The sequence below is a fragment of the Bacillus cereus group sp. BfR-BA-01347 genome, assembly GCF_022663835.1.
Classification (GTDB): domain Bacteria; phylum Bacillota; class Bacilli; order Bacillales; family Bacillaceae_G; genus Bacillus_A; species Bacillus_A thuringiensis_K.
This window is the reverse complement of the sequence record NZ_JAKUGG010000003.1, coordinates 173,015-403,700: the sequence shown is the minus strand read 5'-3', so window position 1 is coordinate 403,700 and position 230,686 is coordinate 173,015. Positions and strand designations below refer to the sequence as shown.

The window sequence follows — 230,686 nt, the reverse complement described above, 5'->3', positions numbered from 1 at the left end:
ATGTAATTCTTGCTGAGAAATTGTTTCTTGTAAAACAGTGTCCTTCACGTACATCATCCTTTTCTTATTTCTATATACATTTATTGTATATGTACAAAATGAAGGAATCTAACAAAAAGTACACATATTTCATAAAAGTGAACGGAAATCGAATATATTCCGACAATTATCCGTTTCTTATTTCATTTTACTTTTAAATATATTAAAATAATCGTGTATCATACCTTTAATACACTAAGTTAATTATTTTATATATTCACTACATTTCCTCCCTCTTAATCATATTGAAATACTATTTTATTTCTCACACATTCCCCTTCACTTTCTCAATAATATCTTCTATACGTTCCGCTATACATTCCGGCTCCCATTCTCCCTCACCGTTCATAGCTGTATAAACTGGACAGTTCTCATCATTACTATCTACAAAAATCGGATCTCCAAGATAGGAATCTATCCCTATTACAATCCATCCATCTTTCCAATCTCCTTCTTCATTCCCTGCTAAGCTTTGCCCTTCTTCATCAAAACTATAACCAAGTTGCCCTTCTTCTATTTCTTCACTATTAAACAATTCTATCGTCATAGGTTCAGATTCATACTCTAGCTCAATTTCATTATCCTCAGCACGATCTACATGTGCTAAAAGTTGTTTAATTTTATTATGGTTAATCATGATATCTTCTCCATTCTATCTTTTAAAAATCTAATTTTACTCATAATGAGCTGCCGCAAGTAACATTTGAGCAATAAACTTCCATGGAATATTTTCTGGAAGCTTCTCCCCTTGATTTATATAAACACCTTCATAATCACCTAACCAACCATTTAATGCCTCTAAATAAGTCTCTACCTCTACATTCTCCCATTCATCTTTATTCACTTTAAAATCCTTTTGGAGGTATACAAGAAATTTTAATAAATCTTCTTTAGAATTTACGTGATCAAGGTATTCATACACATCCATACTCCGTCCCTCCCTCTATTGCGTGTTATCTAAACTAACTATAATATATGACATAAGATTCTTAAAACTATTATTTGGGGTGACCGAATATGAAGAGTACAATTTGGGCAGACGATGACTATTTAAAACTAGCACCCATTAACGATGAACTAATCAAAAAAGCAGAAGAAGTACTGAACGTAAAGCTTCCAGAATCATATATAAACCTTCTAAAAGAACAAAATGGGGGAACTCTTCGTCTCGATGTTCACCCTACTTCAAAGCCAAATTCTTGGGCAGACGATCACGTTAATGTATCTGGTTTATATGGTATTTCTTTTGATGAAAATGAATCTAGTATTTTAGAGAGCCGCTATTTAATTCGAGAATGGGAAATGCCTGAGAATATCGTACTTTTATCTGGTGATGGACATACATGGATTGCATTAGACTATCGAAATGTAGCTGAAAATCCTCCAGTTATATTTATCGATAATGAGTTTGAGGAAATTATTGAATTAGCACCTAACTTTGAAAGTTTCTTACAAAACTTAACTACTTATGAATATGACGAAGAATAAGCCTGGCTCTAAAAAGGAGCAAGATTTTATTACAAATTTACACGCCACTTTAAAACCAATCGGCTTTAAGAAAAAAAGACATACATTTTTCAAAGCTGAAAACGGATTTTATAAGCTCATTAACATACAAAAAAGCCAGTTTGGAGATGATTTTTATATAAATATAGGAGTCCACCCTATCGGTCTCCCGCAGCTTATTACGAACCAATTACAAATAAAAGAAAACATTTCAATATTCGATTGCATTCTACAAACGAGAATAGAGCCTATACATATCAAACAGAACCAGCTATTGCATAATGTTTCACATGAAACTATCAACATTCTGAATTACCTTTCTACTATTTTCGACTGGTTTCAAACGTGGGCATCTTATGAAAATTTAGTGGAAATAAATATACATTCCATTACTCCGGTACTAGCTGTCGTTCCAATATTAGAAGAAAAAGCATCTCTACTTCTTACCTGTTTTTCTTTCTACAAATTAAAACAGTACGAACAAGCTAATCGCTATTTACAGCAATATTTACATTGCGCCGTGCATCTGAATACCAAGGAAAAAGAGCCCATATTCTTTCACGAAGTTGATATGTATATGAAAAAACTAGTAGAAAGCACAATGTAATTTCACATTGTGCTTTCTACTAGTACTTTATATTCCTCTTGTAACTTTTTAAATCAGAAATATTTTATCCCCCCCCTACAACTCCCAAGTAATATTCATTTCTGCAAATGACTCCTTACTAACTTCCAATCCTTCGCTATCTTCCGTTCCAATCATCGCTACTTCTTCTTTAGACAACATAATTTCCTCATTTGGATTTTTGATTTTTCTCTCATACACGAGTTGTAAAAGCTCTATTTGCTCTTCTGTCAGCTCATATTCTTCTTCTAATCTTTCCATTGCTGAGTGCAGATTAAGTAGCGGGATTTCTAATAAGGATCCGCCATGCTCTTCTATCTCTTCAAATGAATCAATTGAATATGCACCGCTCTCCTCAATCCAAAATGCTGCTGTAATGAAAGGCACTGTTTCGCCTTCTACTTCTTCTAATACGTATTGAAGAGCTTCTTCTTTCGCAATGTCTATTACTTCCGAAGGTGCCCCTTCAAAATAATTTTTCGCATCAATCCACTCATCAATTCTCTCGCTATTCACATCTTGAAGACATACAATCGTGTAATTCGGATGAAACGTAATTGTCCCTTGTCCCCCTTGGCTATCTTGCATACTATAGTTAAATCCATCCCATGAACTTTCATGTGAGAAATCTGGACAATGCGCTACATTAATTGCATGGGCAATCGAATTTAAAACGCAGCCTTTCCATAGTTGTTCTTTATCTATATGTAATTTATATTTACTCATCATCTTCCCCCATGCGCATATTTTTTTCTATTATCTTTCCTCTACACAATGCTTGTAAATACTTTTCTATCTACTACAAAATAAAAAAGACTTCCTTTTTAAAAGACGTCTTTTTATAGTTGAAAATTTACTAATAAATAAAACGAATTATTTAATAAATGAATCCCAATTGGAACGAGTAAATTCTTCGTTCTCTTATATGTGTATGCTAAACATATACCCATACCAAAAATATATAAAATACTACCTACTGTAAGGGGGTGCCCTAAAGTAAATATGAAAGCACTTATAGCAGCACTACTAAGTGTAGAGAAGCGCTGAGATAATTTCATAAAAAACATACCTCGAAATACAATTTCCTCCCAAATAGGCGCAAAAGTTGTGAGCACAACTACGTATAGAATGATTTCACTTGTAGTAGGTTCTATTACTATATTAGATTCATCCACACCAAGCCCATGTGGTAAAACTACATTTAATACCGCAAGATACATAAGCATTACAATCGTTGTTATTACTATCGTTACATAATGTTTAAAATTATTGAACTGTATTGATTTTACTAACTGTACACAGTGATTTCTTGCTGGTGAATATATAAAAATAATAGTAAGAAATGTTAAAGGTGGAATAAGATGATCTACATACCATGGATATAAGGAAGAGTCATATATAATGTTTAAAAAACCAATTCCATACATTACTCCAAAAATAATTATTATCATGCTAATTACTTCGCGCATACTCATTACTACATTCTTTTTTTCATATGTAGCTAATTCTATATTCATCTTATCCCCTCCAGTATAATTAAACCTTTTAAACCATTATATACCATTTCCAACACAAAAACCGACGATACAATTTACTGTATCATCGGTTTTTTCCCTACCATTTCTCTTTACATGTTTCAATTAAATGCAGTAAGTACCTCTTCGTCATATCTGCCCTTCTCCACCTTGAGAGCATTCGCTTTTCTTTTGGATTGTGCCGTATTCGCTCTACTTCTTTTAATAAAAGCTCCCATTCTTCCGCTGAACGTTCTGACAAGTATTGCAATCCTCTATCTTTTGAAACGATTGTTTTATAATCTAGTGTATATAAAATACGTCCCATCGTAACGACAGCTGATTCTACCCACTCTTCTATAAAAAATAAATATGGCTTCTTCGCCTTTTCACTCCAGTACTGTTCTACGTTATATTTCATCGTATTTACTACATCACTCCATTGTATTTGCAGCGGAAGATCTTCTGCTTCTTTTCCGGTAACTGTAATTCCTTGATTTTTCAACGTCCACCATGTGACCGCATTAATGTCCCAATGACCAACATTAGCTTTACTATCTGCACAATACACATACTCGTTTATTTCATCATTGTATTTCCCTAAATCAGCAAGCGGAATATACATACCGTCCATTCTTTTACCTAGCGTATTATCACTAAGTTTCTTATGTAGTTCCACAAGCTGCTGTTTTTCAGCTTCATTCACGGAATCATTTATCACTGTAACAAAATCAACATCGCTCGTTTCCTTATGAAATGCGCCTAGTGCGATGGACCCGTAAATATATACGCCGACTATTTTTTCATCTAAAAAAATTTCTTTTAATTCTACTGTGTACTGCTCCATTAACTGTCGTACTTCCGTTGGTAACGCATGCTTCACTCCGTTTTTCACATCTATCCCTCCAATAAAAAAGAGCCTTTGCAAATTCGCAAAGGCTTCCTGCTTTATAAATATTTCTCGATTTCTTCGTAAACATCCTTCAAACGAGGATTTCCTTCTCCAACAATTTCTCCATTTACAAGAACGACCGGATAAAATAGATCTTCCTCCACTACGCGCTCAGCGAATGCTCTCTTATCTTCATCTTCTTGTTCTTCTTGAAAATCAATATACTCGAAATTAAATTTATTTTCTTGTCCTTCATATTTACGACCAATCGCCGCTTGTAACCACTCAAACGTTTCTGTTGAAGATGGCATTCCAACGCAGCTCGCACAAATTACTTTCGTCCCATACACTTGCACATTAACCATTTCTTCTCCCCCACTTCTTGTTTCAACAGTATATTCAGATGTCTTATTACATAAGCACATCATTTTACAAACTTATTCCATACCCCTATACTGAAAAAACACGTTGTAAACATGATAAAAAATTTCAACATTAAAACAAGAACAGAAAAAATAGATTTTCCCCTCTATCTTGATTATAATAAAACTGATGAAAGGAGTCGATAAAAATGGAAAACCCACATATGCAAGAACAAGTACTAGAAGTATTAGATAAATTACGTCCATTCTTACTTCGCGATGGCGGAGACGTTGAATTAGTAGACATTGAAGAAGGTATCGTAAAATTACGCCTTATGGGTGCATGCGGAAGCTGCCCAAGTTCTACAATCACACTAAAAGCTGGTATCGAACGCGCATTACTTGAAGAAGTACCAGGCGTTATTGAAGTAGAACAAGTATTTTAATTAAAAGCGGAAGCGGCTCATTCAGAACAGGAGGTCATTGGAGCTCCTGACGAAGAGGCGCTTTTGCCTCGCAGGAAGGTGCGAAATGGCCGACTGTTCTAGCCGCTGGAGCTGGATAACTAAAAGCAGAAGCGACTCGTTCAAAATGTGAGGAGGATGGAGCTTCTGACATAGAGGCGCTTTTTGCCTCGGCGGAAGAAGCGAAGCCACCGAACATTTTAGCCGCTGGAGCTGGATAACTAAAAGCGGAAGCGGCTCGTTCAGAATCGCCTTCTAAAAGGAGACCAAATTTGGTCTCCTTTTTTTATTCAAATTACATTTATCCGTTAACATCATAAAACAAAATTGGAAATCCTTCTCAAAAAATGCGATAATTAATAATATAGAATCGTTCACACATATATAGAAAAAAACATAGGGGGACGACACATGCCAAGAATGGGGAACACTTTTTTAACAATTCAAGAACTAGAAAAGAAAAAAGAGTATTTATTAGACCTTTCATCTGTTATACCAACATGGAATGCGAGCTACCAATGTTTATTTAAAGAAATCCAGCAAGAATTATTGGATAAAGTAAATGAAAAGCTCGAAAAGCATCAATTCGTTTTAAATATATGTACAGATCAGCAGGTAGGGGCATAATGTATTACATAAAATTGTGGTATATAAAAAAGAGACCTCACTCGGTCTCTTTTTTATATTTTTAAGATAACCAATCTAATTTTCTAATCCCAAGCTTATCTACTGGTAAACGAAGTGAGCCATAAAAGTGCTTCATAAATTGCTCTGAGCGGTTCACATCGTGTAAAATGGCTTCTAAGCGATCTCTATATATGCTTTTTTGTTCTTCGTTTCCAGTTTGGTAATATCGTTCGACCGTTTCAAAATAGTGAAGCGGGAACAGGAGCCTTGCAAATAATAAGCGCCAACCAAATGAGGACAGCGAGTAATTCCGTTCATAATCTGTAACAAATTGAACGATTGTTTGATCCCAGTCTTTCTTTTTTTCAATCATCATATAGCGAATCCATTCTGCTATATCTCGAGTTGGGTGATCATACACCCAATCAAAAGGGAGTTTGAGACGCTTCGTTTGATGCCATAATAAAGGTGTAAATCGTTCTTGGCAAATTGTTGCTGCATCAGTCAGTTGGGGCGTATCATCCATCTCTGTATCGACAACATATTGAATTGCATTTTCTGCAACTCCTAAGTAATACGGGAAGGATTCAATAAACAATTGATCGAATACGTCTGTAGGGTGGTTCATCACTTGTGATTGCCAAAACTTTTCTAATTGATCGAGCCTTTTTTCCCATAACGCTTTCCATTCACCAATGCGGCTTAATTGCTCGATCTCTTCTGGAAAAAAAGCACCTCGTTTATGGAATATAGAAAGCTCACTTCCTAATGATGTAGCATGTCGTTCTAATGCACGCATACCTTTTAATAAGCAGTAATTTTGTTCTTCTATCTCACTTACATAGTAGCCGTGTATAGTCGGAACGAAAGTCGCTACAGTTATATCCCCTTGCTGGTTCATATAGTCACTGAGCTTTTTCATCTCTACAAGTACTTCTTCCTCCATGTCTCCAATTGGAACAAGTACATAAATTTTGTTGCGAATCCAAAAGCTTTTATAGGGGCCAAGGGGGATTAATTCTTTAACATGCATGTGATAATGCTCAGAAATATGATGAATCATCGCAGTCGCCACCTATGGTTTTTCTTTATATATATGAGCTTGTGCTCGCCTTTCATTCCTATGCACATGATAAAGCAACGAAACGTATACAAATACTAAAAAGAAAAAAAGGTGATAAACATGAAAGAATCAAATCAACTACAAGAAAGAGCATTACAACTATTACAAGAGCGCGGTGTAACAATTGACGATATTGCTGAGCTTGTTCATTTTCTTCAAAAAAAATATCATCCAAATTTAGAGATGTCAGAATGCCGTTACAATGTAGAACGTGTACTATCAAAACGTGAAGTACAAAACGCACTGATTACTGGTATCGAGCTTGATGTCCTTGCTGAAAAGGGAATGCTAAGTGAGCCGTTACAAGATATTGTAAAACGTGATGAAGGCTTATACGGAATTGATGAAGTTATCGCACTTTCTATCGTGAATGTGTATGGCTCTATCGGTTTCACGAACTTTGGATATATTGATAAATTAAAACCTGGTATTTTAGAATACTTAAATGATAAATCAACTGGAAAGGTGCATACATTCCTTGATGATATCGTCGGCGGAATCGCTGCCGCTGCGTCAAGCCGTTTAGCGCACCGAGCTGAGCACTCAGAATAATAATGTTTTCTAGGCCGTCAGTTTCATGCTGACGGCCTTTCGTATTCCATCAGCATAAATTCTCTTCCGCGACTCAAAAAAATAGTCCCTTGTCTAAATCCGATATTTTTATATAACGTAATTGCTCTTGTATTAAATGTCGCTACGCTTAATCGAAACATTTTTGCATTAAACTCTTTCGTGGCGAACGCTATTCCAGCTTGGAAGAATTCTTTCCCCATTCCTTTCCCAGTTAACGCCGGCTTCATGCCAAGTCCGATATCAATCACATCTTCTCCACCATATAAATTAGCATCTCTTCCACCTGGTACTTGTGCATTTGCTCCAAAACAAAAATAACCGATGAACTCTCCTTGACCGTCACAACAGCCATAATACATTCCATCTAATAGCTCTTCCATTACTTCTTTCTCGCCTGAAAAACTATATAAATTATATGGTTCCTCGTACGCCCACGTATTTATCTCCATCGCTTCTTCTTTTGTTAACACATGTATATCCAATCTTCTCACTCCTTATCAAATATTCTATATATTTACTCATTCATTTTTCACATTAAATTTCCCTCTAATTGCAATATGCAGAATTACATACGCACAGCCATTAAACAAGTGGTACAATTTATTTGAATCGCTGTTGCTACACTTCTTGATTAGAGAAAAGGCGTTAACACGGAAATTAGCGTCTTATCAACCTCAAGCAATTGGCACATTTTGTCATCTTAAAAGACACTCCAACGAGTGTCTTTTTTTCTATATCCAACAAGGACTTACTCATTTCAAAGTATAAATACATAAAATAATGTAAATCATTACACGCATGAATCACTTTCTAAAAATTATAAAGTAGATTCAAAATAAAAAAGCACTCTTAACTAGAGTGCTTTTTACTTTCAAGCAAGGAGGCTACATATATGGATAGTACTCTCGTATTTAACTTCGGCATTGGTATTGTCATTATTTTATTTGTCTTTTTTGTACTTTGTATGAGCGGGGTATAAAAAGGCGATTTTCGGGCGTCTTTTTATACATACATATGTATTACTTGACTTCTACAAAAGCAGTAACCATAATAGTTACAGATATACAAATAACTATTCACATATCCACAAATAGGAGGAAGAACAATGAAACATGTAATCGTTTATGCACACCCAAATACAGAAAGCTTCAACCATGCGATTTTAGAAACGGTAAAAAGTAAATTAGAAGAAAAAGGCCATGAAGTACGCGTTCGCGATCTATATGAATTAAACTTCAATCCAGTATTAGGCGCTTCCGATTTCATCTCATTTTCTCAAGGAAACACACCAGCAGATATTAAAGAAGAGCAAGAGCATATCTCTTGGGCTGACAGCATTACATTTATTTATCCAGTTTGGTGGGCGGGACTTCCTGCTATTTTAAAAGGATACGTTGACCGTGTATTTAGCCACGGCTTCGCTTATGCTTACGGTGAAAATGGCATCGAGAAGTTATTAAGCGGTAAAAAAGGGTTATTATTATCTACAATGGGCAATACGAAAGAAGCATACACAGCAGGCGGCATGTTTGATGCAATGAAGAAAACAGCGGATGTTGGTATTTTTGAATTTACAGGCATTGAAACAATTGAGCATACATTCTATACAAGTGTTCCTTCTGTGGATAACAGTGTGCGTAAACAATATCTTGAAGAGGTTAAAGACGTTGTGAATCGTGCTTTTTAATAAAATTAAATCAGCGCAACTCAGATTATATCAGCGATTTTCTAAATATATCGGCGCAACTCAGATTATATCGGCGATTTTTAAAATATATCGACTTACCGACAAAAATCGACACTAGTCACAACTGAATGTTAGCCCACACCAATCGGGCTGCCTGCAAATAGCAGGAATAAAAAAAGCTGTTCCAAAGTTTGGAACAGCTTTCTTCACTACATCTTCTCAATCCACTCCGTCAAGTTATGCACAACTTGCGTTGGTTGTACTTCATATTCTGTTAACTTCTCCACAGTTGTGACTCCAGTGTGGACAAGAAGGGTATGCATACCAGCATTTATTCCTGCTAAAATGTCTGTATCATAGTTATCCCCAACCATTAATGCTTCATTTTTTTCTATGCCAAGCACTTTTAAAGCTTGTTCCATAATGATTGATTCTGGTTTTCCGATAAAGATTGGATCCACACCTGTTGATACTGCTACAACTGATGTTAATGAGCCGTTACCTGGTAACAATCCGCGCTCAGTCGGAATGGCAATGTCTCCATTTGTAGAAATAAACGTTGCGCCGTTACGCACAGCAAGACAAGCTTTTGCTAATTTTTCATATGTGATGTCACGATCTAAACCAACAACAACGAAATCAGGATTTTCATCCACAAGTTCAAATCCTTTTTCCACAAGTGCATCGTGTAAGCCTTCTTCACCAATCATATATACAGTTGCGTCTTGTTTACGTTCATAAATGAAGTTCGCAGTCGCCATACTCGTTGTGAATACTTGCTCTGCTTTCGCTGGAATATCGAAACGAACAAGTTTTTCTGCTACCTGTTCTGGTTTACGAGTTGAGTTATTCGTAACGAATAAATATGGAATGCCGCGCTCTCCTAATGCTTTTACGAAGTCGCTTGCTTCTTCAATTTGTTCTTCTCCGCGATACATCGTACCGTCTAAGTCAATTAAGTACCCTTTATACATCGATTATGTCTCTCCTTCTATGCTAACGTTCTCACCTTATCATACCATTCTTATATTACCCGCTTTTTACAAAGAAAAAAACGCTTTACCTTAAAGCGCCCCATAACGTTCATTTTTTCTCTTTTACTTGGTAAGAACAACTACAATCGCCCTCGCACATGTTTGCTAACGTCTTTACATCTGCCCCTGCAAATAAACGCTTATACATCTCTTTTTCATCTTCACATACTTGCGGAAATCTCTCTGCAATTTCCTTTAACGGACAGTTTTGTTTTTCAATTACGAAAGAGTTCTCTCCGTCTCTCTTAATTTGAACCATATAACCATTTTTCTCTTGCATCGCTGCTATCTCTTGCACTTTATATGCTAAATTCTTTTGATCACTCACTCGCTTTTGTAACTGTTCTTCCATTCGCTTCGTTCTCTCTTTTAAAACATAACGAAGTATTTTTTCATCGCCCATTCGAGCTAAATCTTCTAGCATATCAATCGCAAATTGCTTATACTCTTTCGGGAATGTATCTTCTCCCTTTTCACTTAATCCATACAAATAAGTTGGTCTTCCGACATGTTGCCTTACCATCTTAGAATAAATGAGTCCGTCTTTCTCAAGATTACTTAAATGTCTTCGGATTGCCATTTCTGTAATCTCTAAAACGTCAGCTAGTTCCGCTACCGTGTGCTCTCCCTTTACTTTCAACAATTGTACAATCTCGTCTTTCGTAGTACGTGCTTCCCCCATACTTCACCCTTCTCCCTTTTCTTTCTCACATACAATATAAGATCCCCAAAAGGCATTCTCTGGGGATCTTATAAGCATAATTATTCTGGTACAAATGCAGATACAGGTCCTAATTCCTTTTCTAAATAACTGCGAATATTTGCTGGGTATTTTTCTACCACTGCAATATGTTTTTGAATCGTCTTATATAATTCATCATGATTCATTTGAATATAATCTTGCATAAGCATTTTTCGAAGAAGGATAATTTCTTTCATCCCTTGTCCATCTTCTTCACTTATCACTCGCTCATCCATTAAAATATCAATAATATCTTCATAACTTCCTGGATCGCGCATAATAAATCCATCAATCATCGCATTTCCTACATCTAATACAGTATCAATAATAAGATGGGCTATGCGCTCTAATGCATAAAATTCAAACTCGGTTTCATATATCTTTTTCTCTTGAAATGTACTTGTTGCTCGTTCTAAACATACTAGCATTTGTTCTATTTTCTTTCTGTCTACAAAATACATGAATGTCACCTACCTGGAAATTAAAGCATTTACATTTTAATTGTAACGCTTTCTTCTGAAAAAATCGACAATTTTTCGAATTCACCTTTTCTCTGTTATTTGTTATAGTTATATTTGTATGATTTTTGAAATTGGAGGAATGAAATCTTGGAACGTGAACTCGCACTAGAAATTGTCCGTGTAACAGAAGCAGCAGCATTAGCATCCGCACAGTGGATGGGCCGCGGAAAGAAGAACGAAGCAGATGATGCAGCAACTACAGCAATGCGTGATATGTTTGATTCAGTAAACATGGCAGGTACAGTTGTAATTGGTGAAGGAGAACTTGATGAAGCACCGATGCTGTATATTGGTGAAGAACTAGGAACAGGTAACGGTCCAGAAGTAGACATCGCCGTTGACCCACTAGAAGGTACAAACATCGTTGCAAAAGGTCTTGCAAATGCAATGGCAGTTATCGCAATCGCAGATAAAGGAAACCTTCTTCATGCTCCTGATATGTACATGGAAAAAATCGCGGTTGGTCCAAAAGCAGCTGGTAAAATTAGCTTAGATGATCCAATTGAAAAAACAATTGAAATTGTAGCAGAAGCTAACAATAAAAAGATTCGCGATCTAACAGTTATCGTTCAAGAACGTGAACGTCATCAAGATATTATCGATCGTGTTCGTGCTAAAGGTGCACGTGTAAAATTATTTGGTGACGGTGATGTTGGTGCGTCAATCGCAACAGCACTACCTGGAACAGGTATTGACTTATTCGTAGGTATTGGCGGAGCTCCAGAAGGCGTTATTTCTGCAGCAGCATTAAAATGTCTTGAAGGTGAAATGCAAGCTCGCTTAGTTCCAATGAACGAAGAAGAAGAAGCTCGTTGTCGTGAAATGGGATTAGAAGATCCTCGTCAACTTCTTATGTTAGATGACTTAGTATCTGGGGATGATGCAATCTTCTCAGCAACTGGTGTATCTGCTGGTGAGTTATTAGACGGTGTTAAATTCCTTGGCGGAGATTTAGCTGAAACATACTCTATCGTAATGCGTTACAAAACAAGAACAGTACGATTCATTAAAACGCATCACCATTTAGATCATAAACCACACTTAAACTTAGATATTTAATAAAGGAGCCATGTGTATGGAAGAACGTTTCTTTCTGTACGACGATACTGTCGCTACAAAAACTCGTTTCGTTAGCTTTATGGGAGAAAATGAGCGTCATGATTTAGCGCTTTTATACTCCGATCGTCATTACGGTAAAACAATTGTACTTGATATGCAAAGTAATAAATTTGCAATTATCGGTGCTGACGATTTAAACGAACCAGGCTACTTAGAGCACGCATTTTCTATGACTGAAGAAATTGCAGAAGAATTACGCTCATTTTTATTTGAACTTATATAATTTATCGTATGCACCAGCTATTTTAGCTGGTGTTTTTTCGCCTTTATTATTTTGAATTTTCAGTATTATATGTTATAATGAAGAATAAATCTATTTGGATAGAAAGGACGTTATCTACGTATGCCAACATTTACTTTGTAATGGACCAGCAATTGGATAGCATTACTCTCAAAAAAGCACCACGCTTTTTCAAGGGAGTAGTCTGCCCATTCCCATTACAAAGGAACGTATTGCATCTGTAGTATGATGTTTACGGAGGTTCCTCTTTGGGGAACCTCCTTTTATTTTTGTCTTTTTCTCATGTCTTCATACTACAAGACATCCAAATAGCTGTATTACGTTTCTTTGCCACTACTATAAGAGGTGAAGGAAAATGCAGAAAGTACAACTTTCTTGGAGTTTATATGAAAATCAGCAACACACAATCGAAAAATATTGTAAAAATTGCGGACGTACTACCCTATTTACTGATACGAATATTCGTAGGCATAACGCCAATGGAAAAAACATATACCGCTTTGCTATTTATAAATGTCCGAAAGATCATACGTGGAATCAAAAACTGCGTATTTATAAATCATTTACTGATCACGTTGAAACGATCGATATGACCCAGCAAGATCAAGCCGAAACAACTACTACTATTTCCATTATGCAACATAAAGAAAACGGCATAGCCGAAATCACGCTTGTATTAGACCTCATTTTCGGTTCCCACCGCATCGATAAAGCCTTATCCACATATATTTCTGACTGGAGCCGTACACTCATTGTGGATAAAATTAAAAATAGGGATATTCAATTGAACGGACAACAAATGAAGCCAAATACAATACTTTCTGAAGGCGATTATATCTCGATTTGTTTGTAAGCGAGCATATGCAAAAAATCCTCTTACAATTGTAAGAGGATTTTTTTATTTCTTCGCTTTTCTTAATACGAAGTGTGCACAACCGAAGTTACAGTACTCGTATAAATACTCCGTTAACGTACTAATTTTCGTATCATATGTCGCACGTTGGTTACTATCATCAAAGAATCCGCGCAATCTAAGTTGCTCATATCCCCAGTCCCCAACGATATAATCATATTTATTTAAAATTTCTGCATAGCGCTCTTTAAATGCTTCTTCACTAAAACCGTCACGAAAGTTTTTAATTACTTCGTACTGAACATTATTAATGCTCACCGTAGCATGAATCTCTTGCTCTTGCTTTTGCTCCATCATTAACTTCCTCTCTAAGCATTCTTCTTTTTATCGTATCACAAAGCATACCAACCAACAATTTCAAATACAAAAAATTGAAAATTAGTGCATGCTATGGAGAAGGAGGTGATACATCGTGAAAAAACAAATTATGCTCTCTCTCCTCACTCTTTCCTTATTTGCAGGCTGCCAGCCAGCAAATAAAGCCGAAATGGAACGTGAAGAAGGAAGCCGTGTTCTTGTTTCCAATAAAAATGACATGTATCATACGGAAAATACAAATACAAGACTCACAAGAGTCGGTTATTCTTCTAAACAAAAGCATGAAGTATCTAACAAACAAGTAGGGGCCATTAATCGCGAGAAAGTCGCTGAAATGATTACAAGCATGACCGTCAAACTTCCTGACGTTACAAACGCTGCTACACTCGTTACCGATGATGAAGTATTTGTTGTATATCGTGCAAACACAACGGATCCAAAACTTGTAGCGGATCAAGTATATAGAGCTGCTTTGTCCATCGTCCCTCGCTATTATAAAGCATATGTATCAACAGACCAAAAGTTGATTTCCCAAATTCAAGGCCTTCAATCTGGCGCATTAAATGATACAGAATATACGCAAAGCCTCGATATGCTAAAACGTGAAATGAGTAAAAATCCTCATTTGAACAATACGGGAGATCAGACCTTGAATGATATGATTAAAAAGTAAAACAGGTGGAGAAAATCTCCACCTGTTTTACTTTTTATTTTTTATTACGATCCGCATAAACTTCCATTGCATCACACATAAACTGCGCTAAACCTTCGCCAAACTTATCGATATTTTTCGTAAAGCGCTCATCAGCGACGTACATTTGGCCGAGTCCTTTAAAAGCATCTAATGAATAGTGACTAAAGTTTTGCAAGTAATCGTACCATACTTTGATAGCTTCTTGCGCCTCTTTGGAATCAGGTGCACCGTGTCTAAGTGCCGCTAAATTTCTGTAAATAGCATTAAACTCTTCTTGCTTCTCTTTTGACATACCTTTCGCATATTCATTCGCTTTATCTACAGCTGCGTCTCCCCATCTTTCACGTGCTTCTTCTTCATATGGGTTATGGCTGAAATCGAATCCTTCAAATTTCTCTTTATTCGTCATTTCAATCTCTCCTTTTGTATGCTGAATTGTTTTATCAATCGTCGCAATCACCTTATCTAATCTGGCACGCTTTTCAAGAAGCATTTTCTTATGAAGCTGTAGTGCCTCTTCGCGATCAAATGATGGACTCATGATAATTTCTTTAATTTTCTTCAAAGGGAAGCCTAGTTCTTTAAAAAACAAAATTTGCTGCAACGTCTCTAAATTTTCATTGGAATACAGACGATATCCAGACTCTGTCGTCTCGTCTGGGGTTAACAACCCAATTTCATCGTAATGATGCAGTGTGCGCACACTAATTCCAACTAAATCAGCTACTTCTTTTACTCTCATTGTCATTTGTATCCCCCCTTAGTACATACGATAAAGTATGACGCAACGTTAGAGTCAATAAGTAAATTCATTTTCTTTCTAAAAGTTTCATCTCTCCCCTATTTCATGCATAATAGATATGTACATATATTAGAAAGCGGTGAAAGTATGGTTTCAAATACTGTAATTGCCAGCATCATCTTTCAACTCATTGTCTCGATTCTGGTCCCAATTATCGTACTCGTTTATTTCCGTAAAAAATATCATATTAATTGGAAAGTGGTCGGCATTGGTGTTCTTATCTTTATCGGATTTACCCAAATTCTTGAAACACCATTCCACCTATTTATGCGCGGTAATCCAACAATCGCTCCATTTTTAGAAAATCCGTTTGTCTTCGCAATTTATGGCGGATTGACTGCTGGTATTTTTGAAGAATTAGGACGCTTCGTTGCCTTCTTCTTCTTACTAAAAAAATATCTAGAATATAAAGATGGCTTCGCTTATGGAATAGGTCACGGCGGAATTGAATCTATTTTAATTGGCGGTTTTTCTGCATTACAAGCATTAATCTTCGCTAATTCTATTAACGATGGTAGCTTCGCTCGACTGATTGAACAAAAACCCGAGCTCAGCATTTTACAGGACATGTTAATTCAGCAACCTGCCTACTTATACTTCCTTGGTAGCTTAGAAAGAATTATGGCACTCGTGCTTCAAATCGCCTTTACAATGCTTGTTTTATACGCAGTAAAACAGAAGAAATATATCTTCCTAGTATACGCTATACTATTCCACGCATTTGTAGACTTTTTCGCGGCACTTTACCAAACAAAAACAATCAATCTCTTCGTTGCCGAAGGAATTACACTTCTCTGTACAATTGGCGCTGTCGTTCTTATTCGCAAGATGAAAGCGAAATTAATGAGTGTGCCGGAGTAAAAAATAAACCACCAAAATTGGTGGTTTATTTTTTATATGAATTACCACACTAATGATAACTTTTGCCCTCTTGCAGCTCCCTCTTTGTTTCTGCATCTATAACGATATATTTATGAAACTCTTCTACCTCATTTTGAGAAAAGGAAGCGAAAAAATAAACTTGGCGATCAGGATGAACAAAAAAATCTTGAAGCATCACACTACTCCGACGACCCATGGCTGTTTTTTGTAGGAAAGAAAATTCTTCATCAGCCACTTCTTTAAATAAGATTTTTTTCCGAACACTATATGCTGCATTATTGTATTCTTTATAGATTTTCTTGTCTAACTGTTTATAAAAAACATCCTCACTCACAAATGACTTATTTCGATTGCTTGGATAATTTACTTTTTGATTCGACTCTGCATAAGTTGTGGACAAGTGTATAAAAAAACAAAGACTAAATACAATACATATCATTTTATTCATGATTGCACCTCAAATGTTCATTATCCACATTAATTTTCCACATATTTAAATCAATATGCCGTTTCCAAGAAAAAGGAATTATTTCCACATTTGTCGAAGTATATAGCGTCAACTTGAAAGATGGGGATGAATTATGAAGAAAATTATTGTAATACGACATTGTTCAGCAACTGGGCAAAAACGTGATGATGAATTAACGACCGATGGAAAAGACCAAGCAAATACTCTTGCTACATTCCTCTTAGAAAATCATCTACAAATCGATCATATTATTTCAAGCCCATTTGTCCGAGCTATCGATTCCATTCGGCCCTATGCGCTCCAAGCTAACTTATCTATCCAAGAAGATGAACGATTAACTGAACGCATATTGAGCAACGTTCCAATGGATGATTGGATGCAAAAACTAGAATCCACTTTTACGAACATAGATATTGCCTTTTCAGGCGGAGAGTCAACAAAACAAGCAACAGACCGTGCCATTTCGCTTATTCAAGACGTTTTACAATTAAACCATACGACAACACTACTTGTTACACATGGCAATTTACTTACGCTCATTTTAAAGCATTTTGATCATACGATTGGCTTTAATGAATGGAGAACTTTAACCAATCCTGATATTTACGAAATTACAATCGACGAACAATGTATCATAAAACGCTTATGGGAAGCATCGTCCAAGTAATATCCCTTTCCAAAACATTCAGTTGACGCCACGAGAAGAGACTGTTCTAACAATAGAAAGGGGTATCATTTCATATGTACGAAGACGTACTTGCTTTACTACATAAAACAAATGTTTCTTATGAAAAATTCGAACACGAACCAGTACTCGATTATGAGACGGATCGGATCGTACGTGAGAGACTTGGCTTACAAGGCACTCCAAGTAAAAGCTTATTTTTAAAATCAAAGTCTGGAGATTATTACGTATTTTTTACGTTAGAGGGCACAAGGCTCAACCGGGGGGAGATGAAAGAGCTAACAGGAGAACGCTTATCTCTCTGTTCTCCTGATGAACTGCGAGACAAAACTGGTTGTACGCCGGGATGTGTAGCTCCTTTCGGATATTCACACGATGTAACAATTATTGTGGATAACGCTATTTATACGTACGATAAAATTTTAATTACACCTGGTGTTCCTGAATTTACAATTGAATTATCCACAGAAGAATTAAAAAAGATTTTATTAACATGTACAAATACCGTTTTAGAGTACAAACAAAAAGAGAGCTAATCGCTAGCTCTCTTTTTTCATTATTTAGCTTCTGCTGTTTTTTCTTTTGCAGAACGTACTTGCTCATCCGCATGGTAAGAAGAACGCACAAGTGGGCCAGCTTCACAGTGGCTAAATCCTTTGCTAAGTGCAATTTCTTTAAGCTCTGCAAATTCTGCTGGTGGGTAATATTTAAGAACTGGTAAATGCTTCTTAGATGGTTGTAGGTATTGCCCAAGAGTTAAAATATCCACATTGTTTGCACGTAAGTCATCCATTGCTTCAATTAAATCTTCTCTCGTTTCACCTAAGCCCACCATAATGCTCGATTTAGTTGGAATATCAGGCTGCATTTCTTTCGCTCGACGTAAAAACTCTAATGAACGTTCATATTTTGCTCTAGCGCGAACTCGGTCAGATAATCGACGTACTGTTTCAATGTTATGGTTTAGAATATCTGGTTTTGCATCCATTAACATTTTTAAGTTTTCTTCTACTCCACCCATATCAGATGGTAATACTTCGATAGACGTGAATGGGTTTTTACGACGTACTGCGCGTACTGTTTCAGCAAAAACAGCTGCTCCCCCGTCCTTTAAATCATCACGTGCAACCGCTGTTATAACAACGTGCTTTAAGCCCATTTGAACTACTGAATCTGCTACGCGTTCTGGTTCTTGTAAATCAAGCTCAGTTGGTAAGCCTGTTTTAACCGCACAAAAACGACAAGCACGTGTACAAACCGCACCTAAAATCATAAATGTTGCTGTTTTTCTTACAGCCCAGCATTCATGAATATTCGGACATTTTGCCTCTTCACAAACGGTATGAAGATTCTTAGAACGCATCATTTTCTTTAAGCCTGTATAGTTTTCATTCGTGTTTAACTTAATTTTCAACCATTCGGGCTTGCGCTTATATTCTGTTTGTTTTGTCATGGTTATCAACTCCGCACAATATGAAATAGTTTACCGTGTTCGCTTCTTTCAATGTAACATATCTATTCTAACGTATGAAAGCGATTTGCTCAAATGAAGATTCTAAGATTTTTTCCAATCGTTCCCTATAATGAAATACTCCGTATATCCCACACTAAAAAGAGTGATGTTGTGAAAGGAGTCTATTTCATGCTTCGAAAAATTTCTCTTTTGCTTTCTATTTGTTTTCTTCTCCACCAAAACATCGCTTACGGTGAAGATAATCAGCAAAGCATATACGAAAAGCGCATGGCACTATATAAAGAAACCGAGCAGTCTTCAGGCATTCCATGGTATTACTTAGCTGCAATGGATCAATATGAAAGAAATATACGGAGCGTAAGAAAAGATATTCCGAAAAAACCAGATGCCATCATTTCCCTTTATTTCAAACCAGAAATATGGGCTGGGCCTATTAATAGTAACGATACTCTCCCCCATACAATTTCTCTATTTGGCGGAATAGGTTTAGATGGTGACAAAGATGGATTTGCAAATGCAAATAGCGACCGTGATCTTCTGCATACCGCAGCCACTATTTTAAGGAAACAAGGAACGTCAGAAGACCGTATTAAAATTATGCTTTGGGAATATTATAGACGTGCAAAAACAGTTGATTTAATTAGCGAATACGCCCAAATTTATAAACATTATGGACGTATTAATTTAGAAGGAAATGCTTTTCCTCTTCCGATTCGTAGTGACCATAGCTACCGTAGTACTTTCGGCGCTGGAAGAAGTTTTGGCGGCAGAAGGATTCATGAAGGAACCGATATTTTCGCCGGATATGGCGTGCCAGTAAGATCGACTTGCTATGGCATTATTGAAACGAAAGGTTGGAACCGCCTTGGTGGATGGCGCATTGGTATCCGTGACCTTCATAACAATTACCATTATTACGCCCATTTAGGCGGGTTTTCAAAAGAAATACAGCTTGGACAAATTGTTGAACCAGGAAAAGTAATCGGATTTGTTGGTAGCACTGGTTATGGACCTCCTGGTACAGCCGGAAAATTTCCACCCCACTTACATTTTGGCATGTATAAAGACAATGGCTATACAGAATGGGCCTTCGATCCATACATGCATTTAAGCCTTTGGGAACGCAAAGAACGAGCAAATACAAAACGATAACCGTAGCGCATTGCTACGGTTATTTTTTATCCAGTAAAAGCCCGGCTCAGCCGAGTTTCACTTTATATGCAATTAACTATCTGTTTTCTTTTTATCAGGTACAGCAACACTTCCGCTTCCATAATACGTAGGCACTTCCCCTTGAACGATACGCGTCGCAATTGGAACATTTTGTTTCACCGTTATCTCTTTCGTATGAAATGGAATAATTACTTGCAATGTTACTTCCATTTCCATAACAATTTGAATCGCTGTAGTATTAATCCCATGCGGCTCAATTTTTTGTTTAATATCTGTATTCACATGACCAATTGGCGTGAAATGAATTGGAATATCTGGTCCTATATTACCAAGAAGTGCATTATCCGTTACACGCCCAAAAGGAACTGCCATAGTCGCCCCGTTTTTTTCAGAAATACCTAGCTCCTTCAACTTCCCTTGTTCTACTTGTTGCAAATATTTTTCTATGTACGTGGTCGTTGACGTTACGATTTCATTTACTTGCTTCGTATTTAAATTAATTGTGGATACTTTTCCGTTTTTATCATTCTGTACTTTCATTAATGAATCGACATCGAATCCTTCATTAATTCGATCCTTTACCGCCTTCGTCATAATTGCTGTCGCCATTTTATGTGTCTCTACTTCCCCATATTTAATTAAGGTCGGCTGAATATTATTATTCACAATCCACAACCCTTGCGTAAGTAATATAACAAAAAGAATAAACGACATAAGCAGTATATACCGAAAGGCAATAGGTCCCTTTCGAAACCGCGAGTTTTTCGAGCGAAATATACTCATAAAAAAACCTCCTTCTTATATCATTTCTATGCAAGAAGGAGGGACGATATATGCTTATCTCATTTTTAATAATGCTTCTTTTCCAATCGTTCCTGCTGGAATGCCTAATGCTTCAGCTCCAGTCGTTACCGATTCTAGTGGCGCTTCAAGAAGTTGTTCAATCGTTCTTACACCAACCGCACGGCCAGCAATAATTCCTCGATCACCTAATTTCTCATTTAAAAGACCTACATCTAATGCACCACACATAATATATCCTTTATCGCTCATTACAGCTAGCAAATTCGTCTTTGGAAGTTTCACGCTAACTGCAATAAACGTATAATTATCAATTATAATTGGCTCCACATTAACCATAGTTCACACTCCTCTCTTTCTTATCTGTATGACAAGAGAAAAATGAGTGTTACAAGTTAACTAGCCTATAGTTTAACGGAAGATGTATAAGTTATTAACATATCTGTTAACACATCTCTAAGTAGTTCTGGCATATAATATTGTTTGTCAGAAAGTGTGGATAGCTCTGGGTATAAGTAGCCAAATGTAAACATATCAATCGTTCCTACTGTATATATACGATCTAATTCCAGCGATTCCCCGTTAATTAATACATCTTCGAGTAAAATTTTATTCCCGGGAATCGTATCTGGAATGACTTCTACACCAGCGTAAATCATTTTCCCCATCACTTTTCCCCGAAATCCGAATCCTTTTACCTCAAGATTCTCCATATTCGGTTTACGTGCTTTCAAAATAACTTCTCTTAATATCTTTCCTGGAACTTTCAAAGCACAAGGATTAATTGGATGTGGACAAATTCTGTGAATATCTCCGCGCGTCACAACACCTTCTTCTAATCCTTCAAGAAGTACACCCGCGTTCACCATTCCAATCTCTGCACCGCACCACATTTTCAGCGCATTTGCTAACATGTGCGAAAATGCTGTTTCCTGAAACCAATCGACTGGCAATGATTCCTTTACATGAACGACAGGCTCTGCCATAATCTGTTTACTTTCTTCCTGCAGCAATTCAATTGTGGATAACGGTTTGCTGTAAGCACCTAAACGTTCTGTCTTAATCGCTCTACCGTCCTTTTTCAACAGCTTCTTCGTCTCTTTATCCACAGTAAGCTGAACGTGCCCAACGTAACGTCCCCACTTTTCACAACAACAAAGTAACGTATTATTCATAAGAACGCCTCGGTCAAATAAATGATGCGTATGTGCCCCTAAAATAACATCTACATCATAATGCTCCGCCATATACTCATCCATGCTTTTTCCAAGGTGAGAAAGAACAACTGTAATATGAGCCTCATCTTTCACTTCTTCTAAAATTGACTCTAAATGGATAAGCGGATCTTCAATATGCCAATCGAGCATATAATAAAACTCCGGATAAGCTACCGTTAATCCGATAAAAGCAATCGTAATCCCATCTGTCGTTGTATGTAATTTATAAGGCTTTGCCCACTCCGGACGTACCCCTTCTTTTTCAAATAAATTCGCGACGAGCACCTCAAATCCAGCATCATCATATAGACGATTCAAATGCTCCTTCGCTAACGTAATTCCTTCATTATTTCCGATCGTTACATAATCATATAACGCCTCATTCAAAAGCTTCGTATTGCCAAGTCCATTCGTCGCTTCCGAAATACTATGAAAACGATCCACATGATCGCCGATATCAACCGTCAAGACGGTCTCTCCCGCTTCCTGTCTTCGCTTTTTCTCCTCTTGTACAAACCGAGAAATTTGCGGCCAATTTTCAAAATGACTATGTATATCGTTTGTATGATAAAGATGGATGATTGTTTCTTTATTTATATTCAGAGAAAAAACCTCCTCTCAGTTCCTTACTGCCATTTACGCTATGCGCACGCAATAATCCTGTAAATACTTTTCGTCTTTTCTTGCTATTTTACATTGTACTCGCATTGTGAGAAAAAGCAAAAGATTGTCCTTTTTATATGAGAAACTTTCGCTAATACAGGAAAGAATTCCAGATAGTGGAGGGAGGGGTGGATTTGTCAAAAAGTTTAATATAAAATTCAGTGGTTGATTGTTCAAGTGGATTTGTCAGTCTCTTTGTCTTAAACCTAGTCGTTCTCTGTTCTTATAAAATGTTTGGGGTATGTGAGAATTTTCTTTTGTCTTATCTTGTCGACAAATCGATATTCCTTGTCGAAACGTTGATATATTGAAATAATCGTTGATATATTCCCGTTTATGATCGATATATTTGAAAAATCGTTGATATATTTAGCTGAACACCCACCCGGGTATCCTCTCCCAAGCCAAGACAAATCCGCAAAACAAAAAAGCGCCCTGCACAGCAGGGCGCTTTCTTCATACATATATTATCCAGTTCTAGCGGCTAGAATGTTCGGTAGCTTCACTTCTTCCCCCTCACATTCTGAACAAGCCGCTTCCACTTTAAATATTGTCCAGCTTTGCCTCCTAGGCCCTCATGTCTAAGAACCTTCCGCACGAGAAGATAAAAAGCATCTTCTGTGCGAAAGAACCTTAGCCAACGGGTCTGAACAGGCGGCTCCGCATTTCTATTTAACCAATAGAACCTTCCATCTCAAACTTGATTAGGCGGTTCATTTCAACTGCGTATTCCATTGGAAGTTCGCGAGTGAATGGCTCGATGAAGCCCATTACGATCATTTCTGTAGCTTCTTGCTCAGAAATACCGCGGCTCATTAGGTAGAATAATTGTTCTTCTGATACTTTCGATACTTTCGCTTCGTGCTCAAGTGAAACGTAATCGTTTTTGATTTCGTTGTAAGGAATTGTATCAGATGTAGATTGGTTATCCATGATTAACGTGTCACACTCGATGTTAGAGCGAGAGTTTTTCGCTTTTGGTCCGAAGTGTACGATACCACGGTAAGTTACTTTACCACCATGCTTCGCAATCGATTTAGAAACGATTGTTGAAGACGTGTTTGGTGCTAAGTGAATCATTTTCGCACCAGCATCTTGGTGTTGGCCTTTACCAGCAATCGCGATAGATAATGTTAAACCACGAGCGCCTTCACCTTTTAAGATAACTGCTGGATATTTCATCGTTAATTTAGATCCGATGTTACCGTCAATCCATTCCATCGTTGCGTTTTCTTCACAAACCGCACGTTTTGTAACTAGGTTGTATACGTTGTTCGCCCAGTTTTGGATTGTTGTATAACGGCAATATGCATCTTTTTTAATGATGATTTCTACTACCGCACTGTGAAGTGAGTTAGTCGTGTAAACAGGTGCTGTACAACCTTCTACGTAGTGTACGTGTGCGCCTTCGTCTACGATGATAAGCGTACGCTCGAATTGTCCCATATTTTCAGAGTTAATACGGAAATACGCTTGAAGTGGTGTATCAACTTTAACACCTTTTGGAACGTAGATGAATGATCCACCAGACCAAACTGCAGAGTTTAATGCAGAGAATTTGTTGTCTGTTGGTGGAATTACTTTTCCGAAATGTTCACGGAAAATATCTTCGTTCTCTTTTAATGCGCTATCTGTATCTTTGAAGACGATTCCTAGAGCTTCTAGGTCTTCTTTCATGTTGTGGTATACAACTTCAGATTCGTACTGTGCAGATACACCAGCTAAATATTTTTGCTCAGCTTCTGGAATACCTAATTTATCAAATGTTGCTTTAATTTCATCAGGTACTTCATCCCAAGACTTCTCAGATTTCTCAGATGGTTTTACGTAGTACGTAATCTCATCGAAATCTAAGTCATTTAAGTCGCCGCCCCATTGTGGCATTGGCATTTCATAGAACTTATCCAGTGATTTTAAACGGAAGTCTAACATCCACTGTGGTTCTTCTTTCATACGTGAAATCTCTTCAACGATCTCTTTTGTTAAACCGCGTCCAGCACGGAAAATCGAAACGTCTTTGTCTTTGAAACCATATTTATAATCGCCGATATCTGGCAGTTGCTTCGCCATGTTGGTGTGTCCCTCCTTAGATAACCTCATTTTTAGGAACCTTTAACATTACTTATCTTCGTTTAAGCCCTTTTCTAACGCTTTCCACGCTAATGTTGCACATTTAATACGTGCAGGGAACTTGCATACGCCTTGTAATGCTTCAATATCTCCTAAATCGATGCTGTCATCGTACTCTTTTCCTAGCATCATGTCAGAGAAAATTTTCGAAAGCTGAAGTGCTTCTTCAATTTTCTTACCTTTTACTGCTTGTGTCATCATTGAAGCTGAAGACATTGAGATTGAACATCCTTCGCCTTCAAACTTCGCCTCTTGCACAATACCTTCTTCTACTTTCATCGTAAGTTGAATACGATCGCCGCAAGTTGGATTGTTCAAGTTAACAGTAACACTATCTTCTAACACGCCATGGTTACGAGGATTCTTATAATGATCCATAATAACTTGACGATATAACGTATCTAAATTATTAAATGACATTTGTGAAATACTCCTTTGTCTTGATTAGCGATTCAACAAATGTATCAATTTCTTCTTTTGTATTATATAAATAGAAGCTCGCACGTGCTGTTGAAGAAGCTTTTAGCCACTTCATAAGCGGTTGTGCACAGTGATGTCCTGCGCGAACTGCAATGCCTTCTACATCTAATACAGTCGCTACATCGTGAGGATGTACGTCTTCAATATTAAATGTAACAAGACCAGCGCGATGCTTTGGACCATAAATTGTAACGCCATCTACTTCTGATAGTCTTTCTAAAGCGTATTGCGCTAATTCATGCTCATGCTTTTCAATATTATCAAGACCGATTTCTTCTAGGAAATCAATTGCCGCACCAAGTCCGATTGCATTACCGATAATCGGTGTACCTGCTTCAAACTTCCACGGAAGCTCTTTCCAAGTAGATTCTTGTAAATCTACGAAATCAATCATTTCACCGCCAAATTCAATTGGCTCCATATTGTTCAGCAATTCTTTTTTACCATATAATACGCCGATGCCTGTAGGTCCGCACATCTTATGAGCAGATAATGCGTAGAAATCACAGTTTAAATCTTGTACATCTACTTTCATGTGAGGTGTACTTTGTGCACCGTCAACGACCATAATTGCGCCATTTTCGTGTGCGATCGCTCCGATTTCTTTTACAGGGTTAATCGTTCCAAGCACGTTTGAAACTTGCATAATAGAAACGATTTTTGTATTCGGTGTAACTGTTTGACGAACATCTTCTAAAGAAATTGTACCGTCTGGTTGAAGCGGAAGGTATTTTAAAGTTGCACCAGTTTTCTTCGCAACTTGTTGCCACGGAATGATGTTACTATGGTGCTCCATGTAAGAAATAACGATTTCATCGCCTTCTTTTACATTTTCAAGACCATAGCTAGCCGCTACTGTATTTAATGCAGTTGTCGTTCCGCGCGTGAAAATAATCTCTTCCATTGATTTCGCGTTAATAAACTTGCGAACTTTCTCGCGTGCACCTTCATACGCGTCGGTAGCTTTCGTACCGAGCGTATGAACACCGCGATGCACGTTAGAATTATATTCTTTATAGTAACGTTCTAACGTTTCAATGACTTGAATTGGTTTTTGAGAAGTTGCTGCACTATCGAAATATACAAGTTGTTTGCCGTTCACTTTTTGATCAAGAATTGGAAACTGTTTGCGTATTTCATGAATATTCATTAGCGAACTTTCCTTTCAATTACCTCAACAAGCTGTGCTTTTACTCCTTCAATTGGAAGCTCATTTACTACAGGTGCTAAGAATCCATGGATGACTAAACGTTCTGCTTCGCGTTTTGGAATACCACGGCTCATCAAGTAGTATAATTGGTACGGATCTACGCGGCCTACTGAAGCTGCGTGACCTGCCATTACATCATCTTCGTCGATTAAAAGAATTGGGTTTGCATCACCGCGTGCTTTCTCATCTAACATAAGAACGCGAGAAGATTGTTGTGCGTTTGATTTAGATGCACCGTGTTCAATCTTACCAATCCCGTTAAAGATAGATGTTGCACTATCTTTTTGTACACCGTGTTTTAAAATCCAACCTTCAGAGTGTTTACCGAAGTGAACAACTTTAGTTGTAAAGTTTTGTGTTTGGTTACCACGGCCAATTGTTACTGTTTTCGTATCAGCATATGAACCGTCGCCCATTAAGTTTGTAACGTTCTCGGAAATTGTATTTCCGTCATTCATAAGGCCTAGAGCCCAATCAATGCGGCCGTCGCGTCCAACAACACCGCGGCGGTTAACGTAAGTTGTTACGTCTTTTGCTAATAGATCAACCGCACCAAATTTAACTTGTGCGCCTTGTTCCACGATTACTTCTGCTACGATATTTGCAATACCTTTAGCATTTTCATTTGCAACATAGTTTTCTACATAAGTTGCAGTACTGTTCGCATCAGCTACGAATAATACATGGTTATATACGTTAGCTTCTTCGCCGTCTACTAAGAATACAGCTTGAAGTGGAGTTTCAAGAACAACGTTTTTCGGAACATATACGAATGCACCGCCGTTGATTAATGCAGCATGAAGTGCAGTTAAACGATGCTCGTCTACCTTCACGCCATCTTTCATTAAGTACTTTTGTACTAGCTCAGCGTGCTCAGTTGCAGCTGTTACGATGTCTGTAAAAATAACACCTTTTTCTTTTGCTTCGTCTGCTAAAGAAACGAACGCTGTTGTACCAGTGCGTTGTACTAATACGCTGTTGTTTTCATCGATTAAGTTTTTCACTGCTTCTGGAAGCTCTGTTAAAGAACTTACAGGCTCTTGCTTAGCAGCGTCGCCTTTTCCGATAAAGTCCCATTTTTCAATTTTCGTTTTATCAGGCGTTGGCATTGGAAGTTCAGTTGCTTGTGCAAGAGCTTGTAAGCGGAACTCAGTCAACCAAGCAGCTTCGTTTACTTCGCTTGCGCGTTGACGGATTGTTTCTTGATCGAAAGGTAATGTACCGATTGTCATGTTTATGCTCCTCTCTTACGCTTCTTGCTCTGTTGTTTCGTCTTCAATACCTAATTCTTTTTTAATCCAGTCGTAACCTTCAGCTTCTAGACGTTGTGCAAGCTCAGGACCACCAGATTTAACGATACGACCGTTCATCATAACGTGAACGAAGTCTGGAGTGATGTAGTTTAATAAACGTTGGTAATGCGTAATCATTAGGCAACCGAACTCTTCGCCGCGCATTTCGTTAATACCTTTAGATACAACTTTTAATGCATCGATATCAAGACCTGAGTCGATTTCATCTAAGATTGCGATTTTTGGCTCAATCATCATTAATTGAAGAATTTCGTTACGTTTTTTCTCTCCACCAGAGAAACCTTCGTTTAAGTAACGTTGTGCCATTTCTGGATCCATTTCTAGGAATTCCATGTTTTTATCTAATGTACGGATAAATTTCATAAGAGAAATTTCATCGCCTTCTTCACGACGTGCATTAATTGCAGAACGTAAGAAGTCAGCGTTTGTTACTCCGCTAATTTCACTTGGATATTGCATTGCTAGGAATAGACCCGCTTGTGCGCGCTCATCTACTTCCATTTCTAATACATCTTCACCGTCGATGATGATGCTACCTTCTGTTACTTCATACTTTGGGTGACCCATAATTGCAGAAGATAAAGTTGATTTACCTGTTCCGTTAGGTCCCATAATTGCGTGGATTTCTCCACCTTTTACTTCAAGGTTTACACCCTTTAAAATTTCTTTGCCATCAATTGATACGTGTAAGTCTTTAACCGTTAATGTAGAACCAGCCATCTCAATACCTCCATTAATCCTATATATACATTTTAAAAATTCCTAAAACGTTCATATTCTCATTTTATTCTCATTCTAATTTTATATCAAATAAAATGATATCGCAAACGACGAAAAAAAGTAACCGTTTTTTCACAAATGTATATAAGTATTTCCTTTGCATCTTTCTATGATACACCTTTCTTCTTATTTATATAAAGAAAAAAGGACTGGTAATTTTCCAGTCCTTTCCTTATAATTATTCACTTACCGGAAGTACAGCACCTTTATATTCTTTATTAATAAAATCTTGAATTTCTTTTGAATGTAGCACTTCTACTAGCTCTTTAATTTCTTTTTTCTTCTCATCACCTTTACGAACTGCAATGATGTTTGCATACGGAGAGTCTGCTCCTTCAATCGCAATTGCATCCTTTGTTGGATTTAATTTTGCATCAATTGCATAGTTTGAATTAATAAATAAAGCATCACCTTCATTATTTTCATACAGCTTTGGTGACAATCCAGGCTCTACATCTGTTTTAAACTTTAAGTTTTTCGGATTTTCGACTACATCTTTTACGGTTGCCTTAACAACATCTACACCATCTTTAAGCTTAATCACTCCGCCTTTTTGTAACAATGCTAACATACGGCCTCGCTCCGCTACGTTATTACTCATAATTACTGTTCCGCCATCTGGTAAGTCTTTTAAGCTTTTATATTTCTTAGAATAAATACCCATCGGCTCTAAATGGATTTTTCCTGCGTTTACAATTTTATATCCCTTTTCTTGGATTTCTTTATCTAAGTACGGAATATGCTGGAAGTAGTTCGCATCAATTTCTTTATCCGCTAACGCTTTATTTGGCAGTACATAATCCTGGAACTTTTTAATCTCTAACTTAATGCCTTTTTTCTCTAATATTGGCTGTGCCTTCTCTAGAATAACAGCGTGCGGCACGTTAGAGGCTCCAACAACAAGCTTATTCTCTTCTTTTCCTCCGCAAGCAGCTAATGTAAATACAGACAGCGCTGTAACAACTGACAATAAAATCTTTTTCATATGATGTCCCCTTCTCCCCTATAGTTATGTAGTTATAAAAAAGGCTGGCATACACCAGCCTTTTCAGCAATTATTCTTTTACAGGAACAACTGCCCCTTTATATTCTTTATTAATAAAGTCTTCGATTTCTTTAGAATGCAATACTTCTACAAGCTCTTTAATCTCTTTTTTATCTTTATCACCTTTACGAACCACTAATACGTTTGCGTACGGTGAATCATCACCTTCAATTGCAATTGCATCTTTTTCTGGATTTAACTTTGCATCAATTGCATAGTTCGAGTTAATTAAAACAGCGTCGCCTTCTTTATTGTTATACACTTGTGGTAACAAACCTGGCTCAATGTCCGTTTTAAACTTTAAGTTTTTCGGGTTATCTGCAATATCTTTTGGAGTTGCACTAACTGGATCTACCCCGTCTTTAATTTTTAAAATGCCTTCTTTTTGTAAAATTGCTAAACCACGTCCATGGTCAGTAACGGAATTACTCATAATGATTGTCGCTCCGTCTGGAAGTTCTTTTAAGCTCTTATATTTTTGAGAATATACACCGATTGGTTCTAAATGAATTTTTCCTGCTATTTCAAAATCATATTTTTTATCTTTAATTTCTTTCTCTAAATACGGAATGTGCTGGAAGTAGTTTGCATCTAAATCCTTATCCGCTAACGATTTATTTGGCAACACGTAATCTTGGAACTTTTTGACTTCTAATTCAATTCCTTTTTTCTCAAGTAACGGTTTTGCTTTTTCTAAAATTTCAGCATGCGGTACGTTAGAAGCACCCACAACAAGTTTCTTTTCATCTTTATCTTTCCCACCACAAGCAGCTAACCCAAAAATTGAAGTTGAAATAAGTGCCGTAAGTAATAATTTTTTCATTTGAAACATCCTCCCGTTTTTTATTACCGTTTATCTATTCGAGTCGTTAAACTATCACCAATCCACTGAATTAAAAATACAACTAGTAATACACAAATTGTCGCAACGATTGTTACATCGTTATTCCCTCTTTGGAATCCTTCTAAGTAAGCAAGTGTTCCAAGGCCACCAGCACCAACAACTCCCGCCATTGCTGTATAGCCTACTAAAGCAATTGTCGTAACAGTAATACCAGATACTAATGCTGGTAACGATTCTGGAATTAACACTTTCAAAATAATTGTGCTTGTTTTCGCTCCCATTGCTTTTGAAGCTTCAATTACACCTTTATCAATTTCGCGAAGTGCGATTTCAACCATTCTCGCGTAGAATGGTGCCGCTCCAATAATTAAAGCTGGCAATGCTGCACTTGCTCCAAGAATTGTTCCAAGAAGAATCTTTGTGAATGGGATTAATAAAATAATTAAAATGATGAATGGTATAGAACGGAATATATTTACGAATGCTCCAATCACCGTATTAATTGATTTGTTTTCCCATAAATTATCTTTCGCTGTCATGAAGAGTAACAATCCTAAAATTAGTCCTAAAACAAATGTCGCAAGAGCTGCGATTGCCGTCATATATAACGTTTCACCAGTTGCTTCTAACATTTGATTCCAATCAACATTTGCGAGTAACTTATTCATGTGCAATCACCTCCAGCTCTACTTGATCTTGATGAATTCCTTCTATTGCTTGCTGGATCGCTATTTCCTCACCATTTAAATGAACAACTAAACTACCGTAAGAACCGTTATTCGTTTGTGCGATATTCCCTTGCAAAATGCTAACTTCTATATCACTGCGTTGCATTAATCGTTGAAGCACTGGTCTTTCTACAGCCTCACCGATAAATTGCAAACGAATTACTTTTCCATCTGGATATTTTTCAATTAAACTTTCAATCGTTTCATTTGTATCTTCAGAATCTGTTAACTGCTGTACAAATCGTTTCGTAATATCTTGCTTCGGATTACGGAATACATCAAGTACTGGACCTGTTTCTACAATCTTTCCTCTCTCCATTACCGCCACTCGGTTACATATCTTTCGAATCACGTGCATCTCATGTGTAATGAGTACAATTGTTAAACCAAGGCGCTTATTAATGTCTAATAGTAAATCCAAAATTTGATCTGTCGTTTCTGGATCAAGAGCTGACGTTGCTTCATCACATAAAAGCACTTGTGGATTGTTAGCTAAAGCTCTTGCAATCCCGACGCGTTGCTTTTGTCCTCCGCTCAGCTGAGATGGGTACGCGTCTCCTCTCCCTTCTAATCCAACAAGATGAATTAATTCATCAACACGTTTTCTTCTCTTCGCTTTATCAACACCTGCAATTTCAAGTGGAAACTCTATATTTTCACGTACAGTTCGTGACCAAAGTAAGTTAAAGTGCTGAAAAATCATTCCGATTTCTTGCCTTGCCTTACGAAGTTCACTCCCTGTAATTGCTGATATAACACGATTGGCAATTGTAATTTGGCCAGAAGTCGGTTTCTCTAACTGATTAAACAATCTAATTAACGAACTTTTCCCAGCGCCGCTATATCCGATAACACCAAAGATTTCACCTTTGTCTATTTTTAAATTGGCGTTATCTACAGCAGTGACATCACCGCTTTTTGCTTTATATATTTTTTTTACATTTTCTAATAAGATCATGATGTTCACCCCTTTTTGTTTAGATCGACTCCGCAATTTTTTATGTTTAATGCGCGTAGTCCACCGTTATCACTACCTTTATTATTTGAATGTCCTCCACATTCAAACAATAAAAAAACCTTTCTGCTTTAGAGAAGCAGAAAGGTTTATGTGCGTATATAACAACATTATCCCTCTCTCTCATCTCTCAAAGCATTTGCTTTGCAGGAATTGGCACCATTTCAACATAAGTTGACGGTTGCCGGGCTTCACAGGGCACAGTCCCTCCACCTCTCTTGATAAGAGAAATCAGATTCAATTTTCGTCTGATTTGTAATTTATGAAATTGTCTATATTTTATGAATTAAATTGTATCAATATCTAAACACCATGTCAACAGAAATTTTCTCAAAAAATGAACCTTCAGAATTTTAAGCACCTACTGACATCGGTTTACATATATGAAACATCGATTCGACTAATAGCATCGTTCGATACGTTCCCGAATATTGTACACGTCCATCGTTCATTAACATTTGCAATCGTACATTGCCGTTTACCAATTGTTTTACATCTTCTTCATCTACACAAACGATTTGCTCCGTCCCTATTTCCTCATGTAGCAGTTCTATATAATCTCTTGAAATTTGTAACGAACAACTTTCATCTCCAAAGCGGAAATTAACAGTTTTTTCTTCTTTTCTTAAAAGCGGCTCTAAATGATATTGACCATTAGCGTAATTTACAAATGATTGAAGCAAAGAATATAATTTCACCTTAAATCACATCCTTCATATCACTTTCTATTACATACCATTCCCTCTCACTAAAGAGCAATCCTGTTATTTTCGCTCGACAAATACTGTATCCACCCTGCATCTCGACATATTTCCCAAGAAATATGTCGAGGCGGCAAAAATTTTGCCGCCTACTTTAATTCCGTATATAAATATTCAACCGAATGAAATGCGTATATCTTCTTCATCAGTGTCCCATTTTCAAAAACAAGTAAACAAGGTACACTTTCAATCCCATACTCTTTCGCTAAATGCGGAGCATAATTTAAATCTAACATCCCAATTTTGAGGCCTTCAATTGTCATCTCAACGACTGTTAACATCTTTTTTGCTAATTGGCATGTTCCACACATTGGAGTATATACATATAATACTGTTTTTTCTTCGTTCTCTATTAGGGCTGTAGCTTCGGCTCCTGTCCAATCAATCACTTCTATCATTCCTTACCGTAAATATTCTGTATAAACGTCAATGTCGGCTCCCCATAATACATTTGCTAAGTGTGTAGATGGCGCAGTTGCCACTTCTCGGTACGAGCGATCAATATAGATATGCTCGGCTTGCGGAAATTCTTTTCGAAATTGTTTCCTTAACTTTTCTCCAGCATCATCAGCATCCACTAGCACATACACTTCCTTATCAAAAAACTGATCAACGAGCTCATCCATTTTCGACAAACCAATTGTACCATTTGTACAAACAATTTCCACCGGTTCACGAATAATAGATTCAATCTTTCTTCTATCTGATGTACCTTCTACAATAATGACTTTTTCTACATAAATCATATGTCATCACCCGATCACCATATACTATATAACCTTGAACTTAGTATATAGTATATTCGTTATTTTCATGTTGTTTCCTGTTTATTTTTGCAAAAGAAAAGCGTAAGCGGCTCGTTCAGATTGTGAAGACTTATGAAACCTTACCACAAAACAGTTTTTCTCATAATAGCTTATTTATTTACATATAACTTGAATTTCATTATTTCACACAAAATAAAAAAAGACAGCACAAAGGCTGTCCTTTAGTCGACTAAATTAGTCTTGATTTGTCATTTCTGCATATTTTTCTGCAGTTAATAACTTCTCAACTTGGCTTGCATCAGAAAGTTCAACTTTAACCATCCATGCACCCTCGTATGGAGATTCGTTAACAAGTTCTGGTTGGTCACTTAATTCTTCGTTTACTGCTACAACTTTACCGCTTACAGGTGCGTATAACTCAGAAACTGTTTTAACAGATTCTACGCTTCCGAATGGCTCGTCAGCTTCGATTGTTGCACCTACTTCAGGAAGTTCAACGAATACGATATCGCCTAGCTCACCTTGTGCAAAGTGAGTGATACCGATAACAACTTCATTACCTTCAGTTTTTACCCATTCGTGTTCTTCAGAGTAACGTAAATTATTTGGAATGCTCATGACTGTACCTCCAGTGAATGTATTAATTATGTAAAAATACCTTATTGGTACTTTTTCCACACACTTTCAAACTGCTCTTCGTTAAAACCAAGTGTTACATTCGTTCCATCTGTTACAATTGGACGTTTAATCAACATGCCATCAGATGCTAAAAGCTCGTACATTTCGTCTTCGCTTGCATCTTTCAACTTATCTTTCAGACCAAGTTCACGGTAACGCATTCCACTTGTATTAAAGAATTTTTTTAATGGTAATTCACTTTTTTCATGTAAATTACGTAAATCTTCTTTTGATGGTGGATTTTCAACAATATGAATCATCTCATATGCTACATCGTTTGCCTCAAACCATTTCTTTGCCTTTTGACATGTGCCACACTTTGGATATGAATAAAATGTTACTGTCATAAATTCACCTACTTTTTTACTAACCTTTACCTTTATCATATAGAAAACGTTTTATTATTTCAAACCATTATTCGCTAAACTTTTACTTATTTCGTGATAATTTTTAATAATCCTGCGAATTTTTCTTATTTTTCCGCCATTTGTTAAGAAAAAAATAAATATATAAATTTTTTTAGATTCTGCACCAAACATATATCTTAAACAAGCGTTTGATTAATTCCACATTTTTCTTTCTTACGCCTTGAGCTGCATCGGTTTCTTCCTACCGAACATACAGCTTAAACAAACGTTTGATTAATTCTCCATTTTTCTTTCTTAACCCTTAAGTTACATCGGTTTCTTCCTACCGAACATACAGCTTAAACAAACGTTTATTTAAAAAAATAAGAAGCCTCGTTTACAGGCTCCCTCATCATCTATTCAAATAATCTGCGATGGTTTGAAATACGACGATATACATATTATGAATACTTTCTTCTGTATTTCCTCCATTAGATAAACCAATTGCCCATTGTTGCCCTTCACCACTTCCGATATTTGCAAAACCTTGCGTATACATCACATTTACATCTTTTCGTGCACTGTTATACTCTGTCCCTTTTGTAATAAAAATTGAATATGATTTATCTTGTAAACCAATAAAAAACACTGGTTTCTTTAGCGATGAAAATACATTTTTGTACTGCTCTGTTGAGGCTTCTTGAAAGTGATCTTTCATTATTAGAAAACCATCCACTTCCTTAGATTTCTTTTCCAGTGCCTCTAACTTCATTTCCTCAAACTTTACATTCCTAAACGTATCTTTCGGCTTTTCTCCAACAACTCCAATTACGAGTGCTCTTCCGTTATATTCTAATTTCTCTCCTTCTTTATCCTTTGCACACCCAGCACTGACTAGGCATATCAATATAAAAAATAAGAAATACGATAAACGCTTCATATAGCACCCTCCCCTTCTTTTTAGTCAAGTGACAAAAACGTAAGGTTAATTCAAGAAAATGTAAGTAAAATCGATAGCCCAATTCACGTTTCTATATTATAATCAATTGAATTTACTTACATTACTAAACATAGGAGATCAACATGAAGAAATTTAAACTTTCATCTTTTCTTCCGTTAAGTTATATACTTCTACTTGTACTCGTAAGTCCCCTTTACGACGTATTAAATAAATCGACTGTTCACGCAGTAGACGTTACAACTGTAGTAGATGATTGGATTCCATTTGTAAAAGCATTTATTATTCCTTATTTACTTTGGTTTCCATACTTATACGGCGCACTTATTTATTACTGCTTTGCTGACCGAAAGCAATATTATGTCACTTTAAGTAGTGTTATTTTTGGAAAGCTTGCTTGTTTTTCTATTTATTATTTTTGGCAAACAACTGTACCGCGTCCGACTGTCGTTGGAACAGATATATTTTCTGAACTAGTTCGCTATATTTATAGTATCGATCAACCGGTAAACTGTTTCCCTAGCATTCACGTTCTTACTACATTTGTAATTATGTTAGCTGCCTTTAAGCGTAGAGAGCAACATGCTTTTGAATATTACATCCTTACTTTCTTCGGTACACTTATTATTTTATCAACGTTATTTACGAAGCAGCATGCCTTTGTAGATGCCGTTTCTGGAATGACGCTTGCAAGCATACTTTACTTCGGCGTTCAACTCTTATTGGCGAAAGAACCAATAAGAGTTCCAGTAAAACAAAATCATAGAATGTAACATGACAAAAAAGCAGACTGTGGCTTCTCAGTCTGCTTTTATCTATTATTAAGGAGATTTTCAATTTAAGATTGCGGTACAGTCATATCACCAGAATGAATACGACCTGCTTTTTTAAGAGCAATGTAAAGTATATAAGAAACAGCTACTGGAATAACGATATAAGTAATTACCATCGCTGGGAGAACTCCCCATCCTTGGCTGGAAATTAAATTAATTGGTGCGATAAGAGAACTTAATCCAAGACCTGCAATTTCCTTTCCTGCTTCCAGTTGGAAAATTAATGCGGATACTGGACCGACTATAGCACTGGCGACGACAGTTGGAACGAGAATCATTGGATTTTTAGTGATATTTGGCAACTGTACTTTCGGAGTACAAAGTGCTTGAGCTAATATGCCACCTAAATTGTTTTCTTTCGCTGAGATGACAGAGAATCCGATAAACTGAGCGACGCATCCGGCAAGAGCAGCACCACCTGCAACACCGTCTAAGCTAAGTGCAATTGCTAACGCAGCTGATGAAGCTGGAGAGATAAGTAATAGTCCCCAAACTACTGCAATGACGATAGAAGCGATAAACGGGCTACCAGCCGAGCTATCTTTAATAAAAGCTCCAACTGCGTTTAAAACAGGAGTAATATTATGAGCTAACCAAATACCAACTAAACCAGAGCCTAATATTGCCGCAAATGGAACGAGCATCATATCTAAAGCAGTTTTTCCGCTTAAACGTTTACCAATATATACAGCTAAAGTTGCTGTTAATAAAGCACCGATTGGCTCACCTGTTTTAATAATTAGACCTGCTTCAGTAATTGAAATGGATCCGGCACCAATTGCTCCAGCCACCATAGCCGAGAAGATTACAAGGCCATTTGCACCGAGCATAAAAGCAATCCCGGCACCAATTGCTGGTGCCATAAGTGATTTTGCAACAACTCCGATTGTAATAAGTAATGGTATATCAACAATTCTTCCTATATTTTCGATCAGTAAACCAATTCCGAGGGATACGAAAATACCTTGTGCGATTCCAGCAGATGCTTTAAATACACGAGACATTATATATTCCTTCATTTGTTTCACCTTCTTCTATAAGTTAGTAACCAATTGTTTTCATATAATCACGTAAAATATCGTTTGATTTTGCGAATCGAGATTCTTCATCCTCTGTTAAATTGAGTTCTACAACTTCTCTTATACCGTCTCTAGTAATAATAGCTGGTACTCCTGTACAAATATCATATTCACCATACTCACCATCTAAAATGGCTGATACAGCAATGACACGGTGATCATCATTAAAGATTGAACTCGCAATATATGCTAGAGAATTTCCGATTCCGTAATAAGTAGTTCCTTTTCGCTTATAAATTTCCCATCCAGCTTTCGCAGTCTTCTCAACAATTTCATCTAAATCTATTTCACCAAATCGTTCTTTTTGTTCTTCTAAAATTTGCAGAATTGGCTTTCCACCAACAGTTACGTGAGACCAAGCAACCATTTGAGAATCACCATGTTCTCCCAATGAATACCCATGAATACTACGAGGGTCTACATGTAACATTTCAGATAAAATTGTTCTTAAGCGAGAAGAATCTAATGATGTACCTGTACCGATCACACGATTTCTAGGTAATCCAGATAATTTCCATACTTCATATGTAATAATATCAACTGGGTTCGATGCGAGTAAGAAAATACCATCAAATCCACTTTCCATTACGCCACCAACAACACTTTCCATAATCTTTGCACTTGCTCCTAAAGTATCTAAGCGACTTTGTCCAGGTTTTGGTGCTGGCCCTGCAGTAATAATAACAATGTCCATATCTTTGCAGTCTTCATAGCTTCCTGCATATACTTTTGTTCTTGTATTTGTAAAGTTAATGCAATGTGATAAATCCATTGCTTCCCCAACTGCACGTTCATGATTTATATCAATTAATAATAGCTCTTCGCAAATGCCTTGATTCACAATAGAATACGCACAACTTGATCCAACTAATCCAGTACCGATAATTGCAATTTTTCTTGTATGTCTTTTCATAGCAATCTCTCCTAAGTGATCATATAATCTATTTCTTTTGTTCTTTACACTCTTAATTATAGAGGTTATCACGATAGAAACCATGGATACTTTGTGAAATATTGAACAAAGTTTTTGTCCTTTTTGTGAATTGTTATATTCCATTTTCGTCATATTTGTTACAACTGGAAAAATATTTATTATATATTTATTGACATACAACAAAATAAAACGAGCGAATCCATTTTCGCTCGTTTTTTCATCCTATTATTCTGCACTTAACTGACTTTTCAATTGCTGCACAATCATCGGATTCGCAGGTGCTGCTGGTTTATAATAACTCTTTTGCTTTGCGTACTCATACATATTACGTTGGCGCATCTCATCTTGATTACGAATTTGGATTAACGTTTGATGTAACTGCTCATTATCAGACTGAGCAATATAATTTGCATAACTTGTTAAACTTGCATTTAATCCTGCTAAATAATCATTTACCATATCTTTTTCATTCATGTTCCGCTTCCTCCTATCCTAAAAAAGTCATTAATTGTTGCTTCGTATTTCGTGCATCTTGTGCATCCTTTTGTAGCATTTGTTTCAGTTGTGGATCTGTACACGTCTGTGCATACTGCTCCAACTTGTTAATAATTGTTGCATGTCCACCGATTAAATGACGTAAATTTTCTACTTCAAGCTCTGTTAAGTTTTGCATAGGATACTCCTACCTTTCTTTATTCGTTCACTGTTAGTATTTAGCTATTTTTTGATTGTATACATGAATTAACTTTTTCACGTGCATACAAAATAAAAGATGAATAGCTAAGCCATTCACCTTTTATACTGGTTATGTATTTATTTTTATAGAGATACAATCATACTTATACTCACAAGTAAGTTCCATACAATGTGTAAAATAATACTAGGTATAATAGATTGCGTCTTTTTGTATAACATTGCAAATACCATTCCCATAATCGTTGCTGTAATTAGAAGCCCCCCATGAAGAAGTCCAAAAATGAAGGAAGAGATAATGATACTAACTAAAAAATTATATTTCTTTTCTAAAAATCGATATAAAATACCTCGAAATAGAATTTCTTCTTTAACCGGCGTAATGATAGCAACACTTAACACATATATAATACTTTGTATGCTATTTTGAAGCCTTAAACTCCCTAATTGTTCCTTTTGTTCCGCTGCACTTTCAAAACTAAACACATGTAACATTAAATATTGTGATACTGCAATGATAATAAAACCAATTAATAGATATAAATATGTCTTCCCATTCTTCAAAACGGATACATCCCAAATGTATTTAATAAAATGAAAAACCGGTTTATAGGCTAATAAAACGATAGCAACAACAATTGCATCGAATAAGAGTAAATAATATCCTTCTAATTTAGTACTTAATGCTTCTTCTCCATAAATCTCAAAGGCTAAACCAAGAAATAATCCTCCTAGGAGTGAAATCCCTATAATCATTGCTATCATTACAAATAGATTTTTATATGTTATATTCTCGATTTTTCTTTCCACACTATACGCTTCTAACACTGTTTTACCCACAGTATCCCTCCAGTTATTCTCATTTATCTCATTAAAATCCTTTAATTTAAATATAAAGATAATATAACAAAATTTACAAAAAGAATAATATGCAATTTTACATATTATGAAAACTTTATATTTTATAGTTTTAGGAATAGGATTGCTATGCAATAATTATTATATGAAATTTCAAAAAACACTTCCTATCCACCATAATCCTCGCATCATATAAAACTTATTAGTTAAAGGAGCAATGAACATGAAAACACATGACTTCCTTACAGAAATCCAGAAGGGCTCTGAGCCTAGTCCCTATCAAGACCCCATCGTATTCAGTTTCGTTTGCTTTTTCTTAGCGATATATACATTTTTCAAACCTGCAAAATAATATCATTTCATAAGAAAAAGCCTACCATTCTTTTCGAATCATATGCACTAAAAAACCTTAGAATCACTTCTAAGGTTTTTGTTTGCCTTGCTTCTTATTCACGTAATCCTTTAATAAACGTTTCCAATAATACATGTAAACTTGTATCTAAATCTAGTGGCAAACCAAATCCACCCTGCTGTTCAATCGACGCAAATCCATGACAAATACTTCTGAATCCACGTGTCGCATGAAGTGCATTCTCTCCTTCTAAGCCGTATTGCTGTAAAACCTGAAGACAAAGCTTTACAATTCCGTCACCTGCTTTTCTTACTTCTTCATCTCGTAAAAAAGTTGCTTCATATAGTCCAGGATGTTTGCGGACAAATGCTACATACGCTTCTCCTAAAGCATGAACTGCTTCATCCATCCGTTTACCCTCGGCCGCTTCTTCCAGTCTGTTATGCAGCTGTTTGATTCCGTAAATGCCAAGATTTTTCCGTACATCTTGTAAACCTTTTACATGATTGTATAGCGAGGGTGAACGTACCCCTAATGTTTGCGCTAATGAAGCTAACGTTACTTCTTGTATTCCGTTTGTATCTGCAATTTCTGCTGCTGTTTCTACAATTTTCGGTAATGTAAGTCCGATTCTCGGTGACATAAATTAACCTTCTTTCCTACTTTCTATATTCCGCTTAGCTTTCTTAATAGCAAGCTCTATGATAGCACCTGGATCTTTTATCATTTTCCCATGTCCTGCCGCAAGTAAGGAAGGCTCATATTTGCTTAGCTTCTCTGCACTTTGTAACGATATTTCTTTGCTCCACGTTGCCATCGCAGGAAACGGAAACCAAAATTTCATTTGTCCCGAAACAGCCATACCTCCTCTTGTTTGAAATACATCCCCGACAATAAGAGCTTTATTTCGTACATCAAGAAATGACATGGAGCCTGGCGTATGTCCCGGTGTCCTAATCGCAAGAAGCGATCCAACTCGGTCGCCATCTTCCAATAAAACATCAGGTACCGTTTTTACCTTTTTAGGTACACCGCCTTTTATCGGTATATTCGGTTCATCCTTTTGTAACGTCGTATCTCCTTCTAACAGCTTTGCGTCCCGCTTAGAAATATAGACTGGAACATTAGGAAATACTTCCTTTAATGCGTCTAGTGCACCGATGTGATCATCATGCGCATGCGTTAATACAATATTCTTAATCGGTTTTCCTATTTTCTCAGCCGCTTGTAAAATCCCTTTTGCACTGTATGGCAAAGCAGCATCAATTAAAGTTAAACCATCTTCTTCCTCCACAAAATAACAATTCACTGGAAACACTCTTGGCAAAAATGACAATTGATATACCGTTTTTTCATGTATCATTCTCATATTTCCATCCCCCTTTTCACGAAAACTAATACCATTAGTTTTATTATACTAATGGTATTAGTTTTATGTCACTAAAAATTTTATTTTTTCAGAAAAAAGAACAGTAGCCGTATAAACGACTACTGTTCTTTAAAAGTATTAAACTGTGTAACGCTCATCTTCTAAAATTTTCGCAGCAATTTCACGTTTCTTCGGAATTACGTTAAGTGGTGTGTGGCGAGTTAATTTACGTAATGATGATAACATCATGCGCAGCATGTCGCCGTTTTCAACTGCGATAAGTGTTTCTTTCGCATCTGCTTCGATTTCGTTGAATGCTTCTTGGCAGAATACTTCAGTGTATAACACTTTTTGTTTATTCTTTTCAAGACCAGTTGTTTTAATTGCTTTTTCTGTACGAAGAACAGCTGATTCCATTGCATATAGGTTACTTACGATGTCAGCGATATTCACAAGAATTTCTTGCTCTTTATCTAATGCTTTACCGTATTTTTGAGCCGCTAATCCAGCTACCATTAAACCAATTTTCTTCGCATTAGTTACTAAATACTTTTGAAGTGCTAATGGCTCATCGCCTACTTCTTCTGGCATCATCATCATTAACTCTTCTTGTAATTTTTGTGCTTTTTGAAGAAGTGGTAATTCACCTTTCATCGCTTTACGTAAGAACGTACCTGGTACGATTAGGCGGTTAATTTCATTCGTTCCTTCGAAAATACGGTTAATACGAGAATCGCGGTACATTCTTTCAATCTCGTACTCTGCCATAAATCCGTAACCACCGTGAATTTGAACACCTTCATCTACTGTATAATCTAGTACTTCAGAACCGAATACTTTATTTAAAGAGCACTCGATTGCATATTCAGCGATAGAAGCTGCTACTGCTTTACCGTCTTTTACTTCTTCTTCAGATAATGTGCTCATGCGGCTTTCGAATAAACCTACTGTACGATATACAGAACTTTCAGCTGCATATGTTTTTGCTGCCATATTCGCAAGTTTCTCTTGAATTAATGGGAAGCGAGCGATTGGCTGTTTGAATTGTTGACGTTGGTTTGCATATTGTGCTGAAATTTCTACTGCACGTTTCGCAGATCCAACTGTACCAACACCTAATTTATAACGGCCGATATTTAAAATGTTGAATGCGATAATATGACCTTTACCGATTTCACCAAGTAGGTTTTCTTTCGGTACTAATGCATCTTCTAAAATTAACGTACGAGTTGAAGAACATTTAATACCCATTTTCTTTTCTTCTGGGCTTGTAGATACGCCAGCATATTCTTTCTCTACGATAAATGCTGAGAAGTGCTCTCCATCAATTTTTGCATACACGATAAATACGTCAGCGAATGCAGAGTTTGTAATCCATTGTTTTTCACCATTTAATACATAATGTGTACCTTCTGCATTTAAACGTGCAGTTGTTTTTGCACCTAATGCGTCAGATCCTGAACCTGGCTCTGTTAATGCGTATGCAGCTAATTTCTCACCAGTTGCAAGTAATGGTAAATACTTTTTCTTTTGCTCTTCGTTACCGAATAATACGATTGGTAACGATCCGATACCTACGTGAGCACCGTGAGTAATTGCAAAGCCACCTGCGCGAGAGAATTTCTCTGCGATTAACGCTGAGCTTACTTTATCAAGGCCAATTCCTCCGTACTCTTCTGGTACATCAGCACCTAATAAACCAAGTTCTCCAGCTTCTTTTAACAGACGAACAGAACGATCAAACTCATGTTGCTCTAAATATTCAAGCTCTGGAAGAACTTCATTTACGATAAAGTCCTCTGTCGTTTTTGCAATCATTTTATGCTCAGATGAAAAATCTTCTGGCGTAAACACTTGATCAATCGTAATCTCATCTACTAAAAAGCTACCGCCTTTAACCGCATTTCCTACTGTTTTTTCCATGAAAATTTCCTCCTTCATATTTTCATGAGCAGCTTCTTTCAAAAAAGAAAGAAGCTGGCTCTCAATTTTATTTTTTATAAACCTTCGTTGCTTCCATTCTTTTTTTATAATCCAGTTCCAGTGGCTAAAACAGTCGGTCGTTTCACCCCTTCCTGTGAGGCAAAAAGCGCCTCTTCGTCAGGGCTTCCAACGCCCTCCTGTTCTGAGCAAGCCGCTTCCACTTTTTTTATAGTCCAGTTCCAGTGGCTAGAATGTTCGGTGGCTTCGCTTCTTCCTACGAGGCAAAGAGCGCCTCTTCGTCTGAAGCTCCATCCCCCTCACATTCTGAGCAAGCCGCTTCCACTTTTTTTATAGTAATTCAAATACTCCCGCTGCTCCCATTCCGCCACCGATACACATTGTTACGATACCGAATTGTTCGTTGCGGCGTTTCATTTCGTGAATAAGAGATAGTGTTAGTTTTGCTCCTGTACAGCCAAGTGGATGTCCAAGTGCGATTGCACCACCGTTTACGTTTACTTTTTCTTCATCTAAACCAAGTTCACGAATAACTTGGATTGATTGTGAAGCGAATGCTTCATTTAGTTCGAATAGGCCGATATCAGATAGCTCTAAACCAGCTAGTTTTAACGCTTTCGGAATTGCAGCGATTGGACCGATTCCCATTACTTCTGGTGGTACGCCAGCTACTGCAAATGAACGGAATTTCGCAAGTGGCTTCATACCATCACTTACTGCTTTTTCACGATCCATCAATAATACAGATGCTGCACCATCACTCATTTGTGAAGAGTTACCAGCTGTTACAGAACCGCGAACGTTAAATGCTGGACGTAATTTACCTAAAATGTCTAATGTCGTTTCTGCTCTTACACCTTCGTCTTGTGCGAAAGTGATTGTTTCTTCTTGTAATTTGTTGTTTGCTCCAACAGTACGTAACGTTACATCTACAGATACTGTTTCATCAGCAAAGTTCCCTGCCGCTAATGCTTTGGCAGCACGTTGATGACTTCTTACTGCGAATGCATCTTGCTCTTCACGAGAAATTCCATATTTCACAGCAACTTGCTCTGCTGTATGTCCCATACCCATATAATATTCTGGAGCTGCTTCTACAAGGCGACTATTCGGACGAACAACGTGTCCCATCATTGGAACTAAACTCATTGATTCCGCTCCACCTGATAATACAGCTTCAGAGTGACCAAGCATAATACGCTCTGCTCCGTAAGCGATACTTTGTAAACCTGAAGAACAGTAACGGTTAATCGTAATAGCTGGAACATCGTAAGAAAGTCCTGCTAATCCACCGATATTACGAGCCATATTTAAACCTTGCTCTGCTTCTGGCATCGCACAGCCGAAAATTAAATCGTCAATTGGTCCTTCATAATTCGCACGCTTTAACGTTTCCTTTACTACTAACGCCCCTAGATCGTCAGGACGAACTGTTTTTAATGAACCCCTCTTTGCTTTTCCAATTGGTGTTCTTGCTCCCGCAACAATGACAGCTTCTCTCATGAACGATATCTCCCCTCGTTATTAGTTACGTAATGGCTTTCCTTTTACAAGCATGTGCTGCATTCTTGCTTGTGATTTCATCTCACTTACTAAGCTAATAAATGCTTCACGTTCTACATCTAATAAATATTGCTCATCAACTTCTGTTCCGTACGGCACTTTTCCGCCCGCAATGACATATGCAAGTTTCTTCGCAATGTGAAGATCATGTTCAGAAATGTAACCTGATAAATGCATTGCTTCTGCACCAAGTACAAGAGTTGCATATCCTGTTTCACCAACAACTGGTATCTTTTTACGAATCGGTGCTTTATAACCAGCTTCATATAAAGCAAGTGCTTTCTGTTTCGCATCATATAGTAAGTGATCACCATTCACACTAATACCGTCTTTATCGCCTAAGAAGTTGTTCGATACAGCTTCTTGGGCTGATGTAGAAACTTTCGCCATCGCTACAGATTCGAACACTTTATTCGCAACTTTTTGCAGGTCAAACTCTACACCATTTGGCATTTTATTTAAGTGTTTAATGTATAGCTCTTTATTACCGCCTCCGCCAGGAATTAAGCCAACACCAACTTCTACTAAGCCCATATACGTTTCACTAGAAGCTTGAATGCTAGCTGCTGGTAAGCAAACTTCTGTACCTCCGCCAAGCGTCATACCATATGGTGCTGCTACAACTGGCTTAGAAGAGTACTTAATTTTCGTCATTGCATCTTGGAAGTTTTTCACAACCAACTCAATTTCAAAGTAATTGTCGTCTTGTGCTTCCATTAAGATCATCGCTAAGTTCGCACCAACGCAGAAGTTCTTCGATTGGTTACCGATAACAAGACCTTTATAATTTTTTTCTACTTCATCAACAGCATAGTTAATCATTTGCGTAATATCCATACCGATTGCATTGCTCTTCGAATGGAATTCTAAGCAAAGGATGCCGTCGCCTAAATCAATTAAGCTCGCTCCGCTATTTTTCTTTAATACACCATTTTTCGCTTTTAATTGCTTAAGAGAAATTGCTTTTTTATTACGCTCGATTAGCTTATATTCGCCATTATCGTAATAGTAGCTATCGCCGTTATCATGTTTATAGAAAGTAGTGAAACCTTTCTCTAACATTTCTTTCACCCAAGTAGGAACAACTACGCCGTTTTCTTCCATCTTTTGAACAGATTTTTCAACACCGATTGCATCCCACACTTCAAATGGTCCTTGCTCCCAGCCGAAGCCCCACTTCATCGCTTGGTCAATTGCAACGATATCGTCAGCAATTTCTTTATGAAGTTTTGCAGAGTATAAAAGAGTTGGTGTAATGATGTTCCATAACAACTCTCCTGCACGATCTTTCGCGTATACAAGCGCTTTCAATTTATTCGCTAATCCTTTTTCTTGTTTACTTAACTCTACGGATGCAGCTTTTAATTTTTTACGCGCTTCGTATTCCATCGTTTTAGGGTTTAACTCTAAAATTTCTTTCCCTTGTTTTAAGAAGAAGCCTTGACCCGTTTTACTTCCAAGCCATTTTTTCTCAAGCATTTCATGCATGAAAGCTGGTACTTTAAATACATCACGCTCTTCTTCTTGCACATTTTCATATACGTTATTTGCAACGTGTACGAATGTATCTAAGCCGACAACATCTAATGTGCGGAACGTTGCGCTCTTCGGACGACCAATAAGTAGGCCTGTTACAGAATCAACTTCCCCAATACTATAGCCGCGTTTTACCATCTCTTGAAGAGTAACAAGTAAACCGTACGTACCGATGCGGTTTCCAATAAAGTTTGGTGTGTCTTTTGCGATAACAACGCCTTTTCCAAGAACGTCTTCGCCAAATAGTTTCATGAAGCTTAATACTTGTGGATCTGTTTCTTTCGTCGGTATTACCTCTAGAAGTTTTAAATATCGTGGTGGGTTAAAAAAGTGTGTGCCTAAGAAGTGTTTCTGGAAGTCGTCTGAACGACCTTCTGCCATTTTTTCAACTGAGATGCCTGACGTATTCGAGCTGACAATAGAACCCGGTTTACGAACAGCGTCTACTTTTTCAAATAATTTCTTTTTAATCTCTAAGTTTTCAACTACTACTTCAATAATCCAATCTACATCAGCTAGACGCTCAAGATCATCTTCTAAGTTACCTGCTTCAATCAGTGCTAGATTTCCTTTCACTGTCAGAGGAGCTGGTTTTTGCTTTAATAATTTTTGCACAGCCGTATTACTAAAACGATTTCTCACACTTTTATGTTCTAATGTAAGTCCCTTCGCTTCTTCTTCTTTCGTAAGCGCAGGTGGTACAATATCAAGCAATAATGTCGGAATACCAATATTAGCTAAGTGTGCCGCAATTCCCGAACCCATTACGCCTGAACCTAGAACAGCAGCCTTTTTAATTTGGAACATCCAATTCTCCCCCTATTCTTGAATGAATGCTCATTCAATTTTTCGACATAAGTCGCAATCAATGAGTGAGCCTCTACTAATAAATATATGATACTGTTTAAATTTTCGCAATATATTTATTGATAAAATTTTCTGAAATAAATATTTTTCTTTCATTTGGCTATGCTATACATGTGTATTTTCTTTGTTTAAATGCACTTTTCCTTTTTATAATCTGACGAAACTGGAGGAATATATATGGCAAAACTTAAGAAGAACCCTTCAAAGGCTGGAATTAGTGCAGCTAGTGTAACTGGAAACGCAGGTCCGCATAATCACGGTGTTGAAAAAGGACGCCAAGGTAACAACCAACAATATAAGAAGCATAATATGGGCGAAAAATAACGCTATATTTTTGGGCAGAGAACGTGGCATAATGATTAATGGCTGCTTTTTCTGCCCAATTTATTTGTACATATGGAAAACAAAAGAGGGACCGATGATGAAACGAACAATAGTTATGATTGTAATGATTGCTACACTATTTACAGGGATGATTTTCTTCTCTTATGCACAAAGGCAACAAGCTGTAAGAGTTAATCAACCTAACATTACTGGGCAATACGCCATTACAATCGATGCAGACACAGGTGAAATTTTGTATGGGAAACGTGAAGACGAACGCTCTTATCCGGCTAGTATAGCCAAAATGATGACAACCCTTCTTTTACTAGAGAATGTAAAAGAAGATGAAGAAATTACAGTTACAGAAAATGCAATTAAAACAGAAAGTCAAAGTAAGAAAATTAAACTTCGTGCTGGAGAAAAATTAAAACGTGATGAGGCATTAAAACTTATGCTTATCATTAGTGCAGATCCAATAGCTGAATCAATTGCAGAACATATCGCAGGATCAAAAAATGAATTTGTGAAAATGATGAATGCTAGAGCGAAGGAACTTGGTACAAAGCATGCGACTTTCAAGAACGCAAGTGGTGCTGATGCGATTGGAAATAAAGTATCACCATATGACATTGCTATGATTACGAAAGAAGCATTAAAGTATCCAGTTGTTTTAGAATATATGAATTCAACACGTACAACTCTACATACTTCAGAACGCTCTCCAAACATCGCAAACTATGGACGAGAAGAACTATATGACGATCCATATGCGATTGGAAGTAAAAGCGGTCTATCAGCACTTGGCAAATATACAGTCGTAACAGTCGATGAAAAAGATGGTAAACGCGTCATTAACGTCGTATTATCTTCTACTCGGGCGCAACTATATCCTGATACGAAGAAAATGGCACATTATGCATTTCAGCAATTAAAATAACCAAGGAGTATTTTCTCCTTGGTTATTTTTTAACCATACCTTTTAATACGAACGCAACGTTTGCTGGACGCTCTGCTAGACGACGCATGAAGTAGCCATACCAGTCGTTTCCATAAGGTACGTAAACACGCATTTTGTAACCTTCTTTTACTAGCTCAAGTTGACGCTCATTACGAATACCATATAACATTTGGAATTCAAATTGATCCCTTGGAATGTTGTGTTCTTCAGCAAGTTTTTTTGTATATTCAATAATCGCTTCATCATGTGAAGCAATCGCAGTATAATTTCCATTTAATAAGTGCATTTTAATAATCTTTTTATAATTGTCATCTACATCTTTCTTATCTGGGAATGCTACCTCTTCAGGTTCTTTATAAGCACCTTTTACAAGACGTAAATTAGGATTATACGCATTTAATTCTTCCATATCTTTTTCTGTACGATATAGGTAAGCTTGAATAACAGTACCAATATTATCGTATTCAGATTTTAATTGTTTAAAGATATCAATTGTTTTACCACAGCGTGTATAATCTTCCATATCAATTGTAACGAACACGCCATTTTCTTTTGCAGCTTCTAAAATACGGCGCATATTGTTCATTACGATTTCATCAGAGATATCTAATCCCATAGAAGTCATCTTTAAAGAAAGTTGCGAATCAAGACCTTCTCTTCCAATTGCACGGATCGCTTCAATCGATTGGTTAGCCATTTCATTTGCTTCTGCTTCATTATCAACGAATTCCCCTAAATAATCGATTGTTACACAAAGTCCTTGCTTGTTCAATTGTTTAATAGCTGCTGTCGCTAATTCAATTGTCTCCCCTGCGACAAAGCGACCTGCACCAAAGCGTAAACCGTACTTTTTAGCCAGTTTTGTTAGCGCTTTATTTTTAGATAAGAAAAGAAACGAATTTCGCATTAATTGTTCCATGTAATTCACCCCTATGACTGTAATTTATCTGTTTTTTACCCCTCTTCAAAATTATATCATTGTTTAAAATTATTGGATACAAATAATTATTTAGATAATTTATAAAATACTATAAAAACATTTAAAAACCTATATTCTCGCATGCAAATATGAAGGGAATATTTTTCGACATTTAGAAAAAACGGGTTTACTAGGGCAAAAATAGGCATACCGAAAATATTCGACATGCCTATAAAACCCTTAATATTCCACGTAAGTTATATAAGGATATTAATACAGAAAACTTGCGATTATATTTCCCTCAAGTTTTTTTATTGCTCATTTCGCTTCTCTTCATTCAGCCTTTTAATATCTGTAATTAACTGCACCATCTCTTCTTTCGCATCTGGATATGTCTCATTCCAATGCTTTACTAAAGCTGGCATTGTCTTCGCTATGTAAGAATAAAGCGCCCACTTCTGCACCTGCTCTTTTCTCTCTTCATTGCTCTCTCCAAGTAATAGTTCCGTGTATTTCTCTAACAACCCGTCAAATTGTTCATTAAACTTTTCACTCATCTTATTTACCTCCTATATGAAAAAAGCAGCGAAGATCGCTGCTTTTTCTTATAATTTTGATCGAACAGAGTTTAATTTTTTCTCCATTGTGCTTACTTTATCACGACGATCATCAATACGAATAGTTGTTGCAACACGCTGTGCACCTTTCGTATATGGAACTTCATGCATTTGTTGAATTACTTCTAGAATGACAGGAAGATCTCCTTCAATAATTGTATTCATCGGTGTTAATTGATACTTCACACGATCCGCATTTTTCTCTAGCACCTTTTGTACTTCTGCTACATATTCACTAACACTTGGATTACCTGTTCCTACTGGAATAATCGATACATCAACAATTGCCATAGTAGTCTTCCTCCTATAATCGTTTCTTATATATCCATTGTCTATTTTACCGAAATCCTCTTCATTTTACTAATATGTTACTCTTCCACTTTAAACTGCTCGACTAATCTTTCTAAATCTCTCATATGTTCTGTCAAACTTTCCATCGTGTGAGCTACCTTTTCTAAATGATTCACCTGTGATTCCGTTGCAGCATGTACCTCTTCAGAAACAGCTGCACTTTCTTGACTCGTACCAGCAATTGTATGCATTACCGCTGTAATTTCCCCTTGCTCGTAACCTATGTTATGTACCTCTGCTACAATTTTTTCAACTGAAGTACTAATCGTATTTACAACTGACATAATTGTCCGGAACTCTATTTCCGCCTCTGTCGTCACTTTATTTTGCACATCTGCAATATCTTTCAATTTACTTACAACTTCTACAACTCTTTTTACTTCTACTTGCACATCACCAATCATCGTTGTGATTTCTCCAGTTGCCTCTTTTGATTGTTCCGCTAATTTACGAACCTCCTCAGCAACAACCGCAAATCCCTTACCTTGCTCACCTGCACGGGCAGCTTCAATCGAAGCATTTAAAGCAAGTAAATTTGTTTGATCCGAAATACCTTTTATAAGCTCAACCACATTTTGAATAGATCCAACTCTTTGTTCTAACTTACCCGATGCTTCTTCTGTATGAACAACAATTGAAGATGATTGTCCCCTCGTACGGATTAAATTCCTCATTGTATTTAATCCTTGCTTAGATGCCTCTTCCGCTTTGCCAGCCACTCCTTTTATTTCATCAACAGAGCTGTTCATTTGTTCCACTGACTCCGCCATATTTTCGAGCTGAGCTGAAACTTCATCCACACTATTCGCAAGAGTAGAAGCTCCTCCGCTCACATCATCCATTGCTCCTGACACTTCTCTACTAGCTGCTACTGTTTCGTTCGTTAAATAATGTAAACTATTCGTTGATTGTTGCACCGTTGATACGCTGTTTTTAATTTTACTTACCATTTCATTCATTTGTTCAACCATATCATTAAAGTGCTTAGTCAACTCTCCAACTTCATCTTTACTTGTCACTTTCATTCGCAGCGTTAAATCGCCTTCTGCTACTTTTTGCACGTGATTCTTTAATAGTTGCAGTGGTCTTGCTAATCTTCTTGAGAACAAGTAGGAAGCTACGATTCCAACTAATAAACTAATACATGCCATTATAATAACTGTATTTCTTGTACTATTTAATAGCCCATCGATCGTTTCTTTCGGATAAAAGATTCCTATCGTCCATTTCATCGTATCAAATGATTGACTATAAACAACTACATCTTCACCTTTTATTGTAGTGACCGCATATTTTGTTACCTCTTTATTTAAGCTCTTTATAAGTGGCTCTTTAGAAACATCTTTCCCTATCTTTTCTGGATAAACAAGAGCCATATTTTTATCATTTATAATAAACATTTCTCCGTCATTATTGTATTGAATATTGTGAAGCAACTTCTGAATCGTCCCAAGCGATACATCCATCGCAACAACACCTAATACAGACCCATCTTGAGCTGTAATTGCTTTAGAAACACCTACACTTAACTTTCCTGTTGCAATTTCATAAGAAGGTTGTCCCCAATGGACCTTTTTTACATCAGCCTCTGAATCTTTATACCATGGTCTTGTCGTTGGATCGTATCCTTCTGGCACTTGCCCACCTTCAGCAAGATTGGCACTTAATGTTTTTTTATCTTTCGTACCAATATATAAATCTAAAATACCAGGATGATTCTTTTTATACTCTGCAAACTCTTTCGTTAAAAAAGCTTCCTCTTCTGGAGTAACCCCACCTTGAAGCATATTACGAATCATCTCACTGTTCGCATAATACCCCATATCTTCATCCGTTCTTTGAACAAATGTCGTAAGTTGCTCTGTCACAAGATCCATCGCATTTTGAGAATACTCGTCTAAGGAACGCACTTCCTTTTCTTTCTGTAATTGATACACAGCTGTACCCAATATTACGAACATCATAGAAATAAGTACTGAAAACACTACCGCAATTTTTAAACGTAAACTTCTTAACATCTTCCCCCTAGCATCCCCTTCGCATTAAACTAAAATCTTATTAATCATTATATTAAGTATAATAGATAAAATTAAAAAATTGAAATTAATTCTCACCTTAATACAATTAGAAAACGGACTACCACTTGTGCAAAAACAAATAGTTCATTATCCTTAAAATATAATCTCATTCGTTCGGAGGTAACTATGTTACAAAAATTCGGTTTCTCACAATATGAAAGCCAAGCTTATGAAGTTGTCGTATCAAGCAATGAACCATTAGATGCTACAACAATTGTGAAGCATTCAGGTGTTCCAAAAGCAAAAATATATGAAGTGCTAGCACGCCTAATCGATAAAGGAATGGTAATGGATTCTGTTTCAGAAAAGAAAAAATTGTATACAGCATTACCACTAAAGCTAGCAATTGAAAAATTAACGACAGAATTCCAATCAAATATTAAAGAACTGGAAACAAATATATCAAAAAAATCATTTACAGATGACCGTGTGTGGAGCTTAAAAATGCAATCTTCTATTCGAGTTCAAAGTAAAGAACTCATTGAAAGTGCAAAAGAATCAATCCGTATTTCAGCTTGGAATGATACTCTTTTAGAATATCTCCCTTTACTAGAACAAAAAGCAAAACAAGGTGTTCAAATTGAATCCCTTATTGTTGGAGAAGTAGAAACAGACTTAGAAAAGATGCATTTTCTAATCCCAGCTGAAGAGCCTAATGCATTAGAGCGCTACTTACTACTCATCGTTGACGATCGTGAAATTTTATTTGCTGGCGTAGAACAAGAGTCATGGCAAGCGATGAAAACAATGTCACAACCTTTCGTAAAGTTCTTTACAGAATTTTTCTATCACGACGTTGCACTTGCAAAGATTACCCAGAAACACCATGACCTCTTTATGGAAGATGAGGAAATTAAGAGTTTGTTAATGAAATTAAGATACTAATTAAATAATAAAAAGGAGTCTAGTTTTTCACTTAGACTCCTTTTCGTTTTGTTCCTTTATCTCCATCAACAGCTCAATGATTTTCTCATTTTGCTCTACCTGTTTCTCAGAATTTTTATAGATGAAACGAACCCATCTAAGTGCAAGAATAATAAGAAACAAAGGGAGCATTGAAATTAGAAGACCAATAATTGAAAAATTCGTATACATATACCTCACCTCGCTATATACACCTTCTCCATCTTTCTACTAAAACCTGCAATTTTTTACAAATAAAAAAGAACCTATCAAACGATAGATTCTTCTTTCACGAACTGAGTAGAGCGTCCTCTTGTAATCGAGAAAATCGCACAAAGTAGTGCTAATATAATAAAGCCACCGCCTACCCAAGCATTATATATAACAGATGATTTTTCAATAACAACTCCACCTACTGTTGAACCGAGTGCAATTCCTAAATGAAGCGCAGAGTTATTTAAACCTTGCTGAATACCAGCTGATTCCGGTGCAATTTCAATTAAATAATTTTGCTGTGCTGGTGAAATCGCCCAGCTCAGCATACTCCAAAGTCCCATCATAATGATGAAGAGCGGGAATGAGAATGTCATTAATGGCAACATGAAGATTGCACATGCAAATACGATAATAATCGAGATAATACTTTTCTTCGACCCCCATTTATCAGCAAGCCATCCACCAAATCCGCCGCCAATTACTGCTGCGATTCCGAAAATGAAGTAAAACACACTAATCCAGTTTGCTTCAACATGCATGACATCCTTTAAGAAAGGCGTTAAATATGCATATAGTGTTAAATGACCCGTTAAAAATAAAAAGGATGTTAACTGTGCACTTACAATTTTTTTATCTTTTAAAGTAGCAAGTTGTTTCTTTATTGATAATACCGATGTCGGTGGTACTTTCGTTAAGAACAATGAAATACAAGCAATAGCCATAACTGTTAATATCGAAATTAATACAAATGGCGCACGCCATCCGTATGCATTTCCGAGCACAAGACCGAGCGGTACTCCAAGTACGAGTGATCCGCTAATCCCCATAAAAATGATTCCAATTGCACGCGCACGAAAATGCGGTTCCACTACACTAGAAGCAAGTGTTACCGATAGTGCAATAATTAATGAACCACTTGCCGCACAAATAACCCTTGAGAACATTAACATTCCGTAATTTACACTAAATGCCGAAATGATATTTCCGATTAAGAAAATCGATAATGCTCCAACATACAATGTTTTTCTTTCAAACTTCCCTGTCACAGCTAATAAAACTGGACCTGACAAAGCAAATACTACCGAAAATATTGTGATAAGCTGACCAGCTGCGCTAATAGATACTCCTAAATCATTGGCAACTAAATCGAGCGTTCCTCCTATAATTAACTCAACCGTTCCGACTACGAAAGCCGCGATAGCTAAAATATAAACACGAAAATTCAAGTCTTTCCCCACGCTTTCTATTTTGGTTACTACGACTATAGTAACCAAAATAGAAAGTGGACGCAAGTATAATTTTTTTGCAGTAAAAAAGGTAGGCGTATTATACGCCTACCCTTCCATCATTCTGTTTCTTTCTTCTTATTCAAGTACCAATACACCGGAAGTCCCGTAAATACAATTCCAATTGATAAAAAACAACTTACTGGATCGTTAATAATCGCACTACCGATTACAAAAAGTGAACCTAAAATCGCAACAATTGGTACGATTGGGAATAACGGTACACTATATGCACGCTCTTTATTCTTATTACGTTTTCTTAAAATGAAGACACCAATAAACGTCATCACATAGAAAATATAAATAATGAATACGGAAATCTCAGATAGCTTATTTGGATCACTAATAATCATTAAAATAATTCCTAAAATGATTTCAACAGTAATCGCATTTGCTGGTGTTTTAAATCTTGGACTTTCCTTTGCAATAAACTTAGCAAATGGAAGTTGTCCACGTTCTGCCATCGACATCGGGATACGTGGGAACGTTAAAATCTTTCCATTTAAACAACCGAAAATAGAAACGATAATACCGATACTAATAATTTTCCCGCCATATTCTCCAAGTAGCATGCCGGCAGCTGTCGCTGTTGCATTTTCTCCAAGGTCTACAATTTTCGCTGCTGGTAATACATTTAATAACGCCAAGTTAATTAATACGTATGCAGCTGTTACAATTAAAATCCCAACTGTCATTGCTTTCGGTAATAACTTTGTTGGATTCTTCATTTCCCCGCCAATTGAAGCAAGTAAAATCCAGCCGTCATAAGCAAATAACGTTGCTAAAATTGCCATACCGATACTTTGATTTTCCGATATCGGCACAACTACGTTAAAGATATCGCTATTCCCTTTCCAAAAACCTAGCACAACAATTAACACAATCGGAATCATCTTCCCAATTGTCGTGATTGTTTGAACGATACCTCCGTATTTTGTTCCCATACTATTTACAACGCCAAGGAACACAACCGTTCCAATTGCGATTGGTAAATTCCATGCTTTATCTAAATAGAAAAAATTAATCATTAAAGAACTAAAGTATAAGCCTAATGTTCCGATAATAGCAGGTCCATAAACAATTGTTTGCATCCAACCTGATAAATATCCCCAAAAACTTCCGTAAATCTCCTCTAAATACGTATACAAACCACCATTTTTCGGGATTTGCGCTCCAATTTCAGCTACTGTTAAACCACTCGCTAGCGTCAATAGACCACCAATTACCCAAGCAAGAATGGCCATATTAGAACTTCCCGAGTAATCTAATACGCTCCCTGGCTTCATGAACACACCAGATCCAATAATCGTTCCTACTACGATAGAAAGTGCTACTGTTAAACCAATTTTGTTCTTCTCATCATGATGCATGCTGCGTATCCTCCTTCCAATCCTAGTGTGATGCAAAAATGAAATAAAAAAACACTCCTCCCTAAAAAAGGGACGAGTGTTGTATTCGTGGTTCCACCCTTGTTTCAATTCGTAAAGTAACACACTTCACCAATTTCTCAAGTCTAAATAACGGTTTTTGCCGGCAAGCAATTACTAGATATTCGTTCACTGCTGCAGTTCAGAGGTGGTAATCTATTTTTCCGTATTAGGAAGCTCACAGCCAAAGGCTTCCCTCTCTGAGAATCGTAAAAAATTGATCGTGTCCTCATCATCACTTCTTGATGTCGAATTTTGTAGTTATTGTTCATTATATTGAATTGTTATAAAAAATCAATATATTTTTTATATAACATAAGAAAGAATTCTCTTCTTATATTATAACAGAAGATACAAAACTTCTCTATTTCCCTAAAAATGGTATAATCCATTTAGGAGGTGCATCAATAATGATTGCTGTCTTTTGTATCATCGCTACATGTCTCTCTGTTCTATTCGCTATCATGCATCGGCACAAGTATCCTGGTTATAGCATTTTAGCGGTAGCTATTATACCAGCTGGTTCCTTCTACGTATTGGGTAAATATCAATATACGGAAGTGTTTATCGGTTTTGCAATCTTCTACTGCGTCTTCGGATACATACTAACAATGAAAAGAATTTTATTGAATCATTAAAAGAGACCGATTTCTATAAGTAGAAATCGGTCCTCGCACGTACCTTCCGGTTGCCCCACGAAAGATACATAAATCCATTATTTATCTTCTTTTTTCATAAAAAAACTTGCCCCGTAAAAGCCCGATTGGTGAGGGCTAATAATCAGTGGAAATGCACCACTGATTAAAGTTTCACTTTATGATGCGGAAGATCCACATTTAATTCCTCTAATTGTTTCTTTTCATTGTCTAAAATCGCTTTTGCTTTTGTTTTCGTTGCTTCATCTAATCCCACAAAGATATCTTCATGCTTCTCTTTCTCTGGAAGTTTTACACTTAGTTTTGTTAATTCTTCTTTTGCTTGCTCATGCGTTAATTTTCCGGACTTTTCTTGTTCAAAAATAGACTTTGCTTTTTTCTTTGTTGCTTCATCTAAGTTAGCAAGCATGTCTTTACGCTTACCCTTCTCCGGCATGTTCACTCCTATCTTTGTTAATTCCTCTTTTGCTTGCTCATGCGTTAATTTTCCAGATTTCTTTTGCTCTAAAATCGACTTCACTTTTGCTTTCGCCTGTGCATCTAATCCTGCAAACATGTCTCCATGCTTACCTTTCTCCGGCATTTTCACACCTATCTTTGTTAATTCCTCTTTTGCTTGCTCATGCGTTAATTTTCCAGATTTCTCTTGCTCTAAAATTGACTTCGCTTTTTCTTTCGTTTGATCATCTAATCCTGCGAACATGTCTTTACGTTTTTCTTTCTCCGGAAGCTTTACACCTAGTTCCTCTAACTGTTTCTTTGTATCGTCCATAATTGTTTTTACTTTTTGTTTTGTAGCGTCATCCAAATCCTTTTTCGCCGTTTTTGCAGGCTGATCTGTTGCTGGAGTATTCGTTGCCGCGAATGCCGGAATACCGACTCCTCCAATGATTCCGAATGATAAAGCACCTGCAATCGCTAAATACCCAACTGTTTTCTTCTTCATAGGAAATTTCCTCCTTCATATTTCTAAAGCATGTACACTTTCGTATACATCACCTATAGTAATGTTGGTTCCTTAAAATTTCCTTAACGATTCAAATAAAAAACACCGCTCGTGATGAGCGGTGTTTCTCTATGCTTTTTGTAATTGTAACTCTTCACGTTCCATTATTTTTCTTAATACAATTGTTTGTGTCATTGTAAATAAGTTACCTGTTATCCAGTACAATACAAGTCCTGATGGCGCCGCAAACCCCATAAATAGAATCATTGCCGGCATCATAATTTGCTGCATCTTTAGCATCTGTACTTGTTCTCCAGGTGTAATATTAGATTGGAAAACTTTCATTTGAATAAATGTCGTTAACGCTGCAATAATCGGTAATATATGATATGGATCTGCATGTCCTAAGTTCACCCATAAAAACGAAGATGTGCGAATCTCTTCTGTTCGGCTAATCGCATAATACAAAGCAGAGAAAATCGGCATTTGTATAAAAATTGGCCAGCAACCAGCAAGTGGATTCCAACCGCCTGATTTCATTAGTTCTGACATTTCTTTTTGATACTGTTTTTGTTTTTCAAGATCTTTACTTACATCACCGTATTTTTTCTTTAGCTTCTGCAATTCAGGTTGCATTTTCTTCATTTTCGCTTGGCTGCGATATTGCGAAACAGCTAATGGAATCATGGCTGAACGAATAACGAGCGTCATAATAATGATGGCAATCCCAAAGCTAGCTCCAGATATATGATGCGCAACAAATTGAATCATAAACGAGATTGGATATACAAAATAATGATCCCAAATCCCAGTACTATGTGCATCAATTGGGGCCGCATTACTGCAACCAGATAAAACAAAAACAAGTAATAATGATAAACTAACGAGCACAGCTCGGTATGATTTTAACATGTTCATTCCTCCAATGTTTCGTAATTATTTAGCGAAACATTGGTGTATACGGACCGACCTCGTCATTCTCTTCACTTGATTCTTGTCTGCGTACAGAACGTATCATTCCATATTTATAAAAAATAGAAAATAGCGGTACATTTCCCGCACTATCTTCACATGTATCAACTAACGCAAAAGCTCTTTGTCTACCGCTTGATGCTTGTTGACGCACAAAGCGAGAAACATTAGTAAGGAAGAAAACTTCTAATAAACAAAGTGCTGTCGTTACAAACGATATATATAGAATTGCATCCTGCAATAAAAATTCCATCGCTTCACATCCTTAATAAGGTCATTTTAGCACATTCGGCAAACATTCTCTATTTCCTTTTATTTTCAAAAAAAGCATTTTGCATATTTTCTCAAGAAAATAATAATTAAGAAACATTGTATTCGCTTTCTTTAGTATATTCACACACATCAATGAATAGGCTTGATTTATTAGAAATTTATAAAATTTTTGCATTATAATAAAACTATTGCCAGTTTTTGAAAAAACCTTTATTCTCTTCTTGTAATCAAAAATGAATATGGAGATGAAACATACTATGGGTCAACTAGGAGACGCCGATTACGTTCCCGACACCGCCTTTTTATCCTTCCCAGCAGCGAAAACATTTCACTTAGAATTTATAATACAGTTGGTTGTTATTTTTATAGCTTCTATTTTGTATGCAATTTCTATGAATATGTTTTTTATCCCGCATAATATGATTAGCGGTGGGTTCGCTGGTGTAGGGATGATTATCGGTTATTTAATGCACTACAATATCGGTGCACTTATCTTTTTACTAAACATTCCTCTTCTTATTTTAAGTCACTTTTACTTAGGCAAGAAGACAACCTTTTTAACAGCGTACTTTGTAGCTGTATCATCGTTAGCGATGAACATTATCCCGGTACACCAAGTTTCAGACGATATTTTACTTTCTTCTGTATTCGGTGGTGTTATCTGCGGAGCAGCTTCAGGAATTATATTCCGATTTGCTTCTTCAACAGGTGGTTTTGATGTTGTTGGATTGATTGTAGCGAAATATCGAGATGTTTCAATTGGAGCAATCATATTTGTATTCAACTTAATCTTACTTGTAGCAGCAGGTTTTATTTTCGGTTGGGATATTACACTTTATACGTTAATTAGTCGATTTGTAGTCAGCAAAGTTATCGACGCTGTGCATACGAAACATATTAAATTAACGATAATGACTATTACAGAAAAAGGCGAGGAAATAAAAAGCGCACTACTACATCACGGTATACGCGGGGTGACAATGGTAGACGCTGTCGGCGGCTATACAAACCATAAGAAAAAAATGATTTACACTGTCGTGACTCGCTATGAGTTAGGCGAAATGAAACGTATTATCCGTCAAGTGGATAACAAAGCATTTATGAACATTACTGAAACAGTTGAAATTGTCGGCCGTTTCAAACGTATATAAAAAAGGGTAATAAATTAAAGGGCATAACATATTAGTCATATATAATATGTTATGCCCTTTGTTATTCAACTAACGCACCTTTTAGCATAATAAAATCACTAAGTTTATTACTACAAATCGGAGGATAGCATTCCATATACAATACTATCTGTCCATTCATTTTTATTCCAAAAATCTTGTATGAAATGTGCTTCCTTTCTCATGCCTATTCGTTCACACAATTTTTGTGAAGCTGTATTACGTGCATCAAGATTAGCCTGTATACGATGTACATTACATTCATTAAATAATTTCAATACTAAACTACTTACTGCTTCTGTTGCCAAACCTCTCCCAGCTACTTCATTTGAAAAACTATAACCAATCTCAACAGTGTCTTTCATATTTGTGTACCATACGGATAAATCACCAACTACTTTAGCCTTATATATAACTGCCAAACTTAATATTGATTCTTTAGTAAGTACATTATTTGCTAGCTTCTTATTAAATCTTTTCTGCATGTCTTCATGAGTCCACTTATTATGTAATAGGAACTTACATGTATCATCACTATTATAAATAGCAAATACATCCTGTAAATCAGTACTCTTAAAAGGTCTAATTATTAATCTTTCTGTTGTGAACTCCAAGTTAGCTCTCCTCCCTTACATTCATGCTATAAAACATTTTTTATAGTATTTAAGCCTCATTCTTAGATCTCACTTTGATTACATATTTCATCATAATAAATTAAAGTCCTTCTTCCACTAAACTGCACCGTTAATGGTATTTCCTTGCGCTTTTTATTTTTTACACTTATTACAAAATCAGATAATTCTATCATTATGTCCCTAAATGTGTTATAATGAAAGCAGACTCACAAAAAAAGAGTATATAGACTTGGAAGTTTCTCTTATTTTACAAGCAAAAAGAAACGAGCAGTCGGGTATATTTCAGACACCATACACGTAACGGTTTAAACAACCGATCATCTTAGTTACTCTTCAATGATCTTTTTATAAAAAGATACGTACAATTAAAACTCACTTCAATATACTATACCTACCTTTTTGACTTCCAAATCATCTTATTACATAGGGAGATGAACATATGAATCAATATATACGATATACAATAGCTGTCCTGTTTGCTATTATCGGCGGAACAATCTGCTTCTGGACAAACACTCAGCTTGGAGAGAATATCATTTTTAATGGAATCGAAACACTTGTAAGCGCTTCAATTTTAGGCGGATACATTTACTTCCTCTTCAATCCAGAAGAAAATGCTCAAAAAACAATGTTATTAACAATGATTGGAATCGTTGGTGGATGTATTTCCTACTCAATGACAAACTATACATTACCACTTCAATTAAGCTCAGCTTTCTTCCACGGTCTATGGACTTGGTTCATTGCATTCTGCTTAGCAGACGTATTCAACCTATTACAAGACAATGAAGAAGATAGCGGTCGCCAAATTGAAAGTAACTCTTAAGCTGGAAGGAATTCTTCCAGCTTTTTTATGTTGGTTTGCATACCCCGGTTAGTATCTACCGTAATATATCAGCGATTCTCCAAATATATCGGCGATTTCTCCACTTATATCAGCGATTTTTTCATTATATCGACGGTTCGACACATTATATCGACTTACCGACAATTTTCGGCAACCTATTTATGCTCTATACCCCGTCACCACAATAAAAAGAAGCTACCCAACGGCAACTTCTTTTCCACATACCCCACTTCGTATTCACTTAAATATATCAACGATTTTTCAAATATATCGATCGTTTCTCCACTTATATCAACGATTCGGCACAAAATATCGTTTTAACGACAATCTTCGACACTCGAAACGTACAACATACCCTATCCCCCAAGCAACTTACTGCCGAACTCTACGATTAAAAAGATAATTAATAGGATCGCGAGTATCTTTAATGCTACATATGCCACTTTAAAAACAACATAAATGAGCAAGACTATCAAAATAATTGATAAAATTTCCATATTTACTTCCTCCAAGCTGCGCTCTTCTTATCTTATTTTACTCGCCCTAGGCTGTTTATGGAACGACATAAGATGACATAGAAAAAAGAGGATACCTCACCCATCGTAAGATACCCTCTTCTTTAGCTGCTCAAACCATTCTCTCTCTAATTGTAAATATCCCATTTCACTCTTCTCGGCGCTCTTTAATTCTTTATCAGCTTTCCTCATATAAGTACGGGATGCTTCCATATCGCCCTCTAAATATTTAATAATTCCTTTTGTACGGTAATATCCGTTTAGATCCATTTTTGTAATGGCCTTTGCATGTTCCTTTGCTTCTTGCAAAGAAAGACTATCCATCTCATAAAGTGCTTTATATAAAAGGTACCAACTATGAAAACTACTAACGAAAAACTTATTTTCTTTCGTTACAGGTAGTTGAACAATTCGTTCTATATGCGGTATCGCTCTTTCCATTCCCTCTTGATCTGCACGAGCAAAAAAGACAAGCATAAGTCTACTCATTATCTCTCTTATCTCTTTATTCTCTTTTATTTTCTCCTCACTAAGTTCTACTAATCTTTCATCCCAATCTTTCGGTCTTTTATAACTAAATAACTCACTCGATATTTGAATCTCATATAAATGATTTCTAGCTCTTTCATCATCTTTAATTAAAATAAGAAATTGCATCCCATCACTCATAAGCGTTCCTTTTATCGGCACAATTGTAACCGCAAAGATTGCAAAATGGAAAAAGGAAAAATATAAAAGATATTGATAATAACTTACCATGTATATGTAACCAAAAGTAATACCAAATAGTAAATTCGTAATCGGTCCACCTAAAGTGAGCCAAGCCCATTTTTTCGAAAGATTCGGTGTCTCTATAGAAGGTGGTACTAATGTTGCAACGCCTCCAAAGTACGCCCATAATTTATTTTCTCGAATGCGTAATTTTCCTTTTTCTTTTTGAATAGTAATGGGTCCTACTGTTATAAATTTAAATGTCAAACCACCTATTACACCAAATACTACATGCCCTAGCTCATGAATGGCTAACACTAACAATGCAATCCCAACTATTGCCCACAGGTTCAAAATTACTTCTAATTTCCCAGTTCGGATTACTCCGTATAAAATGGACAGAATTAGCGCCACTGTCATTGAGCCAGCTGGCCTTCTTAAAATATCCACCTTTTTCTCCCCTTAATAAATCATTTTTCTCTGCATTTCGTACATGAACTTCCCGAGATGCAATATCCAAATAAATGAGATTAAACCAATTAACACAAAATCGATATCACTAGCAGCTGTATATATAACAGCAGCCCACCATACATATGCCAATATTGTATTCGTAAATTCATATGCTTTATATCCAGCCTCATGCACAATGTGCTTTAATCCTTCATCTGCGTTTTTCGTCCACATTTTCATAGATTCCATATATGTTACACCTTGTTCAGGATATAGCTTATTATAACGATTTTTTGTTATGAGTCCGATAATTACTACAGTAGTTAAACAAGCAATAGAAGCTACTAAATTCCACACCGCAAATGAAACATTTGTATCTTGCAACAGTGCACGTCTACATGTAATAACTGCATATACAAACCATGCCTGCGTAACTATATCACCTACACGTAAATATATACTTATAATGCCTAATTTTCTGCCTTGCACGCTCTCTTCTTCATCGCGTGCCTCTGCTAACATACGTGTATTCTTCCAAGTGTAGTACATCATTAAGATTCCAAAAATAGTACATATACCTATAAATGTATTGGATGATAATTTTCTCGGTTCATCCGAGAGTAAATTTAAAGCTATATAAGACGTTAAAAAACCACCCAGCATACTTAATGCTATTTTCCCTACAGAATCAAATTGTTTTTTTTGCTTACTCTTCATCGTCCTCTTCCCCCTCTACTAACGTAAATATTTCCTCCACCGATACGTTGAAAATTTTTGCGATTTTTAACGACAATACGATAGATGGCGCATAATCCCCACGCTCGATTAAACTAATCGTTTGCCGCGATGATCCAATCGCTTTCCCTAAATCCCCTTGTGATAAACGATGCTTTGCTCGCAATTCCCTCACTCGATTTTGAAGCTTCATGTCTTCCCTCTTTTTCATTTATTTAATTAAAATTGTAAATAATATCCTTATTTTTGTCAATTATAATTGTCATTACGACTATGATAATTGACAAAAATAAGGATATCTTATGATAGAAATAACCTATATAATGAATGTGAAATATTAAACAAAGGAGATTCCATATGAAGAAAACATCTACCTTTTCTTACATTCTTACTAAGCTTACAGCAGCTTTCTTGTTATTATTACTTATTAGCACGCTTCTCTTAACAACTAGTCAACCAACACTATATAGTTTCTTAACTGGATTACGCGAACTACTATATGTTCCCTTCGTTCCTATTCTTGCTGCATATGCAATTTTTTGTTCTATTTGCATCGATAAATTGAAATTAAAAACACATACAAGACTAAAGACATTATTCCTTTATATTTTTTGCGGCTATTTATTTTTTCTTCCCTTCCTAATATTTAAAGAAGCTAGTCTAACACAGTTCTTGTACCTCGGATCAATTGGAGCATTATGTTCTCTTTTTTTCTATTTATGTATAGTTATAGCAACAAAATTTAAGTGGATACAATATGTCGTCCCAGGCATTATGCTTATTATATTTATCACAATCAACTTTATTGATTTAGAAAAGGTTGGAACATCAAAAGAGCAATGGGTCGAAACAATAACAGATAACTCTTTCGAAGCATCTTTTCAACATTTTAGTGGTGAACATAAAGTCCCCATTGAGCTAAAACGAGGTGACATATTAGAATTCACCATTGAATCACAAGCTGAAAATCCAGATGGCTACATGGGAGACGTAAAAATGGCTAGTGAGTTTCAAGAGGAAGAAAATTATTTAGCTTCAGTCGGCCCTAATACATACCATTTCGCAGCAATTAAGACCGGAACTTACTACATTATAGTTAGCGGACACCAGTTAAAAGGAAAATTAAAAATAAACTGGAACATAAAATAAAAAAGGCAGTGCGTCTGCACTGCCTTTCAAAATTTTGACATAGAATGGATTTCATATTAACTTGCGTTTTGTAGTAATACTCGTTTTAACTGCTTACGGAAACGAATACCTAACGTAACCGCTACAATCACAATCACCCCAAAAATGATTTTACCGATGTGACCTTCTAGCGCCCCAAAAATATCATGTAAGTTGCCACCTAACCAGTAACCACCAATTAAGAAGAATGATACCCAAAATAGAGCACCTGAGTAAATTGTAATGGCAAAACGACGGAATGGTAAGTTAATAATTCCTGCAAAGTATCCTGTGAAATGACGTACACCAGGAATAAAGAAACCAATAAAAATTAAGAAGTACCCATACTTATCAAACCACATTCTCGTTAAGTCAATTTTTCTTTGTGTTAAAAATACGTATTTTCCATACTTTTGAATGAAAGGCATACCTAATTTATTTCCTAAAAAGTATTGAATCGTCATTCCTACACTTGTCCCAATAAAGGATAGAATAATTAAAATCGGTAAACTTAAATCACCCTTATGTGCTAAAAATCCCGCATATGCTAATGTTGGCTCTCCCGGAAACGGAAGTGCAATATATTCTAACAGCAAGCCGACAAGTACAACATAGTACCCGTATTGCTGAAATAATTCATGAATCCATTCCATGTCATCTCTCCTTTCAGTCACGTACAACTTCTTACTATTATTGTATAAAAAAATTGTCGAAATAACTATCACAATAGCTTACATTTTTATTACATTTTTGTAAGGGTCACACTAATGATTTTCGTTCTTTATTAAATAGTAAAAATCATTTTTTAAGTCGAAATAGCGAAAAGGTACATTAATAACATGCAGATTTCATCCATTTTTTAGCACTAAAAAACCTCTCTTATTTTGTTCTCAATAAAAAACCATCACAAACTCATGCTAACTTCATATTAGCTTCATATACGTATTGTAAGATTATATCGGAATTTGTTGAAAAATTTAACCAATATATGACTAAGCATTAATTTGAATAAATATAAGTCGTTTTTCGAAATTGAAAAAAGGGTGAATACGAAATGGAAGCATATAAAATGCACGATTTTATTAATACAAATGTTGAATCTCATCAAAATGAAACCGTTTTTAATTTACAAATATGTGAAACAAGTGAATTTGACGTAAGTTTAACAAAATCTACAACACTATCTTTTATCGTTTCAAAAAAGAATATTAAAATTGTCACGAAAAAATGGATTAATTCAAATCAAGAAAGCATGATTGGCAAAAGCTACATCATTCCAACAAAAGCTTTTCACTATTTCTTACCAATCATTTCTGAAAATGAAGATGAGCTAAATATTCAAGTTCAAAGTTTTGGACTACGTGGTGAGCTTTTATTAAATGAAAGATTACTTATTGATAACAACAAACATAACAGCAAAATCACTACATTCTTTGAAACATTAGATGAAAATGTAAATAAAGCATTACGAGGATTACAACTTCATTGTATGTAAGACTATTACGATAGTAAAAGGAGAATAACAATGAAAAAATTATTATTAAGCGCACTATTATCATTAGGATTTTTAACTCTTCCATTCGCTAGCACAGAGGCAGCTACAACGAAAGATCAATTAATCGTAGATACTCAGTTAAATAAAATGGATTATTATCAGGATGGAAAATTTATAAAAAGTTTTACTGTCGCTACTGGAAAAGCAGCAACACCTACACCTAAAGGCACTTTTCAAATCGTAAATAAAATTAAAAACCGCCCTTATTATACAGGCAAAATTAAAGGCGGCGATCCACGTAATCCACTTGGTGACCGTTGGCTTGGATTAAATATGGCAGGAACTTACGGAACAACTTATGCGATTCACGGAACTAACAATAATCAAGCAATCGGCAAATGGACAACACTTGGTTGTATTCGTATGTATAACAATGATATACACTGGTTATTTGAGCGCGTTCAGCAGCAAGCTACCGTCACTGTAAAATAGCCTAAAAACAAGATTTATGTGTAGCCAAGAATTTTATGTCTTGGCTTATTTTATTTATTCATTTACAGTAGCAAAACAACTGTATTTACATATATAATAGGAATAGATTTGATTAGCTAATGTCTAAACATTGATAAACGTAGATATTAAAATTATACAGTTATAATATTTTATAAATTTTATAATACATACTATAATAGAACTACTGTAATTCTGAACTATTCAGTAACACTAAACTATTCCCCTTGCTACCTTCATGATTATTTTATAGCGGGGGCTTATTATATGTATAAACAATCTGAGTCACTCGAAAAATGATGAATTCGAATATTGCAGTAAAAAGCGTTATTTAGGAGGTGTTACTATGACGCATATACTGGTGATTGAAGACAACCCAGATATACAAGAACTTATTCGTGAATTTCTAATGGCACAAAACTTTACCGTTGATGTAGTTGGTGCTGGAACAGAAGGTATTCTTCTTTTCCAAAAAAATTCATACGATCTTGTCCTCCTCGATGTAATGTTACCAGATATAGATGGCTATAGTATTTGTAAAATTATGCGAGGACAATCTGATGTACCAATCATTATGTTAACAGGCTTACATAATGAAGAAAGTGAAATTAAAGGATTTGAATTAGGTATTGATGACTATATTACGAAACCGTTCCATTACACTGTATTTATTAAGCGTGTAGAGGCTGTATTAAGAAGGGCAGCAACGAAGGAAGCAGAAGCTGCAACTATACTACAATTCCATGAATTGATGTTAAACTCTACAGCATATGCAGCTTATGTTCATGGTAATCAAATTGAATTGACAACAAAAGAATTTGAAATTATTTATACTTTACTGCAAAATCGAGGAAAAGTATTATCAAGAAGTGATTTGTTGAATAAGGTATGGGGCTATGAACATTATGGTGATGTAAGAGTTATAGATACACATATTAAAAACTTAAGAAAAAAATTAGGAATTCCTTATATTAAAACGGTGAAAGGCATTGGCTACAAAATCGAATCGTAGCAAAGACAACATCACCAAAAATATTTTCATCAAAACCTTATTATTTTGTATTCTTTTATCACTTTGTCTTTATCAAATGATTTACTTTCTAGCTTCAAACTACGATAAAGAACGTTTTGCAAAAGAAAATGGAACGCCGACTACAGAACAGGCCGATTCAGATAAGCAAAACGACGAAAGTAAAACGACGCAAAATAAAGCTGTATCAAAGGGGAGCATTTCTAATTTCCAATCTTCTATTATAGATTATAAATCTCTTTCTACGGCTATCAATCACCTTTTGCAGCCTAGCCAAACTGCAAAGGCAAAAGAACATACACAAAATCTTTCGGGGAAAAATAGCACTTCTAATCTGCCTATAGAAGCAGAAAAGAAAGCTGCTAATAATGATGCCTTACATACACAAAATGCAGCAAGTAAAACAAATGATACAAATGATAATCCAAAGTTAGCAGATGCGTTGCAGCAATTAGCTCCACATATTGGCGCGACAATGCTTGCATTATCACTACTCGGATCTTTAATTTATACAAAACTAATTGCCAAACCTTTTCAATATATGAGCGATGCTTTAAAAGATATTATGAACCTTGATTTCTCAGATAAAAAGCTACTTAACAAAAATACAGATCAAACAGATTTTAATTTGCAAGTAGCCGCTTCACAAGTACCAAATATTGTGAAGAATTTACATGCAAGCAATCAAGATTTAAGAAATGAGCTCAAAAAGGAAAAACAATTAGAGCAATCTCGTAAAGAATTTATGTCTATGGTATCCCATGAATTAAAAACACCAATCGCAGCCGTTATGGGACAGCTAGATGGCATGATTCACGGGATTGGAGCTTATAAAGATAGAGATAAATATTTAAAACGTTCCTATGAAATGATGCAAGACATTAACATATTAACGGAAAAAATGTCGGAATTATCCAAAATACAGAACCCTCAATTTAAACCAGATTTAAAAGTTATCTCATTAACTAACATTATTGAGGACGTTATGAAGAAGGTAGATTATTTCGTATCTGTAAAGCAATTAAATGTTCAATCTAACATTAAACAAGATGTACAGGTTTTAGCTGATCCTACATTTATTCAAACTGCTATTTTTAACATCATTTCAAATGCAATTCATTACACAATTGACCATCAGCATGTATATGTAAAACTTTATGAAAAACCAAACGGTTATGCATTAGAAGTATTAAATACAGGTTCGCAAATTGATGAAGATAAACTTGCTCATTTATTTGAGCCTTTCTATCGCGCAAACCCTGGCAAACATGGTTTAGTACAAGGTAGTGGTCTTGGATTATATATCGTGAAACAAATATTAGATAAACATCAGTTTCCTTATGGGATACAAAACACAGCTCAAGGTGTAAAATGCTCCATTGTATTCCCAAAAGCAATGTAACATTCACTATAATTACATACCCCAAACTCATACTTCATGTGTGAGTGGCGGAATTTTGTAGAGTATCTTACTCTGTTTCGTTCGCCCGTTATCCTTATTTGGATAGCGGGCGTTTTTTATTACTTAAAAGGAGGATTTTTTATGGAGAAGTTTAAATATTCCTTGCTCGTTTTATTTGGTGCTTGCAGCTACGGCATACTTTCAACTATTTTCAAACTCGGATTCCTAAATGGATTTTCAGCACATCAACTATTAGGAGGACAATATGTCTTCGGATGGATTGGACTTCTTCTACTCGTTCTTTTCTTTTCACGTCATAAAGTAACAAAAAAACAATTCTTTTCATTACTAACCGTCGGAACAACAATGAGTATGACGGGGATTTTCTACGCTATTTCTGTAGAAGAACTACCCGCATCTATCGCTGTCGTCCTACTCTTTCAGTTCACTTGGATTGGTGTCATTATCGAAGCCATTGCAAATCGAACATTTCCAAGCCGCGATAAGATCATATCTATCCTTATTTTATTTGCTGGTACATTGTTTGCAGGTGGTGTATTTGAAGGCCTCGGACAAAGTTTTTCTACGAAAGGGATTATATTTGGACTATTAGCTGCCGTCTCTTTTTCATTCTATGTTTTTGCAAGCGGACGCGTTGCTACCGATGTTCCGCCTTATACGAAAAGCTTTCTTATGACAACAAGTGCGACTCTTATTGTATGTCTATTCTTCCCGCCAACCTTTTTAACAGATGGTGCCCTGCAAGCCGGTCTATGGAAATATGCTTTCTTCCTCGGATTATTCGGCGTTGTTGTACCTGTCATTTGTTTTTCAATCGGTGTACCAAAGGTTGGAACAGGACTCGGTACAATATTAGGTGCAGCTGAATTACCAACTGCTATTATCGCTTCTATTACACTTGTACATGAAGTCGTAACATTCATGCAGTGGATTGGAATTATTTTTATATTGATTGGGATTTTCACTCCCCAGCTGCTTACAGCTAGGAAAGCAAGGAAACATAATCGCGTGCATAGCGCTTGAAAAAAATGCAGAATTTATCTGGAGGTATAAATGACTATTTTAAGCATCGTATTTTTTGCTATTATGTGTATCTTCTTCCTAATAAGATATATGAAAGAAAAGAAATTTTACGATTTACTTCTCATTCCCGTTTGTATATATGCAGGAGCAGTGAAAACTCCTTTCGTAGAGTACTTAAACTTTAATACTACATTTAAAATAACGTATGATATTGCAGCTATTATTCTTGTAATCCTTGCTGTACTTTTCTTTTTGAAAGATAAGAAAGAGAATCATACTGCATAACAAAAGACCTTTCATTTACTTGAAAGGTCTTTTTCTATATTTCACGTTACCGCTCCATACAGCTTCTCTATCTCATGTTCAATTTGTTTTACATCGATTCGCTCAAATAATGGCTGCACGCTATCAATTCTACTTGGCAACGTATTTTGAGGTTCCCAATTTCGTTTCACAATCGATAATTTGTTTCTAACCCTTTCACTTGAAAATGGTAAAAACGGTTCAAGGAGATTTGCAAAATTAGCGATAAGATACACACAGTTATAAATCATTTCTTCACACGAAACTGGATCATCTTCTCGTTGTTTCCAAGGCTGCTTTTCATCAAAATATTTATTTGCAAAACGGACTGCATCAAATATTGTCTCTAACGCCACCTTAAATTGAGTTTGCTCAATCGCCTCTCCTACATATTTATATAATCCTTCTACTTTATCTTTCAGCTCTACCTCAATACTTCCCTTCGGCACGATACCACCATAATATTTTTCAATAAACTTTAATGTCCGGTTCACAAAGTTCCCGTATGCACCTAATAATTCACTATTATGACTGTAAATAAATTCCCGCCATGAAAAATCAGTATCGCGATTTTCTGGTGCATTGACGGTTAAAAAGTAACGAATAGAATCTGGATCATAGCGTTCTAATATGTCAGGCACCCATACTGCCCAGTTTTTACTTGTAGATAATTTTCTTTTTTCAACTGTTAAATATTCATTCGAAACGATATGACGCGGGCTTGCTCCTTCCCCTATTCCAAGTAATACCGCTGGCCAAATGACGGAATGAAACGGAATATTATCCTTTCCGTGCACATAATATGTTTTCGCTTCGCTATCCCAAAACTCTTGATCATCTTTCCCTGTTTTTTCAGCCCAATGTTTACTCGCTGAATAATAGCCTGTCACTGCTTCAATCCATACGTAAATTTTCTTATCTTCATACCCTTCTACTGGAATTGGTACCCCAATTGGTAAATCACGTGATACGGCCCTATCTAGTAATCCTTCCTTTACATATCTCTCTGTTAGTTGAATCGCATTGTCGCGCCATGTCCCTGTTTGTTTGGCAATTTCTACAGCCCTTTTAATTTGCTCCTGAAATGTATGCAACGCGAAATAGAAATGCTCTGTTTCCTGTACAGATGGTGCACTACCACATAACTTACATTTCTTTTCTAACAAATCGAGTGGATCTAAAATAGCTGAACACGCATCGCATTGATCTCCTCTTGCTGCTTCATGACAATGCGGACATATTCCTTCTACATAACGATCCGGTAAAAATTGCGTACACGTTTCACAATATGCTTGTTCCACTGTTTTTTTATAAATATAGCCTTCTTCTAATAAACGTAAAAAAACATTTTGAACCGTTTCATGATGATGCTCGCTAGCGGTATGTGTATAGCAATCATAGGTAAAACCTAGGTCATGAAAACATCTCTGGAATTCTTCATGATACTTATTAGCAATTTCTTTCGCTGTCACACCTTCTTGTTTTGCCCTAATTGCAATCGGTGTTCCATTACAATCACTCCCTGAAACATACAACACATTCTCACCTTTTGCCCTATAATAACGCGCTAAAATATCTCCTGGTAATAAACTTGCAATATGGCCAAGGTGTAACGAACCATTTGCATACGGCCAAGCGCCTCCAATAAAAATACTCATCTTATATTCCTCCTTTAAAATATAAAAAGCCCCGCCCTTATCTTAAAAAAGATAAGGGCGGGGCTTTATAAACAGTCGCGGTACCACCTTATTTCGCTAATTACTCACATAATTAGCCTTAACAAGTACGGAGCTCTATGCTCTTATACTGTGGTTTTGATAACGAGTACCAACTCTCGTCGCCGCCTACTATTATCATTTGATAAGTTCAGGACGAAGCTCAAAGGCCATTGTTCAAATGAATATTCTTGCTTCTTCTCAGCTACCGAAGCTCTCTGGAAAGAATGTGTTCATCCTACTTTTCCTTTTCAACGCTTTTACGTATAACAAGTATTGTACGACTTAATCACAGAAAAATCAAACTTTTATCCAGAAAGAAAAGGAAATCCCATCCTCTCACCGAATACCTATACGTTCACAAAAGGAGTGATAACATTGAACCAAAAACAACTAAGCACTATAAATGAAAAAAGCTGGAATGCAGCTGCCTATGAAGCTTGGACGAATCGCCATGGGGCGCCGGAGGGTTATGCGAAAAAAATTATGGAAGATCCCACGCGCGAGGTAGCACATTATTTACCTTACATACAATCTCCAAAAGGAAAATGTATTATTAATTTACTCGGCTCAAAAGGAAATAAAGGTGTTGCTCTCGCCCTTTTAGGAGCTGACGTAACAGTTGTTGATATTTCAGCGAGTAATGCAAAATATGCAAATGAACTTGCTGCCGCCGCAGACGTCTCTATTCATTACATCGTTTCTGATGTACTAGATGTAAATCTCTCCAAATCATTTGATATCGTATTGCTGGAGCTTGGTGTACTTCATTACTTTCTAGATTTAAAACCACTCTTTCAAAAAATTGCTACTTTACTTAAGCGAGATGGAATGCTTATCCTTCGTGACTATCATCCTGTTTACACGAAATTATTAGGAGTCAACCACCCATCATTTCAGGCCAATGGAAATTATTTTGATGAAGAATTAATTGAAGATGATGTTGCTTATAGCATCCTTCTTACAGAACCACAGAAAGAATCGTTACCTAAAACAACCATCCGTCGCTGGACGCTAGGAGAAATCATTACAACACTTGCGGAAGAACGTTTTAAAATTGAAAAACTAGTTGAAGAACATGGGCCCCATCAAAGATGGGTCTTCCCTTCTACTGCACCAGAAGGAATCGAAGAACGTATCCCTGGTCTATATACAATAATTGCGACAGCATGCAAAAAAGGATCCCTTCACGGATAGGATCCTTTTTGCATGCTCACGCATATAAGTTGAGGTTGGAGATTACCATAATTCTGTAGAATAGGACACAAGATATTTCAACATTTCGTCTCTGACTTACGTCGTCAAAAAGGGGTATGACCAACATAACGAAGAGTAATGTTTTTAGTTGATATTGATAATCGTTATCAACTAATTAGAAGTATACATGATGTCATTTCAAATTTCAATAGCATTTCTAATATTTATTTATGAATTTTATGATATGCAAATGTATACATTTTAAGAACTTTTTCTAATACCAATCTGACTCCTTCCATTATCTGCTATAATTTTCATTGAACAGATTAATAACTTCATAATAATGTTTTTATTAATTTCGTTTTAAAAATCTATAAATCATAATAAATAGTTTAAATGAGGGTAGGGGTAACGATGAAATATGTTAGTATTCGAAAAAAACTACTGTTCACACTCTTAAGCATTTCTTCTTTATTTAGCATTGCTCTTATTGTTATTCTTTCATTCGCCATGAATCAAGCAAGTGAAATCGAAACGTTAAAAAATGATGTATCAAAAAGAGCGACGATTTTAAAAGAACGTGGCGATTGGTTCCAAGCACAAGTTGCTGGTTTACAAGAATATTTACTATCACATGATCAAAAAGGATTAGATAAGTTCAACCGAGAAGGGAAAAAATTAGCTGATACTAGAGAGAAAGTAACAAGTGACAAGAAGCTCCCAGAAGGAATGAAAGAAGCTATTTTAATGGGGGGAAAATGGCGTAGCGTCATAGATAATGAGGTACTCCCTCTTGCGCGTGAAGGAAAATGGGACGAAGCATCTAAAATTGCTTTAGCACAAACAGATTATGTAAATGATCTTTTAGGTCGTTTTAATAAATATACAAATGAAGAAAATGAGAAACGTGACGCATTAATTGCTGACGTCGAGTCTTCTTCATCACTTATTCAATATATTATTTTCTTCTCACTCATTGCATGTACATTAACGTCTATCTTATTAGCATGGTGGTTCTCTGGTAAACTCGTTAAACCAATTCGACAAATTGATGAGAAGTTAAAAGAATTAGCTTCTCAAGATGGAGATTTAACGGCTAGATTACACGTAACAAGTAAAGATGAAATTGGTGACATTGCAAATTCCTTTAATCAAATGCTCACTAACTTACAGCATATAATAAAACAAGTTCAACAAACATCAACAAGTGTAAAAGAAGCTTCCGAAAATGTATTTATCGAAACAACCGCTTCTATGGAAAATACCGCAAGAACCCAAGAAACTATGAATGCTCTTGAACACAATATTCGTTCACAAGTTTCTAGCATTGAAGAAAGTTCAACCGCGATGGATGACATGGCAACGAGTGTTCAGCGTATCGCTGAGTCCGCCTCTTCTGTTACTAGTTTAGCTGTCACAACGTCAGAAAAAGCAGATGATGGGAATAAAGTCATTGAGAAATCTATTACACAAATGCATACAATTAACGAAGCTGTTAACGCTACATCACAAGTAGTTGAGCGACTCATTACACATACAAATCATATAGATACTGCACTTCAATCTATTTCGAATATCGCCGACCAAACAAATTTACTCGCTTTAAATGCTTCTATTGAAGCAGCTCGTGCTGGTGAACACGGAAAAGGATTCGCTGTTGTTGCCGATGAAGTTCGAAAACTTGCTGAACAATCTCAACTAGCCGCAACTGACATTAACCATTTACTGCATCAAATTCAAGCCGATACAAAAATAGCAAATGACATGATGACACAAGGTCAAGCAGAAGCTTCTGAAGGAATTACTGTTATTCGTACTGCCGGATCTTCATTCTCAGAAATTGTTAACCACATTAACAAAGTCTCTACGCAAATGCAAGAAATGTCTGCAACTGCTGAAGAGATGGCTGCAAGCTCTGAAGAAATGAACGCAGCTTTAAATAATATCGCTTCTATTTCAAACGAAGTTGCTGCAGAAACATCACAAACCGCACATTCGGCTGGTGATCAAGTAAACAAAATGAGTATCGTGGCTAAAAAATCATCTGAAATGAAAACAATCGTACAAGAACTTGAAGTTCTCGTCTCTCATTTCAAAACAAACGCTTAAAGTGAAAATGACACGAGCTCAAAGGTATAGGAAAGAAAGTTTTACAGTCTCTCTTTTTTCACTTTAAAATATCTCTTTCTATCTCTCATTCCGTCTGCTATAATTCCTAAAGGAAATAAGAAAGCTTTATTCCAACCGGAGTAAAGCTTTCTTTCAATTTTTTACATTTATTAATTCTAATACTAAGATTTCACAAAGGAGGCTTTTAATCATATGAATTTTGTAAGTATCAGAAAAAAACTTATGTTCATGATGGGAACGATTTGTGCTTTATTTGGTATCGCCTTAGCTTTTATTTTATTTTTTGCTATTGATCAATCTCGTAAAGCTGAAACATTACAAAAAGAAATTTCTCCACTGGCAACAGAATTGAAAGAACGTGGAGACGCTTATCAAGTACAGCTCTCTGCTTTAAGAGGTTATTTACTACAACATGATCAAGTCGAATTAGACAAGTTTAATGAGATGAGTAAACGTCTTGAGGATTCAAAAGATAAACTTCTTTCTAATCCAAATCTTTCTTCGTCCGTAAAAAGCACAATGGAATTAGGGTCTACTTGGAGAAAGTTCGTTGAAGAAAAAGTATTCACTCTTGCAAAAGAACAAAAATGGGAAGAAGCTTTACAAGTAGCTTCTTCAGAAAACGGAACTGTCTATAAAGTAATTGGTGACTTCACAAACTACAGTAATGAACAAGCTAAATTACGTGAACAATCTATTGAAAAAATTGATCAATCTGCACTCTTAATCGAATATGTTATTTTCTTATCACTTGTTGTATGTATTATCGTTGCAATTATTCTTGCATGGTGGTTCTCTGGTAAACTGGTGAAACCAATTCAACAAATTGACACGAAACTAAAAGAATTAGCCTCTCAAGAAGGTGACTTAACGGCACGTCTACAGGTAAATAGCAACGATGAAATCGGTGCTATCGCAGCATCATTTAATAAAATGTTAGAAAACCTACAACATATCATTAATCGTGTTCAAAAAACATCTGTGGAAGTACAAACTGCTTCTGAAAATATGCTAGAAAAAACGAATACATCACGTGAGGCAACATTAAGAGTCCAAAGCTCGATGTCCAACTTAAATGCAAGTATTCAATCACAAACTTCTAGTATGGAAGAAAGTTCAACTGCAATGGATGATATGGCAGTAAGTGTTCAGCGTATTGCTGAATCTGCTTCATCTGTAGCGGAACTTGCTGTTGCCACATCTGAACATGCTAGCGATGGAAATACCGTTATCCAAAAATCTGTTTCACAAATGACAACGATACATGAAGCTGTAAATGCTACGTCAGAAGTGGTTGAACGTCTAATCACTCATACGAAATATATTGATACTGCTGTACAATCTATTTCTAATATTGCTGAGCAAACAAACTTACTTGCTTTAAATGCTTCTATTGAGGCAGCTCGTGCTGGCGAGCAAGGAAAAGGATTTGCTGTCGTAGCTGACGAAGTTCGAAAACTTGCTGAACAATCTAAAACAGCTGCAACAGACATTAATCAATTACTACATCAAATTCAAAATGATACAGAAACTGCTAGCTCTATGATGTCTCAAGGCCGTTCTGAAGCATTTGAAGGTATCAATGTTATTCGTGAAGCTGGTACTTCTTTCACAACAATTGTGGAACAAGTAAATAAAGTATCTACTCAAATGCAAGATATATCAGCAACTGCTGAAGAAATGGCTGCAAGTGCTGAAGAAATGAATGCTTCACTTAATAACATCGCTTCTATCTCTACTGAAGTATCCAGCGAAACTGCCGCAACGGCACAATCTGCTGAACAGAAAGTTATTGTTATGAATGAGATGACAGTAACTGCTAGAAAAATGAAACAAACAGTTGAAGAGTTAGATCAGCTCGTATCTCATTTTAAAACAGAATAGATGTTCAAAAAATATCCCTCTTGCGAAGAGGGATATTTTTTTGAGCTCATTTCCTGCACATTATGCTCATTTCCGTTATAATGAGAATCGATATCATTAGAATGTAGGAGGGGCTGCTTATGTCACAAGAAGCATTTGAAAATAAATTATTTGCCAATTTAGAAGCTGTTATTGACCCTGAACTAGGTGTTGATATCGTTAATCTTGGATTAGTGTATGATGTTACAGCAGATGAAAATAATAATGCTGTCATTACGATGACTATGACTTCTATCGGTTGTCCAATGGCTGGGCAAATCGTATCAGACGTTAAAAAAGTATTATCAACGAACGTACCTGAAGTTAATGAAATAGAAGTAAATGTCGTTTGGAATCCGCCCTGGTCGAAAGAACGTATGTCACGTATGGCGAAAATCGCATTAGGTATTCGCGACTAAATAAAGTGAAAATTTCATCATTTGCGGATAGTGGGATAAAGAAAAGACCTGACTAGGATGTCAGGTCTTTTCTCTTATTATTTTACACCTACTGCATCATAAGCTTTCGTTACAGCTTGTACAGCTTTAGAGTTTTTACCATATAAATCTTCAGCTGACTGAAGAGCAGCTTGACGCATCATTTTGAAGTCAGAGTTTGCAGTTAAATATTTCGTAAGAGCACGGTAGTAAATTTTTTCTGTCGCTTCACGGCCCACTCCAGTTACTTTCACGCCGTAATGATCTCCGCCTTCAGATACTAAGTATGCAGCTTTATTGTTAATACTGCTGTTAATATGAACGCCGCCATTATCAGCTGTTCCAGTATAACGTTTACTATAGTGATCTGGGTAACCTTCACTTGGTTTTAATGGGTTTGGAATAGACGCTGGGTCTTTAAGAGAGCGAAGCGCATCACCAGGTTTATCAGGTGTATAAATGTCAGCACCTAAATCCCAGCTCTTCTTCTCAACCATAACACCCATAATATCAGATAACGATTCATTTAACGCCCCTGACTCATTTTTGTAAACAAGGTTTGCTGTATGTTCAGTTACAGCATGCGTTAATTCGTGACCGATAACATCAAGTCCAGCAGATAATGGAATGAATGTTTTTCCATCGCCATCACCATACATCATTTGCACACCATTCCAAGCTGCGTTATTCCAGCTCTCCCCTACGTGAACAGTTGAAATAAGCTTCGCACCTTTATCATCGAAAGAGTTACGATTAAATGTCTTTTTGTAGTAATCATATACTTTTCCTGCATTTACATGCGCATCAACTGCAGCTTTATCTTCGAAGAACTTAGATTTACTTTCAACTTCTTCTCCTGTATATCCAAGAATTTGTGAGAATAAATTAAACCAGTTCTCGTCCATATTTTCTGCATCAAATGTGTGAACACCTTGTCCTCGTTTACCATCAAACAAGTTGAATTGTCCTGTTTTCGTATCTTGAGCAATTTCAAATGATTGTCTAGCACCTAATACTCCGTAACCAAATCCAGTAATGTTATCTACAGCGTTATATTTCTCAATAACATTTCCATTCGTTGCATCAACAAAATAATGCCAATATCCTGGAGCTGGTTTTGAAATCGATGCCTTAACTAAGTATGCAAGGTAGTAATTACCGTCCTTTTCATATACAAATAAATCTTTTTTCACACCGTCATAACTCTTTACTTTACCAATTTCTTTCTCAATATCTGCCTTTGCAATTGTTTCTGCTTGTTCCGCACTAATGCTTGCAGATGCAGGAATATTTTTATCATCTAAATTCGGAATAACTTGTCCGAAGAATGCTTTTACATTGTTCTCTTTATCAAGTGTAACAGTTTGATCAGAACCGTACACAGGGATGTTATTATGTTTCTCAACTAGCTTCACATGTGTCGTATCAGATTCAGCGTCTTTTTCTTCTCCAACGATATTAAAATGCTTTTCAATATTTCCTGCTAATTTAAACATATCTTTCTTACTCTCTAAGTATTGAAAGACCGTCTCTTTTTTATCTAGTCCTTCCGGTGCTTTCCATTCTTCACCTATGTATGCAGGTGTTTTAAATTCTTGATGATATTGAATTTTTTGTTCTTCCGCTTTCGTTGTCGTTGCCCCAAACGCTCCAAATCCCCCGGCGATAACAGTTAACGCTAATGCTGATGAAATGACTTGCTTTTTCACTATAACATTCCCCATTCCCATAAAGATTTTTGACACTTTTATACAATTCTGATTTTTGCAGCTCATACCTCTACCGAAAATTTGAGAAACATTTTTCAGACAATTCCAATTAAAAAAAGAGGACATCCGATAGGATGTCCTCTTTTTTTACGCATTTTATTGTTTTTTCAATTCAATTGCTAAATAGTGTGATTGCTCTTTCGCTTGAATGTGAATATCTTCTCCTACAGATTCTGCTGCATCCCGCATAACAAATGTTTCACCATTTATTACACTGCTTCCTTCAATTTGTACAAGGTACAATTGACGGCCTTCTTTCACTGGAAAATGAATTTCTTTTCCAGCCTCTAATGATAAAGAATATAAATTCGCATCTTGGTGAATTTGAATTGGTGCATTTCCTTCTACTGAAGACACCATATGGAACCATTCATTTTCACGCTCGCTCCAATCAAATTTAAACTCACCGTAGTTTGGTTTATGATCTGCACGGTCTGGTAAAATCCAAATTTGTAATAAACGCAGCGTTTCATCGCCTAAATTATGCTCGCTATGAAATACACCCGTACCAGCACTCATATATTGAACATGTCCACGCTCAATCGTTCCGCGATTTCCCATGCTGTCTTCATGTGTTAAAGCACCATCTACAACGTAAGAAATAATCTCCATATCACGATGTGGATGCATATCAAAACCAGTTTGCGCCGCTACTAGATCATCATTAATAACACGTAACGCTCCGAAGTTCATATTATTTGGATTATAGTAATTGGCAAAAGAAAAATGAAAATGTGTATTTAACCAACCATGATTTGCTCTGCCCATATTTTTATGATCAACTTTTCTAAACATATCCTTCACCTCATACTATCTCGAATTCGAGATTTATTCTAAAATTTTTTCTTACTGTAACTTTTTTAGTAGTTTTAATAATTGCTTTTGTTCCTCTATATTTAAATTATGAAACTTCTCTGCTTGGAACGTTTCTTGAGGTGGGACGATTTCCTCATATAAAGCTCTTCCCTTTTCTGTTAAAGAAATATATTTCGTAGTACCCTCTTGTTCACGCAAAATCCACTCAAGCTGCTCCATTTTATTTAAAAGCTGCGTTACATTTCCTTTCGTAACAAATAGCTTATTTCCAAGTTCTTGCTGCGTTAAACGATCATGTCCTCCAACTTGAGCTAACACATCAAACTGGGCGGCAGATACATTCCATTTTTTTAAGTGCTGATTCGTCTCACGAATACTCTTATTATAAAAACGTGACAAACGAAACCATAATAGTAGCCCTAGTCTATCTTCTGTTTTCATTTCATCACCTCACTCGTTTCATATCATTAGTTTAGAACTAAACTTAATAAAAGTCAAATACTTATTTTTAATAAGTACAAGGAAAGCACAGCGCTATTTCTCCACTATGCTTTACATTAACTTTCTACTCTTATATTCATCCAATTTCCTCTCCGCGAACTTCCTCGCATCTTTTTCAATCCATCGCTCTTCGTACCGTTCACTTCCCACATACAATATATCTCTCTTATGCTGCATCGCATGGCGAAATTCATGCAGTAGCGTTTTGAGAACTTGCTCATACTCTTCCCACATACAAACGAAAATTAATTGTTTTTCTTTATGATAAAAACCACCTACTGGGAATAGAAACTCTTCTTCCTCTTCCCCTAATGATAGAAGCACATCGTTTGCATCACACGTATCACAAAAAATAACGGGCGTTTTACATACTTCAATAAGAGAAAATAAATCCTCTCTTAGCTTTTTGACATCCCAAGGAAGCTCCGAATCCAACACATACCAATTCTCTACCTGTTGATATACATTTTGAAACTGGAGTTCCATTTCTCTTTTTTCCCCTTTCCAAGCACCCTTTTTCTATATGTATGCCACAATATGGTAAATATTAAACGTATTCTCTCACCCTAAAAAAATGACAATAAAAAGAACCTATATCAGCATAGGTTCTTCTAAATTTTAAATTTTTGTAGCTTTCGTATCCCACTTAAAGATTTTATTTAAGAATTTATATACATTCTTCGACTCTTTTGTCAGAAGTGGGCCTAAAATGGATAGTATAAGCACGTATAGTGCTGAGAATGGTTTCAGTACTGACATTAAGCCACCGGCGATACCGATATTAGCCATAATGATGGAGAACTCTCCTCTTGAAACGATTGTTAATCCGATATTTGTTGATGCTTTATGAGATAATCCAGCTTGTCTTCCCGCGATCATTCCTGCTACAAAGTTACCGATTATCGTAAGAAGGACAGCGCCTAACGTTAACCATATCGCTCCGCCTAATGAGAATGGATCAATACTTAACCCGAAGCTGAAGAAGAAAATAGCTCCGAAAAAGTCTCTAAATGGAACAACAAGATGTTCAATTCGGTCACTATGCTCTGTCTCAGAGAAAACTAATCCTAGAAGAAGTGCTCCAATTGCTTCTGCAACGTGAATTGTTTCTGAAAAACCAGCAATGAAGAATAAAGAAGCAAATACTACAATAATAAAGATTTCATCTGAGCTAATATTGAGCAATTTATTTAATAACGGCGTAGCCTTTCTAGCTACTATAAAGAATAGAAGCATATATCCTAAAGCAATTCCAATTGAAGTAAGGGCACCTAAGAAGGAAGCGTGATCCCCTAGTACTAAACCAGAAACAACTGATAAATATACAGCAAGGAATATATCTTCAAACATAATAATTCCTAAAATTAATTCGGTTTCATTATTACCAGTTCTTCTTAAGTCCACTAACACTTTAGCAACGATAGCGCTAGAAGAAATCGTAATAATACCCGCAATAATTAAGATTTCTAGTAATGGGAATCCCATTATAAATCCGTATAACAAACCAAGTGAAAAGTTAATTAAAATATAAATCGTTCCGCCAATTGCAATAGAGCGTCCAGATTTAATTAGTTTTTTCATTGAAAATTCTAATCCTAGATAGAATAGAAGGAATAGAACCCCAATCCGTCCAAGGAAGGAAATTACACTTGCACTTTCAATAAATTTGAAATCGATAACACCTATTGTCGGTGCATGCGGTCCTACTAACATTCCAAGAACGATTAGAAAAGGAATTACTGAGAATTTAAATTTCCCAGCAATTACTGCTGCAACTGCCACTAAAACTAAAGCTGTACCAACTTCAAAAATTAACGTATCCATCTAATCAGTCCCCCTATTTGAAAGTAATTCATTAATAATTTTTTTAATTTCTTCTCTCTCACCTGAAACTACAAGCATATCTCCTTCTTCAATTACTGTTTCTGGTCCTGGATTAAATAGCTTCTTCATGTTCTTCTTCATAACTGCGATTATCGTTACGCTATATGTCTTTCTTATTTCAAGATCACCAATTGTTTTTCCGATTGCTGGAGCTGTATTCTCCACTTTGAACCACTCAATCGCTAACCCTTCAAAAACCATCTCAACATTTTCTAACGCCCTAGGCTTATATACCATTCCACCTAATATTGCCGCGATTTGTCTTGCCTCTGAGTCACGCAGTGAAATACTTGAGATACTTTCTTCATGGTCTGAGTCAAAATGATACATTTCTCTACGCCCGTCATCATGAATGACAATTACCATCTTTTCGTTACCTTTCGTAACGATTTGAAACTTATAACCAATACCCGGAAGTTCACTTTCTCTAATATTCATTTTTAGCTCCTCCATAACTTATTTATTTTAATTTTCTGTTTTTCTGTCTTTTATTCATCCAATCAGCTTTAGAAATTCTAACCACTCAGGATATTTGTGATTTGGAAATCTTTTATTGTAATAATAAGTGGACCCTAAAAAGATACTTAAAGATGTAATGATAAAAAATATATTACTTCTCATTTTCAAACTCTCAAGGCTTACTTTCAATAAAGAATCTTCTTTCAAATTATCCCCACCTTCTCGCTTTAAATTTAGTTTTTTAAAATGTAAATAATTCTAAAAATATTATTATGTAACATAATCATAACAAAAAAATGATTTAAGTAACATGATTTTTTAGAAAAATTGATTCTCGTATATTTTTTGCATATAATTTTCTTATTACGAAAAAAAGGAAGTGTATTATATGGTTGATATCTTTAGCAGATTCCTTGAGGTAACGAATAATATTTTATGGTCATATATTCTTATTGCAATGCTAATCGGCTTCGGTCTTTACTTCTCTTTTAAATTAAAATTTGTCCAAATTACTTATTTCAGTGAAATGGTCAGCTTAATTAGTAAAGGGTTTAATCGAAAGGAAAAAAAGAAAGATAGCATCTCCCCATTCCAAGCATTTTGCTTAAGTGCAGCAGCACGTATCGGTATCGGAAACTTAGCCGGTGTAGCATTAGCAATTTCAATGGGTGGACCTGGCGCAATATTTTGGATGTGGTTTATCGCAATTATCGGAGCAGCTACTAGTTTCGTAGAATGTACGCTCGCTCAAATTTATAAAGTAAAAGATGGTAGCAGGTTCCGTGGTGGGCCGGCATATTACATGGAAAAAGGATTAAACAAACGTTGGATGGGTGTTTGGTTCTCACTTCTTATTACAGTTGCGTACGGATTAATTTTCAATTCAGTACAAGCGAATACAGTAACAATAGCGTTTGAAAATGCTTTTGGACTAGAGCGAACGATCGTAGGAGCTCTATTAGCCTTATTAGTTGCAGTCATTATTTTTGGTGGTATTAAGAGCATTTCACGTATTACAGAAATGATTGTTCCGCCAATGGCAATCGTTTATATTGGCGTGGCTATTTTTGTCGTTATTAACAACTTCAGTATGTTACCAAGCATTTTTATGGAAATCTTTAACGGTGCATTCGGTTTAGACCAAGCCATCGCTGGTGGTATTGGAGCAGCAATCAAGTTCGGAATTCAGCGCGGTTTATTCGCGACAGAAGCAGGAATGGGTAGTTCTCCTAATGCAGCCGCAACATCTGATGTATCTCACCCTGTAAAACAAGGACTTGTTCAAGCGTTAGGCGTTTTCGTAGATACATTCTTAGTATGTACATCAACAGCATTTATCGTATTATGTTCTGGACTTTACAAAGGATCAAATTTAGAAGGTATCGAATTAACACAAAACGCATTAAGTTCACAAATTGGACCGTGGGCAAGCACTTTCTTAGCGATTATTATTTTCCTATTCGCTTTCAGTTCACTTCTAGGAAACTACTATTACGGTGAAACAAATATTGCATTCATTAAAGAAAGCAAAACATGGTTAATGATTTATCGTGTTGCAGTTGTTGGAATGGTATTCTTCGGATCAATTGCTGCTCTTAAAACAGTTTGGAGTTTAGCTGATTTATTCATGGGACTAATGGTATTCACAAACTTAATTGCCATCTCATTCCTTAGCAAATTTGCTTACGCTGCATTAGTAGACTATTTGAAGCAAAAGAAGCAAGGAAAAGATCCTGTCTTCGTTGCAAACTCTATCCCTGGCTTAAAGAATACAGAGTGCTGGGATGGACAGGATGTAGAAGAAAAACAAAAGGCTGTTTAACAAATAAAAGCGGAAGCGGCTCGTTCAGAACAAGAGCTATATATTAAACAAAATCCCTATTACTCCACAGTAATAGGGATTTTTATTTACAACAGTTCATAATTTGTTCAATTTAATTCCAGCAAAAGGGTTGATTTATAGAGATTACTAGATTATAATAATTATAAATTAGTAATTGATATCACATAACAACTCAAAAGGAGATTGATCATAATGAACAAACAAGTAATCGAAGTATTAAACAAACAAGTAGCAGACTGGAGCGTTTTATTCACAAAACTTCACAACTTCCATTGGTACGTAAAAGGACCTCAATTCTTCACATTACACGAGAAATTCGAAGAACTTTACACAGAATCAGCTACTCACATCGATGAAATTGCAGAACGTATTTTAGCAATTGGCGGCAAACCAGTAGCAACAATGAAAGAATACTTAGAACTATCTTCTATTCAAGAAGCAGCATACGGAGAAACTGCAGAAGGGATGGTCGAAGCAATCATGAAAGACTACGAAATGATGCTAGTCGAACTGAAAAAAGGCATGGAAATCGCTCAAGACTCTGATGATGAAATGACATCTGACCTACTACTAGGCATCTACACAGAACTAGAAAAACACGCTTGGATGCTACGTGCGTTCTTGAATCAATAATATGTAAAAGCGGAGGCGGCTTGCTCAGAATCGCAGGGCATTGGAGCTCTCGACCTTGAAGCGCTTTTTGCTTCGAGCGAGAGAGCGAAATGACCGGAGATTCTAGCCGCTGGAGCTGGATATCATTAAAAGCGGAAGCGGCTCGCTCAGAGTCGCTTTTTTCTGTAATGGTTGCACTTAACGGTCCACGAAATTATATCAACGATTTTTCAAATATATCGATCATTACTCGAAATATATCAACGATTTTTTCATTATATCAATCATTACCCGCAATATATCAACGATTCAACAAAGGATATCAATTTGCCGACAAATCACGACAATATCAGCGCCCCTCTCCTCCACTTTCATCACTATATTACAATCTCATCTATGTTAAAATATAGGAAACACCCTTTAGTATCATAGATCCAAAAAGCTTTTCCAAATTCATCATTTACTACTTAAATGACGGGAGTGGTTCAGTTGAAAGACTACTTAATTAGAGCATTTTTTGCGTTAATAACAGTTGGGATTCTCTTACTTATAGCTAATATTTTCAATATACGTGTCGAGGTTAAGGACTATGCTTTCCTCGTTGTCGTAGCAATTGGTGGCGGCTGGGGTGGCTGGTACCTGTATAAAAAACAAAGCAATCAAAATGATAAAGGCATTCCAAAGTAATATGGAATGCCTCTTTTATTGCCTTCTGTAATAAATAATGAAATTCAGGCCACTAATACAACCAATCGCAATAAACATACAAAACGATTGTGGATCTCCAGCCAAATTATACTCATCAACAATAAAGCCAATCATAAAGAGTGTTATCGCCGAAACACCGATACACAATATCGAAATAAACCAAAGCGAAAATTCATTAATTAGCTCTTTCTTCTGCGTTGAAACGATTAGCATAACAAGAATAGACGCTGCTAAAATACTTTTAAAAACAGGACGTAAATACACAAACTCCTCCATCAATTTCTCCTTTTCCAAAAAACATCATATCTCAACATTAACATATTTAACCAATTTAAAAACACATGCCATCTTAAATTAAAACGACATGTGTTTCCGTATTTGCTATGATAGTTGCTTCCACTTCGTTCCCAAAACAGGACGCTCATAATTTTGGATTGCATGAATTAGTTTATCTGCTGTCTCTGCTGAAACGATTAATTCTTTATTTGATGGATTCATAAATCCTTCTTCCGCTGCACGTTCAACCATTTGCAAAATTGGTCCGTAAAAACCTTTTATGTTTAATAAACCAACCGGCTTATTATGTATACCAATTTGTGACCAACATACAACTTCAAATAGTTCTTCAAACGTTCCGTATCCGCCTGGAAGCGCAATAAAAGCATCCGCAAGCTCTGCCATTTTAGCTTTACGTTCGTGCATCGTCTCTACTTCAATTAATTCTGTTAATCCTGTATGCACAATTTCTCCTCGGAATAGACCGCGCGGCATAACACCTGTTACACGTCCACCTAAACGAAGAACTTCGTTTGCTACTTCTCCCATTAATCCGACACATGAACCACCGTATACGAGCTCATAGTCGTTCTCAACAAACATTTTACCTAACTGAATTGCCTGCTCTTTAAATTCTGGTCTCTCCCCTAAATTTGAACCTGCAAACACACAAATCTTTCTCATTCTTACACCCCGAAACTATATATTGTTATGATACAATGAACATTGTACAACATATTGAGGGGATGAGAAAGAAATGGATATCGTTGCATTTCAAAGATGGGTTGAGGAATTTTACGAAAAACGAAGCTGGTCACAGTATAATGCTTTTATTCGGTTAAATTTCTTAACAGAGGAAGTTGGAGAAGTTTCACGCGTTGTTCGCGCAATCGAAATCGGTCGTGATCGTCCTGATGAAGACGCGAAAACAGAAGAAGAGCTAAAACAAGAACTAAAAGAAGAACTTGGTGATGTACTATCTAACCTTATTATTCTTTCGCAAAAATATGATTTAGACTTACAAGACATTATGGACGCACACGTCACAAAGCTTTCGAAAAGGTTCGAGACACCCAAATGAGAATATTATCAATTATGGTATAATATTCTTGTCACAATACTAAGGGGGATTTTATGTTATCAAAAAAATTGCACGACGCATTAAATGAACAAATGAACTTTGAATTTTACTCTGCACATGCTTATATGGCAATGGCTGCTTACTGTACAGCGGAGAGCTATGATGGATTCGCTAACTTTTTCCTTGTACAAGCTGAAGAAGAACGTTTCCACGCAATGAAACTTTACAACTATATTAATGACCGCGGAGAGCGTGCTATTATTACTGGATTTGATAATCCGAATAACGAATACGAATCTGTATTAAACGCTTTTGAAATCGCACTTGAACACGAGCGTGAAGTAACGAAGCGTATTTATAACTTATCTGATATCGCTTGGGACGAGCGTGAACATGCAACAATTACATTCTTAAAATGGTTCGTTGACGAACAAGTGGAAGAAGAAGCTTCATTCGATAGCATCATTCAAAAATTAAAACGTATTACAAGCGATTCAAACGCACTGTTTATGCTAGATGCTGAATTAGAGAAACGTACATTTACGCCTCCAGCTGAATAATATTTCAATCACCTTAATACATGTATTAAGGTGATTTTTTTGTTTGCTCTCTATCTTAAAATCACCTTAAATTTCCTCATATTTGACATAGTGCCAGCTATAAAATGGTATTATTTTCAATATAAAAACGAATATACGAGGAGAGGAAAAATGAATCAACGTGTAGAAGCTGTTGATGCAATTCGTGGTTTCGCTTTGTTTGGCATTTTACTAGTCAATATGACATTAATTCAATTCGGGTTCTTCACCAGTGAAAAACCAACTTATCTATTCGGCGATCTTGATAAAGGCGCTAATTGGTTTATTCAATTCTTCGGCACACATAACTTTATATCCCTATTTTCTTTTCTATTTGGGCTTAGCATTATTTTGTTACAAAAAAGTATTATCGCAAAAGGAAAAAAATTCTTCCCCACATACATAAGACGTATTATCATTCTTTTACTACTAGGCTACATTCACGGCACTTTTGTTTGGGAGGGCGATATTTTATTTGCATACGGAATAATCGGGATTTTCTTAATGATGTTCATCAATCGAAAACCGAAAACTTTGCTCATTTGGGCGATTATTCTACTCGCACTTATTACACTTATGTCTTATCAAACTGATCCATCTACAAATATAGATGATTTTGCACCTTATACTGAAAAAGAACATAAAGTCCATCAAACTGGAAGCTATATGGATCACGTCAACTTTAGATTGACTGAAAATCCTTTTGATTACATGGGAATTGACGGTGCATTCGGATTATTTTTCATATCAGTTTTCGCAATAATTTTTATGTCTCCACTGTTCCTACTCGGAATGTATGTAGGGAAAAAAGGCTGGCTATTTGAGGTCAGTAAACATATACCTGCTATCAAAAAAATATGGTTTGCCACCGGTCTCTTCTCTTTTACAATTAAAATCTTAGCTATGTTCGTAAAGCACCTGCTTTTAATTATGCTACAAGATGGCCTTACACCAGTAACTATGACCTTCTTTTACGGAAGCACGGTTATTTTATTATTCCATTATAAAAAAGCGACTCGTCTCCTAACATACATGGCGAACATGGGGAAAATGTCCGTTAGTAATTACTTAGCGCAATCTATTATCGCAACAACCATTTTTTACGCATATGGATTTGGCTTATACGGGAAAATTGGCTATTTCTTCGGTATTCTTTTAACCATCGGAATTTATACGATTCAATTATTCGTTAGCACCTATTGGCTCCAAAAATACCGAATGGGGCCAGTGGAATATGCGTGGAGACTGGGAACTTATTTAGAGAAACCACGTTTTAAAAGAGACTTGGATAAAGCAAGTTAAACAAAAAAAGCAATGAGCCCACGCTCATTGCTTTTCTTAATTTATTAAAGCATAACCCCAACGATAATCGCTGATAATATACTTACTAACGTTGCACCGTATACAAGTTTTAAACCGAATGATGATACAACGTTTGCTTGTTTGCCATCGATACTCTTCGTTGCACCTGCGATAATTCCGATAGATGAGAAGTTCGCAAATGATACAAGGAAGATAGATAAAATACCTACTGTACGAGCTGATAAATCACCAGCTACTTTTCCAAGGTCAAGCATTGCAACGAATTCGTTCGTTACTAATTTTGTTGCCATAATTTGTCCTGCTTGTAGCATCTCTGATGTTGGAATACCCATTACGAATGCTAATGGTGAGAAGATGTATCCTAAAATGCTTTGGAATGTGATTCCGAAAATTGAATCGAATACACCGTTAATTGCTGTAATTAATGCTACGAAACCGATTAACATCGCCGCTACTGTTACAGCGATTGAGAAACCAAGCATAATATATTCGCCTAACATTTCAAAGAATGTTTGTTTCTTGTCTTCTTGTAATTCTAAAATATCGTCTTCTTCTTTTACTTCATATGGATTAATGATATGAACGATAATGAATCCACTGAATAAGTTTAATACAAGTGCTGTTACTACATATTTTGGATCAATCATTTTCATATAAGAACCGACGATTGACATCGATACTGTAGACATTGAAGATGCACAAAGTGTGTATAAACGATTTTTCGGTAATTTGCTTAGTTGATCTTTTACTGTAATGAATACTTCCCCTTGACCAACGATTGCAGCTGCTACCGCATTATATGATTCTAGTTTTCCTAAACCGTTAACTTTACTTAATAGGAAACCGACTGCACGAATGATAATCGGTAAAACTTTAATATGTTGCAGAATCCCGATTAATACTGCTAAGAAAATAATCGGTAATAATACTGTTAAGAAGAATGGTGCTTGTCCATCGTTTGCTAGACCACCAAATACGAAATTAACCCCAGCTTCCGCAAATTTTAAAATAGCGCCAAATCCATCTGCGATCCCTTTTACTAATACAAATCCGACCTTTGTATTTAGTAAGAAATACGCAAGTACCAATTGAATGACAAGCATAAGTGCAATTGGTTTATATTTAATTTTCTTACGATCTGAACTGATAAGGAAACCTAGTACAAATACTACAAGTAAACCGACTAGAAACATTACTATTTTCATATGTGAATCCTCCACTTCTCCCATGAGTTATTGGTCGTATAACGTATAACGAATGACGTCTGACCATTGATGTTAAAAAAATTTAAAACCCCTAAATACTATTCAACTGTCATCTAAAATCAGTAAGCGTTTACATAAATTGCAATTTATAAAAGGTAGCCTCTTCTCTCCTACCATATTTGAAAGTCTGAAATTGATACCACCTACAAATCAAATTGTAAGCGTTATCTAGACGAAATGCAATATAAATTTTAAAAGATTTTTATATGTTAATATATTCCTAATTAATTGGTTTTTTCATGCAATTTTACCATAAAAATAGCCCTAGCTATGAGCTAGGACCATCCTTTTTTACCCCGATTGGTGAGGGCTAATAATCAGCGGGGGATAAAGCCACCCACTGATTAAAGTTTCACTTTATAACATAACACCAACGATAATCGCTGATAGAATACTTACTAATGTCGCACCATACACAAGGCGTAGACCAAATGATGATACAACATTTGATTGATTTTCATCGATACCTTTCGTTGCACCTGCGATAATTCCGATAGATGAGAAGTTCGCAAATGATACAAGGAATACAGAAAGAATACCAACTGTACGAGCCGATAAATCACCAGCTACTTTTCCAAGATCAAGCATCGCAACAAACTCATTTGATACTAATTTTGTTGCCATAATTTGTCCCGCTGTTACCATCTCAGCTTGTGGGATACCCATTACGAATGCTAATGGTGAGAAAATATATCCTAAAATAGCTTGGAATGTAATACCGAACACGGAATCAAACAAGCTATTAATTGCTGTAATTAATGCTACGAAACCAAGTAACATAGCTGCTACTGTAATCGCAATCGTGAAACCAAGCATAATGTACTCGCTCAGCATTTCAAAGAATGATTGTTTTTTCTTATTTTCTAATTTCAGTGTATCTTCTTCTTCTGTAATATCGTACGGGTTAATAATATGAATGATAATGAAACCACTAAATAAATTTAATACAAGTGCTGTTACTACATATTTCGGTTCGATCATTTTCATATAAGAACCAACGATTGACATCGACACCGTCGACATAGAAGATGCACATAATGTATATAAACGATGTTTTGGGATTTTACTTAATTGATCTTTTACTGTAATAAATACTTCCGCTTGTCCAACAATGGCAGCTGCTACTGCGTTATATGATTCTAGTTTTCCTAGACCATTTACTTTACTTAACAACGTACCAATAGCACGAATAAATACAGGTAAAATTTTAAAGTGTTGCAGAATTCCGATTAAAACGGCAAAGAATACGATTGGTAATAGCGCTGTTAAGAAGAATGAAACCTCTCCTTTATTAACAAGACCACCAAATACGAAAACGATTCCAGCTTCCGCATATCCAAGAAGTGCCCCAAATCCATCTGAAATTCCTTTTACTAAAATATAACCGACTTGCGTATTTAATAAGAAATAAGATAATGCTAGCTGAATAATAAGCATAATTGCGATTGGTTTATACTTAATCTTCTTTCGATCGGCACTTATAAGAAAACCGAGTACAAATACAACAAGTAATCCTACAAGGAACATAACAAACTTCATTAATAAAATCCTCCATTTAACTCTTCATTAACGTTGAACGTCTGACCACTCAAAACAAGAAATAATCCGAACTTTCTATTTCTCCTCCAAAACCTTCAATCGAATAGGAAAAATCATAAAACCTCTTGTTTCAAAGGCATTTATCATTCTAACACAAATCACATCTCATATCCGCACTTTTCTTAAAAAATTACATTTTATTATAAAACACTCATTAATGTTCGTCTTTTACTCCCAACAAATATATGGATAAAACAAAAAATGAGCATCAAGTTTCACTTGATGCTCACCTCATTATACTGCTTTTTCTTTATCAGCTACTTGCTCTTCCCAGCACTCTGTATTTTCCAGGCCTGGAATTGAATTCGCATAAAAGACTGGATCTTTTCCTTGTTTCTTTTGCTTTACGTAATCTGATAATGCTGCAAAGGCATACTTAGAAAGGAATACGATTGCCACTAAGTTAATAACAGCCATAATACCCATGAATAAATCTGCTACATCCCAAACGATTTGAATTGTCGCTACAGATCCTAGCATAACCATACCAAGTACAGCAATGCGGTATGCATTTAATAACACTTTACTTCCATTTAAGAACTCAATATTCGTTTCACCATAGTAGTAGTTACCTACTAATGAACTAAATGCAAACAAGAAGATCGCAACTGCTACAAATATAGAAGCCCATGGACCGATATGTTGACTTAACGCCTGCTGCGTTAATTGAATTCCATTTAAATCAGCTGCATTATGCACATCTGATAAAAGAATAATAAATGCTGTACAACTACAAATTAATAATGTATCAGTAAATACCCCTAAAGTTTGAATGAAACCTTGTTTAACTGGGTGCGTTACGTTTGCAGTCGCTGCTGCGTTCGGCGCACTACCCATACCTGCTTCATTTGAGAATAACCCACGTTTTACCCCTAATAAAATCGCAGCTCCTAATCCTCCGCCTACTACTTCTTTAATTCCGAAAGCATGTAAGAAAATTTCTTTAAATACATATGGAATTGCCGTAATGTTTGTTACAACAACGAATAATGCCACTGCTACATAAATAATTGCCATTACTGGAACAATCATTTCAACCGCGCGAGCAATTCGTTTTACTCCGCCAAAAATAATAACTGCAAGTAAACCAGCCATTACAAGACCTACTAATCTACTATCTGTTTTGAATGCTCCATCAAAAGCAGCTGCTACAGTATTAGATTGCACAGCGTTAAAAATCAATCCGAAACTTACTGTTATTAATACAGAGAAAATAGCTCCAAGCCAGCGTTTATTTAAACCCTTTTCCATATAATACGCTGGACCACCACGGAACGTATTCCCATCTTTCACTTTATAAATTTGCGCTAATGTGCTCTCTACAAATGCAGAAGCACCCCCAATTACCGCGATTAACCACATCCAAAATACTGCTCCTGGACCACCTGCTGAGATTGCAATAGCTACACCAGCTAAGTTACCAGTACCTACACGAGAAGCTGTACTCATACAAAATGCTTGAAATGATGATACGCCGCTCTTCTCTTTTTGCGCTTTTCTCGTTTTCGAGCTTGCTCCATCCCCAAGCAAACGAATCATTTCACCGAAGTAACGAACTTGGACAAATTTCACACGAAATGAAAAATAGAGCCCTAACCCAATTAACATCGCAATAATGACATATGACCAAAGGATATTATTTACATCCCCAATTACCTTAGCTAAAAAATCCATATTTGCATTGCCCCCTCTTCCTAACAATAAGAAAATTATATTCTAAAAACTTTAAGTAATCAAGAACTTTATGTAAGGTTTTATGACATGAGTATGTCAAATATCTTAACGTATATGTTTTTTTACATAAAAATATAGCCATCACATGCATTTATCCAATACTCAATCACTTATCCTCTTCGACCAGTCATACTTTTAAAATAGTACGTTCCCCACAAATAACGAGAGGAACAAACAAAAAAAGTTATATTAATAATTACCTCTCACCCTTTTCATCATTTACTACAACAAAAAAGGCGAGCATCGAATTCATCTCGATGCTCGCCTTTTCATTATACTGCTTTTTCTTTATCCATTACTGCTGACTTATCCCAACACTCTGTATTTGTTAAGCCAGGAATAGAATCTGCACTGAAGACTGGATCTTTTCCTTGTTTCTTTTGTCTTACATAGTCTGCCAATGCAGCATACGCAAATCGTCCAAGAAGTGTAATCGCAATTAAGTTTGTGATTACCATTAGTCCCATAAATAGATCCGCCATATTCCATACAACTTGAAGCGTCGCAACAGAACCGAATAATACCATTCCTACTACCGCAATACGGTAAATCGTTAACCACGTTTTACTTTGTTTAATGAATTCAATATTCGTTTCACCATAATAGTAGTTTCCTAAAAGAGAACTAAATGCAAATAAGAAAATAATAATCGCTAAGAAGCTACTTGCCCATGGACCGATTTGTGAACTTAATGCATTTTGCGTTAACTCAATACCTTCTAAATTTGTTGCTTTATATGCACCAGAACATAGTACGATAAATGCTGTTGATGTACATACTAAGAATGTATCTACTAATACGCCAATTGTTTGAATAAAACCTTGTTTTGCTGGATGCGTTACATCAGCCGTCGCTGCCGCGTTTGGCGCACTACCCATACCTGCTTCGTTCGCAAATAATCCGCGCTGAATACCGTATTTCATCGCAGCGCCGATACCGCCACCTACAGCTGAATCTAAACCGAATGCACCTTTAAAGATTTCCGTAAACACATCTGGTATTAAATAGAAGTTTTTAATAACAACAAAAATAGCTACCGCAATATAAATAAGCGCCATTGGCGGAACAATCATTTCCGACATACGTGCAATACTTTTTACACCACCAAAAATAATAACCGCAACTAATGCAGCTAATACAATACCAACAATATAACGCTCTAAACCAAATGCATTTTCAAATGCTAATGTTACTGTATTCGCTTGTACTGAGTTAAAAATTAAACCGTAACTAATTGTAATAAGGATAGAGAACCAAATTCCCATCCAACGTTTATTTAAACCTTTTTCCATATAATAAGCAGGACCACCACGGAAGCCACTGCCATCTTTTATTTTATAAATTTGGGCCAGCGTACTTTCTACAAAACTTGAAGAAGCCCCGATAATCGCAATAACCCACATCCAAAATACCGCGCCAGGTCCTCCCATAGATATAGCTAACGCTACACCAGCTAAGTTACCGATACCAATACGAGCTGCTGAACTCATACAAAACGCTTGGAAAGAAGATACACTACCTTTTTTACGCGTCTTTCCAGTTAATCCATCACTCATTAGTCGAACCATTTCCCCTAAATGAGTAATTTGTACGAATTTCAATTTAATAGAAAAATAAAGACCTAAACCAATTAACATCGCAATAAGAATATATGACCAAAGAATTGTATTCGTTGATGAAACAAATTGCTCTAAAATATTCATACAATTAACCCCTCCTTTTCTCCATAAAACGAATTATATTTAAAAAACATTCAAAAATCAACATTTTTCGACAATTTGCAATTTCCAAATATTAGCCAGGCTCGCAGTAACAATATCTTTATGACTGCCCTCCCTCTAACTGTGCATACTAAAACAAAAAATAAATTCACAAACAACCCCATTGACAAAAACACCAACCTGTAACTATAATGATTACAACAGGTTGTAACAAACCTAATTACAATACATTCATTCACTTTCAGATATACACTTTAACAAAACACTTTGGAGGGATTTATTATGAAAATCGGAATTATCGGAGCAACTGGTAAAGCAGGAAGTCGTATTTTAAAAGAAGCATTAGATCGCGGACATGAAGTAACTGCAATCGTAAGAAACGCTGCAAAAATTACAGAAGAAAACGTAAAAGTGTTAGAAAAAGACGTATTTTCTCTTACATCTAACGACCTACAAGCATTCGATGTAGTTGTAAATGCATTCGGTGCTCCAGCAGGACAAGAACACCTTCACGTAGATGCAGGAAACGTACTAATTGAAGCGATGAAAGGTGCACCTAACACAAAATTACTTGTAGTTGGCGGCGCTGGAAGCTTATTTGTAGACGAAAAGAAAACAACACGTGTATTTGAGACACCAGGTTTCCCAGGCGAATACCTTGCAACAGCTCAAAACCAAGGCAAAAACTTAGAAATCTTACAACAAACAAATGATATCACTTGGACATTCATCAGCCCTTCTGCACTATTCGCATTAGGAAAACGCACTGGTTCTTACAAAGCTGGTAAAGACAACCTTCTTGTTAACGCAAAAGGTGATAGCTACGTAAGTTACGAAGATTTCGCAGTAGCAGCACTTGATGAAATCGAAAATCCAAAACATGTAAACGAACGCTTCACAGTAGTTTCTGAAGCTGAATAATAAAAAAGCTCGTAAAACATTATGTTTTACGAGCTTTTTCTTATTATTGTACTTGCTCTAAGCCATTTTGAGTAATCTTGAAGGAAATCTCTTTAAATTTTTTCGCATCCCCTTTTCCAATTAACTCACCAGTTTTATACCAACTTAAACGATCAGATTCTGCATGATACACTTTTACTACATCACCATACTCGAACATCATACCATTTACTTGCTCAGCAAAATTCTTTGAAGTCTCTTGTCCTTCTGCCGTTACATGCTTTTTCTCGGTTCCATTTTGATCATATACCGTAAGTCCTATATACTGTTCATTTACAAAACGATAATGTATTTCACCATCAGTAAATGTTGCATGTAATTTCTTCGCATCATGATTTAAGGTAACGATTGAACGCGTTACATCAGCCACACCTTGGTATACTATACTATCTCCATACATCACTTCTAATGAAGCTTCCGTCACTTTCTTATTACCAAAGCGATCTTTTGTTTCTACTTTTACTTTTTGTTCACCAATTTTTGTTGTATTCGGTTTTTCTACAAATCCGAGTACTTCTCCATCTTTCACTTGAACAAAGTTTTTTGCATCTAATTTTTCAGCGTCTGTTCCAATTACTACTTTTTGTGGTACTGCTGTTACTTCTTGCCCAGCTTCCATTCTTTCAAAGCCGTTTTCAGTAATTTTGAAGACTAGTTCCTTTATCTCTTTATTCTTTCCTTCTCCCGCATATACACCTTTTTTGTACCAGTGTAGGCGTGAAGATTCTGCATGATATACTTTCAACATATCTCCATACTCAAATGTTAATCCATTTACTTCCTTGGCAAAAGCTTTCGTATTTTCCATACCTTTTACCGCTATATTTTTCTTCACTCTTCCTTCTTTATTGTACAGAGTAAATTCAAAATACTTCTCATCTTTAAAGTAATCATGAATCAAATTATCCGTATCTGTCGCACTCATTTTTTTCGTATCATGATGTAACGTTATAATCGATTTCATATCGTCACTACCATAACTTAATCCATATACAAATAGGCTATCTCCATAAGTTACTTCTACTGGAACTTCCGTCACTTTCTTATTTCCGAAACGATCTTTCGTTTCTACTTTTACTTTTTGTTCACCAATCTTTGTCGTATTTGGTTTTTCTACAAATCCAACTACTTCTCCGTCTTTCACTTGCACAAAATCTTTTGCTTCTAATTTTTCAACGTCTGTTCCAATTACTAATTTTTGTGGTACTGCCGTTACTTCTTGCAGAGCTTCTAATCTTTCAAATCCATTTTCAGTAATTTCAAAGAATAATTCTTTTATTTCTTTATTTTTTCCTTCTCCCACATATAAACCTTTTTGATACCAATGTAAACGTGAAGACTCTGCATGGTATACTTTCACCACATCTCCATATTCAAATACTAACCCATTTACTTCCTTGGCAAAAGCTTCTGTATTCTCCAAGCCTTTTACCTCTATATTTTTCTTCTCTTTTCCCTCTTTATTGTACAAGGTGAATTCAAAATACTTCTCATCTCCAAAGTAATCATGAATCAAATTATCCGTATCTGTCGCACTCATTTTTTTCGTATCCTGATGTAACGTTATAATTGATTTCATATCGTCACCATCATAGCTTAACCCATATACAAGTAAACTATCTCCATATGTCAATTCTAATGGAACTTCCGTCACTTTCTTATTTCCAAAACGATCTTTCGTTTCCACTTTTACTTTTTGTTCACCGATTTTCATTGTATTCGGTTTTTCTACAAAACCAATTACTTCTCCACCTTTTACTTGAACAAAGTTGTTCGCCTCTAATTTTTCAGCGTCTGCCCCGATTACTACTTTTTGCGGTACTGCTTCTACTTCCTGTATACCGTCTATTAGTTCATATCCTTGTGGAGTAATCTTAAAGAACTTTTCTTTTTTATTCTTAGCTCCACCTTGCTCTACAAGTTTATTACTTTGATACCAATCGAAACGACTTGGTTCTGCATGATATACTTTCATAATATCGCCATATTGAAGTTCAACACCTTCAAGTTGCAAAGCAACTTTTTTAGAATTTTCTTGACCTTCTATAGAAATATTTTTCTTTTCATTTCCGTCCTTATCATATAAGGTAATCCCTACATACTTTTCATTTTTAAAGCGCTCATGGAACTCATTACCAACGAAAGAAACGTTGATTTTCTTTTCATCATGAAGGAGCGTTATAACAGAATTTACCTCATCACCGTAACCTTTAAATACCATAGTATCTCCATAAAGACTGTTAACTGGAACAGAAATGAAATTCCTCTGTCCTTTCTCATCCTCAATTTCTACTAATACCGCTCTTTTTCCAACCTCTAAATCCAGCCACATAATTCTACCTGTTACTTTTACATTTTCACCTAAATTTTGAACAAGACTATTTGCTAGATTTTCATTAAAATTCGCACCAACGATGAGATCTTGTACCACATTAGACGCTTCACCATAAGGAAGCCCGCCGTATGGTTTCACTTGTTTTTCACGAATAATATTACTATCTGTTGCTTTCCATATTTCTTTTTCTAATTTAGGTAAATTTAAATTTTCGATTTTCCCTCTAACCTCATCATTTGGACCTAATCCCCATTTCTCAAAAAACGGTACTAAGTTTTGTTTAGCCGCTTTCGATGCCATATAAATAAACATTTGCTTTTTATCTTCATCTGAAGCAGGCATTTCAGATTCTGGTAATAAGCGATACATTTGATGTAAATTAGGGTAAAAATGCTCTCCATAAGCTAAATCAAGTTGCCAAAACATTACTAGTTTCTCGAATTCTTCCATATTTTTTTGAGCATCAGGATTATCTAAGTAAGCAAAAGCTTTTTTATAATGACCATCTTCTTCTAGACTTGATTTATTGCCTAACATTCTTTGAACCGATAATGAATATATATTTACTGTTACTTCTCCTACACCTGACCAAAACCAAGGAGCTTGCTGATGTAAATGCCCTACTTCATGCCACGGTCCCCAGCCATCTCCTTGTAATCTCTTTATATTTAAAACCCTATCCATAGTCTCTGGAACATACCCTGTATGATAATGAGTAGCAAACATCCAATCATCTTTATCTGGTTTTCTCTTTTCAACAAATTGGATATAGTGGTTTGGAGCTTTTGACACCCCTATACCATCTTCAGATAATCCTGCTACAGAATTTTCAAAGCGAATAATCTTATCATGTAGCCTCATTAATTCTACTGGATCCGTCTCTCCCATATAGTTTTCCACTGCTTCAGGACTTGCAGTAATTAAACTTCTCTCACCCTTCAATTCAACTGCATAAGGATTTTTATACTTCTTTAACATTGCATCCCAATCTTTTTTTGTGTGCTTCCCTAAGATAAATAATGGAAAATGACTTCCTCCATGAATAACTGAAGCTGTTACTTCGCCATCATTATTCATGTTATAAAAATATAGTATTCCACCTATTGAAGATGAAATATTATTTTCACCAGGTTTTAACTCAAATTCTTCAAACCCTTTTTCATCATATGACTTCGTTCCTATGAACGCTTTAATAGATTGCGTTCCTTTTATTTCAATTTTAATTTCTTCATTTGGACCAGCATAAATTCCAGTTGGTTCATTCGCTGAAAGTACATAACGTACTTTTAAGCGTTTTTGCTCTTCTTCAATACTACCTTTCCCAGGCAAATGAAACGTTCTCTGCTCCAAACGATTCTCTTTACTCTCTTCCAACTGCCCGCCCTTATTCTCTTCCAAAGGCGCCGCATATCCTTTCGATGCTTCGAAAGCTACTGGTGATAATAATGTAGATATACAAATACCAGCTACTAATACCCTACTCTTTTTCTGCTTTGACATAATCTGTGTCCCCTGTCCTTTTTTTAGACAAACCATCCTATATATTCATTTAATAAGAAATCCTATTATTTTTATAAAAACATTTAACGAATAGACTAACGCCTCTCGCACCTATATCAATTACTTCCGCATTTCTCTAAATGTATTCGCTTTCTTACATTGTAAAATTTTTCATGTATTATGCCCTCCTCACTTCACTCTACTTGTGATGAGTTCTCTTCTTACATAAAAGAAACATAGTAAAAGATATATTTTAGTCTCGTCATCTATACATCTAAAAATAAAACCTTACATTTTCTTCATATATGACCATCTATAGGTAGTTTTTCCAACTGAATTGTACACGCTTTACACTTTGTTTGATAGACTTTTCAATTAGAATAATGTTACAATTTTGTGAATTTAATCTATTTATTGTAACGTTTGGATTTTATTATATTTTGTTATTTCCAAATAATTTTCTCAACATAAAAACAGTGTTTTATCTAATTAATAATTATCTTGATATAATTTTAAATTTCATATATAAAAAGCATTGGTTAACACCAATGCTTTCATCCTTACCTTTTATATTGATTCGGTTTATGCGGTTCATTTGGAGTATGTGGTTTATTATTATCATGACCATTTCCTTTTTTCCAACTCACTGATAACTCCGGACTTGTTTCTTCTTCACTACGCTCAAGTAATACAACTGCATTTTGAATTGTGGGTGTACCTTTATGTGCAATCCCTTGTAGCTTCGTTAATTTCCCGATTACTTTAAAGCTAAATCCACCAGCTGGTGTTTGTTTCGGAATTAAAATGCGGAACTTCTCTCCTACATTAAATTCTGTTTTTGTTTCGCCCTTTTCATTTGCAAATTTCACGCCCGTTGGTGCACCTGTTGGTTGCACTTTATACGTTCCGCTTTTTGCATTTGTTTCTACTGTATATAAGCCTGTTTCAAAGAAATCATTTTTCAATACCGCTTCTTGTTCTTCTGTTGGTACGACACTCATCGTAATTTCTTGTAACTCTTCACTAGCGCTAGCTTTTGCAACGATATCTTTCGTCACCTTTTCTACATTTTTATTACGGAAATCTAAATCATTAATATCGATTTGTTTTAACGCATTCCATACTGCAAGCTGCGTTGCATAATGAGCTTCTCTCCAATCAGAAACACCTAATTCTTGCGGGCTCTTTTGTGGATATCCATTCAATAATACGCGATATACGTTAATATCCACTTTCCCCATTTCCGGTAAATCTTGACCGCTTGGAGATTTTAAATCTACATTTAAGCAAAAAGCAATTTTGCCATCTGCCGTTTTAATAAGCTCTGTTCGAATTGGTTTCTTCTTGGACTTACTATAACTCCAATCCATTTGATACTTTGTATGGTCCATCACTTCTGCGAATGCTTTTTGAAGTGGGAATAACACAAATAAAACACTTAAAAACATAGCTAAAAGTTTGAACGATTGCTTTATATTCATGTTCACAGCCCCTTAATAACAAACTTAATACTAAGTAGTATTTAATTAGAAAATATTTTTATACAAAAAAAAGAGTGCTTTTACGCACTCTCTTTTCTTACCTTAATCTTAGAAATCGAAGTTATCAGGATCTGGACCAACGCGGTGATTTTGATTTAACGCATCGATTTTTTCCATATCTTCTTTCGTTAATTCAAAGTTAAATACATCAGCATTTGCAATAATGCGGTGTTCTTTCGTTGATTTTGGAATTGTAATCACTCCATTTTGAAGATCCCAACGTAAAATAACTTGCGCTGTTGTTTTGCCATATTTCTCAGCAATCTCTTGTAATGTTTCGTTATCTAATAATTGACCTTGCATAAGTGGTGACCATGCTTCCATTTGAATACCTTGTTCTTTACAGAAAGCTTGTAATTCTTTTTGTGTTAAACGAGGGTGGTATTCTACCTGGTTAATCATTGGCTTAATTTCTGCATCTTTCATTACATCTTGTAAGTGGTGAATTTGGAAGTTACTTACGCCAATTGCACGTACGAGATTTTCTTTATAAAGTGTTTCTAGCGCTCTCCACGTATCTTTATATTTTCCTTCTACAGGCCAGTGAACAAGATATAGGTCTAAATACTCTAGTTCTAATTTCTTTAAGCTCTCTTCGTATGCAGCAATTGTTTCTTCGTATCCTTGATCTGCGTTCCATACTTTTGAAGTGATAAATAATTCTTCTCTTGAAATACCAGTCGCTTCAATACCTGCACGGATTCCTTCACCTACAGCTTTTTCATTTCCGTAAATTGCAGCTGTATCGATGCTACGGTATCCTGCTTTAATCGCTGATTTTACAGCTTCTACAAGTTCTGGTCCTTCTTCTACTTTAAATACACCTAAACCGAACCAAGGCATTTCTACACCATTATTTAATACTGTTTTACTTTGTAAGTTTTTCATTTTATTTTCTCTCCTTTTATTTTACTTGATCTCTTTTTTCTAATGTCATGCTCCACGCTGTTAAAATCACAGCACCTACTACCATAATTCCGCCTACCCAAGCCGTATGAATTAATCCTAACGAGTTCGTTACAATACCGCCCAAGTAAGCACCAAGAGCAATTCCTGCGTTAAATGCTGCGATGTTAATCGCCGATGCTACATCAACAGCGCTAGGTACAAACCTCTCAGCCAAGATAACGACATACACTTGTAGCCCCGGGACATTCATAAACGCAAATAGTCCCATAAAAATAATTGTAATGAATCCAGCAACTTTAAATGGTGCTGTAAATGTTAAAACAAATAATACAATCGCTTGAATAAAGAACATGTAAAATAACGCTCGAATCGGATTATGATTTGATAATTTTCCACCGACCATATTCCCAATCGCAATTGCAATTCCATACACTAACAAAATAATTGTAACGGTACTTGCTTTAAATCCTGTTACTTCTTGTAATAACGGAGATAAATACGTAAATGTTACGAACGTTCCCCCATATCCTAATGCAGTAATAATAAATACAAGTAACAGTCTTCCATTCGTAATCAGCTTAAATTGATCGCGAAATGATACAGACGTACCTTTTTTTAAATTAGAAGGAATTAGCATACTATTGGCGATTAAAGCAACAATTCCAATGGCCACAATAACAATAAACGAGGCCCTCCAGCCAAATTGTTGACCGATAAACGTTCCAATTGGCACACCTGTAATAGTCGCAACTGTTAATCCAGTAAACATAATCGCAATGGCACTTGCACGTTTATTCTCAGGTACAAGAGCAGCCGCAATTGTAGATCCAATTGACATAAAAACACCATGTGCAAATGCAGATACAACCCTCGCAATAAGTAACACAGTAAAACTTGTTGCTACTGCCGCAATGCCATTACCAATAATGAAAATAATCATAATCCACATTAATAACGTCTTTCGCGACATACTAGCTGTTAATGACGTTAATACTGGAGCACCAAACGCTACTCCTAATGCATATAAAGAAACAGTTAACCCCGCTGTTGTAACAGAAACATGTAAATCCTCTGAGATAGATGGTAATAAGCCGACACTAATAAATTCAGTTGTACCAATTCCAAACGCACTAATTGCTAGTGCTAATAAAGCAAACATACTTCTCCGATTCGTCTGTACTGCCGAAGAAGATACTGTATATGAATTCAATTGAACTCCTCCTTAATGCGAGAAATCCAATCATAATAGTATGATAAAAAGGCCTTTTTATCTTCTACAAAAATAACTTTACTGTTGATATACGCTATTATGAATGGCTTTACTCTTTTTTTGAAGAACGCACTTAAAAGTACGATAGGTACCTAAAAGTAACATAGGCACTTTTTAGTACCGTACTACTCATTTCCCTCTTACGTATGCTATTATGGAACATATTCAACATGATAAAAAGTACGTACTTTAAAGTGCTATAGGCACTTTTTAGTAACATTTAATTATTTAGCTTCTTTTGTTGGAGAACTTAAATCTACATTCATCAAAGGAGATTTTTATATGAAAAAATATAATATTCCCGTTGAAGCGACTTTAGAGGTTATCGGTGGAAAATGGAAGGTTGTTATCCTTTGTCATCTAACGAAAGGCACAAAAAGAACGAGTGAACTAAAACGTTTAATGCCTGGGATTACACAAAAAATGTTAACTCAGCAATTACGTGAATTAGAAGACGATGGGGTCATTCAAAGAAAGGTATACAATCAAGTACCACCAAAAGTAGAATATTCACTTACAGAATACGGTTGGTCTTTAGAATCCATTCTTGATTCTCTTTGTACTTGGGGCGAATGCCATCTTGAAAAAAGCGGTAACACATCGATGCTAATTGTAGAAGGTGAATAATAGGAAAAAGGAAAAAACGAACATAAATTTGCTCGTTTTTTCCTTTTTTTCTATATATATATGTACATTTCTAACTGAAATAAAATATTTTATACACTTTCATACCTTGTCAGTACTACGTTATACACTCAATATCAAATAATTAGGAATCATTTTTATGTTAACATAGGTGCATATAGTATATAATATAGGATATATATTATATACACTTTCCGGTAGCGGAGCTTTTCCATTATGCGGACAAGCCATGTATCGGACAGTTCATAAATGATAAGTGAGACGTTATGGTTTTAGATTTATGTTTGCAGCTTACTTGCTGTCGTAAATTTAAAGGCATTTTATTGTGTTTTGTGAAACTTTGTATAAAGTTTCGCAAGCGTTTACTATCTTACTTATCAAAAAATAAGAGTATTGCTATCGTAAAGGAGAATTGGAGATGCCAGAAACTATGACTCAAACAAAGCCAGAACAAGAAACTGTACAAATTTCTGCTAGCCAAGGACAACTTGATGTACTTGATCAGTTGTTAAAACCTGAGGTACAAGAATCATTAACAACACTAGTAGAACAGCTTCCAAAATTAACTGAGCTTGTTAACATTTTAACTAAATCTTATGACTTCGCTCAAACTGTTGCTACTGATGAAGTATTAAAAAGCGACACTGTTGGTGCAATTACAGAGCTTGTAGAACCTGTAAAAGATACAGTGAAAAGCATGGCTGCAACTGCAATCGAAGCGAAAGATCGTGCTGAAGAAAGCAACGAAGTTATCGGCCTATTCGGTCTGTTAAAATTACTAAAAGATCCACAAGCACAAAAAATGTTCCGCTTTGTGAACGCATATCTTCAAATTAGTGCAGAACGTAACAATAAATAATTTAACTTATAACAACAATTAGTAAAGACGGGGGATATCATACTATGTCAAAACAAATTGTCATCTTAGGCGCTGGTTATGGCGGTCTTCTTGCCGCTTTAAACGTACGTAAATATTACAGCAAATCAGAAGCACAAGTTACAGTGATTAACCAATACCCAACACACCAAATCATCACTGAACTACACCGCCTTGCAGCTGGTAACGTGTCTGAGCAAGCAGTTGCAATGCCACTTACAAAGCTTTTCAAAGGGAAAGACATCGATCTTAAAATCGCAACAGTTGAGTCATTCTCAGTTGATAGCAAAGAAATCAAACTAGCTGGCGGCACTACTTTATCTTACGATGCACTTGTAGTTGCTTTAGGAAGTAAAACTGCTTACTTCGGTATTCCAGGACTAGAAGAAAACAGCATGGTATTAAAATCTGCTGCTGATGCAAACAAAATCTACAAACACGTTGAAGACCGTATTCGTGAATACGCGAAAACGAAAAACGAAGCTGATGCTACAATCGTAATCGGTGGTGGCGGATTAACTGGCGTTGAGCTAGTTGGTGAGCTTGCTGACATTATGCCTAAACTTGCAAAAAGCCACGGCGTAAATCCAAAAGAAGTGAAACTTCTTCTTGTTGAAGCAGGTCCAAAAATCCTTCCAGTATTACCAGACCACTTAATCGAACGTGCAACTACTAGCCTAGAAGCACGCGGCGTTACATTCTTAACTGGTCTTCCTGTAACAAACGTTGCTGGCAACGAAATCGACTTAAAAGACGGTCAAAAACTTGTTGCTAACACATTCGTTTGGACAGGCGGCGTACAAGGTAACCCATTAATCGGTGAATCAGGTCTTGAAGTTAACCGTGGACGTGCAACAGTTGATGCATACCTACAATCTACTTCTCACAAAGACGTATTCGTTGCTGGAGACAGCGCTGTTGTCTTCGCTCCAGACGGACGTCCATACCCACCAACTGCACAAATCGCTTGGCAAATGGGTGAGTTAATTGGATACAACTTATACGCAGCACTAGAAGGCAAAGCATTCGAAGAGTTCGCACCTGTAAACTCTGGAACACTTGCTAGTCTAGGACGTAAAGATGCGGTTGCTACAATTGGAGCAAGCAATACTCCACTTAAAGGCTTACCAGCATCATTAATGAAAGAAGCAAGTAACGTTCGTTACTTATCACACATTAAAGGTCTATTCAGCTTAGCTTACTAATCTGAATATAAGCCCGAATCATGCCCTGCATGGTTCGGGCTATTTTTATCCGTAATTTTCTCTAACTTATTTATTCGTCAAAAAAATTATATACCCTTTAAATTTATCTAAATATACTGACTTTTTACAATGAAAGCTGTCCCGTTTGGAACAGCTCTTATTGTCGCTTTTTGTCGGTAAATCGATATATTGGGAAAATCGCTGATATATTCGGATTTGCGCTGATATATTTCAAAAATCGCCGATATAATTCGAGTTACGGTCGATATATTCGAAAAATCGCCGATATATTTTCCAGCCTTACTTATTATCCTAATTTCACAAGACTGTAGTTCTTCTTCCCTTTACGAATAATAATAAATCTTCCATCAAACGAATTTTCTACAGTAACATCCGTACCCACATCTGTTACTTTCTCACCATTCATAGAAATCGCACCATTATTAATGTCCTCGCGTGCTTGTCGTCTAGATGGTTCGATTCCTAAATCGACTAGCCACTCTACGATGTTTTTCGTCTCTTTTGAAGACTGAAATGTTGGCATTTCTTTAAAGCCTTGTTCAATTTCATCAGCTGTTAACGATTTAATATCTCCGCTAAATAACGCTGCTGTGATTTTTTCAGCTTGCAGGAACGCCTCTTCTCCATGAACGAATTTCGTCATTTCTTCTGCTAACACTTTTTGTGCTTCACGTTTATGAGGCTCCGCTTCTACCCTCGCTGCTAATTCATCAATACGCTCTTTCGTTAAGAACGTAAAGTATTTCAAGTATTTAACGACATCACGATCATCTGTATTTACCCAGAACTGGTAAAATTCAAACGGTGTCGTTTTTTCAGGATCAAGCCAAACCGCACCACCTGCTGATTTACCAAACTTCGTACCATCCGATTTTAATAATAATGGAATCGTTAATCCGAATACTTTCGCCTCATGACCTTCTAACTTACGAATTAAATCTAAACCACTCGTAATATTTCCCCATTGGTCACTGCCACCAATTTGAAGTTGAACATCCTCTTTCGTGTATAAATGATGGAAGTCCATCGCTTGCAAAATTTGGTACGTGAATTCTGTGAAAGAAATACCTGTATCTAAACGGCTTGCTACAATATCCTTCGCTAACATGCTATTGATGCTAAAGTTTTTCCCGTAATCACGTAAAAACTCAATAATATTTATTTCATGTGTCCAATCATAGTTATTTACCATCTTCACTTCGCTATTTCCGCCAAAATCAAATAGCTTTTTCATTTGTGCTGTTAGCGCATCTACATTATGCTGAACCACTTCTAACGTTTGAAGTTGACGCTCTGATTGTCGTCCACTCGGATCACCAATTGTTCCTGTTGCCCCGCCAATTAAAATAACAGGATGATGGCCAGCTAATTGGAATCTCTTCATCATCATAAACGGAATCAAATGTCCGATATGCATACTATCACCAGTTGGATCAACTCCGCAGTATAGTGAAATCTTTTTCCCTTCTACTAGCTTACGTAAGCCTTCTTCGTCAGTCTGCTGATTAACGGCGCCGCGCCATTCTAATTCATCAATAATATTCATCTTTTGTCATCCCCTTTATTTTTTAAAAACAAAAAAGCCCCTATGTCTACGATAGACATAGGGACGATTATTCACCGTGTTACCACCCAGTTTGCATAAATAGCATAGCTACTCATACCACTCTTAGCAATAATATCGATTGCTAGTCCGCTTAGCATTACCTAAGATACTCCAGAGTGTAATTCGCAAGTTTGTTTGTGCTAGGTTACAGCAACCCCTAGCTCTCTCGTTAACAGTGACAAACTGCTACTGGGCTCTTTCAACGTATGTTATTTGTTAAATTATTAGCCATTATATTGAATCGAAAACAAATTGTCAACAATACCCAAATATTATTTTAAAATAATTCATATCTTCATACGTATTTCGTTATTCTTTATCTTCTCCAATAATCCTTACTTCTCGCTCCAACTTCACGCCAAATTTCTCTTCAACTGTCTTTTGTACGAAGTGAATTAAATCGATGTAATCTTGTGCTGTTCCGTTATCAACATTCACCATAAATCCAGCGTGTTTTAAAGAAACTTCTACTCCACCAATTCGCTTACCTTGTAGTCCTGAGTCTTGAATTAACTTACCAGCAAAGTTATTTGGTGGGCGTTTAAATACGCTACCACATGAAGGATATTCTAGAGGCTGTTTTGACTCACGTTTAAACGTTAAATCATCCATTTTGGCTTTAATTTCTTCATGTACACCTTCTTCAAGTTCAAATCTCGCTTCAAGAATAATGTAATGGTTGTTCGCAAATACACTCTTACGATATCCAAATTCAAATGCTTCTTTCGTCAAAGTACGTAGCTCTCCATCACCTGTCATTACGACAGCTTCTGTTAATACAAACGAAATTTCACCGCCGTATGCACCAGCATTCATATATAATGCTCCGCCAACTGAACCTGGAATACCACAAGCAAACTCAAGACCCGTTAAATTATGGTCTAAGGCAATACGTGATACGTCAATAATTGCTGCACCACACTGTGCTACAATCGTCGTTCCTGTTACAGTAACACCTGTAATATGAATTAAACTTACTGTAATCCCGCGAATTCCACCATCTTTAATAATGACATTCGATCCATTTCCTAAAAACGTAACTGGAATATTATATTCATTCGCATATTTGATAACTTCTTGAATTTCATCATAATTTGTAGGCGCAACAAAAACATCTGCTTTTCCGCCAACTTTAATATGCGTATGATTCTTTAACATTTCATCTTGTTTAACATGTCCTTCAGGCAATACCGTACTTAAATATTTATAAACCTCTTGCATATTCATTTTACGATTCCTCTATTTCTATATTCATTTTATCCCGTTATACGGGCCCATAATATCCCCACGTACATGAAAGAACCTAAAGTGGTGGATACAGTGTACCCAAAATCAATTCGAGACACCTATAAACCTCTTAATTTATAAGAGGTGCCACTCATATTAAAATATATATTGCATAATAAAGCAACCCAAATGGACTACTAAACTTGACATGTCATCAGAAAGACAACAATTTGTAAAATATGTGACTTTTTCAAAACACTATCCCTCAGTATCTTACTATACCATACAAAAATAAAGTGGTATTTTTTTGTACTTTTTACTTTATTTACATCAATGAAAAAAGAGCACATCCGACAGAATGTGCTCTTTCTATACTCTTTATATTACTTTTCGTTCTCTTCTTTTTCTTTATCAAACCATAACAGCTCATCGTTATCAACTTCACCATTATAATTGATTAAAATTTCTTCTCCTGCTTTTATATCTTTATAAGCATAGAAGTTAAATGTATGATTCTCAAAAACGATGTCATACGTTGCATTCGGTGTATATGAATGATTAAATAACATACCATATCCTAAAAGGATTGCCGTATGATTGATCCCATACTCAAATGCGTAGTCAGCAAGTAACGTCTTCTCAATATGTTCATGCTGTTCATTCGGATAAGAGATAACTGGTGCGGCGTGTATCAACTCACCCTTTTTAATATCACGAGTTGCAAATACACCTCTATTAAATTCTCCATCACTAAGTTCAGAAGTCTTAACTTCGATCATATGCGTCACCTATATAATTCTTTCTTTGAAGTATTTTATTCCGCTATTTGCGGATAGCTTGATTGGTGAGGGCTAATAATCAGTATGTACTAGTCTCACTTTATCTCCTTAAGCTTGGCAGAAAACGCGCAGAAAAGCAATTAAATTCCTATCAAGTATTCGTTTCAATGAAAAAAGAGCACATCATTCGTGCTCTTTCCAAGTAATATTACTTTTCTAAAATATCTTCTAACAACTTCACTTGCTCGCTAACAGTTTGCAACGTCTTCACTGACGTATCATTTCGATGTTTTTCTTCTTCCACACTCGCTAGCACTTCTTCTGTAGCTGTAGAAGTTTGCTGAATTACGTTAGAAGCATGCGTAACATCCTTTACGATATTCGTCGTTTTAACTTGGAAACTTTCTTGATGAACAACAACCTCTCGCATTACTTCATTAATTGCATCAATAAACTTCCCTAAATCAGTTACATTTGTTAAAACACTTGCTAACATCTCGTTACATTCTTCTTGTACTCTTTCTGACTTTTCTACCTGCACTTCTACCTTACTTGCTTGATTACTAAACTCCTTCAAAATCCCTTGAATTCTTCCCGCAGAACGATTTGATTCTTCAGCAAGCTTTAACACTTCACTCGCTACAATAGCAAAACCTTTTCCATGCTCGCCTGCCCTCGCAGCTTCAATATTTGCATTTAAAGCTAGCAAACTCGTCTGACTTGAAATATTCGTTATTACATCTACAATTTCATTAATTTGTTTCAATTGCATCATTAAATCTCTAAATATAATTCCAGACTGTGAAACAACATCATTTAAACTTCTCATGTTAGTTTCAAAATTTCTTAAAGTATGTACACTACCCTTTGAAATTTCTAAACTTTCATCCACACGAGCCGATGCAGTTCTTACTTGAGAGATGATTTGTTCAATATTTACCTCCATATCATTCAATACTTCTACCGAGCGATACATCATCTCTGATTGTGATTGCGTACCAACTGCCACCTCTTCAAAGGCAAAATTAATCTCACTCATCGATTCCATCGACTTGTTCATATTTTGTCTTAAATGATTGAAATTACTATCTAGTTTCACAACTGTTTCTTCAATAAGCCTTTGCGTCTCTTCTAGCTCTTGTGCTTTTCTCATTACTTCTTGCTTCTCATCACTTAAACGAAGGAGCAGATTAGAACCGATTTTCGTGACGCCCCACATAGCGATTGTTACAATCGCTAACAAACTTGCAAAATTAGCAGCTTCAGACGAGGCTGTATAAGCAAAGAATTGCTCCGGCCAATAGCTACAAAGGATAAATGTAATCACAACAGCTACCCCGCCAAGAATTAAAATAAGGCGCTCACTTAAGTAAATAAGTGAAACAGCTAATGTGAAATAGACCATTTGAAATACAGCCGGGCTTTCATTAAAAGCTTGTACCATAATGTAAGACATTGTAAGCAACATAAATGTCATGATATATTTATACACTGATTCCATACTTTTTATAAAAGTAAAAATCGTTCCAAATGCAACGACAGAAATACCACAAATCCAAAACGCTATTGCTCTCTCTGTAAAAATATATCCATAATACCCAATTGCGATTATCCCAAGGAAGAAACTACAAATCGTTATAAACAGTAATAAATGATTTTTCTGTGATTCTTTCTCAAGGTTAGAAAAACAAGTCCTCTTTAACCACTCCATATGAAGCCCCACCTTCTACTTATACATATCAATTACTTCAGTTTAAATACCGCACTCACTGGGTTATGATCGCTATTTTCAAACTTTAAATCTTTCCCTTGTACATTTACAATCTCTACATTCGGTGAAACGATAAAGCCATCAATAATAGTAACGAAATTTTCACCTTCTACATATTTCTTCACATCATCTCTCACAGTCATAACAGACGGATCTACAGCCCACTTAAAGCCACCGTCCGTAAAGTCCTTCGGTAACTCTACTAACCACTCAGGACGCTCTTTCACGAACTTCGGATCACTTAATTGAGCGTTCGAAACTAATTGATTCCAATCTCCACCCATTATTACGTAATCACCTTTTTCATAATGTTTGTTCATATATTCTTTTAAATACTCTACTTGCTGTTTTCTAATTTTCCCGCCTTCATCATAAGCAGACAAATGTAAATTTACGAGTCTAACATGTTTCCCATTATTAACAGGAATTTTATATTCCACAATTGCTCGATCTAAATCAAACAAACGCTTTGGCCAAGGCTCCATTCCAGGAAGCTGGAACCTCTTCGCTTCTTGAACAGTGTATTTAGAAAACGTACTTAATCCAGCCTCCGCATATCCCATTGGATTTGTTATTGGCACTGGAACCCATTTCGTATCGTAGTTCTTGCCAAATGACGAAACATAATCAGGTAATCCTTTTTTCAAAAATTCATGTCCATTTACATCAAATGAACGAAGTGACTTTATATCAACTTCTTGTAATAGTGCAAAATCACTATTCTCATTTTGTAAAAACGAAAGCATATTCTTTAAATTAGTTTCCGTTTGCTCTTTACTACTTGAACCAGATCCCTTTCCGCCATCCATAAAGAAATCTTGATCCTTATCTAATCCAGCATATCCAATATTAAATGTTGTAACTTTAAATTCATGTCCAGTCGCTAATACGCGCTCCTTATTATTCTCCACCTTCAAGGCTATAACATCAACAGGCTGTTCTTTAGTAAGTGTCATATACGCTAGAAATCCCCCTACAATGCCCGCTACCACTAAAACACATGTAAATACGATTTTTAAAAATTTCTTCAAATAAATGACTCCTTTTCACGCGAATTTATTTTTCTTTATTTTCAGTCAAATAAAACAAAACGACACACATAAGAAACATTTTATCATAATTAAAACCGTATATCATTATATTTAGTTGATAAGTAATCAATCCCATTTTAATTACTTAAAAAACCTTCAGACATCAAAAAAAAGAAAAGTTACACCTACCTCCTCACTGGAAATTAAACGGTATTTTTAGTACACTATATGTAATAATCATAGGCGATGGAGTTCGCCATAAACGCTGCTTAGCTAATGACTCCTACCAGTATATATACTGGTAGGAGTCTATTTTTTTGAGCAAGCTATTTAAAGAGGTGAGAAAATTGATTTATATTATCGTCGGCATTGCCGGTATATTAGGAGCTCTTTCTCGTTATTATTTAGGTCTTAATATCACCACATTTTGGCATCATTCATTTCCATTAGCAACATTACTCATTAACTTAACCGGTTGCTTCTTCTTAGCGTGGCTAACTACTTATATCGCTCGGCTAAACATCTTACCTTCAGAGATTATCACAGGCATCGGGACTGGATTCATCGGTTCCTTTACAACTTTTTCAACATTTAGTGTAGAAACTGTGCAATTGATCAATCATTCTGAGTGGAGTATAGCCTTCTTATATGTATCATGTAGCATACTTGGTGGCCTCATTATGTCTAGTCTTGGCTATACACTTGGAGATTTCTTAATTAAGAAATCTCTTACGGAAGGTGATTACTCATGATAGAGGCTTTATTAGTCGCAACAGGAGGATTTTTCGGTGCGATTACACGATTTGCAATTAGCAATTGGTTTAAGAAAAGAAATAAAACACAATTCCCACTTGCTACATTCCTTATTAACATAACAGGGGCGTTTTTACTTGGATATATAATTGGAAACGGGGTCACTACAGGCTGGCAACTACTATTAGGTACTGGATTTATGGGGGCATTCACAACATTTTCGACGTTTAAACTAGAATCTGTTCAACTCCTCAATCGTAAAAACTTTAGCACATTCCTTTTATACTTAAGCGCTACTTACATAATTGGTATCGCCTTTGCATTCCTTGGAATAAAGCTAGGCGGAATATAAAAAAAGCGACTCTAACCAGTCGCTTTCTTTCATAAGAAGTATGTCCCGCCATATGGAATGGAAAATAAACCAGCTGGATGTACATCGTAATGTACAATTTGCATCGGAAGCTGTGAATACGGCATATACTGACTTTGCATCATTTGTGCAAAATATGCTTGTTGTTGCATTTGAATAGCTTGATTCACAGCATGAATAGTTCCCTGTGCCCCAGCCAAAGTAATAGCTGCTCCTACTTGTCTTCCATTATAAAAATGATGGTTCATCATGATTCATCTCACTTATTCTTTTTCTTCCATATGGTATGTTTCTATTTCATAGTGAGTGTTTTGTCCCTATCTATTGCCCTTTTTCAGCTTTGAAGTAATAAATCCAAATAATAATACACCAATACCACTAAGGAACAATACATAACTTATCGGTACTAGGAAAAAGAAAGGTTCTTCAAGGAATCCATCCGCTCCTACTTTACTGTTTGAAGCATGTATAGTTAAAGAAATAATCGCTAAAATCATGAAAGAAATAGCTACTATGTATTTATTTTTCATTTCAAATTCTCCTCTACTCGTGTAATTCTCCTTGGATCGTTAACATCATATTATCTAAAATGACATTAATAGTCAATAAGTATTTATCGTTTAACAATAAATACTTATTGATTAGGCTAATAACAAAAAGGTTTGCAAAGCATCTTAAATCACTTTGCAAACCTTCTAAATTATAAAGTGAAACTTTAATCAGCTCTCACCAATTGGGCGTTTACGGGCAGCCCGACTCGCAAATAACGGAATAAATCTTTACGCTTCAAACCTCTTGCTTAATACAACATACATTGCGCAAAATAGCACAAATATCCCAGCATAAATTAACAAAATCTCTACACTAAACATATCCGACAATGGACCAAATATTATCATTCCTAAAGGAAGCGCACATGAATTCGCAATTTGTACAAGGCTAAACATCCGTCCGTGCATTGATGGTTCTACTTTCTCCTGCAATAACACAGTAACTGGTGTATTGAAGCACGGCATTGTTATACCAATTAAAAAGTTAAATACTAAATACATAATAAATACCGGAGCGATCCCTAGTCCAATCATAAGCAGTCCATATAATGCACAAGCTAGCGCTGTTGTATGCATACGATTACGAAAACCACCCCATGCCGCAATCAATATGCCACCAGCTGCCGCACCCGCACTAAAGGTCATCTCACTAGCAGTAAGTCTCCACATTTCAGCCCCGAAAGAACGAGTTACCATTAAAGGTGTTAAAAAAGCAGCTGGACTTATTAAAATCATGACGATAATCAATAAAACGATTAGCCTTTTAATAAATACATTTTCTTTTAAATAAGAGAACCCTTCTTTAATTCCTTGTAGATTAGATTTTTGCTTACTCTCTACATTCACATGTCCTTTCACCTGAATGACAAACATAATACTAATTCCAAACATAGCTGTAATAACATCAATAAAAAATGTTGTTTCAATGCTGGCAATAGAAAGAATCGCCGCACTTGCTGCTGGAGAAAGAAACATAATTAAAGATGTAATACTGCTATTTATTCCATTTACTTTCATCAGATACTCTTTCGGAACGATTTGCGGAATTAATGCATTCACAGCTGGCGTTTGTACTCCTGTTCCAGCTGAACGAATGAGTAACACAATAAAAAGTAACCAAATACTTTTATATCCTGTTAAAAATAAAATTGCTAAAACTAACGTCGCAATCGCTATAATCCCGTCCGATAACATAATCATCTTTTTGCGGTCATAACGATCAATCCAAACACCTGCAAACAAAGATATCGCAATTTGTGGTAGAAAACCGCAAACAGTTGAAATAGTCAACATCACTCCTGATGATGTTGTAAGGGTGATATACCATATAATCGCGTATTGCACGAGAGAGGAACCGAACAACGAAATAGTTTGAGCGGTCAAAAATAATATAATTTTCGTTTTCCAATTGTTTTCACTCATATGTTTCACACCCCATTAACTAATCCCGTCTCTATATGAAAAATGCTATCTGCCCAATCAAGATAAAAACTCGCTTCGTGAGATACGAGTATAATGCTGCCCTTAAACTTAATTAGCGCCTTTTGTAAAGCTTCCTTCGCTTCTGCATCTAAATGATTTGTCGGCTCATCTAAAATTAAGAAGTTACAAGGTGATAGTAATAATCCACACAGTTTCACCTTCGATTGTTCACCACCACTTAACGTACGAATTTCTTGCGAAACGTGCGTATCCTTCACACCACACGCAGCTAAATGATGGCGTATTTCCTTCATATTCAGTTTAGGAAACTGTTCTGAAATAATTTGAAGCGGAGTTAAAGAATCATTGCTCCAATTTAAATCTTGCTCATAATATCCAATCTTTATTTGCTCTGAAAAGTGAAACTCTCCAGAAATACTAGCAATATTTCCAACGATTGTTTTTAATAAAGTAGATTTCCCTACTCCATTGAAACCTGTAATAACAAGTTTTTGCCCACCCATTACTGAAAAATCCAACTTTGGTAAGAGAGCGAAGTCATAACCAACTTCAAGGTTATTTACTTCAAGAACTGTCTGAACTGAAATGGGAAGTTCCTGAAAATGAATAGACGGTTTATGAGTAAAACTTGGTGGCGCAATTCTTTCCATACGCTGCAATTGTTTTCGACGACCTTGCGCTATTTTTGAATTCACCCCGGCAATATTTCTACGAATATACTCTTCCGTTTTTTCAATTTTCTTTTGCTGTGCATAATATTGGCGAATATAATCTTTTCGCAAATGCTCCTTTTGTCTTACAAAATCTAAGTATTTGCCATAATACTTCTTAACCGTTCCGAACTCTACATCACATATGCAAGAAGTTACTTTTTCCAAAAAATCAAAATCATGTGATACGACAATAAACGCTCCTTCAAACTTCATTAAATAATTAGCAAGCCACTCCACATGCTCCTTATCGAGAAAATTCGTCGGTTCATCTAGTAATAAAATATTAGGCTCTTCTAATAAGAGCTTCGCTAAAATTACCTTTGCACGCTGACCTCCGCTTAATTCACCAATAACACGATCCATCCCAATCACATCAATACCTAGACCAGCTGCCACCTTATTTATTACGCTGTCTACTGAATAAAAATCACGAGCCTCCAGCTGCTCTTGCATTTCAGCTGCTTTTAGTAGTTGATTCTCATCTCCAGTCATCGCACTTTCTTCATATAACTTGTTCATTCTCTTTTCCATTTCATACAAATCATAAAAGGCTCTCTTTAAATATTGTGAAATGGTATAACCCTCATCAATTTCAGCGTATTGATCAAGATGCCCAATTTGAATATTGGGTTGCCACTTTATGTCTCCCTTATCAGGAATAATTTCCCCCACTAATATTTTCATTAATGTGCTTTTTCCTGCACCATTCTGTCCAACAATTCCCATATGCTCCCCTTTATGCAAATCAAAAGAAGCATTTTCGTATAATACTTTATCTATAAAACTATGTGATAAACTTTCAACTTTAAGTAAACTCATTTTTATTCCTCTTTTCCTGAAATTAAAAAAAGCAGAGAGATAGCGTCATTCGACACTAGCCCTCTGCTTCGTGGTTTTTCCTATACTACTCCAATTTACAGTAAAGACTCATCGGAATAATATACACAAAGGGCCATAGACAAAGCATTGTCTATGGCCCCTTAATCTATTTTATACACCAGCTGAAAAACCATAACGAAATAAGCATAGATATACTATACTTTTTTCGAAAAGTTATTCAGCCGATGAATATAGGGGATTTAAACCCCTTGATTAAGCTCCGTACAACGCTTCACCGTATACATTTGTGCGGAGCAAAGTTTTCTAATGAGTTTTACAAATTTTATATAAAGCATATTCTGCACCTTCCTTAATACTTAAAAGGGATTTTAGCATACGGTTTTACGAAGCGTCAACATTACTTCTGAATCTTTCAACTACTTGTTTTCAAAATATTGCTTCTGAAACATACACATTCTTATCGCATTATGATAGTTACCATCAACGAAAAACTCATCGATAAGCTCACCTTCTACCATAAACCCAACTTTTTTATAAACATGTACTGCCTTTTCATTTTCCTTATCCACAACTAAATATATCTTATGCATATTTAGTACAGAAAAAGCGTAATCCATTGCTAAACGCGTCGCATCCACTGCATAACCATATCCTTGATAATTCGGATCAATAATAATTTGGAATTCTGTTCTACGATGAATATAATCAATTTCTACTAACTCAACTAATCCAACCATTTCATTGTCTTTCTCAACGATAAATCGGCGTTCGCTTTGATCATGTATATGTTTATCGTATAAGTCTTGCAGCTCCACAAATGCCTCATATGGCTCTTCAAACCAATACGACATAATGTGCGCATTATTATTCAGTTCGTGTACAAACTTTAAATCTTCTCGTTCTAATGGACGTAACTTCAATTCCTGATTCATTCCTATAACCTCCAAGTAAAAAAACCTCTTCACTTAATTTCTCAATTTTTTTCGATTTCAAACGCCCTAATTTCATTGTAAACTTTCAAGCAACTTGAAGGTCAAGATGTAAAAACTAATGTAAAAATATTATGCCGAAATTTATAACTAATTAATAAAGAATGTAGGTATTTACAGTAACTTAACGAAAAAAGAACAGTCTTTTTGCTTTCCAAAAAGCTCAGTAAGATAAAATAAAATTATAAATATATCATCGTTAAAAATTAAGAAAAGGAGCTGAATCTATGAGTATACAATATAGAAAATATGCGTTATCTGTAATCTCATTAGCCTTATTTACTCTTATTGGTTGTACTAATAATGAGCAAAAAAACGATAAAAACGAGACATATACTTTTGAGGCTTCCAAAAAACGTGGTGATATTATTGAGAAAAACGATGAAGTTTATAACATAGAGAAATTAGATACTTTCGTAAAAAACTATAATTCAAATAAAGACGATTCAGTTAGAATTACTAAATTTAATAACAAGAACGAGCCTATTATTATTGATTTAACTGTAAAAAAAGAAAAGGAATCTACCTCCGTCTATTATGATGTCGACTACACAAAAACAAATGAGAAACTTAATGAAAACCAAGAGATACAATATTCGAATACTACATGTCAAAAGATAAAGAAAGATATTGAAGACAACAAAGTAACTTATAAATTAGAATGTCCTGACACTATTCATTTGATTACAGCCCCAAAATCATAGGGTGGAAAATTCCACATAAAAAAGTAGTGCAAACTTACGTCTGCACTACTACTCTTTTCTCAAATCTCTCATATTCGATATGTATAAAGCAATAACTAAAACAAGAATTGCTCCCGCGTATAATAACGTCTCCATCGGTTCCTCATGAGACACAATAATCAACCGAATTAAAGCCGTAATTCCGATATAAATAAAATAACGTAACGGGAAATGATAATTCGATTTAAAATACTTAATAATTAATGCAATGAACTCGAAGTATAAGAAATAGACGATGATACTTTCAACCAATTTATAAGACGTATACTCTTTTGACGAAAAAATATACTGCACAAACGTGATCGTCTCATTCACTAAGAAAATCGATAACACAATGGATAATATAATTAAAGCTATATTTAATATCCATTGCAAAATACTAGCTATAACATGATCGATATTAAACGACTTCATTTTATCTTTAAACTCCCCTTCGTATAAGTACTTATTTATTATAGCAAAATTACGATTGGAAAGAAGTTAAATCATATATTCGTCCTTTGTTGTTGCCAGTATAGGCCAGATTTAGTGTGTGGAGAATTCTGTTTACAACCATACCTGACGAAACATGGAGAAACTCTTTCAAATTACCGTTCGTACATGTCGTACTAATGAGCAATGCATAATCTCGTATAGCACCCTCATGTGCCACTTTTGAAAAATCTTTACAACTTGTACAACGCCAACCCTTCTTAACTTTAACCATTGGAATAACTAAGCATTTCTCACATTGTACTCCATTTAGCAACTCCTCTTTTTCTATTTTATATTGCTCAAGTATATTTTGTTGAAGTGGAGAATGCTCCGCTATTATTTGATGAATGAGCCTATCTACATTATCTATAACTTTTTTCTTATATTTACTTTCAAACCACTTTATTTTATGAGGTAGATTTGCACTATGAATAATTGTATGAAGAAGATTGTCATCTGAAGATTTTATAATGGTACGAGGCGAGCTAATAACAACGAGGGACTCGATTGGAAGACTAGAAGAAAATCCATGTAAGCTTAACCATTTTTTAAGTTGTATTTCCTGCCTTTTTATTTGTAAAACAGGGTCTGGAAATCCCTCTGAATTTCCTTCTGTTATTCGGATAAGTTGATTAAACTTTGTATCAAATATTAATGTACCTGCTATATTTTTTATCTCAAGAAACAGAAGAAACTTTGTGGAAATGATAATAGTATCAATTTGAAAGTATTGATCATGATTAGATAAGCGAACATCATGTAAAACACTGTACTCTTTCTCAGAAATAAAACTAAGTGGATAATCAATCGCTTGCTCCCCTTTATACCCCGCCATGTGTTTTGCCAAGTTTTCTCCAATTATATTTCGTTTCGGATGATGTACAGGTAACCTTCTAAGAAGCGCTTCTAACTGTCTTATATAAATCGGTATTTTTCTTTCTTTCACAATCACCTCAAACACCCCTTTACAAATATATCAACGATTTTTTCAATATATCTATCACAACTAGCAATATATCAACGATTTTTCCAATATATCTATCATAACTTACAATATATCAACGATTTTTCTAATATATCGATCGGTCGACAATATCCGACACTACCTCACTTCAATCACTCACAGCATATCCTAGAAAAACACCTTCAGCAAAAACTTAAAATCGCATTTCCTCATAAAAAAACCATAACCCGATCCTCCAGCAAAGTTATGGTTTTTATCCTACAACGCCACTCTACCTATAACTTTGCCATGAATTCCACAAAATCCATTTGTGCCTATACCAACTTTCACCTTTTTCACAATGAAACTATATACGTTAAAATCGTTTCATAACGCTATTACTTTCGCATACCTACACTTTATATAATAACGGTACAGTACAAACAACGTACTGTACAAATATATGTGGGGGGATTAACTATGAACGAAGCGTTACTATTAGTCGACATACAAAATGATTACTTTGAAGGTGGCAATATGGAATTATATCAACCTGAAAAAGCCGCACAAAAAGCGAAAGAAGTTTTGAAAGCATTTCGTGAAAAACATAAAACAGTTATTCACGTACAACATATTGCGAACAATGAAGGAGCTACTTTCTTCTTATCCGATACAATAGGTGTTCAAATTTATGATGATGTACAACCAATTGCTAACGAAAGAGTCATTCAAAAACATCACCCTAACAGTTTTTTAAGAACAAATTTATTAGAAACATTACAGACAGAGAAAATAGACCGACTAGTCATTTGCGGTATGATGACTCATGTATGTATTGATGCAACAGTGCGCGCTGCCAGTGACTTCGGATTTCAATGTATTGTAATTGAAGATGCTTGTACAACAAAAGATTTAGAATTCCAAGGAAATCTAATCCCCGCAGTACACGCTCATCAATCGTTCATGAGTGCATTAGAGTTTGGTGATATTTATGCAACAGTCATGTCAGCAAACTGTTTTATAAACAAGAGCAAATAAAAAATTACAGTTCAAAAAAAAGAAAGGATAAATATCTTATTCTTTCTTTTTTTCCATTGTCTTAATGACCGTATTTATACGATAATCACCATAATGTAAAACATCTGCAAGAGCCTCTTCTAATTGCTGATGCGAAGATGTGTGAAGAGTCATGACATAGCACCCATCGCCGCTTATACGATACATTTCAGTAATTACGTCCGTTTTTTCAAAAAAGTTTTGAATTTGATTATGATAGTGCGGTGCATGCAAAAATAGTGTAACAAAGGTCATAATAGATCCTTCTAGCTTAGCCCTGTTGATATTTATCGTATATTTTTGAATGACACCTGCCTCTTCTAATTTATGAATTCGTTTCCCGACAGCCTGACCAGTCAAATGTACTATCTCCCCAATTTCCTTCCAGTTCATTCTAGCGTTTTCTTGTAGTAATTGTATAATCTTAAAATCTGTTGAATCAAACATGGACATCCCCTTCCTATACGAAACGAATTCTATAAAATCTTCATTTCCCCTACAGTTTAGCTCGAAAATTTTGCAATACAATCGATTGGCTCCATTAGGAATTACATTATTGTTAACGACTTTCCTTCTTCATTACAATGTATTTGTTGGATTACTCGTAGGCACTACAACAAGCTAGCGATTTTTTATAAATATGAACATTTTTTAGGAATTAGTTTATCTTTTTTTAATGTTTTATTTAGAGGCAGTTTATAGTCGAGTATTAACATAAGAAACGTAGCAACTAAGTTTATATATGACGCACTGCTACTATAATCGCAAACCGTACTACTTAAAATTACAAAATAAGGAGACGATAAAACATGAACAAAAAAACAAAAGCACTATCATCCATACTGCTCGGATTCACATTAGCATTAACAGGGTGTGCTGGTACTAAAGCTGAAGAAAATCATGGGAAACAAAAACAAGAACAAGTTGCTAAAGAAACAAAACAGGAAAACAAATTAACTAAAGGGCAAAAAATGGCTAATATTCTTAGCGAGACGAATTGGCAAGGTACACGAGTGTATGACAAAGATAAGAATGACTTAACAAAAGAGAATGCAAACTTCATTGGTCTAGCAAAATATGATGCGAAGTCAGGCAGATATGAATTTTTCGATGCTAAAACAGGTGCAAGTCGTGGCGATAAAGGAACATTCTTTGTCACAAATGATGGGAAGAAGAGAATATTAATTTCAGAATCAATGAAGTATCAAGCTGTCGTTGACATGACAAAACTAAATAAAAATGTATTTACTTATAAACGAATGGGGAAAGACGCTAACGGTAAAGATGTAGAAGTTTTCGTTGAACATGTTCCATATAAAGAAAAAGAACTTTCTTTCACTGATCCTGACAAGCAGCTGAACACGACTACAGGAGATATTGTTAAAAACGTTGATGGAGATAAAATTTTAGGCGGTACCCTTTGGCACGGAACAAAGGTATTAGACGAAGCTGGTAACGATGTAACACAGTTTAATTCGAATTTTATAAGTCTAGCAAAATTTGATGAAAAATCTAATAAATATGAGTTCTTCAATAGCGAAACAGGTCAAAGCCGCGGTGATTATGGCTACTTCGATGTTGTACACGAAAATAAAATAAGAGCCCATGTTTCAATTGGAAATAACAAATACGGTGCTGCTCTTGAACTTACTGAACTAAATAAGAATAAATTTACGTATAAAAGAACTGGTAAAGACCAAGCTGGTAACGATATAACTATATTCGTTGAACATGAACCTTATAAAGGTGATATGAAACCACAATTTAGCTTTTAAAAACGTTTGATTAAAGAGCCTGTACTGAGTTACAGGATCTTTCTTATTAAGCAAGAGAACGAAAAGACGAAAAACATGTAGCTTTTCGTCTTCACAATATTCCCACCTTATAGTTGATGATTTACAAAACCTAAAAACATACCGATACAAAATAAAATTTGTGACTAAGTAAAAAGCGCCCTACTTATAGGGCGCTTTTTTATACTTAATGACTAATACTAGCTGTTGGGTATAATGTTGTTCCTCCAATTGAAACTTTTATTTCATTTGTTAATGGAACGTTTTGTTCATTAATAATTGTTCTCCACCATTCCCATGCAAGACCTGTACATTCTCTTGCAACAATTTTTATATTTTTTGAGTTCGGTGGAAGTGGGATAACTGTAGAGTAATGAGCCGTTTTGTCTTTTCCGCTACCATCCCATGTTTTATGTGTTAGTACTTCGTTACCCTTTTGGTCAAATGTGAATTCATCCCAAGATACATCAAATTGAGCAACGTAAGCACCGTAATGATCAAGTGTCATTTTAGCACTTGAATATTCTGTAGTTGTCGTCTCAATATAATCTGTATTGTTATGAACAGCAGCAGTTGCATTATCTTTTAAGAAAGTACTTGTATATGAAATTGGGTATGCTGGATTTTTAAGACTTAATTCAGCATTATCTTTAATGATATTTCGGATTTCATTGAAATCTTTAGTAACAACCTTGTTATGCTCTTTCGCATCTCCGCCTAATACTACAGCAGTAAAGGTACTTTCTTCAAAAATATCTTTATACTGTCCACTTGCTTCAACGCTGTTATCCTTAAGTAAGGCTTTAAAAGCAGCTTGTACATCTTTACTCTTAGATGTTGTTTCTAATTTTACATAAATCGTTCTACCATAAGCTACATTTGAAACCATAACAGGTGGAGCCGAATTACTTACGCCTTTTCGAGTTAACTCATCAAAAGTAACACTATTATCAAAAAGGTCGGATGGATTGTTAGGTAGTTCAGCACTTACCGTATAAAATATTTGCTTATATGCGGCAACCATCACTTTTTTCTCTCCATTTGCAACCGCATTAAAATCAATGTTTAGACTGTTATCAAGATATTTAGCGTTAACATTAAGAGCACTTGCGATTTGTGATTTACTATAAACCATAGATTCCGTATACTGCATTCTTGCAGGTAACGTATGTGTTGTAGAATACTTTTCATTCCAAGTAGATACTAAATCGTCTACTGCTCCAGCTACATTACCATATGTCGGATTTTGGACAGTGATTGTATTTTCTTTTCTCATACCCGGTAAGTCTATACTAATATTCAGAGGCTTTCTCTTAGCCACTAATAAACTTGGTTGATTGTCTGCAAAAGCTTTATTTGCAAGTTGTACAGCTCCTGGGTACGTGCGATTCACTACAGAATCAATAATTGAAATATCGACTGGTGACGTTGTAAGTGATTTTTTCTCGCGTTCCACCACTACAAATTTACCATTTGAATTGATACTTTCTTTCGGAACAAAACTCTCTACTTTATCACCATTTATAGCTAAAACCTCTTGATTATTATATTTAAGATTTGCTATACCAGTATCAATGCCACTAGCATTTTTGGTTACATCAGTTGCATTACTTGCTTGTGTTTCTGCGAAGGAAATAGATGAATAATTAATAGTGCATAGACTGACTAATAAACATGCAAGGAACTTTCTTCTTTTAGTGTTTTTCTTAATATTCAGAAAAATCACCCCGTTCTTTTTTTAGTAAAATATGATAATGATTGATAAATGATAGCTAACTAATAAACTTACATAAATGCTTTTAAAAGTTCTTGAATTAACGGGATTACGCCACCTACAAATTTTAATACTGCCATTGCGATTTCCATATTATTTCCTCCTTTTTATTGCTACGAAAATGTAATTTATCTTTATGCCCTCATTATAGTGACCCCTTACACTTTTATCAATACACTCTGGTATGCAATATTACATATAAAAAAAACAAGCTGAATTCTTTTAAAAAGTTATACAGAGATATTTTTTTCGTTTGGTACATACTTGAAAAGGTGAAGCATTCTTTTGCATTTTATGAGTAGTCACATAAAAAAAGCTGCTGCCTATAAAATATAGACAGCAACTTCAACTAGAGTAGCTTGCATAATCTACGCAAGCTACAGTATTTTTTACATTTTATAACTAATAAACAGCGATTGGCCCATAAGGACCTTTAATAATTTCTATTCTTGTTTCAAAAATATCTGTCAAAAGTGTTGAGTCCATAACTTCTTCTACTGTTCCAAAAGCAGCAATTTGTCCATCTTTCATAGCACAAATTTTATCAGAGTATTTGGCTGCAAAATTTATGTCATGCATAACAGTCAAAATTGTTCTTCCAAATTCATTAGCTGCACGTCTCAAATGCTCCATCATTTGAACAGATCGAGCAACATCCAGGTTATTCAGAGGCTCATCCAAAAGTACATATTCAGTCTCTTGGCACAATACCATCGCTACGTATGCCCTCTGTCTTTGACCACCAGAAAGCTCATCTAAATATCTATTCTCTAAATTAGTTAAATCTAGGAAGTCGATATATTTAGAAATGATAGCTTCATCCTCTTTCGTTAATCTTCCCTTTGAATAAGGAAAGCGCCCGAATCCAACTAATTGTCTAACAGTAAGCCTCGTTACAAAATGATTTTCTTGTCGCAATATAGTCAAAACTTTTGCTAAGTCTTTTGATTTGGATTCAGAAACATCCATATTTGCTACCTGAATTTGACCTTCATCCATATCTAAAAGTCTGCCAATCATCAAAAGTGTCGTTGACTTTCCAGCACCATTTGGTCCAATTAAAGAAGTAAAGCCTGCTTTTGGTATTTCAATATCCAAAGGTCCTATTTTTACCTTATCAGTATAGAACTTTTTAACATTATCAATTTTTATCATAAAGCCCTCTTCCTTAAAACTATAGTTAAGAATATAATTCCACCAAATAATTCAATAATAACTGAAACTACACCTTGAGCATGGAATACATGATACATTAAAAAGTATGCGCTCGTCATTATTAAAAATCCTATAGCAAAAGCCATCGGAAAAATATATCTATGATCATAAGTTGCCGCTGCCTGATAACTCAAAGTTGCCACTAAAAAGCCGTAGAAAGTAAGTGGCCCAATTAGAGCTGTTGAAATGGACATTAAAATAGCAACTAATACAAGTGTATAAATTACACTAGGTTGATATTTAACTCCAAAAGAAGTAGCAACATCCTTTCCTAGTGACAAAACATTTAAATTCTTAGAATGAGCAAAAATTAATACCGCTACAATTATAATCATAGGAATTACAATAGGAAAATATGCAGGATCTGCATGATTAACAGAACCAAATAATCTTGCTTGTAGAATATCAAATTCTGAAGGCGCAAGTAGTTTTCTCATGAAAGTTGAAACTGAATTTAGCCCGGTACCAATAATAATTCCAACTAAAAGCATAAGTTGTAAATTCCCGTATTTACCGGAAAGTAACCATCCATAAAGTATCAAACTCATGAAGACCATAACAACAACTTGAAATAAAAATGATCCAATTCCATTAAAATTTATTAATGCACTAGCACCAAAGAAGAATATTGTACTCGTTTGAATTGCTGAATAAAGTGATTCGAAACCTAAAAGCGATGGAGTAATAATTTTATTATTCGTAATAGATTGGAATGCAACTGTCGACAAGCTATGGCAAACTGCAGCGATAATCATTGCAACAATAGCTACTATCCTTCTCTTAACGACTGGGATAAAAGAAGGTGAATCTATCGGAACTGGATTGTTATAAACTAAAAGTCCATATGAAGAAAGAAGACCTAAAGCAATCAATGTTATCAGTAAAATCCAATAACGTCTTGCTTCCTTCTTAGACCGAAAAGCGCTAGCTGATCTACTTTCATTATGAAGGCTAGAATCGATTTCGACATTTTCTTTTTTTCTATATTCTAATGTGATCATCGTAGCCTCCTTGGTTTTCTTTGTCTCAATAAAATAGTAATAAACACGACTGCTCCTACTGTTGCAAGTATTAAAGAAACAGGTAATTCAAAAGGCTGTATAATTGTTCGAGAAATGATGTCACAGGCAGTTATTGATCCCATTCCGATCACACAAACCCAAGGTAAATTACTCCTAAGATCATCACCTCTAAACATTGAAACGATATTTGGCACAATTAATCCTAAGAAAGGTAAGTGTCCAATAACAGCTGCAACAATTCCAACTGCAACAGAGATAAGAGCAGTCCCAAAAAGAACAATTCTATTGTAATTAACTCCAAGACTTGTTGCGACATCTTCTCCTAGTCCAGCTAAAGTCAATCTATTCGCATACATAAAAATAAGAAAAGTAATGATAACAATCAGCCATAAATATTCATATCTTCCCACCTGAATGTTAGCAAATGAACCTACAAACCAAGTTTCAATACTTTGCGTCTTTTGAAAAAGGAGTCCTAAAAAAGTAGACACTGCAGAAATTACTGCTCCAAGCATCAATCCAATAATCGGAACAATTAAAGACGAACGAAGCTTAACTCTTCTTAAAAATAGAAAGAAAATCATAGTTCCTATAAAAGAAAAAATGATTGCACCAGTCATTCTTTGAACTAAAGTCGGGGCAGGAAATAGTAAATACACAAAAAGCAGGCCTAAGCCTGACCATTCAATCGTCCCCGTTGTAGTAGGTTCAACAAAGCGATTCTGTGTAATGAGTTGCATTACGAGCCCTGCCATCGCCATCGCAGCTCCAGTAAGCATTAATGCAGCTGTTCTCGGAACACGAGTTATGAAAAACATCTCTGTCCCGTCCTCTTGTCCACGTATATCATAAACTCCAGTAAACAGTGATATAATCCCTAAAATTATAACAACTATAATGGCTATTATAAAAGGTTTTGTCCATAATTTATTGTGATTATAAAACTGGGGTTGAGAAATATTCTCAACCCTAGAAATTATATTTTTTGACACTGTTTCGTACTCCTTTACACTACTTAGCTAAAGTTTTTGCCATATTTCCAAATAACTCTATATAAGTTTGAATTGATTCATTTGTGTAAGTATCTTCTGGTGCATAAATAACTTGTTTTTTAGAAACAGCAGTTGTGTTTTGAAGAGCAGGTGATTTAGAAATAACATCCTTAGCAGGTGTTGACTTAGCTGCATCAGATGTTGCAGCATCACGATCTAATACGAAAATCCAATCAGGATTTGTTTGTGCAATAGCTTCAACAGAAACGTCATCACCTTTATGACCTGCAGTAGAATTTGAAACTTCTAACGCTGGAGTCCAACCGAAAATTTCATACATTGGTCCCCAAACACGACCAGAGTGCGGCGCAGCAAAACCAATATTACCACCAGTAACGATAACACTCATAACTTTATCTTTTCCGTTATAAGCAGATTTTGCTTTTTCAATAGATTTATCAAAATCAGCTACTAATTGTTTAGCTTCTTTATCTTTATTAAAGATTTTTCCTAAAGTAATTGTAGAATCTTTAAGTCCTTTTACTAAGTTTTCGCCAGGCTTAGTAGCTTTCTCAGAAACATCAAAATTAAGATCAATAACTGCTGCATTTGGTACTAATTTTTTGATTTCTTCGTAATGGTCAGCAAATCTTTGACCAACGATTACAAGTTCAGGATTTGCCGCTGCAATAATTTCTAGATTTGGTTCACGGTGATTCCCAATATTTTGAACTTTTTCATCCTTTTTATATGCTGAATCAGCAGGCATGATATCCTTTGGAGCAGCCGCTAATTTAATTCCCCAATCAGATAAAGTTTCAAAAGTTCTGTTATCCAAAGCAACTACATTCTTTGGGTTTACAGGGACTTTAACAGTTCCATGAGCATCAGTGATTTCAACCGTTTTTGGCTTATCACTACTATTATCTTTATTAGCTTTTGACTCTTTAGTATCATTACTTGGATTTGAGCAAGCTACTAACATTAAAGTAAAAATTGCTAGAATACTCACTAATTTTAAAAGCATAGATTTTTTCATATGTATACTCCTTATAGTGTGATTTATTTCGAAAATGATGACATCCATAGATTGAATTAGAAAGTAACTTTTATTCAATTGAATCGCTATTGATAATCATTTTCATTTGAACATCCTGTTAATTAGTATAGTCTTTAATTCTGTGAAAATCTTGTGAATGGTGTGAATTAATAAAATCAGGCACACAAAGTAATATATGAAGTCGGGCGTGTTGATTAACCTTTATTCTTCAGAGCGTGTCGATTTCTTTCGAGTAGACACTTTCATTAGATCCGGTCTCAACTAATGCGCGCTAGAATCGTCCCCTACACAATACCAAAAAGATGAGCACCTTATAAACCATAATTTCCCCTGCAAAAAATGCTCATTAATAGCTAATGTTTTCATAATCCATTACCTGATAGAAATATTTTTTTACATCTTTTCATACTTCTCAGGAACTATTTGATCATCATATTTAATAAAAAAACGAGTAAAACTGAATGAAATAGTTTTACTCATTTTTTATTATTCAATCATTGAATAGCCTCTGCCGTGTATCGTTTGAATATATCTGTCTTTCTTCTCACACTTTAACTTTTTTCTTACATAACCAATATATAAATCTACTACATTTGGATTTACTACTACGTTATATCCCCAAACTTGATTCAACAGCATTTCACGGCTCAATATTGTGTTTTTGTTTTTGATTAAAAATACAAGCAAATCGTACTCGCGCTTAGTAAGCGAGAGGTTTTCGCCACCCTTTTTCACAATATTGCTAGATGCATCAACAAAGAGATCTTTAAACTGAAAAAAGTTTATCTCATTTTGCTGGTTACAATCACTTCTTCTTAAAATAGCTTGAACTCTTGCTACTAATTCTTCTTTCGCAAATGGTTTTCTTATATAATCATCTGCTCCTGCTTGTAACCCTGCAACGCAATCCTTACTAGAAATATTGTCAGTCACAATAATAATCGGTGTCGTTTTAACAAGTCGTATTTGTCTGCAAATTTCTGGTCCTGATATACTTAATGAATCCCAATCCAATATGATAATATCCCAATCTTGTTCATATATTATATTTAAACCTTCGTTTTCATTGTGAAGTTTTAAAATGAAATAGCCTTCTTGCGTTAGACCGCTTACGATTTTCTTTGCTGAAGACCGTTCATTTTTAATCACCAACACCTGCTTCACCGATGGTTCACCTCTACTTCAATATAACTTAGTTAGATAAAAATTATCCCAAAAAACAATTTAAGATTTATAAATTTAAACCTCCTAAATAATCCATAAAAACAGCTTATTAGGAGAACTCTATATAATCTTACAATAGGTATGGATAAAAACACAAAGCATATGAAGATTTGAATACAGTGAAATCTTCATACCCCCCCCAATTGGGCGTTTACTAGCAGCTATAGTATCTACCTGCTTATCATCAATAACTATTCATTCAGTTTCTATTTCAGGGGTACCCCCCTCAACTTAAATATTTTATAAAACCACAAAACAAAAAGAACCAAAACCTTACCTTATTTTGCAGCATAAGTCTGCCGTAAATCGCAATTTTTAGGGCCATTCCTTATATAATTTGAAACATATTATTGCCAAAAGTTGTTTATAAACCCATAACTTTGCCGAGAATACCTGTTCTCTCAAATGCGATTTCTAATTAATTACTAAAACTTGAAACAGATATACAAACAACGGTTTAAGAGGAGAATTTATATTAAAAGGAGAGTTACGAAAAACGTTGGAAAAAATTATAGGAAGAATTACCAACGTCAGTGTGATTGCCCTTCTTGTGGCACAAAATGCAGCGCTCAATATTAGAAACGAAGCAATGCGTCTCTTAACCGTAGGAACTACGGGGATAGCCTATACTAAGGAATCCCCCACTTCAAACAGTCCTTGAGAGTGTTAAATGGTCAGTAGTTCAAAATATAATCGTGTTTTGTACATCTGATAGTCTGTACTGAAACTAAAATAATGAGGAATTAATATAATGAACAGTTCCACTATTTCACTAAATAACATTCTAAAAAATATATTCGATTAAAAAAGTGAAATCTCAAGAATTTCTTATTGAATCAAAGCCCATCATCTCTTAGTTCATACCTAGATAAAACTTACACTGTTTTCCATAATGATAAGGCATAAATCCAATTTGGATCCCCATTTCCTTGATAACTCTGGACTGCTTCATATATTTTTCCCTCGTGTAGAACTCTATCTCCTTTTTTATATGCTTTCTTTGCATTCCACTCTTCATATGAATCGTTTTCAGTTTTTGTAGTAATTGTAAATACATCACTTTGTACGGATTCATTTCCAGCTACATCAACAGCTTTCACCACATATTTATAAGTAGTATTAGCGAGTAGATTTTTATCCATATAAGAAGTCGTATTGGCTGTTGCAATCTTCTTCATTGATCCTTCTGTTTCTCTATAAATATCATAATGGTCTACACCAATATTATCGTCAGAAGGACTCCACATTAGATCCACACTTGACGTTGTTGTTCCCATGCTATGTAATCCTTTTGGTTGTGTTGGTGCTTCTGTATCAGGAGTCTCGACAGTTGTTTTTACTGTAAGCGATTGGCTTTCTTTCGATACATTCCCAGCTGCGTCAATTGCTTTTACAGTATAAGAATACTCTGTACTTGCTTGTAATTTTTTATCAATAAAATGAGTGCCTGGTACTGTGTCAATCATCTCTCCGTTACGGAAGATTTGATATCCTTTTACCCCTATATTATCCGTAGAAGCGTTCCATGTTAATTCTATACTATTCGCTGTTACTTTTTGTGTCTGAAGTCCATCTGGAATACTTGGCGCTTCTATGTCTGGTTTCACATCATTAATAAGATTAACATCAATTACATTATAGAATGCATTTGCTGTATCAGCTACATCCCATACTGCTAAAATCACATGATAGCCACTACGATCAGTAGGTACATTGATTTTATGAGTTAAATTATTTGAAGCCGTAGAACCATCATGTTGTACAGTTCCAATTGGTTCAAAATCCGCTCTCGTAAGCGCTTTATTTGGATTCCATCCTTTTTTGGTAATATAGTAATGCCATTTGCTCGTTAAGTGAGGTGCTGTATACTTCCAAGTAAATGTATTTTCACCACCAGTGATTGTATTTTTAAACCAACGACCTGCTGTTTGTTGATCTAAAATACCACCAAATTTCCCACCTGCAGACGCGATTTGTCCATCAGCTGGGCCCCCTTGTGGGAATCCTTTTGGAGCTTCTAAACTCTGTGGTTCATACATAACACTTCCGCAGTTTCCATTTAGTGCACCATAAGTTGCACTACATAAAGCAGATCGGCTACCAGGTTTTTCAACAAAACCATGTGCAGAAGCATTTTGAGGAATAATTGTCGTGCCAATAATTCCAGCTGTTAATACAACTACTCCTAGACTTTTTTTGTTCATTTTCATGTTTTGTAGTTGTTTTAAAAATCGATTATTCATGTTTACGTCCCCTTCTTGTTATACTTCGTAGTGTAATGTGGGCTTTGATGTAAAAGAATAACAAGAGACAAACTTGTACCGATGTATGTATTAGTTATGCATACACCGCATTGAAAATAAATTTTGTTTCTTGTGAAATATTTCACTTGATGAATATATCATTACATAGAAATTATCGTAATATGTGCAGAAGTTGTGCAGAAACATTAAATGTTTTATTAATATATAACATTTAAAACTGAAATCACCTGTTAAAAAAGTAATATTTAACCGTCTGCATTTTCACCAACACATTCATTTCTCTTGTCTTAATATAAGTGGTTATGTTTAGTTATTCATAAGTAAACCGTGCGTACATTCTGTATTTCTTCAAGGTAATAAAGTCTTTTCTTCCAACGAAAAAAACTCCATTGAATTTGTATGCTTAGTAGCAATTTCAATGGAGTTTTTTCATGTCTCACTATTCGTTATAGCTTCGCAAGTTCATTTATCTACAATATAATTAATGTGCGCCACTTAATTTAACTAGAATTTTCGCTTGAGACTTATCATGAATTAATGCTTCAAAGCCTTGTTCAACGATATTATCTATATCCACTTTACTTGTAATAATTGATTGCGCTGGTAATCCTCCATTAGCAAGTAATTTAATGACCTCATTGTAAGTTTCATTGCTATATCCCACAGACCCCATTATTTTTACACCACTAAAAATTAATGAAGCAGGACCATTAAACTGGATATCTTCCGTGTGAAAACTGATAACCATCATTGTGCCACGAACTTTAGTTGATTGAATGGCTTGATTAAATGTTGACTCAACACCTGCAGCTTCAACTGTAACATCTGCTCCATCTGGGAATAATTTACGAATTTCTTCAACAGGGTTCACTTCTTTAGCATTAAAGACATGTGTCGCACCCATTTCAGTTGCTTTGTCGAGTCGACTATCCAATAAATCGACAACAATAATATTAGAAGCACCTGCAGCTTTTGCACCTAATACAGCAAATAACCCAATTGGACCCGCTCCATAGATAACAACTGTATCGCCTTCTTTTACATTTAAATCCTTAATTGATTGGAAAGATACAGCTGCTGGTTCAACCATTGCTGCTACTTCTAGTGGTAAATTATCTAGAATTTTAAAAATCGTTTTTTGTGGAAGTATCGCGTATTCTGCAAACCCTCCGTCAATATGTGCACCAACCGCGTCTATAGTGATGAAACGTTCAGTTTCATCATTTGAAGGATCTTTAAGCATCATTGGATAGATACATACTCTGTCACCTTCTTTAAATTTCGTAACATTAGAACCGACCTCTACAATTTCACCAGAAAATTCATGTCCGATTACCATATTCGTATTCATTGGTACTGAATCTGGATGCAAATATGCATGCAAATCAGAACCACAAATACCAGCCCATGCTACTTTAACTTTCACATCATTCGGTTGTAATTCTTTCACTTCTCTTTCCTCAATACGAATATCTCTTTCGCCATACCACACTGCAGCTTTCATAAAATACCCTCCCTTAAATCATTTCAATATTATATATGAATTTTCATTTAACATTAGATTAATTACATTTTTTAAAGCATGAAAGCACATTTCTTTTGCTCTTTAACCTTCCTCATCATTCCTTCCCTCCTTTGCTATGTTCATTAATCTATCATAGGTTTTGAAGGAATTCGATGAGCAAAAAATAATATATGTCTCAAAGTGAGACATATATCTCGAATTGGTTCATTTATTTAGAAATTCTTAGAAATCCTAATTAATTCTTCTTTTGAATATGGATATTCATTCCCTATCCATTTTTTTATAATCTCAAAAAAACCACTACAGTAGAAATCACATAGTACCATTGGGTACTCAGAGTTTTGGATTCGTTTGGAAAGAGAATCATTATATTCCATTGAATTTTCATATAAATTTTCTGCACCAAACTGAATCAATTTTTCGTATAACTCAAGGCTATTATTTTTACTGGTAATATTAAAAAACAATGTACGATTAACATCTATGTATTCGATTATTTCCTCAAACAATGTACGTTCTAAATCCAAACCCTGCTTTGTTTGTTCAAAGAGATTTATTGCAATGGAATTTGACACATCACTAAATAACACATATTTATCTTCGTAATGACGGTAAAATGTGCTTCTATGAATCATTGCTTTTTCACAAATATGATTAATTGTAATGGATGAAAATGTTTTTTCTTTTAATAATTCCATGAACGCATCTTTTATTATGTTTTGTGTGCGTAAACGTGTAAAATTGCTCAATTCAAGTATCCTCCTACAATTTAACTCCTAAGTAATGCTTGATATTATAATGGTTTTGACTGCATGATCCTTTTTTCTTTTAGTATGCCTAAATCCATAATAATATGGAATTCTTTCCCCTAAATATAATACTTTTTATGAAGCTGAGATGGATACTATAGACTTGGATTCATTAAAAAATAAAATGATTTAAAATTTTAGCTTGATTGCTCTAATTTATGAATAAAATTGGCCCTGGCACTTATACCAGAGCCAAAATGCTTATTTTATATGAAGTAGTTCACTTTTCACAGGGAAAGAACTTAATCCATATATGGTACTACTATCTGAAATAGGAGTGGGAAGATTCTGGTCAATAAACAAAAATGATTTATATCTTTTTATTAATTCCGTTAATACAATTTTAGCTTCTAATCTAGCTAGAGGAGCACCTAAGCAAAAATGGATTCCATGTCCGAATGTAAGGTGAGGATTACGCCTACGATATATATTGAAACTATCAGCATCTTTAAATTGATGCGAGTCACGGTTAGCCGATCCAACCCATGCTGAAACGATTTGATCTACTTGTAAAGTTTGGCCTTTTAATTGAATCTCTTTTTTTACTCTGCGTACAACCCTTTGAACTGGTGAACGATACCGCAATACTTCTTCAATTGTTTTTGGAATAAGAGATATATCCTGTTGTAATTGCTCATAAACATTTGGATGTTCTATTAAACAATATAGTGCGTTTCCAAGTAAATTCGTTGTTGTTTCATTTCCTGCTACTAATAGCAGTTTACAAAACGCTACTAATTCCTCGCCCGAGATATTTATATCCGCTTCACTTTGAACTAATAAAGAAATAATGTCATTTGAATCTTTTTTGGCTTTTCCTCGATTGAGTTGGATCATCTCTTCAAAAAAGTCCCCTAATTCATTTTCTGCTTGTAAACGTGTATGAAAAAATTCTGTCAAATAGTCCGGATCTTCATGACTGGGTGAACTTACGATAATATCAGACCATTTCTTGAATCTTTCCATATCCTTAGCAGAAACCCCTAACATTTCAGCAATTACTATAACGGGTAATGGATAGAATAACTCTTGGACAACATCAAAAGTTTTACGATTGGATAACTGGTTGAGTAAATCGTTTGTAATTTGCTGGATTCTAGGCTCCCATTCTCTTAATGCTTTAGGAGTGAAAGACCGATTTACAATAGACCGTATTTGTGTATGCTTTGGTGGATCCATCCCAAGGATACTTTGTGGAAATGGTGATTTTTTCTTCTCAGGCATAATATTAGAAAAGTACTCTTTATCCTCTAAAACAGTTTTTACGTCTTCGTACAAAAAAACATTCCACATGTCTGCCTGATGATTAAAACAAATAGGCTCCTTTTCCCGCATCTCTTTGTACCATGCAAATGGTTTATACGGTTCTTCTAAAGCCTGTTTTCCTATCAGCTTATTTGTAGGAATCATATCAATTGATTGATAAGGTGTTTTCATGTATAACAATCTCCCCTCAAAAAATAATTTCCATTAAACCAAATACAATTCACCGAATAACATTCGGTGTAATGAGGATTATACAACAACAACCGAAATATTCAAACTATTTTTTGATTTTAAGATAAACCAAGGGAAATTGACGTTGTATAAAAAAATCTGTCAAAGAGAAAACAACAAGCTCTATGCTTTCTTGCCCTATTTTTTATATTTAAGTCTGTTTGGTGTTAAATCAGCTAAACTAAAAGAAAAAGCATGATCCTTCTTTATACTGCAAGAAGGGCATGCTTTTTTGTTTACAATACAACATATAGACCCCACATCGATTCATTTCAAAGTAGTTCATTCCCCATTAGATATTTTTCTATCCCTCTGAAAGGGAGAGTAACGGTCAAAGCACATGTAAAAAGTCAATAAAATAACTAATTCATAGATGCTGACTTTGGTACTGTATATACTTTATACCGTAACAAATTTATCGAGAAATGAACCATTTTGAGATAAATGTCTCATTTTGATACATATACACATTTTTGTTTATCGCTTTCCATTGATGCCTATGATAAATTGCTAAACATAGCTAGCTTACAATTTAATTTTGATGATTTCGTTACAATTAAATTTCTAAAAATAATATTTCACCTTTCATATCATAAAAAATTAAAAAGGAGTTTTTAAAATGAAAAATCGAGTAAATCCAGAGTTATTACCAGGGTTAGAAATGTATCCAGATCAAGATTTACGCCCAGAGTGTTTGCAAGCAATGAGAGAAGAAGCTGCACGAGTCTTCCCAGCTACCGTCGTTGATGAATCTCTTTCTTTAACAGAGGAATTTATTGAAGGACCTGATGCGAATCAAGTACGAATAAAAATTTATCGTCCAAAATCAAATAATGAAGCCTTACCTGCCCTGTTATGGATACATGGTGGTGGTTATATCTTAGGCTCTATAAATGATAATGAAGATCTTTGTGTGAAATTTGCAAAAGAAGTTGGCTGTGTAGTCGTTTCTGTAGACTACCGTTTAGCTCCTGAACATCCTTATCCAGCCCCAATTGAAGATTGTTATGCAGCATTAAAATGGATTGCTGATAATGCAGAAGCATTAAATATTGATTCGAATCGAATTGGTGTTGCAGGAGTGAGCGCTGGAGGGGGACTAACAGCAGCATTAACGTTATTAGCCCGTGATCGACAATACCCTTCTATCTGTTTCCAAATGCCGCTCTATCCAATGATTGATGACCGTAATAATACACCTTCTACAAATGAAATTAAAGAAGGATTTGTTTGGAATCAAAAATCAAATGAAGCTGGCTGGAAAATGTATTTAGGTGAATTATATGGAACGGATCACATTCCTGCTTATGCAGCCGCTGCTCGAGCAGAAGATTATCGTAATCTGCCACGTACCTACACATGTGTTGGTCAATTAGATCCATTCCGTAGTGAAACATTAACCTATGTAACGAAACTTGCGGAAGCTGGTGTTGATGTTGAATTCCATTTATATCCTGGAGCTTATCATGGGTTCGAAATGTTCCACCCAGATGCTGATATATCTATTCACGCCTTGAATGATTATGTACGAGCAGTTAAGACTGGTTTGGCAAGAAAGTAGCTTAGGTATAGACTTAATCTCTTTACAAAAGAACCACTCGCAAATGAACTAGATCCAAAAAGTTGGGCACATATTTAAGCAGCTAATAAGGATTGAACTCTGTATTATACAGGGGGCAATCCTTTTAATTTTTTTATGGGGTATTTTCCTTTCTTAGGTTGATAGCGATAGGGTATCAACCTAAAAATAACAAGTTCCTAAAAACAAAAAGATAATTCAGGTAACTATATAAGGATAAAATTTTATTTTAAAATGTAAATTTGAATTAAAGCCTTAATATTTGTAAAAAAGACAAGAAACTTTGAAGAAAAAAAGCTTAGCTTGATGAATCTTATTTATATATATAATTGGCCCTAGTGCATCTGCACTAGGGCCAAAATATTTATTCTATATGGATAATTTCACTTTTTACCGGAAAAGTTTTTAATCCATATATAGAACGACTATTGGAGATAGGAATGGGAAGATTATGGTCAATAAACGAAAAAGATTTATATTTTTTCATTATTTCTGTCAATATAATTGTAGCTTCTAACCTAGCTAGTCGAGTACCTAAGCAAAAGTTGATTCCATAACCAAACCCAAGGTGAGGGTTTCGCGGACGATGTATGTTGAAACTATCAGCATCATTGAAATACTGAGAGTCACGATTAGCTGATCCAATCCAAGCTGAGACGATTTGATTTACTTTTAAAGTTTGGCCATTTAATTGCATTCCTTTTTTTACTCTACGTACAATTCTTTGAGTTGGTGAACGATAACGTAATACTTCCTCAATTACTTTTGGAATAAGAGATAGATCCTGTTGTAATTGCTCATAAACATCTGGGTTTTCTATCAAACAATATAAAGCGTTCCCAAGTAAATTCGTTGTTGTTTCATTTCCCGCTACTAATAGTAGTTTACAAAAAGGTACTATTTCCTCGCCTGAAATTTTATTGTCTGCTTCACTTTGAACTAACAAAGAGATAATATCATTGGAATTTTCTTTTGAATTTCCTCGCTTGATTTGTAGGATTTCTTCAAAAAAGTCCCCTAATTCATTTTCTGCTTGTAAACGTATATGAAAAAATTCTGTTAAGTAATCCGGATCTTCATGACTCGGTGAACTTACGATAATATCAGACCATTTCTTAAACTTTTCCATATCCTTAGCAGAAACCCCTAACATTTCAGCAATTACTATAACTGGTAAAGGATAAAATAACTCCCTTACAATATCAAAAGTTTCACGATTGGATAACTGAGTAAGAATATCTTCTGTGATTTTCTGTATTCTCGGTTCCCATGCCTCTAATACTTTAGGAGTGAAAGACCGATTTACAATAGACCGAATTTGCGTATGCTTTGGTGGATTCATCTCAAGGATACTTTTGGGAAATGGAGGCTTTTTCTTCTTGGGCATAATACTAGAAAAATGTTCTTTATCCTCTAAAACTATTTTTACATCATCATACAAAAAAACATTCCACATATCATTCTGAGGATTAAAACAAATAGGTTCTTTTTCCCGCATTTCTTTATACCATGCAAATGTTTCATATGGATTTTCTAAGGCCTTTTTTTCTATTAGCTTATTTGTAGGAATCATAACAATTGATTCATAAGTTGTTTTCATATATAAAAATCTCCCCTCAAAAAATCAGTTTCATTACATAGAATTTAATTCACCGAATGATATTCGGTATAATTGAAATTATATAACAATCAACCATGTTTTCAACCCACTTTTTCATATCTAAGATATCAGTTAATATATAATCAAGGAGGAATAAAATTTGTGTAAAAAAAATCTGACCAAAAGAAAACAACAAGCTCTACTAACACAGAGCAATATATCTCATGTGTTTTTGAATTTAACGAAAGAAAAAAAATTTGAGAATATAACAATTGAAGATATTTGTAAAAAAGCAAATGTCTCAGTAGGAACTTTTTATCATTATTTCTCTTCCAAAGAGGATATTTACAAAAAAATATTCCAACAAATTGACGAAAACCTACATGTTGAATTAGAAAATATTGATCAACATACAACAGTGCAAACGACTATTTTAAATTTCTTCCAATGCATAGCTGAATATACAACTAAATTAGAGTTACATATCAATCTTCTTAATGATTTAAACAAACGATCATTTATATATGAGCCTTCATTAATTTACAAAGCTCTAAAAGGTTTTGTTTATAAAGGACAACTCGAAAAAGAATTAACAAATGATATGAGTGTAGAAGAAATAACAACGTATCTTTTTACATTCGCTAGAGGGCTTATATTAGATTGGTGTATTTTAGAGGGAGCATACTCTTTAGAGCAGAGAATGGCTACTTATATGAAGTTGGCATTGAAGTCTTTACAACCATAAATTTCATTCAAGCTCTATGCTTTCTTGCCCTATTTCTTATATTTAAGTCTGTTTGGTATTAAAGCAGCTAAACTAAAAAAGCATCGGACCGAAACGGACATCAACGGTATCAAAAAAGCGAGTCCATGAACGAATTTCGCTCATGAACTCGCTTATAATCTTTATGGGACTTTTCATTGCCCTCCTAGGCGGGTGAAGGGCTTTTCATGGGAATATAAATTCCTTGTTATGATTGTAGGCTTTCAAGAGCCGAGTTGCGGTAATTGTTATTTTGCTCAACGGTAGCTTCTGAAAGTGCCTTCTTCAACGCCACAGCATTCAAGTCCTCCTCGATAAAATCAGGCGTTCCAGAAGCAGGCGTTCCAAGCTGAACACGCCATGAATCATCAATGGAACCGCCATCGACAGGATCAAAGCCGAGTGAGTTGACAAGCTTCATCACAATCACTTTGGATGCAGGATCGTCTGCAAAAACCGGTAGCGCAATCCGGTCCTCAGCGCCTTCCGGTTTCGCCAAATCAACAATACGCTGAGACACGATGTTGCTGAACGCTCTGACGACTGGGGCGCCGATTTGCTGCTCCACCCAACGGCTTTCCGTTTTTATGCTGCCATCCAGGAGTTGTTCAATTCTACCATCCCGGTGTACAGTATAGTTGTTAGTATCGATGATAGCAGCCTTAGCTTGCCGAAGATCGAACAATCCGCGAGGGAGTGACGCAATTTTGCCGAAAGGGATTGAAAGAATAATAAGATCGGCTCCACGAACTGCTTCTTCATTAGTCACCGGTTTCGCTCCGGTGAGAGTTACGACCTCTACTAATGTGTCTGGTCCACGTGAATTTGAGATGTTAACCTGATGCCCCAAAGCAACAAGCTGTTTGGCCAAAGTTGACCCGACAAGGCCAGCGCCAATAATTCCAATATTCATACCCGTATTCCTCCAATTCAAATATAATATAGAAACACTATTCAAAATAAAATAAAACGAAACAGAACAGTTCTGTTTCGTTTTCATGTTATAGAATAGATTTTCCAATGTCAAGAAAGAAATGAAGACGTACAGCCGCTACACAACTATTGGTTAAGGTGCAGATCGATTAAGCAAGCCGACACTTTTTTTAATTGTTCTCCTGAAATATCCGCTCCTACAATCGGTGCTGTGGAAAATGCGCCATTAATGACAAGCAGAAGCTGGTCAGCCAATGTATCATCTGAAGCCCCGGCTTCTTTTGTGAGCCGCTGTAGGAGATTTCTTAACGCCTCGGTATGCTTTTGAACGAGATGTTGGATAGGATTCTGATTTGAAAATTCGGCATGGGCATTCAAAAAAACACAACCACGAATTCCAGGCTCGGTCAACAAGGCATTAATACTTTCCACTAAAGCAAATATTTGCATACGTGGCGATCCCTCGTAGGCAGAGACGGCATCATTAAACTGAACCCACAAACTTTCACTCTTTTCTTCTAGGTAAGCGATAATTAGATCATCTTTTGAAGGAAAATGACGATATAACGTACCTTTGCTCACTCCGGATACTTCCACAATTTTATCAACACCTACGGCGCGGATGCCTTCGTTATAAAATAACTCAGAAGCCACGTCCAAAATTTTCTGACGAGCCGATTTACGGGTTTGGTTCATCTATAAACACCTGACCTATCTATAAAAATGATAAAACTTCGCCTTTAATGAGGCAGTTCTATCGTACCATCAATATCTTTTTACCACAATGTATGAAGATTTTTTATCATACATTGTGCCTTCATATAAAACAGATTATTAGGCTAGTATATCGAAGAGAGAACGCTCACTTCCTGTGCAAAGGAGAAATACTTCACCGAATACTGATAACTATAGGCTTCTATGTATGGACTCGACATATCCCCACTGTGCAATCCACGTGTGTAGTGTATGTGATAACACAAGAGATTGTTGCTGAGCATTAACATCTAAACTAATAGGCTACAGCAATTTTGTATTTTTTATATTACTTATTTTATCAGCTTGATACAGCAGTAATGCTTGCAAGCTTGTTTATAAAATAAATAAAAGATGCTTTTACATAAGAGGCTTACCCTATCGCCATCAAACTAAAAGAACGAGTTACCCCAAAACAATAAACATGAGCAAAATGCAAAAAAATTTCGTTCTGGGGAGAGTATGAGATTTTAACTTTTGGGCATACCCTTCGTCCCTCATTAGGTAATTTTTCAATAAGCTCGAAAAGGGAAACATGAGCTAAAATATGTGTATAAAGACAAGAGTCATGAATGAATTTGATTACTGATTTTGGTACTGTTTATATTTTCTACATATCGTTAGAAGTTTATTGAGAAATGAACCAATTTGAGGCTTTTGTCTCATTTTGAAACATATACACATTTTTGATTATCGTTTCCCTCTAATGCCTATGATAAATTACTAAACATAGCTAGGCTATATTTTAATTTTGATAATTTCGCCACAATTGAATTGCTTAAAATAATATTTCACCTTTCAGAAAAAATACTGTAAAAAGGAGCTTTTAAAATGAAGAATCGAGTACATCCAAAGTTATTACCAGCGTTAGAAATGATTCCAGATTTTGAGTTACGTCCAGAGAACTTGCCAGCAATGAGAGAACAAGCCGCACTAATCTTACCAGATATTACTGGTGATGAATCACTTTCGATAACAGAGGAAATCATTGAGGGGCCTGATGCGAATCCATTGCGATTAAAAATTTATCGTCCAAAATCAAATGATCAATCCTTACCTGCCCTGTTATGGATACATGGTGGCGGTTATATCTTAGGCGCTGCAGATGAGAATGATATCCTTTGTGTGAGATTTGCAAAAGAAGCAAACTGTATGGTCGTTAATGTAGATTACCGTTTAGCTCCTGAACATCCTTATCCAGCTCCAATTGAAGATTGTTATGCAGCATTAAAATGGATGGCGGATAACGCCGAGGCTTTAAATATTGATTCAAATCGAATTGGGGTTGCAGGAGCGAGCGCTGGTGGCGGACTAACAGCAGCATTAACGTTATTAGCTCGTGATCGACAATATCCTTCTATTTGTTTCCAAATGCCACTTTATCCAATGATTGATGATCGTAATAATACGCCTTCTGCGAATGAAATTAAAGAAGGATTTACTTGGAATCAAAAGACAAATGAAGCTGGATGGAAAATGTATTTAGGAAAATTACATGGAACGGATCATATTCCTGCTTATGCAGCGGCTGCTCGAGCAGAAGACTATCGTAATTTACCACGCACCTACACATGTGTTGGTCAATTAGACGCATTCCGTAGTGAAACATTAACCTATGTAACGAAACTTGCAGAAGCTGGTGTTGATGTTGAGTTCCATTTATACCCTGGAGCTTATCATGGGTTTGAAATGTTACCTTCAGATGCTGATATATCTACTCATGCTTGGAATGATTATGTACGAGCAGTGAAGACTGGTTTCGCAAAAAAGTAACTAGGGTAGCGACAAAAGATTTCAAAATAAAGGAGGATTTATAGTGAAGAATAGAGTTCATCCAGAATTAAGAGAAATGTTTTCTGTATTACCAGAAGTAGATAATAGCCCGGAAAATTTCCAACAATATAGAAAATGGGCTAAAGAATCTTTTACTGCAACAGTTTTATCATCGAATGATAAAGTTACCGTATCTAATCGATTTATACCTGGTCCTGAAAGAGCGCCTGAAGTTAGAGTTCGCATTTATGAGCCAACTAAAAAAACAGAAGCTTTACCTGGGGTTCTTTGGATACACGGTGGTGGCTACCAAGTGGGATCACCCGAAATGGATGACAAACTTTGTGAAAAGTTCGTATTGGAAGCCAACTGTATAGTGGTTTCGGTTGACTATAGATTAGCACCAGAATATCCATTCCCTGCACCACTTGAGGACTGCTATGCAGCTTTACAGTGGGTTTCTAATAATTCGGAAGATCTTAGTATCGATTCTTCTCGAATTGCAATTGCCGGAATGAGTGCAGGCGGTGGACTTACAGCAGCCCTTGCTCTTTTAGCAAGAGATAGAAAAGGACCTTCAATCATATTCCAAATGCCGCTATGCCCAATGATTGATGATCGTAATATAAAACCTTCTGCTTTTGAGATAACGGATTCAAAATTATGGAACAGAAAAGCTAACATCTCTGGCTGGAAAATGTATTTAGGTTCAGTTTATGGTGAAGAGGTATCCCCATACGCTGCTCCAGCTCGTGCGACTGACCTTACAGGACTTCCACCAACGTATACAATGGTGGGTGAAATAGACCTATTCCGCGACGAAACAATTGAATATGCAAATAGATTAATGCAAGCTGGAGTACCAACAGAATTTCATGTTTATCCTGGTGGCTACCATGGATTCGAATTGATAGTGCCTAATGCTGAAATTAGTCAAAGAGCTGAGGAAGAATATATTGGTGCATTAAAGCAAGCATTACAAAAAACAGAAATTTAAAGGTAAGTGTAATAAAAAATTGATTTACTACTATCTATTTATTTCCCAAAGCTACTCTATTCAAGGATTGATGATCGCAATAATACAAGCTTCTGCGAATGAGATTACAGAAGCTTGTATTGGGAATCCAACATCAAATGAAGTTGATTGGAAAATGGAGTTTTTGTATTTGCTGTTAAATAAGAATTGAAGAATATTTTTTAATCAAACTTTATTCTAAAGCTACACCATAAGCAGAAAAAAACATAATCTTGTCCCAAAACAAAAATATTAGTAATTCATCATAAAAAGTGCTCCTAGCTAAATCAAGGAGCACTTTTTATGAAACATTATTTTTTATTAGCTTATGAACCACCTTATTATAACAACCATGTTTTACTACTTGCCTAACATCATCTACTTCAATTCCCATTATCTCTGTAATATCTACAACAATTGTATTCTGTAGAACACTTACTACATATCCCGTTAATTGTAAATTAGGATTTTTACGATATGAAAATTGAACGTAATCTCCAATTGTTACCTTTGTTTTATGCTCCATTTTGTCCCTCCTTGAATCATCATTAATTATTGATTAGGTTTCCCTTTTATTGCTTCTCCATACTGTTTGGCAAGTTTATAAATTGAAAAGCCTAGTAATTATTAGGCTTTTTGTTTAACTCATTTATGTTCTACATAATAAATCTCAAAGTAAAACATCTATTCAAAAATTACCACTCTAACACCTTTTTTAAAACCCAACGTATAATGCTATGAGCATTTACAACACGTTCTTGGTCCCTGTTAATAAGAAAAACCACAGCAATTGCTGCGGTTTTTCTTATTGAAACTGTGAAATTATAATTTCCTATTCTAAATAATAAATAAGCTTAGTTCTCATATTTATCTTTCTATGGACCTTTAAAAATAAATTTCTTAGCTTGTTGGATATGTAGTGCTCCTCCTATAGCAAATCCTATATCAATAGATGTATTCAATTTTTGGAACCATAAATTTGCCACAAACAAAAAGAACCATAACCTCGCCAATCTGGCAAAATTATGGTTCATATCATATAAAATAAAAAAACCACCAAATATGTATTGGTGGAGACGGTGGGAGTCGAACCCACGTCCAAAAATATCGGCACTTAAGCTTCTACGAGTGTAGTCGATATATTAGCATTTCGCGAACTCTTCGGCCTATCGACAGGCTTCCAAGTTGCTAGTCTGGTTGTTCTCTTCCTTTGTCCTCAGACGGCGAACTCCGGCGTAGTCCACTTAGTTTGAGTCCCTTACCCTACCACATGGACGATGGAGGGAGGAACCTTTAGTGCAATTAAGCAGCTAAAGAAAGATTGTTTTGTTTGCCAATTATAGGCTTTGACGTTTTAACGAGGCCGATCCCCTCGACTCGCAACCTAAGCTCGAACTATCCCTGTCGAATCCGTAACGTCCCCATGATAAAAATGGAGCATACGAAGAAAATATCGTGATAGCTACTAAGAGCTGTTTTTCAATGTGCAACAATCTTACATAAGTTATTATAACATACGTGCTCTATTTTACAAATGTAAATATCTGTATTACATCTTTTGGCGATCACGGAACGCGCGTGCAATTTCACGTTTAGCTTCTTTCTCTTTTAAATCGTGACGTTTATCGTATTGTTTCTTACCTTTTGCTAAGCCAAGTGCCATTTTCGCAAATCCATTTTTCAAATAAATTCTAAGTGGAACTAATGCGTAACCTGTTTCTTTCGCAGCACCCGCTAGCTTATCAATTTCTTTTTTATGAAGAAGTAATTTTCTCGTACGAAGTGGATCATGGTTGAAACGATTCCCTTGTTCATACGTATTAATGTGCATATTATGAACCCATACTTCACCATTATGTACACGTGCAAACGCATCTTTCAAGTTTACGCGTCCAGCGCGAATCGACTTAATTTCCGTTCCTTGAAGGACAAGCCCTGCTTCGTATGTTTCTTCGATGAAATAATCATGAAATGCTTTTTTATTTTGTGCAATAACCTTACCTGTACCCTTTGGCATATAACGTCCCTCCTCTATTTTTACTATTGTAACAAATGTTAATAAAAAGCGAAAGTGGCTCGCTCAGAATGTGAGGTGGATGGAGCTTCTGACCTTGAGGCGCTCTTTGCCTCTCGGGAAGAAGTGAAGCCGCCCAACATTCTAGCCACTGTAGCTGGATTCCAACAAAAAGCGAAAGTGGCTCGCTCTCAAGCCACGAAGAAAAAAGAAAACGGCCCCGCTTTTGATCAAAGCGAAGCCACCCTTTTCTTACTTACGCTTTTTCTTTTTCTTCTTGAATCCTGGTACGTTTTCGAAGAATGCTTTTTTCTTCTTGCCGTTACCGTCTTTTTTCCCTGGCTGGCTAGCGGATGTGGATGCCGATGCAGATCCTCTTCCTTTTCCTTTACCACCACGGTCAAATTTTCTTGCTGTGCCACGTTCGCCGCCGCGCTCATTGCTACGCTCACTACGTCCACCACGTTTCTTTCTGCCTGTTCTTGGCTGCTCGATAACGACTGGACGATCTTTGAACTTACGGCGAGGTGTACCTTTCATGCCAACGATTTCAAAGTCGATTGCACGCTCGTCTTTGTTTACGTTAATAACGCGAATTGTAATTTCGTCACCGATGCGGAATACGTTTCCTGTACGTTCTCCAATCATAGCGAAATGCTGCTCGTCATAACGGTAGTAATCATCCGTTAAATAACTAACGTGTACAAGACCTTCAATTGTATTTGGAAGCTCTACGAATAAACCGAAGTTTGTTACAGAGCTAATCATACCGTCATACTCTTCACCGATCTTATCAACCATATACTCTGCTTTTTTCATCTCATCTGTTTCACGCTCTGCTTCAACAGCACGGCGTTCCATATTAGAAGAATGCTCTGCAATCTCAGGTAATTTTTCACGCCATTTTGCTTGTGTTTCATTGTCGACTTTACCATTAATAATGTATTCACGAATTAATCTATGAACGATTGTATCTGGGTAACGACGAATTGGTGATGTGAAGTGTGTGTAGAACTCAGTTGATAAACCGAAATGTCCTAAACTATCCGCATCGTAACGAGCTTGCTTCATAGAACGAAGCATAACTGTTGAAATAACTACTTCTTCTGGCTGTCCTTGAACCATTTCAAGAATTTGTTGTAGCGCGCGAGGGTGCACTTCATTCGCGCGTCCTTTTACCGCATATCCGAAATTCGTTACAAACTCGAAGAAACGCTCAAGCTTATCTTCTTTCGGATCTTCATGGACACGGTACATAAACGGTACGTTCATCCAGTGGAAGTGCTCTGCTACTGTTTCATTCGCAACAAGCATAAATTCTTCAATTAACTTCTCTGATACAGAACGATCGCGCATAACAACGTCTGTCGGTTTTCCTTCTTCATCTACTAATACTTTCGCTTCTTTAAAGTCAAAGTCAATTGCACCACGGCGCATACGTTTTTCACGTAAAATTTGTGCCAATTGGCCCATCTCTTTAAACATCGGTACGAGCGGCTCATAACGCTTAATTAACTCTTCGTCCTCATCTTCTAAAATGCTTCTTACATCAGCATACGTCATACGCTCTGTCGTTTTAATCACACTTTGGAAAATCTCGTGTTTAACAACATCACCTAAGTTGTTGATTTCCATTTCACAAGATAATGTCAGACGGTCTACTTTCGGATTTAATGAACAAATACCGTTAGATAGACGATGTGGAATCATCGGAATTACACGGTCAACAAGATACACACTCGTCGCTCTTTCTGCTGCTTCTACATCAATTGGAGAACCTTCTTGAACGTAATGACTTACATCCGCAATATGAACGCCAAGCTTGTAGTTACCGTTCTCAAGCTTCGTTACTGTAACAGCGTCATCTAAATCTTTTGCATCTGCACCATCAATCGTTACGATCATTTGATCACGTAAATCGCGGCGATCCTTTAAATCTTCTTCTGAAATCGTTTCTGGTACACTGTTTGCATGCTCCATCACTTCCTCAGGGAATGCCAAAGGTAAATGATGTTTATGAATGACAGATAAAATATCTACTCCTGGATCATTTTTATGACCTAGAATTTGAATAACTTCACCTTCTGCGCTTAAACGATTCTCTGGGTAGCTCGTAATTTTCACAACTACTTTATGACCTTCTACAGCTCCCATTGACGCACTTTTCAATACGAAAATATCACTTGTCCAGCGCTTATTGTCAGGTATAACAAAGCCAAAGTTTTTCGATTCTGTATATGTACCAACTAGCTCTTTCGTGCCACGTTCTAAAATGCGTACAATTGAACCTTCTTGACGTGAACCGCTTGATTGAGAACTAAGGCGTGCTAATACTGTATCGCCATGAAGTGCACCGTTTAATTCTGTAGGCGGGATGAAAAGATCATCGTCTCCAGTTTTCTTCTCTTCTGGTACAACGAAAGCAAAGCCACGTGCATGTCCAATTAACTTACCTCTTACTAAATTCATCTTTTCAGGAAGACCGTAACGGTTGCTACGTGTACGAACAACAAGCCCCTTCTCTTCCATCGTTACAAGTGCCTTTACGAAATCTTTAAAGCCCTCAGAACCTTCAATTCCAAATGCCTCTTCTAACTCTTGTATCGTTAACGGTTTATACGCTTCTTCTCTCATAAATAATAACAACTTATCAATATGTTCTTGTATGATTTCTTCCAAGCAAAAATACCTCCTTTAAAACCTTATATTATTTAGTGTATCCGAAAGATAGGGGATGTATAAAGCGAAACTTCAATACTCCCCTTATGATTTTTACAGTTTTCACAAAAAATTCCTTATGAAAAAAAGAGGCAACTAGATCTTACCAATCTAGTTGCTCCAAGAAGTTATATACATCCTCATGTAGCTCGTCACGTTGTTTATCAAGTGTAATGACATGCGTAGAGTCTTCATACCATTTAATGTCTTTTAACGTAGATTCTACACCGTTATAAATAATGTTAGCACTATCTGTATTAATCATTTCATCATGACGCGCTTGTACAACAAATGTTGGCGCATAAATCATATCCACATTGTTACGTACGTCAGCAATTAATTGTTGTAATGCTTTTAATGTATTCATTGGTGTCTTTTGGAATTCCAACATTTCTTGTTCGATTTGTTCTAGTGATTTTTGCTCACGTTTTTTATATTCGCGGGCATATGCCAATATACCTTGGTACATAGTTTCTTCGCTCTTAATATACATCGGTGCACACATTGGTACCACACCTAAAACAGGTACTGTATAACCTAATTTTAAAGAAAATACGCCGCCAAGTGACAATCCAACAACAGCAATTTTCTCAAAACCTTTATCTTTTAAAAGCTGATATGCCTCCGTTACATCTTGCCACCAATCTTCAGGCCCTGTATGAACAAGCTCTTCTGGTGGTACACCGTGCCCTTTATAAATTGGCGCATGACAAGTATAGCCTTTCTTTTCTAAGAAACGCCCTAACATACGTACATCAGCTGAGTTCCCTGTGAATCCATGTAGTAATAAAACAGCGCGGTCTCCACCCTCAAATGTAAATGGTTTCGGAGATGCTAATTTCATCATGTACTTCTCCTCTTTCTCTTCTGTAATCTAGTCGTATTCTTTCTATATCTAGTGTACCATATTTATATTTCTATAATCTAATTAGAAACATCTTTCAAATGGTAAAACAAAAAAAGAAGAACCATTAGTACATCTTACTAACGCTTCTTCTTTCAATTCTATAAGTTTAAGTACGTAACAGCAATTGTTAATACAAAGAACAATACAGCTAAAACAATTGTAATACGGTTTAATACCGCTTCAATTCCACGTGCTTTTTGCTTACCAAATAATTGCTCTGCACCGCCTGAAATTGCACCTGAAAGGCCTGAGCTATTACTAGATTGCATAAGTACCATAACAATCATTAAAATCGATACAATAATAAGTAAAACTGATAATAACGTATGCACTTGGCGTACCTCCTACAAAGATTCAGTTATTGTAACTGTAGCATAAATCCTATAGAAAAGCGAGAGCTATAGAGTCGCTCTCGCTTTTCTTCTATTACATAAACATCATTGCAAATAACGGTCCAAGTAAACATGTCAAAATTGCTGTTAATGTCATTGTTACCGATCCAATAACACCTTCATGTTCGTTATTTTTCATCGCTCTCATAACACCCATAATATGAGACGCACATCCAAATCCGATACCTTTACCAACTGAGTTTGTAACACGGCTCCATTTTAATAAAAGAGGTCCTGTAATGGTTCCAGTAATACCCGCGATAACAACGAAAGCTGCTGTTAAGGAAGGTACACCACCAACTTGTTCAGAAACGCTCATCGCAACTGGCATTGTCACCGATTTTGGTAAAGAGGATAAGATTAAGCTTTTATCTGTTCCCATAAGTGAAGCAATGGCAAAATCACTAGCGATTGCAACTGTTGTACCTACTAATACGCCACCAGCAATCGGTACAACATATTTTTGCAGAACATGACGTTGTTTATAAAGAGGAATTGCAAATGCTACAACACCGGGTCCAAGTAACTTTGCAATCCAGCCACCACCACTTTCCATATAATGTTGATATGGTATATCAAGCACGATAAATAGGAAAGCCATTAATCCTGTTGCTACAAGCATTGGGATGGTGAATGGTGTTGGAAATAATTTATAGATTTTTTTAGATAATTGATATAATAGCACCGTAAAAAGAACCCAACCGATTCCGATTAATATTTGGCTCATCGCGACTCTCTTTCCTTCCTATTCGCAAGATATTGTCCTGTATGTCCTGCGACAATAATAATTAAAAATGTACTCGCTACAACTGTAATGAAAAGAGAAATTCCTTTACTCATAAAAAAAGCACCGTAATTCATTAGGCCAAGCGTTGGCGGAATTAATAAAAACGGCATAATAGCAACGAGTGTTTCTGCTCCTAAATCGAACCATTTCACTGGAAGAACTTTTAGGCTAAGTAAAACAAGTAAGAGGAACATTCCAATCAAACTTCCTGGAATCGGAATATTTAACATTTCTTGCACCCAAGTTCCAACCATATAAAACACGTAAAGAGCAGCAATTTGGACAAGAATCTTTGTAAATTTCATGTTCATCATCCCTCATGTTTATACGATCTTCTGTTAATATCTTTATCATAGTATAAATTGTAAAAAGCTGCAATTTATCAACTTGACAGCAAAAACAGCCTATGTTATACGCTTACAACCTTGATATGACTGCATTTCTAAACAAAAATTATGTCAAAAACATTGACCTAATATAAAAAGTTTTTATTTTCTGAATTTAAAAGACTATTATTTCAATAAAATAATCTTTTTATCCTTAAACTTACATATATATAAAGTGAAACTTTAATCATTGAGGTTTTCCTCATCCCCATTAATTATTAGCCCTCACCAAGCGGATTTGTACGGGATAAACAAGATAGGTGGTGAACATATGCCCAAAAAAGTTCTCATTTTTTGTGATCCTGGGATTGATGATACGATGGCTCTCCTCTTAGCATTCTTTATCGATGAAATAGAAATCGTCGGTATCGTTGCTGATTACGGCAATGTTCCAAAAAAAACGGCCGTAGAAAATGCTCATTTTTTTAATAACGAAACAAAGAATAGAAATATCAAGATATTCGGTGGTTCAGAACGTCCCCTTACTGGTGCCCCACCTGCGTTTTTTACGGATGTACATGGGAAACAGGGGCTCGGTCCAATTATTCCAAAGGTGAATGTGACTAACGGAGAAATGGAGAATTTTTTTGAAGTCATTCCTCTTATTGAACAGTATAAAGATGAATTAATCATTGTGAGTTTAGGAAGACTTACCTCCCTAGCAATTTTGTTTATCATGTGCAAACAGTTAATGAAACAAATTAAATCTTACTACGTAATGGGCGGTACCTTTTTACATCCTGGTAATGTTACCCCTATTTCCGAAGCAAACTTTTATGGCGATCCTACTGCCGCTAATATAGTCCTTCAATCCGCAGTTAACATGTACATATACCCATTAAACGTCACTCAATACTCCATCATTACACCAGAAATGGCAGAATACATTGAGGTAAAAGGAAAAGCTCCACTTGTCAAACCGTTATTTGATCATTATTACTACGGATATTATAAAGACGCCCTACCACATTTAAAGGGGAGCCCCTTCCATGACACAATGCCAATACTCGCTTTATTTGATAACTCTATGTTCACGTATCATAAATCACCTATTGTTGTCATGACAGAATCCTCTGCACAAGGAGCAAGCATAGGGGAATTTCGCTCTCTAGTGAACCAGAAGCCATTTATTGATTGGCCGGTTCATCAAATTGCAATTGATTTTGACTATAACCGCTTCTTCAAACATTTCATGTCACTTATGACGGGTGAACAATTTTAGCATAAAAAAACAGACCGTGATTTCTCACGGTCTGTCGTTTATTTTCTACAATTATCGTTTGATGTTATAGAAAGATTTGATACCATCGTAAACAGCGATTTCGCCTAGTTCGTCTTCGATGCGTAATAATTGGTTGTACTTAGCAATACGGTCAGTACGGCTCATAGAACCAGTTTTGATTTGGCCAGCGTTAGTTGCAACTGCGATGTCAGCGATTGTAGCATCTTCAGTTTCACCAGAACGGTGAGATACAACTGCTGTGTAACCAGCACGTTTAGCCATTTCGATAGCTTCGAAAGTCTCAGTTAAAGTACCGATTTGGTTAACTTTAATTAAGATTGAGTTAGAGATACCTTTTTCGATACCTTCAGCAAGTTTTTGAGTGTTAGTTACGAATAAGTCGTCACCAACTAATTGTACTTTATCACCGATACGCTCAGTTAATAATTTGTGACCATCCCAGTCGTTTTCGTCTAAACCATCTTCGATAGAGATGATTGGGAAGTCTTTGCAAAGCTCTTCATAGAAATCAACCATTTCTGCAGAAGTTAAGCCAGTACGGCCTTCGCCTGCAAGGTCATATTTACCAGTTTCTTTGTTGTAGAACTCAGAAGAAGCAACGTCCATTCCTAAGAATACGTTCTCGCCAGCTTTGTAACCAGCTTTTTCGATAGCTTCGATGATTACTTCTAAAGCTTCACGGTTAGAACCAAGGTTTGGAGCGAATCCACCTTCGTCACCTACTGCAGTGTTAAGACCTTTGTCATGTAATACAGCTTTAAGTGCATGGAATACTTCAGCACCCATACGGATTGATTCTTTGAATGTTGGAGCACCAACTGGTAAGATCATGAACTCTTGGAAGTCAACGTTGTTATCAGCGTGAGAACCACCGTTGATGATGTTCATCATTGGAGTTGGTAATTGTTTTGCATTGAATCCACCAAGGTAACGGTATAATGGAAGACCTACGAAGTCAGCTGCTGCGTGAGCTACTGCCATAGATACACCAAGGATAGCGTTAGCGCCTAGTTTACCTTTGTTTGGAGTGCCATCTAATTCGATCATAGCGCGGTCGATACCAGCTTGGTCAGTTACATCGAAACCAGCGATTTCTGGAGCGATAATTTCGTTAACGTTGTTTACTGCGTTAACAACACCTTTACCAAGGTAACGAGATTTGTCACCGTCACGTAATTCTACTGCTTCGTGCTCACCAGTAGATGCACCACTTGGTACGATAGCGCGTCCGAAAGCGCCGCTTTCTGTGTAAACTTCTACTTCTACAGTTGGGTTACCACGAGAGTCAAGGACTTCGCGAGCATAAACATCAATAATTGTTGACATAATAAATTCTCTCCTTTTTATATAAGCAAATTATTTAATAATTGTTTTACCTGTCATTTCTTTCGGTTGCTCAACACCAAGAAGTGTAAGCATTGTTGGAGCGATATCACCTAAGATACCATCTTCACGTAATTCTACGTCGTTCTTAGTAACGATGAAAGGAACCGGGTTAGTTGTATGAGCTGTCATTGGCTCTCCTTCAGAAGTTAATTCTTCATCCGCATTACCATGGTCAGCAGTAATAAGTGCTACACCATCTTTTGCAAGAATCGCTTCTACAACTTTTCCTAAACATTCGTCAGTTGCTTCTACTGCTTTAATTGTTGGTTCCATCATCCCAGAATGGCCAACCATATCACAGTTCGCAAAGTTAAGAATGATAACATCATGTTTATCATTTTCGATTTCATTTACTAAAGCGTCCGTTACTTCGTAAATGCTCATTTCAGGTTTCAAGTCATATGTTGCAACCTTCGGTGAGTTAATTAAGATACGCTCTTCTCCTGGGAATTCAGCCTCACGACCACCGCTAAAGAAGAATGTAACGTGCGGATACTTTTCAGTTTCCGCGATGCGAAGTTGCTTTAATCCCGCTTGCGCAACAACTTCACCTAAAGTGTTATCAAGGTTCATTGGCTTGAATGCCACGTAACCATCTACAGTTTCACTGAAGTGTGTCATACATACGAATTCTGGAATGTGAGGTACTTTTTCACCACGATCGAACTCACGGAAGTCTTCGTTTGTAAATACACGAGCAATTTGAATTGCACGGTCTGGACGGAAGTTATAGAAGATAACTGCATCATCATCATTGATTGTTGCAACTGGCGTGTTATCTTCGTTAACAATTACAGACGGCAATACGAATTCATCATAGATACCGTTCGCATAAGAGTCTTCTACACACTCTTCTGCTGATTTATAAGTAGGGCCTTCACCATTCACCATAGCACGGTAACATTTTTCTACGCGATCCCAACGCTTGTCACGGTCCATGGAGTAATAACGACCAGAGATAGTCGCGAATTGTCCTACTCCTGTTTCTTTAATTACTTCATTTGTTGCATCGATATAGCTTTGTGCTGTTTTTGGTCCAACATCGCGGCCATCTAAGAATGCATGAATGTATACTTTCTCAACGCCTTCTTTAGCTGCTAAGCGAAGAAGAGCAAACATGTGATTCATGTGACTGTGCACACCACCGTCAGAAAGTAAACCGAATAAATGAAGTGCAGTACCTTTTTCTTTTACGCTTTTAATTGCACTTTGGAACGTTTCGTTCTTATCGAACTCACCTTCACGAATTGCAACGTTAACGCGTGTTAAGCTTTGATATACAATGCGGCCAGCACCAATATTTAAGTGACCAACCTCAGAGTTACCCATTTGACCTTCTGGAAGACCTACTGCCTCGCCACAAGCTGTAAGCGTTGTGTGAGGGAATTTATTCCAGTAACCATCAAAATTAGGTTTCTTAGCTTGTGCTACAGCATTCCCGTAAGTTTCTTCACGAAGTCCGAAACCGTCAAGAATGATTAAAGCTGTTGGCTTTCTCATTTTACCGCCCCCAGAAGACCTAAGAACGAAGCAGGCTCTAAGCTAGCACCGCCAACTAAAGCGCCGTCGATGTCAGATTGTGCCATATACTCTTTAATGTTTTCTGGTTTTACGCTACCGCCGTATTGGATACGAACAGCTTCTGCAGCTTCTGGAGAAACAGCTTCTGCAACAACTTTACGGATGTGCGCACATACTTCGTTTGCATCTGCAGAAGAAGAAGATTTACCTGTACCGATAGCCCAGATTGGCTCATAAGCGATAACAGTTGCTTTAACTTGCTCTTCTGTTAAACCTGCAAGTGCTTTTGTCACTTGACCTGCTACTAGATCAAATGTTTTTCCGCTTTCGCGCTCTTCTAAAGTCTCACCACAACATACGATTGGTGTTAAACCATGTTCAAATGCTGCGATAGTCTTTTTGTTTACTGACTCATCTGTTTCAGCAAACATTTCACGACGCTCAGAGTGGCCAAGTACTACATAGCCAACTTTTAAGTCGCTAAGTGCTACTGGGCTAATTTCGCCAGTGAATGCACCATTTTTTTCGAAGTGCATGTTTTGTGCACCTACTTGTAAGTCAGTTCCTTCAGTTGCTGCTACAAGGCGCTCTAAGAATAGAGCTGGAGAGCAAACTACTGCATCAACAGCTGAAGCTGCTGGGATTTGACCTTTAACTTCCTCTACGAAGCTAACTGCTTCTGATAGAGTTTTATTCATTTTCCAGTTACCTGCGATAATTGGTTTACGCATGCTTTGCACCGTCCTTTTTCTTTGGCTGCTACTTATTTGTCGTTAAGACAAACTACACCTGGAAGCTCTTTACCTTCCATGAATTCTAATGACGCACCGCCGCCAGTAGAAATGTGGCTCATTTTATCAGCCATACCGAATTTTTCAACAGCTGCTGCAGAGTCACCACCGCCGATAACAGAGTATGTATCTTCTGCATCTGCTAATGCTTGTCCTACTGCTTTTGTACCTTCTGCGAATGGAGTCATTTCGAATACACCCATTGGTCCATTCCATACAACAAGCTTAGAATTTTTAATTACATCTGCATAAATTTCACGTGTTTTAGGACCGATGTCCACGCCTTCCCAGTTAGAAGGGATAGAGTCGATACCAACGATTTTAGTTGTTGCAGTTTCAGAGAATTCCTCAGTGATTACAACATCAACTGGCATGTAGAAGTTTACGCCTTTTTCTTTTGCAAGTTGCATAAATTCTTTAGCTAGTTCGATCTTGTCGTCTTCACATAGAGATAGACCAATTTCATGACCTAAAGCTTTAACGAATGTGTAAGCAAGTCCACCACCGATGATTAAGTTATCTACTTTGTCTAATAGATGACGAATTACACCGATTTTATCTTTTACTTTCGCACCACCGATGATAGCTGTAAATGGACGTTCTGGGTTAGAAAGTGCTTTACCAAGTACATCTAACTCTTTTTCCATTAATAGACCAGATACTGCTGGTAGGTAGTCTGCGATACCTGCTGTAGAAGCGTGAGCACGGTGAGCTGCACCGAATGCATCGTTTACGAAGATGTCAGCAAGTGCTGCAAATTCTTTCGCAAGTTCTGCATCGTTCTTTTCTTCGCCCGCATAGAAACGTACGTTTTCAAGAACTAATACGTCGCCTTCGTTCATTGCTGCAACCATTTCTTGTGCAACTGGTCCGAATGCTTCGTCCGCTTTTTTAACGTCTTTACCAAGAAGCTCGCCTAAACGTGCTGCTACTGGAGTTAAACGCATTTCTTCTACTACTTGACCTTTTGGACGGCCTAAGTGACTTGCTAAAATAACTTTCGCACCTTGCTCTACTAAATATTGAATTGTAGGAAGAGCTGCACGGATACGAGTTTCATCTGTAATTTTACCTTCTTTCATAGGTACGTTGAAATCAACGCGGCAAAATACACGCTTACCTTTTAAATCTACGTCACGAATTGATTTTTTGTTCATTGGATTTCCCTCCGACTACTAGTTAGGATTGACAAAACCCACTCAAAAGCTTAACACATTTGCTTTTAAAACGAAAGAAGAGAGAGAGGGAACAAACCCTCTCCCTCGTTTTGTCATTGATAACTTATATAATTAAGAATTAAAGACCTTTTGAAGTCATGTAAGCTGCTAGGTCTACTACGCGGTTAGAGTAACCAGTTTCGTTATCGTACCAAGAAAGTACTTTAACCATGTTACCTTCCATTACCATTGTAGATAATGCATCGATTGTAGAAGAAGCTGTACATCCGTTATAGTCGATAGATACTAATGGCTCTTCGCTGTATCCAAGGATACCTTTTAATTCGCCTTCAGCTGCTGCTTTGAATGCTGCATTTACTTCTTCAACTGTTACTTCTTTGTCAAGTTCAACAACTAAGTCAACTAGAGAAACGTTAGCAGTTGGAACACGTACAGCGCCACCGTTTAATTTACCTTTAAGTTCTGGTAATACTAATGCTACAGCTTTAGCTGCACCAGTAGATGTTGGGATCATGTTTTCAGCTGCTGCACGAGCACGACGTAAATCTTTGTGTGGTAAGTCTAAGATTTGTTGGTCGTTAGTGTAAGAGTGAATTGTTGTCATCATTCCGCGTTTTACGCCGAATTTTTCGTTTAATACTTTAGCGAATGGAGCTAGACAGTTTGTAGTACAAGAAGCGTTAGATACTACGTTGTGGTTAGCTGCATCGTATTGTTCGTGGTTAACACCCATAACTACAGTGATATCTTCGTCAGAAGCTGGAGCTGAGATGATAACTTTCTTAACTGATCCACCTAAGTGTTTCTCAGCATCTGATTTTTTAGTGAAACGGCCAGTAGATTCTACTACTACTTCTACTCCGTAGTCGCTCCATGGTAATTGAGCTGGGTCACGCTCAGCGATAACTTTAATTTCTTTACCGTTAACAACGATGCTGTTTTCGTTAGCAGATACTTCTGCATTTAAAGTTCCGTGAACTGTGTCATATTTTAAAAGGTGAGCTAATGTTTTAGCATCTGTTAAGTCGTTGATTGCTACTACTTCTACCTCAGAGTTGTTAAGAGCTGCGCGGAATACGTTACGTCCGATACGTCCAAATCCATTAATACCAATTTTAGTCATTTGAATTTCCTCCTTGGGGGATTATATTAAAGGGTAAAACCCTTTGTTAACTGTTTTGCTGCACCTTCATCTGTAATTAGAATTGAAGTGTGCCCTTGTTTAATTACAGCCTGTATTGCTTTTGCCTTTGAAGAACCTCCAGCGACTGCAACAACGTGAGATACATTTTGTAAGTCCTCTAGTTGCATACCAACTGTTCTTACTTTATGAACAACATTTCCTTCTTCATTAAAGTAGTAACCGAAAGCTTCGCCAACTGCTTCGCTTGCCTGAATCTTTAACCAATCTGCTTCTGAAGTACTTCTGCGACGTGCCATTGTTAACGCATCACCTATTCCATGAATGACGATATTGGAAGATCGAATCAACTCAAGAACTTCTTTCACGGAAGGCTCTGTCACAATAGACGCATATGCTTCGCTGCTAACATGGTCTGGAACATACAATAAGCGATAATTACTCATCGTATTTTGCGCCATCTTGGCACAAATGGTATTGGCTTCTAACTCGACGCCTTCTCCAATTCCACCACGTGCTGGGACAAATAGCATATGTAAATCTTTGCAATCAAGTTGCATCATGTCCGCAGCAGCAGCTAGCGTAGTTCCTCCAGCCACAGCAACGATATTATTCGCTGTCAGACGGTCTTTTATACAAGTCACACAAGCACGGCCCATCTCCAGTTTGACCCAAGGTGATTCATCACTATCGCCAGGGACAACGAAAACTTCATCCAAGTCTAATGTTTCCTTAAGTTGCTTTTCTAAAACCTTTAACCCGGAAATTTCTTTCATAAAGTCTTCCAAAGCAAGAACTAAAGCTGTTCCTTCTTCTGTCAAAGTCATTCCAGAAGAAGCGACGTGAACTAAGTTTTGTTCTTTCAAAACTTGTACTTCACTTCGCAATACTCGTTCTGTCATACCGAGACTTGCTGATAAGTTTCTTCTTCCAATCGGCTGCATGAGCCTAATGTATTGCAGAATTTGCATTCTCGTTTGCATAACAGGTAGCAGATCAGGTAATAATTTTTTTGTGTTCTGAATCCATGAGCGCATATCTTTTCTCCTCACTACATCGGTTCATTTCCCCTCGTGGTCACTTTACGTCCCGTAGTGACATTTTGTGTCCCACATAGGTTAAAAAAATAATCCCTGCTACGTGTATTATTGTAACAGGAGATAGAAACTTATTCAACTCTTAACTGCATTCTTTATATAGTTTATTATGACACCTTTGTGAATGTTACCATATTCTACTTGTTTTCCGTCCATTTCTACAACCGGAATCATTAAATGATATTTTTCTAAAAGGTCATTATCTTCATATATATCTATTTCCTCGATTTGAAAAGAATATTCACATTGTACTTCCTGTAAAACTTGTTTCGCCTTCACGCAAAGGCCACAATCTTTTTTGGTATACAGTACAACTTTCATCTTCTTCACCTATCCAATCGTTTTTCTTAATGACGAAGCTGGGATATGCATTTGCTCTCTATACTTCGCCACTGTTCTTCGAGAAATAACAATTTCATGCTCTTCTTCTAATAATTTTGAAATCTTTTGATCTGAAAGTGGCTTTTTCTTATCCTCTGCCCCAATAAGCGTTTGAATAAATTGTTTTACACGTTTTGTAGAAACTGCTTCATCTTCAGTCGTCGAAACGGCATTGCTAAAGAACGATTTCATCTCAAATAAACCGTGTGGTGTTTGCACATATTTATTTCGCGTCGCACGACTAATTGTCGATTCATGCACACTTAACTCTTCTGCTACCTCTTTTAAAGCGAGCGGTCTTAAATACTCTGGACCTTTCCAGAAGAAATCACGTTGTTTTTCCATAATAATAGTCATTACTTGCAGCAATGTCTGTTTTCTCTGCTTCAAACTGCGCATAATCCACTGCACATGCTGATACTTTTCTGACACGTAAGATGCTACTTCACTTTCACTATTATTAAGAAGCGCACTATACTCAGAATGAATTTCAATTCTCGGCATATTTCTCTCATTCATTTGCAAAACGAGGCGATCATCTTCTTTTTTTACTGCCATATCAGGCACAATATAAAGTGGCTTATCTGAAGAAAATGCAAGACCTGGTTTTGGTTGTAATGACGTTATACAATTTACTGCACTCTGCAATTCTTCATTGCTACACTTCAACACTTGAACGAGCTTTCGCCAATCTTTCTTCACAAAATAAGCGAAATGATCTTCTACAACCTCTTCTGCTAATCCATTACGTCTTTGTAAGCGCTTCAATTGTAAGGTTAAACATTCCTGAATATTACGCGCCCCTACCCCTGCTGGCTCCAGTGATTGGACAAGCTCTACAGAGCGGTCAACTACATGAATATGTGCAGAAAGGAGCTCTGCTAACTCTTCATTCGTTTCTTGTAAATACCCGTTTCCATCCATGTTCATAATAATGAAAGAAGCCACTTTCCGCTCTTCTTCATCTATTTTATAATACTGTATTTGATTTAATAAATGTTGCTGAATCGTTGTAGAATCCACACTGTAGATTTCCATCTGATTCTCGACTTGTTTGCTGGTACTTTTACTTGTGTTAGAGCTCTTTTTCTTCTCCCTCTCAAAACCACCTAACTCAATAAGGGGATTCTCTAACGATTGCTCATACAAAAACTCCGATAATTCTTGTACATTATACTGGAGCATTGTAATCGCTTGCCTTAACTCTTGTGTCATTGCCAAACGTAAGCTTTGTTCTTGTAAAAGACTTGCCTTCAAACTAATCTCCCCCTTGTTTCTATTGTACAATAAGTTTGGTAAAAGGAGAATCCTCACGCAGACACCCATTCCAAAATATTATTAATTTATATGTATTAATGAGATTTACAACTTACAACCGAAATTTGAATAATATTGAAAGAAAATATTAAGGTCAAAAATTATTATCAAGTACTAATAGTAAATCTTATTACTAGATATAACAAGAGGGAAATAAAAAAAGTCCTAACCTACAAAACGTAAGTTAGGACTTTTTGACGCGCCCAGAGGGATTCGAACCCCCGGCAGACGTGGTACCGGAAACCACCGCTCTATCCGACTGAGCTATGGGCGCATGAGATTGTGATAATATCAACGGTTTGCCTCCGTCTTCTTCCGATTTGTTCTTACCGAAAGTTAAACGTAGGATACGAACACCAACACGTAGACGTTCGCTTCTTTACATATGGATATTATATCCTGACGCTATCCTAATAGGCAAGCATAAAAATCTCTTCTACACCAGCTTTAGGGTGCGATTCTGACGCAATTAGATGCCCTACTCCCCATGAAACAAAAGATAATCGTCTTAAAATCGTTCTCTCAGCGACATCTACGAACCTATACCGCCCTACATACGAATATAGTACGCAAAAAAGAAAGAGCGAGGAACTAATCCCCCAAAAAAAGGCAACGCAATTAAGCATCGCCCTTTAGTCGTTTAATCTCTTTCTGTAACTCTCGGATTCTCCAAACCGCACTTACTAGAGCCGTTTCTGTAATCGACGCTCCTTTGTCCTCTCGCTCAATTCTCGTAATTTCTAAATAAGCGTCGGGACTTAGTTCTCCACCTTCACTTAATATGTTTCCGATTTCCTCGATCATTACCGCATTTTGTAGCTTTAATAACGTTTGTTTTAATTCTGCCATTCCATTCGGTCCCCTTCGTAATTTCGTTTAGTTTAATAAAGCGAAGGCATTGCGCCCCCGCCCTGATTTCGTTATTACCACTGTCCTCTCGCTCGTTGTTTTTGGCGCTCTAGTCTCGCCAGTTCTTGCGCAATCTTCTCGACGTCTTGGTCGTCACGCACATTCATAGTCTCGATGTGGAATTGATTTGTAATCGTATGAACGTTTCCGCCTTGTTGCTGTCCTCCACTGTTATTCGGCGCTACTGCGCCCATTGTCGAAGGTCGATTCGCAGTACGAATGAAGTTGAAGAGATTTGACTGCTGTGCTTGCGTGAGTACCATCTCGTTCTTCAGTAACCTCGCATCTACTTCGTCGAACTTCGCTCCCTTGCCGACTAGTCCACGAGGATTCCCGCCACTGTGATACTTCGGACGTGTTGAGCGGTTAGATGGTGAAGCGCCTACCGTTCCGCCTGAATGGAAGTACTTTAACGGACTGAGGTCACCTAGCCACGAAAGGCTGATGGTCTTCGTCGCTGCCTTCGTAACTTTACTTAGGAAGGAGTCGTGCTTCTTGTCTGCGCTCGACGTATCTGCATCGATTGGTTTCGTTGCCTTCTTCTCCGCATTCTTGTCGAGGACTGCGATAACAGCATCCGCCATCTTACCATCACCGAGAATCTTCTTGACTTTCTCCGCTAGGGCTTTGCGGTCAGTATCAGCGATTTTCGCATCGGCTTGCGATTTGTCAGCGTCGACCTTCTTTGTCTTCTTCGCTTCAGCAAAGATATTCAACGCATCGATAGCGAGGTTTGCCATCGAGGTATTACCGAATATCTTCTTGATTTTCTCGGCTGTCGCTTTCTTATCGGTGTCAGCGATTCCCTTGTCGGATTCCGTCTTATCAACGCCCATTTTCTTGTCTTTCTTCTTCTCGATGTCCTTTTCGGTCTTGGCGATTCCATCCTTCGCTTGCTTATCGTCCACTCCCATCTTTTTGTCTTTTTGCTTTTCAATTTCACCTTCGACTTCTTTGTTCTTCGACTTAGCTTCGTCAGTTTCGAGATTCACCTTCTTATCGACAGGCTCTTTCGTCTTCTCGTTCAACTTCCCAGCCTTTTCGAGTTGCTTATCGTACTCTTCGGTATTCTTCGCATGCTTCTCTCGCAACTCTCCGATGGTGTTCTTTGTTTCTTCTAACACGCCCTTGTTCTTTACCGCATTATCGTACTCTTCCTGTTGTTTCTCGGTAATCTTCTGCTGATTGGCTTGCTTCTTCTCGTAAGATGCAATCGTTTTGTTATGACCTTCGAGAACCTTATCGATTGCTTCGACTTCCTTTCCGACTTCATACGAGATTTTCGTTGCTTGCATCGCTTCAGCTACACGAGTACGTACGATGTTTTCCGCTTCCTTTCGCTTATCTACAATCGATTGAATCTCGGTACGATGCTGAGAGATTGCGAGTTCATTCGTATCTATCTTTTCCTTCTTCTTGCCCAAGATTGCTTCTTCATGAGACAATTCCTTCTTGAGCATGTGTGCAGTTCCTTTTTGCCCCTTATCCTTTGCTTCGTTGTACTTTGTTTCCAATTCATTTACTTTCTTCTGTTGCGCTTCTACGTCCTTAACGAGATTCTTACGATTTGCGATTTTCTCGTTTCCTTCCTTGACGTTTTGTGCGTAGTCCTTCAGGTCTTTTGCTTGGTTCTTGTACGACTGATTTAACTGCTGGTCTAATTCGAGTTTCTGTTTCTCTTTAAGAGCAGAAACCAACTCTTTCGCTGCGTCCGCATTTAATGCGAGTGCTTCTCCGTTTTTACTGTAAGCTTGCGCCGTTGAAGGTGCTTTCGCAATGATTTCGTCGTTAACGCCTAAGAACTTTTTCAGTTCTTCATGCGATACACCTGATGCTTTAGCGAGTCTATCCATTTCGTCAACCAGTGCTTTTTTCTTTTCAGGATTTTCGACTCTCTCAACCTCTTTCATTACGTCACGGTAGCGAAGTAGCTCGTCATTACTTAGGTTGATTTTTCCACGCATCGTATCGAATTGAGTTGCTAAGTCATCGACTGTACGTGCTTGCTCACCGATTTCCTTATACGTATCCATGCTGACCGCTTTGTATTGTTCCGCAGAAGTCTTACCATTCATCATCGCTGACGATAGTACACCGACAGCTAACGAAACACCTGCAATCCACATCGTAGTTGGGTTCGTCACAATAGCGTAGGACAGTGTCTTCATTGCATTAACTATTTTTACAATGCCGACAGCGAGTAACGCAGTACCAGCGGTAACCGCACCAGCAGTCAATCCGAATCCTACTAATTTAGGGTCTAATTTCCCTAAGACGCCGACCATATTTGTCGCACCATTAGCGAAGCTAGTGAACGCAGGAAGTAACGATTCACCGATGGCGATTGCCACGCCCTCCATCGCTGACTTGGTTTGCAACCATGCGCCGTTGAGTGTTTCTTGCTGGATTCTCGCTACACGTTCGGCTGTTCCGCCTGACAGCTCTAGTTCGTTCTTGTACTTCTGTAACGAGCCCTGTCCTTGACTGATTAATGCAAGGAAACCTGCGGATGCTTCTGTCCCTACTAACTGGGCGGCGGTTACGGTTTTCTGCGCATCTGTCATGCCTTCCATCTTTCCGCTGATGTGCCCGATCAGTTCGGGTAATGGCTTGAATTGTCCATTCGCATCTGTAACGGAAATACCTAATTTCTTGAAGGCTTTCTCGGTCTGTCCCGTCGGATTTGCTAATGATAGTAACATCGCACGTAACGACGTACCTGCTTGCGAACCCTGAATACCTGCATCGGACATTTTTGCGATTGCTGTTGCTGTATCTTCCATTCCCCATCCAAGAGCATTCGAAACTGGTGCAACATATTTCATCGCCATACCTAACATGTCTAAATCGGTATTTGCTGTCGTCATTGTCTTCGCGAGAATATCGACGGCTTTATCGGTATCTTTCGCAGATAATCCGAACCCTGTCATAATATTAGAAGCAATGTCGGCACTCTTTCCGAGTTCGATTCCACCAACCGCTGCTAAGTTTAAAACGGATGGTAATGCGTCCATACTGTCCTGCGCCTTGAATCCCGCCATAGATAGGAAGGAAAGACCTTCCGCTGCTTGACTTGCGCTGAACTGTGTGGTAGCACCCATGTGCTTCGCCGTATCGTTTAATTGCTTGAACTCGGCATCTGTCGCACCTGAAATCGCTTTAACCTTCGCCATAGATTGCTCGAAGTTCATCGCTGATTGAATGGATGCGCCAATCGCCCCAACTAGCGCCACACCTGCGACTGCCGACGCCTTACCGAGTGCTGACATGCTCTTCGAAGTTCCTTGCGAACCCCTTTCCAGTCCTTGCATATCCGCACGAGATTGTTGTACTCCCGCACGAAACTGCGTATTATCTAAGACCAGCCTTGCCCTGACTTCTCCTGCACTCGCTGACATATTCCTCATTCCCTTCATTGTTTAAATGCAACAAAAAGACGCTATCCTCTGCGGATAACGTCCTAATCGCTGTTCTTTATTTGTTTAAATCGTACTTACTTACCCTTTTTCTTTAATTGAGACTGTAACGTGTGTTTAACCGTTACATATGTAACCTTATCGTTAATATGCCCACTACTTGATGCAACACGACGTGCGCTTGTCATGTCTTCTTGTGTTAGTTCTACATCATTCCGTAATTTATTAATAATATCTACTCTCATTTCATTTAGATTCATTGAGTTCATATTATTCTCCCCCCTGCAAGTGTGTTGGTACTTCTTTACTAATTCTAACGAACTCTAAATCGGCATCCTTTGGCAGAATCGCATCCCTATATACTTCAGTTGGTCTATGAGATACTCTCATGCTTCCCTTACGCTTTCGTGTTAGTTGATTAATAGTCTCACACTCATCCTTATAGGCATCGCTTAACATGTAGTGGTCAGCAAGCGCTTGGTAGTAATCAGCTAACGCTTTTCGTTGTCGGTCAAGGATCGGTTGTAGCATCTTCTCTCGGACTTCACCACAAAAACGTATGAAGTCATCATGTAGGTCATCCGCTGTAATCGAACCAGTGAGATTTTTATTAGCGTAATCAACCGCTTTAATACGTTCTTCTTCAGCGACTTTAACCGCTTCATTTGCCTTTTCGATATCTACTAATACTTTCTTTTTCGCAGTAGCTACGTTTTCGCCTGCGAACTCTTTCAATAAGATGGCTTCATAATTCTCGACCGCTTCTCTCGCTTTCTTTTTTTCATCTTCTAATTTCTCCTTATACTTTCGCTGAAATTCTAATGCCTTGTTATCTTGCGCCTTGAACTCATCTAATAATTCCCACCTTAATAATTCCATTACTTAACATCTCCTTTGATTAATTTAGTCAGTTTATTAAGAGTTTCTGCTACTTTGTTTAATACTTTAATGAAGAATTTCTCTGCTTTAGATACTTTCTTCTTTGGTATTTCTTCAGGGGGTACTAATTCGTAAATACTACATAACGCATTAATAACTTTCGGATGTTCCATTGTGCGGAATGTTTCGCTAACTTCCGACTCATGTTTGAAGAACTGTGAGATATCTGTTTCATTGATGCACATTTTGAATATTTCTTCGGTGCAGGTAAGTAGGTCAAACGCTGGATTATGCGCCTTGCAGTTCTTATGTACGTACTCTCGGAATTGTGTTGGTAAATGACGCACTTCATCGACTGGTACTACGAATTCAGCTACCTGTTTTCCAAAGTCGTAGACATACGATACTAGAAACTCTTTACCGTATAATTTATGAATATTAGTTACAACAATAGGTTTATTTACATTAGTTGCCTTAGTCATCGTGATCGCTCCCCTCCTGTTTCAGCTTTTTAATTTCTGATGATACCGCCTGTCTTGCCCCTTTTGTCGCTATATCCCTAATAAGAATGTCTAGCTTATATAAGTTATTACTACCGATTAATTGTTCCATTTTACGCATTCGGTACTCATTAGGTACTTGTTGTGCATTTTCCCATCGAGTTACTGCAAGTGGTTGTACTCCAAATTCCTTTGCGAACTCCTTTTGGGTCATACCAAGAATTTTTCTGATAAGACGTATCCTGCTCGCATTTGCTCGTTTAGCTGTTTCGCTCACTCTCTATCAACTCCTTATATTTAATTGATTGATATTTCTACCATATATTTGATATGGTAGAAAGTTAAAATGGAGGTAGAGAGACAGGGTGTGCGTACCTATCCCTCTCACATTGTCAGCTCAGTGCAGGTGAACACAGAGCAAAGTTAAGTTAGTAATAAACCATATATTTTGTATGGTCTCCTTCTTTACATATCGGCATCTAACGCCCTTTTATTTGCATACCTAACGCAAAGTTCTTTAATTTATTTAAAAAATAATAGGAGAGCCAAAGCCCTCCAGATTATTATTTCGATGATACTCGTTCTTCTAATGTATCGAAGATTCCAGTTAACGCATCCGTTACCTCGCTAATATATCCACGGTCAACAATACGAGGATTCAACGCATATGCATCGCCCTTTAATGACGTGATTCCACATGAGATTTTAGCAAGTGCGCCTTTCCTCACGATTCCACGTAACTTATTTGTGAATGACTTATATTCTAGCCCTACGATTTCTGCTAATCTTGCGACTGGAAGATGCTTAACTTTCGATAAATCCATTTCGTCAGGGTTCTCGACCAGCATGTACGTACTTACGTGAATGTACGGCATTAATTTAAAGATGATGCCCGCTTCGGTATCCGTTAGTCTGCCTAATACCTTGCTTGTGTGGGTCTTATAGACCTTTACGAAATCCTTTTCCATGTTAACACCCTTCCCGCATGCGATTAGTTCTTCGTTAATATAATACTTAGCTGTTTTCCTACTTCTATCTACTTCGATAATACCTGCGTGCTCCAAGCGATCAAGAACGTTTACTAATCCTCGACGACTCTTTCCTAGTGACTTCATCATATTCGCAACAGTTGCTGGATTCTCACCATTGCGACCACTATCGTTAGAAAGCAATCCATCATTTCCGTAATATAGATGTTGCATCAATCGCAATACGACGCCTAAATCTGCGCTTTTTAATGTGTCGTTAGTACTGACAATCTTACGTGCAACTTTATAGAATGTCCGCTTATCTTTTTCACGTCGTAATTCTCGTTCTCTCTTCGCTAGAATTGCATCACGTTGGGATGTTTTAATCGCTTCGTGTTCTGCGATGATTTGCGTTCTTAATTCTTCTATCGATAATAATTCACCATCTGTCGTTACTAGTTCTGTAATTCCGTTTAGTGTAGTCATAATAACCCGCCCCTTTTCGTTATGTTGGTGATGGAAATTTACTTCCTCGATATATAAGGGGCATCTAATGCTCTTTTATTTGCATATCTTATTACTTCTTTTATCAATTTTGCATATACCATAAATGCAAGGAGATTTCGGGGACGTAACCGCTGTAAATACTACACACTTTTTTTGCACATAAACAACCTATTTACACACTTTTTTTGCACATAAGAAAACGCCCTTCATCCTTACTCCCCCAACTGATACAGCTGTTTTTTGTATAAAATCCCTTCTGTTATCTGGGTTGATTAAGTACATTTGCATTACGCATCAACTACCATTAAATAATAGACACCTAACTGATATGGTACGCACAAAGACACGTGCTTCCACTGATTCGCTAGCGCTCCCAGTATTGTTTATGCAGAATGCGATAATCTCTTTAATAAATAACGCAGTAATATAGTTGATAGTGAGAGCAGTGAAGTGCGAACACTCGGAGCAGAACGAAGTGAAGTGAAGATATCCTTTAACAAAAGAAAGAGGGACGGTGGGGAACCGTCACCAATGTTAGTTATGCGTGATTGCCTTACACTGATATAGGGGCACAGCACTCGTATAAAAGAGCATATATACCTTACATTCTTTCTGCGTATCTTTACGCAGTATAAGATTTATATTGACTATAGTTCTTTATAAATTTAGTTAGTGAGCGGTTGGGCTATGATAGGTAGACCTCTCATGTGAATAACCCCTTGAGTTGAAAATTATGCATACTTTTTTTAGGGGACTGCATAAGGGGCTGTAGCCATGCAGGTTGGGGGGTCACGAGTTTTTGAGGAATGGGCGACTGGATTGGTGAATACGTCATTCATTTCGATGAATAATGAATGCAACGGAAGGACTTTTTGTTACTTTCGAAAGTTCTTTGAAAACGTTGATTTAAAAGCTTTCTTCGAAGTTTCTTCGCACATTCATTTCGAATAAACTTTTATGCATTAAAAGAAACGTTGATTTAATAACGTTTTGAATGCGCAACAAGAATCGGAATGAGTGAATGAAAGGATGAATAAAAGAAAGCGATCACTTTCGAATAACGCTTCGAAAACTTTCTGAGCTCTTTTCGAGAACAGATTAATAGAATCTTTTTCGCTAGCCCTTTCGAACACTTAGCGTAAACACTAACGCACAGTACTTACGTGATGTACGATGCAGTATAGCGATACCTGATAGTACGATATGGTGTGCGTGTTATTGGCGCGGTGTATTATGGAATAGGTCGTCATTTAGTAACGTCTAGAGCACCGCAAACGAGCCGTTAATTACTTAGAATACTTACAATACATACGCAGATAGAAACGCCTATATGAGCCTGTGTGGCACGCTCTGTGTCCGTGTGGTATGACGGGCTATATGCGTCAGAGTATTGCGATTAGGTATTAGTAGTTTGGTAGTATGGTGCGGGCTATTGTCGAATGATGTGCAGACTTGTGAAAATATAAAACATATAGCGGGGTATTTCTATGCGTATAAATCCGTGGGTAATTGATGCAATGTCATTATATTTATGTCATAACTCTCGAGATTTGACACAGATTTTAAAATGTAGTAATATAGCATCATCTTGTCATGTCATAACTTTATGTCAAAAGTGATGGCGCAGAAAGGACGGATTAATTATGAAATATGGATACGCTCGTGTCTCAACGGTAACTCAAGATTTAGAATCACAATTACAAACGTTAAAAGCAGAAGGATGCGATATCATTTATTCGGAAAAGTTCACAGGAACGACGACAGACCGCCCCGAACTATCGAAAGTACTCGCAATATTAAGCGAAGGAGATACACTGACAGTAACAAAGCTAGATCGCCTTGCACGTAATACAAAGGAAGGTATCGAGATAATTGAAGCGCTATTCAAGAGAGGTATAAGGGTTCACGTTCTCAACGTAGGACTACTAGAAGATACGACAATGGGGCGTTTCTTCTTACAAACGTTATTAGCAGTCGCAGAAATGGAGCGTAACCTAATCTTAGAAAGAACGCAGGAAGGTAAAATAGTAGCTAGACAGAATCCAAATTACAAGGAAGGTCGCCCGAAGTCGCATTCAGATAAAAAACTAGTCGAAGCTATGCGTATGAAAGAGAAAATGGGCTACTCATTCCGCCAGCTATCGGAAGCAACGGGTATTAGCATGAGTACGCTACAACGATTCGCTAGAAAGCAACGTGACCAGCAAGAAGCATCGGCAGAATAGGTCGGTGTCTTTTTATTATGCGCTGATTTCTTCACCCCCTGAAATTTCGAATAGACCTCCACAATCAGCTTCTGCTGATGTATAGCGATAACTACAAATCTACACAAAGTACTACACATAAGTATCGATGTACAACGATTACTATACGCAATCTATCATAAATCACTAGCGATCACTACCGAAATGTAGCGAAGTGTACCAATCCCTATGAGGTCGTATATACGTAAACGGGTGTAACTATCTTCACTAGTCATAAACCACCGTAAACCTTACTCTCGCAAGGGATTCGCCGTTTCATCAAAAATATTACAAGAGTTTACATTAACACTTACATTCTAATTATACGATATATTATATAAATAAAAAGGAGCTGCGATATATTCAACGTGAGAGAACGCTCAAACACAACTACATAGCCTATGCAGAATTTCCACAACTACATAGACCGCTTCTGTTAGACGTACAACCGCTATTAGAAGTGTTAGAAAACTATTATAACATTTCACACACTTCAAGATCCAACAACTCATGATTACTTTAGATTTATTCTTGATAGTTTCAAAATAAAGACTTAGTTTTTTGTATAGAAAATAACTTTTGGAATCTATAACCAAGATGGGTTATAATACGAATATACGAAAAAAGCCCGTCGTATTGGTAGTACGACAAGCTTCGTAAGGTGGTGAATACATATGGATGCAATCACCGTTACTGCGGTTTGCTCTTTACTCATGGTTGTTATGGGAATGATTAACATGAGCAAAGGAAAGAAGTAATATTTTTTTATTTAAAGTCTTTCAGTGTTGGTAGCACTTGAGAGACTTTTTTTCTTTATATAGTATTCCACATCTAATGCAGAATATTACTTATAAACCTGTAGTCTACTAATTAGGTATGCAAAGTTCTCATTTTGAGAACATTTAGCTCATTGTTGTCCCTTAGGCAACATAAAGATAAAAAAAAATAATCTAACAGTTAACTTTAAGTGAACTCATGTATCCCCGAAAGCGACTTTCATCCCTCCGCCATCAGGATCATTGTGCTAACTTTTTTATCATAATGGATACTTTTAGTATCCTTATAGCAACATTATAACTTAACCTAGAGTCCAGTTACAAGCGAGTTAAGCTAAAAAATTCGCTTCAAGCGAACTCCACCCCCTTCGTTCGTCAATCTTATGCGGCTGGTGGTATAGTCGGGTTCCGTTCGCTAACATTTTCCGACCTCTGCCGCGTCTTGTACTGATCCGCTCAGTTCACCAATCCACCTAATCCCCCTTTATGTACCAACCCATACCGCCCTCTTTCGCCTAACAAGCGAACGCACCGCAGTCATGGCACCGTCAAACGTCTTCCCCGTTTTCTTCTCTAACCTTCTAGCTATTTCGCTTTTACTTTCCGCGGGATCATATCCAAAAAGGAGATTGTACGTTAATGTGTTGTATAATAAAAGTATGGATATATTGATATATGTATGGCGTGAAAATAGGAAGTGGAAAGAAGGGGGAATTACTATTGAAACTTACTAGTAATATGAAATGTCCTTGTGGAAGTGGAAAAAAGTATAAAAACTGTTGCAAAACTATGGATGATGAAGAGAAAATTATTTATCTTAGGGCTGAACAAAAACTATTGTTTGAATTATGTATATCTGAAGAACTTGAGGATTTTTCATTTTCATATGGTGATATTAAAATAGAACTGGATGTTAACGAAGGTAAATTTATAGCATTTCAAACAAGAGCGGTTCCTAACCGTGTAGTAAAGGCACTTTTAGAAGAACATGCGAATATTAAATGTATGAAAAAAACGGTTTCCGATGATGTAATTATGATAATCAAAGATTTATGGTCGCCATTATCTTCAGCAATTGATGATTTAACAAATTGGATTCATCTAACATTGTTTATCAACCATAATGGCAGGTTAACAAATGCAGCGACAAATACATTTAGTATTGATCAAAAAACTTGGAAAAAAGGTCCTATTGATTTAGAAGCACATATTATATTTAAACAGTCTTATAATCTAACTCAAGAAAGAAAGGATTATATACAGAGACAGTTAAATAATGAAAGATTACCTTTTATAGCTTTTAAGTATTTAATAAAAGCTAAGAATGAAGAAGAAAATGAAATTAAATGGATTAACGCTACGATTGCTGCTGAATTAGCTGTTAAAGAATTTTATATGAATTACGATGAAAAATTAAACTTCATTGTGTTAGAAATGCCATCTCCGCCACTGTATAAAATGTATGGAAAAATGTTGGAATCTATTACTGGAAAAAAATGTTCAAAACTCAAATCAATACAAAAAGGTGTAGAAATAAGGAATTCATTGGTACATAGACCAAGTGAGCAGAAAATATCGACACCTCAAGTTAATGAATATATATCTGATGTGGAGACTTCAATTTTTGAACTTTTAGATATATTAGGACAAGATAAGAAATTTGTGGATGATTTTAACGAATATGAACAAGACAGAATTAAGCTCTATGAAGAATTTAAAAAATATGAAGCACGTTTTGTAATATCTAAAGATGGAGAAAAAGACCTATTTGCAAATATAAAATATCCTAATTGAAAATTAATTTCGAATGAAGATAAGTACTTATAATACTTGATGGGCATGTGGCGGGACCACTAATAAAGATTTAACAAATAATCCGCGTGCAAAAAAAGGGGGGGGGCTATTTATCATCCCTCCTTCTCTTCCATTTCTTTTAATTCATCTTGCCACTTATCACCAATGCCACCGCTAGGCGTATTCCATCGTTTTTCTTGACGCAAGATTCTCGCCTTATCTTCTTCGGACAATTCAGATTGGTATTTCTTCGCTTCCTCGCGTTGTTGTTCTTCATATTCTCTTTCCTGTTGTTCCAGATGTCTTCTATGAGCCTCTTTATCAATAATCTTTTCGCAGTCATGCTCTGGTTCCTTCGTTTCATCGTGTCCGTGTCCGCAATAATCGTTCGGAATTTTAGTACTAGATTTCGTAGCAGGTTTAGAATTACGGTCACCATTACCTGTCGCACGGTCTTCGTTAGCTTTTGCATCTTTAACCGCATTATTTCTAAGACCATCTTGCTCTTTCTTCGTTACACTTCCATCAGGGTTAAACGTTATAGTCATCGAACCTTCTCCACCATGCCCTAAATATCCGTAGATAGAGAACGACTTATATTTCTCGATAAATCTAGGCGCACCCGCTATCTCTTTAACTTTGTTCGCGGACATTCCGACTTTAATTCCGTCATACTGTTCTAACGAAACGGTTGGTGCATCATTATTCGCATCTTTATAATACGGACGTCTGTCGTTAACCTCCGCATCCTCCTTCGTTGATTCCTCCAATTGTTGTGGCTTTCCATCCTTCGTAGGCTCTTCCTCAACCTTCTCGACCTTAGTTGGATTGGATGTTCCCTCTTTTTCTTGCGCAGTTTCAACAGATTCGTGTTCCTTATATGGCTCATAGTCCGCTTTTTCTTTCGTAGAGCAAGCACTAAAGATTGACGTTGTCGCCACACCTAATAAAACTACTTTCTTAAATGACTTCATAATAATTCCCCTTCTTTCTTCGAACCTTTATAAGTCCTCTTTTTCCTTCCTCTTCCGCATAAACTCTGCAATCCTAGCAGTAATAACCGATGCGACTACCGCCATCGCAAACAATACTGCTAGTCCACCTATAATGGCGTTTCCGATTATCTTTGTAACAACCAGCAATACAAATGCAACTATTAACAGGTTCGCCCTTATATTTTTCTCTTTCTTTCTATCCTTCACGCCCTATCTTCCTTTCTAATATTTCTTTTTCGGATTCTCTGCTTAAATCCTCTCACCGTACTTCTAGCGGAATCAAATGATCGCCCCGTCTTCTTCGATAATGCTCTAGAAATTGCAACCTCTGTAACCTTTTCGTTATTCTCTGCCGTATGTATCATAGTATCTAGTACAATAAAATCTATTTTCTTCTTGCATATGTTTTCATATAGCTTTGCGTAAGTATCTCGGTTAGTCATTATATTACAGATCGCTTTCTCTTCCGCATTTTCTGCACAATCCTCTAGCGTTTCAAGTACGTTAATATCACTTAAAAGTGTTAATACCGTTCTTCTCCGTCCTCTTTCTCCGCAATATTTACGTAATGCTTGATAAATAAAACTCTTAACTCTCTTATCGAAATCGCCCTTATTTATATCAAACGTTCTAATCGCATATCTTATTCTACGGAAACAATCGTCTATAAAGTGTACTTCGTTATTCATCTTATGCCAGTTATCGTTGGCTAGGCGCTCTATTAACGGTATGTAGTGCGCTTCAATTTTTTCTACATACTTATTATCGCATATTCCAGTGTAATAATCTTCCACTTCTTCTTTAGCTAGTATCGCTATTCTATTTAATGTTTCGTTTATGTCTTCGCCTTTATTTGCGTATTGTCTTATAGTAAGTCTGCTTTCCATACGTAAGTCTTCCACCTCGTATAGCACCTGTACCCTCCGATATTCAACTCACTTCCGCTAGTGGCGTTCAATATCGAATTTATGCTATTGACAATCGGTGGACGGCGACTAGCCGAGGTGAGCGAAGCTAGGTTGAGTTGGGCGCAGTTTTCACCCCTATTCGCATCGATAAAAAATAACAAAACGTTTAAACTTTGTCATAATTTCGTAGTATCTATGCAAATAAGGGGTAAGGCGTTTTACTAGCGTCGGATCGCTTGTAGTGTATCGTAGTAACGCCCCTTCCGTCCCTGCACTTTCGCACACACTATCTCATATCCATACGTCCCAATATGCGCCCAATCTTACGATTAAGCCCGATAATACACCCTGTTCCTTAGAACAACGTATTGCCACTCCTTGCCGTTAATGGTCGCAATCACCTAGCCTATACGCATGCGGAAGGGGATACATGTTGGTTGTATAGCGCTGATTTATTTGCGTCGGCTCTCGCTCACCTTTTACGTTTTTTAAGCGGTACGGCTTCCGCTTTTTGACTTACCGCATCAGTACCTAAAAAAGACATTACTAAAGACGCCTTGCAATCTTCGAATTTTTCCGATAGAATGCAAAGTAGATGGTCGGACTGATACGGCTTGTCCGTTATTTAGTTTCGATATGTATAGTTTTGAGTCTCCAATGGCGGTTGGAGGCTTTTTTCGTTGTTATACTCCGTAGTCGTTCTTGGCGGCTACTTTCTCGTATTGTTCTTTTACTGCTTCGTCGTTTAAACGAACATATCGCATAGTTGTTGTAATGTCCGCATGCCCCATAATTCGCATTAGTGCGTTAACACTTCCACCATTTCGCAAAAAGTTCGTAGCAAAAGTATGACGCAAACTATGCGGTGATGGACGGCATTCTTTTGAAAGCCCTGCTAACTGTCCATAGCGATACATACGCTTACGCAACAAATCATTATCTATCGAATTTCCATCTTGCGTTAGGAAAACATTTGTAGTGCCTTCAAAATACTCCCGACTTTCATCGATAAGCATTCGCAACTCTTCTGCTATTTTCTTCGTCATAGGAACGGCTCTAGTTTTTCGATTCTTATTCTTAGCCCCTGATAACATAATTGTAAGATTATCAAAATCTAAATCATTAGCCTCTAACTGATTAACCTCATTCACACGTAGACCACAATGTAACATAAGCAACATAGCACAGTAATCTCTATAACCTGCGTAGGTAGTCTTATCTACAACACGAAAGAGACGCTTGATTTGATTATTATTTAGCGTAAAAATCGGCGCTTCATCAGTACGCAATTTCACGAAGTCCACCGCAGGATTACTTTTGATATATCCCTGTTCATGTAGTCGCTTAAAAACCGATTTCAATGCTGATATGCGAATATTTATTGTAGCGGGAGCTAATTCCCGACTAAGTAATTTATTAATATACATTCGGACGTGCTTTGCGGTAATAATCTCGACCTTATCGATGTTTAACTCTCGCATAAAATAATGAAAAAGCTTTGTGTAATCATCGATGGTACGCTTCCTGAATCCTTCCGCTTGAAATGCCTGCGTAACAATTCTTATCACCGTTTCTGTGCTTAATTCTTCGGTAGTATCGATAAAATCAACTATTTCTCTTCGTCTTTTTACAACTCGTCTGTTTTTTAACATAATAAAAAAGAGCCCCCTATCTGAATTTTTTCAGACGGAAGCTCTCCGTAAATATATTATCATTATTCTCATTTAACAGTCCGTAGCATGTCCTAACTATGCGACACTAACTCGCTAATGCCTTCGTGGGACAATTGCGGTTTGTTCTCGCTCAAGTTAAGCGTTAAAAACAATACCAAACGGCTTTATATAGCGCATAACCCTCGATTAGCTTCCTTATCCATACCAGACGTGGTACCGGAAACCACCGCTCTATCCGACTGAGCTATGGGCGCATGATTATAGAAAACACTTCATTTTCTTCTCATAATAATAGCAATAAAATCCATCTAAATCAATAAAAATATCCCCGTAATACCTTATGCATCTTAGCTAAAATCATATAAAATCTATTCCACCCCTAAATTTTCCAATCATAAATTCACCCCAACTCACAAATTATAACCTATGAATTGATATTCCAAAGGGGGCTTCATTCAATGACTGTAATTACAAAATTAAAGCAAACTGTTTCTGGATTAAAAAGTGCACAAGCTAGCTTAGAGGGATTCGCTCTTGATACGGATAACCAACAAGCTAAGCAACTTTTCCAAACAGCTGCGCAGCAAACACAAACGATTATCGATTCTTTAAACCCACGCGTTGAAGAAGTCCAACAAGAAGAACCACAATACTCACAGCAATAACGCATCCGTCTTGCTGTGAAATAGAAAAAGGATGATATGCAGTCATCCTTTTTCTATCACATTACATATTGCAATAGAAATGGAATGATAATTATGCGAAAACTCGGCCTCATAACCGCATTATTTGCACTTCTATTTAGCTCTTTTACCGGATGTAATAATAGTCCTTTAGATAAAAAAGTGAAAGAAGAAGCAAAACGAACGGAGAAAGAAAAAGGTCCAAAGTTAACAAAGACGAGTACGGAATCCTTTAATCAATCTATATCACAAGGAGCGAAGAAAAGGGCTCTCGCTATGGATGAAATTATAAAAAGCACAGCAGTGAATTCAAATTTAGATCTCTACATAGCAGTTACACCTGAGCATCACGAAAGGTTTGGATTAAAACCGCTGCGCAGCAAACTTCAAAAGCAATTAAGTGATGAATACCCCACTTTCGATGTTCGTGTAAGTACAGATAAAAAAATCTTTATGTTACTCGAAAAACTTGAAAACAAAATTAAGAAAAAAGAAGTATCTAAAGATGAAATTAATAAGCAATTAAAATTCATCGGCAAAAAAATGGAGTCTAACACTTAACGCTTTTTAAAAGAAAAGGAAGGATTGCAATGTCTAGTAAAGATAAAAACTTAACCCCTGTACAACAGGAGTATAAAAAATTCGAACAAGAACGCGAACCGAAACGACCTGTCTTAAAAAATTGTATAAAAGCCTTTTTCGTCGGTGGTTTTATTTGCTTCATAGGACAACTAATCTCTACTTTTTATATTACTTATTTCGATTTCACTGAACGTTCGGCAGGAAATCCAACCGTCGCAACTCTTATTTTTATTTCTATGTTACTAACTGGATTTGGTATATACGATCGTTTTGGGCAGTTTGCCGGTGCTGGTACAGCTGTACCTGTTACTGGATTTGGTAACTCTGTTATTGCCGCATGTATCGAACACCGAACGGAAGGATTTGTACTCGGCGTTGGTGGTAACATGTTCAAATTAGCTGGTTCTGTTATTTTATTTGGTGTATTTTCTGCTTTCGTCATCGCACTTATTAAAACGATTCTCGTTCAATGGGGAGGGCTATAAATGTTACAAGGGCACCGAACGTGGGTATTTGAAAACAAACCAGTTATTATTTCGACAGGAGTCGTTGGGGGGCCATTTGAAGCAAAAGGGAAAATCCCAGAAGACTTCGATACCCTCCATGAAGATTTATGGCTCGGACAAGATTCCTATGAAAAAGCACATAAAATTTTATTCGAAGAAGCTTGTAGTCGCGCAACTGAAAAAGCAAAACTTCGTAAAGATGATATTCAATTCGTACTTGCAGGAGATTTAATTAATCAAATTACCCCTACAAGCTTTGCTTGCCGTACACTGGGCACTCCTTATCTCGGGCTATTCGGGGCTTGTTCTACTTCTATGGAAGGTTTAGCACTTGGAGCAAGTATCGTAAATGCAAAAGGCGCAAAATATTTATTAACCGGGGCATCAAGCCATAACACCGCTGTAGAAAAACAGTTCCGCTATCCTACCGAATATGGTGGACAAAAGCCACCTACCGCACAGTGGACAGTAACCGGTGCTGGGGCCGCTATTTTAAGCGATACTGGTCACGGCCCTAGGGTAACATCTGCAACAATCGGACGAGTGGTTGATATGGGATTAACAGATCCGTTTAATATGGGAGGTGCAATGGCTCCAGCTGCCGTCGATACAATTGAAGCTCATTTACGTGAACGTCAAATTGATGCCTCTTACTACGATTTAATTGTAACAGGCGATCTCGGACATGTAGGCCGTGAAATTGCTTATGACTTACTACATAAACACGGAACAAAAGTAACGAGCGAACAGTTTCAAGATTGCGGGCTACTCATTTATAGAGAAGGACAGCCTGTCATAGCTGGTGCTAGTGGACCAGGATGTTCCGCAACAGTCGTTTATGGTCATTTATTAAACCGAATGAAAAGAGGAGAGTTCAAAAAAATACTTGTCGTTGCGACAGGCGCTTTACTATCTCCACTTACATTCCAACAAGAAGAAACGATTCCGTGTATCGCTCACGCCGTTTCGATTGAATTTGGAGGTGCAACGCAATGATTTTTTTCTGGGCTTTCGTCATTGGCGGACTCATATGTGTAATCGGACAACTTATGTTTGATGTTGTAAAACTTACACCAGCTCATACAATGGCAACACTCGTTGTTGCCGGAGCTATATTAGATGGATTCAATTTGTATGAACCATTAATTGATTTCGCTGGAGCTGGTGCAACTGTGCCTATTACAAGCTTTGGTAATGCTCTCGTTCATGGCGCAATGGAAGAAGCTGCAAAACATGGCATCGTTGGTGTTATCACAGGCATGTTTAAAGTAACGAGCGCCGGCGTATCCGCAGCTATTATTTTCGGCTTCATTGGAGCATTGTTATTCAAACCGAAAGGATAAGGAGTGTTTGTATGACTGTTATCGCTAGCGTTAAAACTTGCCTTGCTAGTGTAAGAGGAGCTCAAGCAAGCTTAAGTTCCCTTTCGCTAAATTCTACAGACGATGAAGCTAAACGCATATTTCATGAATGTATGTTAGAAATGGACAGTATCATCGCTGATTTACAAAATAGAGTTTCAGTATTGGAACGTGAAGAACCTCAATATAAAGGGTTTTAAGTAGACTGGAGGAAATGACTATGTCTCACCTGCCGGAATGGACACTTGTCATTATTCGCTCTGTATTCATATTAATCATTTTATTCACTATCACAAAGTGCTTAGGAAAAAGGCAAATTTCTCAGCTTTCCTTTTTCGAATACATAGCAGGAATGACAATCGGTGATATCGCCGCTCAAATATCTACAGGGCTTGACCAAAAGTTTTTCCATGGCGTCTTCGCTATACTTATTTTCGCCTCAGTACCTTTTTTCGTTGGCATTCTTTCCTTAAAAAACAAAACTGCTAGAGACTTTTTTGAAGGAAAATCTACAGTGTTAATAAAAGATGGCAAAGTACTTGAGGATAATTTAAAGAAAGAAAAATATACTAGTGATGAGTTACTCGAACTTCTTAGAGGAAATGGTGCATTTAGTATAGCTGAAGTCGAATTTGCTGTCTTAGAACCGAGCGGAGAATTAAATGTATTATTAAAGAAAGATTCTCAGCCACTTACTGCAAAAGACATCGGTTTAAAAGTACCAAACGAGAAAGAACCACAAACTGTTATTATGGATGGAAATGTACTAGATGAACCTCTTTCAGCAAGCGGACATAACCGCGCTTGGCTACATTCAGAATTAGAAAAACTCGGTGTTGTTATTGAAAATGTCTTTCTCGGTCAAGTGGATTCATACGGACAACTTACTATCGACATTTACAATGACAAACTCCAAATGCCTTCTCCTCAAAACAAACCTTTATTATTAGCATCTTTAAAAAAATGTCATGCTGATCTTGAACTATTTTCCTTAGAAACAAAGTCGAAATCAGCAAGCGAAATGTATAGTAAAAACGCGAAACAAATCGAAAAGATTTTAAATAAAGTAACCTATCTTTTAAAAGACTAATTATCGAAAGAACGCTTCAGTTAAAAGGCGTTCTTTTCTTTTTTTCTCCAGTTTTCATAACGTTTAAATTTATGTAATTCGGTTATGATGTTGAAGATACATAAGCAGGGAATTTCGAAAACATAGCGAATATTTCATGGTACAACTACATATTTTTTTGATTTAAAGTGGTTTCGTTTGACCTTTATTGACCATAATTGTATTATAAGACTAAGAAAGCTTTAGAAGGAGGAAATAACAGATGAATTTAATTCCTACAGTAATTGAACAAACAAATCGTGGAGAACGCGCTTACGATATTTACTCTCGACTATTAAAAGACCGCATCATTATGCTTGGTAGTGCAATTGATGACAACGTAGCTAACTCAATCGTTTCCCAGCTTTTATTCTTGGAATCTCAAGATCCAGAAAAAGATATTCACATCTACATCAACAGCCCTGGTGGTTCTATCACAGCGGGTATGGCAATCTATGATACAATGCAGTTTATTAAACCACAAGTATCAACAATCTGTATCGGTATGGCAGCATCTATGGGTGCCTTCTTACTTGCAGCAGGTGAAAAAGGAAAACGTTATGCACTTCCAAACAGTGAAGTAATGATTCACCAACCACTTGGTGGAGCACAAGGTCAAGCGACTGAAATCGAAATCGCTGCAAAACGTATCCTATTCTTACGTGAAAAACTAAATCAAATTCTTGCTGACCGCACTGGTCAACCACTTGAAGTACTACAACGCGACACAGACCGCGACAACTTCATGACAGCAGAAAAAGCTTTAGAATACGGTTTAATCGATAAGATCTTTACAAATCGTTAATACTTAAAAGCGGAAGCGGCTCGTTTAGAATCGCAGGGCGATGGAGCCCCTGATTCCGAGGCGCTTTTTGCCTCGAATGAAGGGGCGAAGCGACCGGAGATTCTAGCCGCTGGAGCTGGATATAACTAAAAGTGGAAGCGCCCTATAATTGGGCGCTTCTTTTATATATTGTTCCCCGCTCACATACCCCATCCAGTATCCCTCTAAATATATCAACGATTTTTCAATTATATCGAACAAAACTTAAATTATATCAACGATTTTTTTAATATATCAACGGTTCGACACAACATATCGATTTACCGACAATCTACGACAAGGACAAACCACCTACATACCCCCTATCCCGAAAACTCCCTTTAAGTAAACCGCAAAAACAAAAAGCTATCGCATATACGCGATAGCTTCTTATTGTACATATGCAGCTAATGCTTCTAAAGCCTCTTCTGCATCTGAACCTTCTGTTGTAATTGTTATCATGCTTCCAGTTCCAATTGCTAAGCTCATAATCCCCATTATGCTCTTTGCATTTACTGTCTTTCCATCTTTCTCGATGAAGATATCTGCATGAAAGCGATTTGCCTCTTGTACAAACAACGCAGCCGGACGTGCTTGTAAACCGTTTTTTAATGAAACCCGAACTCTTTTTTGAACCACAGCTCCATTTCCCCTTTAACCTCTTATTTTTTTGCTACCGTTTCCCCCGCGCGTAATTTCTCTGCAATTTCATCGATTTTACGCAAACGATGATTAATACCCGACTTACTAATCTTCCCCCCGGATACCATCTCACCTAACTCTTTCAATGTTACATCTTGATAATCTCTTCGTAATTGCGCAATCTCTTGTAGTTTATCCGGCAATATATCAAGACCAACTGTCTCATCAATGTAACGAATATTTTCAATCTGCCTTAGTGCTGCACCAATTGTTTTATTTAAATTAGCTGTTTCGCAGTTCACTAAACGATTTACAGAATTACGCATATCACGTACGATTCGAATATCTTCAAATCTTAAAAGCGCATTATGAGCACCTATAATATTTAAAAACTCTGTAATTTTTTCTGCTTCTTTCAAATACGTAATGTACCCTTTTCTTCTTTCCAACGTCTTACTATTTAAATCAAATCCGTTCATCAGTTCACATATAGCATCATTATGTTCCTTATATAACGAAAAGATTTCTAAATGATAAGATGATGTTTCTGGGTTATTTACTGAACCACCTGCTAAAAATGCACCTCGTAAATACGATCGTTTACAACATTTCTTCTCAATCAATTCTTGTGATATATTTCGAATAAATGAAAAGTCATCTCGAACGATATGAAGATCAGCTAATATTTCACGAGACTTCTCAACAAGCCGCACAATATATACATTATTTTTCTTCAATCGCATTTTTTTACGAACAAGTAATTCTACCGTCACGTCATATCCTTTTTTCAAAAGCGTATAAATCCTTCTTGCAATTGCCGCATTTTCCGTTTGAATATCGATAGATAGACGACGGTTTGAAAAAGAAAGCGACCCGTTCATTCGAAGCAACGCTGATAATTCTGCTTTCTCACAGCATTCCTTCATCTCAAGATTCGTCAACTCTTTCTTTGTTTCTGATGCAAATGACACAGTCAACACCTCCTTATACGATTATTGCGGAACAAAAATCTTGTCCTATATGAATGAGGAGCGCTACCTCAAACGAGGCAACGCATATTTATAACAATGAATATAAAATCGAAGCTAACTTTAACGTATCATGCCTTACAACATGATCATCATACTTCGCTAATCCCTCTTGAATAACATCAATATTATTTTCAACAAAACGTTCTTCATCCACTACAACTGGTGTAGACATTTCTTCATCATATAACTTACGTAATTCACAAGGAATCTCACGGTTATTTACAATTGCAGTATTAATAAATGGTTGCCCTAAATGATCGTGTAACGCCTGCACATGATCAAAAGCAGTATATCCCATCGTTTCACCCGCTTGTGTCATAACGTTACATACATATACCTTCTTCGCCTTTGCAGCAAGAACAGCGTCTCCAATTTTGTTAACAACTAAATTGGGTAATATACTCGTATACAAACTTCCTGGGCCGAAAACAAGTAAATCAGCTCGTTTAATCTCAGCCAACGTTTCATGCAATGGCTCTACATCTTCTGGAGTCAAAAAGACGCGATTAATCTTCTTTCCGTAATAAGGAATCTTTGATTCACCTGTTACAATTTCTCCATCTTCAAGTTCCGCATGAAGTACCGCACTTTGATTCGCTGCTGGTAATACACGTCCTCTGACATTTAATACTTTACTTGTTTCCGTAATCGCATGGAAAAAGTCTCCTGTAATCGAGGTCATACCTGCCAACAATAGATTTCCTAACGCATGACCTTTCAGTCCGTCTCCTGTTGTGAAACGGTGCTGAAATAAAGCTTCCACCAGTGGCTCTACATCCGATAACGCAACAAGTACGTTACGGATGTCACCTGGAGGTGGAATTTCTAGCTCATCACGTAATCTACCTGAACTGCCACCATCATCAGCAATTGTAACAACTGCTGTAATATCAACAGGATATTGCTTTAATCCTCTTAATAAAACAGAGAGTCCAGTTCCGCCTCCCATGATGACAATTTTAGGCTTTCTCTCTTTTTTCATCCCTTAATGGCCCTTTCTCTTCTCCACATCACGATGAGATACATGAACACTATACTCTGGTTTCAAATGTTTCCCAAGGTATTCTGTAAGCGTAACAGAACGATGCTGTCCACCTGTACATCCAATTGCAATTACAAGTTGACTTTTGCCTTCTCTTTTATAATGAGGCAGCATGAAAGTAATCAGATCCGTCAACTTCTCTAAAAACTTATGTGTCTCATTAAATTTCAGTACATAGGAAGAAACTTCTTCATCTAGTCCTGTTAATGGCTTCATATGTGGAATGTAATATGGATTTGGTAAAAAACGAACATCAAATACTAAATCTGCATCAATTGGAATACCGTACTTAAATCCAAATGACATAACATTTACACGGAATGCTTGCTCAGTTTCTGTTGAGAACAAGTGAACGATTTTTTCACGTAATTCTTTCGGTTTTAAATCCGATGTATCAAGCACAATATTCGCTCGTGCCTTCATATCTGTTAATAAATTGCGCTCAGCTTCGATTCCCTTTAACGGCAAACCAGTTGGTGCAAGTGGATGCGAACGTCTCGTTTCTTTATAACGAGTTACAAGCGTACTATCTTTCGCATCTAAAAATAAAATATGAGGAATAATCCATGTACGTTCTGATAAATCATCAAGTGCTCCCCATAAATGTTCGAAAAACTCGCGGCCACGTAAATCAATACCAAGTGCCACTTTATTCATTTTCCCTTTTGAATCCGCCATAAGCTCAATAAACTTTGGCAATAACATCGGTGGCAAATTATCTACACAAAAATATCCTAAATCTTCAAAACTTTGTAAAGCTACTGTTTTTCCAGCTCCAGACATTCCTGTAATAATTACCATTTTTATATCATTATTCTCTGTCATCGTATCCTCTCCTTGACGGTTTAACTCGGATCTAATCGATATGAAAGCAACTCAAAATCTGGGGTATATACAAATGTACCGTAGATTATGCCATTTCCTTTAATTAAATAATCAATAATGTGATAATCTCCTGGCGCCATTGCTAAATCATCAATTTTATCAAATGTATGCCAACCAATGATGCCTTCTTCGCTCTCTAGTTTGTTTTCTCCTGCAAAATCTGTCGCTAAAAAGGAGAACATCATCCATTCAGAAACAACTTTATCACCTTCTTGGATGACAAAGGTGAAGACCCCCTTTAACGCTGGGTTTTTCAAATAAATACCTGTTTCTTCACGATACTCGCGAACAACGGAATCTCTTACAGTCTCCCCACGCTCCATTTTCCCGCCTGGTGCAACCCACCAATTCCGGCGAGGTTTTTGGAGTAAGAGTACTTCATTATCTCTAATTAACACACAGTTTGTCACTCTTTGCATGTTTCTTCACCTCAGCTACTTGCAGTAAAATTCCTCACTGCATACTTATTTCATTATACTATCAAAAACAGTTTGCTACAACGAAGGAGCCAGTCCTCTTTCGCTAAGCATATGCTACTCAGCAATTTTAAAAAAGCTTTCTATAACAAGCAATGTAAATGCTTAGATTTTTAATGAATAGCATGAAAAATCCCCTTAACGATTTTTATCGTCAAGGGGATTAAAATCCTTATTTCTTACCGAAATAAGTAACAATCGCAAAGCCTAAAATAAAGGTAATAATTGAACTTATAATTGAAAATCCGCCAGTCGGAATCCCAGGGAATACAATTACAATCGAACCGATTACAAGTCCAATAATTGCCGCAAATGTCATACTTTTATAACGATCTAATAAAAAACTAATGCCTTTACTACTTACAACAAATCCAACCATAACACCAGCACCGATAACCACGATTAAAGGTAAGTTAAGTGTAGTTAAAGCGTTAATTGCTGTCGGATACACACCAATAATTAATAAAATAAACGATCCACTAATTCCAGGAAGCAGCATGGCCATACTAGCCATCCATCCTGCGAAAAATAAACCAATTGCATTTAAAATTGTTAAAGTCGTAATTGGATCTGCTGCCTTATCTGGTTTAAAGAAAGCTGTAATCGCAACAAGAATTGCTGCAACTATTAATAAAACGATGTGCTTACCTTTAAACGACGACTTTGCATCAGCTTCCCTCATTAGCATCGGTAATATACTAATAATTAAACCGAGGAAGAAAAATTGAGTCGGTTCATAATGATTTGCAAGTAAATATTTAATAACGTGACTTAACGTTAAAAATGCCGCTGCCACGCCAGCTGCAAGGGGAATTAAAAATCCTAAATGTTTTTTCCATTCACGACTAAAGAATCCACTAATTGCCGCAAGCAATTGTTCATAAATCCCTAACACAACAGCGATTGTACCGCCGCTCACACCAGGAATTAAATCACTAACGCCCATACAAAATCCACGATGTATATTACGCCATTCCATACTGAATAAATTCCTCATTTCTTATAGTGATTTTTTCCGTAAAGTCCAGTATATCAATAAGAAAGCTTATAATCCTTATATTTTTTGACAAAACTTTGACATTTTCACACAAAAAAGAAGAAAGCTCCTGTCGGTAGCTTTCTTCTCACAAGGTATATTATCCCTTATTTTTCTGATACAGTTTTTAATTCCTCTAATAATTCTTCTACGTAATGTTGTGCACTTTGCGCTGCAATACTACCGTCACCTGTTGCAGTTACAATTTGACGAAGCATTTTCTCACGAACATCACCAGCTGCGAAAATACCAGGGATTTTCGTTTCCATACGCTCGTTCGTTTCAAGGTAACCATTTTCATTTGTAATACCTAGTTCAACAAATGGTTTTGATAAAGGTAACATACCGATGTATACGAATACGCCATCAGTTTTGACTTCTTTCTCTTCTCCACTATTTACGTCCACAAGTGTTACACTTCCTACTTTACCACTTGCTTCGTTGATTTCTTTTATCGTGTGGTTCCAAATGAAATCTACTTTTTCGTTTTGGAAAGCACGGTCTTGTAAAATTTTCTGTGCACGAAGCGTGTCACGACGGTGAACGATCGTTACTTTTGATGCGAAGCGTGTTAAGAACACACCCTCTTCAACAGCAGAATCTCCGCCGCCAATTACGATAAGTTCTTTTCCTTTAAAGAATGCCCCGTCACATACTGCACAATATGATACACCGCGGCCGCCAAGTTCTGTTTCACCCGGTACACCAATTTTTTTATACTCTGCACCGCTTGCAACGATAATTGCACGTGCTTTATATTCTTTTTTACCAGCAATAATTGTTTTGTATTCCTTACCATCGATGACTTCTTTTACATCACCGTATGCATATTCGGCACCAAATTTCTTTGCATGCTCGAACATTTTATTTGATAAGTCTGGTCCTAAAATAGACTCATAACCTGGGTAGTTTTCTACATCTTCCGTGTTTGCCATTTGGCCACCTGGAATACCACGCTCAAGCATTAATGTGCTTAAATTTGCACGAGATGTATATACTGCAGCTGTCATACCAGCTGGTCCTGCACCAATAATAACGACATCATAAATTTTTTCTTCTGACACACTATTCACTCCTATCCATTCCTACACAATTAAGTTACCCTCATTATACTGTTAGCATCATTTTTTTCCCAATGATTTGCTTATCTTATGTGTGCGTACGCTTAACAGCTTGCACATACTTTCGGACAGTCGCTACAGATACATTATATACATCTCCAAGCTCCGACTGTGTCATTTTATTTCCTTGTTCGCCGCGTACAATGTATTCAATCGCAGCTGACCAGCCGTACACATTTGTAAATATGTCTCCAGATGTATATAAACGTATGAACGTACAAAACCAAAAGTGTAAACACTCTTCAATTAATTCATCATCTTTTTTCGTATAATTGTATAATGCATCCGCGATTCGTACGCACTGCTCAAATTGTTGTAAATCAGCTGGAATACTCTTATGACTATTAAGTAAAAAGAAGTACTTTGCAAGTTGCGACACGATGGGAACACCGTTCTTCGCTTGCGTTATATCAAAAAAGAATCCAACCTTCTCCGGCGTTGACAATTCATTCATTAAATATAAAGCTAGCATTTGTTCTTCTAGCGTCGCACTTTGCTGAAATGATTTTCGTAATTCTTCAAATAACACGTTTTGTCCTTCATCTGCTAAATTCAGCGCATTCCACGGTTCTTTTCCCTTTTTATCAGGATGCAATTCCACGACATGTTGCCACATTTTTTCAGCTAGTTGTTGATCTTTCACCATATACGCAGAATATGCAAACCAATAATAAAAACTAACGTCTCCCTCGTATCCTTGACGCTTTAATAGTTTGAACCATTTATATGCATGCTCGAAATAACCAATTGTTGCAAGTGTAGTTCCCAGTTTCAAACGATGTTCAAATGAAATTGGATATACTGAAACTAGCTGTCCCGCTAACGCTTCTACTTGTTTATGCTCTCCAATTGAATATAGAAAAATAAGCGTATTACAAAGCGCATGTATATTACCAGGATTTTTCTCTAAAATCATTTCTGTTAACTTCAGTGCTTTGTCTACATTACCAGATTGAAAATGTGCAATGGCTAAATTATTATGCCCTGACCAAAACTCCGGATAATCCTTAGTAACAATTTCTAATGTAGCAATTGCTTCTTCCAATTGTCCATTACGAATATAACGATTCGCTTCTTCCTGCATAACAATTAAATCATCTTCATCTTCAATCTCTTCCGCACCCATTGCTTCTTCTTCCATAATCTCAAGAAGTTCTAATGTATCTTCTACGAATTCCTTCTCTTTTGCAACTTCTAAATAACGATCTGCATATTTCTTCGCCTGTTGAAATAACCCCATATATGCATAATTATTTGCAATAAAATAATAGCACTGTTCAAGTTCTGGATTAGATCTAACTAACTTTAAGAAGATTTGATTCGATTCTTGATATTCACCAGCCTCAGATAATACTGTTGCTAATTGACATAGAATAAACGGCTCCTTCTCACTTTGTGCCGCTCTTCGAAAATATTTAATTGCATCTTGCAATTTTTGTCCTTTGTAAGCTCTCATCCCTTTTTTATAAAAGAAGTCCGCTAATTGATTAAAAGAGATAACTTGTCCGTTCTCCTTATATATCCTTTGATTTTTCCCCATATATCCTCCAGTTTTTTGTTTTCTTCGTTCACACATTCTTCTATCTATAAGTATAAACGATTCCGTAAAAAACAAAACAGTATATTATACTCAATTATTTCCTTTTTATTCATAAAAAAAGAGGAGAAATGTTACATTTTCACCATGAACCTTCTCTTGCGGTCATTTGCTCTTTCGTATAAATAATACGCATTGGATTTCCACCTACGAAAGCACCGCTCGGTACATCTCTATGAACAAGTGTGCCAGCTGAGACAGTCGCACCGTCTCCAATTTTCACACCTGGTAATATTGTTACATTCGCTCCAATCATTACTTCATTTCCAATGACGATTTCGCCAAGTCGATATTCACGAATTAAATATTCATGTGCTAAAAGCGTTGTGTTATAGCCAATAATCGAATTCTCTCCCACAGTTATCTTTTCTGGGAACATAATGTCCGGCATAACCATAAGTGCAAATGATGTTTTCTTTCCTACTTTCATCCGTAAAAAAGTACGGTACAACCAATTCTTCACAGATAAAAATGGCGTGTAACGCGCAATTTGGATAATAATAAAGTTTTTCATTACCTTCCAAAAAGACACTGTTTTATACACATTCCATAACGAATTTTCTCCTGAAACAGGATAGCGCGTTGTCCGTCGCACTTAGCTCGCTCCTCTACTAACTTACTTGGACCTTTATGAACGGTTCATATTAGACAAAATCGGTAGCAAATCACTCATTTTATCTAGCATAAAGTCCGGCTTGTAAGCCTCTAAATACGCTCTACCTTTCAACGTCCATGAAACCGCAGCTGTTTTCGTCCCCGCATTTTGACCACCGACAATATCATGATGATTATCCCCAACCATCAATGCCTCTTCTGGTTTTGCATCTAATAATTCAAGCGCTTTTTGAAGTGGCTCCGGATGTGGTTTCACATGCTCTACATCATCAATTGTCACGACAACATCAAAAAATTCATCAAGCTTTGACAACTGTAATCCCATCTCAACGGTTTGTCTCGCTTTCGTTGTAACAATACCAACTTTATAACCTTGCTTCTTCAACTCTTGAACTGTTTCATATACAGTTTCATATTCTTCTACTAATTCATCATGATGATCATGGTTAAATTGACGATAGCTAGTAATCATCTCTTCAACCTTACTTTCATCAATCTTGCTGAAAGTATCATGTAAAGATGGACCGATAAATGGCAACACATCTTCACGCTTATATTGATTTGGATAATATGTATGTAAAGTATGTAAAAAAGAAGAAATAATAAGTTCGTTTGTATTAATTAAAGTTCCATCTAAATCAAATAACACTGTATTTATTCTCATCGCCTTAGTCCTTTCGCCTTCCTGAATATGAAAGAAGCAGCATCTTATAATAAGATGCTACTTGTCTCTAATTTTCTAAATATCTTTTATCAGCTTGCCCCATTTTTCGTCTCACAATAATGAAAATAATAGAAATAACAACAAGTCCAATTGACATTACTTGTGCAATACGAAGTGGTCCTAGCATTAAACTATCTGTACGTAAGCCTTCTACGAAGAAGCGTCCTACTGAATACCAAATTAAATATGTGAAGAATAATTCCCCGCGACGTAAATTCACTTTTCTTAATGCAAGTAGTAAAATTACACCTACAAAATTCCATAATGATTCATATAAAAACGTCGGATGATAGTACACACCCTCAATATACATTTGATTAATAATGAAATCTGGTAAATGAAGACCTTCTAAAAACTGTCTCGTTACTTCATCACCATGCGCCTCTTGGTTCATAAAGTTTCCCCATCGGCCAATTGCTTGTCCTAGTAAAATACTTGGAGCAGCAATATCTGCTAACTTCCAGAATGAAAGTCCGCGTCGTTTCGCAAAAAGAATCCCTGTAATAACAGCCCCGATTAAACCACCATGAATCGCCAAACCACCTTGACGAATATTAATAATTTGACTCGGATTTTGTGCGTAGTATTCCCATTCAAAAATAACATAGTACATTCTCGCAAAAAGAATAGCGATCGGTACCGCAATTAATACAAGGTCAACAAATGTATCTTTTGGAATACCTAGCCTTTCTCCCTCGCGAGTTGCCAGCCAAAGACCTAATAGCACACCTGTACCAATAATAATCCCGTACCAATATACAGGAAACGGCCCAAGTTGGATAGCTACACGGTCAAGCTGTGGTACAGAAGCTAACAGCATATGTATATGACCTCCCTCTCCAAAGTTTACTCCTGATTTCCTAACTCAATTGCACTCATTAATCGTTCAGAGAACTGCTGTGCTGCATTAACTCCCATACGTTTTAAACGGAAGTTCATCGCTGCTACTTCAATAATAACAGCCAAGTTTCGACCAGGACGAACTGGAAGTGTAATCTTCGTAAGTTCTGTATCAATAATTTTCATCTTCTCTTCATCAAGACCTAAGCGATCGTAATTTTTCTTTTGATCCCAAATTTCAAGATTAATAACAAGTGTAATACGCTTATAATTTCGTACTGCCCCTGCACCGAATAACGTCATAACGTTAATAATACCTAGACCACGAATTTCTAATAAATGCTCGATTAAATCTGGTGAGCTTCCTACTAATGTGTCTTCATCTTCTTGGCGAATTTCTACACTATCATCAGCAACAAGGCGGTGGCCACGCTTTACAAGCTCAAGAGCTGTCTCACTTTTACCAACACCACTTTGACCTGTAATTAAAACACCAACACCGTAAATATCTACTAATACACCATGAACAGCAGTTGTTGGTGCTAACTTACCTTCTAAATAATTGGTTAAACGACTTGATAATCTCGTCGTCGTTTGAGAAGAACGTAATAAAGGCATGCCTGATTCACGTGATGCTTGTAATAACTCATCTGGTACATCTTGATTACGAGTTATAATAATACATGGCGTCTCCTCAGTACAAAGCGCTTTCATTCTCTCTTGTTTTTGCTCTGTTGTTAACGTATCAAAGAACGTAAGCTCCGTTTTACCAAGAAGCTGCACACGATCTGCTGGATAGTATGTAAAAAATCCTGCCATTTCAATTCCAGGTCGTGATAAATCACTTGTATCAATCGGACGATGAATGCCTTCTTCACCACTGATTAACTCCAATTGAAATTGTTCAATTAAATCTTTTGTCCTTACTTTCGGCATATGTATAAACCTCCACTCCGCTGCGGGTTCAGTCTCGTTTGATGTGAAATTCCATTCTATCGGATATTGTACCATTTTTTTCTGGAAACAAGAAATACGGTTTCTAATAAATAGAAAAAAACATTTCATACGAATAATGAAATGTTTTTCTTTTTGTCACTTTCTCTTTTTTTCATATAGAGGTTCAACAATTGCCTTTTCAATTATCATATTAAAAATTGAAATACAAATTGCCGCAACAATCGCTACACCAAATCCTGATATATTAAAAGCATCTCCTAATAATGAATCTGCTATTTTTAACGTAATCGCATTAATAACAATTAAGAAGAACCCGAAAGTTACAACCGTAATTGGTAACGTAATTAAAATTAAAAACGGTTTTACGAACACATTTAAAACAGCCAAAATAATACTCGCAATAATTGCAGTTTGTATATTTGCTACGTAAAATGCATCTGGTGCAATCCCTTTTAAAAGTCCCGATACAGCGATTAACACAACGCTATTTACAAGAAGTGATACAATCCATCTCATTTCGTTACACATCCTTTTAACCATATATATTTCATCATACGCTAATAGATAATAAACGCAAGTATCATACAAATACTTATATCAACTTATTCTACTCTTCATGCTTGTATACCTACTAACACTTCCTCGCAAAATAAGGACCACACCACCTATTTTCATGAGTTTTTACAAAGGTCCAAGTGAAATCTTTATCTACAATATAGATATCGCCTTTATACGCATCGTCTGTCTCACACAATATATCATCCATATGTAACAAACTCGCATCCTTTATTAACAGTACTTCATCACAGTGTTGGTAGAAAACATAGCACTCCTTTTTCGCTTCATTATGAAACGCTCTCTCTGCTTCTGTTCCTTCTAAACACTTCTTTTTCTCATAACTAAATATGTGCCATAGATAACCACATGCATACCTATCTCCATAAAGAAAAATATCTTCTTTTTCTTCATCACTTAAATGATTTGCAAAGTGATCCTCCCAGCGCTTGCGAAAATATATACCCCAACTTTGAAATTCTCTTACCTTCATATTTTTCTTCCTTAACATCTCTAAAAACTCCATCTTCTCCCCCTATACAATAAAAAACCGAGCGTCATTTCCACTCGGTTTTCATCAATAAACTTATTGCGATAACTCTACTTCTTTTATTTTCTCTTTCATTCTTGCTTTATCACGATTTAAGATCTCTTTTAAATACTTACCTGTGTACGAGCGCTCTTCTTTCACTACTTGCTCTGGCGTTCCAGAAGCAACGATTTGTCCACCTTTATCTCCGCCCTCTGGTCCAAGATCAACGATATAATCAGCTGTTTTAATTACATCTAGATTATGTTCAATTACAAGTACAGTTTCACCGCTCTCAACAAGACGTTGCAGCACTTCTAAAAGACGTGCAATATCATGCGCATGCAAACCAGTCGTTGGCTCATCTAAAATGTATAACGTACGACCTGTAGAACGACGGTGTAATTCAGAAGCTAATTTCACACGCTGTGCTTCCCCACCAGATAATGTTGTTGCTGGTTGACCTAATTTCATATAACCAAGCCCAACATCTACAAGCGTTTGAAGTTTACGCTTAATTTTAGGAATATTGGCGAAGAATTCTACTCCATCTTCAATTGTCATCCCTAACACTTCAGAAATATTCTTATCTTTATATTTCACTTCTAACGTTTCACGATTATATCGTTTACCGTGACAAACTTCACACGGAACGTATACGTCTGGTAAGAAGTGCATTTCAATTTTAATAATTCCATCACCACGGCACGCTTCACAACGGCCACCTTTTACGTTAAAACTGAAACGTCCTTTTTGATATCCGCGCACTTTCGCTTCATTCGTTTGTGCAAACACATCACGAATATCATCGAATACACCTGTGTACGTCGCTGGATTAGAACGTGGTGTACGACCAATTGGCGATTGATCAATATCAATTACTTTATCTAAATGTTCAAGACCTCTAATCTCTTTATGAGTACCTGGCTTCGCTTTCGCTTTATATAGCTTTTGCGCTAACGATTTATATAGTACTTCATTAATCATCGTACTTTTACCAGAACCAGATACCCCTGTTACCGCTACAAACGTACCGAGTGGAAATGACATCTTCGCATTCTTTAAGTTATTCTCTTTTGCGCCGACAATCTCCACTTTACGTCCGTCACCTTTACGTCTTTCAAGTGGAACCGGAATAAACTCTTTACCGCTTAAATACTTCCCTGTTAATGAATTCTCATCTTGCATCACTTCAGCTGGTGTACCTGCTGATACGACTTGTCCACCGTGAATACCTGCGCCAGGCCCGATATCAAGTAAATAGTCAGCTGCCATCATCGTATCTTCATCATGCTCAACAACAATTAACGTATTACCTAAATCACGCATTTCTTGCAATGTACGAATAAGACGATCGTTATCACGCTGGTGTAAACCGATAGAAGGCTCATCAAGAATGTAAAGCACGCCAGTAAGACGAGAACCAATTTGCGTCGCTAAACGAATACGCTGCGCCTCACCACCTGATAATGTTCCGGCGGCACGACTTAACGTTAAATAATCTAAACCGACGTTTACTAAGAACCCAACGCGCTCCTGAATTTCTCTTAAAATTAAATGAGCAATTTTTTGTTGTTTCTCCGTTAACTCCACATTTGAGAAGAATTCCTGTACTTCTTGAACAGAATATTTCGTTACATCAGCAATCGTTTTCCCACCAACGAAAACAGCTAAACTCTCAGGTTTTAAACGTCCACCTTTACACTTCGGACAAGCTTGTTCTGCCATATACTTTTCCATTTGCTCACGAATGTAATCAGAACTCGTTTCGCGATAACGACGTTCAATATTTGGAATAACACCTTCAAATAAAATCTCATTTTCCTTTACTTGACCAAATTCATTTACATAGCGGAAATAAACTTTCTCTTCACCGCTTCCGTACAACACTTTATCAAATAAATCTTTCGGTATATCTTTCACAGGCACATCCATATCAACGCCGTAGTGATTACATACAGATTGTAAAAGTTGTGGATAGTATTGTGAACTTGTCGGTTCCCAAGGCGCAATCGCATGTTCATTTAATGATAAATCCCAGTTCGGGATAACAAGCTCTAAATCGACCTCTAGCTTTGAACCAAGTCCATCACAACAAGGACATGCTCCGAACGGACTGTTGAATGAGAACATACGCGGCTCTAATTCTCCGATTGAAAAACCACAATGCGGACAAGCATGATGTTCACTAAATAGAAGTTCCTCTTCTCCCATTACATCAATTAACACTCGGCCTCCGCCAAGCTTTAATGCACTTTCAAGTGAATCAGCAAGACGGCTTGCGATTCCTTCTTTTACAACAATACGGTCAATTACAACTTCAATGGAATGCTTTTTATTTTTATCTAACATAATCTCTTCAGATACATCAAGCATTTCACCATCAACACGTACACGAACATATCCTTGCTTCTTAATATCTTCAAGTACTTTCACATGTGCACCTTTACGCCCAGACACGATAGGAGCTAACACTTGTAATTTCGTACGTTCAGGATATTCAAGAACACGGTCTACCATCTGCTCTACTGTTTGTGATGTAATTTCAATCCCATGATTTGGACAAATTGGCGTACCAATTCGCGCAAATAATAAACGTAAATAATCATAAATCTCCGTTACCGTTCCGACAGTTGAACGTGGATTACGACTCGTTGTTTTTTGATCGATTGAAATCGCTGGTGACAATCCTTCAATCGTGTCCACATCCGGCTTATCCATTTGTCCTAAAAACTGGCGCGCATACGCAGATAATGACTCTACGTATCTGCGCTGCCCTTCTGCATAAATCGTATCAAATGCTAATGATGATTTCCCCGAACCAGACAATCCCGTTACAACGACAAGCTGATTTCTCGGAATGGTTACATCAATATTTTTTAAGTTATGTGCTCTAGCACCTTTTACAACGATAAAATCCTTGCTCTTACTCACTTTTTTCACCCTTCCGCTTTTAATTCTAATAGTAAATCTCTTAGTTCAGCTGCACGCTCGAAGTCTAACGCTTTTGCTGCTTCTTTCATCTCTGCTTCCATCTTCGCAATTGTCTTTTCGCGCTCTTTTTTCGTCATCTTCTTAGCTGGCGTTGCTTCATACGTTTCCGTTTCTTCAGCAGCTGTCGTTGCACGGATAACATCACGAACGCCTTTTTGAATCGTTTTCGGCGTAATACCATGCTCTTCATTGTAAGCTTCTTGTATACTACGACGACGCTTCGTTTCTTCAATCGCAATTCCCATAGATTTCGTTATACGATCTGCATACATAATAACGCGGCCGTTTTCATTACGTGCGGCACGACCGATTGTTTGAATTAATGAACGCTCTGAACGTAAGAACCCTTCCTTATCAGCATCTAAAATAGCGACAAGTGATACTTCTGGAATATCTAATCCTTCTCGTAATAAGTTAATACCGACAAGTACATCAAACTTACCAAGGCGAAGATCACGAATAATTTCAATACGTTCTAACGTTTTAATTTCAGAGTGAAGATAGTTCACTTTAATTCCTACATCTTTTAAGTAATCCGTTAAATCCTCTGACATCTTCTTCGTTAAAGTCGTAATTAATACACGCTCATTTTTTGCAATACGATCTTGAATTTCTCCTAATAAATCATCAATTTGACCTTCAATTGGTCGTATATCAATTGGTGGATCTAAAAGCCCTGTTGGACGAATAATTTGCTCTATTACTTCTGGCGACTGCTCTAACTCGTACGGTCCTGGCGTTGCTGAAACATAAATAACTTGATTTGTTTTCTCTTCAAACTCATCAAACATAAGCGGTCTATTATCTAAAGCCGATGGCAGACGGAATCCATGATCCACAAGCACTTGCTTACGTGCTTGGTCACCGTTATACATCGCTCTTACTTGCGGTACTGATACGTGCGACTCATCCATGACGATTAAGAAATCTTCAGGGAAATAATCTAATAACGTATACGGTGTTGCCCCTGCTGGTCGAAGCGTTAAATGGCGGGAATAGTTTTCAATGCCTGAACAAAAGCCCATCTCACGCATCATTTCTAAATCATAACGTGTACGCTGTTCTATACGCTGCGCTTCTAACAACTTACCATTATCATTTAATTCCTTTAAACGCTCTTCTAATTCTTTTTCGATATTTTCAATAGCGACCTTCATTTTCTCTTCACGTGTAACGAAGTGAGATGCTGGGAAGATTGCTACATGATCACGTTCTGCTAATACTTCACCTGTTAACGCATTTACTTCACGAATACGATCGATTTCATCACCGAAAAACTCAATTCGAATACAATGCTCATCAAGTGATGCTGGGAAGATTTCAACTACATCTCCGCGCACACGGAATGTACCACGCTTGAAATCAATATCATTACGTCCATACTGTACATCAACAAGTTCACGAAGCAATTGATTGCGGTCTTTTTCCATACCAACTCGAAGCGAAACAACTAACTCGCGGTATTCTTCTGGAGAACCTAAGCCATATATACACGAAACACTCGCAACGATAATTACATCGTCCCGTTCAAATAATGCAGACGTTGCCGAGTGACGCAATTTATCAATTTCATCATTAATCTGCGCATCCTTTTCAATAAACGTATCTGTTTGTGGTACATACGCTTCTGGCTGGTAATAATCGTAGTAACTAACAAAATATTCAACTGCATTATTCGGGAAAAAGTCTTTCAACTCACTATATAACTGCCCTGCTAACGTTTTATTATGAGCCATAACAAGTGTTGGCTTTTGCACTTCTTTAATGACATTTGAAATCGTAAATGTCTTACCCGTTCCTGTCGCTCCAAGCAACACTTGCTTTTTCTTTCCACTATTAATTCCCTCTACAAGCTTCTCTATAGCTACCGGCTGATCACCTTGCGGGGAATACGCTGAGACAATTTCAAATTGACGTTCCAAGAAAATCCGACCTCCTCATAAAAATCTGTATTATTATTTTACCACGAATACCTATAAAAAACCTAAAAAAACGAACAGATATTCGGTAAAATTTTCGACAATATACACGTAGAAAAAGGAAGGAGTAAATACTTCCTTCCTCTACTAATTCTATTTTTTAGGTACATATACTAAGTCATATCCATTGCGCCCATTTTCATTCACACAGTCTATTAACCTATAAGCCGTTTGCGATTCACACTGCTCTTTAACAATCCTTTTACAGCTATCTTTATATAACCTCTTATCCTCACCAGCAAATTTGTCTTGTCTACTATCTAACACATAATGTATATCTTTCCCACTATGCTCTAATGTTTGAAAAACCGGGTCATCTTCTTCGGTATACTGTACAATTCTTATTTCATCAACTTTCCCTTGTTCCACATTCCAAACGAACTGCTCGAATTTATCTAGATTGGAAATCCTGGTTCCCTTTACAATGACATCATTCTTCTTGTTAATTGTAGTGTTAGATGGTGAACATGCTACTAAACTAAAGAGAAATAGATATATATAAATGGTTCTTTTTCCTATTTTTATCCTCTCCTATAAAAATTATTTGTATACCCAAAAGCTACTTTCAACTATGAAAGTAGCTTTTCTTTTCCTTTCTCCTTCTTCGGAAAAATAACATATGAAAATGAAATTGCTGTATCAATTAAAAATACAATCGCCCACACTTGGCTGACGCGACTTGCAGCTTTATTTAAAACGATTCCCGATTCTAACCAATTACCCCATTTTTCAAATGGAATAAATCCATACGCGAAGTAAAAGAATATGTGCACACCAACGAATAAAACAAGATGTAATACCCAATTTTTTATTTCCTGCTTCGCATAAGCCATACCTGTTAATTCTACGTGCTCTTCCATAATTGGCGCTGGTTCATTCCGCCATTTCGCAACTAGCTTTTGCGCAAATATATCAAGCTTCTTCAAATCCTTTTTCCCGTAGAAAACTGCATACAATAAAATAATTACAGTAATGATCTGAAAGTTAGAGAACTTTCCTGTTTGATAATAGTCCACTACTCCTAAGGATAAAATGAACACTTCATTTACGAGTAGTACAATCCCCATAATAAAGCTTGCCTTCTTCAAACGGAATCCGTAACGGAGTAAAAAGAAACCGATAGCCGATAACCAAAATACAATCTCTGCCCCAATTAAAAAATACCAACGATATTCTGCGAGTATACTCATTTACCCTTCTCCTTTTCATCATATATACGAAAAGCTTCATCCATATATAATAAAAATTCTTCTTCAATTGGATACATGCTCATTTTCTGTGAATCTTCCTTCGATTTTCTAACTTCCCATAACTTATCTAAAAATGCTTCATCACCATTGGCCATTTCTAAACACTTCTGCATTAATCTCTTCGTTGCCCTTTGTACCTCATCACTCGCGACTTCTTTGCCGTATTTCATAAAAGTGCGTAATTGCTTTAATACATCTACCCACTCTAAAACATTCGGATCTTGTTCACTCATATTTGGCAAATTATGAAGCAATTTTTGTTCTTCCTTTGAAAACACTTCATTTTGAAATATTTCACGTATACGAGAAGACTGTTTTGAAAGCTGAATCAGTTCAAACATAACTTTCCAATCAAGTTCTCCCTCTACATCTACCGAATAAACAACAGCTTGTAAAACACGCTCCATTCGATTAAACTTCTTTTGTTCTTCCTGTACAAATCGAAGTTGTTTTTCAAGCAAATCCTTTAAATTAAGCTCACCTTTTACTAACATATTCGCAGACTCTTTTAATGAAAATCCCATTTCCTTTAAAAATAAAATTTGTTGCAAACGAATAACGTCATTTTCACTATATAACCGATGCCCGCCTTCTGTTTTCCCGCTCGGCTTTAATAAATCTATTTGATCATAATAACGTAATGTACGTACTGTTACCCCTGTTTCTTTCGTCAATTGTTGTATTGAAATCACTACCATCACCTCTTCCCCTTCATTATAAAAGATGACGTTACGTCACTTTCAAGCCTTTTGTAAAAAAATACAAAAAGCTGTTTATACTCTTCGTATAAACAGCTTTTACGGAAATAATCCTTTTTGTACAGCGCGCCCACAAAATAAAATAAGTGCTCCAACAACAACACTCGTTGCCGTTTTATGATAATGGGCTAATAATAATAAATAATACGATAAACCTACAGTACCAATCATAATACACATACTCGGCACTGGATTACGAGAAAAGTTTTGCATTCCCCAAAGAAGCGCAAATATAGCTGTAGCGACACATAACACCGGTAATCCCATCCCAGTTCCCCTTTTTCTATCTATTATTCCTTGTTGCCAACACGCTCGTTGATGCCGTACTAATTAAACTAATTAATAAACCAAAACCAATCCTTATATATTTAAACGTTTAATTTAATTGAAATCTCTCAAGCTTGTCAGTTATTTTCTTTCTCCTTACTCCAGCGTAAAGATTTCCTCCACCTTCACTCCAAAATATTTGGCGATTTTTAAGGATAGCTCTAGACTCGGGTTGTAATGATGATTTTCAATCGCCACGATCGTCTGCCGCGTCACCTGCATCGCCTTTGCCATTTCAACTTGTGTTATATGATTTTGCTTTCTTAATTCTTTTATTTTATTTTTCACACCCATAGAATCCACCTTCAAAAGTAAAGATATCTTTACTTGAATTATAAATATTTTCCAATTTTAAGTAAAGATATCTTTACAAATTTCAGAAAAATATTTCACTGAACATCTACTCTAACGAAGTACAAGAGTAATTCAATTTATATCAGCGATTTCCCAAATATATCAGCGCAACTTAAATTATATCGGCGATTTCCCAAATATATCAGCGCAACTCCATTTATATCGGCGATTTTTCAAATATATCGACTTACCGACAAATATCGACATCCGTAGCGCTACTATAATCATAAGAAAAAGCTGTCCCCAAATACCTTCAGGAACAGCTTTCTCCTCTACTACATAAATCCTAACGCATATACAAGAACGTATCCAAGAACCGATAAGCAAATCGAGCCAATCAGCCCTGCCACGAATGCTTTACTTCCTAACTTACGGAACGTTTTAAACTCTACATTTAAACCGAGCCCCGCCATCGCCATTGCGATTAGCATATAAGCAATGACAACAATGTATCCCGCAACAACTTCTGGAATAATCCCAAGCGAATGCACTGCACTCATTGCTAAAAACCCGAAGATGAACCACGGAATTGGAAGTTCGCGCCATGATCTTTTTTCCTCGCTACCTTCACTCTTACCAAACCATAATCCGATTAAAATCGCTACTGGCACAAGCATTGCAACGCGCGTTAGCTTCACGATAACTGCGATATCTACAGCCGTGCTTCCTCCTGGCGCCGCAGCTGCGATGACATGAGCGATTTCGTGAAGCGTCGCACCTGAGAATACACCGTAACCGTACGGAGATAAACCAAGCACTGGATATAATAACGTATAAATAAGCGTAAATATAGTACCTAAAATTGCGATGATTGCTGCTCCAACTGCCGTTTCGTCATCTTTTGCTTTCACTTGCGGTGCAATTGCCACGACCGCGGCTGCGCCGCAAATTGCCGTACCGCATGCAGTTAAAATTCCAAGTTTCTTTTCTACTTTAAATACTTTCGTTAATCCGTATACAACAAAAATAGTAAATGTAATAACAACCGCCGCGATGACCAATACTTTCGGTCCCGCCTTCGCAATATCAACAAGATTTAATCGCATTCCAAGTAAGATGATTCCAAAGCGCAGCAACTTCTTACTCGCAAAGTTCGTTCCTGCAATCGCATCGTGAGGAACTCCAATTGCAGCGCGCCAAATCATCCCAATTAGAATAGCAATTACTAATTGTCCCATAATATTTAAAAATGGAAGCTCTGCTAAATACTTCGCGGCAATTGCGATTAATAATGTAATCCCAATTCCTTGCGAAAATCCAAAGCCCTTCTTCTTTTGTATAACAAGTGTTTGTTCCACCTTGTACCACCCCAATAATCGTATTGGAACATGCATGTTCTTTCTACTTACATTATAAGAGAGTTTCTATAATAAGTTTAATATCAATACCAAATCTCTATCATCAGAAATACTTATGATAAGATGATAGAAAAAGAAAGGAGCAGATTATATGAACGTAGACATTTTAAAAATTTTTGTTACTGTCGTTGAACAGAAACACTTCTCCCGTGCAGCAGAATTATTAAACCTTTCACAGCCTGGCGTAAGTATGCATATACGCAACTTAGAAAACGAATTTGGCACTACGCTTATTCAACGCTCCCCGAAACACGTCCAAGTTACGGAAGCAGGAAACATATTATATATACATGCAAAGCAAATGCTCTCTCTTTACGAAGATGCTAAACAAGAAATTAACGAACTACATAACGTTGTAACAGGAACACTTCGCATTGGTGCTAGTTTTACAATTGGTGAATACTTACTTCCAAAAATATTGGCTAACTATGCGAATGAAAACCCACACGTCGAAGTTCATACTTTCATCTCAAATACAGAAGACGTTTTGCAGAGCCTTCGTTCTAATCAAATTGATATCGGCTTAGTGGAAGGGCAAGTCGTATACGCTGACGTTGACGTTGAAACATTTATGCAAGATGAAATGAAGCTCGTCGTCCCGCCAAATCATCCATTGCTCTGCACAAATGAAATAAATGAAAGCACACTCCAAGATCAAGTATGGGTATTAAGAGAAAGTGGTTCTGGTACACGCGCTTATAGTGATCGCTTTATTCATCAACACCATTTAAAAATGAAACGATTCTTTACATTCAGTAGTATCCAAAGCGTAAAGGAAGCTGTTAGTGCCGGGCTTGGCATCGCTATACTTTCTGATTGGACTGTACGGAAAGAGCTACTAGCAAAAGAACTATTCCACGTCGAAGTTCCAAATGAACAACTCATCCGTCCATTCTCCATCGTACGCGGCAAATATTTCATTCCATCTAAAGCCATTCAAGTGTTCTTAAATCATGTAGGTTCTTTTGCGAAAAAACAGAGTTGACCTTCACATTAGTGTGAAGGTTTACAATACATGTAAAAGGAGTGAAACACATTGCGAATTGGAGAATTATCAAAAGAAACTGGCGTTAGCGAAAGATCAATAAGACATTACGAAGAAAAGGGACTACTCCCTTCTAAGCGCCTCGCAAATTGCTACCGTGATTTTAATGAAAGTGCCATCGAAAAAGTGGAGCTTATTCAAATGTACTTACAAATTGGCTTAAATTTAGAAGAGACGGCAAGGATGCTGCGTTGCCTTTCAATTGAACCGCACCTATACGACAATCCGTGCAGCAGCATTCTTACGCTTTATGAAGATAAACTTAATGAAGTAACAAAGCAAATCTCATTGCTTTCCAACATCCAAACAAATTTGCAAAAACACGTTTCACTCCTAAAACAAGCAAAAGAAAAGGGATGATTACATGTTTGTTATACATGGCAGTTCAAGACAAAACGGAAATACAGAAGCTTTAACACATATGATGATAGAGGGCATTGAAACAGAACAAATTTACTTGCGTGATCATACCGTCTATCCTATTACAGACCAACGTCATGATGCAGAAGGATTCCAACCTGTAAATGATGACTATGAGCAGTTAACGAAACGCATGCTAGAGCACGACACAATTATCTTTGCTACACCATTATATTGGTACGGAATGAGTGGACATATGAAAAACTTTGTTGATCGCTGGTCACAAAGCTTGCGCGATACATCTCTTCATTTCAAAGAAAAAATGAAAGGCAAAAAAATGTATGTTGTCATCGTTGGCGGGGACAATCCAAAGCTAAAAGCATTACCGCTTATTGCTCAATTCCAATATATCTTTGATTTTGTTGGTTCTTCATTTGAAGGTTATATTATTGGGGATGCGAATGGACTAAATAAAATTAAAAACGATGCTGAGGCGCTGGCAAAAGCACAATTGTATAATAATGAATTCAAAAATAGCGAACAGAAATAAGTTTGACAAACCCTTTTGTATGCGCATACAATAAAAGTAATATTATGAAAGGAAGGTACTTTGACCAATGAAGTTCTAATTCTCTTATTTATTTCATCCATCACAAATAGTGAACAAAAATGATGAAAACTAGCAGGGGATTAGTCTGTCCATTTGTCGATACTTTCTTTCGAAACGATCATGTAAAAAATCGTTTATTTATGTACGATTTTTTACATACAAGGGCGACGTTTATCCTCTCTAGTGAAACTAGGGAGGTTTTTTTATGACTATTTTATTCGCAAGTAATATTGAAAAGAGCTTTGGTGATCGCACACTATTTACATTACCATCACTGGAAATTCAAGCACAGGATCGCATAGGAATTGTCGGAGTCAACGGAGCTGGTAAATCTACGTTATTACAAATATTAAGTAAAGAAATAGAAGCTGACAGAGGCATAGTAACTCATCATAGTTCTATCGCCATCATTCCTCAGCTTAGCGAAGAACTACCGGAAACCGCTTCTTCTCTCGCAAAAGGAAAATGGAGTATTTCAAACGTTACCGACGCAATAAGCGGCGGTGAACGAATGCGGCTAAAGATTGCTCATGCTCTCGAACAAAATGCAGGCATTTTATTCGCTGATGAACCAACAAGCCACTTAGATATGGTCGGTACAGAGCAATTAGAAAAGGCACTTTCATCTTATAAAGGGGCACTTGTTTTAATATCGCATGATCGTGAATTTCTAGATAATATATGTACCAAAATTATTGAAATTGAAGACGGTATTATTCAAGAGTACAAAGGGAATTATTCAAACTATCGAAAACAAAAAGAACGTGAACGAATACAAAAACAAGCAGAATATGAGCAATATATACAAGAAAAAAATCGTTTAGAACAATCCATTCTACAAAGAAAACAACGTGCTTCTAACATGACAAAAATCCCAACACGGTTCAGTTCATCTGAATCTAGACTTTATAGGTTAAGTGGGGCTCATGGCCAAGAACAAGTTAGCAAAGCAGCGAAAGCATTAGAGACACGTCTCGAAAAACTAGAAAAGAAGGAAAAACCAAAGGATCTTTCTCAAGCTCAATTTGACGTACAATACCATACACCCATTCATAGTAAGGTGGCAGTACAATTCAATAAAGCAACAAAGAAAATAGGCGACCGCACACTATTTAAAAATATGAATGGAACTATTGCCCCTGGTGCAAAGCTTGCCGTTTTAGGGGCAAATGGAAGCGGCAAAACCACTTTGTTCAACATGCTTCTCACAAACGAGCGTGGCATGCAGTTATCGAAAAGTTGTAAAATTGGATACTTTGAACAAACATTATCTATTTTAAAAACAGATAAAACAATTTTAGAAAATGTTCTAGAAGAAACAAACTATACGGAAGCATTCGTTCGCACAATACTTGCGCGGCTTCTATTCCGCCGTGAGGATGTTCATAAACCTGTGCATATTCTAAGCGGGGGTGAACGAATGAAGGTTGCACTCGCAAAAGTATTTTTAGGAAACTATAATATGCTTCTGCTCGATGAACCGACAAACCATTTAGACTTAGCAACGCAAGAAGAATTAGAAACCATGTTACAGGAGTATCCTGGCACTATACTTTTTATTAGCCATGACCGTGCCTTTATTCGCTCTGTTGCAGACCATATTCTCCAAGTAGATGAGCGTGAACCAAGAATCTTCCACGGTAATTACGAGCAATACACAAAAAGAACCAGCGGAGATTCTGTAAATGTTACTGAACAAGAATTGTTACGATTACAAACAAAATTAACAGAAGTCATCGGCCGGATTTCCATTCCAAATCATCACGATGACATCACATCTCTCGAACAAGAATATGCAAAATTATTAACTCAAATTCAAAAATGTAAAGAAGCACTCTAATGTCTTCCCTATATATCGACGGGACCTTCCGCATTTCCCAAGAAATATTGAAACTTCGACATATAAAGTAAAAAGCCGTGCATCAGCACAGCTTTTTACTTTTATATACGGACAGCAGTCCCGCTCACAGCAACCATTAGCATTCCTTCGCGAACTACTTCGTAATCCACGTCTATACCAACAATTGCATTCGCATTTTTTTGTCTTGCGAAAGTTTTCATTTCTTCCATTGCGATGTCGCGTGCTTCTTTTAATTTACTTTCATAAGCGCCCGCACGACCGCCGACAACGTCACGAACAGAGGCGAAAAGGTCACGAACAATATTCGCGCCCATAATCGCTTCTCCATTGACGATATCGATATACTCAATAATTTCTTTTCCTTGAATTGTAGACGTTGTTGTTACAATCATACTTTATAGCCTCCCATATGAGATTTTTACCTACTTATGGTGCACTAATTCAGTACAAATTATATTTACGAACTAAACTGAGCTTCGTATAACCTACTATATCCTCCGCCTTGCTCAATTAATTCATTATGTGAACCTTGTTCTGCAATACCATCTTTATTTACAACGACGATGCGATCTGCATTTTTAATCGTTGCAAGTCTGTGAGCGATAACTAATGTTGTACGACCAACAGATAGCTCCGCAAGCGATTTTTGAATTGCAAGTTCTGTCTCAGTATCTAATGCAGAAGTTGCTTCATCCAATATTAAAATTGGAGGGTTTTTCAAGAACATACGAGCAATAGCTAGACGCTGCTTCTGTCCACCTGAAAGTTTCACGCCGCGCTCACCGATAACAGTATCTAAACCGTCCGGCTGTGAGTAAATTAAATCTTCTAACTGCGCACGTTTTACTGCCTGCCAAATTTCAGCTTCTGATGCTTTTAAATTTCCGTAAGCGATATTTTCACGAATTGTTCCTGAGAATAAGAACACGTCTTGCTGCACAATTCCAATTTGCTTACGAAGTGAAGATAACGTCATATCTTTCGTATCAATACCATCAATTTGAATCGATCCAGATGATTGCTCATAAAAACGTGGTAATAGGCTACATAACGTCGTTTTCCCAGCTCCTGATGGTCCAACGAACGCCACTGTTTCACCTGCATGTATTTTCAAACTAATGTCATTTAAAATCGGTTCTTTGTTTTCATATCCGAACGTAATGTTGTTATATTGAATATCACCATGTACATGTTTAACTTCCATTGCATCTTTAGAGTCTACAATGTCAGGCTCTGTTTCAAGAAGCTCTACATATCTTTTAAAACCAGCAATCCCTTTCGGATAGCTTTCGATTACCGCGTTAATTTTTTCAATTGGACGGAAGAAAATATTCGTTAATAGAACGAATCCGATAAATCCGCCGTACGTTAATTGTCCTTGCAAAACAAACCATGTACCGCATATTAAAACGAAGAGCGTTACGAGACGCATGAGCATATAACTAATCGATGAATTTAACGCCATAATTTTATACGCCATTAATTTCGTTGTACGGAAACGAGCGTTGTTCACAGCAAATTGCTCTTTCTCAAACTTTTCATTTCCGAATGCTTGTACAACACGAATTCCCCCAACATTGTTCTCAATGCATGCATTAAAATCAGCAACGTCTGAGAATAAACGTCTAAATGTACCTGTCATTTTTTTATTGAAGTAAAGTGCTAACCATAATAGGAATGGAATGACGAAGAACGTTAATAACGCTAACTTCCAGTTGATCATCATCATAAATGAGAATGCCCCAACTAAAGTCATTACGGCGATAAATAAATCTTCTGGTCCATGGTGAGCAATTTCCCCAATTTCCATTAAATCGTTTGTAAGGCGTGAAATTAAATGACCTGTTTTATTATTGTCAAAAAATCTAAATGATAGCTTTTGAATATGATCAAATAATTTCTGCCTCATATCTGTTTCAATGTTAACACCAAGCATATGTCCCCAATATGTAACGACATATTGTAAGCCTGCATTTAACATATAAACTGCGAGTAAACCGAAACAGGCCCATAAAATAAGCGTCCAGTTTTGCCCTGGCAATAACTTATCAATAAATTGATTTACGATAAGCGGGAAGCCAAGTTCTAATAATCCTGCGACAACCGCACAAGAAAAGTCGAGTATAAATAAACCTTTATATGGTTTATAGTACGAGAAAAATTTACGCAGCATATCTTACCTCCATTTTCCAAAATTAAAAAGACTCACTAAATGATAACCATTATCAAATAATTATTCAAGTTATCCGTCTATGAAACTGAAAATAAGCTTTCCGACAGTTGTCTTTTTTTGCCGGAAAGTCAATATATTCGAATAATCGCCGATATATTTCGAGTTGCGCTGATATATTTGCAAAATCGCCGATATATTTCAAGTTGCACTGATATATTCGGATAATCGCCGATATAAATTTCATTTACTAACTATCCTCCCCCCAAAAAACAAAAAAAAGGTACCACCACAAGGTGATACCATTCCTTCTATTACATCGCTTCTGAATCCCACTCGTGCTCCTGCTCAACGAATACAATACCTAATTCATGATGTCCACCAGCATATAATGCAGTTTGTGCAAGACGAAGCTCACCATTTGTATCTAATACTTCTAATTTACAAAACGCCCCTGTCGTCTTCGTTTGAAGCGCATCATAAAATTCCTCAGCGCTTTTTGGAATGACTCCATTTACTTTCGTAATAATTTCTCCAGGAAGTAATTTCAGCTCTGCTCCAATTGTATTTGGAATTGTATCTAATACAACGAGCCCATCATTGCGTGCAGCAAAATATGCTGGTCTTGTTTCATCGGCAATTTTTTCTTGCATCGAAATTGTGAAACGCCCAAGCATAGCGACTCCCATCGCGATAATTGCAAGTACGTGCCACCAGTAGCTTGCGATTCCTAAAACGAGCACAAGTCCCGCTAACCCATAAACACGTCTTCCTGTAAATAATAAAGCTTCCGTCGGCTCATAACTTTTAATCTTTCTCATAAATCCAATTAAAAATGGAACGAGGAATAGAGAATATGTATTTGACCCTATTGAAACGATAGGCCACCATGAAATAAACTGCGTTACCGCATCACCCGGTACAAGAATAAAAATAGGAACGATCCATAAACGCTTTGATTCGTGTAAACCAATCTTTAATCCACGCTTCCCCTTCCTAATCTTCGGCGTCGAATATCCTACTGCGTTTTTAGAAATCAATAAGCCTTCTACAATAAGCATCACGCCTAGTAAAATAACAAGGGATACAATGGTACTCTCTTCACCTTCTCGAAGCTGTAAAAAGGAAACTGGTAGCTTAGAAGATAATAGAACACATACAATCGCAATGCTAAATGTATAAGCTGCCGATAAATATCGATACATAGCCGTTAATCCAAATAGTAACGTCCAAATTAAAATGGCCCATAAGCTTGCTTTAGAAACAACAAGTCCAAGCCCAATCGTAACAATAGACACTACTAATCCATATCCAATCCCTGCAAATAGAGAGGTTCGCAGTTCAAACCAAATATCATAAACTTTAAAAGAAAAATCTTTTCGTTCTCTTAACATACGTAAGTATCCAACGAAGATACTACTTATTACAAATATATAGACAGCAGGGTGTAAGAAAAAACGTCCAACTGCCCGCATTATTTCAAAAATCCACGCCTCCATGAACTCATTCACCACCATTTATATCATTCTTTCTTTTTATATTATCATAACTAAACAAACGTTTGTTTAACACAAAAAAATACAGGCAGCAAACTGCCTGTATTTCTTCTTATTTTGCCATTAATTTTAATGCTGACTGTAATTGTAGATCATTTTCTCCAGAACGGATTTTTTCGATAATTTTAGTTTGAATCGCTTCAGCTGTCTTTTTATCAAGCTGTCCTGTCGCTTCCATCTCATTTGCATTTTGGAATGCTTTCAGAGCCGATTCTGTCTCTTTACTAAAGTATCCATCTTCACGACCTGGTACATACCCTAAGCTCTTAAGCATTTCTTGAGCATGTTTTACTTGTACATCATTTGAATTGTATGAAAGTGTTTTTTCAATTTGAATTGGTGTCGCATGATAATAATTTGGTTGCTTCACTTCTACTGTTGGCGCGATTCCTTTTTTATGAATCCAGTTCCCATCCGGTGTTAACCATTTAAACATCGTTAATTTAATGTTGCTGCCGTCTTTAAATGGAACAGCTTGCTGGACAGTACCTTTACCAAATGTCTTTTCACCAATTAAATCGTATCCTTCTCCTTCTTTTAGCGCACCCGCTAAAATCTCTGAAGCAGAAGCACTTCCATTATCAATTAATACTGAAATTGGATATGGTTTTCTCTCTTTCAGTTCTGTAGAGAATTTCTTCTTCTCACCATTTCGCTGCTCTACTTGTAGCATCGGCTTTTTATTCGTCATAATTTCTCCTAGTATATCTTCTACACTATTTAAATAACCACCAGGATTACCACGCACGTCAATAACTAAGCCTTTTATATTTTTCTTCTCTAACTCTTTTAACTGATCCTTAAATTCTTTCGCTGTATTTTCAGCAAAAGAAGTGATTTGCATATAACCGATATCTTTTCCACTCTCTTGCTTCACAGAACTAAATACTGTAAAGATTGGAATCTTTTCACGCTTAATTTTAAATACGATCGGATCAGTTACTCCCGCACGTTTAATTTCAATTGCGACAGTCGTTCCCTTTTTACCACGAATTTTTAATACTGCTTCTTCACGTGATAAGTCTTTCACACTGTTTCCATCTACAGATAAAATTTGGTCATTCGGTTTAATTCCTATCTTTTCTGCTGGTGAACCTTTAATTGGCGATACGATAATAAGCTTACCGTCCGTCTTGTTCACCTCAGCCCCAATCCCCTCTAATTCGGGATCAAGCGATTCACTAAACTGTTTGGCTGTTTCTTTATCCATATACGTGGAATAAGGGTCCTTCAGCGTAGACAACATACCTTGTATTGCACCTTCAACTAACTTTTCATCTTTCACGTCTTCCACATAACGTGAATCAATTAGTGCATACGCCTCATTAATTTTTGCCAAATTCCCTTGCGCAGTGCTAGCATTCCCACTCGAAATTGTTTGCGTTACTTCTGATGGGTTAACCCCAAATACAGACATGCCTGCAAACATTCCGCCAGCACCAATTAAAAATGCAACAACCATTCCAATAATTGCAACTCTACGTTTCAATGCGGAATTCCCCTTTCCAAAACACACAGGTGGTGTAGCAAAAGGCATCACACAGTGTGTGATGCCTTTACCTATTTCTACTATATGATAAGCTTGTACGAATTATGTTTGCAACTTTTTATACTTTTAAGAAGCGACGAATTGACATTACACTTCCCCACATACCGATTAAAGCACCGATTAACACTAGTAAACCAGCTAATTGGAATACGAACGGACTGTATGGTAGAAGCTCGAAAATTGTTCCGCCAAGTTTTTCATTAAACACACCTTGCAACGAATTATACGTAATTAGAATTAGGCCAATTGGAATAATTGATCCTAATACTCCTAAGAATAATCCCTCTAGCAAGAATGGCCAACGAATAAACCAGTTTGTTGCACCAACAAGTTTCATAATTTCAATTTCTGTACTACGAGCATAAATTGTAATTTTAATTGTATTAGAGATTAAGAACATCGCTGTGAATAAAAGACCAGCAATTAACGCAATCCCAATGTTACGACCAGTTTTTACAGTATCAAATAATCGTTCAACTTGCCCTTTTCCGTACTGAACATTACTAACAAACTGCATTTTTTCAACCTTCTTCGCGATTGTCGCTGTATCGGTTGGTTCTTTTGCTTTTACAACGAATACGTTTTTAAGTGGGTTATCTTGTTCAAATAACTCAAACGTTTTTCCACTATCACCTAAGCTTTTAATTAAACGTTTTAACTCTTCTTCTTTAGAAGAATATTTAATAGAATCTACTTTTGCAATCTTACTCATATCTTCTTCTAATTTCTTTTGATCCGCTTCTTTTGCAGCTGGATCAATGTGTACACGAATCTCTACATCTTGCTCTACTTTAGTCGCAAAATGGTTCATATTCATAATCGCTGTTAAAAAGACACCTACAAGTAATAATGTAACTGTTACTGCACTAACAGAAGCAAATGTCATCCATCCGTTACGTGATAGATTCTTTACACCTTCTCGCAAATGTCGACTAAGGGTCTTAGCCTTCATATCCGTATCCTCCCTCAATCTCATCTCGAACAATTTTTCCGCCTTCAATCGCGATTACACGATGACGGATTGTATTTACGATATCTGCATTATGCGTCGCCATAACGATCGTTGTGCCGCGCTCATTAATGCGAGTAAAAATATTCATAATATCAAGAGCTGTTTCAATATCTAAGTTACCTGTTGGCTCATCGGCAATTACAACCTTTGGTCTATTTACAATTGCTCTTGCAATAGCCACACGTTGTTGCTCCCCGCCCGAAAGCTCACTTGGAAGTGCGTCTGCACGATCTTCAAGGCCTACAAGACCTAACACTTCTGTTACACGCTCACGAATTGCATCTGGTTCTTCTTCAATTACTTCTAAAGCAAACGAAACATTCTCATATACCGTTAATTTAGGTAGCAATTTGAAATCTTGGAAAATTACGCCTAATTGGCGACGGAAATACGGAACGTCTCTTTCTGCCAATGTTTCGATAGTAAGTCCATTTACATTAATAGATCCTGTAGATGGTTTCTCTTCACGATACATCATTTTAATAAATGTAGATTTCCCGGCTCCACTCGGTCCAACTACGTATACGAATTCACCTTGTTTAATGTTAACTGTAAGACCAGCAATGGCTTTCATACCATTCGGGTACTCCTTATAAACATTCGTCATTTTTATCATTATTTATCACCCAATACTTAATGATTTTTTTCGAAATACTTTTCTGTACATCTGAAAATAAAAGACATCCTTCATTTTCATTTAGTCATCCTTGTTGAAGGTAGTTTACTTATGCTTTCTCATAAGCAATACCACTCTATGTAATATATTTCAGCAAAATTCTACAAACACCATTGTAACATCAAACGGTTTCCAATTTGGATACATTTTTGTTACAGTTATGTTACATACCAGAAAAAAGGAAAACGAGCTGACTATATTATCAACTCGCCCATTTCACCTTTTTATTTATGTTCAGCTAACCATTCAGATACTTTTTTGGCATCTTCACCTTGAATAAGTCCTGGTGACATTGAACCACGGCCTTTTTTAATAATCTCTTCGATATCTGCAGCGTCGTACTTACCGCCTACTTTTCTTAAATCAGGTCCAGTTGCCCCTGATAAATCTGTTGCGTGACATCCCGCACAACTTCTTTGGAAAATTTGTTCTGCGCTGTCTGTGCTTGCAGACTGTTTCGAAGACTTACTCTCTTCTTTATTTCCGCATGCTCCTAAAGCAAAAACAACCGATGTCCCTAGCGCAATAGCCAACAATTTCTTTTTCACTTCTATCGCTCCCCATTGTTGATATTCTTTTTATTCCTAACACACTCATTTTCATTATAAGCATTATCTTTATATAGAAAAACTAAGGTGTATTTCATATTCCTCAAAAATACAATGAGAACCTTGATAAAATAAAGCTTTCATAAGTTGTTTCAATTCTGTGAACAACTTAAAAAACTTCTATAAAGTATCCTTTTTAAAAGGAAAATTAGAAAAGTTCTATATAAATCTTTACCCTATTATCTCTCTATTTTACTATTCTCTACTTTTTACAAAACAATATACAGCATTGTAATCTACATATAATCCCATCAAAAAGAGAAGTTGTCGTTTCCAACTTCTCTTCCTCTTTACTTCATCTATAAAAATAGAATCAAATTCTTTATATCCTCTATTGTCCTCAGCATGCGCCAACAATTTCGTTGGCTTTTTTTCGCTTATTAGATGCGAGAACGTAAGTAAGCATCAATAAATGGATCAATCTCCCCATCCATAACAGCTTGTACGTTACCAACCTCCGTATTTGTACGATGGTCTTTTACAAGAGAATACGGGTGGAATACGTAAGAACGGATTTGGCTACCCCACCCGATTTCTTTTTGCTCTCCGCGAATTTCATCTAATTCTGCTTGTTGCTCTTCTAGTTTCTTTTGATATAATTTCGCTTTTAACATTTTCATCGCATGCTCACGGTTTTTAATTTGAGAACGCTCCGACTGACATGTTACAACCGTATTTGTCGGTGTATGTGTAATACGAACTGCTGAATCTGTCGTATTTACGTGCTGCCCACCAGCTCCACTTGCTCGGTACGTATCAATTTTTAAGTCTTCTGTACGTACTTCGATTTCAACTTCATCATTGAACTCTGGTACAACTTCACAAGATACGAACGATGTATGACGGCGCCCTGAAGAATCGAATGGTGAAATACGTACAAGACGATGTACACCTTTCTCTGCTTTTAAGTAACCGTAAGCGTTATGACCTTTAATTAATAAAGTTACACTCTTAATACCAGCTTCATCACCTGGTAAATAATCAACCGTTTCTACTTTGAATCCGCGTTTTTCAGCCCAGCGTGTGTACATACGTAATAACATAGAACCCCAGTCTTGTGACTCAGTTCCACCTGCACCTGGATGTAATTCTAAAATCGCATTATTTTTATCATAAGGATCACTTAATAGTAACTGAAGCTCATACTCATTCATTTCTTGAATTAAGCCTTTTACTTCTGATTCTAATTCCTCATGTAAATCTTCATCATACTCTTCTTTTAAAAGCTCATGCGTGATTTCTAAATTTTCGAACGTCTCATCTAACTGACGGAACTTTCCAACCATATCTTTTAACGCATTCGCTTCATTAATTACAGCTTGTGCGCCTTGTTGGTCATCCCAAAATCCTGCGCCCATCATTTTCTCTTCTAATTCTGCAATTTGTTTCTCCTTAGTAGGGAGGTCAAAGAGACCCCCTAAAAGCCGCTAATCGCTTAGCCATTTTCTCTAATTCCTGTCTAATTTCTACTAATTCCATTTCCTTCACCTCTATGTAATTGCTGTTACTTTCGTATGAAAACAAGGGAAACTCTCTCCACTTATTACGGAGAGAGTTTAATCCTTCTTAATTATACATTTTTGATATAAAAGTTTGCAAAACAGCCAAAGCTACCGTCCTATATTACTGAACGATACCACAGCAGTTTTTATATTTTTTACCGCTACCACATTTACATAAATCGTTGCGGCCCACTTGGTCACCTTTTACAACTGGCTTTTTCTTTGCTTCTTCGCCATCGCTAGAAGGATGAACAGCTTCACCTTGAACAACTTCTTGACGTTCTAAGTTTTGTTCAATTTCAGCTTTCATAATGTAACGAGAAATTTCCTCTTCAATAGAAGCAACCATTGACTCGAACATCGCGAACCCTTCCATTTGGTACTCACGAAGTGGATCGATTTGACCGTAAGCACGTAAATGAATACCTTCACGAAGGTGATCCATCGCATCAATATGCTCTGTCCATTTCGTATCTACAACGCGGAATACAACAACTTTCTCAAACTCACGCATTTGCTCTTCTGGCATAAGCTTTTCTTTGTCATTGTAACGCTCTATTAATTTCGCCATAATCGGTTCGCTCATTTCCTCAGGAGCAAGGCGACGTAATTCTTCTTCTTTTACATCTCCGTCTTGAAGAAGGTTTGTATTTAAGTAGTCAACAAGACCTTTAATGTTCCAATCTTCTTCAATTTCCTCTTGTGTATGAAGGGCAACAGCACGTTCTACTGTAGATTTCATCATACCTTCAATAATGCCACGTAAGTTTTCCGATTCCATAACCTCTTGACGTTGCTTATAAATAACTTCACGTTGCTGACGAAGTACATCATCGTATTGTAATAACTGCTTACGTGCATCATAGTTATTTCCTTCAACACGTTTTTGTGCAGATTCTACCGCACGAGAAACCATTTTACTTTCAATCGGCTGTGAATCATCCATACCAAGGCGGTCCATCATTGCTTTCATATTATCTGAACCAAATCGGCGCATTAATTCATCTTCCATTGATAAGTAGAACTGCGTCACACCAGGGTCTCCTTGACGACCGGCACGACCACGTAACTGATTATCAATACGACGGCTTTCATGTCGTTCTGTACCGATAACTGCTAGACCGAAGATTTTTACATCATCTCCAAGCTTAATATCTGTACCACGACCAGCCATATTCGTTGCAATCGTTACAGCACCTTTCATACCTGCTTCCGCAATAATATCAGCTTCACGTGCATGGTTTTTCGCATTTAAGATGTTATGACGTACACCTTTACGCGTTAACATTTTTGAAATAAGCTCTGAAGTTTCAATTGCAACTGTACCTACAAGAACAGGTTGCCCTTGTTTATGACGATTTACAATATCCTCAACAACAGCATTGAATTTACCTTCCATTGATTTAAAGATTAAATCGGCACGATCATCACGAATAATCGGTTTGTTTGTCGGAATTACAATAACGTTCATATTGTAAATGTTACGGAATTCCTCTTCCTCTGTTTTCGCTGTACCAGTCATACCAGATAATTTTTCATACATACGGAAGTAGTTCTGGAATGTAATTGTTGCAAGCGTCATGCTTTCATTTTGAATTTCTACACCTTCTTTTGCTTCAATCGCTTGGTGTAATCCTTCGCTATAACGACGACCTTTCATAAGACGACCAGTAAATTGGTCTACAATTACGATTTCACCTTCTTGTACAACATAATCTGTATCACGGTGCATAACAACGTGTGCACGAAGCCCCTGATTAATATGGTGAAGAAGTGCTACATGTTTTAAATCGAATAAGTTTTCAATATGGAAAGCTTTCTCTGCTTTCGTAATACCATCTTCTGTTAACATTACATTTTTCGTTTTCACATCAAAGGAATAATCTTTTTCATTTTCTAACGTACGAACAAATGCATTTGCAAACATGTATAGCTCTGTTGATTTTTGAGCTTGTCCTGAAATAATAAGCGGCGTACGTGCTTCATCGACTAAAATAGAATCGACTTCATCGATAATAGCAAAGTGAAGTGGACGTTGAACGCACTGCTCTTTATATAAAACCATGTTATCACGTAAGTAATCGAATCCAAGCTCATTATTTGTGCTATACGTAATATCAGCAGCATAAGCCTCTTGTTTCTCTTCGCGTGACATACTATTTAAGTTAATTCCTACTGTTAAGCCTAGGAACTCATGAAGTTGTCCCATTTCATTCGCATCACGTTGTGCTAAGTATTCATTGACTGTAACAACGTGAACACCTTTTCCTGTTAAAGCATTTAAATATACAGGTAATGTAGACGTTAACGTTTTACCTTCACCCGTTTTCATCTCAGAAATATTCCCTTCATGTAAGGCAATACCACCCATTAACTGTACGCCATATGGACGCATTCCAAGAACACGAGTTGCCGCTTCGCGAACAACCGCGAAAGCTTCAGGTAGTAGATCATCTACTGTTTCACCTTTTGTTAGACGTTCTTTAAATTCAAGCGTCTTTCCTTTTAATTGTTCATCAGTTAGTGGCTTAATAGATGACTCTAATGCATCAATTTGCTCAACTGTTTTCTGCATACGTTTAATTTGGCGTTGGTTTACATCAAACACCTTTTTTAAAATACCGATCATAGGAAATACGCTCCTCTTTTTATTAAAATAAAACTTCCGATTGTTTTCTTTTTCTCTATTACAATCAGTCGTTATAACAATCAAATGTATGTTATGCCAATTTTTCTCCTAATTAAAAAAACTAAAATGTATATACCTAATGATAATTGTAACACTTGTCTTATAACTATGACAACAATCGGCCGAATGTCTCGTTCTAAATTAAGAAAAGTTTTTTAAAAATCTATTTTCAGCAAAAAAAGCGCAGCCATTTCGGCTGCGCTTTCGAATTATTATTTAGTTTCGATTAAACCGTATTTCCCATCTTTACGGCCATATACAACATTAGTTTCGTTTGTATCAGCATTTGTGAAGACGAAGAAATTATGTCCTAGCATATCCATTTGTAGGATTGCCTCTTCAACGTCCATCGGTTTTAAATCGAATCGTTTTGTACGTACAAGTTCTAATTCATCTTCTTCTACCTCATCCAAAACAGCTACTGCTTCTGGAAGGATAAAGTTCGTTTTTATAGAACCTTTCTCACGTAACTTACGATTTACTTTTGTTTTATGTTTACGAATTTGTCGCTCAATTTTATCAACTACTAAATCGATAGCAGCGTACATATCGCTATTAGTTTCTTCTGCACGAAGTAATAAATCAGTAAATGGGATTGTTACCTCGACACGTTGCTTGTCAGAGTATACTTTTAAATTAACTTTAATCTCTGGGAATGTATCAAAATAACGCTCTAACTTACTTAGTTTTTTCTCTACATATTCCTTTAATGCTGGAGTTACTTCAATATTTTCACCACGAATGTTGAATTTCATAGATGAATTCCTCCTTTCAAGCCTATGTACTATAATTTCGACATTGGCTTAAAAACTCCTTCTAACTTTTTTAAAAAAATTAGTGGAATTGCGATTTTTTTATCGTTTTTTGTTGAAATGAAAAGATGCATCGTTTCTATCTTTATTTTATCCTATTAACATCGTGAATAACGAATATTTCTGTGGACAATTCGTTACAGAAAAGAAACAACTTTTTGACAACTTACCCTATAACAAAAACCCCTTGCGAAAAACAAGAGGTTCTACTACATATATATAACGTTGCCACAAACGCAGCTTTCTCTTCCAAAAACAATATCCCCTACAGTTTCACAACATTAGCTGCTTGTGGTCCACGTGCTCCATCTACAATGTCAAACTCTACTTGTTGCCCTTCTTCTAATGACTTAAACCCATCTTGTTGAATAGCAGAAAAATGGACAAATACATCGTCACCATCTTCACGCTCAATAAACCCAAATCCCTTTTCTGCATTGAACCATTTCACTCTTCCTTGCATGTTCATTCCATTCCCTTCACTCTAAAAATCAGGGCATTCGCCCCATATTTTGACTATAACGAATGACAACATATGAAGTCAAAGAAGACTTATCGCCTTTTTATTATCCCTTTCGACACTGCCATATTAACTTCTACAAAGTGTCAAACTAGATACTTCCCTTGCCCCTCTCTCATATAACAAACTTCCGATTTGCCTAACTGTAATTCCTGTCGTATACACGTCATCAACGAGTAAAATATGTTGTCCAGAAAACATCTCTTCTCCCTGAAAATAAAAAGGATTGCTTCCTGACACCCTTTCTTTACGTGTCTTCTTACTTTGCTTTTCTGTTTCCCTTCTTCTTAATGATGGATAAGAAATTTTGACAGGCAAACAAGTTGCTAATAACTCAGCTTGATTAAAACCACGTTCAACTTCCCTTTCCTTACTAAGCGGAACAGCTATAACGGTTGAAACGTTCGTAAAATACTTTTGAAATAGCTCTCGAAAGGATTGATGAAAAATACGAACTAACTCCGCATCTCCTCGAAACTTAAACTGTGCTACTATTTCTTTCATCTCATCATCGTACACATGCAAAGAACGATTTTTAAAAGGACGATACTTCTCCTCATTTATCCATCTTACGCAATCCATACAAATATCATTTTCTTTATATTCGGAAGGCAAATCCTCTAAAGGTTTCCCGCACTCCTTGCAAATTTCTCCTATAATATAGGAAAGTTTCTGTTCACATCTATCACATATATATTTTCTATGACACTTTACAAAAAAATTGTACCAACTAACCTTTTCTACAAAACACTCATCACAAAGTAAACAATGCATTAATCAATCAATCCTTGTTCTTCCGCATTTTTATTCATACCTTGAATATGTTTTTTCGCGCGCACCATCGCTTCTGTCTTACCATAGTGAAAATAAATAACCTCTCCATACGGCGCTTCAGAGCTCCGCCCTGCTCGACCCGCAATTTGTACGAGTGCACTTTCTGAGAATATTTCTTCTTCCGCCCCTAAAACTGCGACTTGCAAATTTTTCACCGTTACGCCTCGCTCTAAAATTGTCGTTGTAACTAATAATGGGATTTCTCCCTTTCTGAAAGCCGCTATTTTTTCTTTTCTCCCCGGATCTTCTGCATGTACACCTTCAATTCGATTGTTTAATGGTTTTAACAACAAGCTTATTTCTTCTATATATCGCACATGGGGGACAAATAAAAAAATAGGGAATTTTTTATTTAAGTATGTTTGTAACCACTGTAGTAAAACTCGAGGAATTCTTTTATGAATGAGGTTTTTTTTCCAATTCCCGCACCAACAAAATAAAGGAACTGGCAAGGGATGACGGTGATATCGTCCAGAAACAATAACACCTTTTTGTTTACCTTTTCTAAGTTTTCGCTTCCACGTTTCATCTGGAGTCGCAGTTAAATAAATACGCGCCGCTCTTTCTTTCATCGCTTTTTTTACCGCGTACTGTAACATTTGATCTACACAATATGGAAAAGCATCTATTTCATCTACAACCATGACATGAAATGCCCTATAATAACGTAATAACTGATGCGTAGTCGCAACCACTAGTACTGCATCTTTTTCTTTATCCACACTCCCTCCATATAAAGCCGCTACCTTTATATATGGAAATACTTCTTGCAATCTCGGTGCTAATTCTAGAACAACATCCGTTCTCGGCGTTGCGATACAAACTCTTTCCCCTTTTTGAAGCGCTTCGTTAATTCCGTAAAACAACATCTCTGTTTTCCCAGCCCCGCAACTAGCCAGTCTTGAATACCGAAAAAAATTCGAGACAAAACAAAAGAGCACAGCCTGTATATAAAGTGCTACCAACACTCTATATACCGTCCACCTGATTACGCCAGGTAAACACTTGCTATACTCTCATGAATTATTTTACATCATGCAGGGTTTATTCAGCAACGTTTACCAAATTGGTGACGTTGCTTTTTTGTTTCCACAAAGGAGACATATAATATGGAAAGAAAACGTATCGATGTTATCGCAACTAAAGAATCCTTCCACAACTTATCATCATTCAAAGATGTGGAAGAACTAAACAAAACTATACGTACATACAGAGATAATATCCGTATGTCTATTAAGCGTACGGATGTACAATCTAAACTCATTACATTACTTGAAATTTTAAAGCGCCACAGCTGCAAATATGTAGGTGTTAGTTTCCTATGCAAAAATAGAATAGCTGAAAAGATGGAAGTTTCATATAAAACTGTACAACGTTTAATGAAGAAACTTGTGGATCTAGAGATGATTAAACAAGTAGCAATGAAACGTAAAAAGGATATGCTTCAAACATCTAACGCTATTATTATTCAACCAATTGTGGAAGAAGTGTCCAACAAGGTAGCTGCAAAAAGTCCTACAAAGTGTCCTACCATTAAAACAAAACCTGTTTCCTTAAAACAAAATATAAAAGATATAAACAAACGTAATAGTAATGAGAATAGCAATACTCCAGAAGAGAATATTGAACAAGCTGATTTTGTTGCTCACTGGGTACCAGAGCGAGCGTTTTATCTCTTTAGTTCGCTCTTTTTACAGTGAATCTATAACAATTCAAGAACTGTGGAAGGTCGTAAGACAGTGCAATAAAGTTACAAACTTCTCTACAGGTGATAAAGCATTTACTAAAGACCAGGAACTTACTATTGGCTTAAAAGCTATTAAAGAATTTGTTATGAAAATTAAATCCGGAGTAAAAATGAAGAAAGGTAAATTCGCTTATTTCAACGGGATTGTAAATAAATTAATGGACAAGTTCTATTTCGATAAGGAATTTATGGGAATGTAATATTTACAGTTGTTGCATGAAATTGGTATGATTTAGGTATTATTTCAAGGAGGTTTCTTCATGAGTTATGATACGATTGCATCGCTACAACGTATGCAACAATTAGAGCAAGCTCAAGCTGCAAATGGGAAACGTATCGTGTTAAAAAGAGTTTATGAATCAGATAAAATTTCAGCTCTCATTCTCGTTCTTTGTATTATCGCTATCCCAGCAACAATGTGCATATCCCTTTTAGTTGGATTAATTATCTATTACATTAGGGAGTTTAAACGCACGACTTATCTGGTTAAAAACGTTGCTACTGGAGAGAAGTTCAGAGTCGATAAACAAGACTTCAAACAGTATAAGAAGAATTTTAAGAAGAAAGAAAAACAAGTTAGAAGAATATCTGATTTGTAATAACCTCGAAATATGTTCAAATAAATTAAGCCTGCTATAATAAAAAAGAAGGCAAAATAAAAAGTGAGGTACATATAATGATTAAAAACGTAGTAGAAGTAGCAGAGAATATTGGTAAAGAAACCCAAAATACAACAAAAATAGCTGAGTATAGCAACAGTGTAAATGTTGCTACAAACATTTATGATTTCACATTGAGCTTTGAACAAAAAAACTCTTCTGGCACAATAGAAATCAGCTCAATTATTATGAGTCCTGAACATACAAAAGTACTTGCAAATCTTCTTATGAGCTCAGTAAACGAATACGAAGAAAAATATGGAACAATTCCAACTAAATCTAAATAATAACTTAATATCTGTAGGTGAATACGATGGATAACACAACGTCAAGTTCAAGTTCAAGTTCAAGTTCAAGTTCCAATTCTAGTTCTAGTTCGGACTATAAATTTTCAACAACAGATCCACTGGGAAAAGAAATACGTTTAAAGTCTTCAACTTGGGAGAATCATATTACAGGAGGAGATCACCCCGAAAGAATCGAATTACTAGACCAAGAAGTGGTAGTAAAAGATGTCATAGAAGACCCTAAATACATTTACCATGACCATACAACTCCTGAAGGACACGAAAGATACAGATATGTAGATTTAGTTGAATTGTCAACTACAAACAAATTAAAATACCTAAGAGTTATTGTAGAGTATGATAAAGATAATACCAATGTAGGCCATGTAGTTACGACTATTGCTCAATCAAGAGTTTCACAGTCAACGGAAGGAGGGGCATATTATGTACGCCCAAAACGGAGCACATAATAATTCATTTAGGTATAATTACGATTCTAATTTCGATATTTTATATCTTTTTATCGGTCCTCCAGAATTATCGTATGAAGACGAACTCGAACCCAATATTTTCCTTCGCTATTCAGAAGAAAGTGAGGAACTTAGGGGAGCACTTATTATGAACTACAAATATTTTGATACAAAAGAGCTAAAACGTAAATTACCTTTACATGTTGACTTCAATAAAATCAATAAAGATATTTTTCCATCAAAAAAAGCCGACTCAAATTAAGAGCCGGCTCTTTTATGTTTACTATTTTACTCGCACATAATATGGACTAGCTGTAACATAGTACACGCTACCCCTGCTATTTTTCACTTTATATTGTGGAGATCCATTCACAGATACTTTATCAAGGATTGTAAATCCTAATCCTTCATCGACAGTTCCTGCAACATCTCTATCGGCCCAGGAAGCTTTTGAATAGAATCGTAAGTCATTCACTTTAGAAACAACACGTTTACCTTCCACAGATGAAAATTCTTCTTTATAGCGAATGTATGATGAATCATTATAAACCCACTGATTTCCTCCAAGATTCAACCAGTTTCCTACTTTACCCCAGACTTTATATGCTTCACCTTTTTGTAATTTACGAATAACACTATTTGTTGTGGATGGACCAGAACGAAGGTTTATATTGTATCCATCAATATACGCTACTCCCACTTCATTAATAACACCAGGTACTTCATTTGGTTGCTGTGGCTTCGCTTCAACTGAAATAGAATCTCCATTATATGCTTTTAATACATCAGCACGGAATTTTGATTCCGAAATACCATGACTGCGAAGATAGTCAATCGGGTCTTCGTGATCTGTGCCACCAAGCTTATACGTAATATCTTTATGCGTCCACAATCCAATGGATGGATCAATGTTTCTATCACGTAAAATTTTAGCGAGTAACTTCACATATCTCTCATAGGATTTTTTAAATTTAATAGGGTTACTAGTTTCAGAGAGCTCTACATGAACAAATCGTTTATTGGCTGCTGGGCCTGCCCCCCATGCTTGATAGTTAGTAGAAGCAATTTGAATTGTTTCATCCCAATCTGTTGCATAATGTACAAATGCAGAACGCCATGTTCTTGCTTCATAGTTTCGGATATTAATAGCAGGCGCTTCAGGAGTCGCTGTAGAATGTGCTACTACACCTTCATACGCTCCATATCCATTGCGATATTCGACTTTAGGTAACCCTGGAATAATCATTTCCCGATCAGCAAAGACACTACCTGTTGAAGTGAATGCAATAATAGCTGCAGTAGAAATTGAGGTTAATAATTTAATAGATTTTTTCATTTGTCGTCACCATTCCCCATAATTTTTTGTTTAATATCTGATACATCCTTTGCAAGTGAACCAAATGCTTTTGCCTGTTCTTCGATGACTGCCTGGTTTTTTTCGATTACTTTTTGATACTGTTCTTCACGCTGTTCATTCTTTTTTTGCGTAGTAAAAAGCATCCACACAAATAACGCTGCGAATGCTCCTTATTGAATCATTGAATTGAAAATCTGTTCCTCCACTGTTCTCATCTCCTTTTTAGCAAAATAAAAAAGCCTGCTTATGCACGCTTAATCTGTAATATCTAAATTAAAAAGCTCATCGCAATATGAATGACATTTCCATTTTGAACACCATTCAAGAAAATTCCACCATCACTTTTAACTGTAACTTCACAAGCAGTTGGTCCATTGCCATATGCAAGTGCTGGGAAAGCAATATTTTGTACAGGGCGAAATCCAGCCGGAAGGGTTGCAAATACTGTTGTACTTGCTAGATATTTAACTGATCCGATTACAGTAATCTGATCCCCACTTCTCTTGTACTTCAAAATTCTATCAGGAATATTTTCTACCCCAGTTGTAGGCAGTTTAATCCATCCAGTATCATTATCAGCGGTTGCTATCTTTTTACCTTTCAAGGTTGCTGATCCATCAGGACGAACTATTAAGCCGCTTTGAGAATCCCAAGGATTAGTACCAAACCCCATGTACAGATATTCTTCACCGTTGTTTGCCCCTTTGAAACGTCCAATTCCGCCACGATTAACACTTCCGTCTGTGTCTTTATCCGCGTAGTGTAACCCACGAGCAGAAGGACCTGTTGCTGAATCAGGTTGTGCGATCAACATTTGACCTAAGGAATTAAACCTTAAAAGCCCTGTTATTATATCTCCGGTTTTCTTAACCAAGTTAGTGTTAGCGCCGACAATAAATTCCTTCTTATCTGGCGAATACACAAAAACATTGAAATTACTATTAATCCTATCTTCTAAAAAGAAGGTACCATTTTTAGCAAATGCTAATGAAATTAAATCCTTATTTCCGTCAGTAGATGTTAATCTTTTAAGTGCTATAGCGGTATCTAACTTCAAGTCACCTGTCATGGTGTCTCCGTTTTTCTTAACAACATCCATAGTATTTAACTTTCTCTGTAACTCGTCTATCTGTTTCTTTAGAACCTCAAAATCAGAAATGTAATTTTCGATTTTAATATTACCTTCTTTTACATCTCGCCTTAATGTAATACGAATGTCTGGTGTACTCATTCGTTCTGTACTTTTTTCCATAACAAAATAAGCTGTCCAATCATCCGATGTGGAAACAGCTTGAGATGTAAACGTATATGAAAACACACCATTCTTTGCATCAACTATTTGAGCATCATCTCGAATGAATACTCCTGTATGATTTGTCGCTTCATATTTAACCGCATATCCTGTTAAATCCACATTCTGTCCTTTTTCTCTTGCGTACACAGTAAGCTTCAATCCATTCTTGTCATTCTGCCGAGAACGAATTGTTTTTGTAAACACAGGATCTGCTAAATCTATAATGATTTCC

The 230,686-nt window shown here is 36.5% G+C and carries 235 protein-coding genes, 1 tRNA gene, 1 other RNA gene, 3 pseudogenes, 2 riboswitches and 3 other annotated features (2 of these 245 cut by a window edge); of the genes and pseudogenes, 71 read left to right on the top strand and 169 right to left on the bottom strand.

Annotated elements, in window-relative coordinates; genetic code table 11:
• The 3 genes from MR143_RS08135 to MR143_RS08125 form a co-directional block, all read right to left on the bottom strand.
• A protein-coding gene (locus MR143_RS08135) for a DUF2628 domain-containing protein (RefSeq protein WP_003303348.1) crosses the window boundary here: on the bottom strand, window positions 1-57 show its beginning. It extends 741 nt beyond the left edge of the window; the window shows 57 of its 798 coding nt (coding positions 1-57); it begins with the start codon at window positions 55-57; its stop codon lies beyond the left edge, outside the window.
• 247 nt (window positions 58-304) lie between these two features.
• Window positions 305-676: a hypothetical protein gene (locus MR143_RS08130; RefSeq protein ID WP_000607081.1), complete on the bottom strand. Its 372-nt coding sequence runs from the start codon at window positions 674-676 to the stop codon at window positions 305-307.
• Between the two features lie 36 nt (window positions 677-712).
• Complete coding sequence (locus MR143_RS08125; protein ID WP_000383679.1) at window positions 713-967, bottom strand: DUF7660 family protein; 255 nt, start codon at window positions 965-967, stop codon at window positions 713-715.
• Window positions 968-1,056: 89 nt separating this feature from the next.
• On the opposite strand from MR143_RS08125, the gene MR143_RS08120 reads away from it, so the two are divergent.
• Both MR143_RS08120 and MR143_RS08115 read left to right on the top strand, forming a co-directional pair.
• A complete protein-coding gene (locus MR143_RS08120; RefSeq protein ID WP_000843108.1) occupies window positions 1,057-1,527 on the top strand; it encodes an SMI1/KNR4 family protein in 471 nt (156 codons plus the stop codon).
• On the top strand, window positions 1,514-2,152 hold the full coding sequence (locus tag MR143_RS08115; RefSeq protein ID WP_002181021.1) for a DUF4304 domain-containing protein: 639 nt from the start codon (window positions 1,514-1,516) through the stop codon (window positions 2,150-2,152). The genes MR143_RS08120 and MR143_RS08115 overlap by 14 nt, the downstream gene beginning before the upstream one ends.
• Window positions 2,153-2,227: 75 nt before the next feature.
• Here MR143_RS08115 and MR143_RS08110 read toward each other — a convergent pair whose 3' ends face one another.
• The 4 genes from MR143_RS08110 to MR143_RS08095 form a co-directional block, all read right to left on the bottom strand.
• On the bottom strand, window positions 2,228-2,896 hold the full coding sequence (locus tag MR143_RS08110) for a hypothetical protein (RefSeq protein ID WP_000049688.1): 669 nt from the start codon (window positions 2,894-2,896) through the stop codon (window positions 2,228-2,230).
• Between the two features lie 113 nt (window positions 2,897-3,009).
• On the bottom strand, window positions 3,010-3,687 hold the full coding sequence (locus MR143_RS08105) for a CPBP family intramembrane glutamic endopeptidase (protein ID WP_001019405.1): 678 nt from the start codon (window positions 3,685-3,687) through the stop codon (window positions 3,010-3,012).
• A gap of 97 nt (window positions 3,688-3,784) precedes the next feature.
• Window positions 3,785-4,579 (bottom strand): nucleotidyltransferase domain-containing protein, encoded by a 795-nt coding sequence (locus MR143_RS08100; RefSeq protein ID WP_002181020.1) that lies wholly within the window; start codon window positions 4,577-4,579, stop codon window positions 3,785-3,787.
• A gap of 53 nt (window positions 4,580-4,632) precedes the next feature.
• Window positions 4,633-4,941, bottom strand: a complete 309-nt coding sequence (locus tag MR143_RS08095) for a YuzD family protein (RefSeq protein ID WP_000248593.1) — start codon at window positions 4,939-4,941, stop codon at window positions 4,633-4,635.
• Window positions 4,942-5,147: 206 nt separating this feature from the next.
• On the opposite strand from MR143_RS08095, the gene MR143_RS08090 reads away from it, so the two are divergent.
• Together MR143_RS08090 and MR143_RS08085 are read left to right on the top strand one after the other, a co-directional pair.
• Complete coding sequence (locus MR143_RS08090) at window positions 5,148-5,384, top strand: NifU family protein (RefSeq protein ID WP_000431159.1); 237 nt, start codon at window positions 5,148-5,150, stop codon at window positions 5,382-5,384.
• 429 nt (window positions 5,385-5,813) lie between these two features.
• On the top strand, window positions 5,814-6,029 hold the full coding sequence (locus tag MR143_RS08085; RefSeq protein WP_001137785.1) for a hypothetical protein: 216 nt from the start codon (window positions 5,814-5,816) through the stop codon (window positions 6,027-6,029).
• Window positions 6,030-6,090: 61 nt separating this feature from the next.
• Here the strand turns inward: MR143_RS08085 and yutH are convergent, their stop codons facing one another.
• Entirely contained in the window at window positions 6,091-7,092 is a 1,002-nt protein-coding gene (gene yutH, locus MR143_RS08080; protein WP_000581258.1) for a spore coat putative kinase YutH, read from the bottom strand.
• Window positions 7,093-7,212: 120 nt separating this feature from the next.
• Here yutH and MR143_RS08075 point away from each other — a divergent pair, with 120 nt between their 5' ends.
• A complete protein-coding gene (locus MR143_RS08075; protein ID WP_000665103.1) occupies window positions 7,213-7,704 on the top strand; it encodes a phosphatidylglycerophosphatase A family protein in 492 nt (163 codons plus the stop codon).
• Between the two features lie 23 nt (window positions 7,705-7,727).
• Here MR143_RS08075 and MR143_RS08070 read toward each other — a convergent pair whose 3' ends face one another.
• Window positions 7,728-8,207: a GNAT family N-acetyltransferase gene (locus tag MR143_RS08070; RefSeq protein ID WP_000351219.1), complete on the bottom strand. Its 480-nt coding sequence runs from the start codon at window positions 8,205-8,207 to the stop codon at window positions 7,728-7,730.
• Window positions 8,208-8,830: 623 nt separating this feature from the next.
• On the opposite strand from MR143_RS08070, the gene MR143_RS08065 reads away from it, so the two are divergent.
• On the top strand, window positions 8,831-9,412 hold the full coding sequence (locus MR143_RS08065; protein WP_000683454.1) for an NAD(P)H-dependent oxidoreductase: 582 nt from the start codon (window positions 8,831-8,833) through the stop codon (window positions 9,410-9,412).
• Window positions 9,413-9,621: 209 nt separating this feature from the next.
• On the opposite strand, the gene MR143_RS08060 is transcribed toward MR143_RS08065, so the two are convergent.
• From MR143_RS08060 to MR143_RS08050, 3 genes are all read right to left on the bottom strand, one after another.
• Window positions 9,622-10,386, bottom strand: a complete 765-nt coding sequence (locus tag MR143_RS08060) for a TIGR01457 family HAD-type hydrolase (RefSeq protein ID WP_000276467.1) — start codon at window positions 10,384-10,386, stop codon at window positions 9,622-9,624.
• A 109-nt stretch (window positions 10,387-10,495) separates the two neighbouring features.
• Window positions 10,496-11,128 (bottom strand): helix-turn-helix transcriptional regulator, encoded by a 633-nt coding sequence (locus tag MR143_RS08055; protein ID WP_000503343.1) that lies wholly within the window; start codon window positions 11,126-11,128, stop codon window positions 10,496-10,498.
• A gap of 80 nt (window positions 11,129-11,208) precedes the next feature.
• A complete protein-coding gene (locus MR143_RS08050) occupies window positions 11,209-11,649 on the bottom strand; it encodes a DUF86 domain-containing protein (RefSeq protein WP_000274009.1) in 441 nt (146 codons plus the stop codon).
• 147 nt (window positions 11,650-11,796) lie between these two features.
• On the opposite strand from MR143_RS08050, the gene glpX reads away from it, so the two are divergent.
• From glpX to MR143_RS08035, 3 genes are all read left to right on the top strand, one after another.
• The gene (glpX, locus tag MR143_RS08045; protein WP_000439090.1) at window positions 11,797-12,768 is read left to right on the top strand and encodes a class II fructose-bisphosphatase; all 972 of its coding nucleotides are present in this window, start codon (window positions 11,797-11,799) and stop codon (window positions 12,766-12,768) included.
• Window positions 12,769-12,784: 16 nt separating this feature from the next.
• Window positions 12,785-13,051 carry a DUF3055 domain-containing protein gene (locus tag MR143_RS08040; RefSeq protein WP_000392611.1) on the top strand — a complete coding sequence of 89 codons (267 nt, stop codon included), beginning with the start codon at window positions 12,785-12,787 and terminating at the stop codon, window positions 13,049-13,051.
• A gap of 373 nt (window positions 13,052-13,424) precedes the next feature.
• The gene (locus MR143_RS08035) at window positions 13,425-13,922 is read left to right on the top strand and encodes a cytoplasmic protein (RefSeq protein WP_202822326.1); all 498 of its coding nucleotides are present in this window, start codon (window positions 13,425-13,427) and stop codon (window positions 13,920-13,922) included.
• A 45-nt stretch (window positions 13,923-13,967) separates the two neighbouring features.
• Here MR143_RS08035 and MR143_RS08030 read toward each other — a convergent pair whose 3' ends face one another.
• Window positions 13,968-14,279, bottom strand: a complete 312-nt coding sequence (locus MR143_RS08030; RefSeq protein WP_000970507.1) for a YutD family protein — start codon at window positions 14,277-14,279, stop codon at window positions 13,968-13,970.
• Between the two features lie 115 nt (window positions 14,280-14,394).
• Here MR143_RS08030 and MR143_RS08025 point away from each other — a divergent pair, with 115 nt between their 5' ends.
• The gene (locus MR143_RS08025; protein ID WP_000744207.1) at window positions 14,395-14,973 is read left to right on the top strand and encodes a YhcN/YlaJ family sporulation lipoprotein; all 579 of its coding nucleotides are present in this window, start codon (window positions 14,395-14,397) and stop codon (window positions 14,971-14,973) included.
• A 34-nt stretch (window positions 14,974-15,007) separates the two neighbouring features.
• On the opposite strand, the gene MR143_RS08020 is transcribed toward MR143_RS08025, so the two are convergent.
• Window positions 15,008-15,742 (bottom strand): MerR family transcriptional regulator, encoded by a 735-nt coding sequence (locus MR143_RS08020; RefSeq protein ID WP_000178780.1) that lies wholly within the window; start codon window positions 15,740-15,742, stop codon window positions 15,008-15,010.
• A gap of 99 nt (window positions 15,743-15,841) precedes the next feature.
• Here MR143_RS08020 and MR143_RS08015 point away from each other — a divergent pair, with 99 nt between their 5' ends.
• On the top strand, window positions 15,842-16,657 hold the full coding sequence (locus MR143_RS08015) for a YhfC family intramembrane metalloprotease (RefSeq protein ID WP_002164224.1): 816 nt from the start codon (window positions 15,842-15,844) through the stop codon (window positions 16,655-16,657).
• 49 nt (window positions 16,658-16,706) lie between these two features.
• Here the strand turns inward: MR143_RS08015 and MR143_RS08010 are convergent, their stop codons facing one another.
• A complete protein-coding gene (locus MR143_RS08010) occupies window positions 16,707-17,126 on the bottom strand; it encodes a hypothetical protein (RefSeq protein WP_001038436.1) in 420 nt (139 codons plus the stop codon).
• 133 nt (window positions 17,127-17,259) lie between these two features.
• Between MR143_RS08010 and MR143_RS08005 the strand changes: the two genes are divergently transcribed.
• A complete protein-coding gene (locus MR143_RS08005; protein WP_000721052.1) occupies window positions 17,260-17,814 on the top strand; it encodes a histidine phosphatase family protein in 555 nt (184 codons plus the stop codon).
• A 74-nt stretch (window positions 17,815-17,888) separates the two neighbouring features.
• On the top strand, window positions 17,889-18,368 hold the full coding sequence (locus tag MR143_RS08000; RefSeq protein WP_000272748.1) for a YbaK/EbsC family protein: 480 nt from the start codon (window positions 17,889-17,891) through the stop codon (window positions 18,366-18,368).
• A 20-nt stretch (window positions 18,369-18,388) separates the two neighbouring features.
• On the opposite strand, the gene lipA is transcribed toward MR143_RS08000, so the two are convergent.
• Complete coding sequence (lipA, locus tag MR143_RS07995) at window positions 18,389-19,285, bottom strand: lipoyl synthase (RefSeq protein ID WP_000166372.1); 897 nt, start codon at window positions 19,283-19,285, stop codon at window positions 18,389-18,391.
• A gap of 189 nt (window positions 19,286-19,474) precedes the next feature.
• On the opposite strand from lipA, the gene MR143_RS07990 reads away from it, so the two are divergent.
• A complete protein-coding gene (locus tag MR143_RS07990; RefSeq protein ID WP_000944665.1) occupies window positions 19,475-20,458 on the top strand; it encodes a M23 family metallopeptidase in 984 nt (327 codons plus the stop codon).
• A gap of 72 nt (window positions 20,459-20,530) precedes the next feature.
• On the opposite strand, the gene yunB is transcribed toward MR143_RS07990, so the two are convergent.
• The 18 genes from yunB to MR143_RS07900 form a co-directional block, all read right to left on the bottom strand.
• A complete protein-coding gene (yunB, locus tag MR143_RS07985; RefSeq protein WP_000021793.1) occupies window positions 20,531-21,262 on the bottom strand; it encodes a sporulation protein YunB in 732 nt (243 codons plus the stop codon).
• A gap of 54 nt (window positions 21,263-21,316) precedes the next feature.
• On the bottom strand, window positions 21,317-21,619 hold the full coding sequence (locus MR143_RS07980; RefSeq protein WP_000248466.1) for a YunC family protein: 303 nt from the start codon (window positions 21,617-21,619) through the stop codon (window positions 21,317-21,319).
• 65 nt (window positions 21,620-21,684) lie between these two features.
• On the bottom strand, window positions 21,685-23,076 hold the full coding sequence (locus tag MR143_RS07975) for a bifunctional metallophosphatase/5'-nucleotidase (RefSeq protein ID WP_202822783.1): 1,392 nt from the start codon (window positions 23,074-23,076) through the stop codon (window positions 21,685-21,687).
• A 756-nt stretch (window positions 23,077-23,832) separates the two neighbouring features.
• Window positions 23,833-25,230 (bottom strand): Fe-S cluster assembly protein SufB, encoded by a 1,398-nt coding sequence (gene sufB, locus MR143_RS07970; RefSeq protein WP_001118827.1) that lies wholly within the window; start codon window positions 25,228-25,230, stop codon window positions 23,833-23,835.
• A 48-nt stretch (window positions 25,231-25,278) separates the two neighbouring features.
• Window positions 25,279-25,710, bottom strand: a complete 432-nt coding sequence (gene sufU / locus MR143_RS07965) for a Fe-S cluster assembly sulfur transfer protein SufU (RefSeq protein ID WP_000009523.1) — start codon at window positions 25,708-25,710, stop codon at window positions 25,279-25,281.
• A complete protein-coding gene (sufS, locus tag MR143_RS07960) occupies window positions 25,700-26,920 on the bottom strand; it encodes a cysteine desulfurase SufS (protein WP_001020767.1) in 1,221 nt (406 codons plus the stop codon). Before sufS ends, sufU begins: the two co-directional genes overlap by 11 nt.
• Window positions 26,920-28,212, bottom strand: a complete 1,293-nt coding sequence (gene sufD, locus MR143_RS07955; RefSeq protein WP_000152185.1) for a Fe-S cluster assembly protein SufD — start codon at window positions 28,210-28,212, stop codon at window positions 26,920-26,922. Before sufD ends, sufS begins: the two co-directional genes overlap by 1 nt.
• A 15-nt stretch (window positions 28,213-28,227) precedes the next feature.
• Complete coding sequence (gene sufC / locus MR143_RS07950; RefSeq protein WP_000929160.1) at window positions 28,228-29,013, bottom strand: Fe-S cluster assembly ATPase SufC; 786 nt, start codon at window positions 29,011-29,013, stop codon at window positions 28,228-28,230.
• Between the two features lie 238 nt (window positions 29,014-29,251).
• Window positions 29,252-30,058 carry a methionine ABC transporter substrate-binding lipoprotein MetQ gene (metQ, locus tag MR143_RS07945; RefSeq protein ID WP_000722399.1) on the bottom strand — a complete coding sequence of 269 codons (807 nt, stop codon included), beginning with the start codon at window positions 30,056-30,058 and terminating at the stop codon, window positions 29,252-29,254.
• Between the two features lie 70 nt (window positions 30,059-30,128).
• The gene (gene metQ, locus MR143_RS07940) at window positions 30,129-30,941 is read right to left on the bottom strand and encodes a methionine ABC transporter substrate-binding lipoprotein MetQ (protein ID WP_000735087.1); all 813 of its coding nucleotides are present in this window, start codon (window positions 30,939-30,941) and stop codon (window positions 30,129-30,131) included.
• A 23-nt stretch (window positions 30,942-30,964) separates the two neighbouring features.
• Window positions 30,965-31,630 (bottom strand): methionine ABC transporter permease, encoded by a 666-nt coding sequence (locus MR143_RS07935; RefSeq protein WP_001037615.1) that lies wholly within the window; start codon window positions 31,628-31,630, stop codon window positions 30,965-30,967.
• The gene (locus tag MR143_RS07930) at window positions 31,623-32,648 is read right to left on the bottom strand and encodes a methionine ABC transporter ATP-binding protein (RefSeq protein ID WP_000601760.1); all 1,026 of its coding nucleotides are present in this window, start codon (window positions 32,646-32,648) and stop codon (window positions 31,623-31,625) included. Before MR143_RS07930 ends, MR143_RS07935 begins: the two co-directional genes overlap by 8 nt.
• A gap of 177 nt (window positions 32,649-32,825) precedes the next feature.
• A riboswitch (SAM riboswitch) is annotated at window positions 32,826-32,933 on the bottom strand.
• Window positions 32,934-33,058: 125 nt separating this feature from the next.
• Window positions 33,059-33,403, bottom strand: a complete 345-nt coding sequence (locus MR143_RS07925; RefSeq protein ID WP_000781210.1) for a hypothetical protein — start codon at window positions 33,401-33,403, stop codon at window positions 33,059-33,061.
• A gap of 152 nt (window positions 33,404-33,555) precedes the next feature.
• Window positions 33,556-33,864, bottom strand: coding sequence for a thioredoxin family protein (locus tag MR143_RS07920; protein WP_002025020.1), 309 nt, complete (start codon window positions 33,862-33,864; stop codon window positions 33,556-33,558).
• Between the two features lie 3 nt (window positions 33,865-33,867).
• Window positions 33,868-34,212, bottom strand: a complete 345-nt coding sequence (locus MR143_RS07915) for a toprim domain-containing protein (RefSeq protein WP_000640870.1) — start codon at window positions 34,210-34,212, stop codon at window positions 33,868-33,870.
• A 255-nt stretch (window positions 34,213-34,467) separates the two neighbouring features.
• A complete protein-coding gene (gene gcvH, locus MR143_RS07910; protein ID WP_000026896.1) occupies window positions 34,468-34,851 on the bottom strand; it encodes a glycine cleavage system protein GcvH in 384 nt (127 codons plus the stop codon).
• Window positions 34,852-34,892: 41 nt separating this feature from the next.
• On the bottom strand, window positions 34,893-35,258 hold the full coding sequence (locus MR143_RS07905; protein ID WP_000218968.1) for an arsenate reductase family protein: 366 nt from the start codon (window positions 35,256-35,258) through the stop codon (window positions 34,893-34,895).
• 412 nt (window positions 35,259-35,670) lie between these two features.
• Window positions 35,671-36,198, bottom strand: coding sequence for a hypothetical protein (locus tag MR143_RS07900; protein ID WP_000826885.1), 528 nt, complete (start codon window positions 36,196-36,198; stop codon window positions 35,671-35,673).
• Window positions 36,199-36,341: 143 nt separating this feature from the next.
• Between MR143_RS07900 and MR143_RS07895 the strand changes: the two genes are divergently transcribed.
• Entirely contained in the window at window positions 36,342-36,989 is a 648-nt protein-coding gene (locus MR143_RS07895; RefSeq protein ID WP_000713768.1) for a phosphatase PAP2 family protein, read from the top strand.
• A 65-nt stretch (window positions 36,990-37,054) separates the two neighbouring features.
• Here the strand turns inward: MR143_RS07895 and MR143_RS07890 are convergent, their stop codons facing one another.
• The 10 genes from MR143_RS07890 to MR143_RS07845 form a co-directional block, all read right to left on the bottom strand.
• Complete coding sequence (locus MR143_RS07890; protein WP_000666162.1) at window positions 37,055-38,068, bottom strand: PTS sugar transporter subunit IIC; 1,014 nt, start codon at window positions 38,066-38,068, stop codon at window positions 37,055-37,057.
• Window positions 38,069-38,090: 22 nt separating this feature from the next.
• On the bottom strand, window positions 38,091-39,041 hold the full coding sequence (locus MR143_RS07885; protein ID WP_000820650.1) for an L-lactate dehydrogenase: 951 nt from the start codon (window positions 39,039-39,041) through the stop codon (window positions 38,091-38,093).
• Between the two features lie 246 nt (window positions 39,042-39,287).
• A complete protein-coding gene (locus MR143_RS07880; RefSeq protein WP_001002987.1) occupies window positions 39,288-39,536 on the bottom strand; it encodes a spore coat protein in 249 nt (82 codons plus the stop codon).
• 13 nt (window positions 39,537-39,549) lie between these two features.
• Window positions 39,550-39,735, bottom strand: coding sequence for a hypothetical protein (locus tag MR143_RS07875; protein WP_001180555.1), 186 nt, complete (start codon window positions 39,733-39,735; stop codon window positions 39,550-39,552).
• Window positions 39,736-39,881: 146 nt separating this feature from the next.
• Window positions 39,882-40,595 carry a CPBP family intramembrane glutamic endopeptidase gene (locus MR143_RS07870; protein ID WP_000520911.1) on the bottom strand — a complete coding sequence of 238 codons (714 nt, stop codon included), beginning with the start codon at window positions 40,593-40,595 and terminating at the stop codon, window positions 39,882-39,884.
• Window positions 40,596-41,059: 464 nt separating this feature from the next.
• Window positions 41,060-41,608: a TetR/AcrR family transcriptional regulator gene (locus MR143_RS07865; protein ID WP_000074918.1), complete on the bottom strand. Its 549-nt coding sequence runs from the start codon at window positions 41,606-41,608 to the stop codon at window positions 41,060-41,062.
• A gap of 3 nt (window positions 41,609-41,611) precedes the next feature.
• Complete coding sequence (locus MR143_RS07860) at window positions 41,612-42,334, bottom strand: MBL fold metallo-hydrolase (protein ID WP_001242339.1); 723 nt, start codon at window positions 42,332-42,334, stop codon at window positions 41,612-41,614.
• A 138-nt stretch (window positions 42,335-42,472) separates the two neighbouring features.
• Window positions 42,473-44,257 (bottom strand): acyl-CoA dehydrogenase family protein, encoded by a 1,785-nt coding sequence (locus MR143_RS07855; protein WP_000416287.1) that lies wholly within the window; start codon window positions 44,255-44,257, stop codon window positions 42,473-42,475.
• A 348-nt stretch (window positions 44,258-44,605) separates the two neighbouring features.
• On the bottom strand, window positions 44,606-45,778 hold the full coding sequence (locus MR143_RS07850) for an acetyl-CoA C-acetyltransferase (RefSeq protein WP_001206335.1): 1,173 nt from the start codon (window positions 45,776-45,778) through the stop codon (window positions 44,606-44,608).
• Between the two features lie 21 nt (window positions 45,779-45,799).
• On the bottom strand, window positions 45,800-48,181 hold the full coding sequence (locus tag MR143_RS07845; RefSeq protein WP_000486394.1) for a 3-hydroxyacyl-CoA dehydrogenase/enoyl-CoA hydratase family protein: 2,382 nt from the start codon (window positions 48,179-48,181) through the stop codon (window positions 45,800-45,802).
• A 237-nt stretch (window positions 48,182-48,418) separates the two neighbouring features.
• Here MR143_RS07845 and MR143_RS07840 point away from each other — a divergent pair, with 237 nt between their 5' ends.
• Window positions 48,419-48,565 carry a YuzL family protein gene (locus MR143_RS07840; RefSeq protein WP_001096344.1) on the top strand — a complete coding sequence of 49 codons (147 nt, stop codon included), beginning with the start codon at window positions 48,419-48,421 and terminating at the stop codon, window positions 48,563-48,565.
• Window positions 48,566-48,662: 97 nt separating this feature from the next.
• On the top strand, window positions 48,663-49,502 hold the full coding sequence (locus tag MR143_RS07835) for a D-alanyl-D-alanine carboxypeptidase family protein (RefSeq protein WP_000831481.1): 840 nt from the start codon (window positions 48,663-48,665) through the stop codon (window positions 49,500-49,502).
• Between the two features lie 22 nt (window positions 49,503-49,524).
• On the opposite strand, the gene MR143_RS07830 is transcribed toward MR143_RS07835, so the two are convergent.
• The 4 genes from MR143_RS07830 to MR143_RS33685 all read right to left on the bottom strand — a co-directional run bounded on the left by MR143_RS07830 (window position 49,525) and on the right by MR143_RS33685 (window position 53,428).
• Window positions 49,525-50,442 carry a proline dehydrogenase family protein gene (locus MR143_RS07830; protein WP_000436776.1) on the bottom strand — a complete coding sequence of 306 codons (918 nt, stop codon included), beginning with the start codon at window positions 50,440-50,442 and terminating at the stop codon, window positions 49,525-49,527.
• A gap of 311 nt (window positions 50,443-50,753) precedes the next feature.
• Window positions 50,754-50,999: a YusU family protein gene (locus tag MR143_RS07825; RefSeq protein WP_001290594.1), complete on the bottom strand. Its 246-nt coding sequence runs from the start codon at window positions 50,997-50,999 to the stop codon at window positions 50,754-50,756.
• A 48-nt stretch (window positions 51,000-51,047) separates the two neighbouring features.
• Window positions 51,048-51,350 (bottom strand): MTH1187 family thiamine-binding protein, encoded by a 303-nt coding sequence (locus MR143_RS07820; protein ID WP_001018860.1) that lies wholly within the window; start codon window positions 51,348-51,350, stop codon window positions 51,048-51,050.
• A gap of 77 nt (window positions 51,351-51,427) precedes the next feature.
• Window positions 51,428-53,428 (bottom strand): methyl-accepting chemotaxis protein, encoded by a 2,001-nt coding sequence (locus MR143_RS33685; protein ID WP_000946366.1) that lies wholly within the window; start codon window positions 53,426-53,428, stop codon window positions 51,428-51,430.
• Between the two features lie 186 nt (window positions 53,429-53,614).
• Here MR143_RS33685 and MR143_RS07810 point away from each other — a divergent pair, with 186 nt between their 5' ends.
• Complete coding sequence (locus tag MR143_RS07810) at window positions 53,615-54,373, top strand: TrmB family transcriptional regulator (RefSeq protein ID WP_000939477.1); 759 nt, start codon at window positions 53,615-53,617, stop codon at window positions 54,371-54,373.
• Between the two features lie 27 nt (window positions 54,374-54,400).
• Here MR143_RS07810 and MR143_RS07805 read toward each other — a convergent pair whose 3' ends face one another.
• From MR143_RS07805 to MR143_RS07795, 3 genes are all read right to left on the bottom strand, one after another.
• Window positions 54,401-54,583, bottom strand: a complete 183-nt coding sequence (locus MR143_RS07805; protein ID WP_000288473.1) for a hypothetical protein — start codon at window positions 54,581-54,583, stop codon at window positions 54,401-54,403.
• 77 nt (window positions 54,584-54,660) lie between these two features.
• On the bottom strand, window positions 54,661-55,845 hold the full coding sequence (locus MR143_RS07800; RefSeq protein ID WP_003303294.1) for an MFS transporter: 1,185 nt from the start codon (window positions 55,843-55,845) through the stop codon (window positions 54,661-54,663).
• Between the two features lie 107 nt (window positions 55,846-55,952).
• Window positions 55,953-57,263 carry an APC family permease gene (locus MR143_RS07795; RefSeq protein ID WP_000546304.1) on the bottom strand — a complete coding sequence of 437 codons (1,311 nt, stop codon included), beginning with the start codon at window positions 57,261-57,263 and terminating at the stop codon, window positions 55,953-55,955.
• 65 nt (window positions 57,264-57,328) lie between these two features.
• Window positions 57,329-57,565, bottom strand: a binding site (T-box leader).
• A gap of 165 nt (window positions 57,566-57,730) precedes the next feature.
• On the opposite strand from MR143_RS07795, the gene MR143_RS07790 reads away from it, so the two are divergent.
• Window positions 57,731-57,958: a hypothetical protein gene (locus MR143_RS07790; protein ID WP_000562230.1), complete on the top strand. Its 228-nt coding sequence runs from the start codon at window positions 57,731-57,733 to the stop codon at window positions 57,956-57,958.
• 163 nt (window positions 57,959-58,121) lie between these two features.
• On the opposite strand, the gene MR143_RS07785 is transcribed toward MR143_RS07790, so the two are convergent.
• The 3 genes from MR143_RS07785 to MR143_RS07775 form a co-directional block, all read right to left on the bottom strand.
• Window positions 58,122-58,922, bottom strand: coding sequence for a hypothetical protein (locus MR143_RS07785; protein ID WP_002181005.1), 801 nt, complete (start codon window positions 58,920-58,922; stop codon window positions 58,122-58,124).
• Between the two features lie 129 nt (window positions 58,923-59,051).
• A complete protein-coding gene (gene yidC, locus MR143_RS07780; protein WP_000920540.1) occupies window positions 59,052-59,834 on the bottom strand; it encodes a membrane protein insertase YidC in 783 nt (260 codons plus the stop codon).
• Between the two features lie 28 nt (window positions 59,835-59,862).
• The gene (locus MR143_RS07775; protein ID WP_000394936.1) at window positions 59,863-60,147 is read right to left on the bottom strand and encodes a hypothetical protein; all 285 of its coding nucleotides are present in this window, start codon (window positions 60,145-60,147) and stop codon (window positions 59,863-59,865) included.
• 277 nt (window positions 60,148-60,424) lie between these two features.
• Between MR143_RS07775 and MR143_RS07770 the strand changes: the two genes are divergently transcribed.
• Window positions 60,425-61,318, top strand: a complete 894-nt coding sequence (locus tag MR143_RS07770) for a YitT family protein (RefSeq protein WP_000530032.1) — start codon at window positions 60,425-60,427, stop codon at window positions 61,316-61,318.
• Window positions 61,319-61,428: 110 nt separating this feature from the next.
• Here MR143_RS07770 and MR143_RS07765 read toward each other — a convergent pair whose 3' ends face one another.
• Window positions 61,429-61,950: a GNAT family N-acetyltransferase gene (locus MR143_RS07765; RefSeq protein ID WP_000397304.1), complete on the bottom strand. Its 522-nt coding sequence runs from the start codon at window positions 61,948-61,950 to the stop codon at window positions 61,429-61,431.
• Window positions 61,951-62,410: 460 nt separating this feature from the next.
• Between MR143_RS07765 and MR143_RS07760 the strand changes: the two genes are divergently transcribed.
• Window positions 62,411-62,797 (top strand): DUF3938 domain-containing protein, encoded by a 387-nt coding sequence (locus MR143_RS07760; RefSeq protein WP_001077773.1) that lies wholly within the window; start codon window positions 62,411-62,413, stop codon window positions 62,795-62,797.
• A 377-nt stretch (window positions 62,798-63,174) separates the two neighbouring features.
• On the opposite strand, the gene MR143_RS07755 is transcribed toward MR143_RS07760, so the two are convergent.
• The 4 genes from MR143_RS07755 to MR143_RS07740 all read right to left on the bottom strand — a co-directional run bounded on the left by MR143_RS07755 (window position 63,175) and on the right by MR143_RS07740 (window position 65,425).
• Window positions 63,175-63,315 (bottom strand): DUF3985 family protein, encoded by a 141-nt coding sequence (locus tag MR143_RS07755; RefSeq protein ID WP_000404758.1) that lies wholly within the window; start codon window positions 63,313-63,315, stop codon window positions 63,175-63,177.
• A 96-nt stretch (window positions 63,316-63,411) separates the two neighbouring features.
• Window positions 63,412-64,464: a site-2 protease family protein gene (locus tag MR143_RS07750; protein ID WP_002164230.1), complete on the bottom strand. Its 1,053-nt coding sequence runs from the start codon at window positions 64,462-64,464 to the stop codon at window positions 63,412-63,414.
• A gap of 42 nt (window positions 64,465-64,506) precedes the next feature.
• The gene (locus MR143_RS07745) at window positions 64,507-65,214 is read right to left on the bottom strand and encodes a DUF3169 family protein (RefSeq protein ID WP_000837683.1); all 708 of its coding nucleotides are present in this window, start codon (window positions 65,212-65,214) and stop codon (window positions 64,507-64,509) included.
• Window positions 65,204-65,425 carry a helix-turn-helix transcriptional regulator gene (locus MR143_RS07740; protein ID WP_000776161.1) on the bottom strand — a complete coding sequence of 74 codons (222 nt, stop codon included), beginning with the start codon at window positions 65,423-65,425 and terminating at the stop codon, window positions 65,204-65,206. Before MR143_RS07740 ends, MR143_RS07745 begins: the two co-directional genes overlap by 11 nt.
• A gap of 164 nt (window positions 65,426-65,589) precedes the next feature.
• Here MR143_RS07740 and MR143_RS07735 point away from each other — a divergent pair, with 164 nt between their 5' ends.
• A complete protein-coding gene (locus tag MR143_RS07735) occupies window positions 65,590-66,381 on the top strand; it encodes a hypothetical protein (RefSeq protein WP_000753815.1) in 792 nt (263 codons plus the stop codon).
• Window positions 66,382-66,437: 56 nt separating this feature from the next.
• On the opposite strand, the gene MR143_RS07730 is transcribed toward MR143_RS07735, so the two are convergent.
• The gene (locus MR143_RS07730; RefSeq protein ID WP_000454751.1) at window positions 66,438-67,052 is read right to left on the bottom strand and encodes a DedA family protein; all 615 of its coding nucleotides are present in this window, start codon (window positions 67,050-67,052) and stop codon (window positions 66,438-66,440) included.
• Between the two features lie 401 nt (window positions 67,053-67,453).
• Between MR143_RS07730 and MR143_RS07725 the strand changes: the two genes are divergently transcribed.
• From MR143_RS07725 to MR143_RS07700, 6 genes are all read left to right on the top strand, one after another.
• On the top strand, window positions 67,454-67,894 hold the full coding sequence (locus MR143_RS07725) for a DUF3978 family protein (RefSeq protein WP_000388768.1): 441 nt from the start codon (window positions 67,454-67,456) through the stop codon (window positions 67,892-67,894).
• Window positions 67,895-67,924: 30 nt separating this feature from the next.
• Window positions 67,925-68,386, top strand: a complete 462-nt coding sequence (locus tag MR143_RS07720) for a L,D-transpeptidase (RefSeq protein ID WP_000735062.1) — start codon at window positions 67,925-67,927, stop codon at window positions 68,384-68,386.
• 364 nt (window positions 68,387-68,750) lie between these two features.
• Window positions 68,751-69,416 (top strand): response regulator transcription factor, encoded by a 666-nt coding sequence (locus MR143_RS07715; RefSeq protein ID WP_000148833.1) that lies wholly within the window; start codon window positions 68,751-68,753, stop codon window positions 69,414-69,416.
• Window positions 69,394-70,836, top strand: a complete 1,443-nt coding sequence (locus tag MR143_RS07710; RefSeq protein ID WP_000201969.1) for a sensor histidine kinase — start codon at window positions 69,394-69,396, stop codon at window positions 70,834-70,836. Before MR143_RS07715 ends, MR143_RS07710 begins: the two co-directional genes overlap by 23 nt.
• A gap of 141 nt (window positions 70,837-70,977) precedes the next feature.
• Window positions 70,978-71,880, top strand: a complete 903-nt coding sequence (locus MR143_RS07705; protein ID WP_000410490.1) for an EamA family transporter — start codon at window positions 70,978-70,980, stop codon at window positions 71,878-71,880.
• A gap of 30 nt (window positions 71,881-71,910) precedes the next feature.
• Window positions 71,911-72,165 carry a hypothetical protein gene (locus MR143_RS07700; RefSeq protein ID WP_000154129.1) on the top strand — a complete coding sequence of 85 codons (255 nt, stop codon included), beginning with the start codon at window positions 71,911-71,913 and terminating at the stop codon, window positions 72,163-72,165.
• 41 nt (window positions 72,166-72,206) lie between these two features.
• Here MR143_RS07700 and metG read toward each other — a convergent pair whose 3' ends face one another.
• Window positions 72,207-73,841, bottom strand: coding sequence for a methionine--tRNA ligase (gene metG, locus MR143_RS07695; RefSeq protein ID WP_000021581.1), 1,635 nt, complete (start codon window positions 73,839-73,841; stop codon window positions 72,207-72,209).
• Between the two features lie 50 nt (window positions 73,842-73,891).
• Window positions 73,892-74,162 (bottom strand) — a binding site (T-box leader).
• A gap of 114 nt (window positions 74,163-74,276) precedes the next feature.
• On the opposite strand from metG, the gene MR143_RS07690 reads away from it, so the two are divergent.
• From MR143_RS07690 to MR143_RS07675, 4 genes are all read left to right on the top strand, one after another.
• Entirely contained in the window at window positions 74,277-75,095 is an 819-nt protein-coding gene (locus MR143_RS07690) for a class I SAM-dependent methyltransferase (protein WP_001072236.1), read from the top strand.
• A gap of 414 nt (window positions 75,096-75,509) precedes the next feature.
• The gene (locus MR143_RS07685) at window positions 75,510-77,204 is read left to right on the top strand and encodes a methyl-accepting chemotaxis protein (protein ID WP_000878439.1); all 1,695 of its coding nucleotides are present in this window, start codon (window positions 75,510-75,512) and stop codon (window positions 77,202-77,204) included.
• A gap of 213 nt (window positions 77,205-77,417) precedes the next feature.
• Window positions 77,418-79,109 carry a methyl-accepting chemotaxis protein gene (locus MR143_RS07680; RefSeq protein WP_001012198.1) on the top strand — a complete coding sequence of 564 codons (1,692 nt, stop codon included), beginning with the start codon at window positions 77,418-77,420 and terminating at the stop codon, window positions 79,107-79,109.
• A gap of 119 nt (window positions 79,110-79,228) precedes the next feature.
• Window positions 79,229-79,546, top strand: coding sequence for a metal-sulfur cluster assembly factor (locus tag MR143_RS07675; RefSeq protein WP_000076418.1), 318 nt, complete (start codon window positions 79,229-79,231; stop codon window positions 79,544-79,546).
• Between the two features lie 77 nt (window positions 79,547-79,623).
• On the opposite strand, the gene nprB is transcribed toward MR143_RS07675, so the two are convergent.
• From nprB to MR143_RS07645, 6 genes are all read right to left on the bottom strand, one after another.
• Window positions 79,624-81,273: a neutral protease NprB gene (nprB, locus tag MR143_RS07670; protein WP_000745128.1), complete on the bottom strand. Its 1,650-nt coding sequence runs from the start codon at window positions 81,271-81,273 to the stop codon at window positions 79,624-79,626.
• Window positions 81,274-81,429: 156 nt separating this feature from the next.
• Window positions 81,430-82,128 (bottom strand): pirin family protein, encoded by a 699-nt coding sequence (locus MR143_RS07665; RefSeq protein ID WP_000488925.1) that lies wholly within the window; start codon window positions 82,126-82,128, stop codon window positions 81,430-81,432.
• Between the two features lie 51 nt (window positions 82,129-82,179).
• On the bottom strand, window positions 82,180-82,590 hold the full coding sequence (locus tag MR143_RS07660; protein ID WP_000845479.1) for a MarR family winged helix-turn-helix transcriptional regulator: 411 nt from the start codon (window positions 82,588-82,590) through the stop codon (window positions 82,180-82,182).
• A 111-nt stretch (window positions 82,591-82,701) separates the two neighbouring features.
• Window positions 82,702-83,136: a DUF3920 family protein gene (locus MR143_RS07655; RefSeq protein WP_000422801.1), complete on the bottom strand. Its 435-nt coding sequence runs from the start codon at window positions 83,134-83,136 to the stop codon at window positions 82,702-82,704.
• A 132-nt stretch (window positions 83,137-83,268) separates the two neighbouring features.
• Window positions 83,269-84,474 carry a cation:proton antiporter gene (locus tag MR143_RS07650; protein WP_000380233.1) on the bottom strand — a complete coding sequence of 402 codons (1,206 nt, stop codon included), beginning with the start codon at window positions 84,472-84,474 and terminating at the stop codon, window positions 83,269-83,271.
• The gene (locus MR143_RS07645) at window positions 84,475-84,972 is read right to left on the bottom strand and encodes a cation:proton antiporter regulatory subunit (protein ID WP_001026076.1); all 498 of its coding nucleotides are present in this window, start codon (window positions 84,970-84,972) and stop codon (window positions 84,475-84,477) included.
• 409 nt (window positions 84,973-85,381) lie between these two features.
• On the opposite strand from MR143_RS07645, the gene MR143_RS07640 reads away from it, so the two are divergent.
• The 3 genes from MR143_RS07640 to MR143_RS07630 all read left to right on the top strand — a co-directional run bounded on the left by MR143_RS07640 (window position 85,382) and on the right by MR143_RS07630 (window position 88,135).
• Window positions 85,382-86,815 carry an alanine/glycine:cation symporter family protein gene (locus tag MR143_RS07640; protein ID WP_242280697.1) on the top strand — a complete coding sequence of 478 codons (1,434 nt, stop codon included), beginning with the start codon at window positions 85,382-85,384 and terminating at the stop codon, window positions 86,813-86,815.
• 213 nt (window positions 86,816-87,028) lie between these two features.
• The gene (locus tag MR143_RS07635; protein WP_001041895.1) at window positions 87,029-87,469 is read left to right on the top strand and encodes a Dps family protein; all 441 of its coding nucleotides are present in this window, start codon (window positions 87,029-87,031) and stop codon (window positions 87,467-87,469) included.
• A 468-nt stretch (window positions 87,470-87,937) separates the two neighbouring features.
• Window positions 87,938-88,135: a hypothetical protein gene (locus MR143_RS07630; protein ID WP_000656312.1), complete on the top strand. Its 198-nt coding sequence runs from the start codon at window positions 87,938-87,940 to the stop codon at window positions 88,133-88,135.
• Window positions 88,136-88,150: 15 nt separating this feature from the next.
• Here the strand turns inward: MR143_RS07630 and MR143_RS07625 are convergent, their stop codons facing one another.
• Together MR143_RS07625 and MR143_RS07620 are read right to left on the bottom strand one after the other, a co-directional pair.
• On the bottom strand, window positions 88,151-88,432 hold the full coding sequence (locus MR143_RS07625) for a hypothetical protein (protein ID WP_000390916.1): 282 nt from the start codon (window positions 88,430-88,432) through the stop codon (window positions 88,151-88,153).
• Between the two features lie 105 nt (window positions 88,433-88,537).
• Window positions 88,538-89,116: an LOG family protein gene (locus MR143_RS07620; RefSeq protein ID WP_001225751.1), complete on the bottom strand. Its 579-nt coding sequence runs from the start codon at window positions 89,114-89,116 to the stop codon at window positions 88,538-88,540.
• Between the two features lie 73 nt (window positions 89,117-89,189).
• Here MR143_RS07620 and MR143_RS07615 point away from each other — a divergent pair, with 73 nt between their 5' ends.
• The 3 genes from MR143_RS07615 to MR143_RS07605 all read left to right on the top strand — a co-directional run bounded on the left by MR143_RS07615 (window position 89,190) and on the right by MR143_RS07605 (window position 91,393).
• Window positions 89,190-89,513: a MazG nucleotide pyrophosphohydrolase domain-containing protein gene (locus MR143_RS07615; protein WP_000355747.1), complete on the top strand. Its 324-nt coding sequence runs from the start codon at window positions 89,190-89,192 to the stop codon at window positions 89,511-89,513.
• A gap of 53 nt (window positions 89,514-89,566) precedes the next feature.
• Window positions 89,567-90,073 carry a ferritin gene (locus MR143_RS07610; protein WP_000949398.1) on the top strand — a complete coding sequence of 169 codons (507 nt, stop codon included), beginning with the start codon at window positions 89,567-89,569 and terminating at the stop codon, window positions 90,071-90,073.
• A gap of 150 nt (window positions 90,074-90,223) precedes the next feature.
• The gene (locus tag MR143_RS07605; protein WP_242280696.1) at window positions 90,224-91,393 is read left to right on the top strand and encodes a DUF418 domain-containing protein; all 1,170 of its coding nucleotides are present in this window, start codon (window positions 90,224-90,226) and stop codon (window positions 91,391-91,393) included.
• Window positions 91,394-91,437: 44 nt separating this feature from the next.
• On the opposite strand, the gene MR143_RS07600 is transcribed toward MR143_RS07605, so the two are convergent.
• The 4 genes from MR143_RS07600 to MR143_RS07585 all read right to left on the bottom strand — a co-directional run bounded on the left by MR143_RS07600 (window position 91,438) and on the right by MR143_RS07585 (window position 97,715).
• Complete coding sequence (locus tag MR143_RS07600) at window positions 91,438-92,619, bottom strand: NupC/NupG family nucleoside CNT transporter (RefSeq protein WP_000706848.1); 1,182 nt, start codon at window positions 92,617-92,619, stop codon at window positions 91,438-91,440.
• Window positions 92,620-93,036: 417 nt separating this feature from the next.
• Window positions 93,037-94,218 (bottom strand): NupC/NupG family nucleoside CNT transporter, encoded by a 1,182-nt coding sequence (locus MR143_RS07595; protein ID WP_000673843.1) that lies wholly within the window; start codon window positions 94,216-94,218, stop codon window positions 93,037-93,039.
• A 294-nt stretch (window positions 94,219-94,512) separates the two neighbouring features.
• Window positions 94,513-95,952 (bottom strand): alanine/glycine:cation symporter family protein, encoded by a 1,440-nt coding sequence (locus MR143_RS07590; protein WP_000346393.1) that lies wholly within the window; start codon window positions 95,950-95,952, stop codon window positions 94,513-94,515.
• A gap of 332 nt (window positions 95,953-96,284) precedes the next feature.
• Window positions 96,285-97,715, bottom strand: a complete 1,431-nt coding sequence (locus MR143_RS07585; protein ID WP_001022944.1) for an alanine/glycine:cation symporter family protein — start codon at window positions 97,713-97,715, stop codon at window positions 96,285-96,287.
• Window positions 97,716-98,015: 300 nt separating this feature from the next.
• On the opposite strand from MR143_RS07585, the gene MR143_RS07580 reads away from it, so the two are divergent.
• Window positions 98,016-98,654 carry an NAD(P)-dependent oxidoreductase gene (locus MR143_RS07580; RefSeq protein WP_000689908.1) on the top strand — a complete coding sequence of 213 codons (639 nt, stop codon included), beginning with the start codon at window positions 98,016-98,018 and terminating at the stop codon, window positions 98,652-98,654.
• Between the two features lie 43 nt (window positions 98,655-98,697).
• On the opposite strand, the gene MR143_RS07575 is transcribed toward MR143_RS07580, so the two are convergent.
• From MR143_RS07575 to MR143_RS07560, 4 genes are all read right to left on the bottom strand, one after another.
• Window positions 98,698-102,528: a putative mucin/carbohydrate-binding domain-containing protein gene (locus MR143_RS07575; RefSeq protein WP_242280695.1), complete on the bottom strand. Its 3,831-nt coding sequence runs from the start codon at window positions 102,526-102,528 to the stop codon at window positions 98,698-98,700.
• 560 nt (window positions 102,529-103,088) lie between these two features.
• Window positions 103,089-104,009: a thioester domain-containing protein gene (locus tag MR143_RS07570; RefSeq protein ID WP_242280694.1), complete on the bottom strand. Its 921-nt coding sequence runs from the start codon at window positions 104,007-104,009 to the stop codon at window positions 103,089-103,091.
• A gap of 108 nt (window positions 104,010-104,117) precedes the next feature.
• Window positions 104,118-104,957, bottom strand: a complete 840-nt coding sequence (locus MR143_RS07565; protein WP_000793560.1) for an aldo/keto reductase — start codon at window positions 104,955-104,957, stop codon at window positions 104,118-104,120.
• Window positions 104,958-104,973: 16 nt separating this feature from the next.
• On the bottom strand, window positions 104,974-106,137 hold the full coding sequence (locus MR143_RS07560; RefSeq protein ID WP_003303256.1) for an MFS transporter: 1,164 nt from the start codon (window positions 106,135-106,137) through the stop codon (window positions 104,974-104,976).
• A 393-nt stretch (window positions 106,138-106,530) separates the two neighbouring features.
• On the opposite strand from MR143_RS07560, the gene MR143_RS07555 reads away from it, so the two are divergent.
• The 3 genes from MR143_RS07555 to MR143_RS07545 all read left to right on the top strand — a co-directional run bounded on the left by MR143_RS07555 (window position 106,531) and on the right by MR143_RS07545 (window position 108,975).
• Entirely contained in the window at window positions 106,531-106,875 is a 345-nt protein-coding gene (locus MR143_RS07555; RefSeq protein WP_000760475.1) for a winged helix-turn-helix transcriptional regulator, read from the top strand.
• A gap of 436 nt (window positions 106,876-107,311) precedes the next feature.
• A complete protein-coding gene (locus tag MR143_RS07550) occupies window positions 107,312-107,752 on the top strand; it encodes a DUF1641 domain-containing protein (RefSeq protein WP_001115311.1) in 441 nt (146 codons plus the stop codon).
• Between the two features lie 44 nt (window positions 107,753-107,796).
• Complete coding sequence (locus tag MR143_RS07545) at window positions 107,797-108,975, top strand: NAD(P)/FAD-dependent oxidoreductase (RefSeq protein ID WP_000043202.1); 1,179 nt, start codon at window positions 107,797-107,799, stop codon at window positions 108,973-108,975.
• 307 nt (window positions 108,976-109,282) lie between these two features.
• Here the strand turns inward: MR143_RS07545 and tyrS are convergent, their stop codons facing one another.
• The 5 genes from tyrS to MR143_RS07520 all read right to left on the bottom strand — a co-directional run bounded on the left by tyrS (window position 109,283) and on the right by MR143_RS07520 (window position 115,410).
• Window positions 109,283-110,542, bottom strand: a complete 1,260-nt coding sequence (tyrS, locus tag MR143_RS07540) for a tyrosine--tRNA ligase (RefSeq protein WP_001021124.1) — start codon at window positions 110,540-110,542, stop codon at window positions 109,283-109,285.
• A gap of 56 nt (window positions 110,543-110,598) precedes the next feature.
• Window positions 110,599-110,814, bottom strand: a binding site (T-box leader).
• A gap of 97 nt (window positions 110,815-110,911) precedes the next feature.
• Window positions 110,912-111,829 (bottom strand): UDP-N-acetylmuramate dehydrogenase, encoded by a 918-nt coding sequence (gene murB / locus MR143_RS07535; RefSeq protein WP_001057102.1) that lies wholly within the window; start codon window positions 111,827-111,829, stop codon window positions 110,912-110,914.
• Between the two features lie 383 nt (window positions 111,830-112,212).
• Window positions 112,213-112,608, bottom strand: coding sequence for an SET domain-containing protein (locus MR143_RS07530; RefSeq protein ID WP_000573649.1), 396 nt, complete (start codon window positions 112,606-112,608; stop codon window positions 112,213-112,215).
• Between the two features lie 208 nt (window positions 112,609-112,816).
• Entirely contained in the window at window positions 112,817-114,319 is a 1,503-nt protein-coding gene (locus tag MR143_RS07525) for a DUF4077 domain-containing protein (protein WP_000455075.1), read from the bottom strand.
• A 32-nt stretch (window positions 114,320-114,351) separates the two neighbouring features.
• A complete protein-coding gene (locus tag MR143_RS07520; protein ID WP_000714053.1) occupies window positions 114,352-115,410 on the bottom strand; it encodes an endonuclease/exonuclease/phosphatase family protein in 1,059 nt (352 codons plus the stop codon).
• A gap of 233 nt (window positions 115,411-115,643) precedes the next feature.
• A riboswitch (Fluoride riboswitch) is annotated at window positions 115,644-115,703 on the top strand.
• 54 nt (window positions 115,704-115,757) lie between these two features.
• On the opposite strand from MR143_RS07520, the gene crcB (MR143_RS07515) reads away from it, so the two are divergent.
• Together crcB (MR143_RS07515) and crcB (MR143_RS07510) are read left to right on the top strand one after the other, a co-directional pair.
• Window positions 115,758-116,162 carry a fluoride efflux transporter CrcB gene (crcB, locus tag MR143_RS07515; RefSeq protein WP_000639317.1) on the top strand — a complete coding sequence of 135 codons (405 nt, stop codon included), beginning with the start codon at window positions 115,758-115,760 and terminating at the stop codon, window positions 116,160-116,162.
• Window positions 116,159-116,515, top strand: coding sequence for a fluoride efflux transporter CrcB (crcB, locus tag MR143_RS07510; RefSeq protein WP_046946660.1), 357 nt, complete (start codon window positions 116,159-116,161; stop codon window positions 116,513-116,515). The genes crcB (MR143_RS07515) and crcB (MR143_RS07510) overlap by 4 nt, the downstream gene beginning before the upstream one ends.
• Window positions 116,516-116,544: 29 nt before the next feature.
• Here crcB (MR143_RS07510) and MR143_RS07505 read toward each other — a convergent pair whose 3' ends face one another.
• From MR143_RS07505 to speG, 5 genes are all read right to left on the bottom strand, one after another.
• Window positions 116,545-116,784, bottom strand: coding sequence for a DUF3947 family protein (locus tag MR143_RS07505; RefSeq protein WP_000980932.1), 240 nt, complete (start codon window positions 116,782-116,784; stop codon window positions 116,545-116,547).
• A 66-nt stretch (window positions 116,785-116,850) separates the two neighbouring features.
• Complete coding sequence (locus MR143_RS07500; protein WP_000792583.1) at window positions 116,851-117,063, bottom strand: DUF3955 domain-containing protein; 213 nt, start codon at window positions 117,061-117,063, stop codon at window positions 116,851-116,853.
• A gap of 249 nt (window positions 117,064-117,312) precedes the next feature.
• Window positions 117,313-118,506 (bottom strand): MFS transporter, encoded by a 1,194-nt coding sequence (locus tag MR143_RS07495; RefSeq protein ID WP_001293749.1) that lies wholly within the window; start codon window positions 118,504-118,506, stop codon window positions 117,313-117,315.
• A gap of 5 nt (window positions 118,507-118,511) precedes the next feature.
• Window positions 118,512-120,059 (bottom strand): ABC-F family ATP-binding cassette domain-containing protein, encoded by a 1,548-nt coding sequence (locus MR143_RS07490; protein ID WP_000054867.1) that lies wholly within the window; start codon window positions 120,057-120,059, stop codon window positions 118,512-118,514.
• Window positions 120,060-120,496: 437 nt separating this feature from the next.
• Window positions 120,497-121,012 (bottom strand): spermidine N1-acetyltransferase, encoded by a 516-nt coding sequence (gene speG / locus MR143_RS07485; RefSeq protein ID WP_001071092.1) that lies wholly within the window; start codon window positions 121,010-121,012, stop codon window positions 120,497-120,499.
• A 284-nt stretch (window positions 121,013-121,296) separates the two neighbouring features.
• Between speG and MR143_RS07480 the strand changes: the two genes are divergently transcribed.
• Window positions 121,297-121,773: a DUF4362 domain-containing protein gene (locus MR143_RS07480; RefSeq protein WP_000027507.1), complete on the top strand. Its 477-nt coding sequence runs from the start codon at window positions 121,297-121,299 to the stop codon at window positions 121,771-121,773.
• A gap of 48 nt (window positions 121,774-121,821) precedes the next feature.
• Here MR143_RS07480 and psiE read toward each other — a convergent pair whose 3' ends face one another.
• Together psiE and MR143_RS07470 are read right to left on the bottom strand one after the other, a co-directional pair.
• Window positions 121,822-122,226 (bottom strand): phosphate-starvation-inducible protein PsiE, encoded by a 405-nt coding sequence (gene psiE, locus MR143_RS07475; RefSeq protein WP_000834707.1) that lies wholly within the window; start codon window positions 122,224-122,226, stop codon window positions 121,822-121,824.
• A gap of 49 nt (window positions 122,227-122,275) precedes the next feature.
• Entirely contained in the window at window positions 122,276-123,232 is a 957-nt protein-coding gene (locus MR143_RS07470) for a nuclease-related domain-containing protein (RefSeq protein WP_002181000.1), read from the bottom strand.
• 477 nt (window positions 123,233-123,709) lie between these two features.
• Between MR143_RS07470 and MR143_RS07465 the strand changes: the two genes are divergently transcribed.
• The gene (locus MR143_RS07465) at window positions 123,710-124,267 is read left to right on the top strand and encodes a cysteine hydrolase family protein (protein ID WP_001001097.1); all 558 of its coding nucleotides are present in this window, start codon (window positions 123,710-123,712) and stop codon (window positions 124,265-124,267) included.
• 36 nt (window positions 124,268-124,303) lie between these two features.
• Here the strand turns inward: MR143_RS07465 and MR143_RS07460 are convergent, their stop codons facing one another.
• Window positions 124,304-124,732, bottom strand: coding sequence for an Lrp/AsnC family transcriptional regulator (locus tag MR143_RS07460; protein WP_000460474.1), 429 nt, complete (start codon window positions 124,730-124,732; stop codon window positions 124,304-124,306).
• Window positions 124,733-125,094: 362 nt separating this feature from the next.
• On the opposite strand from MR143_RS07460, the gene MR143_RS07455 reads away from it, so the two are divergent.
• Window positions 125,095-126,060, top strand: coding sequence for a DUF4822 domain-containing protein (locus MR143_RS07455; protein WP_001036598.1), 966 nt, complete (start codon window positions 125,095-125,097; stop codon window positions 126,058-126,060).
• Between the two features lie 205 nt (window positions 126,061-126,265).
• On the opposite strand, the gene alo is transcribed toward MR143_RS07455, so the two are convergent.
• The 10 genes from alo to MR143_RS07405 all read right to left on the bottom strand — a co-directional run bounded on the left by alo (window position 126,266) and on the right by MR143_RS07405 (window position 139,400).
• On the bottom strand, window positions 126,266-127,804 hold the full coding sequence (gene alo, locus MR143_RS07450; protein ID WP_000576722.1) for an anthrolysin O/cereolysin O family cholesterol-dependent cytolysin Alo: 1,539 nt from the start codon (window positions 127,802-127,804) through the stop codon (window positions 126,266-126,268).
• A gap of 450 nt (window positions 127,805-128,254) precedes the next feature.
• Entirely contained in the window at window positions 128,255-129,007 is a 753-nt protein-coding gene (locus tag MR143_RS07445) for an iron ABC transporter ATP-binding protein (protein ID WP_000590060.1), read from the bottom strand.
• The gene (locus tag MR143_RS07440; protein WP_000631241.1) at window positions 129,004-130,068 is read right to left on the bottom strand and encodes an iron chelate uptake ABC transporter family permease subunit; all 1,065 of its coding nucleotides are present in this window, start codon (window positions 130,066-130,068) and stop codon (window positions 129,004-129,006) included. Before MR143_RS07440 ends, MR143_RS07445 begins: the two co-directional genes overlap by 4 nt.
• A complete protein-coding gene (locus tag MR143_RS07435) occupies window positions 130,065-131,081 on the bottom strand; it encodes an ABC transporter permease (RefSeq protein ID WP_000041820.1) in 1,017 nt (338 codons plus the stop codon). Before MR143_RS07435 ends, MR143_RS07440 begins: the two co-directional genes overlap by 4 nt.
• Before the next feature lie 19 nt (window positions 131,082-131,100).
• On the bottom strand, window positions 131,101-132,120 hold the full coding sequence (locus MR143_RS07430; RefSeq protein ID WP_000749441.1) for a siderophore ABC transporter substrate-binding protein: 1,020 nt from the start codon (window positions 132,118-132,120) through the stop codon (window positions 131,101-131,103).
• A gap of 507 nt (window positions 132,121-132,627) precedes the next feature.
• Complete coding sequence (locus MR143_RS07425) at window positions 132,628-133,305, bottom strand: response regulator transcription factor (protein ID WP_000815817.1); 678 nt, start codon at window positions 133,303-133,305, stop codon at window positions 132,628-132,630.
• A gap of 935 nt (window positions 133,306-134,240) precedes the next feature.
• Complete coding sequence (locus MR143_RS07420) at window positions 134,241-135,608, bottom strand: lytic polysaccharide monooxygenase (RefSeq protein WP_151521623.1); 1,368 nt, start codon at window positions 135,606-135,608, stop codon at window positions 134,241-134,243.
• Between the two features lie 502 nt (window positions 135,609-136,110).
• Window positions 136,111-137,133 (bottom strand): 2,3-butanediol dehydrogenase, encoded by a 1,023-nt coding sequence (locus tag MR143_RS07415; RefSeq protein WP_242280693.1) that lies wholly within the window; start codon window positions 137,131-137,133, stop codon window positions 136,111-136,113.
• Window positions 137,134-137,366: 233 nt separating this feature from the next.
• Window positions 137,367-137,903 carry a TetR/AcrR family transcriptional regulator gene (locus MR143_RS07410; RefSeq protein WP_000064555.1) on the bottom strand — a complete coding sequence of 179 codons (537 nt, stop codon included), beginning with the start codon at window positions 137,901-137,903 and terminating at the stop codon, window positions 137,367-137,369.
• Window positions 137,904-138,164: 261 nt separating this feature from the next.
• Window positions 138,165-139,400 carry a cytochrome P450 gene (locus MR143_RS07405; RefSeq protein ID WP_000856900.1) on the bottom strand — a complete coding sequence of 412 codons (1,236 nt, stop codon included), beginning with the start codon at window positions 139,398-139,400 and terminating at the stop codon, window positions 138,165-138,167.
• Between the two features lie 679 nt (window positions 139,401-140,079).
• Between MR143_RS07405 and MR143_RS07400 the strand changes: the two genes are divergently transcribed.
• Window positions 140,080-141,021 carry an alpha/beta hydrolase gene (locus MR143_RS07400; protein ID WP_000797648.1) on the top strand — a complete coding sequence of 314 codons (942 nt, stop codon included), beginning with the start codon at window positions 140,080-140,082 and terminating at the stop codon, window positions 141,019-141,021.
• A 382-nt stretch (window positions 141,022-141,403) separates the two neighbouring features.
• Here MR143_RS07400 and MR143_RS07395 read toward each other — a convergent pair whose 3' ends face one another.
• On the bottom strand, window positions 141,404-142,639 hold the full coding sequence (locus MR143_RS07395; protein WP_000859239.1) for a cytochrome P450: 1,236 nt from the start codon (window positions 142,637-142,639) through the stop codon (window positions 141,404-141,406).
• Window positions 142,640-142,799: 160 nt separating this feature from the next.
• On the opposite strand from MR143_RS07395, the gene MR143_RS07390 reads away from it, so the two are divergent.
• Window positions 142,800-143,384: a TetR/AcrR family transcriptional regulator gene (locus MR143_RS07390; protein ID WP_000335148.1), complete on the top strand. Its 585-nt coding sequence runs from the start codon at window positions 142,800-142,802 to the stop codon at window positions 143,382-143,384.
• Between the two features lie 226 nt (window positions 143,385-143,610).
• On the opposite strand, the gene MR143_RS07385 is transcribed toward MR143_RS07390, so the two are convergent.
• Both MR143_RS07385 and MR143_RS07380 read right to left on the bottom strand, forming a co-directional pair.
• Window positions 143,611-144,315: an NADPH-dependent F420 reductase gene (locus MR143_RS07385; protein WP_001020517.1), complete on the bottom strand. Its 705-nt coding sequence runs from the start codon at window positions 144,313-144,315 to the stop codon at window positions 143,611-143,613.
• 146 nt (window positions 144,316-144,461) lie between these two features.
• Window positions 144,462-145,031, bottom strand: a complete 570-nt coding sequence (locus tag MR143_RS07380) for a TetR/AcrR family transcriptional regulator (protein WP_001077083.1) — start codon at window positions 145,029-145,031, stop codon at window positions 144,462-144,464.
• 888 nt (window positions 145,032-145,919) lie between these two features.
• On the opposite strand from MR143_RS07380, the gene MR143_RS07375 reads away from it, so the two are divergent.
• Both MR143_RS07375 and MR143_RS07370 read left to right on the top strand, forming a co-directional pair.
• Window positions 145,920-146,861, top strand: a complete 942-nt coding sequence (locus tag MR143_RS07375; RefSeq protein ID WP_000797641.1) for an alpha/beta hydrolase — start codon at window positions 145,920-145,922, stop codon at window positions 146,859-146,861.
• 43 nt (window positions 146,862-146,904) lie between these two features.
• Window positions 146,905-147,858: an alpha/beta hydrolase gene (locus MR143_RS07370; RefSeq protein WP_242280692.1), complete on the top strand. Its 954-nt coding sequence runs from the start codon at window positions 146,905-146,907 to the stop codon at window positions 147,856-147,858.
• 319 nt (window positions 147,859-148,177) lie between these two features.
• Here MR143_RS07370 and MR143_RS07365 read toward each other — a convergent pair whose 3' ends face one another.
• From MR143_RS07365 to MR143_RS07330, 8 genes are all read right to left on the bottom strand, one after another.
• A complete protein-coding gene (locus MR143_RS07365) occupies window positions 148,178-148,402 on the bottom strand; it encodes a DUF2187 family protein (RefSeq protein WP_000400421.1) in 225 nt (74 codons plus the stop codon).
• 542 nt (window positions 148,403-148,944) lie between these two features.
• Window positions 148,945-149,299: a transfer-messenger RNA gene (ssrA, locus tag MR143_RS07360) on the bottom strand.
• Window positions 149,300-149,425: 126 nt separating this feature from the next.
• A complete protein-coding gene (gene smpB, locus MR143_RS07355; protein ID WP_001123919.1) occupies window positions 149,426-149,893 on the bottom strand; it encodes an SsrA-binding protein in 468 nt (155 codons plus the stop codon).
• A 249-nt stretch (window positions 149,894-150,142) separates the two neighbouring features.
• Window positions 150,143-152,569 carry a ribonuclease R gene (gene rnr / locus MR143_RS07350; RefSeq protein ID WP_000391110.1) on the bottom strand — a complete coding sequence of 809 codons (2,427 nt, stop codon included), beginning with the start codon at window positions 152,567-152,569 and terminating at the stop codon, window positions 150,143-150,145.
• 142 nt (window positions 152,570-152,711) lie between these two features.
• Window positions 152,712-153,452, bottom strand: coding sequence for a carboxylesterase (gene estA, locus MR143_RS07345; RefSeq protein ID WP_000761974.1), 741 nt, complete (start codon window positions 153,450-153,452; stop codon window positions 152,712-152,714).
• Window positions 153,453-153,613: 161 nt separating this feature from the next.
• Window positions 153,614-153,847, bottom strand: coding sequence for a preprotein translocase subunit SecG (gene secG, locus MR143_RS07340; RefSeq protein WP_000557263.1), 234 nt, complete (start codon window positions 153,845-153,847; stop codon window positions 153,614-153,616).
• A gap of 94 nt (window positions 153,848-153,941) precedes the next feature.
• Window positions 153,942-154,634 (bottom strand): LrgB family protein, encoded by a 693-nt coding sequence (locus tag MR143_RS07335; protein ID WP_000078304.1) that lies wholly within the window; start codon window positions 154,632-154,634, stop codon window positions 153,942-153,944.
• Entirely contained in the window at window positions 154,631-154,999 is a 369-nt protein-coding gene (locus tag MR143_RS07330; protein WP_000673222.1) for a CidA/LrgA family holin-like protein, read from the bottom strand. Before MR143_RS07330 ends, MR143_RS07335 begins: the two co-directional genes overlap by 4 nt.
• 352 nt (window positions 155,000-155,351) lie before the next feature.
• Between MR143_RS07330 and MR143_RS07325 the strand changes: the two genes are divergently transcribed.
• Complete coding sequence (locus tag MR143_RS07325) at window positions 155,352-156,302, top strand: nucleoside hydrolase (RefSeq protein WP_001125063.1); 951 nt, start codon at window positions 155,352-155,354, stop codon at window positions 156,300-156,302.
• Between the two features lie 51 nt (window positions 156,303-156,353).
• Here the strand turns inward: MR143_RS07325 and eno are convergent, their stop codons facing one another.
• The 16 genes from eno to MR143_RS07245 form a co-directional block, all read right to left on the bottom strand.
• Complete coding sequence (gene eno / locus MR143_RS07320; RefSeq protein WP_000103951.1) at window positions 156,354-157,649, bottom strand: phosphopyruvate hydratase; 1,296 nt, start codon at window positions 157,647-157,649, stop codon at window positions 156,354-156,356.
• Window positions 157,650-157,679: 30 nt separating this feature from the next.
• Complete coding sequence (gene gpmI / locus MR143_RS07315; RefSeq protein ID WP_001231152.1) at window positions 157,680-159,209, bottom strand: 2,3-bisphosphoglycerate-independent phosphoglycerate mutase; 1,530 nt, start codon at window positions 159,207-159,209, stop codon at window positions 157,680-157,682.
• Entirely contained in the window at window positions 159,206-159,961 is a 756-nt protein-coding gene (gene tpiA / locus MR143_RS07310) for a triose-phosphate isomerase (protein WP_001231038.1), read from the bottom strand. The genes gpmI and tpiA overlap by 4 nt, the downstream gene beginning before the upstream one ends.
• Before the next feature lie 32 nt (window positions 159,962-159,993).
• On the bottom strand, window positions 159,994-161,178 hold the full coding sequence (locus MR143_RS07305; RefSeq protein WP_001036350.1) for a phosphoglycerate kinase: 1,185 nt from the start codon (window positions 161,176-161,178) through the stop codon (window positions 159,994-159,996).
• Window positions 161,179-161,317: 139 nt separating this feature from the next.
• Entirely contained in the window at window positions 161,318-162,322 is a 1,005-nt protein-coding gene (gene gap / locus MR143_RS07300; protein ID WP_000161236.1) for a type I glyceraldehyde-3-phosphate dehydrogenase, read from the bottom strand.
• 26 nt (window positions 162,323-162,348) lie between these two features.
• Window positions 162,349-163,377 (bottom strand): gapA transcriptional regulator CggR, encoded by a 1,029-nt coding sequence (gene cggR / locus MR143_RS07295; protein ID WP_001258185.1) that lies wholly within the window; start codon window positions 163,375-163,377, stop codon window positions 162,349-162,351.
• 135 nt (window positions 163,378-163,512) lie between these two features.
• The gene (locus MR143_RS07290; protein WP_000869730.1) at window positions 163,513-163,758 is read right to left on the bottom strand and encodes a glutaredoxin family protein; all 246 of its coding nucleotides are present in this window, start codon (window positions 163,756-163,758) and stop codon (window positions 163,513-163,515) included.
• Window positions 163,759-163,767: 9 nt separating this feature from the next.
• Window positions 163,768-165,075, bottom strand: a complete 1,308-nt coding sequence (gene rpoN, locus MR143_RS07285) for an RNA polymerase factor sigma-54 (RefSeq protein ID WP_000647977.1) — start codon at window positions 165,073-165,075, stop codon at window positions 163,768-163,770.
• A 258-nt stretch (window positions 165,076-165,333) separates the two neighbouring features.
• Window positions 165,334-165,409: transfer RNA gene (locus tag MR143_RS07280), tRNA-Arg, on the bottom strand.
• A 344-nt stretch (window positions 165,410-165,753) separates the two neighbouring features.
• Window positions 165,754-165,984: a hypothetical protein gene (locus MR143_RS07275; RefSeq protein ID WP_021728379.1), complete on the bottom strand. Its 231-nt coding sequence runs from the start codon at window positions 165,982-165,984 to the stop codon at window positions 165,754-165,756.
• Window positions 165,985-166,058: 74 nt separating this feature from the next.
• Entirely contained in the window at window positions 166,059-169,442 is a 3,384-nt protein-coding gene (locus MR143_RS07270; RefSeq protein WP_242280691.1) for a phage tail tape measure protein, read from the bottom strand.
• 95 nt (window positions 169,443-169,537) lie between these two features.
• Window positions 169,538-169,729 (bottom strand): hypothetical protein, encoded by a 192-nt coding sequence (locus MR143_RS07265; RefSeq protein ID WP_242280690.1) that lies wholly within the window; start codon window positions 169,727-169,729, stop codon window positions 169,538-169,540.
• A 1-nt stretch (window position 169,730) separates the two neighbouring features.
• The gene (locus tag MR143_RS07260) at window positions 169,731-170,339 is read right to left on the bottom strand and encodes a hypothetical protein (protein WP_242280689.1); all 609 of its coding nucleotides are present in this window, start codon (window positions 170,337-170,339) and stop codon (window positions 169,731-169,733) included.
• Window positions 170,339-170,821, bottom strand: coding sequence for a hypothetical protein (locus MR143_RS07255; protein WP_242280688.1), 483 nt, complete (start codon window positions 170,819-170,821; stop codon window positions 170,339-170,341). Before MR143_RS07255 ends, MR143_RS07260 begins: the two co-directional genes overlap by 1 nt.
• Window positions 170,814-171,116 carry a helix-turn-helix domain-containing protein gene (locus tag MR143_RS07250; protein WP_242280687.1) on the bottom strand — a complete coding sequence of 101 codons (303 nt, stop codon included), beginning with the start codon at window positions 171,114-171,116 and terminating at the stop codon, window positions 170,814-170,816. Before MR143_RS07250 ends, MR143_RS07255 begins: the two co-directional genes overlap by 8 nt.
• A 286-nt stretch (window positions 171,117-171,402) precedes the next feature.
• Complete coding sequence (locus MR143_RS07245) at window positions 171,403-172,293, bottom strand: hypothetical protein (protein ID WP_242280686.1); 891 nt, start codon at window positions 172,291-172,293, stop codon at window positions 171,403-171,405.
• Window positions 172,294-173,957: 1,664 nt separating this feature from the next.
• Between MR143_RS07245 and MR143_RS07240 the strand changes: the two genes are divergently transcribed.
• Both MR143_RS07240 and MR143_RS07235 read left to right on the top strand, forming a co-directional pair.
• Window positions 173,958-174,539, top strand: coding sequence for a recombinase family protein (locus MR143_RS07240; RefSeq protein ID WP_098279853.1), 582 nt, complete (start codon window positions 173,958-173,960; stop codon window positions 174,537-174,539).
• Window positions 174,540-176,053: 1,514 nt separating this feature from the next.
• Complete coding sequence (locus MR143_RS07235; RefSeq protein WP_242280685.1) at window positions 176,054-177,127, top strand: SEC-C domain-containing protein; 1,074 nt, start codon at window positions 176,054-176,056, stop codon at window positions 177,125-177,127.
• Window positions 177,128-177,240: 113 nt separating this feature from the next.
• On the opposite strand, the gene MR143_RS07230 is transcribed toward MR143_RS07235, so the two are convergent.
• From MR143_RS07230 to MR143_RS33140, 4 genes are all read right to left on the bottom strand, one after another.
• Entirely contained in the window at window positions 177,241-178,101 is an 861-nt protein-coding gene (locus MR143_RS07230; protein WP_242280684.1) for a hypothetical protein, read from the bottom strand.
• 27 nt (window positions 178,102-178,128) lie between these two features.
• On the bottom strand, window positions 178,129-178,329 hold the full coding sequence (locus MR143_RS07225; protein ID WP_242280683.1) for a hypothetical protein: 201 nt from the start codon (window positions 178,327-178,329) through the stop codon (window positions 178,129-178,131).
• Window positions 178,326-179,009, bottom strand: a complete 684-nt coding sequence (locus MR143_RS07220) for a hypothetical protein (protein ID WP_242280699.1) — start codon at window positions 179,007-179,009, stop codon at window positions 178,326-178,328. The genes MR143_RS07225 and MR143_RS07220 overlap by 4 nt, the downstream gene beginning before the upstream one ends.
• Window positions 179,010-179,713: 704 nt before the next feature.
• Window positions 179,714-180,682, bottom strand: coding sequence for a tyrosine-type recombinase/integrase (locus tag MR143_RS33140; protein WP_308218761.1), 969 nt, complete (start codon window positions 180,680-180,682; stop codon window positions 179,714-179,716).
• Window positions 180,683-181,161: 479 nt separating this feature from the next.
• Here MR143_RS33140 and MR143_RS07205 point away from each other — a divergent pair, with 479 nt between their 5' ends.
• From MR143_RS07205 to clpP, 8 genes are all read left to right on the top strand, one after another.
• Window positions 181,162-181,368, top strand: coding sequence for a DUF1657 domain-containing protein (locus tag MR143_RS07205; protein ID WP_000216166.1), 207 nt, complete (start codon window positions 181,162-181,164; stop codon window positions 181,366-181,368).
• Between the two features lie 93 nt (window positions 181,369-181,461).
• The gene (locus tag MR143_RS07200; RefSeq protein ID WP_001228550.1) at window positions 181,462-181,947 is read left to right on the top strand and encodes a YhcN/YlaJ family sporulation lipoprotein; all 486 of its coding nucleotides are present in this window, start codon (window positions 181,462-181,464) and stop codon (window positions 181,945-181,947) included.
• 29 nt (window positions 181,948-181,976) lie between these two features.
• Window positions 181,977-182,453 carry a stage V sporulation protein AC gene (gene spoVAC / locus MR143_RS07195; RefSeq protein WP_000095399.1) on the top strand — a complete coding sequence of 159 codons (477 nt, stop codon included), beginning with the start codon at window positions 181,977-181,979 and terminating at the stop codon, window positions 182,451-182,453.
• On the top strand, window positions 182,454-183,470 hold the full coding sequence (gene spoVAD / locus MR143_RS07190) for a stage V sporulation protein AD (RefSeq protein WP_000938963.1): 1,017 nt from the start codon (window positions 182,454-182,456) through the stop codon (window positions 183,468-183,470). It abuts the gene before it with no gap.
• Window positions 183,467-183,817 carry a stage V sporulation protein AE gene (gene spoVAE, locus MR143_RS07185; RefSeq protein WP_000575924.1) on the top strand — a complete coding sequence of 117 codons (351 nt, stop codon included), beginning with the start codon at window positions 183,467-183,469 and terminating at the stop codon, window positions 183,815-183,817. Before spoVAD ends, spoVAE begins: the two co-directional genes overlap by 4 nt.
• Before the next feature lie 11 nt (window positions 183,818-183,828).
• Window positions 183,829-184,035, top strand: a complete 207-nt coding sequence (locus MR143_RS07180; RefSeq protein ID WP_000215912.1) for a DUF1657 domain-containing protein — start codon at window positions 183,829-183,831, stop codon at window positions 184,033-184,035.
• A 20-nt stretch (window positions 184,036-184,055) separates the two neighbouring features.
• A complete protein-coding gene (locus MR143_RS07175; RefSeq protein WP_000018892.1) occupies window positions 184,056-184,925 on the top strand; it encodes a DUF421 domain-containing protein in 870 nt (289 codons plus the stop codon).
• Between the two features lie 241 nt (window positions 184,926-185,166).
• Window positions 185,167-185,748, top strand: coding sequence for an ATP-dependent Clp endopeptidase proteolytic subunit ClpP (clpP, locus tag MR143_RS07170; RefSeq protein ID WP_001049162.1), 582 nt, complete (start codon window positions 185,167-185,169; stop codon window positions 185,746-185,748).
• A gap of 408 nt (window positions 185,749-186,156) precedes the next feature.
• On the opposite strand, the gene MR143_RS07165 is transcribed toward clpP, so the two are convergent.
• From MR143_RS07165 to MR143_RS07060, 22 genes are all read right to left on the bottom strand, one after another.
• Entirely contained in the window at window positions 186,157-186,405 is a 249-nt protein-coding gene (locus MR143_RS07165) for an HPr family phosphocarrier protein (protein ID WP_000250310.1), read from the bottom strand.
• Between the two features lie 23 nt (window positions 186,406-186,428).
• A complete protein-coding gene (whiA, locus tag MR143_RS07160; protein WP_000006560.1) occupies window positions 186,429-187,379 on the bottom strand; it encodes a DNA-binding protein WhiA in 951 nt (316 codons plus the stop codon).
• Window positions 187,380-187,467: 88 nt separating this feature from the next.
• Complete coding sequence (locus tag MR143_RS07155) at window positions 187,468-188,421, bottom strand: gluconeogenesis factor YvcK family protein (RefSeq protein WP_000712186.1); 954 nt, start codon at window positions 188,419-188,421, stop codon at window positions 187,468-187,470.
• Between the two features lie 3 nt (window positions 188,422-188,424).
• Window positions 188,425-189,306, bottom strand: coding sequence for an RNase adapter RapZ (rapZ, locus tag MR143_RS07150; RefSeq protein ID WP_000138459.1), 882 nt, complete (start codon window positions 189,304-189,306; stop codon window positions 188,425-188,427).
• 20 nt (window positions 189,307-189,326) lie between these two features.
• The gene (locus MR143_RS07145) at window positions 189,327-189,785 is read right to left on the bottom strand and encodes an NUDIX hydrolase (RefSeq protein WP_001190080.1); all 459 of its coding nucleotides are present in this window, start codon (window positions 189,783-189,785) and stop codon (window positions 189,327-189,329) included.
• A gap of 229 nt (window positions 189,786-190,014) precedes the next feature.
• On the bottom strand, window positions 190,015-190,821 hold the full coding sequence (locus tag MR143_RS07140; RefSeq protein WP_000455188.1) for a DUF368 domain-containing protein: 807 nt from the start codon (window positions 190,819-190,821) through the stop codon (window positions 190,015-190,017).
• A gap of 164 nt (window positions 190,822-190,985) precedes the next feature.
• Window positions 190,986-191,942 carry a thioredoxin-disulfide reductase gene (trxB, locus tag MR143_RS07135; RefSeq protein ID WP_001288078.1) on the bottom strand — a complete coding sequence of 319 codons (957 nt, stop codon included), beginning with the start codon at window positions 191,940-191,942 and terminating at the stop codon, window positions 190,986-190,988.
• Window positions 191,943-192,027: 85 nt separating this feature from the next.
• Entirely contained in the window at window positions 192,028-193,539 is a 1,512-nt protein-coding gene (locus tag MR143_RS07130; RefSeq protein WP_000517724.1) for a tetratricopeptide repeat protein, read from the bottom strand.
• Window positions 193,540-193,678: 139 nt separating this feature from the next.
• The gene (locus MR143_RS07125; RefSeq protein ID WP_001255070.1) at window positions 193,679-194,191 is read right to left on the bottom strand and encodes an acyltransferase; all 513 of its coding nucleotides are present in this window, start codon (window positions 194,189-194,191) and stop codon (window positions 193,679-193,681) included.
• Window positions 194,192-194,224: 33 nt separating this feature from the next.
• Window positions 194,225-194,875 carry a pyrophosphatase PpaX gene (gene ppaX / locus MR143_RS07120; protein ID WP_033703200.1) on the bottom strand — a complete coding sequence of 217 codons (651 nt, stop codon included), beginning with the start codon at window positions 194,873-194,875 and terminating at the stop codon, window positions 194,225-194,227.
• Between the two features lie 67 nt (window positions 194,876-194,942).
• The gene (lgt, locus tag MR143_RS07115; RefSeq protein WP_000922847.1) at window positions 194,943-195,755 is read right to left on the bottom strand and encodes a prolipoprotein diacylglyceryl transferase; all 813 of its coding nucleotides are present in this window, start codon (window positions 195,753-195,755) and stop codon (window positions 194,943-194,945) included.
• A gap of 26 nt (window positions 195,756-195,781) precedes the next feature.
• On the bottom strand, window positions 195,782-196,711 hold the full coding sequence (gene hprK, locus MR143_RS07110; protein WP_001127251.1) for an HPr(Ser) kinase/phosphatase: 930 nt from the start codon (window positions 196,709-196,711) through the stop codon (window positions 195,782-195,784).
• Between the two features lie 156 nt (window positions 196,712-196,867).
• The gene (locus MR143_RS07105; RefSeq protein WP_001267308.1) at window positions 196,868-197,248 is read right to left on the bottom strand and encodes a phage holin family protein; all 381 of its coding nucleotides are present in this window, start codon (window positions 197,246-197,248) and stop codon (window positions 196,868-196,870) included.
• Window positions 197,249-197,363: 115 nt separating this feature from the next.
• Window positions 197,364-197,813, bottom strand: coding sequence for a DUF4275 family protein (locus tag MR143_RS07100; protein ID WP_000394732.1), 450 nt, complete (start codon window positions 197,811-197,813; stop codon window positions 197,364-197,366).
• A gap of 60 nt (window positions 197,814-197,873) precedes the next feature.
• Entirely contained in the window at window positions 197,874-200,750 is a 2,877-nt protein-coding gene (uvrA, locus tag MR143_RS07095; RefSeq protein WP_208906322.1) for an excinuclease ABC subunit UvrA, read from the bottom strand.
• Window positions 200,751-200,755: 5 nt separating this feature from the next.
• Window positions 200,756-202,732, bottom strand: a complete 1,977-nt coding sequence (gene uvrB, locus MR143_RS07090; protein ID WP_061884745.1) for an excinuclease ABC subunit B — start codon at window positions 202,730-202,732, stop codon at window positions 200,756-200,758.
• A 150-nt stretch (window positions 202,733-202,882) separates the two neighbouring features.
• Entirely contained in the window at window positions 202,883-203,314 is a 432-nt protein-coding gene (locus MR143_RS07085; RefSeq protein WP_033690032.1) for a DUF4362 domain-containing protein, read from the bottom strand.
• Window positions 203,315-203,358: 44 nt separating this feature from the next.
• A complete protein-coding gene (locus MR143_RS07080) occupies window positions 203,359-203,979 on the bottom strand; it encodes a hypothetical protein (protein ID WP_000025199.1) in 621 nt (206 codons plus the stop codon).
• Window positions 203,976-204,737: a MerR family transcriptional regulator gene (locus MR143_RS07075; RefSeq protein WP_000260359.1), complete on the bottom strand. Its 762-nt coding sequence runs from the start codon at window positions 204,735-204,737 to the stop codon at window positions 203,976-203,978. Before MR143_RS07075 ends, MR143_RS07080 begins: the two co-directional genes overlap by 4 nt.
• Before the next feature lie 99 nt (window positions 204,738-204,836).
• Window positions 204,837-205,064 carry a hypothetical protein gene (locus tag MR143_RS07070; protein WP_000524136.1) on the bottom strand — a complete coding sequence of 76 codons (228 nt, stop codon included), beginning with the start codon at window positions 205,062-205,064 and terminating at the stop codon, window positions 204,837-204,839.
• 156 nt (window positions 205,065-205,220) lie between these two features.
• Window positions 205,221-205,418: a helix-turn-helix transcriptional regulator gene (locus MR143_RS07065; RefSeq protein WP_000538364.1), complete on the bottom strand. Its 198-nt coding sequence runs from the start codon at window positions 205,416-205,418 to the stop codon at window positions 205,221-205,223.
• A gap of 335 nt (window positions 205,419-205,753) precedes the next feature.
• Complete coding sequence (locus MR143_RS07060; protein WP_000438407.1) at window positions 205,754-206,776, bottom strand: YeiH family protein; 1,023 nt, start codon at window positions 206,774-206,776, stop codon at window positions 205,754-205,756.
• A 151-nt stretch (window positions 206,777-206,927) separates the two neighbouring features.
• On the opposite strand from MR143_RS07060, the gene MR143_RS07055 reads away from it, so the two are divergent.
• The 4 genes from MR143_RS07055 (at window position 206,928) to abc-f (ending at window position 210,691) form a co-directional block, all read left to right on the top strand.
• Entirely contained in the window at window positions 206,928-207,821 is an 894-nt protein-coding gene (locus MR143_RS07055; protein ID WP_001099976.1) for a LysR family transcriptional regulator, read from the top strand.
• Between the two features lie 51 nt (window positions 207,822-207,872).
• Window positions 207,873-208,241, top strand: a complete 369-nt coding sequence (locus MR143_RS07050; protein ID WP_001219185.1) for a MerR family transcriptional regulator — start codon at window positions 207,873-207,875, stop codon at window positions 208,239-208,241.
• Window positions 208,242-208,245: 4 nt separating this feature from the next.
• Entirely contained in the window at window positions 208,246-208,791 is a 546-nt protein-coding gene (locus MR143_RS07045) for a flavodoxin family protein (protein ID WP_095021559.1), read from the top strand.
• A 265-nt stretch (window positions 208,792-209,056) separates the two neighbouring features.
• Window positions 209,057-210,691, top strand: a complete 1,635-nt coding sequence (abc-f, locus tag MR143_RS07040; RefSeq protein WP_000153772.1) for a ribosomal protection-like ABC-F family protein — start codon at window positions 209,057-209,059, stop codon at window positions 210,689-210,691.
• A 101-nt stretch (window positions 210,692-210,792) separates the two neighbouring features.
• On the opposite strand, the gene MR143_RS07035 is transcribed toward abc-f, so the two are convergent.
• From MR143_RS07035 to comFA, 13 genes and pseudogenes are all read right to left on the bottom strand, one after another.
• On the bottom strand, window positions 210,793-211,104 hold the full coding sequence (locus MR143_RS07035) for a heavy metal-binding domain-containing protein (RefSeq protein WP_000637523.1): 312 nt from the start codon (window positions 211,102-211,104) through the stop codon (window positions 210,793-210,795).
• Window positions 211,105-211,169: 65 nt separating this feature from the next.
• On the bottom strand, window positions 211,170-212,885 hold the full coding sequence (locus MR143_RS07030; RefSeq protein ID WP_242280682.1) for an ABC transporter ATP-binding protein: 1,716 nt from the start codon (window positions 212,883-212,885) through the stop codon (window positions 211,170-211,172).
• A 311-nt stretch (window positions 212,886-213,196) separates the two neighbouring features.
• Window positions 213,197-214,381, bottom strand: coding sequence for a PDZ domain-containing protein (locus MR143_RS07025; RefSeq protein ID WP_000388611.1), 1,185 nt, complete (start codon window positions 214,379-214,381; stop codon window positions 213,197-213,199).
• Window positions 214,382-214,490: 109 nt separating this feature from the next.
• On the bottom strand, window positions 214,491-215,927 hold the full coding sequence (locus MR143_RS07020; RefSeq protein WP_000830313.1) for a S41 family peptidase: 1,437 nt from the start codon (window positions 215,925-215,927) through the stop codon (window positions 214,491-214,493).
• Window positions 215,928-216,045: 118 nt separating this feature from the next.
• On the bottom strand, window positions 216,046-216,939 hold the full coding sequence (gene ftsX / locus MR143_RS07015; protein ID WP_000645027.1) for a permease-like cell division protein FtsX: 894 nt from the start codon (window positions 216,937-216,939) through the stop codon (window positions 216,046-216,048).
• Entirely contained in the window at window positions 216,929-217,615 is a 687-nt protein-coding gene (gene ftsE, locus MR143_RS07010) for a cell division ATP-binding protein FtsE (RefSeq protein ID WP_000594321.1), read from the bottom strand. The genes ftsX and ftsE overlap by 11 nt, the downstream gene beginning before the upstream one ends.
• A gap of 284 nt (window positions 217,616-217,899) precedes the next feature.
• The gene (gene cccB, locus MR143_RS07005; RefSeq protein ID WP_000727971.1) at window positions 217,900-218,223 is read right to left on the bottom strand and encodes a cytochrome c551; all 324 of its coding nucleotides are present in this window, start codon (window positions 218,221-218,223) and stop codon (window positions 217,900-217,902) included.
• 440 nt (window positions 218,224-218,663) lie between these two features.
• Window positions 218,664-219,762, bottom strand: a protein-coding gene (gene prfB, locus MR143_RS07000; protein WP_096001716.1) for a peptide chain release factor 2 whose coding sequence is annotated in 2 segments (ribosomal slippage) — window positions 218,664-219,689 and window positions 219,691-219,762 — 1,098 coding nt in all. Because the reading frame shifts where the segments join, the coding sequence is not laid out codon by codon here.
• A 144-nt stretch (window positions 219,763-219,906) separates the two neighbouring features.
• Window positions 219,907-222,414, bottom strand: a complete 2,508-nt coding sequence (gene secA / locus MR143_RS06995) for a preprotein translocase subunit SecA (RefSeq protein ID WP_000579370.1) — start codon at window positions 222,412-222,414, stop codon at window positions 219,907-219,909.
• Between the two features lie 272 nt (window positions 222,415-222,686).
• Window positions 222,687-223,229, bottom strand: coding sequence for a ribosome hibernation-promoting factor, HPF/YfiA family (gene hpf, locus MR143_RS06990; RefSeq protein WP_000671185.1), 543 nt, complete (start codon window positions 223,227-223,229; stop codon window positions 222,687-222,689).
• Window positions 223,230-223,551: 322 nt separating this feature from the next.
• The gene (cspC, locus tag MR143_RS06985) at window positions 223,552-223,749 is read right to left on the bottom strand and encodes a cold shock protein CspC (RefSeq protein ID WP_003303412.1); all 198 of its coding nucleotides are present in this window, start codon (window positions 223,747-223,749) and stop codon (window positions 223,552-223,554) included.
• A gap of 126 nt (window positions 223,750-223,875) precedes the next feature.
• The gene (locus tag MR143_RS06980) at window positions 223,876-224,580 is read right to left on the bottom strand and encodes a ComF family protein (RefSeq protein ID WP_242280681.1); all 705 of its coding nucleotides are present in this window, start codon (window positions 224,578-224,580) and stop codon (window positions 223,876-223,878) included.
• Window positions 224,580-225,536 (bottom strand): annotated as a pseudogene (gene comFA, locus MR143_RS06975) (ATP-dependent helicase ComFA); the annotation flags it as partial. The pseudogene comFA and the gene MR143_RS06980, both read right to left, overlap by 1 nt.
• Before the next feature lie 213 nt (window positions 225,537-225,749).
• Between comFA and MR143_RS06970 the strand changes: the two are divergent.
• The 5 genes and pseudogenes from MR143_RS06970 (at window position 225,750) to MR143_RS06950 (ending at window position 228,065) form a co-directional block, all read left to right on the top strand.
• Window positions 225,750-226,587: pseudogene (locus MR143_RS06970) on the top strand (helix-turn-helix domain-containing protein).
• Window positions 226,588-226,647: 60 nt separating this feature from the next.
• Complete coding sequence (locus tag MR143_RS06965; RefSeq protein WP_242280680.1) at window positions 226,648-226,986, top strand: hypothetical protein; 339 nt, start codon at window positions 226,648-226,650, stop codon at window positions 226,984-226,986.
• 77 nt (window positions 226,987-227,063) lie between these two features.
• A complete protein-coding gene (locus MR143_RS06960) occupies window positions 227,064-227,333 on the top strand; it encodes a DUF3467 domain-containing protein (protein ID WP_242280679.1) in 270 nt (89 codons plus the stop codon).
• Window positions 227,334-227,359: 26 nt separating this feature from the next.
• Window positions 227,360-227,803, top strand: a complete 444-nt coding sequence (locus MR143_RS06955; protein WP_242280678.1) for a hypothetical protein — start codon at window positions 227,360-227,362, stop codon at window positions 227,801-227,803.
• The gene (locus MR143_RS06950; protein ID WP_242280677.1) at window positions 227,778-228,065 is read left to right on the top strand and encodes a DUF2283 domain-containing protein; all 288 of its coding nucleotides are present in this window, start codon (window positions 227,778-227,780) and stop codon (window positions 228,063-228,065) included. The genes MR143_RS06955 and MR143_RS06950 overlap by 26 nt, the downstream gene beginning before the upstream one ends.
• Before the next feature lie 21 nt (window positions 228,066-228,086).
• On the opposite strand, the gene MR143_RS06945 is transcribed toward MR143_RS06950, so the two are convergent.
• From MR143_RS06945 to MR143_RS06935, 3 genes and pseudogenes are all read right to left on the bottom strand, one after another.
• Window positions 228,087-229,139: an N-acetylmuramoyl-L-alanine amidase gene (locus MR143_RS06945; RefSeq protein WP_242280676.1), complete on the bottom strand. Its 1,053-nt coding sequence runs from the start codon at window positions 229,137-229,139 to the stop codon at window positions 228,087-228,089.
• Window positions 229,136-229,366 (bottom strand): annotated as a pseudogene (locus MR143_RS06940) (BhlA/UviB family holin-like peptide). The gene MR143_RS06945 and the pseudogene MR143_RS06940 overlap by 4 nt, the downstream one beginning before the upstream one ends.
• A gap of 62 nt (window positions 229,367-229,428) precedes the next feature.
• Window positions 229,429-230,686: the 3' portion of a BppU family phage baseplate upper protein gene (locus MR143_RS06935; RefSeq protein ID WP_242280674.1), read on the bottom strand. It continues 11 nt past the right edge of the window; the window shows 1,258 of its 1,269 coding nt (coding positions 12-1,269); its start codon lies off the right edge, out of view — the gene reads right to left on this strand; its stop codon occupies window positions 229,429-229,431.

Coding starts and splice junctions, on each gene's coding strand:
- MR143_RS08130 (WP_000607081.1), bottom strand. CDS start 676: ATGATTAACCATAATAAAATTAAACAACTTTTAGCACATGTAGATCGT.
- MR143_RS08125 (WP_000383679.1), bottom strand. CDS start 967: ATGGATGTGTATGAATACCTTGATCACGTAAATTCTAAAGAAGATTTA.
- MR143_RS08120 (WP_000843108.1), top strand. CDS start 1,057: ATGAAGAGTACAATTTGGGCAGACGATGACTATTTAAAACTAGCACCC.
- MR143_RS08115 (WP_002181021.1), top strand. CDS start 1,514: ATGACGAAGAATAAGCCTGGCTCTAAAAAGGAGCAAGATTTTATTACA.
- MR143_RS08110 (WP_000049688.1), bottom strand. CDS start 2,896: ATGAGTAAATATAAATTACATATAGATAAAGAACAACTATGGAAAGGC.
- MR143_RS08105 (WP_001019405.1), bottom strand. CDS start 3,687: ATGAATATAGAATTAGCTACATATGAAAAAAAGAATGTAGTAATGAGT.
- MR143_RS08095 (WP_000248593.1), bottom strand. CDS start 4,941: ATGGTTAATGTGCAAGTGTATGGGACGAAAGTAATTTGTGCGAGCTGC.
- MR143_RS08090 (WP_000431159.1), top strand. CDS start 5,148: ATGGAAAACCCACATATGCAAGAACAAGTACTAGAAGTATTAGATAAA.
- MR143_RS08085 (WP_001137785.1), top strand. CDS start 5,814: ATGCCAAGAATGGGGAACACTTTTTTAACAATTCAAGAACTAGAAAAG.
- yutH (WP_000581258.1), bottom strand. CDS start 7,092: ATGATTCATCATATTTCTGAGCATTATCACATGCATGTTAAAGAATTA.
- MR143_RS08075 (WP_000665103.1), top strand. CDS start 7,213: ATGAAAGAATCAAATCAACTACAAGAAAGAGCATTACAACTATTACAA.
- MR143_RS08065 (WP_000683454.1), top strand. CDS start 8,831: ATGAAACATGTAATCGTTTATGCACACCCAAATACAGAAAGCTTCAAC.
- MR143_RS08060 (WP_000276467.1), bottom strand. CDS start 10,386: ATGTATAAAGGGTACTTAATTGACTTAGACGGTACGATGTATCGCGGA.
- MR143_RS08055 (WP_000503343.1), bottom strand. CDS start 11,128: ATGGGGGAAGCACGTACTACGAAAGACGAGATTGTACAATTGTTGAAA.
- MR143_RS08050 (WP_000274009.1), bottom strand. CDS start 11,649: ATGTATTTTGTAGACAGAAAGAAAATAGAACAAATGCTAGTATGTTTA.
- MR143_RS08040 (WP_000392611.1), top strand. CDS start 12,785: ATGGAAGAACGTTTCTTTCTGTACGACGATACTGTCGCTACAAAAACT.
- MR143_RS08035 (WP_202822326.1), top strand. CDS start 13,425: ATGCAGAAAGTACAACTTTCTTGGAGTTTATATGAAAATCAGCAACAC.
- MR143_RS08030 (WP_000970507.1), bottom strand. CDS start 14,279: ATGATGGAGCAAAAGCAAGAGCAAGAGATTCATGCTACGGTGAGCATT.
- MR143_RS08020 (WP_000178780.1), bottom strand. CDS start 15,742: ATGACAATGAGAGTAAAAGAAGTAGCTGATTTAGTTGGAATTAGTGTG.
- MR143_RS08015 (WP_002164224.1), top strand. CDS start 15,842: ATGCATAATAGATATGTACATATATTAGAAAGCGGTGAAAGTATGGTT.
- MR143_RS08010 (WP_001038436.1), bottom strand. CDS start 17,126: ATGAATAAAATGATATGTATTGTATTTAGTCTTTGTTTTTTTATACAC.
- MR143_RS08005 (WP_000721052.1), top strand. CDS start 17,260: ATGAAGAAAATTATTGTAATACGACATTGTTCAGCAACTGGGCAAAAA.
- MR143_RS08000 (WP_000272748.1), top strand. CDS start 17,889: ATGTACGAAGACGTACTTGCTTTACTACATAAAACAAATGTTTCTTAT.
- lipA (WP_000166372.1), bottom strand. CDS start 19,285: ATGACAAAACAAACAGAATATAAGCGCAAGCCCGAATGGTTGAAAATT.
- MR143_RS07990 (WP_000944665.1), top strand. CDS start 19,475: ATGCTTCGAAAAATTTCTCTTTTGCTTTCTATTTGTTTTCTTCTCCAC.
- yunB (WP_000021793.1), bottom strand. CDS start 21,262: ATGAGTATATTTCGCTCGAAAAACTCGCGGTTTCGAAAGGGACCTATT.
- MR143_RS07980 (WP_000248466.1), bottom strand. CDS start 21,619: ATGGTTAATGTGGAGCCAATTATAATTGATAATTATACGTTTATTGCA.
- sufB (WP_001118827.1), bottom strand. CDS start 25,230: ATGGCGAAGCAACTGCCAGATATCGGCGATTATAAATATGGTTTCAAA.
- sufU (WP_000009523.1), bottom strand. CDS start 25,710: ATGTCATTTAATAATTTAGATACGTTATATCGTCAAGTTATTATGGAT.
- sufS (WP_001020767.1), bottom strand. CDS start 26,920: ATGAATATTCATGAAATACGCAAACAGTTTCCAATTCTTGATCAAAAA.
- sufD (WP_000152185.1), bottom strand. CDS start 28,212: ATGACAATCGGTACATTACCTTTCGATCAAGAAACAATCCGTCAACGC.
- sufC (WP_000929160.1), bottom strand. CDS start 29,013: ATGGCTGGTTCTACATTAACGGTTAAAGACTTACACGTATCAATTGAT.
- metQ (WP_000722399.1), bottom strand. CDS start 30,058: ATGAAAAAGATTTTATTGTCAGTTGTTACAGCGCTGTCTGTATTTACA.
- metQ (WP_000735087.1), bottom strand. CDS start 30,941: ATGAAAAAATTATTACTTACGGCACTTATTTCAACTTCAATTTTTGGG.
- MR143_RS07935 (WP_001037615.1), bottom strand. CDS start 31,630: ATGAATAAGTTACTCGCAAATGTTGATTGGAATCAAATGTTAGAAGCA.
- MR143_RS07930 (WP_000601760.1), bottom strand. CDS start 32,648: ATGATCTTATTAGAAAATGTAAAAAAAATATATAAAGCAAAAAGCGGT.
- MR143_RS07920 (WP_002025020.1), bottom strand. CDS start 33,864: ATGATAGAAGTGATTGATTGGACAGGAGCCGAAGCTACAGCCCTAATA.
- MR143_RS07915 (WP_000640870.1), bottom strand. CDS start 34,212: ATGATTTATGTAGAAAAAGTCATTATTGTAGAAGGTACATCAGATAGA.
- gcvH (WP_000026896.1), bottom strand. CDS start 34,851: ATGAGCATTCCAAATAATTTACGTTACTCTGAAGAACACGAATGGGTA.
- MR143_RS07905 (WP_000218968.1), bottom strand. CDS start 35,258: ATGACAGTAACATTTTATTCATATCCAAAGTGTGGCACATGTCAAAAG.
- MR143_RS07900 (WP_000826885.1), bottom strand. CDS start 36,198: ATGAAGCGTTTATCGTATTTCTTATTTTTTATATTGATATGCCTAGTC.
- MR143_RS07895 (WP_000713768.1), top strand. CDS start 36,342: ATGAAGAAATTTAAACTTTCATCTTTTCTTCCGTTAAGTTATATACTT.
- MR143_RS07890 (WP_000666162.1), bottom strand. CDS start 38,068: ATGAAGGAATATATAATGTCTCGTGTATTTAAAGCATCTGCTGGAATC.
- MR143_RS07885 (WP_000820650.1), bottom strand. CDS start 39,041: ATGAAAAGACATACAAGAAAAATTGCAATTATCGGTACTGGATTAGTT.
- MR143_RS07880 (WP_001002987.1), bottom strand. CDS start 39,536: ATGAATGAAAAAGATATGGTAAATGATTATTTAGCAGGATTAAATGCA.
- MR143_RS07875 (WP_001180555.1), bottom strand. CDS start 39,735: ATGCAAAACTTAACAGAGCTTGAAGTAGAAAATTTACGTCATTTAATC.
- MR143_RS07865 (WP_000074918.1), bottom strand. CDS start 41,608: ATGTCACCGAGAATCGGACTTACATTACCGAAAATTGTAGAAACAGCA.
- MR143_RS07860 (WP_001242339.1), bottom strand. CDS start 42,334: ATGAGAATGATACATGAAAAAACGGTATATCAATTGTCATTTTTGCCA.
- MR143_RS07855 (WP_000416287.1), bottom strand. CDS start 44,257: ATGGAAAAAACAGTAGGAAATGCGGTTAAAGGCGGTAGCTTTTTAGTA.
- MR143_RS07850 (WP_001206335.1), bottom strand. CDS start 45,778: ATGAGAGAAGCTGTCATTGTTGCGGGAGCAAGAACACCAATTGGAAAA.
- MR143_RS07845 (WP_000486394.1), bottom strand. CDS start 48,181: ATGTTCCAAATTAAAAAGGCTGCTGTTCTAGGTTCAGGCGTAATGGGT.
- MR143_RS07840 (WP_001096344.1), top strand. CDS start 48,419: ATGGCAAAACTTAAGAAGAACCCTTCAAAGGCTGGAATTAGTGCAGCT.
- MR143_RS07835 (WP_000831481.1), top strand. CDS start 48,663: ATGAAACGAACAATAGTTATGATTGTAATGATTGCTACACTATTTACA.
- MR143_RS07830 (WP_000436776.1), bottom strand. CDS start 50,442: ATGGAACAATTAATGCGAAATTCGTTTCTTTTCTTATCTAAAAATAAA.
- MR143_RS07825 (WP_001290594.1), bottom strand. CDS start 50,999: ATGAGTGAAAAGTTTAATGAACAATTTGACGGGTTGTTAGAGAAATAC.
- MR143_RS07820 (WP_001018860.1), bottom strand. CDS start 51,350: ATGGCAATTGTTGATGTATCGATTATTCCAGTAGGAACAGGTAATCCA.
- MR143_RS33685 (WP_000946366.1), bottom strand. CDS start 53,428: ATGTTAAGAAGTTTACGTTTAAAAATTGCGGTAGTGTTTTCAGTACTT.
- MR143_RS07810 (WP_000939477.1), top strand. CDS start 53,615: ATGTTACAAAAATTCGGTTTCTCACAATATGAAAGCCAAGCTTATGAA.
- MR143_RS07805 (WP_000288473.1), bottom strand. CDS start 54,583: ATGTATACGAATTTTTCAATTATTGGTCTTCTAATTTCAATGCTCCCT.
- MR143_RS07795 (WP_000546304.1), bottom strand. CDS start 57,263: ATGCATCATGATGAGAAGAACAAAATTGGTTTAACAGTAGCACTTTCT.
- MR143_RS07790 (WP_000562230.1), top strand. CDS start 57,731: ATGATTGCTGTCTTTTGTATCATCGCTACATGTCTCTCTGTTCTATTC.
- MR143_RS07785 (WP_002181005.1), bottom strand. CDS start 58,922: ATGAAGAAGAAAACAGTTGGGTATTTAGCGATTGCAGGTGCTTTATCA.
- yidC (WP_000920540.1), bottom strand. CDS start 59,834: ATGTTAAAATCATACCGAGCTGTGCTCGTTAGTTTATCATTATTACTT.
- MR143_RS07775 (WP_000394936.1), bottom strand. CDS start 60,147: ATGGAATTTTTATTGCAGGATGCAATTCTATATATATCGTTTGTAACG.
- MR143_RS07770 (WP_000530032.1), top strand. CDS start 60,425: ATGGGTCAACTAGGAGACGCCGATTACGTTCCCGACACCGCCTTTTTA.
- MR143_RS07760 (WP_001077773.1), top strand. CDS start 62,411: ATGAATCAATATATACGATATACAATAGCTGTCCTGTTTGCTATTATC.
- MR143_RS07755 (WP_000404758.1), bottom strand. CDS start 63,315: ATGGAAATTTTATCAATTATTTTGATAGTCTTGCTCATTTATGTTGTT.
- MR143_RS07750 (WP_002164230.1), bottom strand. CDS start 64,464: ATGACAGTGGCGCTAATTCTGTCCATTTTATACGGAGTAATCCGAACT.
- MR143_RS07745 (WP_000837683.1), bottom strand. CDS start 65,214: ATGAAGAGTAAGCAAAAAAAACAATTTGATTCTGTAGGGAAAATAGCA.
- MR143_RS07740 (WP_000776161.1), bottom strand. CDS start 65,425: ATGAAGCTTCAAAATCGAGTGAGGGAATTGCGAGCAAAGCATCGTTTA.
- MR143_RS07735 (WP_000753815.1), top strand. CDS start 65,590: ATGAAGAAAACATCTACCTTTTCTTACATTCTTACTAAGCTTACAGCA.
- MR143_RS07730 (WP_000454751.1), bottom strand. CDS start 67,052: ATGGAATGGATTCATGAATTATTTCAGCAATACGGGTACTATGTTGTA.
- MR143_RS07725 (WP_000388768.1), top strand. CDS start 67,454: ATGGAAGCATATAAAATGCACGATTTTATTAATACAAATGTTGAATCT.
- MR143_RS07720 (WP_000735062.1), top strand. CDS start 67,925: ATGAAAAAATTATTATTAAGCGCACTATTATCATTAGGATTTTTAACT.
- MR143_RS07715 (WP_000148833.1), top strand. CDS start 68,751: ATGACGCATATACTGGTGATTGAAGACAACCCAGATATACAAGAACTT.
- MR143_RS07705 (WP_000410490.1), top strand. CDS start 70,978: ATGGAGAAGTTTAAATATTCCTTGCTCGTTTTATTTGGTGCTTGCAGC.
- MR143_RS07700 (WP_000154129.1), top strand. CDS start 71,911: ATGACTATTTTAAGCATCGTATTTTTTGCTATTATGTGTATCTTCTTC.
- metG (WP_000021581.1), bottom strand. CDS start 73,841: ATGAGTATTTTTATTGGAGGCGCTTGGCCGTATGCAAATGGTTCGTTA.
- MR143_RS07685 (WP_000878439.1), top strand. CDS start 75,510: ATGAAATATGTTAGTATTCGAAAAAAACTACTGTTCACACTCTTAAGC.
- MR143_RS07680 (WP_001012198.1), top strand. CDS start 77,418: ATGAATTTTGTAAGTATCAGAAAAAAACTTATGTTCATGATGGGAACG.
- MR143_RS07675 (WP_000076418.1), top strand. CDS start 79,229: ATGTCACAAGAAGCATTTGAAAATAAATTATTTGCCAATTTAGAAGCT.
- MR143_RS07665 (WP_000488925.1), bottom strand. CDS start 82,128: ATGTTTAGAAAAGTTGATCATAAAAATATGGGCAGAGCAAATCATGGT.
- MR143_RS07660 (WP_000845479.1), bottom strand. CDS start 82,590: ATGAAAACAGAAGATAGACTAGGGCTACTATTATGGTTTCGTTTGTCA.
- MR143_RS07655 (WP_000422801.1), bottom strand. CDS start 83,136: ATGGAACTCCAGTTTCAAAATGTATATCAACAGGTAGAGAATTGGTAT.
- MR143_RS07650 (WP_000380233.1), bottom strand. CDS start 84,474: ATGGATACGTTAATTTTTGAAGTTGGTACAGCTTTAGTTTTAGTGGCA.
- MR143_RS07645 (WP_001026076.1), bottom strand. CDS start 84,972: ATGAATATTAGAGAAAGTGAACTTCCGGGTATTGGTTATAAGTTTCAA.
- MR143_RS07640 (WP_242280697.1), top strand. CDS start 85,382: ATGGTTGATATCTTTAGCAGATTCCTTGAGGTAACGAATAATATTTTA.
- MR143_RS07635 (WP_001041895.1), top strand. CDS start 87,029: ATGAACAAACAAGTAATCGAAGTATTAAACAAACAAGTAGCAGACTGG.
- MR143_RS07625 (WP_000390916.1), bottom strand. CDS start 88,432: ATGGAGGAGTTTGTGTATTTACGTCCTGTTTTTAAAAGTATTTTAGCA.
- MR143_RS07620 (WP_001225751.1), bottom strand. CDS start 89,116: ATGAGAAAGATTTGTGTGTTTGCAGGTTCAAATTTAGGGGAGAGACCA.
- MR143_RS07615 (WP_000355747.1), top strand. CDS start 89,190: ATGGATATCGTTGCATTTCAAAGATGGGTTGAGGAATTTTACGAAAAA.
- MR143_RS07610 (WP_000949398.1), top strand. CDS start 89,567: ATGTTATCAAAAAAATTGCACGACGCATTAAATGAACAAATGAACTTT.
- MR143_RS07605 (WP_242280696.1), top strand. CDS start 90,224: ATGAATCAACGTGTAGAAGCTGTTGATGCAATTCGTGGTTTCGCTTTG.
- MR143_RS07600 (WP_000706848.1), bottom strand. CDS start 92,619: ATGAAAATAGTAATGTTTCTAGTCGGTTTACTTGTAGTATTTGTACTA.
- MR143_RS07595 (WP_000673843.1), bottom strand. CDS start 94,218: ATGAAGTTTGTTATGTTCCTTGTAGGATTACTTGTTGTATTTGTACTC.
- MR143_RS07590 (WP_000346393.1), bottom strand. CDS start 95,952: ATGGATTTTTTAGCTAAGGTAATTGGGGATGTAAATAATATCCTTTGG.
- MR143_RS07585 (WP_001022944.1), bottom strand. CDS start 97,715: ATGAATATTTTAGAGCAATTTGTTTCATCAACGAATACAATTCTTTGG.
- MR143_RS07580 (WP_000689908.1), top strand. CDS start 98,016: ATGAAAATCGGAATTATCGGAGCAACTGGTAAAGCAGGAAGTCGTATT.
- MR143_RS07575 (WP_242280695.1), bottom strand. CDS start 102,528: ATGTCAAAGCAGAAAAAGAGTAGGGTATTAGTAGCTGGTATTTGTATA.
- MR143_RS07570 (WP_242280694.1), bottom strand. CDS start 104,009: ATGAATATAAAGCAATCGTTCAAACTTTTAGCTATGTTTTTAAGTGTT.
- MR143_RS07565 (WP_000793560.1), bottom strand. CDS start 104,957: ATGAAAAACTTACAAAGTAAAACAGTATTAAATAATGGTGTAGAAATG.
- MR143_RS07560 (WP_003303256.1), bottom strand. CDS start 106,137: ATGTTTGCTTTATTAGCACTAGCAATTAGTGCGTTTGGAATTGGTACA.
- MR143_RS07555 (WP_000760475.1), top strand. CDS start 106,531: ATGAAAAAATATAATATTCCCGTTGAAGCGACTTTAGAGGTTATCGGT.
- MR143_RS07550 (WP_001115311.1), top strand. CDS start 107,312: ATGCCAGAAACTATGACTCAAACAAAGCCAGAACAAGAAACTGTACAA.
- MR143_RS07545 (WP_000043202.1), top strand. CDS start 107,797: ATGTCAAAACAAATTGTCATCTTAGGCGCTGGTTATGGCGGTCTTCTT.
- tyrS (WP_001021124.1), bottom strand. CDS start 110,542: ATGAATATTATTGATGAATTAGAATGGCGCGGCGCCGTTAATCAGCAG.
- murB (WP_001057102.1), bottom strand. CDS start 111,829: ATGAATATGCAAGAGGTTTATAAATATTTAAGTACGGTATTGCCTGAA.
- MR143_RS07530 (WP_000573649.1), bottom strand. CDS start 112,608: ATGATCGAAGTTAAGACTTCTGAACTTAGTGATGGAGAATTTAATAGA.
- MR143_RS07525 (WP_000455075.1), bottom strand. CDS start 114,319: ATGGAGTGGTTAAAGAGGACTTGTTTTTCTAACCTTGAGAAAGAATCA.
- crcB (WP_046946660.1), top strand. CDS start 116,159: ATGATAGAGGCTTTATTAGTCGCAACAGGAGGATTTTTCGGTGCGATT.
- MR143_RS07505 (WP_000980932.1), bottom strand. CDS start 116,784: ATGATGAACCATCATTTTTATAATGGAAGACAAGTAGGAGCAGCTATT.
- MR143_RS07500 (WP_000792583.1), bottom strand. CDS start 117,063: ATGAAAAATAAATACATAGTAGCTATTTCTTTCATGATTTTAGCGATT.
- MR143_RS07495 (WP_001293749.1), bottom strand. CDS start 118,506: ATGAGTGAAAACAATTGGAAAACGAAAATTATATTATTTTTGACCGCT.
- MR143_RS07490 (WP_000054867.1), bottom strand. CDS start 120,059: ATGAGTTTACTTAAAGTTGAAAGTTTATCACATAGTTTTATAGATAAA.
- speG (WP_001071092.1), bottom strand. CDS start 121,012: ATGAATCAGGAATTGAAGTTACGTCCATTAGAACGAGAAGATTTAAAG.
- MR143_RS07480 (WP_000027507.1), top strand. CDS start 121,297: ATGAGTATACAATATAGAAAATATGCGTTATCTGTAATCTCATTAGCC.
- psiE (WP_000834707.1), bottom strand. CDS start 122,226: ATGAAGTCGTTTAATATCGATCATGTTATAGCTAGTATTTTGCAATGG.
- MR143_RS07465 (WP_001001097.1), top strand. CDS start 123,710: ATGAACGAAGCGTTACTATTAGTCGACATACAAAATGATTACTTTGAA.
- MR143_RS07460 (WP_000460474.1), bottom strand. CDS start 124,732: ATGTTTGATTCAACAGATTTTAAGATTATACAATTACTACAAGAAAAC.
- MR143_RS07455 (WP_001036598.1), top strand. CDS start 125,095: ATGAACAAAAAAACAAAAGCACTATCATCCATACTGCTCGGATTCACA.
- MR143_RS07445 (WP_000590060.1), bottom strand. CDS start 129,007: ATGATAAAAATTGATAATGTTAAAAAGTTCTATACTGATAAGGTAAAA.
- MR143_RS07440 (WP_000631241.1), bottom strand. CDS start 130,068: ATGATCACATTAGAATATAGAAAAAAAGAAAATGTCGAAATCGATTCT.
- MR143_RS07430 (WP_000749441.1), bottom strand. CDS start 132,120: ATGAAAAAATCTATGCTTTTAAAATTAGTGAGTATTCTAGCAATTTTT.
- MR143_RS07420 (WP_151521623.1), bottom strand. CDS start 135,608: ATGAATAATCGATTTTTAAAACAACTACAAAACATGAAAATGAACAAA.
- MR143_RS07415 (WP_242280693.1), bottom strand. CDS start 137,133: ATGAAAGCTGCAGTGTGGTATGGCGAAAGAGATATTCGTATTGAGGAA.
- MR143_RS07405 (WP_000856900.1), bottom strand. CDS start 139,400: ATGAAAACACCTTATCAATCAATTGATATGATTCCTACAAATAAGCTG.
- MR143_RS07400 (WP_000797648.1), top strand. CDS start 140,080: ATGAAAAATCGAGTAAATCCAGAGTTATTACCAGGGTTAGAAATGTAT.
- MR143_RS07395 (WP_000859239.1), bottom strand. CDS start 142,639: ATGAAAACAACTTATGAATCAATTGTTATGATTCCTACAAATAAGCTA.
- MR143_RS07385 (WP_001020517.1), bottom strand. CDS start 144,315: ATGAATATTGGAATTATTGGCGCTGGCCTTGTCGGGTCAACTTTGGCC.
- MR143_RS07380 (WP_001077083.1), bottom strand. CDS start 145,031: ATGAACCAAACCCGTAAATCGGCTCGTCAGAAAATTTTGGACGTGGCT.
- MR143_RS07375 (WP_000797641.1), top strand. CDS start 145,920: ATGAAGAATCGAGTACATCCAAAGTTATTACCAGCGTTAGAAATGATT.
- MR143_RS07365 (WP_000400421.1), bottom strand. CDS start 148,402: ATGGAGCATAAAACAAAGGTAACAATTGGAGATTACGTTCAATTTTCA.
- smpB (WP_001123919.1), bottom strand. CDS start 149,893: ATGCCAAAGGGTACAGGTAAGGTTATTGCACAAAATAAAAAAGCATTT.
- estA (WP_000761974.1), bottom strand. CDS start 153,452: ATGAAATTAGCATCTCCGAAACCATTTACATTTGAGGGTGGAGACCGC.
- MR143_RS07335 (WP_000078304.1), bottom strand. CDS start 154,634: ATGAGCCAAATATTAATCGGAATCGGTTGGGTTCTTTTTACGGTGCTA.
- MR143_RS07330 (WP_000673222.1), bottom strand. CDS start 154,999: ATGAAATTTACAAAGATTCTTGTCCAAATTGCTGCTCTTTACGTGTTT.
- MR143_RS07325 (WP_001125063.1), top strand. CDS start 155,352: ATGCCCAAAAAAGTTCTCATTTTTTGTGATCCTGGGATTGATGATACG.
- eno (WP_000103951.1), bottom strand. CDS start 157,649: ATGTCAACAATTATTGATGTTTATGCTCGCGAAGTCCTTGACTCTCGT.
- gpmI (WP_001231152.1), bottom strand. CDS start 159,209: ATGAGAAAGCCAACAGCTTTAATCATTCTTGACGGTTTCGGACTTCGT.
- tpiA (WP_001231038.1), bottom strand. CDS start 159,961: ATGCGTAAACCAATTATCGCAGGTAACTGGAAAATGAATAAAACTCTA.
- MR143_RS07305 (WP_001036350.1), bottom strand. CDS start 161,178: ATGAACAAAAAATCAATTCGTGACGTAGATTTAAAAGGTAAGCGTGTA.
- gap (WP_000161236.1), bottom strand. CDS start 162,322: ATGACTAAAATTGGTATTAATGGATTTGGACGTATCGGACGTAACGTA.
- cggR (WP_001258185.1), bottom strand. CDS start 163,377: ATGCGCTCATGGATTCAGAACACAAAAAAATTATTACCTGATCTGCTA.
- MR143_RS07290 (WP_000869730.1), bottom strand. CDS start 163,758: ATGAAAGTTGTACTGTATACCAAAAAAGATTGTGGCCTTTGCGTGAAG.
- MR143_RS07275 (WP_021728379.1), bottom strand. CDS start 165,984: ATGGCAGAATTAAAACAAACGTTATTAAAGCTACAAAATGCGGTAATG.
- MR143_RS07270 (WP_242280691.1), bottom strand. CDS start 169,442: ATGTCAGCGAGTGCAGGAGAAGTCAGGGCAAGGCTGGTCTTAGATAAT.
- MR143_RS07265 (WP_242280690.1), bottom strand. CDS start 169,729: ATGAACTCAATGAATCTAAATGAAATGAGAGTAGATATTATTAATAAA.
- MR143_RS07260 (WP_242280689.1), bottom strand. CDS start 170,339: ATGGAATTATTAAGGTGGGAATTATTAGATGAGTTCAAGGCGCAAGAT.
- MR143_RS07255 (WP_242280688.1), bottom strand. CDS start 170,821: ATGACTAAGGCAACTAATGTAAATAAACCTATTGTTGTAACTAATATT.
- MR143_RS07245 (WP_242280686.1), bottom strand. CDS start 172,293: ATGACTACACTAAACGGAATTACAGAACTAGTAACGACAGATGGTGAA.
- MR143_RS07240 (WP_098279853.1), top strand. CDS start 173,958: ATGAAATATGGATACGCTCGTGTCTCAACGGTAACTCAAGATTTAGAA.
- MR143_RS07230 (WP_242280684.1), bottom strand. CDS start 178,101: ATGAAGTCATTTAAGAAAGTAGTTTTATTAGGTGTGGCGACAACGTCA.
- MR143_RS07220 (WP_242280699.1), bottom strand. CDS start 179,009: ATGGAAAGCAGACTTACTATAAGACAATACGCAAATAAAGGCGAAGAC.
- MR143_RS33140 (WP_308218761.1), bottom strand. CDS start 180,682: ATGTTAAAAAACAGACGAGTTGTAAAAAGACGAAGAGAAATAGTTGAT.
- MR143_RS07205 (WP_000216166.1), top strand. CDS start 181,162: ATGACTGTAATTACAAAATTAAAGCAAACTGTTTCTGGATTAAAAAGT.
- MR143_RS07200 (WP_001228550.1), top strand. CDS start 181,462: ATGCGAAAACTCGGCCTCATAACCGCATTATTTGCACTTCTATTTAGC.
- spoVAC (WP_000095399.1), top strand. CDS start 181,977: ATGTCTAGTAAAGATAAAAACTTAACCCCTGTACAACAGGAGTATAAA.
- spoVAD (WP_000938963.1), top strand. CDS start 182,454: ATGTTACAAGGGCACCGAACGTGGGTATTTGAAAACAAACCAGTTATT.
- spoVAE (WP_000575924.1), top strand. CDS start 183,467: ATGATTTTTTTCTGGGCTTTCGTCATTGGCGGACTCATATGTGTAATC.
- MR143_RS07180 (WP_000215912.1), top strand. CDS start 183,829: ATGACTGTTATCGCTAGCGTTAAAACTTGCCTTGCTAGTGTAAGAGGA.
- MR143_RS07175 (WP_000018892.1), top strand. CDS start 184,056: ATGTCTCACCTGCCGGAATGGACACTTGTCATTATTCGCTCTGTATTC.
- clpP (WP_001049162.1), top strand. CDS start 185,167: ATGAATTTAATTCCTACAGTAATTGAACAAACAAATCGTGGAGAACGC.
- MR143_RS07155 (WP_000712186.1), bottom strand. CDS start 188,421: ATGAAAAAAGAGAGAAAGCCTAAAATTGTCATCATGGGAGGCGGAACT.
- rapZ (WP_000138459.1), bottom strand. CDS start 189,306: ATGACAGAGAATAATGATATAAAAATGGTAATTATTACAGGAATGTCT.
- MR143_RS07145 (WP_001190080.1), bottom strand. CDS start 189,785: ATGCAAAGAGTGACAAACTGTGTGTTAATTAGAGATAATGAAGTACTC.
- MR143_RS07140 (WP_000455188.1), bottom strand. CDS start 190,821: ATGGAATGGCGTAATATACATCGTGGATTTTGTATGGGCGTTAGTGAT.
- MR143_RS07130 (WP_000517724.1), bottom strand. CDS start 193,539: ATGGGGAAAAATCAAAGGATATATAAGGAGAACGGACAAGTTATCTCT.
- ppaX (WP_033703200.1), bottom strand. CDS start 194,875: ATGAGAATAAATACAGTGTTATTTGATTTAGATGGAACTTTAATTAAT.
- lgt (WP_000922847.1), bottom strand. CDS start 195,755: ATGCTGTTAGCTTCTGTACCACAGCTTGACCGTGTAGCTATCCAACTT.
- hprK (WP_001127251.1), bottom strand. CDS start 196,711: ATGCCGAAAGTAAGGACAAAAGATTTAATTGAACAATTTCAATTGGAG.
- MR143_RS07105 (WP_001267308.1), bottom strand. CDS start 197,248: ATGAGATGGATTGTATCACTTCTTGTAAATAGCGTTGTGTTAATCGCT.
- MR143_RS07100 (WP_000394732.1), bottom strand. CDS start 197,813: ATGGAGTTTTTAGAGATGTTAAGGAAGAAAAATATGAAGGTAAGAGAA.
- MR143_RS07080 (WP_000025199.1), bottom strand. CDS start 203,979: ATGAGTATACTCGCAGAATATCGTTGGTATTTTTTAATTGGGGCAGAG.
- MR143_RS07075 (WP_000260359.1), bottom strand. CDS start 204,737: ATGGTAGTGATTTCAATACAACAATTGACGAAAGAAACAGGGGTAACA.
- MR143_RS07070 (WP_000524136.1), bottom strand. CDS start 205,064: ATGGGATTACCGGTGTTATGTGTCGCTACAGCTATATTTGCGCTTCTT.
- MR143_RS07065 (WP_000538364.1), bottom strand. CDS start 205,418: ATGGGTGTGAAAAATAAAATAAAAGAATTAAGAAAGCAAAATCATATA.
- MR143_RS07055 (WP_001099976.1), top strand. CDS start 206,928: ATGAACGTAGACATTTTAAAAATTTTTGTTACTGTCGTTGAACAGAAA.
- MR143_RS07045 (WP_095021559.1), top strand. CDS start 208,246: ATGTTTGTTATACATGGCAGTTCAAGACAAAACGGAAATACAGAAGCT.
- abc-f (WP_000153772.1), top strand. CDS start 209,057: ATGACTATTTTATTCGCAAGTAATATTGAAAAGAGCTTTGGTGATCGC.
- MR143_RS07035 (WP_000637523.1), bottom strand. CDS start 211,104: ATGATTGTAACAACAACGTCTACAATTCAAGGAAAAGAAATTATTGAG.
- MR143_RS07030 (WP_242280682.1), bottom strand. CDS start 212,885: ATGCTGCGTAAATTTTTCTCGTACTATAAACCATATAAAGGTTTATTT.
- MR143_RS07025 (WP_000388611.1), bottom strand. CDS start 214,381: ATGGAGGCGTGGATTTTTGAAATAATGCGGGCAGTTGGACGTTTTTTC.
- ftsX (WP_000645027.1), bottom strand. CDS start 216,939: ATGAAGGCTAAGACCCTTAGTCGACATTTGCGAGAAGGTGTAAAGAAT.
- ftsE (WP_000594321.1), bottom strand. CDS start 217,615: ATGATAAAAATGACGAATGTTTATAAGGAGTACCCGAATGGTATGAAA.
- secA (WP_000579370.1), bottom strand. CDS start 222,414: ATGATCGGTATTTTAAAAAAGGTGTTTGATGTAAACCAACGCCAAATT.
- hpf (WP_000671185.1), bottom strand. CDS start 223,229: ATGAAATTCAACATTCGTGGTGAAAATATTGAAGTAACTCCAGCATTA.
- cspC (WP_003303412.1), bottom strand. CDS start 223,749: ATGCAAGGAAGAGTGAAATGGTTCAATGCAGAAAAGGGATTTGGGTTT.
- MR143_RS06980 (WP_242280681.1), bottom strand. CDS start 224,580: ATGCATTGTTTACTTTGTGATGAGTGTTTTGTAGAAAAGGTTAGTTGG.
- MR143_RS06965 (WP_242280680.1), top strand. CDS start 226,648: ATGAGTTATGATACGATTGCATCGCTACAACGTATGCAACAATTAGAG.
- MR143_RS06960 (WP_242280679.1), top strand. CDS start 227,064: ATGATTAAAAACGTAGTAGAAGTAGCAGAGAATATTGGTAAAGAAACC.
- MR143_RS06955 (WP_242280678.1), top strand. CDS start 227,360: ATGGATAACACAACGTCAAGTTCAAGTTCAAGTTCAAGTTCAAGTTCC.
- MR143_RS06950 (WP_242280677.1), top strand. CDS start 227,778: ATGTACGCCCAAAACGGAGCACATAATAATTCATTTAGGTATAATTAC.
- MR143_RS06945 (WP_242280676.1), bottom strand. CDS start 229,139: ATGAAAAAATCTATTAAATTATTAACCTCAATTTCTACTGCAGCTATT.